At 67.0% G+C, this 226,771-nt stretch carries 207 protein-coding genes, 2 tRNA genes, 1 rRNA gene, 1 pseudogene and 3 riboswitches; of the genes and pseudogenes, 106 read left to right on the top strand and 105 right to left on the bottom strand.

The window, feature by feature from the left end:
* Together HWX87_RS20455 and HWX87_RS20460 are read right to left on the bottom strand one after the other, a co-directional pair.
* Positions 1 to 102, bottom strand: a 16S ribosomal RNA gene (locus HWX87_RS20455); the annotation flags it as partial.
* A 566-nt stretch (positions 103 to 668) separates the two neighbouring features.
* On the bottom strand, positions 669 to 1,934 hold the full coding sequence (locus tag HWX87_RS20460) for an SGNH/GDSL hydrolase family protein (RefSeq protein WP_176048838.1): 1,266 nt from the start codon (positions 1,932 to 1,934) through the stop codon (positions 669 to 671).
* Positions 1,935 to 2,133: 199 nt separating this feature from the next.
* Here HWX87_RS20460 and paaA point away from each other — a divergent pair, with 199 nt between their 5' ends.
* From paaA to HWX87_RS20500, 8 genes are all read left to right on the top strand, one after another.
* Positions 2,134 to 3,132 (top strand): 1,2-phenylacetyl-CoA epoxidase subunit PaaA, encoded by a 999-nt coding sequence (paaA, locus tag HWX87_RS20465; protein ID WP_176048840.1) that lies wholly within the window; start codon positions 2,134 to 2,136, stop codon positions 3,130 to 3,132.
* 36 nt (positions 3,133 to 3,168) lie between these two features.
* Positions 3,169 to 3,453 (top strand): 1,2-phenylacetyl-CoA epoxidase subunit PaaB, encoded by a 285-nt coding sequence (gene paaB, locus HWX87_RS20470; protein ID WP_006482881.1) that lies wholly within the window; start codon positions 3,169 to 3,171, stop codon positions 3,451 to 3,453.
* Between the two features lie 10 nt (positions 3,454 to 3,463).
* Positions 3,464 to 4,267, top strand: coding sequence for a 1,2-phenylacetyl-CoA epoxidase subunit PaaC (paaC, locus tag HWX87_RS20475; RefSeq protein WP_176048842.1), 804 nt, complete (start codon positions 3,464 to 3,466; stop codon positions 4,265 to 4,267).
* A 25-nt stretch (positions 4,268 to 4,292) separates the two neighbouring features.
* Positions 4,293 to 4,856: a 1,2-phenylacetyl-CoA epoxidase subunit PaaD gene (paaD, locus tag HWX87_RS20480; protein WP_176048843.1), complete on the top strand. Its 564-nt coding sequence runs from the start codon at positions 4,293 to 4,295 to the stop codon at positions 4,854 to 4,856.
* Positions 4,857 to 4,858: 2 nt separating this feature from the next.
* The gene (gene paaE / locus HWX87_RS20485; RefSeq protein ID WP_176048845.1) at positions 4,859 to 5,947 is read left to right on the top strand and encodes a 1,2-phenylacetyl-CoA epoxidase subunit PaaE; all 1,089 of its coding nucleotides are present in this window, start codon (positions 4,859 to 4,861) and stop codon (positions 5,945 to 5,947) included.
* A 128-nt stretch (positions 5,948 to 6,075) separates the two neighbouring features.
* On the top strand, positions 6,076 to 6,900 hold the full coding sequence (locus HWX87_RS20490; RefSeq protein WP_176048847.1) for a DUF1835 domain-containing protein: 825 nt from the start codon (positions 6,076 to 6,078) through the stop codon (positions 6,898 to 6,900).
* Positions 6,901 to 6,916: 16 nt separating this feature from the next.
* A complete protein-coding gene (locus tag HWX87_RS20495) occupies positions 6,917 to 7,522 on the top strand; it encodes a TetR/AcrR family transcriptional regulator (RefSeq protein ID WP_006482923.1) in 606 nt (201 codons plus the stop codon).
* A 235-nt stretch (positions 7,523 to 7,757) separates the two neighbouring features.
* Entirely contained in the window at positions 7,758 to 8,405 is a 648-nt protein-coding gene (locus HWX87_RS20500; RefSeq protein ID WP_176048849.1) for a GNAT family N-acetyltransferase, read from the top strand.
* A 57-nt stretch (positions 8,406 to 8,462) separates the two neighbouring features.
* Here the strand turns inward: HWX87_RS20500 and HWX87_RS20505 are convergent, their stop codons facing one another.
* Positions 8,463 to 8,987 (bottom strand): Lrp/AsnC family transcriptional regulator, encoded by a 525-nt coding sequence (locus tag HWX87_RS20505; RefSeq protein ID WP_059528294.1) that lies wholly within the window; start codon positions 8,985 to 8,987, stop codon positions 8,463 to 8,465.
* A 213-nt stretch (positions 8,988 to 9,200) separates the two neighbouring features.
* On the opposite strand from HWX87_RS20505, the gene hppD reads away from it, so the two are divergent.
* Positions 9,201 to 10,298, top strand: a complete 1,098-nt coding sequence (gene hppD / locus HWX87_RS20510; protein ID WP_176048851.1) for a 4-hydroxyphenylpyruvate dioxygenase — start codon at positions 9,201 to 9,203, stop codon at positions 10,296 to 10,298.
* A 132-nt stretch (positions 10,299 to 10,430) separates the two neighbouring features.
* Here the strand turns inward: hppD and HWX87_RS20515 are convergent, their stop codons facing one another.
* Entirely contained in the window at positions 10,431 to 10,625 is a 195-nt protein-coding gene (locus HWX87_RS20515; RefSeq protein ID WP_046547411.1) for a hypothetical protein, read from the bottom strand.
* A 330-nt stretch (positions 10,626 to 10,955) separates the two neighbouring features.
* Between HWX87_RS20515 and HWX87_RS20520 the strand changes: the two genes are divergently transcribed.
* Positions 10,956 to 14,546, top strand: coding sequence for an indolepyruvate ferredoxin oxidoreductase family protein (locus tag HWX87_RS20520; protein ID WP_176048853.1), 3,591 nt, complete (start codon positions 10,956 to 10,958; stop codon positions 14,544 to 14,546).
* 150 nt (positions 14,547 to 14,696) lie between these two features.
* Here HWX87_RS20520 and HWX87_RS20525 read toward each other — a convergent pair whose 3' ends face one another.
* Positions 14,697 to 16,967, bottom strand: coding sequence for an NADP-dependent malic enzyme (locus HWX87_RS20525; protein ID WP_176048855.1), 2,271 nt, complete (start codon positions 16,965 to 16,967; stop codon positions 14,697 to 14,699).
* A gap of 460 nt (positions 16,968 to 17,427) precedes the next feature.
* On the opposite strand from HWX87_RS20525, the gene HWX87_RS20530 reads away from it, so the two are divergent.
* From HWX87_RS20530 to HWX87_RS20560, 7 genes are all read left to right on the top strand, one after another.
* Positions 17,428 to 18,114: an orotate phosphoribosyltransferase gene (locus HWX87_RS20530; protein ID WP_176048857.1), complete on the top strand. Its 687-nt coding sequence runs from the start codon at positions 17,428 to 17,430 to the stop codon at positions 18,112 to 18,114.
* A 240-nt stretch (positions 18,115 to 18,354) separates the two neighbouring features.
* A complete protein-coding gene (locus HWX87_RS20535) occupies positions 18,355 to 18,951 on the top strand; it encodes a YbhB/YbcL family Raf kinase inhibitor-like protein (RefSeq protein WP_176048858.1) in 597 nt (198 codons plus the stop codon).
* A 192-nt stretch (positions 18,952 to 19,143) separates the two neighbouring features.
* Positions 19,144 to 19,716 carry a flavodoxin family protein gene (locus HWX87_RS20540; protein WP_176048859.1) on the top strand — a complete coding sequence of 191 codons (573 nt, stop codon included), beginning with the start codon at positions 19,144 to 19,146 and terminating at the stop codon, positions 19,714 to 19,716.
* Between the two features lie 162 nt (positions 19,717 to 19,878).
* The gene (gene argC, locus HWX87_RS20545) at positions 19,879 to 20,829 is read left to right on the top strand and encodes an N-acetyl-gamma-glutamyl-phosphate reductase (protein WP_176048860.1); all 951 of its coding nucleotides are present in this window, start codon (positions 19,879 to 19,881) and stop codon (positions 20,827 to 20,829) included.
* A gap of 433 nt (positions 20,830 to 21,262) precedes the next feature.
* Positions 21,263 to 22,681: a DUF2957 domain-containing protein gene (locus HWX87_RS20550; protein WP_176048862.1), complete on the top strand. Its 1,419-nt coding sequence runs from the start codon at positions 21,263 to 21,265 to the stop codon at positions 22,679 to 22,681.
* A 148-nt stretch (positions 22,682 to 22,829) separates the two neighbouring features.
* Positions 22,830 to 24,071 (top strand): DUF2957 domain-containing protein, encoded by a 1,242-nt coding sequence (locus HWX87_RS20555; protein WP_176048864.1) that lies wholly within the window; start codon positions 22,830 to 22,832, stop codon positions 24,069 to 24,071.
* A gap of 18 nt (positions 24,072 to 24,089) precedes the next feature.
* A complete protein-coding gene (locus HWX87_RS20560; protein WP_176048865.1) occupies positions 24,090 to 24,923 on the top strand; it encodes an OmpW family protein in 834 nt (277 codons plus the stop codon).
* A gap of 184 nt (positions 24,924 to 25,107) precedes the next feature.
* On the opposite strand, the gene HWX87_RS20565 is transcribed toward HWX87_RS20560, so the two are convergent.
* Positions 25,108 to 26,037 (bottom strand): LysR family transcriptional regulator, encoded by a 930-nt coding sequence (locus tag HWX87_RS20565; RefSeq protein ID WP_176048867.1) that lies wholly within the window; start codon positions 26,035 to 26,037, stop codon positions 25,108 to 25,110.
* Positions 26,038 to 26,134: 97 nt separating this feature from the next.
* Here HWX87_RS20565 and HWX87_RS20570 point away from each other — a divergent pair, with 97 nt between their 5' ends.
* Positions 26,135 to 27,418, top strand: a complete 1,284-nt coding sequence (locus HWX87_RS20570) for an MFS transporter (RefSeq protein WP_176048868.1) — start codon at positions 26,135 to 26,137, stop codon at positions 27,416 to 27,418.
* Between the two features lie 89 nt (positions 27,419 to 27,507).
* Here HWX87_RS20570 and HWX87_RS20575 read toward each other — a convergent pair whose 3' ends face one another.
* Both HWX87_RS20575 and HWX87_RS20580 read right to left on the bottom strand, forming a co-directional pair.
* On the bottom strand, positions 27,508 to 28,149 hold the full coding sequence (locus HWX87_RS20575; RefSeq protein ID WP_176048870.1) for a LysE family translocator: 642 nt from the start codon (positions 28,147 to 28,149) through the stop codon (positions 27,508 to 27,510).
* Between the two features lie 71 nt (positions 28,150 to 28,220).
* Positions 28,221 to 29,297, bottom strand: coding sequence for an NAD(P)-dependent oxidoreductase (locus tag HWX87_RS20580; RefSeq protein WP_279612971.1), 1,077 nt, complete (start codon positions 29,295 to 29,297; stop codon positions 28,221 to 28,223).
* Here HWX87_RS20580 and HWX87_RS20585 point away from each other — a divergent pair.
* Complete coding sequence (locus HWX87_RS20585; protein ID WP_176048874.1) at positions 29,187 to 29,963, top strand: Mut7-C RNAse domain-containing protein; 777 nt, start codon at positions 29,187 to 29,189, stop codon at positions 29,961 to 29,963. The genes HWX87_RS20580 and HWX87_RS20585 overlap by 111 nt on opposite strands.
* Before the next feature lie 77 nt (positions 29,964 to 30,040).
* Here HWX87_RS20585 and HWX87_RS20590 read toward each other — a convergent pair whose 3' ends face one another.
* Positions 30,041 to 30,277 (bottom strand): hypothetical protein, encoded by a 237-nt coding sequence (locus HWX87_RS20590; RefSeq protein WP_176048876.1) that lies wholly within the window; start codon positions 30,275 to 30,277, stop codon positions 30,041 to 30,043.
* 347 nt (positions 30,278 to 30,624) lie between these two features.
* On the opposite strand from HWX87_RS20590, the gene HWX87_RS20595 reads away from it, so the two are divergent.
* Genes HWX87_RS20595 through HWX87_RS20610 form a run of 4 tightly spaced genes read left to right on the top strand, consistent with a single transcriptional unit; the run spans position 30,625 to position 34,885 of the window.
* Positions 30,625 to 31,830 (top strand): efflux RND transporter periplasmic adaptor subunit, encoded by a 1,206-nt coding sequence (locus HWX87_RS20595; protein WP_176048877.1) that lies wholly within the window; start codon positions 30,625 to 30,627, stop codon positions 31,828 to 31,830.
* Positions 31,831 to 31,835: 5 nt separating this feature from the next.
* Positions 31,836 to 32,534, top strand: coding sequence for an ABC transporter ATP-binding protein (locus HWX87_RS20600; protein WP_176048879.1), 699 nt, complete (start codon positions 31,836 to 31,838; stop codon positions 32,532 to 32,534).
* A gap of 21 nt (positions 32,535 to 32,555) precedes the next feature.
* Positions 32,556 to 33,710 carry an ABC transporter permease gene (locus HWX87_RS20605; RefSeq protein ID WP_176048881.1) on the top strand — a complete coding sequence of 385 codons (1,155 nt, stop codon included), beginning with the start codon at positions 32,556 to 32,558 and terminating at the stop codon, positions 33,708 to 33,710.
* A gap of 8 nt (positions 33,711 to 33,718) precedes the next feature.
* Positions 33,719 to 34,885: an ABC transporter permease gene (locus tag HWX87_RS20610; RefSeq protein WP_176048883.1), complete on the top strand. Its 1,167-nt coding sequence runs from the start codon at positions 33,719 to 33,721 to the stop codon at positions 34,883 to 34,885.
* Positions 34,886 to 34,901: 16 nt separating this feature from the next.
* Here the strand turns inward: HWX87_RS20610 and HWX87_RS20615 are convergent, their stop codons facing one another.
* From HWX87_RS20615 to HWX87_RS20625, 3 genes are all read right to left on the bottom strand, one after another.
* Positions 34,902 to 36,233 carry a carotenoid oxygenase family protein gene (locus tag HWX87_RS20615; RefSeq protein ID WP_176048884.1) on the bottom strand — a complete coding sequence of 444 codons (1,332 nt, stop codon included), beginning with the start codon at positions 36,231 to 36,233 and terminating at the stop codon, positions 34,902 to 34,904.
* Between the two features lie 15 nt (positions 36,234 to 36,248).
* Positions 36,249 to 36,875 carry a DUF2239 family protein gene (locus tag HWX87_RS20620; protein ID WP_176048886.1) on the bottom strand — a complete coding sequence of 209 codons (627 nt, stop codon included), beginning with the start codon at positions 36,873 to 36,875 and terminating at the stop codon, positions 36,249 to 36,251.
* A 126-nt stretch (positions 36,876 to 37,001) separates the two neighbouring features.
* Positions 37,002 to 37,733 carry a glutathione S-transferase gene (locus HWX87_RS20625; RefSeq protein ID WP_176048888.1) on the bottom strand — a complete coding sequence of 244 codons (732 nt, stop codon included), beginning with the start codon at positions 37,731 to 37,733 and terminating at the stop codon, positions 37,002 to 37,004.
* 40 nt (positions 37,734 to 37,773) lie between these two features.
* On the opposite strand from HWX87_RS20625, the gene HWX87_RS20630 reads away from it, so the two are divergent.
* From HWX87_RS20630 to HWX87_RS20645, 4 genes are all read left to right on the top strand, one after another.
* Positions 37,774 to 38,748, top strand: coding sequence for a LysR family transcriptional regulator (locus HWX87_RS20630; RefSeq protein ID WP_176048890.1), 975 nt, complete (start codon positions 37,774 to 37,776; stop codon positions 38,746 to 38,748).
* Positions 38,749 to 38,960: 212 nt separating this feature from the next.
* On the top strand, positions 38,961 to 40,301 hold the full coding sequence (locus tag HWX87_RS20635; protein ID WP_176048892.1) for an MFS transporter: 1,341 nt from the start codon (positions 38,961 to 38,963) through the stop codon (positions 40,299 to 40,301).
* Between the two features lie 62 nt (positions 40,302 to 40,363).
* Positions 40,364 to 41,761 carry an enolase C-terminal domain-like protein gene (locus HWX87_RS20640; protein WP_176048894.1) on the top strand — a complete coding sequence of 466 codons (1,398 nt, stop codon included), beginning with the start codon at positions 40,364 to 40,366 and terminating at the stop codon, positions 41,759 to 41,761.
* 126 nt (positions 41,762 to 41,887) lie between these two features.
* Entirely contained in the window at positions 41,888 to 42,199 is a 312-nt protein-coding gene (locus HWX87_RS20645) for a hypothetical protein (RefSeq protein ID WP_176048896.1), read from the top strand.
* Between the two features lie 88 nt (positions 42,200 to 42,287).
* On the opposite strand, the gene HWX87_RS20650 is transcribed toward HWX87_RS20645, so the two are convergent.
* From HWX87_RS20650 to HWX87_RS20670, 5 genes are all read right to left on the bottom strand, one after another.
* A tRNA-Ala gene (locus HWX87_RS20650) sits at positions 42,288 to 42,363 on the bottom strand.
* A 65-nt stretch (positions 42,364 to 42,428) separates the two neighbouring features.
* A complete protein-coding gene (locus HWX87_RS20655) occupies positions 42,429 to 42,791 on the bottom strand; it encodes a c-type cytochrome (RefSeq protein ID WP_176048898.1) in 363 nt (120 codons plus the stop codon).
* Complete coding sequence (locus HWX87_RS20660; RefSeq protein ID WP_176048900.1) at positions 42,788 to 43,588, bottom strand: BON domain-containing protein; 801 nt, start codon at positions 43,586 to 43,588, stop codon at positions 42,788 to 42,790. The genes HWX87_RS20655 and HWX87_RS20660 overlap by 4 nt, the downstream gene beginning before the upstream one ends.
* 17 nt (positions 43,589 to 43,605) lie before the next feature.
* Entirely contained in the window at positions 43,606 to 44,190 is a 585-nt protein-coding gene (locus HWX87_RS20665; RefSeq protein WP_176048902.1) for an SIS domain-containing protein, read from the bottom strand.
* Between the two features lie 126 nt (positions 44,191 to 44,316).
* Positions 44,317 to 44,745 carry a YraN family protein gene (locus HWX87_RS20670; RefSeq protein WP_176049245.1) on the bottom strand — a complete coding sequence of 143 codons (429 nt, stop codon included), beginning with the start codon at positions 44,743 to 44,745 and terminating at the stop codon, positions 44,317 to 44,319.
* Between the two features lie 46 nt (positions 44,746 to 44,791).
* Here HWX87_RS20670 and rsmI point away from each other — a divergent pair, with 46 nt between their 5' ends.
* Positions 44,792 to 45,670, top strand: a complete 879-nt coding sequence (gene rsmI, locus HWX87_RS20675) for a 16S rRNA (cytidine(1402)-2'-O)-methyltransferase (RefSeq protein WP_176048903.1) — start codon at positions 44,792 to 44,794, stop codon at positions 45,668 to 45,670.
* A gap of 99 nt (positions 45,671 to 45,769) precedes the next feature.
* On the opposite strand, the gene HWX87_RS20680 is transcribed toward rsmI, so the two are convergent.
* Positions 45,770 to 46,378, bottom strand: a complete 609-nt coding sequence (locus tag HWX87_RS20680) for a septal ring lytic transglycosylase RlpA family protein (RefSeq protein WP_176048904.1) — start codon at positions 46,376 to 46,378, stop codon at positions 45,770 to 45,772.
* Positions 46,379 to 47,033: 655 nt separating this feature from the next.
* Here HWX87_RS20680 and HWX87_RS20685 point away from each other — a divergent pair.
* From HWX87_RS20685 to HWX87_RS20695, 3 genes are all read left to right on the top strand, one after another.
* On the top strand, positions 47,034 to 47,678 hold the full coding sequence (locus tag HWX87_RS20685; RefSeq protein ID WP_176048906.1) for an MBL fold metallo-hydrolase: 645 nt from the start codon (positions 47,034 to 47,036) through the stop codon (positions 47,676 to 47,678).
* The gene (locus HWX87_RS20690; RefSeq protein WP_176048908.1) at positions 47,675 to 48,334 is read left to right on the top strand and encodes an exonuclease; all 660 of its coding nucleotides are present in this window, start codon (positions 47,675 to 47,677) and stop codon (positions 48,332 to 48,334) included. The genes HWX87_RS20685 and HWX87_RS20690 overlap by 4 nt, the downstream gene beginning before the upstream one ends.
* Before the next feature lie 79 nt (positions 48,335 to 48,413).
* On the top strand, positions 48,414 to 48,884 hold the full coding sequence (locus HWX87_RS20695; protein WP_006477376.1) for an Lrp/AsnC family transcriptional regulator: 471 nt from the start codon (positions 48,414 to 48,416) through the stop codon (positions 48,882 to 48,884).
* Positions 48,885 to 48,935: 51 nt separating this feature from the next.
* Here HWX87_RS20695 and HWX87_RS20700 read toward each other — a convergent pair whose 3' ends face one another.
* The 3 genes from HWX87_RS20700 to HWX87_RS20710 all read right to left on the bottom strand — a co-directional run bounded on the left by HWX87_RS20700 (position 48,936) and on the right by HWX87_RS20710 (position 51,643).
* Positions 48,936 to 50,093, bottom strand: a complete 1,158-nt coding sequence (locus tag HWX87_RS20700; protein ID WP_176048909.1) for a cation diffusion facilitator family transporter — start codon at positions 50,091 to 50,093, stop codon at positions 48,936 to 48,938.
* 240 nt (positions 50,094 to 50,333) lie between these two features.
* Entirely contained in the window at positions 50,334 to 50,627 is a 294-nt protein-coding gene (locus HWX87_RS20705) for an H-NS histone family protein (protein ID WP_006491875.1), read from the bottom strand.
* Between the two features lie 356 nt (positions 50,628 to 50,983).
* The gene (locus tag HWX87_RS20710) at positions 50,984 to 51,643 is read right to left on the bottom strand and encodes a pyridoxamine 5'-phosphate oxidase family protein (protein WP_176048910.1); all 660 of its coding nucleotides are present in this window, start codon (positions 51,641 to 51,643) and stop codon (positions 50,984 to 50,986) included.
* A gap of 223 nt (positions 51,644 to 51,866) precedes the next feature.
* Here HWX87_RS20710 and HWX87_RS20715 point away from each other — a divergent pair, with 223 nt between their 5' ends.
* Entirely contained in the window at positions 51,867 to 53,084 is a 1,218-nt protein-coding gene (locus tag HWX87_RS20715) for an MFS transporter (RefSeq protein WP_176048912.1), read from the top strand.
* A gap of 112 nt (positions 53,085 to 53,196) precedes the next feature.
* On the opposite strand, the gene HWX87_RS20720 is transcribed toward HWX87_RS20715, so the two are convergent.
* Together HWX87_RS20720 and HWX87_RS20725 are read right to left on the bottom strand one after the other, a co-directional pair.
* A complete protein-coding gene (locus tag HWX87_RS20720; RefSeq protein ID WP_176048914.1) occupies positions 53,197 to 54,339 on the bottom strand; it encodes a branched-chain amino acid ABC transporter substrate-binding protein in 1,143 nt (380 codons plus the stop codon).
* A 419-nt stretch (positions 54,340 to 54,758) separates the two neighbouring features.
* A complete protein-coding gene (locus HWX87_RS20725) occupies positions 54,759 to 55,838 on the bottom strand; it encodes a nitronate monooxygenase (RefSeq protein WP_176048915.1) in 1,080 nt (359 codons plus the stop codon).
* A gap of 223 nt (positions 55,839 to 56,061) precedes the next feature.
* Between HWX87_RS20725 and HWX87_RS20730 the strand changes: the two genes are divergently transcribed.
* Together HWX87_RS20730 and HWX87_RS20735 are read left to right on the top strand one after the other, a co-directional pair.
* Positions 56,062 to 56,754, top strand: coding sequence for a dienelactone hydrolase family protein (locus HWX87_RS20730; protein WP_176048917.1), 693 nt, complete (start codon positions 56,062 to 56,064; stop codon positions 56,752 to 56,754).
* 81 nt (positions 56,755 to 56,835) lie between these two features.
* Complete coding sequence (locus tag HWX87_RS20735) at positions 56,836 to 58,314, top strand: amidase family protein (protein WP_176049246.1); 1,479 nt, start codon at positions 56,836 to 56,838, stop codon at positions 58,312 to 58,314.
* A 94-nt stretch (positions 58,315 to 58,408) separates the two neighbouring features.
* Here HWX87_RS20735 and metF read toward each other — a convergent pair whose 3' ends face one another.
* From metF to flhD, 25 genes are all read right to left on the bottom strand, one after another.
* A complete protein-coding gene (metF, locus tag HWX87_RS20740; protein WP_059232685.1) occupies positions 58,409 to 59,239 on the bottom strand; it encodes a methylenetetrahydrofolate reductase [NAD(P)H] in 831 nt (276 codons plus the stop codon).
* A 34-nt stretch (positions 59,240 to 59,273) separates the two neighbouring features.
* Complete coding sequence (locus tag HWX87_RS20745) at positions 59,274 to 59,627, bottom strand: phage holin family protein (RefSeq protein WP_006477367.1); 354 nt, start codon at positions 59,625 to 59,627, stop codon at positions 59,274 to 59,276.
* Between the two features lie 101 nt (positions 59,628 to 59,728).
* Positions 59,729 to 61,147, bottom strand: coding sequence for an adenosylhomocysteinase (ahcY, locus tag HWX87_RS20750; protein WP_176048919.1), 1,419 nt, complete (start codon positions 61,145 to 61,147; stop codon positions 59,729 to 59,731).
* A gap of 32 nt (positions 61,148 to 61,179) precedes the next feature.
* Positions 61,180 to 61,307, bottom strand: a riboswitch (S-adenosyl-L-homocysteine riboswitch).
* 87 nt (positions 61,308 to 61,394) lie between these two features.
* Positions 61,395 to 62,129, bottom strand: a complete 735-nt coding sequence (locus HWX87_RS20755) for an RNA polymerase sigma factor FliA (protein WP_176048920.1) — start codon at positions 62,127 to 62,129, stop codon at positions 61,395 to 61,397.
* 22 nt (positions 62,130 to 62,151) lie between these two features.
* Positions 62,152 to 62,970: a MinD/ParA family protein gene (locus HWX87_RS20760; RefSeq protein WP_176048922.1), complete on the bottom strand. Its 819-nt coding sequence runs from the start codon at positions 62,968 to 62,970 to the stop codon at positions 62,152 to 62,154.
* Positions 62,963 to 64,738 (bottom strand): flagellar biosynthesis protein FlhF, encoded by a 1,776-nt coding sequence (gene flhF / locus HWX87_RS20765; RefSeq protein ID WP_176048924.1) that lies wholly within the window; start codon positions 64,736 to 64,738, stop codon positions 62,963 to 62,965. The genes HWX87_RS20760 and flhF overlap by 8 nt, the downstream gene beginning before the upstream one ends.
* On the bottom strand, positions 64,735 to 66,834 hold the full coding sequence (gene flhA / locus HWX87_RS20770) for a flagellar biosynthesis protein FlhA (protein WP_176048925.1): 2,100 nt from the start codon (positions 66,832 to 66,834) through the stop codon (positions 64,735 to 64,737). Before flhA ends, flhF begins: the two co-directional genes overlap by 4 nt.
* A complete protein-coding gene (gene flhB / locus HWX87_RS20775; RefSeq protein WP_176048927.1) occupies positions 66,831 to 68,048 on the bottom strand; it encodes a flagellar biosynthesis protein FlhB in 1,218 nt (405 codons plus the stop codon). Before flhB ends, flhA begins: the two co-directional genes overlap by 4 nt.
* Positions 68,049 to 68,368: 320 nt before the next feature.
* Entirely contained in the window at positions 68,369 to 68,749 is a 381-nt protein-coding gene (locus HWX87_RS20780) for a DUF805 domain-containing protein (RefSeq protein ID WP_176048929.1), read from the bottom strand.
* Positions 68,750 to 69,048: 299 nt separating this feature from the next.
* Positions 69,049 to 69,546, bottom strand: coding sequence for a VOC family protein (locus HWX87_RS20785; RefSeq protein WP_176048931.1), 498 nt, complete (start codon positions 69,544 to 69,546; stop codon positions 69,049 to 69,051).
* 161 nt (positions 69,547 to 69,707) lie between these two features.
* Positions 69,708 to 70,943 (bottom strand): DUF3443 family protein, encoded by a 1,236-nt coding sequence (locus tag HWX87_RS20790; RefSeq protein WP_176048933.1) that lies wholly within the window; start codon positions 70,941 to 70,943, stop codon positions 69,708 to 69,710.
* A 16-nt stretch (positions 70,944 to 70,959) separates the two neighbouring features.
* Positions 70,960 to 71,463 (bottom strand): DUF2844 domain-containing protein, encoded by a 504-nt coding sequence (locus tag HWX87_RS20795; protein WP_124456924.1) that lies wholly within the window; start codon positions 71,461 to 71,463, stop codon positions 70,960 to 70,962.
* 260 nt (positions 71,464 to 71,723) lie between these two features.
* Positions 71,724 to 72,455, bottom strand: a complete 732-nt coding sequence (gene cheZ / locus HWX87_RS20800; RefSeq protein ID WP_176048934.1) for a protein phosphatase CheZ — start codon at positions 72,453 to 72,455, stop codon at positions 71,724 to 71,726.
* A 1-nt stretch (position 72,456) separates the two neighbouring features.
* Entirely contained in the window at positions 72,457 to 72,852 is a 396-nt protein-coding gene (cheY, locus tag HWX87_RS20805) for a chemotaxis response regulator CheY (protein ID WP_006485893.1), read from the bottom strand.
* A gap of 67 nt (positions 72,853 to 72,919) precedes the next feature.
* Positions 72,920 to 74,011, bottom strand: a complete 1,092-nt coding sequence (locus HWX87_RS20810; protein WP_176048936.1) for a chemotaxis response regulator protein-glutamate methylesterase — start codon at positions 74,009 to 74,011, stop codon at positions 72,920 to 72,922.
* Positions 74,008 to 74,787, bottom strand: a complete 780-nt coding sequence (gene cheD / locus HWX87_RS20815) for a chemoreceptor glutamine deamidase CheD (RefSeq protein WP_176048938.1) — start codon at positions 74,785 to 74,787, stop codon at positions 74,008 to 74,010. The genes HWX87_RS20810 and cheD overlap by 4 nt, the downstream gene beginning before the upstream one ends.
* Entirely contained in the window at positions 74,784 to 75,776 is a 993-nt protein-coding gene (locus tag HWX87_RS20820; protein WP_176048940.1) for a CheR family methyltransferase, read from the bottom strand. Before HWX87_RS20820 ends, cheD begins: the two co-directional genes overlap by 4 nt.
* A gap of 3 nt (positions 75,777 to 75,779) precedes the next feature.
* Positions 75,780 to 77,735 (bottom strand): methyl-accepting chemotaxis protein, encoded by a 1,956-nt coding sequence (locus HWX87_RS20825; protein ID WP_176048941.1) that lies wholly within the window; start codon positions 77,733 to 77,735, stop codon positions 75,780 to 75,782.
* 37 nt (positions 77,736 to 77,772) lie between these two features.
* Positions 77,773 to 78,288 (bottom strand): chemotaxis protein CheW, encoded by a 516-nt coding sequence (gene cheW / locus HWX87_RS20830; RefSeq protein WP_176048943.1) that lies wholly within the window; start codon positions 78,286 to 78,288, stop codon positions 77,773 to 77,775.
* 51 nt (positions 78,289 to 78,339) lie between these two features.
* Positions 78,340 to 80,568 (bottom strand): chemotaxis protein CheA, encoded by a 2,229-nt coding sequence (cheA, locus tag HWX87_RS20835; protein ID WP_176048945.1) that lies wholly within the window; start codon positions 80,566 to 80,568, stop codon positions 78,340 to 78,342.
* A 33-nt stretch (positions 80,569 to 80,601) separates the two neighbouring features.
* The gene (locus HWX87_RS20840; RefSeq protein ID WP_176048947.1) at positions 80,602 to 80,979 is read right to left on the bottom strand and encodes a response regulator; all 378 of its coding nucleotides are present in this window, start codon (positions 80,977 to 80,979) and stop codon (positions 80,602 to 80,604) included.
* Positions 80,980 to 81,008: 29 nt separating this feature from the next.
* Positions 81,009 to 82,028, bottom strand: coding sequence for a flagellar motor protein MotB (motB, locus tag HWX87_RS20845; protein WP_176048949.1), 1,020 nt, complete (start codon positions 82,026 to 82,028; stop codon positions 81,009 to 81,011).
* Positions 82,029 to 82,041: 13 nt separating this feature from the next.
* Positions 82,042 to 82,902, bottom strand: a complete 861-nt coding sequence (gene motA, locus HWX87_RS20850) for a flagellar motor stator protein MotA (protein WP_176048951.1) — start codon at positions 82,900 to 82,902, stop codon at positions 82,042 to 82,044.
* Between the two features lie 170 nt (positions 82,903 to 83,072).
* Positions 83,073 to 83,627 carry a flagellar transcriptional regulator FlhC gene (gene flhC / locus HWX87_RS20855; RefSeq protein WP_011350591.1) on the bottom strand — a complete coding sequence of 185 codons (555 nt, stop codon included), beginning with the start codon at positions 83,625 to 83,627 and terminating at the stop codon, positions 83,073 to 83,075.
* 93 nt (positions 83,628 to 83,720) lie between these two features.
* Positions 83,721 to 84,041: a flagellar transcriptional regulator FlhD gene (gene flhD / locus HWX87_RS20860; RefSeq protein ID WP_069746442.1), complete on the bottom strand. Its 321-nt coding sequence runs from the start codon at positions 84,039 to 84,041 to the stop codon at positions 83,721 to 83,723.
* Positions 84,042 to 84,705: 664 nt separating this feature from the next.
* Between flhD and HWX87_RS20865 the strand changes: the two genes are divergently transcribed.
* Complete coding sequence (locus HWX87_RS20865; protein ID WP_059232704.1) at positions 84,706 to 85,770, top strand: glycosyltransferase family 4 protein; 1,065 nt, start codon at positions 84,706 to 84,708, stop codon at positions 85,768 to 85,770.
* A gap of 103 nt (positions 85,771 to 85,873) precedes the next feature.
* On the opposite strand, the gene HWX87_RS20870 is transcribed toward HWX87_RS20865, so the two are convergent.
* Positions 85,874 to 86,170 carry an H-NS histone family protein gene (locus HWX87_RS20870; RefSeq protein WP_174384121.1) on the bottom strand — a complete coding sequence of 99 codons (297 nt, stop codon included), beginning with the start codon at positions 86,168 to 86,170 and terminating at the stop codon, positions 85,874 to 85,876.
* A gap of 300 nt (positions 86,171 to 86,470) precedes the next feature.
* On the opposite strand from HWX87_RS20870, the gene aqpZ reads away from it, so the two are divergent.
* Positions 86,471 to 87,214 (top strand): aquaporin Z, encoded by a 744-nt coding sequence (gene aqpZ, locus HWX87_RS20875; RefSeq protein ID WP_176048954.1) that lies wholly within the window; start codon positions 86,471 to 86,473, stop codon positions 87,212 to 87,214.
* Between the two features lie 132 nt (positions 87,215 to 87,346).
* On the opposite strand, the gene HWX87_RS20880 is transcribed toward aqpZ, so the two are convergent.
* Positions 87,347 to 88,171 carry a Cof-type HAD-IIB family hydrolase gene (locus HWX87_RS20880; RefSeq protein WP_176048956.1) on the bottom strand — a complete coding sequence of 275 codons (825 nt, stop codon included), beginning with the start codon at positions 88,169 to 88,171 and terminating at the stop codon, positions 87,347 to 87,349.
* A 136-nt stretch (positions 88,172 to 88,307) separates the two neighbouring features.
* Positions 88,308 to 89,189, bottom strand: coding sequence for a BadF/BadG/BcrA/BcrD ATPase family protein (locus HWX87_RS20885; RefSeq protein WP_176048957.1), 882 nt, complete (start codon positions 89,187 to 89,189; stop codon positions 88,308 to 88,310).
* Positions 89,190 to 89,331: 142 nt separating this feature from the next.
* On the opposite strand from HWX87_RS20885, the gene HWX87_RS20890 reads away from it, so the two are divergent.
* Positions 89,332 to 89,934: a DNA-3-methyladenine glycosylase I gene (locus HWX87_RS20890; protein WP_176048959.1), complete on the top strand. Its 603-nt coding sequence runs from the start codon at positions 89,332 to 89,334 to the stop codon at positions 89,932 to 89,934.
* Between the two features lie 115 nt (positions 89,935 to 90,049).
* Here HWX87_RS20890 and HWX87_RS20895 read toward each other — a convergent pair whose 3' ends face one another.
* Positions 90,050 to 91,285, bottom strand: coding sequence for a PepSY-associated TM helix domain-containing protein (locus tag HWX87_RS20895; RefSeq protein ID WP_176048961.1), 1,236 nt, complete (start codon positions 91,283 to 91,285; stop codon positions 90,050 to 90,052).
* A gap of 229 nt (positions 91,286 to 91,514) precedes the next feature.
* Between HWX87_RS20895 and HWX87_RS20900 the strand changes: the two genes are divergently transcribed.
* Entirely contained in the window at positions 91,515 to 93,638 is a 2,124-nt protein-coding gene (locus tag HWX87_RS20900) for a TonB-dependent receptor (RefSeq protein ID WP_176048963.1), read from the top strand.
* Positions 93,639 to 93,795: 157 nt separating this feature from the next.
* Here the strand turns inward: HWX87_RS20900 and rpsU are convergent, their stop codons facing one another.
* Positions 93,796 to 94,008 carry a 30S ribosomal protein S21 gene (gene rpsU / locus HWX87_RS20905; protein ID WP_006401410.1) on the bottom strand — a complete coding sequence of 71 codons (213 nt, stop codon included), beginning with the start codon at positions 94,006 to 94,008 and terminating at the stop codon, positions 93,796 to 93,798.
* 521 nt (positions 94,009 to 94,529) lie between these two features.
* Between rpsU and HWX87_RS20910 the strand changes: the two genes are divergently transcribed.
* The 3 genes from HWX87_RS20910 (at position 94,530) to HWX87_RS20920 (ending at position 97,291) form a co-directional block, all read left to right on the top strand.
* A complete protein-coding gene (locus HWX87_RS20910; protein WP_176048964.1) occupies positions 94,530 to 95,354 on the top strand; it encodes a flagellin domain-containing protein in 825 nt (274 codons plus the stop codon).
* A 187-nt stretch (positions 95,355 to 95,541) separates the two neighbouring features.
* A complete protein-coding gene (fliD, locus tag HWX87_RS20915; protein WP_176048966.1) occupies positions 95,542 to 96,957 on the top strand; it encodes a flagellar filament capping protein FliD in 1,416 nt (471 codons plus the stop codon).
* 37 nt (positions 96,958 to 96,994) lie between these two features.
* Complete coding sequence (locus HWX87_RS20920) at positions 96,995 to 97,291, top strand: flagellar protein FliT (protein ID WP_176048969.1); 297 nt, start codon at positions 96,995 to 96,997, stop codon at positions 97,289 to 97,291.
* Between the two features lie 143 nt (positions 97,292 to 97,434).
* Here the strand turns inward: HWX87_RS20920 and HWX87_RS20925 are convergent, their stop codons facing one another.
* From HWX87_RS20925 to HWX87_RS20950, 6 genes are read right to left on the bottom strand one after another with little or no spacing between them, the layout of a single operon-like run.
* Positions 97,435 to 99,711, bottom strand: a complete 2,277-nt coding sequence (locus HWX87_RS20925; RefSeq protein WP_176048971.1) for a tetratricopeptide repeat protein — start codon at positions 99,709 to 99,711, stop codon at positions 97,435 to 97,437.
* The gene (locus HWX87_RS20930) at positions 99,708 to 102,194 is read right to left on the bottom strand and encodes a tetratricopeptide repeat protein (protein WP_176048972.1); all 2,487 of its coding nucleotides are present in this window, start codon (positions 102,192 to 102,194) and stop codon (positions 99,708 to 99,710) included. The genes HWX87_RS20925 and HWX87_RS20930 overlap by 4 nt, the downstream gene beginning before the upstream one ends.
* Entirely contained in the window at positions 102,191 to 104,695 is a 2,505-nt protein-coding gene (locus tag HWX87_RS20935; RefSeq protein WP_176048975.1) for a tetratricopeptide repeat protein, read from the bottom strand. The genes HWX87_RS20930 and HWX87_RS20935 overlap by 4 nt, the downstream gene beginning before the upstream one ends.
* 12 nt (positions 104,696 to 104,707) lie before the next feature.
* Complete coding sequence (locus tag HWX87_RS20940) at positions 104,708 to 105,913, bottom strand: class I SAM-dependent methyltransferase (RefSeq protein WP_176048976.1); 1,206 nt, start codon at positions 105,911 to 105,913, stop codon at positions 104,708 to 104,710.
* Positions 105,910 to 106,851, bottom strand: coding sequence for a UDP-glucuronic acid decarboxylase family protein (locus tag HWX87_RS20945; RefSeq protein ID WP_176048978.1), 942 nt, complete (start codon positions 106,849 to 106,851; stop codon positions 105,910 to 105,912). Before HWX87_RS20945 ends, HWX87_RS20940 begins: the two co-directional genes overlap by 4 nt.
* The gene (locus HWX87_RS20950) at positions 106,848 to 108,647 is read right to left on the bottom strand and encodes a tetratricopeptide repeat protein (RefSeq protein ID WP_176048980.1); all 1,800 of its coding nucleotides are present in this window, start codon (positions 108,645 to 108,647) and stop codon (positions 106,848 to 106,850) included. Before HWX87_RS20950 ends, HWX87_RS20945 begins: the two co-directional genes overlap by 4 nt.
* Before the next feature lie 557 nt (positions 108,648 to 109,204).
* Between HWX87_RS20950 and HWX87_RS20955 the strand changes: the two genes are divergently transcribed.
* The 6 genes from HWX87_RS20955 to HWX87_RS20980 all read left to right on the top strand — a co-directional run bounded on the left by HWX87_RS20955 (position 109,205) and on the right by HWX87_RS20980 (position 116,817).
* Complete coding sequence (locus HWX87_RS20955; RefSeq protein ID WP_176048982.1) at positions 109,205 to 109,990, top strand: class I SAM-dependent methyltransferase; 786 nt, start codon at positions 109,205 to 109,207, stop codon at positions 109,988 to 109,990.
* Complete coding sequence (locus tag HWX87_RS20960; protein WP_176048983.1) at positions 109,987 to 111,372, top strand: FAD-binding oxidoreductase; 1,386 nt, start codon at positions 109,987 to 109,989, stop codon at positions 111,370 to 111,372. Before HWX87_RS20955 ends, HWX87_RS20960 begins: the two co-directional genes overlap by 4 nt.
* 5 nt (positions 111,373 to 111,377) lie before the next feature.
* Positions 111,378 to 112,085 (top strand): WbqC family protein, encoded by a 708-nt coding sequence (locus tag HWX87_RS20965; RefSeq protein WP_176048985.1) that lies wholly within the window; start codon positions 111,378 to 111,380, stop codon positions 112,083 to 112,085.
* A gap of 10 nt (positions 112,086 to 112,095) precedes the next feature.
* Complete coding sequence (locus HWX87_RS20970) at positions 112,096 to 112,746, top strand: class I SAM-dependent methyltransferase (protein ID WP_176048987.1); 651 nt, start codon at positions 112,096 to 112,098, stop codon at positions 112,744 to 112,746.
* A gap of 66 nt (positions 112,747 to 112,812) precedes the next feature.
* Positions 112,813 to 113,973 carry a dTDP-4-amino-4,6-dideoxygalactose transaminase gene (gene rffA, locus HWX87_RS20975; protein WP_176048988.1) on the top strand — a complete coding sequence of 387 codons (1,161 nt, stop codon included), beginning with the start codon at positions 112,813 to 112,815 and terminating at the stop codon, positions 113,971 to 113,973.
* A gap of 51 nt (positions 113,974 to 114,024) precedes the next feature.
* Complete coding sequence (locus HWX87_RS20980) at positions 114,025 to 116,817, top strand: glycosyltransferase (RefSeq protein WP_176048990.1); 2,793 nt, start codon at positions 114,025 to 114,027, stop codon at positions 116,815 to 116,817.
* A 43-nt stretch (positions 116,818 to 116,860) separates the two neighbouring features.
* Here HWX87_RS20980 and HWX87_RS20985 read toward each other — a convergent pair whose 3' ends face one another.
* Both HWX87_RS20985 and HWX87_RS20990 read right to left on the bottom strand, forming a co-directional pair.
* Positions 116,861 to 118,465: a TIGR04222 domain-containing membrane protein gene (locus HWX87_RS20985; RefSeq protein WP_176048992.1), complete on the bottom strand. Its 1,605-nt coding sequence runs from the start codon at positions 118,463 to 118,465 to the stop codon at positions 116,861 to 116,863.
* Between the two features lie 141 nt (positions 118,466 to 118,606).
* Positions 118,607 to 118,936, bottom strand: a complete 330-nt coding sequence (locus HWX87_RS20990; RefSeq protein WP_176049247.1) for a helix-turn-helix transcriptional regulator — start codon at positions 118,934 to 118,936, stop codon at positions 118,607 to 118,609.
* A gap of 698 nt (positions 118,937 to 119,634) precedes the next feature.
* On the opposite strand from HWX87_RS20990, the gene HWX87_RS20995 reads away from it, so the two are divergent.
* Together HWX87_RS20995 and HWX87_RS21000 are read left to right on the top strand one after the other, a co-directional pair.
* A complete protein-coding gene (locus HWX87_RS20995) occupies positions 119,635 to 120,972 on the top strand; it encodes an ATP-binding protein (RefSeq protein ID WP_176048994.1) in 1,338 nt (445 codons plus the stop codon).
* Positions 120,959 to 121,915 carry an O-methyltransferase gene (locus HWX87_RS21000; protein ID WP_176048996.1) on the top strand — a complete coding sequence of 319 codons (957 nt, stop codon included), beginning with the start codon at positions 120,959 to 120,961 and terminating at the stop codon, positions 121,913 to 121,915. The genes HWX87_RS20995 and HWX87_RS21000 overlap by 14 nt, the downstream gene beginning before the upstream one ends.
* 2 nt (positions 121,916 to 121,917) lie before the next feature.
* Here the strand turns inward: HWX87_RS21000 and HWX87_RS21005 are convergent, their stop codons facing one another.
* From HWX87_RS21005 to HWX87_RS21020, 4 genes are all read right to left on the bottom strand, one after another.
* Positions 121,918 to 123,033 carry a DNA cytosine methyltransferase gene (locus tag HWX87_RS21005; RefSeq protein ID WP_176048997.1) on the bottom strand — a complete coding sequence of 372 codons (1,116 nt, stop codon included), beginning with the start codon at positions 123,031 to 123,033 and terminating at the stop codon, positions 121,918 to 121,920.
* A 105-nt stretch (positions 123,034 to 123,138) separates the two neighbouring features.
* On the bottom strand, positions 123,139 to 123,555 hold the full coding sequence (locus tag HWX87_RS21010) for a very short patch repair endonuclease (protein ID WP_176048999.1): 417 nt from the start codon (positions 123,553 to 123,555) through the stop codon (positions 123,139 to 123,141).
* Between the two features lie 499 nt (positions 123,556 to 124,054).
* The gene (locus tag HWX87_RS21015) at positions 124,055 to 125,110 is read right to left on the bottom strand and encodes a phage portal protein (protein ID WP_176049001.1); all 1,056 of its coding nucleotides are present in this window, start codon (positions 125,108 to 125,110) and stop codon (positions 124,055 to 124,057) included.
* Complete coding sequence (locus HWX87_RS21020; protein ID WP_176049248.1) at positions 125,107 to 126,876, bottom strand: terminase ATPase subunit family protein; 1,770 nt, start codon at positions 126,874 to 126,876, stop codon at positions 125,107 to 125,109. Before HWX87_RS21020 ends, HWX87_RS21015 begins: the two co-directional genes overlap by 4 nt.
* Positions 126,877 to 127,020: 144 nt before the next feature.
* Between HWX87_RS21020 and HWX87_RS21025 the strand changes: the two genes are divergently transcribed.
* The 12 genes from HWX87_RS21025 (at position 127,021) to HWX87_RS21075 (ending at position 133,227) form a co-directional block, all read left to right on the top strand.
* A complete protein-coding gene (locus HWX87_RS21025; protein ID WP_176049003.1) occupies positions 127,021 to 127,833 on the top strand; it encodes a GPO family capsid scaffolding protein in 813 nt (270 codons plus the stop codon).
* Between the two features lie 35 nt (positions 127,834 to 127,868).
* Positions 127,869 to 128,882: a phage major capsid protein, P2 family gene (locus tag HWX87_RS21030; protein ID WP_016038217.1), complete on the top strand. Its 1,014-nt coding sequence runs from the start codon at positions 127,869 to 127,871 to the stop codon at positions 128,880 to 128,882.
* On the top strand, positions 128,879 to 129,568 hold the full coding sequence (gene gpM, locus HWX87_RS21035; RefSeq protein ID WP_176049005.1) for a phage terminase small subunit: 690 nt from the start codon (positions 128,879 to 128,881) through the stop codon (positions 129,566 to 129,568). Before HWX87_RS21030 ends, gpM begins: the two co-directional genes overlap by 4 nt.
* Before the next feature lie 99 nt (positions 129,569 to 129,667).
* The gene (locus HWX87_RS21040) at positions 129,668 to 130,147 is read left to right on the top strand and encodes a head completion/stabilization protein (protein WP_176049007.1); all 480 of its coding nucleotides are present in this window, start codon (positions 129,668 to 129,670) and stop codon (positions 130,145 to 130,147) included.
* Positions 130,147 to 130,353 (top strand): tail protein X, encoded by a 207-nt coding sequence (locus tag HWX87_RS21045; RefSeq protein ID WP_016038214.1) that lies wholly within the window; start codon positions 130,147 to 130,149, stop codon positions 130,351 to 130,353. The genes HWX87_RS21040 and HWX87_RS21045 overlap by 1 nt, the downstream gene beginning before the upstream one ends.
* Before the next feature lie 15 nt (positions 130,354 to 130,368).
* Positions 130,369 to 130,713, top strand: a complete 345-nt coding sequence (locus HWX87_RS21050; RefSeq protein WP_059541842.1) for a putative holin — start codon at positions 130,369 to 130,371, stop codon at positions 130,711 to 130,713.
* A gap of 1 nt (position 130,714) precedes the next feature.
* Entirely contained in the window at positions 130,715 to 130,987 is a 273-nt protein-coding gene (locus tag HWX87_RS21055) for a phage holin family protein (RefSeq protein WP_016038212.1), read from the top strand.
* On the top strand, positions 130,984 to 131,793 hold the full coding sequence (locus HWX87_RS21060) for an N-acetylmuramidase family protein (RefSeq protein WP_176049009.1): 810 nt from the start codon (positions 130,984 to 130,986) through the stop codon (positions 131,791 to 131,793). Before HWX87_RS21055 ends, HWX87_RS21060 begins: the two co-directional genes overlap by 4 nt.
* Complete coding sequence (gene lysB, locus HWX87_RS21065) at positions 131,790 to 132,230, top strand: Rz-like lysis system protein LysB (protein WP_176049010.1); 441 nt, start codon at positions 131,790 to 131,792, stop codon at positions 132,228 to 132,230. Before HWX87_RS21060 ends, lysB begins: the two co-directional genes overlap by 4 nt.
* The gene (gene lysC / locus HWX87_RS38070; RefSeq protein ID WP_244137724.1) at positions 132,118 to 132,351 is read left to right on the top strand and encodes an Rz1-like lysis system protein LysC; all 234 of its coding nucleotides are present in this window, start codon (positions 132,118 to 132,120) and stop codon (positions 132,349 to 132,351) included. Before lysB ends, lysC begins: the two co-directional genes overlap by 113 nt.
* Entirely contained in the window at positions 132,344 to 132,760 is a 417-nt protein-coding gene (locus HWX87_RS21070) for a phage tail protein (RefSeq protein ID WP_174525005.1), read from the top strand. Before lysC ends, HWX87_RS21070 begins: the two co-directional genes overlap by 8 nt.
* Entirely contained in the window at positions 132,760 to 133,227 is a 468-nt protein-coding gene (locus HWX87_RS21075; protein ID WP_176049012.1) for a phage virion morphogenesis protein, read from the top strand. The genes HWX87_RS21070 and HWX87_RS21075 overlap by 1 nt, the downstream gene beginning before the upstream one ends.
* Here HWX87_RS21075 and HWX87_RS21080 read toward each other — a convergent pair.
* Complete coding sequence (locus HWX87_RS21080) at positions 133,207 to 133,983, bottom strand: site-specific DNA-methyltransferase (RefSeq protein WP_176049013.1); 777 nt, start codon at positions 133,981 to 133,983, stop codon at positions 133,207 to 133,209. The two genes, HWX87_RS21075 and HWX87_RS21080, sit on opposite strands and share 21 nt — an antisense overlap.
* A gap of 174 nt (positions 133,984 to 134,157) precedes the next feature.
* Between HWX87_RS21080 and HWX87_RS21085 the strand changes: the two genes are divergently transcribed.
* The 13 genes from HWX87_RS21085 to HWX87_RS21145 all read left to right on the top strand — a co-directional run bounded on the left by HWX87_RS21085 (position 134,158) and on the right by HWX87_RS21145 (position 146,987).
* Positions 134,158 to 134,844: a phage baseplate assembly protein V gene (locus HWX87_RS21085; RefSeq protein WP_176049015.1), complete on the top strand. Its 687-nt coding sequence runs from the start codon at positions 134,158 to 134,160 to the stop codon at positions 134,842 to 134,844.
* Complete coding sequence (locus HWX87_RS21090; RefSeq protein WP_176049017.1) at positions 134,841 to 135,203, top strand: GPW/gp25 family protein; 363 nt, start codon at positions 134,841 to 134,843, stop codon at positions 135,201 to 135,203. Before HWX87_RS21085 ends, HWX87_RS21090 begins: the two co-directional genes overlap by 4 nt.
* Positions 135,200 to 136,105: a baseplate J/gp47 family protein gene (locus HWX87_RS21095; protein ID WP_176049018.1), complete on the top strand. Its 906-nt coding sequence runs from the start codon at positions 135,200 to 135,202 to the stop codon at positions 136,103 to 136,105. The genes HWX87_RS21090 and HWX87_RS21095 overlap by 4 nt, the downstream gene beginning before the upstream one ends.
* The gene (locus HWX87_RS21100; protein WP_176049020.1) at positions 136,098 to 136,652 is read left to right on the top strand and encodes a phage tail protein I; all 555 of its coding nucleotides are present in this window, start codon (positions 136,098 to 136,100) and stop codon (positions 136,650 to 136,652) included. Before HWX87_RS21095 ends, HWX87_RS21100 begins: the two co-directional genes overlap by 8 nt.
* Before the next feature lie 3 nt (positions 136,653 to 136,655).
* Positions 136,656 to 139,322 carry a phage tail protein gene (locus tag HWX87_RS21105; RefSeq protein ID WP_176049022.1) on the top strand — a complete coding sequence of 889 codons (2,667 nt, stop codon included), beginning with the start codon at positions 136,656 to 136,658 and terminating at the stop codon, positions 139,320 to 139,322.
* 17 nt (positions 139,323 to 139,339) lie between these two features.
* Complete coding sequence (locus HWX87_RS21110; RefSeq protein ID WP_176049024.1) at positions 139,340 to 139,963, top strand: tail fiber assembly protein; 624 nt, start codon at positions 139,340 to 139,342, stop codon at positions 139,961 to 139,963.
* 52 nt (positions 139,964 to 140,015) lie between these two features.
* Positions 140,016 to 141,188, top strand: coding sequence for a phage tail sheath protein (locus HWX87_RS21115; RefSeq protein WP_176049025.1), 1,173 nt, complete (start codon positions 140,016 to 140,018; stop codon positions 141,186 to 141,188).
* Between the two features lie 15 nt (positions 141,189 to 141,203).
* Positions 141,204 to 141,713: a phage major tail tube protein gene (locus HWX87_RS21120; RefSeq protein WP_016038198.1), complete on the top strand. Its 510-nt coding sequence runs from the start codon at positions 141,204 to 141,206 to the stop codon at positions 141,711 to 141,713.
* A gap of 69 nt (positions 141,714 to 141,782) precedes the next feature.
* On the top strand, positions 141,783 to 142,133 hold the full coding sequence (locus tag HWX87_RS21125; protein WP_176049027.1) for a phage tail assembly protein: 351 nt from the start codon (positions 141,783 to 141,785) through the stop codon (positions 142,131 to 142,133).
* A gap of 8 nt (positions 142,134 to 142,141) precedes the next feature.
* Positions 142,142 to 142,255, top strand: a complete 114-nt coding sequence (locus HWX87_RS21130; RefSeq protein ID WP_027811792.1) for a GpE family phage tail protein — start codon at positions 142,142 to 142,144, stop codon at positions 142,253 to 142,255.
* Between the two features lie 2 nt (positions 142,256 to 142,257).
* Positions 142,258 to 145,419, top strand: coding sequence for a hypothetical protein (locus HWX87_RS21135; RefSeq protein WP_176049029.1), 3,162 nt, complete (start codon positions 142,258 to 142,260; stop codon positions 145,417 to 145,419).
* A 21-nt stretch (positions 145,420 to 145,440) separates the two neighbouring features.
* The gene (locus HWX87_RS21140) at positions 145,441 to 145,899 is read left to right on the top strand and encodes a phage tail protein (RefSeq protein WP_176049031.1); all 459 of its coding nucleotides are present in this window, start codon (positions 145,441 to 145,443) and stop codon (positions 145,897 to 145,899) included.
* Complete coding sequence (locus HWX87_RS21145) at positions 145,896 to 146,987, top strand: phage late control D family protein (RefSeq protein ID WP_176049033.1); 1,092 nt, start codon at positions 145,896 to 145,898, stop codon at positions 146,985 to 146,987. The genes HWX87_RS21140 and HWX87_RS21145 overlap by 4 nt, the downstream gene beginning before the upstream one ends.
* Before the next feature lie 46 nt (positions 146,988 to 147,033).
* Here HWX87_RS21145 and HWX87_RS21150 read toward each other — a convergent pair whose 3' ends face one another.
* Positions 147,034 to 147,321, bottom strand: coding sequence for a hypothetical protein (locus HWX87_RS21150; RefSeq protein WP_176049035.1), 288 nt, complete (start codon positions 147,319 to 147,321; stop codon positions 147,034 to 147,036).
* A gap of 171 nt (positions 147,322 to 147,492) precedes the next feature.
* Positions 147,493 to 147,981, bottom strand: a complete 489-nt coding sequence (locus HWX87_RS21155; protein ID WP_176049037.1) for a helix-turn-helix transcriptional regulator — start codon at positions 147,979 to 147,981, stop codon at positions 147,493 to 147,495.
* Positions 147,982 to 148,070: 89 nt separating this feature from the next.
* Here HWX87_RS21155 and HWX87_RS21160 point away from each other — a divergent pair, with 89 nt between their 5' ends.
* From HWX87_RS21160 to HWX87_RS21210, 12 genes and pseudogenes are all read left to right on the top strand, one after another.
* The gene (locus HWX87_RS21160; RefSeq protein ID WP_078040546.1) at positions 148,071 to 148,280 is read left to right on the top strand and encodes a hypothetical protein; all 210 of its coding nucleotides are present in this window, start codon (positions 148,071 to 148,073) and stop codon (positions 148,278 to 148,280) included.
* A 14-nt stretch (positions 148,281 to 148,294) separates the two neighbouring features.
* Complete coding sequence (locus HWX87_RS21165; protein ID WP_078040545.1) at positions 148,295 to 148,492, top strand: hypothetical protein; 198 nt, start codon at positions 148,295 to 148,297, stop codon at positions 148,490 to 148,492.
* Between the two features lie 39 nt (positions 148,493 to 148,531).
* Positions 148,532 to 148,735, top strand: a complete 204-nt coding sequence (locus tag HWX87_RS21170) for a hypothetical protein (RefSeq protein WP_078040544.1) — start codon at positions 148,532 to 148,534, stop codon at positions 148,733 to 148,735.
* A complete protein-coding gene (locus HWX87_RS21175; RefSeq protein ID WP_016038187.1) occupies positions 148,723 to 148,971 on the top strand; it encodes an ogr/Delta-like zinc finger family protein in 249 nt (82 codons plus the stop codon). Before HWX87_RS21170 ends, HWX87_RS21175 begins: the two co-directional genes overlap by 13 nt.
* Before the next feature lie 86 nt (positions 148,972 to 149,057).
* Positions 149,058 to 149,270, top strand: a complete 213-nt coding sequence (locus HWX87_RS21180) for a hypothetical protein (protein ID WP_059541883.1) — start codon at positions 149,058 to 149,060, stop codon at positions 149,268 to 149,270.
* A gap of 4 nt (positions 149,271 to 149,274) precedes the next feature.
* On the top strand, positions 149,275 to 149,469 hold the full coding sequence (locus HWX87_RS21185; RefSeq protein WP_059541886.1) for a hypothetical protein: 195 nt from the start codon (positions 149,275 to 149,277) through the stop codon (positions 149,467 to 149,469).
* A gap of 43 nt (positions 149,470 to 149,512) precedes the next feature.
* On the top strand, positions 149,513 to 149,707 hold the full coding sequence (locus HWX87_RS21190; RefSeq protein WP_017424050.1) for a hypothetical protein: 195 nt from the start codon (positions 149,513 to 149,515) through the stop codon (positions 149,705 to 149,707).
* Between the two features lie 4 nt (positions 149,708 to 149,711).
* Positions 149,712 to 150,074, top strand: coding sequence for a hypothetical protein (locus HWX87_RS21195; protein WP_176049038.1), 363 nt, complete (start codon positions 149,712 to 149,714; stop codon positions 150,072 to 150,074).
* A complete protein-coding gene (locus HWX87_RS21200) occupies positions 150,071 to 150,319 on the top strand; it encodes a hypothetical protein (protein ID WP_176049040.1) in 249 nt (82 codons plus the stop codon). Before HWX87_RS21195 ends, HWX87_RS21200 begins: the two co-directional genes overlap by 4 nt.
* A 2-nt stretch (positions 150,320 to 150,321) precedes the next feature.
* Positions 150,322 to 153,114, top strand: coding sequence for a toprim domain-containing protein (locus HWX87_RS21205; RefSeq protein WP_176049042.1), 2,793 nt, complete (start codon positions 150,322 to 150,324; stop codon positions 153,112 to 153,114).
* 670 nt (positions 153,115 to 153,784) lie between these two features.
* Positions 153,785 to 153,937: pseudogene (locus HWX87_RS38075) on the top strand (helix-turn-helix domain-containing protein); the annotation flags it as partial.
* 65 nt (positions 153,938 to 154,002) lie between these two features.
* Positions 154,003 to 155,124, top strand: coding sequence for a site-specific integrase (locus HWX87_RS21210; RefSeq protein WP_176049044.1), 1,122 nt, complete (start codon positions 154,003 to 154,005; stop codon positions 155,122 to 155,124).
* Between the two features lie 65 nt (positions 155,125 to 155,189).
* On the opposite strand, the gene HWX87_RS21215 is transcribed toward HWX87_RS21210, so the two are convergent.
* Positions 155,190 to 155,265: transfer RNA gene (locus tag HWX87_RS21215), tRNA-Arg, on the bottom strand.
* Positions 155,266 to 155,517: 252 nt separating this feature from the next.
* On the opposite strand from HWX87_RS21215, the gene HWX87_RS21220 reads away from it, so the two are divergent.
* Positions 155,518 to 156,402, top strand: coding sequence for a c-type cytochrome (locus tag HWX87_RS21220; protein WP_176049046.1), 885 nt, complete (start codon positions 155,518 to 155,520; stop codon positions 156,400 to 156,402).
* 82 nt (positions 156,403 to 156,484) lie between these two features.
* Here HWX87_RS21220 and HWX87_RS21225 read toward each other — a convergent pair whose 3' ends face one another.
* Complete coding sequence (locus HWX87_RS21225) at positions 156,485 to 158,572, bottom strand: UvrD-helicase domain-containing protein (protein WP_176049047.1); 2,088 nt, start codon at positions 158,570 to 158,572, stop codon at positions 156,485 to 156,487.
* Positions 158,573 to 158,858: 286 nt separating this feature from the next.
* Between HWX87_RS21225 and HWX87_RS21230 the strand changes: the two genes are divergently transcribed.
* From HWX87_RS21230 to HWX87_RS21265, 8 genes are all read left to right on the top strand, one after another.
* Positions 158,859 to 159,566: an SGNH/GDSL hydrolase family protein gene (locus HWX87_RS21230; protein WP_176049049.1), complete on the top strand. Its 708-nt coding sequence runs from the start codon at positions 158,859 to 158,861 to the stop codon at positions 159,564 to 159,566.
* Positions 159,567 to 159,803: 237 nt separating this feature from the next.
* The gene (locus HWX87_RS21235; RefSeq protein ID WP_176049050.1) at positions 159,804 to 160,856 is read left to right on the top strand and encodes an oxidoreductase; all 1,053 of its coding nucleotides are present in this window, start codon (positions 159,804 to 159,806) and stop codon (positions 160,854 to 160,856) included.
* Between the two features lie 159 nt (positions 160,857 to 161,015).
* Positions 161,016 to 161,378 carry a hypothetical protein gene (locus HWX87_RS21240; protein ID WP_011350564.1) on the top strand — a complete coding sequence of 121 codons (363 nt, stop codon included), beginning with the start codon at positions 161,016 to 161,018 and terminating at the stop codon, positions 161,376 to 161,378.
* Between the two features lie 122 nt (positions 161,379 to 161,500).
* Positions 161,501 to 161,604, top strand: a riboswitch (glycine riboswitch).
* Between the two features lie 33 nt (positions 161,605 to 161,637).
* Positions 161,638 to 161,771, top strand: a riboswitch (glycine riboswitch).
* 83 nt (positions 161,772 to 161,854) lie between these two features.
* Entirely contained in the window at positions 161,855 to 162,973 is a 1,119-nt protein-coding gene (gene gcvT / locus HWX87_RS21245) for a glycine cleavage system aminomethyltransferase GcvT (RefSeq protein WP_176049052.1), read from the top strand.
* A gap of 117 nt (positions 162,974 to 163,090) precedes the next feature.
* Positions 163,091 to 163,471, top strand: coding sequence for a glycine cleavage system protein GcvH (gene gcvH / locus HWX87_RS21250; RefSeq protein ID WP_048247841.1), 381 nt, complete (start codon positions 163,091 to 163,093; stop codon positions 163,469 to 163,471).
* 60 nt (positions 163,472 to 163,531) lie between these two features.
* Entirely contained in the window at positions 163,532 to 166,459 is a 2,928-nt protein-coding gene (gene gcvP / locus HWX87_RS21255) for an aminomethyl-transferring glycine dehydrogenase (RefSeq protein ID WP_176049054.1), read from the top strand.
* Between the two features lie 150 nt (positions 166,460 to 166,609).
* A complete protein-coding gene (locus tag HWX87_RS21260; protein WP_176049056.1) occupies positions 166,610 to 167,752 on the top strand; it encodes an alginate lyase family protein in 1,143 nt (380 codons plus the stop codon).
* A 30-nt stretch (positions 167,753 to 167,782) separates the two neighbouring features.
* Positions 167,783 to 169,171: an L-serine ammonia-lyase gene (locus tag HWX87_RS21265; RefSeq protein ID WP_176049058.1), complete on the top strand. Its 1,389-nt coding sequence runs from the start codon at positions 167,783 to 167,785 to the stop codon at positions 169,169 to 169,171.
* 87 nt (positions 169,172 to 169,258) lie between these two features.
* On the opposite strand, the gene HWX87_RS21270 is transcribed toward HWX87_RS21265, so the two are convergent.
* Together HWX87_RS21270 and vapB are read right to left on the bottom strand one after the other, a co-directional pair.
* On the bottom strand, positions 169,259 to 169,660 hold the full coding sequence (locus tag HWX87_RS21270) for a type II toxin-antitoxin system VapC family toxin (protein ID WP_176049059.1): 402 nt from the start codon (positions 169,658 to 169,660) through the stop codon (positions 169,259 to 169,261).
* Positions 169,660 to 169,896: a type II toxin-antitoxin system VapB family antitoxin gene (gene vapB, locus HWX87_RS21275; protein WP_176049249.1), complete on the bottom strand. Its 237-nt coding sequence runs from the start codon at positions 169,894 to 169,896 to the stop codon at positions 169,660 to 169,662. Before vapB ends, HWX87_RS21270 begins: the two co-directional genes overlap by 1 nt.
* A 415-nt stretch (positions 169,897 to 170,311) precedes the next feature.
* On the opposite strand from vapB, the gene HWX87_RS21280 reads away from it, so the two are divergent.
* Together HWX87_RS21280 and HWX87_RS21285 are read left to right on the top strand one after the other, a co-directional pair.
* The gene (locus tag HWX87_RS21280; RefSeq protein WP_176049061.1) at positions 170,312 to 172,015 is read left to right on the top strand and encodes a thiamine pyrophosphate-binding protein; all 1,704 of its coding nucleotides are present in this window, start codon (positions 170,312 to 170,314) and stop codon (positions 172,013 to 172,015) included.
* On the top strand, positions 172,012 to 173,109 hold the full coding sequence (locus HWX87_RS21285; RefSeq protein ID WP_176049063.1) for an ADP-heptose--LPS heptosyltransferase: 1,098 nt from the start codon (positions 172,012 to 172,014) through the stop codon (positions 173,107 to 173,109). Before HWX87_RS21280 ends, HWX87_RS21285 begins: the two co-directional genes overlap by 4 nt.
* 49 nt (positions 173,110 to 173,158) lie before the next feature.
* Here HWX87_RS21285 and HWX87_RS21290 read toward each other — a convergent pair whose 3' ends face one another.
* From HWX87_RS21290 to HWX87_RS21300, 3 genes are all read right to left on the bottom strand, one after another.
* Positions 173,159 to 174,193, bottom strand: a complete 1,035-nt coding sequence (locus HWX87_RS21290) for a helix-turn-helix domain-containing protein (protein ID WP_176049065.1) — start codon at positions 174,191 to 174,193, stop codon at positions 173,159 to 173,161.
* Between the two features lie 205 nt (positions 174,194 to 174,398).
* Entirely contained in the window at positions 174,399 to 174,944 is a 546-nt protein-coding gene (locus HWX87_RS21295) for a hypothetical protein (protein WP_176049067.1), read from the bottom strand.
* 178 nt (positions 174,945 to 175,122) lie between these two features.
* A complete protein-coding gene (locus tag HWX87_RS21300) occupies positions 175,123 to 176,649 on the bottom strand; it encodes an aldehyde dehydrogenase family protein (RefSeq protein WP_176049069.1) in 1,527 nt (508 codons plus the stop codon).
* A gap of 216 nt (positions 176,650 to 176,865) precedes the next feature.
* On the opposite strand from HWX87_RS21300, the gene HWX87_RS21305 reads away from it, so the two are divergent.
* Positions 176,866 to 177,399: a pyridoxamine 5'-phosphate oxidase family protein gene (locus tag HWX87_RS21305; protein ID WP_244137727.1), complete on the top strand. Its 534-nt coding sequence runs from the start codon at positions 176,866 to 176,868 to the stop codon at positions 177,397 to 177,399.
* Between the two features lie 99 nt (positions 177,400 to 177,498).
* On the opposite strand, the gene HWX87_RS21310 is transcribed toward HWX87_RS21305, so the two are convergent.
* Complete coding sequence (locus tag HWX87_RS21310) at positions 177,499 to 179,112, bottom strand: MFS transporter (protein ID WP_176049071.1); 1,614 nt, start codon at positions 179,110 to 179,112, stop codon at positions 177,499 to 177,501.
* A gap of 155 nt (positions 179,113 to 179,267) precedes the next feature.
* Between HWX87_RS21310 and HWX87_RS21315 the strand changes: the two genes are divergently transcribed.
* Positions 179,268 to 180,152 carry a LysR family transcriptional regulator gene (locus tag HWX87_RS21315; protein ID WP_176049073.1) on the top strand — a complete coding sequence of 295 codons (885 nt, stop codon included), beginning with the start codon at positions 179,268 to 179,270 and terminating at the stop codon, positions 180,150 to 180,152.
* Between the two features lie 88 nt (positions 180,153 to 180,240).
* Here the strand turns inward: HWX87_RS21315 and eutC are convergent, their stop codons facing one another.
* From eutC to eat, 3 genes are all read right to left on the bottom strand, one after another.
* Positions 180,241 to 181,035, bottom strand: a complete 795-nt coding sequence (eutC, locus tag HWX87_RS21320; RefSeq protein ID WP_176049075.1) for an ethanolamine ammonia-lyase subunit EutC — start codon at positions 181,033 to 181,035, stop codon at positions 180,241 to 180,243.
* Positions 181,032 to 182,429 carry an ethanolamine ammonia-lyase subunit EutB gene (locus HWX87_RS21325; RefSeq protein WP_176049077.1) on the bottom strand — a complete coding sequence of 466 codons (1,398 nt, stop codon included), beginning with the start codon at positions 182,427 to 182,429 and terminating at the stop codon, positions 181,032 to 181,034. Before HWX87_RS21325 ends, eutC begins: the two co-directional genes overlap by 4 nt.
* 112 nt (positions 182,430 to 182,541) lie before the next feature.
* Positions 182,542 to 183,954: an ethanolamine permease gene (gene eat, locus HWX87_RS21330; protein ID WP_176049079.1), complete on the bottom strand. Its 1,413-nt coding sequence runs from the start codon at positions 183,952 to 183,954 to the stop codon at positions 182,542 to 182,544.
* A 212-nt stretch (positions 183,955 to 184,166) separates the two neighbouring features.
* Here eat and HWX87_RS21335 point away from each other — a divergent pair, with 212 nt between their 5' ends.
* Positions 184,167 to 185,372, top strand: coding sequence for an RNA-guided endonuclease TnpB family protein (locus HWX87_RS21335; RefSeq protein ID WP_176049080.1), 1,206 nt, complete (start codon positions 184,167 to 184,169; stop codon positions 185,370 to 185,372).
* A 127-nt stretch (positions 185,373 to 185,499) separates the two neighbouring features.
* Here the strand turns inward: HWX87_RS21335 and HWX87_RS21340 are convergent, their stop codons facing one another.
* On the bottom strand, positions 185,500 to 186,963 hold the full coding sequence (locus tag HWX87_RS21340) for a mechanosensitive ion channel (protein ID WP_176049082.1): 1,464 nt from the start codon (positions 186,961 to 186,963) through the stop codon (positions 185,500 to 185,502).
* 276 nt (positions 186,964 to 187,239) lie between these two features.
* Between HWX87_RS21340 and HWX87_RS21345 the strand changes: the two genes are divergently transcribed.
* Positions 187,240 to 188,118 (top strand): AraC family transcriptional regulator, encoded by an 879-nt coding sequence (locus HWX87_RS21345; RefSeq protein WP_176049084.1) that lies wholly within the window; start codon positions 187,240 to 187,242, stop codon positions 188,116 to 188,118.
* 83 nt (positions 188,119 to 188,201) lie between these two features.
* On the opposite strand, the gene HWX87_RS21350 is transcribed toward HWX87_RS21345, so the two are convergent.
* The gene (locus tag HWX87_RS21350) at positions 188,202 to 188,549 is read right to left on the bottom strand and encodes a zinc ribbon domain-containing protein (RefSeq protein ID WP_176049086.1); all 348 of its coding nucleotides are present in this window, start codon (positions 188,547 to 188,549) and stop codon (positions 188,202 to 188,204) included.
* 10 nt (positions 188,550 to 188,559) lie between these two features.
* A complete protein-coding gene (locus HWX87_RS21355; RefSeq protein ID WP_176049087.1) occupies positions 188,560 to 191,136 on the bottom strand; it encodes a heavy metal translocating P-type ATPase in 2,577 nt (858 codons plus the stop codon).
* 81 nt (positions 191,137 to 191,217) lie between these two features.
* Between HWX87_RS21355 and cadR the strand changes: the two genes are divergently transcribed.
* Positions 191,218 to 191,649, top strand: a complete 432-nt coding sequence (gene cadR / locus HWX87_RS21360; RefSeq protein WP_011546785.1) for a Cd(II)/Pb(II)-responsive transcriptional regulator — start codon at positions 191,218 to 191,220, stop codon at positions 191,647 to 191,649.
* A 68-nt stretch (positions 191,650 to 191,717) separates the two neighbouring features.
* Positions 191,718 to 192,290: a PadR family transcriptional regulator gene (locus HWX87_RS21365; protein WP_176049089.1), complete on the top strand. Its 573-nt coding sequence runs from the start codon at positions 191,718 to 191,720 to the stop codon at positions 192,288 to 192,290.
* Positions 192,291 to 192,335: 45 nt separating this feature from the next.
* Here the strand turns inward: HWX87_RS21365 and HWX87_RS21370 are convergent, their stop codons facing one another.
* The 4 genes from HWX87_RS21370 to HWX87_RS21385 form a co-directional block, all read right to left on the bottom strand.
* Positions 192,336 to 193,766, bottom strand: coding sequence for an FAD-binding oxidoreductase (locus HWX87_RS21370; protein ID WP_176049091.1), 1,431 nt, complete (start codon positions 193,764 to 193,766; stop codon positions 192,336 to 192,338).
* A 13-nt stretch (positions 193,767 to 193,779) separates the two neighbouring features.
* Positions 193,780 to 194,568 carry an ABC transporter substrate-binding protein gene (locus tag HWX87_RS21375; protein WP_176049093.1) on the bottom strand — a complete coding sequence of 263 codons (789 nt, stop codon included), beginning with the start codon at positions 194,566 to 194,568 and terminating at the stop codon, positions 193,780 to 193,782.
* A gap of 61 nt (positions 194,569 to 194,629) precedes the next feature.
* Positions 194,630 to 195,784, bottom strand: coding sequence for a pyridoxal phosphate-dependent aminotransferase (locus HWX87_RS21380; RefSeq protein ID WP_176049095.1), 1,155 nt, complete (start codon positions 195,782 to 195,784; stop codon positions 194,630 to 194,632).
* 210 nt (positions 195,785 to 195,994) lie between these two features.
* Entirely contained in the window at positions 195,995 to 196,663 is a 669-nt protein-coding gene (locus HWX87_RS21385; protein ID WP_176049097.1) for a TetR/AcrR family transcriptional regulator, read from the bottom strand.
* Positions 196,664 to 196,782: 119 nt separating this feature from the next.
* Here HWX87_RS21385 and HWX87_RS21390 point away from each other — a divergent pair, with 119 nt between their 5' ends.
* Positions 196,783 to 198,435, top strand: a complete 1,653-nt coding sequence (locus HWX87_RS21390) for an acyl-CoA dehydrogenase family protein (protein WP_176049099.1) — start codon at positions 196,783 to 196,785, stop codon at positions 198,433 to 198,435.
* Positions 198,436 to 198,485: 50 nt separating this feature from the next.
* The gene (locus tag HWX87_RS21395) at positions 198,486 to 199,994 is read left to right on the top strand and encodes an AMP-binding protein (RefSeq protein WP_176049101.1); all 1,509 of its coding nucleotides are present in this window, start codon (positions 198,486 to 198,488) and stop codon (positions 199,992 to 199,994) included.
* A 113-nt stretch (positions 199,995 to 200,107) separates the two neighbouring features.
* Here HWX87_RS21395 and HWX87_RS21400 read toward each other — a convergent pair whose 3' ends face one another.
* The 4 genes from HWX87_RS21400 to hemE form a co-directional block, all read right to left on the bottom strand.
* Entirely contained in the window at positions 200,108 to 201,247 is a 1,140-nt protein-coding gene (locus HWX87_RS21400; RefSeq protein ID WP_176049103.1) for a branched-chain amino acid ABC transporter substrate-binding protein, read from the bottom strand.
* 84 nt (positions 201,248 to 201,331) lie between these two features.
* A complete protein-coding gene (gene putA / locus HWX87_RS21405; protein WP_176049105.1) occupies positions 201,332 to 205,264 on the bottom strand; it encodes a trifunctional transcriptional regulator/proline dehydrogenase/L-glutamate gamma-semialdehyde dehydrogenase in 3,933 nt (1,310 codons plus the stop codon).
* Positions 205,265 to 205,622: 358 nt separating this feature from the next.
* Positions 205,623 to 207,884 (bottom strand): primosomal protein N', encoded by a 2,262-nt coding sequence (locus tag HWX87_RS21410; protein WP_176049106.1) that lies wholly within the window; start codon positions 207,882 to 207,884, stop codon positions 205,623 to 205,625.
* Positions 207,885 to 208,335: 451 nt separating this feature from the next.
* Positions 208,336 to 209,430 (bottom strand): uroporphyrinogen decarboxylase, encoded by a 1,095-nt coding sequence (hemE, locus tag HWX87_RS21415; RefSeq protein WP_279612972.1) that lies wholly within the window; start codon positions 209,428 to 209,430, stop codon positions 208,336 to 208,338.
* 149 nt (positions 209,431 to 209,579) lie between these two features.
* Here hemE and HWX87_RS21420 point away from each other — a divergent pair, with 149 nt between their 5' ends.
* The gene (locus HWX87_RS21420; protein WP_176049110.1) at positions 209,580 to 210,377 is read left to right on the top strand and encodes a transporter substrate-binding domain-containing protein; all 798 of its coding nucleotides are present in this window, start codon (positions 209,580 to 209,582) and stop codon (positions 210,375 to 210,377) included.
* 734 nt (positions 210,378 to 211,111) lie between these two features.
* On the opposite strand, the gene HWX87_RS21425 is transcribed toward HWX87_RS21420, so the two are convergent.
* From HWX87_RS21425 to mnmG, 15 genes are all read right to left on the bottom strand, one after another.
* Positions 211,112 to 212,839, bottom strand: coding sequence for an AMP-binding protein (locus HWX87_RS21425; RefSeq protein ID WP_176049112.1), 1,728 nt, complete (start codon positions 212,837 to 212,839; stop codon positions 211,112 to 211,114).
* A gap of 254 nt (positions 212,840 to 213,093) precedes the next feature.
* Positions 213,094 to 213,519 carry a F0F1 ATP synthase subunit epsilon gene (locus HWX87_RS21430; RefSeq protein WP_006477288.1) on the bottom strand — a complete coding sequence of 142 codons (426 nt, stop codon included), beginning with the start codon at positions 213,517 to 213,519 and terminating at the stop codon, positions 213,094 to 213,096.
* Positions 213,520 to 213,670: 151 nt separating this feature from the next.
* The gene (atpD, locus tag HWX87_RS21435; RefSeq protein ID WP_174940224.1) at positions 213,671 to 215,065 is read right to left on the bottom strand and encodes a F0F1 ATP synthase subunit beta; all 1,395 of its coding nucleotides are present in this window, start codon (positions 215,063 to 215,065) and stop codon (positions 213,671 to 213,673) included.
* A 66-nt stretch (positions 215,066 to 215,131) separates the two neighbouring features.
* On the bottom strand, positions 215,132 to 216,007 hold the full coding sequence (atpG, locus tag HWX87_RS21440) for a F0F1 ATP synthase subunit gamma (protein ID WP_176049113.1): 876 nt from the start codon (positions 216,005 to 216,007) through the stop codon (positions 215,132 to 215,134).
* Positions 216,008 to 216,076: 69 nt separating this feature from the next.
* Positions 216,077 to 217,618: a F0F1 ATP synthase subunit alpha gene (gene atpA / locus HWX87_RS21445; protein ID WP_021160444.1), complete on the bottom strand. Its 1,542-nt coding sequence runs from the start codon at positions 217,616 to 217,618 to the stop codon at positions 216,077 to 216,079.
* A gap of 44 nt (positions 217,619 to 217,662) precedes the next feature.
* Positions 217,663 to 218,202, bottom strand: a complete 540-nt coding sequence (locus tag HWX87_RS21450) for a F0F1 ATP synthase subunit delta (RefSeq protein ID WP_034188172.1) — start codon at positions 218,200 to 218,202, stop codon at positions 217,663 to 217,665.
* 2 nt (positions 218,203 to 218,204) lie between these two features.
* Positions 218,205 to 218,675 (bottom strand): F0F1 ATP synthase subunit B, encoded by a 471-nt coding sequence (locus HWX87_RS21455; protein ID WP_006751767.1) that lies wholly within the window; start codon positions 218,673 to 218,675, stop codon positions 218,205 to 218,207.
* A 129-nt stretch (positions 218,676 to 218,804) separates the two neighbouring features.
* Entirely contained in the window at positions 218,805 to 219,074 is a 270-nt protein-coding gene (atpE, locus tag HWX87_RS21460; protein ID WP_006482730.1) for a F0F1 ATP synthase subunit C, read from the bottom strand.
* A gap of 75 nt (positions 219,075 to 219,149) precedes the next feature.
* Complete coding sequence (atpB, locus tag HWX87_RS21465) at positions 219,150 to 220,001, bottom strand: F0F1 ATP synthase subunit A (protein ID WP_069746380.1); 852 nt, start codon at positions 219,999 to 220,001, stop codon at positions 219,150 to 219,152.
* A 109-nt stretch (positions 220,002 to 220,110) separates the two neighbouring features.
* Positions 220,111 to 220,635 (bottom strand): ATP synthase subunit I, encoded by a 525-nt coding sequence (locus HWX87_RS21470; protein ID WP_176049115.1) that lies wholly within the window; start codon positions 220,633 to 220,635, stop codon positions 220,111 to 220,113.
* 569 nt (positions 220,636 to 221,204) lie between these two features.
* On the bottom strand, positions 221,205 to 222,335 hold the full coding sequence (locus HWX87_RS21475) for an SLC13 family permease (RefSeq protein ID WP_176049117.1): 1,131 nt from the start codon (positions 222,333 to 222,335) through the stop codon (positions 221,205 to 221,207).
* Between the two features lie 10 nt (positions 222,336 to 222,345).
* Entirely contained in the window at positions 222,346 to 223,239 is an 894-nt protein-coding gene (locus HWX87_RS21480) for a ParB/RepB/Spo0J family partition protein (RefSeq protein ID WP_176049119.1), read from the bottom strand.
* 31 nt (positions 223,240 to 223,270) lie between these two features.
* On the bottom strand, positions 223,271 to 224,050 hold the full coding sequence (locus HWX87_RS21485) for a ParA family protein (RefSeq protein ID WP_176049120.1): 780 nt from the start codon (positions 224,048 to 224,050) through the stop codon (positions 223,271 to 223,273).
* Between the two features lie 51 nt (positions 224,051 to 224,101).
* The gene (gene rsmG / locus HWX87_RS21490; RefSeq protein ID WP_176049122.1) at positions 224,102 to 224,788 is read right to left on the bottom strand and encodes a 16S rRNA (guanine(527)-N(7))-methyltransferase RsmG; all 687 of its coding nucleotides are present in this window, start codon (positions 224,786 to 224,788) and stop codon (positions 224,102 to 224,104) included.
* Positions 224,785 to 226,755: a tRNA uridine-5-carboxymethylaminomethyl(34) synthesis enzyme MnmG gene (mnmG, locus tag HWX87_RS21495; RefSeq protein ID WP_176049124.1), complete on the bottom strand. Its 1,971-nt coding sequence runs from the start codon at positions 226,753 to 226,755 to the stop codon at positions 224,785 to 224,787. The genes rsmG and mnmG overlap by 4 nt, the downstream gene beginning before the upstream one ends.
* Positions 226,756 to 226,771: the final 16 nt, after the last annotated feature.

The following is a 226,771-nucleotide window of genomic DNA, read 5'->3' on the forward strand; positions in this document are numbered from 1 at the left end:
GCCACTCGCCACCAGGTGCAAGCACCCGTGCTGCCGTTCGACTTGCATGTGTAAGGCATGCCGCCAGCGTTCAATCTGAGCCAGGATCAAACTCTTCAGTTTAAACCTGTTACTGTTTTCGGTTCAGTTAAGAACCGGTCGCTCACTCAAAGCTGACAGGAATATGAATCACTTCATAAACCTGACTTACTTTAGTGTGAGACTCTTGATACTTTCGCTATCTGATCCGAAGATCAGCTCGCTTCCATCAAGCGCCCACACTTATCGGCTGTTAATTTTTAAAGAGCATTTCTGCGAGAAACTTCGTGTTTCTCAGCAGCGCTGCGTTTTCAGCAGCAGAGAAGCGAGATTATGAACCGTGTTTCGCAGTTCGTCAACAACTTTTTACACGACATCGTTGCGACTGCGGGGCTCAACTTCCTGTACCGCCGAGGCTCGTACCACCTGCCTCAACAGCACCGCTTCCCTTCCTCCCGCGCCGCGTTTCCGTTAGCGCGAAAGAGGCGTGATTCTATGCATCTGCCCCGATCCGCGCAAGCCCCTTTGTGAAAAAAGTTTGAAAAAGCCCCCGTGCGCTGACGCGCACGAGGGCTTCGGGCTCGACGGACGACGTGGCACCGCTGACCTCCACGACGCCGGCAACACTTCCCTCTATATATAGAGAGGCATCACTTGCCACCCGCCGCAGCCTGCAGCTGCTCGACCGGCACCGCGTCGGCCATCGCCGTGTAGCCGGCGTCGCTCGGGTGAATACCGTCGCCGCTATCGTATCGGCGCTGCAGCACGCTCGGACGCGCCGGGTCGCGCAGCGCCGCGTCGAAGTCGACCACGCCGTCGAAGCCGCCACCACTCCGGATCCACCGGTTCACCTCGAGCCGGATCGCTTCGCGCCCGGCCGGCAACGCAGCCGGCGTGAGCGTCGCGCCGTATACCTTCACGCCCTGACGGTGCGCCGCCTCGATCAGCCAGCGATAGCCGTCGATCAGCGACGCGGCCGTGACCTGCGTATGCGGGTGGTCGCAGTCGAGCCCCGCGCGCGGCGGCATCGCCGCGAAGTTGATGTCGTTGATGCCGATCAGCACGACCGCCGCCTTCACGCCCGCACGCGACAGCGCATCGCGTTCGAACCGCGACGCCAGCGACGTGCCGTAGCACGCGGAATCGCTGAGCAGCCGGTTCCCGCTGATCCCCAGATTCACGACGCCGATCGAATCGGCTCCCGACGCCGTCAGCCGGCGCGCGAGCGCGTCAGGCCAGCGGCGGTTCCGGTTCACGCTGGAGCGCAGCCCGTCGGTGATCGAGTCGCCGATCGCAGCGACACTGGCGCGCGCGGTACCGGCTTCGACAGCCAGCTCGGACACCCATGCGTATTGCGTAAAACGAGTGCGGAACGCGGCGGCGCCCGGATCGCTCACGTGATCGCCCGGTACGGACACATAGTTGAACTGGTTCGACACGCGGTGCCAGACCGTCATGCGCTGGTTCGGCCCCATCTGGAGACTGATCGCATAAGGCTGCGCGGCCATCACGTCGATGGCCACCGGATCGCTTTCGCGCTCCTGGCCCGGCGCGAGCGTCACCGATGACTTGCCGCCGAACCGGACCGGCACGGCCGCGCCGCCGGCAAGCGCCGCGCCCTCACCGGCACGCGCGAGGCTCGCGGCCTCGACGACCAGCGGCGCGCGGCCGTAGGCATTGCTGACGCGAATCCGCGCGGCGCGCCCCGACACCGTCGGGTACACGATCTGGCGCACGGTCCGCCCGGCCACGTCGGGCGCGCGGTAAAGCGGCGGCGGCGCGGCAAGGTCGGGAATCGGCTGCAGCGCGGTGGCCCACGCGGCAACCCATCCGGCCGGCGCGGCCGACGCCACGAGCGGCGACACGAAAACGGCCGCACCCAACATGGCCGCGGCGAAACTGCTTCGGAATGACATCGGCAAAATCCTCATCGGAAAGCGGGCATTGTGCCGCAGAAGGCGCGAGACTCACGTGCGGGACCGCGCTTGTGCCGCCCGATCGCGCCCCGACGTCCCTCGTTTACCCGAGTCTCGCCGCAAATCCACAAGAAATTTATTAACCGACCGGTCGGTTGGTTTATACTTCGCACACATTCAACCGGACGAGAATCTCGCCATGTACACGCAATCCCTCGACATCCCCGGCAACGTCGCGCCGCTCGACGCCGCAGCCGAGTCGCCCGAGCAGGCGCGGTTCGACGCGGTGATGGCAGCCGACGGCAAGATCGAACCGCAGGACTGGATGCCCGACGCCTATCGCAAGACGCTGGTGCGCCAGATCTCGCAGCACGCGCATTCGGAAGTCGTCGGCATGCTGCCGGAAGGCAACTGGATCTCGCGCGCGCCGAGCCTGAAGCGCAAGGCGATCCTGCTCGCGAAGGTCCAGGACGAAGCCGGCCACGGCCTCTATCTGTATAGCGCGGCCGAAACGCTCGGCGTGTCGCGCGATTCGCTGATCGACGCACTGCACGCCGGCAAGGCGAAATATTCGAGCATCTTCAACTATCCGACGCCGACCTGGGCCGACGTCGGCGTGATCGGCTGGCTCGTCGACGGCGCCGCGATCATGAACCAGATCCCGCTGTGCCGCTGCACGTACGGCCCGTACGCACGCGCGATGATCCGCGTGTGCAAGGAAGAGTCGTTCCACCAGCGCCAGGGTTTCGATGCCCTGCTGTCGATGATGAAGGGCACCGACGCGCAGCGCGCGATGGTCCAGCAGGCCGTGGACCGCTGGTGGTGGCCGGTGCTGATGATGTTCGGCCCGAGCGACGCCGATTCGGTCCACAGCAGCCAGTCCGCGAAATGGGGCATCAAGCGGATCTCGAACGACGACCTGCGCCAGAAATTCGTCGACGCGACGGTCGACCAGGCGAAGGTGCTCGGCGTGACGCTGCCCGACCCCGACCTGAAATGGAACGAAGCGCGCGGCCATCACGACTACGGCACGATCGACTGGGACGAATTCTGGCGCGTGGTCAACGGCGACGGCCCGTGCAACAAGGAACGCCTCGCGACCCGCGTGAAAGCACACGACGACGGCGCCTGGGTGCGCGAAGCCGCGCTCGCGCACGAAGCGAAGCGCCAGGCCCGCGCCGAACAGCACGCCGCCTGAGCGGCAACACTCGAATTCAGGAATCAGGAGAAAGTGATGAACAAGGAATGGCCGATCTGGGAAGTGTTCGTGCGCAGCAAGCAGGGCCTCGACCACAAGCATTGCGGCAGCCTGCACGCCGCCGACGCGACGATGGCGCTGCGCATGGCGCGCGACGTCTACACGCGCCGCCAGGAAGGCGTGAGCATCTGGGTGGTGCCGTCGTCGGCGATCACCGCGTCGGACCCGAGCGAAAAGGCCGAACTGTTCGAGCCGGCGGGCGACAAGATCTACCGCCACCCGACGTTCTACACGCTGCCCGACGAAGTCAACCACATGTAACGCCCGCGCCATGACGATCACGCCCGAACACCTCTCCTACGTGCTGCGCCTCGCGGACAACGCGCTGATCCTCGGTCAGCGCAACGCCGAATGGTGCGGCCACGGCCCGATCCTCGAGGAAGACATCGCGCTCACCAACATGAGCCTCGACCTCATCGGCCAGTCGCGCATGCTGTATACGCACGCGGCCGAGCTCGAGCGCCAGCTCAACGGCGCGACGAAGACCGAGGACGACTACGCGTACTTCCGTACCGAGCGCGAATTCGCGAACTTCACGCTCGCCGAGCTGCCGCACTACGGTCCGGTCTCCGGCACCGCACACGCCGACAAGGACTACGCGGTGACAATCGTGCGCAACTTCCTGTACGCGGCGCTGATGCTCCACGTATGGAGCGCGCTGGAAACGTCGACCGACACGCAGCTCGCCGCGATCGCCGCGAAATCGGTGAAGGAAACCCGCTATCACGTACAGCACGCACGCGAGTGGCTCGTGCGCCTCGGCGACGGTACCGACGCATCGCACCGCCGCGCGCAGGATGCGCTCGACTACCTGATGCCGTACACGCGCGAATTCTTCGCGGCCGATGCGATCGACGACGCGATCGCCGCCCCCGGCATCGGCCCGGCACCGGCCGCGATCGAAGCCGCGTGGCGCGCCGACGTGGACGATGCGCTCGCCGAGGCGACGCTCGCCCTGCCGGCGCCCGTGAAGCACGTGACGACCGGCAAGCAGGGCGAGCACTCGGAGCACATGGGCTACCTGCTCGCCGAAATGCAGAGCCTCGCGCGCCAGCATCCCGGCGCGACCTGGTAACCGGCCAACGCCACGGAGCCCGACGATGTCCGTCCAGACCGCCGCCCCTGCCCACGCCGCACCCGCCGTGCGCCATGACGATCCGCTGCTCGCCCGTGCGTGGGACGTGCTGGAAGCCGTGCCCGATCCGGAGATCCCGGTCGTGTCGATCCGCGAGCTCGGCATCCTGCGCGACGTCCGCCGCGCGGACGACGGCCAGCTCGAAGTCGTGATCACGCCGACCTACTCGGGCTGCCCGGCCATGTCGCAGATCGCCGAGGACATCGCCGCCGCGCTGCAGGCCGCCGAACTGCCGCCCCACCGGATCGAGACGGTGCTCGCGCCCGCCTGGACGACCGACTGGATCACGGAGGAAGCGCGCGACAAGCTCCGCGCGTACGGCATCGCGCCGCCGGTCGGGCAGTGCGGCAGCGCCTCACCGCGGGAAAACGTCGTGCGTTTCGTGCCGCGGCCGGTCGCGGCGCCCACCTGCCCGCGCTGCGGCTCCGCCCGCACCGAGCGTCTCGCGCAATTCGCGTCCACGGCCTGCAAGGCGCTGTATCGCTGCGTCGACTGCCGCGAACCCTTCGACTACTTCAAACCCTATTAAATATGGCGACCCCGCAATTTCATCCGCTGCGTATCCGCGACGTGCGGCCAGAGACCGCCGACGCCGTGACCGTCTCCTTCGACGTGCCGCCCGAGCTGCGCGACGCCTACCGCTTCACGCAGGGCCAGTTCGTCACGCTGAAGACCCACATCGACGGCGAGGAAACGCGCCGCTCGTATTCGATCTGCGTCGGCACGACGGACTACGACCGTGACGGCGAACTGCGCATCGGCATCAAGCGCGTGCGCGGCGGCCGCTTCTCGAACTTCGCGTTCGACTCGCTGAAGGCCGGCCACACGATCGACGTGATGACGCCGGACGGCCGCTTCTTCACGCACCTGAACGCCGATCACGGCAAGCAGTACGTCGCGTTTTCCGGCGGCTCGGGGATCACGCCGGTGCTCGCGATCGTGAAGACGACGCTCGAACTCGAGCCGCGCAGCACGTTCACGCTGATCTACGGGAACCGCAGCGTCGACGCGATCATGTTCGCGGAGGAGCTCGAGGACCTGAAGAACCGCTACATGAACCGCTTCATCCTGTATCACGTGCTGTCGGACGACCTGCAGGACGTCGAGCTGTTCAACGGCGTGCTCGACCAGGCGAAATGTGCGGAATTCCTCGAAACGCTGACGCCGGCCGATGCGATCGACGAAGCGTTCATCTGCGGCCCCGCGCCGATGATGGACGCGGCCGAAGCCGCGCTGAAGGCGGCCGGCGTGCCGCAGGCGAAGGTGCATGTCGAGCGCTTCGGCACGCCGCTGCCGCAAGCCGGCGCGCCGGTCGTCGAGATCACCGACCAGACACCGGCCGCCGACCTCGAAATCGTGCTCGATGGCAAGAAGCGCAAGCTGCGCCTGCCATACCAGGGCGTGAGCCTGCTCGACGTTGGCCTGCGCGCGGGCCTCGCGCTGCCGTACGCGTGCAAGGGCGGCGTGTGCTGCACGTGCCGCGCGAAGGTGATCGAGGGCGAGGTGAGGATGGAGAAGAACTACACGCTCGAGGAGCATGAAGTGAAGGACGGCTTCGTGCTCACCTGCCAGTGCCACCCGATCAGCGACAAGGTCGTCGTGAGCTACGACGAGCGTTGAGCGGCGTTGCGTCGCGGCGCCGAACGGTTTCTCGCCGTCACACATCTCGCTTACACTAGGGGCCGCCGGCCGGCTGGACATCGCAATGTCCGCCCGGCCGGCGGTTTTCTTTTGTTGACGACAGGCCGATGAGTACCATTCATGTGATTCAGGGCGGCACCGCCGCCGCGTCGCTGCGCGAGGCACTCGCGCAAGCCGGGCGCGACGAGCGCGTCGTCGGATTGCTCGACGATCTCGGCGTCGGACCGCTCAAGGGCGCCGACGAGACGCCCGACACGCGCGCCGCCTTCTGGCACCACGTGCTCGGCGACCAGATCCCCGACTGGAACGCGGAAATCGAGGATGAATTCGCGCGTCTCGACCAGCTCGCGATGGAGTCGGGCCAGGTGGTCGTGTGGCACGCGCCGAGCGTCGGCGACAAGCTGCTGCTGCGCCGCGTCGCCTACCACCTGCGCAACGTGCCTCAGCGCCTGAACGAGGTACGGCTGTCGGCCGCCGATTTCGACTCGACGCAGCGCACGGCGCTGTCGCGCACCGACCAGGCCTGCTCGACCGGGATGTTCTCGCCCGCGGAACTGGCGCGCAAACGCCCGGTGGCCGCGCCGATCTCGGTGCTGCGCATCGGCCGCCTCGCACTCGAATGGCAGGAAGCGAAGCACCTGAACGCCGAACTGCGCTACTGGGTCAGCAACACGATCAAGAGCGGCCACTACGCCGATCTCGACGCGCTGATCGTCTCGCGCGCGGAAGCCGACTGGCTGCCCGCGCGACGCCTCGTCGGCAGCATCATGGCCGCCGCCGACCGCGGCGGGCTGTTCGTCAGCGATTCGATCGCCTGGTGGCGCTGCCGCGAGCTCGCGGCCGCCGGCCGGCTCGAGCTGCAGGACGACGCGCCCGACGCCCTCTCTTCCACGCAGGTGCGCGCGGCCCGTGCGGCTCTCGCGCACCGCTAATCTTCCGCATTCGACCATGGCCCGTACCCGAGCGCCCGACCACGAATCCCAGCGCGAACAGATCCTCGATCTGGCCGCCGAGAAATTCGCGCAGACGAGCTACCCGAGCACGTCGATGTCCGATCTCGCGACCGCGAGCGGCACGTCGAAGGCACGCCTCTATCACTATTACGAGAGCAAGGAAGCGATCCTGTTCGACCTGCTCGACCGCTACACCAAACGGCTGATGCTGATCATCGCCGAGGTGGAAGGCGCGAGCCAGCGGCGCGGCCTCAGCGAGCGCGACGCGTTCGCCGAACTCGTGCGCGCGTTCCTCGCCGAGTACGAGACGTCGCACAGCCGGCACGTCGCGCTGCTCAACGACGTGAAGTATCTCGAGGATGCGCAGCGCGAAATCGTGCTCGACCGCCAGCGCGACATCGTCGCGGCGTTCACGCGCCAGCTCGCCCGCGCGTACCCTGACCGCATCTCGAAGGAAAACCAGACATCGGTGACGATGATGGTGTTCGGGATGATCAACTGGACGTTCACGTGGCTGAAGCCGGGCGGCCGCCTCGGCTATCGCGACTTCGCCGAGCAGGTGATCGACCTGATCGAACGCGGGCTGTCGACGGCCGCCTGATTGCCGCGCAGCAGCATGCGTTGCGTGACGGGCACACTGCGACCGCCCGTCGCGCATTTCATATGATTAATTTTAAATCCGTTAAAAATCAATTGGATAGAAAATTAACTAAGCGGATTTAGAATTTCCCCTCAGCACAAATAACGTCAAATACGGGTTTTCCCCAACCCCCGTCGGGTAAAATGCTGTTGCATTGCACAACCCGCTTGTGCAGCCACACACTGAGGAACCCACGATGAACACGCAATTCAACGGCCCTGCCGAAGTCGTCGGCACGGTCGGTAGTGCGCCGGTTCTCGTCAGGGAACTGGCTTCCAAAGACCGTGAGCAGATGCTCACCCACTTTCTCTCGCTCGACGAAGAGGACCGCCTGCTGCGCTTCGGCCAGATGGTGCCCGACCACGTGATCGAGAACTATGTCCGCACGATCGACTTCGGTCGCGACACCGTGTTCGGCGTGTTCGACCACGACCTCGAACTGATCGGCGTCGGCCACCTGGCCTATCTGCCGGCCGAGGGCGACAAGCGCACGGCCGAATTCGGCGTGTCGGTGCTCGAAAGCGCACGCGGCCGTGGCGTCGGCTCGAAGTTGTTCGAGCGCGCGGCGATCCGCAGCCGCAACACGCGCGTGACGATGCTGTACATGCATTGCCTGTCGCGTAACGCGACGATGATGCACATCGCGAAGAAGTCCGGGATGCGGATCGAGTACGCGTACGGCGAAGCCGATGCGTACCTGTCGCTGCCGCCGGCCGACCACTCGACGATCATCGCCGAGATGCTGCAGGAACAGGCCGCGGTGTTCGACTACGCGATGAAGCGCCAGGCGCACCGCACGACGAAGTTCATCGAATCGCTGATGCCCGCCGCGCTGACGGCGTAACATCGGCCAGCCGGGCCGCGTCGGTGGCGCGCCCGGCCTCCCTCCTTCCCCTCCCCGCTAGCGCACCGAGCGAATCGGCAATGCCGTCGTCTCCTTGAAGCATTCGAGCGAGAAGCTCGTCTTCACGTCGATCACCGACGGGTGATGCAGCAAGTGCTCCTGCACGAAGCGGGAGAAATGCGCCATGTCCTCGACCTGCACTCGTAGCAGGTAATCCATGTCCCCTGTCATCGCGTGGCACGCGACCACTTCCGGCCAGGTCTGCACGGCCGCGCGGAACAGCTCCGCATGGGTCGCGCCCGCGCGCGCCGACGTCTCGTCGACCCGCACCGGCGCCAGGCCGCCGCGCTTCTCGAGCCGCACGCTCACGTACGCGAGCAGGTCGAGCCCGAGTTTCTGCGGGTTCAGCAGCGCGACATAACCGGTGATCACGCCGATCTCCTCGAGCCGCCGGATCCGCCGCAGGCACGGGCTCGGCGACAGGTTCACGCGCTCGGCGATCTCCTGGTTCGACAGGCGCCCGTTCTCCTGAAGAATCGCAAGAATCCGCCGGTCGATGGCATCCAATTCGGCTTGCGCCATCTTCTGCCCTCCAATGATTAATTCAAGACTGGAAATTGCGCCATCGTAGGGGCCGGCGATTAAGTTCGCAAGTTTCCGCTCGCGGCCGCCCGCTACACTCTGTCGCATGTACCGATTCGCCGCACACACCCATGCGTGTGCGGCCTTCGACATCGAACCAGGCCAGGCAGGCGCACGTCGCCCCGGCCGATCGCCCCGCACAGGAGACACGACATGCAGATCCCCAACTGGGACAACCCCGTCGGCACCGACGGCTTCGAGTTCATCGAATACACGGCACCGGACCCGAAAGCGCTCGGACAACTGTTCGAACGGATGGGTTTCACCGCGATCGCGCGCCACCGCCACAAGGACGTGACGGTGTACCGTCAGGGCGACATCAACTTCATCATCAACGCCGAACCCGATTCGTTCGCGCAACGCTTCGCGCGCCTGCACGGCCCGTCGATCTGCGCGATCGCATTCCGCGTGCAGGATGCCGCGAAGGCCTACAAGCACGCGCTCGACCTCGGCGCCTGGGGCTTCGACAACAAGACGGGCCCGATGGAGCTGAACATCCCGGCGATCAAGGGCATCGGCGACTCGCTGATCTACTTCGTCGACCGCTGGCGCGGCAAGAACGGCGCGCAGCCGGGCGCGATCGGCGACATCAGCATCTACGACGTCGACTTCGAACCGATTGCCGGTGCGAACCCGAACCCGGTCGGCCACGGCCTCACGTACATCGACCACCTGACGCACAACGTGCACCGCGGCCGCATGCAGGAATGGGCCGAGTTCTACGAGCGCCTGTTCAACTTCCGCGAAGTGCGCTACTTCGACATCGAAGGCAAGGTGACGGGCGTGAAGTCGAAGGCGATGACGTCGCCGTGCGGCAAGATCCGCATCCCGATCAACGAGGAAGGCTCGGAAACGGCCGGCCAGATCCAGGAATACCTCGACGCGTATCACGGCGAAGGGATCCAGCACATCGCGCTCGGCGCGAGCGACATCTACCAGGCGGTCGACGGCCTGCGCAGCAAGGAAGTGACGCTGCTCGACACGATCGACACGTATTACGAACTGGTCGACCGCCGCGTGCCGAACCACGGGGAATCGCTGGACGAACTGAAGAAGCGCAAGATCCTGATCGACGGCGCACGCGACGACCTGCTGCTGCAGATCTTCACCGAGAACCAGATCGGGCCGATCTTCTTCGAGATCATCCAGCGCAAGGGCAACCAGGGCTTCGGCGAAGGCAACTTCAAGGCGCTGTTCGAATCGATCGAACTCGACCAGATCCGCCGCGGCGTCGTGCAGGACAAGGCCTGACGCATCCGGCAAGCGGCCGCCGCGGGCAACCGGGCCGGCTGCACGATCCGGCAGCACAAAGAAAAAGGGCGGGAATCCAGGGATTCCCGCCCTTTTTTCATTCCGGCACGGCCTGCCGGCCGTGCGACCGGATCAACGCGCGTTCGCCTTCGACTCGACGGCACGCTCGGCCGACGGCTGCGCGACGGCGTCCTGGGCCGGCACGATCTGTTGCATCTGCGCGCCGGCTGCCGCCAGTGCGCTCGCGCCTCGCGCATGCACCGGGCCGGTCATCGAGAAAAACGCGGCGGACACGATCAGGAAACTCTGGATATGACGTGTGTTCATTGCACCTCCTGTAAAACTGCCGGCGCCTCCCCGATTGCGTCGAAACGAACCAACGCCACCGGGCACCTCCGGCAGGCCGACAAGATTAACGGCACTTGCCCGCAGATGGACGCGGCTTTACATGCTTTTACATGATGTAACGCATCATCACGCCCTTTTTTCTGGTGCGCCGCCGCAATTTCCCCCGCATTCCAACCGATGGCCGGCGGGTTTGCCCCAGTGCTACCATCGCTTAAAACCGGCGAACATGCCGGCCACTGCCGACGCGTCCACAAGACGCCAGAAGCAGTCGAGTTTTGGTGATCCCAAACTGGGTGGAGGAGACAGTTAATGAATGCCCCGCTAGACGCAGGCCAACGCGCGTCGCTAGAAGCCGCGCTGAAGTCCGTCACGCTTGATGACAAATACACACTGGAACGCGGTCGCGCGTACATGAGCGGCATCCAGGCCCTCGTGCGCCTGCCGATGCTCCAGCAGGAACGCGACCGCGCCGCCGGTCTCAATACGGCCGGCTTCATCTCCGGCTACCGCGGCTCGCCGCTTGGCGGCCTCGATCTGTCGCTCTGGAAAGCCAAGCAGCACCTGGCAGCCCACCAGATCGTCTTCCAGCCCGGCCTCAACGAAGATCTCGCCGCCACCGCCGTGTGGGGCTCGCAGCAGGTGAACCTGTACCCCGGCGCGAAGCACGACGGCGTGTTCGGCATGTGGTACGGCAAGGGCCCGGGCGTCGACCGCACCGGCGACGTCTTCAAGCACGCGAACTCGGCCGGCTCGTCGCAGCACGGCGGCGTGCTGGTGCTCGCCGGCGACGACCACGCGGCGAAATCGTCGACGCTCGCGCACCAGTCCGAACACATCTTCAAGGCCTGCGGGCTGCCCGTGCTGTTCCCGTCCAACGTGCAGGAATATCTCGATTTCGGCTTGCACGGCTGGGCAATGAGCCGCTATTCGGGCCTGTGGGTCGCGCTCAAGTGCGTGACGGACGTCGTCGAATCGTCAGCGTCGGTCGACATCGACCCGCATCGCACCGAGATCGTGCTGCCGACCGACTTCATCGTGCCGGAAGGCGGCCTGAACATCCGCTGGCCCGACCCGCCGCTCGTGCAGGAAGCACGGCTGCTCGACTACAAGTGGTACGCGGCGCTCGCCTATGTGCGTGCGAACAAGCTCGACCGGATCGAGATCGATTCGCCGAGCGCGCGCTTCGGGATCATGACGGGTGGCAAGGCGTACCTCGACGTGCGCCAGGCGCTGACCGACCTCGGCCTCGACGACGAAACCTGCGCGCGGATCGGCATCCGGCTCTACAAGGTCGGCTGCGTGTGGCCGCTCGAAGCGCAGGGCGCGCAGGCATTCGCGCGCGGCCTCGACGAAATCCTCGTCGTCGAGGAAAAGCGCCAGATCCTCGAATACGCGATCAAGGAAGAACTGTACAACTGGCCGGACGGCCAGCGGCCGCGCGTGTTCGGCAAGTTCGACGAGAAAGACGGCGCCGGCGGCGAATGGTCGGTGCCGATGGGCAACTGGCTGTTGCCCGCGCACTACGAGCTGTCGCCCGCGATCATCGCGAAGGCGATCGCGACGCGCCTCGAGAAGTTCGAGCTGCCGTCCGACGTGCGCGCACGCATCGCCGCGCGGCTCGCGGTGATCAACGCGAAGGAAATGGCGCTCGCGAAGCCGCACGTGCAGACGGAGCGCAAGCCGTGGTTCTGCTCGGGCTGCCCGCACAACACGTCGACCAACGTGCCGGAAGGCTCGCGAGCAATCGCCGGCATCGGCTGCCACTACATGACCGTGTGGATGGACCGCAGCACGAGCACCTTCAGCCAGATGGGCGGCGAAGGCGTGCCGTGGATCGGCCAGGCGCCGTTCACGGACGAGAAACACGTGTTCGCGAACCTCGGCGACGGCACCTACTTCCACTCGGGCCTGCTGGCGGTGCGCGCGGCGATCTCGTCGAAGGCGAACATCACCTACAAGATCCTCTACAACGACGCCGTCGCGATGACGGGCGGCCAGCCGGTCGACGGCGTGCTGACGGTGCCGCAGATCACGCACCAGCTCGCGTCGGAAGGCGCGAAGAAGATCGTGATCGTCACCGACGAGCCGGAGAAGTACGACAGCCAGAAGGCGCTGCTCGCGCCGGGCGTGCCGATCCATCACCGCGACCAGCTCGACGACGTGCAGCGCGAGCTGCGCGAGATCGAAGGCACGACGATCCTGATCTACGACCAGACCTGCGCGACGGAGAAGCGCCGCCGCCGCAAGCGCGGCACGTATCCGGATCCGGCCAAGCGCGTCGTGATCAACGACGCGGTGTGCGAAGGTTGCGGCGACTGCTCGGTGCAGTCGAACTGCCTGTCGGTCGAACCGCTGGAAACCGAATTCGGCACGAAGCGCCAGATCAACCAGTCGAGCTGCAACAAGGACTTCTCGTGCGTGAAGGGCTTCTGCCCGAGCTTCGTCACGGTCGAGGGCGGCCAGCTGAAGAAGCCGAAGGCCGTGTCGGTCGACGGCAACGCGCTGCCGCCGATCCCTGAACCGACGCTGCCGGACATCGACCGCGCCTACGGCGTGCTCGTCACGGGCGTCGGCGGCACGGGTGTCGTCACGATCGGCGCGCTGCTCGGGATGGCCGCGCACCTGGAAAACAAGGGCGTGACCGTGCTCGACGTCACCGGCCTCGCGCAGAAAGGCGGCGCCGTGATGAGCCACGTGCAGATCTCGCACGCGCCGACCGACATCCATGCGACGCGGATCGCGATGGGCGAAGCCGACCTCGTGATCGGCTGCGACGCGATCGTCACGGCCGGCGACGAGTGCACGTCGCGGATGCGGCACGACACGACGCGCGTGGTCGTCAACAGCGCGCAGACGCCGACCGCCGAGTTCATCAAGAATCCCAACTGGGCGTTCCCCGGCTTGTCCGCCGAGAACGACATCCGCGCGGCAGCAGGTGAAGCCGTCGATTTCATCGATGCGAACCGCTTCGCGGTCGCGCTGCTCGGCGACGCGATCTACACGAACCCGTTCGTGCTCGGCTACGCATGGCAGAAAGGCTGGCTGCCGCTCACGCTCGCGTCGCTCGAACGTGCGATCGAGCTGAATGCGGTGTCGGTCGAGAAGAACCGTGCGGCATTCGACTGGGGCCGCCGCGCTGCCCACGACCTGGCCAGCGTGAAGCAGGCCGCGGCCGGCGATGCGCGCCCCGCGCAAGGCGCCACGGTGATCGCGCTGCACACGAAGAAGGCGGTCGACGCGTTGATCGCGAAGCGCGTGGAATTCCTCACCGCGTACCAGAACGCCGCGTACGCATCGCGCTATGCAGCCTTCGTCGACAAGGTGCGCGCCGCCGAGCGCGCGCTGGCGGACGGCGACACGGTGCAGGAGCAGCTGACCGAAGCGGTCGCGCGCAACCTGTTCAAGCTGATGGCGTACAAGGACGAATACGAGGTCGCGCGGTTGCAGTCCGACCCCGCGTTCCTCGCGCGCCTGACCGCGCAGTTCGAAGGTGACTGGAAGCTGAAATTCCACCTCGCGCCGCCGCTGTTCGCGAAGACGGACGCCCACGGCCATCTCGTGAAGAAGGCGTACGGCCCGTGGATGATGTCGGCGTTCCGGCTGCTCGCCAAGGCGAAGTTCCTGCGCGGCACGGGGCTCGATCCGTTCGCCCGTACCGAAGAGCGTCGCACCGAGCGCGCGCTGATCGGCGAGTACGAAGCGCTGATCGACGAGGTGATGGTCAAGCTGAACGCGGCCAACCGCCCGCTCGCGCTCGAACTCGCGGCGCTGCCGGACGGCATTCGCGGCTACGGCCACGTGAAGGAGAACAACCTGCGCGCGGTACGCCAGAAGTGGAACACGCTGCTGACGAAGTGGCGCTCGCCGGCAGGCGGCCAGTCGCACCAGCAGGTCGCGTAACGGCACGCGGCGGGGCAGGCGAGGCGTTCGCGGTCAGGACGCCCCACCCGCGCCGCCCGTTGCGGTTCATGCAAAAAAAACGCCACGGAACGCAGGTTCCGTGGCGTTTTTCATTGCGCCGCGCGTTGCGCGGCACACGCGGGCGTGGACTTACTTCGTGTTCACGTTCGCGGCGGCGACAGCCGTCATGTTGATGATCCGGCGCACGGTCGCGGCCGGCGTCAGGATGTGGGCCGGCTTGGCCGCGCCGAGCAGGAACGGCCCGACCGTCACGCCTTCGCCGCCGACCATCTTCAGCAGGTTGTACGCGATGTTCGCCGCTTCGACGTTCGGCATGATCAGCAGGTTTGCTTCGCCCGACAGCGTCGTGCCCGGGAACGCCTGCTTGCGGATCAGTTCCGACAGCGCCGCGTCGCCGTGCATTTCACCGTCGACTTCCAGGTTCGGCGCACGTTCGACGATCAGCTTGCGGGCCTCGGCCATCCGGCGCGACGACGCCGACGGCGCGCTGCCGAAGTTCGAGTTCGACAGCAGCGCGGCCTTCGGCGCGATGCCGAAGCGCTCGATCTCGGCCGCGGCCTGGATCGTCATGTCGGCGAGCTGTTCGGCGCTCGGCAGTTCGTTCACGTACGTGTCGCACACGAACAGGTTGCGGCCCGGCAGCATCAGCAGGTTCATCGCGGCGAAGTGCTCGGCGCCCTTCGCACGGCCCAGCACCTGCTCGATGAACTTCAGGTGGCTGTGGAACGTGTCGATCATCCCGCAGATCATCCCGTCCGCGTCGCCCAGGTGCACGAGCATCGCGCCGATCAGCGTATTGAACTTGCGCATCGCGGCCTTCGCGACTTCCGGCGTCACGCCGTCACGCGCACCGATTTCCTGATACGCCTGCCAGTAGCGGTGGTAGCGCGCATCGTCTTCCGGATCGACGATTTCGAAATCGACGCCGGCCTTCAGCTTCGAGCCGATCTTCTGCAGGCGCATGTCGACGACCGACGGGCGGCCGACGATGATCGGCTTGGCGATCTTTTCCTGCAGCACGAACTGCGCGGCGCGCAGCACGCGCTCGTCCTCGCCCTCGGCGAACACGATGCGGGCCTGCTTCTGCTTCGCGGTCGCGAACACCGGGCGCATCACCATGCCCGTGCGGTAGACGGTCGCGCCGAGTTGCTCGCGGTACGCGTCCATGTCCTGGATCGGACGCGTGGCAACGCCCGAATCCATCGCTGCCTGCGCCACGGCCGGCGCGATCTTGATGATCAGGCGCGGGTCGAACGGCTTCGGAATCAGGTAGTCCGGCCCGAATTCGAGCGAGTGGCCTTCATACGCCTTCGCGACTTCCTCGCTCTGGTCGGTTTCCTCGGCCAGCTCGGCGATCGCGCGCACGCACGCGAGCTTCATTTCTTCCGTGATCGTCGTCGCGCCGACGTCGAGCGCGCCGCGGAAGATGAACGGGAAGCACAGGACGTTGTTGACCTGGTTCGGGTAGTCCGAACGACCGGTCGCGACGATCGCGTCCGGACGCACGGCCTTCGCGTCTTCCGGGCGGATTTCCGGTTCCGGGTTCGCGAGCGCCAGGATCAGCGGGCGGTCGCCCATCGTCTTGACCATGTCCTGCTTCAGCACGCCCGCGCTCGAGCAGCCGAGGAACACGTCCGCGCCGACGATCGCGTCGGCGAGCGTGCGCGCGTCGGTGGTCGCCGCATAGCGCTGCTTCGACGGGTCGAGGTTGCCGCGCCCTTCGTAGATCACGCCCTTCGAATCGGTGACGAGGATGTTCGACTTCGTCAGGCCGAGGTTCACCAGCAGGTCCAGACACGCGATGGCCGCGGCGCCGGCGCCCGAGCACACGAGCTTCACTTCGGACAGCTTCTTGCCGACGACCTTCAGGCCGTTCAGGATCGCGGCCGACGCGATGATCGCGGTGCCGTGCTGGTCATCGTGGAAGACGGGGATCTTCATGCGCTCGCGCAGCTTCTGCTCGATGTAGAAGCATTCCGGCGCCTTGATGTCCTCGAGGTTGATGCCGCCGAGCGTCGGCTCGAGCATCGCGATCGCCTCGACGAGCTTGTCCGGATCGGTCTCCGACAGTTCGATGTCGAACACGTCGATGCCCGCGAATTTCTTGAACAGGCAGCCCTTGCCTTCCATCACCGGCTTCGACGCGAGCGGGCCGATGTTGCCGAGGCCGAGCACCGCCGTGCCGTTCGTCACGACGCCGACGAGGTTGCCGCGCGACGTGTACTTCTGCGCGTCGAGCGGCTCTTCGAAGATCGCCATGCACGCCGCGGCGACGCCCGGCGAATACGCGAGCGACAGATCGAGCTGGTTCGACAGCGGCTTGGTCGGGGTGACCGAAATCTTGCCGGGTTTCGGATTCTGGTGATAAGCGAGAGCGGCCTGCTTCAGTTGTTCGTCCATGATTGACCTGCGAGAGACATGCGAAATATTGACGGCTCAGTACACAGCACCTTCAGCCGCGTCTGCTTGAATCGAGGGGATGGTCGACTGCGAGACGGCACGCGACGCGCCGGGTCGGCACGCCATCGAACCTTGGCGGGTGGCAAGAGGAAAGTACAAAGTACTGAACGATTTCTAAGGGTCGCCTAGTGTACACCCCCTAAATGACCTCCGTTGGTGCAGCGCCGCATCCCTGGCATCAGCGTCGGGTTGGTCGCGCCCCGTTTGTTTCGCCGGTGGTGAGCGGCGGCGCGAACCTGCTCGAATTCCGCCGAAAACCGGCCTGAATCGGGTAAAATGTCGGGCTACGCGCGCAGCGATGCGATTGGTTCTCCGATCGCGCCCCGGCCCCCAGGGCAGGTTCCCCTTGCTGCGCCACCGGGCCCGCGCCCGCTCCTCGCTCAACACCCAAGGAATGCCCATGACAGGCTACGATCGTCAGTCGATCTCGGATACGACCGCCAAAATGCTGCTCGAAGTGCAGGCGGTGCACTTCAACGCCGAAAAACCCTTCGTTTTCACGTCGGGCTGGGCAAGCCCCGTCTATATCGACTGCCGCAAGCTGATCTCGTATCCGCGCGTGCGCCGCGGCCTGATGGAAATGGCGGAAACGACGATCCTGCGCGACATCGGTTTCGAGCAGATCGACGCGGTGGCGGGCGGCGAAACGGCCGGTATCCCGTTCGCGGCGTGGATCGCGGACCGGATGATGGTGCCGATGCAGTACGTACGCAAGAAGCCGAAGGGTTTCGGCCGCAACGCGCAGATCGAAGGCCATCTGGAAGAAGGCTCGCGCGTGCTGCTGGTGGAAGACCTGACGACCGACAGCCGCAGCAAGGTCAACTTCATCAACGCGCTGCGCACCGCAGGCGCGACGGTGAACCACTGCTTCGTGCTGTTCCACTACAACATCTTCAAGGAAAGCGTGTCGGTCCTGAAGGACATCGACGTCGACCTGCATGCGCTGGCGACGTGGTGGGACGTGCTGCGTGTTGCGAAGGCATCGGGCTACTTCGAAACGAAGACGCTCGACGAAGTCGAGAAATTCCTGCACGCGCCGGCCGAGTGGTCGGCCGCGCACGGCGGCGCGACGGCCCCGAAGGAATGACGCCGCGCCGGCATGCAGGCCGGCGTCCTGGCTGAAAAAGCCGCCCGCTCGATCGCGGGCGGTTTTTTTTCGTCCGTCGATCCGCACGATGACCGATCGCAATCGCGGGTTGCGGTGTGCGTCGCTCATCGAACCCTAATGCTAGACTTGAACCAGCGCCGCCATCAGCTGCGCGGGCAACGCACAACGCCAACAACGCCGGAAGCATCGGTCCGGCCCACGTGACGGGAGAAGCGCCATATGCGTGTGGATCGCCGGATCACTTCGCCTGCGCCATCGGGTCACCCGTCTCCGTCCATCCTCTTCGTCTTCGTCTGCGCCGCCGTGTTCGCGACGCTGCCCGCGCATGCGGAAACCCCCTTCACCGTGACGAGCGACGACCTGACGCCTGGCGGGCGCGTGCACGCCGCGAACGTGTTCGACCGCGGCGACTGCAAGGGCGCGAACCGCTCGCCGCAACTCACCTGGCACAACCCGCCGCCCGGCACGCGCAGCTATGCGGTCACGATCTTCGATCCCGACGCGCCCGGCCACGGCTGGTGGCACTGGGCCGTCGCGGGCATCCCGGGCACCGTCACGAGCCTGCCGGCCGACGCGAGCGCGTCCGGCTTCCTGCGGCGGATCGGCGCGAGCGAGGCGCGCAACGACTTCGGGATCGACGGGTACGGCGGCCCGTGCCCGCCGCCCGGCAAGCCGCACCGCTACGTGATCACCGTCTACGCGCTGAAGGGCACCGACCTGCGCGTGTCGCAGGGCCGCCCCGCGCCGATGTTCGAGCATGAGATCGGCACGCTGGCGATCGGCACCGCGCAACTCACGGTCAACTACGGGCAGTAACGGACCCCGCGATTGACGGCCGCCGGGAATTTCAGTGCGCCGCCTGCGCGCGTTTTCCCGTCATTTCGGCTTGCTAGACTCGTTGTCACCGGTCGCGGCGCCATGCCGCGCATCCGCCGCGCCGCCCGCCGGCGGCGCGTGACGCGGCGAGCCTGCGGTCCGCCGTTCCCGTCCCTTTCCGGAGAACGCTTCATGTCGAACATCGTCATCGTCTATCACAGCGGCTACGGTCACACGCAGAAACTGGCCGAGGCCGTGCATGCCGGCGCTCAGGACGCCGGCGCGAACGCGCGCCTGATCGCCGTCGGCGACCTCGACGACGCGGGCTGGGCCGCGCTCGACGCGGCCGACGCGATCATCTTCGGCGCGCCGACCTACATGGGCGGCCCGTCGGCGCAGTTCAAGCAATTCGCCGATGCCACGTCGAAAGCGTGGTTCACGCAGAAGTGGAAGGACAAGATCGCCGCGGGCTTCACGAACTCCGCGACGATGAACGGCGACAAGTTCTCGACGATTCAATATTTCGTCACGCTGGCGATGCAGCATGGGATGGTGTGGGTCGGCACGAGCCTGATGCCGGCCAACTCGAAGGCGGCCACGCGCAACGACATCAACTACCTCGGCGGCTCCACGGGCCTGCTCGCGCAATCGCCGGCCGATGCGACGCCCGACGAGGGCCCGCTGCCGGGCGACCTCGAGACCGGCAAGGCGTTCGGCCGGCGCGTGGCCGAAGCGACCGCACGCTGGGACGCCGGCGCCCGCTGAGCCCAGCCCCGACGCCCGCGCGCCCGCAGCGGCGGGTGTCAAAGGGACACAAGGCGGCCCGCCGGCCGTCTTTTTTCGCCCCGCGCGGCGCAGACCCGCCGGATGACGTCTTAAAATGGCGGTTTCCGGGCGCGGGCCCGCGTTTCATTCAGTGAGAGCGAAATGAGCACCAAAGTTTTTGTCGACGGCCAGGAAGGCACGACCGGCCTCAAGATCTTCGAATACCTGTCGGCACGCAACGACATCGAGATCCTGCGGATCGATGAAGCGAAGCGCAAGGACGTCGACGAGCGCCGCCGCCTGATCAACGCGTCGGACGTCACGTTCCTGTGCCTGCCGGATGTCGCGTCGCGCGAATCGGCCTCGCTCGTCGAGAACCCGAACACGACGCTGATCGACGCGAGCACCGCGTTCCGCACGAGCGCCGACTGGGCCTACGGCCTGCCGGAACTGACCCGCGCCCAGCGCGAGAAGATTCGTACCTCGAAGCGCATCGCGGTACCCGGCTGCCACGCATCGGCGTTCGTGCTCGCGATGCGTCCGCTCGTCGATGCCGGCATCGTCGCGCCGACGTTCGCCGCGCACAGCTACTCGATCACCGGCTACAGCGGCGGCGGCAAGTCGATGATCGCCGACTACGAGAATGCGGCGCCCGGCGGCAAGCTCGCGAGCCCGCGTCCGTACGCACTCGGCCTCGCGCACAAGCACCTGCCGGAAATGGCCGCGCATACGGGCCTCGCGAACGCACCGATCTTCACGCCGATCGTCGGCCCGTTCCTGAAGGGTCTCGCGGTGACGACCTACTTCACGCCCGAGCAGTTCGCGAAGCGCGCAACGCCGCAGGACGTGCAGCGCGTGTTCGCCGAGTACTACGCGGACGAAGCGTTCGTGCGCGTCGCACCGTTCGACGCGGACGCGAACCTCGACGGCGGCTTCTTCGACGTGCAGGCAAACAACGATACGAACCGTGTCGACCTGTTCGTGTTCGGCAACGCCGAGCGCTTCGTCACGGTCGCGCGCCTCGACAACCTCGGCAAGGGCGCGTCGGGCGCCGCGATCCAGTGCATGAACCTGAGCATCGGCGCAGCCGAGGACGCCGGTCTCAAACGCTGATTCAACATCGCACGCAATGCAAAGCCGGCCACTGGCCGGCTTTTTATTTACTCGTATCAGGCAATAAATAAAAATCCCGGATCGCGCATTTACAAATATTTACAAGCTTTCCATTGCGCGATTACCAGCGGATTAAATCCCCCCTTCTTTATCCAGTCAATCCCGAATAGGGATAAACCGGATACCGCCGCTTTAAACGCTGCCGTTATACGCAGGAAGGCCCTACGACAGCCTGCCGAGCGTGGCACATCCCCCACTCCCGCAGCTTGCGGCGACCCCTTGCGCGTTTAAATTCTTACCGAATGCCGTATCCGGCAAGGAATCAATACCCGATACCCGTTTCAATCGCCTTTTTTAGACGGGTTCATCAATTGACAGCAAAAATCAAGGCGGCGACATTAGCTCGCACAATTAAACGATTGGAGACAGCGGCATGTCGCACGCCTTATCGAAGGGGGTGGCAACGGCCTTTGCCATTGCCCCTTTCCTGGTTGCATGTGGTGGGGGGGACGGCGGCGCACCTGCGCCGATCAACGCGCCCCAATGTTCCGGATCGAGCTGCGGCACGCAAGGGCCGCCGCCTTCGCAGCCCGTCAACGCCGCGCTGTGCCCGGCCAACGCCGACATCGTGAAGAGCACGTATCTCGGCGGCGCAGGTAGCGGCGAGATCGTCAGCGTCAACATCGACGCGGTCGCGATGACGTACACGCTCAAGTGGCTCGAATCGCCGATTCCGCTGAAGACGGGCACCGTCACGCCGAGCCGCGTCGGCACGACGATCGCCGGCAAGGTCATCCATCCGCCGACCGGCACGCTGCCGACCGCCGAGCAGACGCGTTGCGCGTTCGTCCTCACGCCGGGCACGGGCACTGCCGGGGACGGCTCGACCTATTCGACGGCCGCCGACTTCAACCAGGCGAACCCGCCGATGCTGCTGGTCGGCATGGGCGTCGCAGGCGGCGGCATTCCCGGTGCGACGATCCAGTTCGACGGGCTGACGATCATCCCCGGCGTCGTGCAGAACGTCGGCCAGGTGCCGAACCGCCACTTCGATTTCTATCCGTTCCTCGGTTTCGCGAACACGACGACCGACCTGTCGAAGCTGCCGGGCACGTACAACGCGCTGATCTATCACCTCGTGCCGTCGGGCAACTACGCGACGAAAGGCACGAACTCGAGCGAGACGTTCGATGCGAACGGCGCGTGCACGTCGAGCGGCTCGGGCGGTTGCCAGACGACCGGCGATCCGTGGAAGACGAGCGCGAACGGCGGCTACTTCGACAGCACGAAGGCGCCGCAGACGCTGCCGCAGACGCAACTGCCGATCGTCGGCGCGACCGGCAAGTCGGCGACCGCCCACATGGTGATCGGCCAGCTCAACGGCGCGACGGTGCCGGTGATCGTCCGCACGGGCAACGTGAACCTCGGCACGCCGCCGCTGCACCTCGATGCGCAGGTCGACGACGAATCGGGCATCGCGGTGCTCGGCGCGGCAACGGCGATCACGTCGGGCGCGATCGACGGCGGCTACGCGGGCGCGGACTCGAACTTCAAGTACACGGCGGCACTGATCCGCGGCAGCAACGCGTCGTTCATCAACCCGACCACGCAGGCCGAGGAAGACGGCTTCACGCTCGACTACGGCCAGGCGACGCCGGGCCTGCTGAACGCGAAGACGACGCCGCCGAGCGGAGCGAGCTACCCGTCCGCATCGGGCGTGGTGATCGCGACGGGCGGGCTGTACGCGGCACTGGTCCAGGGCACGGTGAACGGCGGCGTCACGTCGACGTCGGCGAACTCGACGACATCGTCGACACCGTACTTCGGCGTGGGTGCGCAGATCAGCAAGTAGCGAACGGGGACGCGGCGGCGGCTGGCCCGCCGTCGCGTAACGCACGGCGGCACGACGCGCGCGGCACGGCGCAGGCAGGACGAGCACCACCAACAGAAGCGGCCGACAGGGAGCTGGCCGCCGCACAAGACAAATCTGGAGGAGCAACATGAAGCGCAACCTCATTCTGGCGGCGGCCCTTGCCGCCCCCCTTCTTTCCGCCTGCGGCGGCGGCAGCGACAACCCGCCCCCGCTCGTCGAAGACCGGCTCTGTCCCGCCACGCTCGACTACAGCACCGTGTTCACGGGCGGTGCGGGCAGCGGCGAACTCGCGAAGGTCCAGCTCGACACGACCAAGATGACCTGGCAGGTGACGTACGTGGAATCGGCCGTGCCGCGCACGACCGGCACCGTCACGCCGACCCGCGCGGGCACCGTCGACAGCGGTACGCTCACGCAGGAAACGCTGCTGCCGACCAACAAGCTGAACCAGTGCGCGTTCCGCCTGAACGGCGCGAGCCTCGATCCGTCGCGCCCGGCGCGGATCTTCGTCGGCGAAGGCGTCGCGGGCGGCACGATCCCCGGCAAGGAAATCCAGTTCAACGGCGTGCTCGGCCAGGCCGCGGTGCCCGACACGAAATTCCCGTACTACCCGTTCATCGGCTTCTCGTCGATCGAAACCGACATCACGAAGGTCGCCGGTACGTACAGCCATATCGGCTTCGGCGAAGTGCCGTCGCAGAACTTCGCGCCCGCATCGATCGACGCGAAGGTGACGATCAACGCGGACGGCTCGTGGACCAAGTGCGATTCGACCGGCCAGTTCGCCGGCGGCGCGTGCACGCAGCAGGGCACGAACTTCGCGCAGTCCGCGGACGGCAGCGGCGCGTTCCAGTCGAACAACTACACGAGCCAGCTGAAGCCGACGCTGTCGGCAACGCCGCAGGGCAAGGGCTTCATGATCGTCGGCAAGCTGCGTAACCAGCTCGTGCCGATCCTCGTGCGCACGGGTGTCGCGAACCCGAACCCGACGCCCGACAGCAACGGCGTGCCGGGCCTCACCGCCGACGACGAATCGAGCATCTCGATCCTTTCGCCGCAAACGGCCGTCGCGGCCGGTTCGCAGAACGGCGAGTACGTGGGCGTCGACAGCCAGTTCGATTACCGGACCACCGCGCTGATCAACAACCAGGCCACGCTGCTCGATCCGTTCCAGCCGTCGCAGGCATCGCTCGCGACCGCGCTCGACCTCGACTACACGCAGAAGGTGCCGGGTACCGTCACGACGATTCACACGGGTTCGGGCAGCACGTCGCCGACCGGCAAGTTCATCTTCACGGGTGGCGTGTTCGGTTTCCTCGATAACGCGGGATCGACGCCGTATTTCACGATCGGCGCGTTCGTCCAGTAAGCGGAGGCGGAAGCCGTGATGAAGAAAACCCTTCTCCGCGCGGCGGCCGGCGCCGCCGTGCTGGCGCCGCTCGCGGCGCACGCGCAGAGCGCCGGCAGCAACGTCGTCACGCTGGGCTGGTTCCACGTGATGCCGCAGCAGAGCAGCACGCCGATGACGACCAACGTCGCGCCGACGCCGATCAACACGCCGCTGCGGCTGCCGCCGTCGTTCACGTCGCCGGGCACCGGGCTGCGCACGAGCGGCGCCGACACCGTCGGCCTGACGGTCAGCCACTTCCTGACCGACCACATCGCGGTCACGTCGGTGGCCGGCGTGCCGCCGGTGTTCAAGGTGTCGGGCCAAGGCACGATCAAGCCGCCCGGCCCTGCCGGCGCGCTCGGCACGCAGAACATCGGGCTGGGGTCGGTCAACCCGATCGTGAAGAGCGTGCGGCAGTGGAGCCCCGCGGTGATCCTGCAGTACTACTTCGGGCAGGCCACCGCGAAGTTCCGGCCGTTCCTCGGCCTCGGCGTGTCGTACAACTGGTTCAGCGACCTGCAGCTCAACACGAACTTCATCAAGCAGACGCAGGACAACCTCGGCGCGATCCTCGCGGCGGGCGCGGGCAAGCCGGGTACGACATCGGTGGAGGCGAAGGCGTCGTCGTCATGGCAGCCGGTGTTCAACGCGGGCCTGCAGTACAACATGACGGAGCATTTCGGGCTGGTCGCGTCGGTGACGTACATCCCGCTGAAGACGACGTCGACGGTGACGATCAAGGCGGCCGACGGTTCGGTGCTCGCCGAGTCGAAATCGGACCTGAAGGCCGACCCGATCATCAGCTACGTCGGGATGACGTACAAGTTCTGACGCCGGCGAGCGCCGACGAATGGATTGCCGCGGCAAAATCGCAGGCAAAAAAAAGCCCGCCTAAGAGGCGGGCTGAATCCATATCAGAGGAGACATGGAGGAGACAGGTGCAATTCTAGCGAATCAGTTTCCGCATTGCAACATTTCCGTAGAGAAAATAAGGATTTTCCCTCGAATGCTGCCTCTAGTTCGCCATTGGCGCATCTGACCCTCTCCCGTTCTCGCGGTCGAGCACCTCGCCCAGCGCGTCGCGCAGCAGCGCGACAGGCCGCACCAGCCGGCCCGGCAGCGTGCCGTGCACGATCCACACGTTGATCCGCGTTTCCAGTCCTGCCGTTTCCACCACCCTCAACGCTTCGCGATGCGCGCTGCGCGCCAGCGCATTCGGCGCGGCGATGCCGATGCCGGCGCCGCGCGCGACCAACGACAGTTGCAGTTCCGAGCCGAACGCCTCGACCGCGACGTCGAACGGCAGCCCGGCCGCGCCGAGCGCGCGGCTCAGCGCCGAACGCATCCCGCAGCCGTCCTGGCTCAGCACCCACGGAAAAGCCGACAGCGTGTCGAGCGACAGCGGACCGTCCGGCAGCGGAAAGTCGCGCGCGGCGACGAGCACCGTCGGCTGCGTCGCGAGCAGCGTCGCGGTGAACGCGTCGGGCAGCACTGCACTCGCCGGCACCATCACGGCCGCGACGTCGAGCGCGCCGCGCTCGATGCCCTGCATCAGCGCCGGCGACCAGCCGGCCGTCACGCGCAGCGTGAGGCGCGGGAACGCGTCGCGCAGCAGGTCGATCGGCCGCTCGAGCGCCAGCTCGGACAGGAACGGCGGGACGCCGATGCGCAACTCGCCCGACGGTTCGCTGTCCGGCGCACCGGCCGCCATCAGCTCGTCGACCGCGCCCAGCACGTTGCGCGCGAGCGCGTAGACGTCGCGCCCGGCGGCAGTCGGCTTCAGCGGCTTGCTTTGCCGTTCGAGCAGCGGTACGCCGAGCAGCGTTTCGAGGTTCTGCACGCGCCGCGTCAGGCCCGGCTGCGTCAGGTGGAGCTTCGCAGCCGCGGCGACCATCGACCCGCTGTCGACCACCGCGACGAACGCCAGGAGATCACGCGTATTCAAAACAAACTCGCATAATCATGTTAGACATATTTCAATTGTCGCATAAACATCGGACACCTACGATGGGGATTCCTCCGCCCCCTCTCCCAGGCTTCCGATGAACTGCCCTGCCAACCGTTGCCCCGCCGCCGTTCCTCCGTCCGTCACCGTGCCGCCCGCGCTGAGCACCGGGATGACACTGTTCTTCGCCGCGACGGTCGGCGTGATCGTGATGGACCTGTTCGCCGCACAGCCGCTGACAGGCCCGATCAGCGCCGACCTTCATCTGCCGCCTAGCCTCGCCGGCCTCGTCGCGATGCTGCCGCAGCTCGGGTACGCGGCTGGGCTCGTGCTGCTCGTGCCGCTGGTCGACCTGCTCGAGAACCGCCGCCTGATCGTCGCGACGCTTGCCACGTGTGCGGCTGCGCTCGCGCTGCCCGCGTTCACACGGTCCGGCACCGTATTCCTGCTGGCGACGCTCGCAGCCGGCGCCGCGTCGAGCGTGATCCAGATGCTCGTGCCGATGGCCGCGTCGATGGCGCCCGAAGCGCAGCGCGGCCGTGCGGTCGGCAACGTGATGAGCGGGCTGATGCTCGGCATCCTGCTGTCGCGGCCGCTCGCGAGCCTGATCGCGGGCTCGGCCGGCTGGCGTGCGTTCTACCTGCTGGCGGCGGTCGCGAATGCAGCGATCGCCGTCGTGCTCGCGCTGCGCCTGCCGTCGCGTACCCCGGCGGTCACGGCCGGCTACCGCGCGCTGCTCGGGTCGATGGGGCGCCTGCTCGCCGACGAACCGGTACTGCGCCGGCACGCGCTGTCGGCCGCGCTCGCGATGGCCGCGTTCAGCGCGTTCTGGACGGCCGTCGGGCTGCGGCTCGCGCAGCCGCCGTTCGCGCTCGACCTGCACGGGATCGCGCTGTTCGCGTTCGCCGGCGCCAGCGGTGCGATCGTCACGCCGCTCGCCGGCCGCGCCGGCGACCATGGCCACGGCCCGGCCGCGCAGCGGATCGCGCACGGCACGATGCTCGCCGCGCTCGTCGTGCTCGGCATCGCCGGCGCCGGCTGGTTCGGCTTCGACGCGCATGCGCATCGCGGTGTCGCGCTCGCGCTGCTGGCCGGCGGTGCGGCGCTGCTGGACGCGGGCGTCATCGTCGACCAGACGATCGGCCGCCGCGAGATCAACCTGCTGAACCCGGCCGCGCGCGGCCGCCTGAACGGGCTGTTCGTCGGCCTGTTCTTCGTCGGTGGCGCGCTCGGCGCGGCGCTCGCGGGGAGCGCGTGGGCATGGGGCGGATGGAGCGCGGTGTGCGGCACCGGTTTCGCGTTCGCGGGCGCCGCCGCCGTGTTCGGGCTCGCGGCCGGACGCGGGGCCGGCGACGCTGCGTTGACTCGCCCGCGGGCGTAGCGAGACCTGAAGCGGCCCCGAAAAGCCGAACGCCCCGCCCTCTTGCGAGGGACGGGGCGTTCGGCACACCGGAATCCGTCAGGTCGAAATCAGTGACGGACCAGCGCCATCATCGCGCCGAAGCCGACGAACAGCCCGCCCGTCAGCCGGTTGAACACCTTCGCGACGCTCTGGCTCTTCAGCGTCGCGCCGATGCGCGTGCCGAACGACGCGTAGACGAGATACCAGCTCACCTCGATCACCGCGAACGTGACGACGAGGATGCCGAACTGCGGCAGCGTCGGCTCGGCCGCGTTGATGAACTGCGGCAGCAGCGCGGCCGCGAACAGGATCGCCTTCGGATTGCTGCCCGCGACCAGGAAACCGTTGCGGAACAGCGTCCCGCGCGATGCCGGCGCGACCTGGCGCGACACGGTTTCGACGTCGTCGGCAGGCTGCTCGTCGTCGACGCGTGCGCGCCACGCCTTCACGCCGAGGTAGATCAGGTAGGCCGCGCCCGCAAAGCGCAACGTGTTGAACATCGCCGGCCATGCCTCGAGCACGGCACCGAGACCCGCCGCCGACACCGACAACATCAGTACCAGCGCGGTGAGACAGCCGGCCATCGTCCACGCCGAACGCCGCAGCCCGTGCCGCGCGCCGTGCGTCATCACGAGCAGCATGTTCGGACCCGGAATCGCCGATACGACGAACACCGTCGCCACGAAAAGCCACCACGTATGCAAGTTCATGACCGCCTCTGCCTGAATGTCGGGAAAACGAAACGTCGATTATGCCGTGAGCACGGCGCTCGTGTCGCGCGTCAGCGGCCTGCGCGGCGCAGCGCGACCTCGCCGAGCACCGCGAAATCCTGGTCGCCGCCGCCGTGCGCGAGCGCATCGAGCAGGCTGTCGCGCACGACGCTCGCGATCGGCAGCGGCACCGACGTCGCGTCGCCGGCTTCCAGCGCAAGGCGGACGTCCTTCAGCCCGAGCCGGGCCTTGAAGCGCGCGGGCTCGTATTGCCGCTCGGCGATCATCGAGCCGTAGCCTGCGTAGACGGGGCCCGGAAACACGCTGCTGGTGATCACGTCGAGGAAGTCGCGCATCGCGACGCCGTGCGCGCCCAGCAGCGCGGACGCCTCGCCGAGCGTCTCGATCGCCGACGCGAGCGTGAAGTTCGCGGCGATCTTCGCGACGTTCGCATGCTGCGGCAGCGAACCGAACCGCCAGGTCTTCTGGCCGATCGCGTCGAACAGCGGCTGCACGCGGTCGATCGCCTCGGCCGGGCCGCCGGCCATGATCGTCAGGCGCGCGGCGGCGGCGACGTCGGGCCGCCCCATCACGGGCGCCGCGACATAGTCGATGCCGCGCGATGCGTGCGCATGCGCGAGCGATTCGGCGAGCGCGACCGACACCGTCGCCATGTTCACGTGGATCAGACCCCGCGGCGCCTGCGCGAGCAGCGCGTCGTCGAACACCGCGCGCGCGGCGGCATCGTCGCCGAGCATCGAGAACACCGCGTCGCCGCGAAACGCGTCGGCCGGCGTGTCGACGATCTGCGCGCCGAACGCCGCGAGCGGCTCGGCACGCTCGCGCGACCGGTTCCAGACCCGCACCGTGTGGCCCGCCTTCAGCAGGTTCGCCGCGATCGCCTGCCCCATTTCGCCCAGCCCGATAAAACCGAGATCCATTGCCCGCTCCTTCGCTCCGTGAAGCCGCGAGTTAAACACAGATGCCGGCCGTCTGCAGCGCCTGCCGCCGGCCGGGCGCGGTGCGATACTGGACGGATGGCGACCGCGACCTTCCGCTTCCACGGCGAACTGAACGCCTTTCTCCCGCGCGCGCAGCGCGACCGCGCGTTCGGGCAGGCGTGTGCGCGCGACGCGACGGTGAAGCATGCGATCGAGGCGCTCGGCGTCCCGCATACCGAAATCGGCCGGCTTTGCGTGAATGACGCGCCGGCCGCGCTCGACCGACCGCTCGACGACGGCGACCGGATCGAAGCCTTTCCGGAGCGCGCGCAGCCAGCGGCCAGCGAGGCCGCCGCGCAGGGCATGCAGCCGGCGCAATGGCGCTTCGTCGCCGACGCGCATCTCGGCGGCCTCGCGCAACTGCTGCGCCTCGCGGGCTTCGACACCTGCTATGACAACCACTACCGCGACGACGAGCTCGCGGCGCTCGCCGCGCGAGAGGGCCGGATCGTGCTGACCCGCGACCGCGAGCTGCTCAAGCGGCGCGCGGTCGCGCGCGGCTGCTACCTGCACGCGCTGCAGCCGGCCGACCAGCTGCGCGAACTGTTCGAGCGGCTCGATCTCGCACCGCACATGCGGCCGTTCCGGCTGTGCCTGCGCTGCAATGCGCCGCTGCATCCGCTCGACGCGGCCGCCGCCGCACCGCGCGTGCCGGACGGGGTCCGGCAGCGGCACCGGCGTTTCGCCGCGTGCGACGTGTGCCGGCGCGTGTTCTGGGAGGGTTCGCACTGGCGGCGCATGCGCGCGGTGGTCGACGCGATGCGTACGCCAGCCCAGCCATTGCCGCCGCGGCCCGGCGAGCGCGACGCCTGAAAAAACAAAACCCCGCATGCCGAAACATGCGGGGTCTCGCGACAGGCGGCCGGCGATGCCGGCCCCGGGCAAAGCGCTTAGTTTGCTGCGCCTGCGTCGTTCGTACCGGCTGCCGATGCGGCGGCGGCCTTCGCCTTGCCCTTGGCCGAACCGTGTTGCTTCAGCTGGTGCTTCGGCTTGCTGTGATCCTTCTTGGCCGGTGCGGCAGCGGGAGCCATCGCGCCTGCCGGCGCCGACGCGGCTTCCTGTGCGAATGCCGAAACCGATGCGAGTGCGAATGCTGCGGCGATGATCGAAGCGAGCGTCTTCTTCATTGTTCTTCCTTTAGCGGAGAAAAAATCAAACGTACCGGTAGGTAAAGATGCGAGGCATTCGCATCGGAGCCCCAGGTCGCGAGGCCGGCTTTCGCCGTTCCGTCGAGACAAAACCTGACGCACTGGTTCCATAACGCATCGTGTTCGCGGCAAGTTGACACGTTGCTTGCGTCCCTCGGGTTTCCCCGGGGGAGCACGCGTATTCCCACGTCCGTGGCCGCCGCGGCAGCGCTGCAAACCGGCTCGCGCGCCATCGGGACGACGCTTATACTGGCGTCCATCCGTCCCTTTCCCCGGAAACCGGATCGCGGCCGTCGCCAGACCGCCGCCGTCTCGAGGCGCTCAAATTGCCCGATCACAATCTGGACAAACTGAAAATCGACCGGCGTCCGCTCGCACCGGCGCCCCGCCGGCGCCGGTGGGTCCGCTATGCGGTCGCCGCCGCGATCATCGTGATCGCGATCGTCGCCGGCATCGCGCTCACCGGCCGGCCGACCGTCGAAACCACGTCCGTCACGTCCGCGTACCCGTACCAGAACGACACGCAGCTCAATGCGACCGGCTACGTCGTGCCGCAGCGCAAGGCCGCGGTCGCATCGAAGGGCCAGGGGCGCGTCGAATGGCTCGGCGTGCTCGAAGGCTCGCGCGTGAAGAAGGACGACATCATCGCGCGCCTCGAAAGCCGCGACGTGGAGGCGTCGCTGGCGCAGGCGCTCGCGCAGGCGAAGGTCGCCCGCGCGAACCTCGGCGTGCAGCAGGCCGAGCTGAAGGACGCCGAAATCGCGTTGCGCCGCACCGCGGCGCTCGCGCCGAAGGGCGCAGTGCCGGCCGCGCAACTCGACATCGACACGGCACGCGTGAACAAGGCGCGCGCATCGCTCAGCAGCGGCGAGGCCGCGATCGTGTCCGCCGACGCCAACGCGCAGGCCGCGCAGGTCGCGGTCGACCAGACGGTGATCCGCGCGCCGTTCGACGGCATCGTGCTCGCGAAGCACGCGAACGTCGGCGACAACATCACGCCGTTTTCATCCGCGTCGGACAGCAAGGGCGCCGTCGTGACGATCGCCGACATGGACACGCTCGAAGTCGAGGCCGACGTCGCCGAATCGAACATCGCGAAGATCCGCGCCGAGCAGCCGTGCGAGATCCAGCTCGACGCGCTGCCCGACATGCGCTTCGCGGGGCGCGTGTCGCGCATCGTGCCGACCGTCGACCGCTCGAAGGCCACCGTGCTCGTGAAGGTGCGCTTCGTCGACCGTGACGAGCGCGTACTGCCCGACATGAGCGCGAAAATCGCGTTCCTGTCGAAGCCCGTCTCGGCGCAGGACCGGCAGCCCGTGACGGCCGTGCAGGCGAGCGCCGTGGTCGAGCGCGACGGCCGGCCGGTGGTGTTCGTCGTGAAGGACGACACCGTGCACGCGGCGGCCGTGACGCGCGGCATGCGGATCGGCGAACTCGTCGCGGTCCGTGGCGTGAAACCCGGCGACACGGTCGTGCTTGCACCGGGCGTCAAGCTGAAGGACGGCGCGAACGTGACCGTCGCGAAGAAGTAGCGCGCGTGAACGACGCCTCGCCGCCCCTCGTCGAGATCAGCCACGTCGCGAAGTCGTACCGGCGCGGCAACCAGATCGTGCCCGTGCTGACCGACATCACGCTCGACATCGGCGAAGGCGACTTCGTCGCGCTGATGGGGCCGTCGGGCTCCGGCAAGAGCACGCTGCTGAACCTGGTGGCCGGCATCGACCGGCCCGACAGCGGCGAGCTGCGCGTGGGCGGGCTCGACATCTCGCAACTCGCGGAGGCGCAACTGGCCGAATGGCGCGCGGCGAACGTCGGCTTCATCTTCCAGTTCTACAACCTGATGCCGGTGCTCACCGCGTTCGAGAACGTCGAGCTGCCGCTGATGCTCACGCACCTGTCGCGCCGCGAGCGGCGCGAGCGCGTCGAGCTGGTGCTCGACATGGTGAACCTCGGCGACCGCACGAGCCACTACCCGTCCGAGCTGTCGGGCGGCCAGCAGCAGCGCGTCGCGATCGCCCGCGCGCTGATCACCGACCCCGTGCTGATCGTGGCCGACGAGCCGACCGGCGACCTCGACCGCGCGTCGGCCACCGACGTGCTCGCGATGCTGCAGCGGATGAACGCCGAGCTCGGCAAGACGATCATCATGGTGACGCACGACGCGCACGCCGCCGGTGCCGCGCGCGCGCTCGTCCATCTGGAAAAAGGGGAGCTGATCGATGGGCACGCCGGCTGACCGGCTGCGGGAGCGCGCGCGATGTACGTGCTGAAGCTGATCGCGCGCAACGCGCTGCGCCACCGGCTGCGCACGCTGCTGACCGTGCTCGGGCTCACGATCGCGGTGCTGGCGTTCGGGCTGCTGCACACCGTGGTCGACGCGTGGTACGCGGGCGCGGCCGCCGCGTCCAGCGGGCGGCTCGTCACGCGCAACGCGATCTCGCTCGTGTTTGCGCTGCCGGTGAGCTATGAGAACCGGATCCGCGGCGTCGACGGCGTAACGTCCGTGGTCCGCTCGAACTGGTTCGGCGGCATCTACCGCGATCCGAAAAACTTCTTCGCGAGCTTCGCGGTATCGGACAACTACCTCGACCTGTACCCGGAATACATCGTGCCCGAGCAGCAGCGCGCCGATTACAACCGCGACCGCCGCGGCTGCCTCGTCGGGCGCCAGCTCGCGGATCAGTTCGGCTTCAAGATCGGCGACGTGATCCCGTTGAAGGGCACGATCTATCCGGGCACATGGGATTTCGTCGTGCGCGGGATCCTCGACGGCCGCGACGACTCGACGATCACGCGCCAACTGGTATTCCACTGGGACTACCTGAACGAAACGGTGCGCCAGCGCACGCCGAAGCAGGCCTACCAGGTCGGCGTGTTCGTGCTCGGCGTCGCGCGCCCCGACGACGGCGCATCGATCGCGCGCAACGTCGACGCGGTGTTCAAGAACTCGCTCGCCGAGACGCTGACCGAGACCGAGCAGGCGTTCCAGCTGGGCTTCGTCGCGATGTCGAACCAGATCATCGCGGCGATCCGTCTCGTGTCGTACGTGGTGATCCTGATCATCATGGCCGTGATGGCCAACGCGATGGCGATGAGCGCGCGCGAACGCACGTCCGAATACGCGACGCTGAAGGCGCTCGGCTTCGGCCCCGGCTTTCTCGCGCTGATCGTGTTCGGCGAATCGGTCGTGATCGCGGTGGCCGGCGGCGGACTCGGGATCCTCGCGACGCCGCCGGCCGCGAGCCTGTTCAAGCAGGCGGCCGGCGGCATCTTCCCGGTGTTCAAGGTGTCGACCGAGACCGTCGTGCTGCAGGCCGCGTGCTCGGTCGCGGTCGGCTTCGCGGCCGCGATCGTGCCGGCGTGGCAGGCCGCTCGCGTGCGTGTGGTCGAAGGCCTGCGGGCGATCGGATAACGACGCGCATGGCGATCCCGCTCAACTACATCGCGCGCAACCTGTGGACCCGGCGCCTCACCACCGCGCTGACCGCCGGCGGGATGGCGCTCGTGATCTTCGTGTTCGCGACGGTGCAGATGCTCGACGCCGGGCTCACGCAGACGCTCGTGTCGACCGGCGAACCCGACAACGCGGTGGTGATCCGCAAGGGCGCCGAGACCGAGATCCAGAGTTCGATCGACCACCAGCAGGCCAACGCGCTCGAGATGCATCCGGCCGTCGCGCTCGGCCCCGACGGCCGGCCGCTCGTGTCGAAGGAAGCCGTCGTGCTGATCTCGCTCGTGAAGACGTCGACCGGCAAGCCGTCGAACGTCGTGATCCGCGGCGTATCGCCGGCCGGGCTCGCGCTGCGCCCGCACGTGAAGCTCATGGCCGGCCGGATGTTCGCGCCCGGCTCGTCGGAGATCATCGTCGGCAGCGCGATCGCGAAAGGCTTCAGCGGCACGCAACTCGGCGACAGCCTGCATTTCGCGCAGCGCGACTGGACCATCGTCGGCCTCTTCGACGCGGGCGGCAGCGGCTTCGATTCGGAGATCTGGGGCGACGTCGACCAGCTGATGCAGTCGTTCCGGCGCACCAGCTATTCGTCGATGGTGCTGCGCATCCCGAGCGCGGACGGCTTCGCGCGCTTCAAGGCCGACATCGACGTCGACCCGCGGCTGACCGACGAAGCGAAGCGCGAGCAGACGTTCTACGGCGACCAGTCGAAGTCGCTGTCGACGTTCATCAACATCCTCGGCATCACGCTGTCGACGATCTTCTCGATCGCCGCGATGATCGGCGCGATGATCACGATGTACGCGTCGGTCGCGAACCGCGTGGCCGAGATCGGCACGCTGCGCGCGCTCGGCTTCAAGCGCAGGAACGTGCTCGCCGCGTTCCTGCTGGAAGCGCTGCTGCTCGGCTTCGTCGGCGGCGTCGCGGGGCTCGCGTGCGCGTCGCTGATGCAGTTCGCGTCGTTCTCGACGACCAACTTCCAGACCTTCTCGGACCTGTCGTTCCGCTTCGTGCTGACGCCAGCGATCGTCGTGAAGACGCTGCTGTTCTCGCTCGTGATGGGGCTCGTCGGCGGGTTCCTGCCGGCGATGCGCGCCGCGCGGCTGAAGATCGTCGACGCGCTGCGCGCGCAGTGACGCGCGCCGCCGCTCATCAGCCTGCGCGCGGCACCCACGCGCCGTGGAACCCGGCCGGCACGCGGCGCGGCAGGTGCACGGTCGCGACCGGCTCCGCGTCGATCGCGCGCGCATCGAGGATCACGACGTCGCTCGTGTCGGTCGCCGCGCGGTAGACCATCACCAGCAGCCAGCCGTCGTCCTCGTCGATGCCGCCCGGGCGCGGCACGAACACCGGCTCGCCGTTCTGGTCGCCAGCCGGCACCGCGTAGTGCGTCGTCGTGCCGCGCACGTGATCGAAGCGCATCACGCCGCGCATTTCCGCGTTGTTCGGCTGCTCGACCGCATACAGGTAGCGGTAGCGGCGCCCCGTCCGGCTTTCGTTGATGCGCGGCAATTCGATGCCGCCGTCGGCGAGCGGCCCTTCGTCGATCAGCCCGTTCGCCGTATCGATCACGTAGCGCCACAGCTCGCCGACCGGGTTGTCGGCGAAGCGGCCCGTGTGCGCGTCGAGCCGCAGAAACGACGGATAGCGCACCGCGTCGAGCACGATGCACGATTCGTCGCAGTCGTACGCGTTCACGACGTGCTGGATGAAGCACGGCTCGATGCCGAACCAGCGCACCGCGCCGCCGTGGCGCGGAATCACGCCGATGCGCGCGGGCCGGTCGTCGTGCCAGCGCAGCGGCATCCGGTGGCCCTGCTTCAGCAGCGAGAAGTCGTAACCGACGTTCAGGTCGAGCAACAGGCTGCGGGTTTCCGTGATCGCGAGGTCGTGCATCATCGACGGCGCCCCCAGGTCGATCTCGACGTCGACACGCTGCACGCCGTGCGCGTCGATCACGCCGTAGCGCAGCCACGGCGCACGCCAGTCCGCGCGGAACGTCATCAGCTCGCCGGTCACCGGATCGACCTTCGGGTGCGCGGTCATGCCGCCGTCGAAGCCCGCATGCCGCGCCGGCACGCCGAGCGAATCGAGTTCGGCCGTGATCGCGAGCGGCGCGCCGCCCTCGGCCAGCGCGAGCAATTCGCCCGCATGCTGCAGCACGTTCACGTTCGGATTGGTGTCGGGCAGATGCGGCGCCTGCTCGGGCGCATGCACGGCGGCCCAGCGCCGCGTGCGCGCCCAGCGGTTCCGGTAACCGGTCGCGCGGCCGTCGTCGAACGCGATCGCGTGCAGCATCGCGGCTTCCGGCCACCACGACAGCATGTCGTTGCCTTCGAAGCGGCCGCCCGGCGGATTCGGGCCGTTGCGCAGCAACGTGCCGCAGAGTGCACGCGGGATGGCGCCAGTCACGCGCAGATCGACGACATCGACTTCGTCGGCGACCGGCGCAATCGCGCCGCGGTTCAGGTCGAATACGGTCATTGCATCGGCGCTCCGTCAACAGTCTTCGGCGGACGGCGGCAGGCCGCCGCGCGCCAGGGCGAGCGCATGGTCGCGCACGTCGTCCGGCCAGCCGGCGGCCAGCTCGGCCAGCCGTGCCGGATCGTTCGCATACAGCGCCCGCGCGGCTTCCTCGAAACCGGGCAGGTCGCCCGCCATCGCCGACATGAAGTGGTAGGCGCGGGTTTGCGCATCGCGGTGCCGGTCGGCCGCCGCATGCGTGCGCCGCGCGTCCTCGACGAGCTTGCGCAGCGCAACCGACGCGCCGCCCGGCTGCGCGCCGAGCCATTCCCAGTGACGCGGCAGCAGCGTGACTTCACGCGACACGACGCCGAGCTTCGGCCGGCCGCGGCCGCGCTGTTCGCCCGCGCCTGCCGGCCCGCCGGCCGCGCCGGACGTGTCGCCTGACGGCGGCGCATAGCGCGCGCGGATGTCGTCCTCGGTGCCGCGCAGGTCGAGGTCGATCGAGCGGCCCGTACCGTCATCGAAGATCAGGATCGTGCCGGGCATCGCGTCGCCGGCTGCCTGCCGGACCGCGAGCGCGACCGTCGCGAGCGGGCCCGACGCAAGCCGCCGGTGGCCGTCGAAGGCCGTGTATGAAGGGACGAGCGTGGAGGTTGTCATCGTGGTCACCCGGAGGCAGGAATCAGAATGACGCTATTTTTATCCGGGTGTTAATTGGATGTCAATATTATCCGGGTAAAAAAAACATCCATCACGGATTCCCCCTTCGGGCAACCGCGTCGCCGGTCAGGCCGCCCGGGCCGGCAACGCGATGCCGCGTGCGCTTGCCAGCGCGTCGTCGAGCGATACATGCCCTTCGAACGCCAGCGACGCCGGCAGCGGCAGGTTTTCCTCGATCGCATGCGCGAACTGCACGCCCGCGTCGTCGGCAAGCCGCGCACGCAGCGCGGCGATGCGCGGGAACGCGTCGCGCTCGAATACCGCGTGATAGTCGGCCCAGCGCGCGATCCCGGAGAAGTACGCGTCGGCCAGCGTGCGCCGCGCACCCAGCAGCCATGGGCCATCGCCGCGCTCGAGCAGCGCCTCGAGCTGACGGTGCGCCTTCAGCACCTTGCCGCGGCCATAAGCCTGCAGCGCCGCTTTTTCCGCGCCCTCGGTGTCGTGTTCGTACACGTGCCAGAGCGCGCCGAACGCGTTGAAGAAGGTCGTGTTCAGCCACGCGAGCATCCGGTTCAGCCGGTCGAACTCCGCGCTGCCCTGGGGAAACGCGAGGCCGGTGTCGAGCGCCTGCGCGCCGATGTGACCGAGGATCGCGAGGCTTTCGGTCAGCACCTCGCCGTTCGCGGTCACGAATGCCGGCGTTTCGGCGACCGGATTCAGCGCGAGGTACGCGTCGCTCGTCGCGGCGCTCGGCATCGCGATGCGCGACAGCCGGTACGGGCGGCCGGCCCATTCAAGCGCGACGATCGAGCCGAACGAGCAGCCGGCGGGAATGCCGTAGAGAAGGATCGGGGACATCGGGAGATTCCGCGGAAGTTGAACGAGCAGTCATGCTCCCATGGCGAACGATGGCGCAGTAGCCGCTAAAATTGAAACCCGTCGTTTCTTCATGTGGACGCTGGAAGTGAACCTGAACGATCTCTATCTGTTCGTGCAGGCGGTCGATGCGGGCGGCATGTCGGCGGCCGCGCGCCGGCTCGGCCTGCCGAAATCGACGGTCAGCAAGCGCGTGGCCGAGCTCGAGCGCACGCTCGGCGCGCGGCTGGTGCATCGCACGTCGCGCAGCTTCCGGCTGACGCCGGTCGGCACCGAATTCTTCGAGCATGCCCGCGCGGCCGTGATCGAGGCCGACAGCGCGCGCGACGCGGTACTGCGGCAGGCCGCCGAACCCGCCGGCGTCGTGCGGATCACGAGCTCGGTGCCGGTCGCGCAGCACATCCTCGCGCCCTGCCTGCCGGCGCTGGCCATCGCGCATCCGAAGCTGCTGCTGCAGGTGCATGCGAGCGACCGTCTCGTCGACATCGCGCAGGAAGGTTTCGACATCGCGCTGCGCAGCCATTTCGCGCCGCTGCCCGATTCCGCGCTCGTGCAGCGGCCGCTCGCGACGTCGCCGATCATCGTCGTGGCGTCGCCGGCCTATCTCGCGCGTGCCGGCATCCCGGACGAACCCGCCGATCTCGCCCAGCATGACGGCCTCCACCCCGGCCAGCAACCGTGGCGGCTGCAGCGTGGCGACGACACCGTCGACGTGGCGCCGCGCATCCGCCTGCAGGCCGACGAATCGACGTTGCTGCTGCAAGCGGCGACGGCCGGCCTCGGCATCGCCTGCCTGCCCGACTGGATCGCCGGCGCCGCGCTCGCGTCCGGCGCGCTCGAGCACGTGCTGCCCGGCTGGCGGGCCGGCACCGTCACGACGACACTGCTGATGCCGCATCGGCGCGGCCAGTTACCCGGCGTGCGCGCCGCCGTCGAGTTTCTCGCGCAGCACGTGGCGCGCCATCACGGCATCGGCACCGACGACGCGCGCGCGTAGCCGATCGCGGGAGCGATCGATTCAAATGCTGAATCGATCAAGTCAGCAATTGGCATGAAAGCGCAAATTTCGACATGACAGAATGGTCCGGACGCCCTGCCCGTATCGGCGTCCGGGGCCCGGCTTCCAGCCGGCGGCAACCGCATACATAACGCGCGCACCGACGCGCCGGCCGCACGGCGGCACCTTCCGCCCTTCGGAGGAGACAAGTCATGAATCCGCTTCACGCGCTGCCGGCGTCCGCGTCGGCAACGGCCCGGCGCACGCGCGTGCGCTGGCTCGTGCTGACCGTCCTGTTCGCGGTCACGACGATCAATTACGCGGATCGCGCGGCGATCGCCATCGCGGGCCCGAGCCTCGCCCGCGCGCTGCACCTGAGCCACGTGCAGATCGGCTTCATCTTCTCCGCGTTCGGCTGGTCGTACGTGATCGCGCAACTGCCGGGCGGCTGGCTGCTCGACCGTTACGGGTCGCGCATCGTCTACGCATTCAGCATCTTCTTCTGGTCGCTGTTCACCCTGCTGCAGGGCGGAATCGGCTTCTTCGGCGGCGCGGCCGCGTTCGCGCTGCTGTTCGGGCTGCGCTTCCTGGTCGGTGCGGCCGAGGCGCCGTCGTTCCCGGCCAACAGCCGGATCGTGTCCGCATGGTTCCCGGCCGCGGAACGCGGCACCGCGTCGGCGATCTTCAATGCCGCGCAGTACGCGGCGACCGTCGTGTTCGCGCCGCTGATGGGCTGGCTCGTGCACGCGTTCGGCTGGCAGTCGGTGTTTGCGGTGATGGGCGTGCTCGGCTTCGCGTTCGTCCTGGTGTGGAACCGCACGATGTACGACCCGAAGGACCACCCGAACATCAACCGCGCGGAACTCGACTACCTCGCCGAAGGCGGCGCGCTCGTCAACATCGATCAGGCGACGGGCGGGCGCGACGGCGGCCCGTCGATGCGCCACGTGAAGGCGCTGCTGAGAAACCGGATGCTGGTCGGCGTGTACGTCGCGCAGTACTGCATCAACGCGCTCACCTATTTCTTCATCACCTGGTTTCCCGTCTATCTCGTGCAGGCGCGCGGGATGTCGATCCTCAACGCGGGGCTCGTCGCGTCGATCCCGGCCGTGTGCGGGTTCCTCGGGGGGATTCTCGGCGGCGTCGTGTCCGACGCGCTGCTCAAGCAGGGCCGCTCGCTGTCGGTCGCGCGCAAGGTGCCGATCGTGTTCGGCATGCTGCTGTCGATGTCGATGATCGTCTGCAACTACACCGATTCGCACGTGCTCGTCGTGCTGTTCATGGCGCTGTCGTTCTTCGGCAAGGGGCTCGGCGCGCTCGGCTGGGCCGTCAACGCCGACACCGCGCCGCGCCAGATCGCGGGGCTGAGCGGCGCGCTGCTCAACACGTGCGGCAACCTCTCCAGCATCACGACGCCGATCGCGATCGGCTATATCGTCGACCGCAGCGGCTCGTTCAACGGCGCGCTCGTCTATGTCGTCGCGCACGCGCTCGTCGCCGTGATCTGCTACCTGTTCGTCGTCGGCGAGATCCGCCGCGTCGAGCTTCAATGAACGGCGCGGGCCGCGCCGGCGCGTCCGGCGGCCCGCGCGCCACCGGAACCAGGAGCGAACCGATGTCCGAACCCAGCCGTGCCGGCACGCCGCGCGTCACGCGCATGCAGGTGATTCCCGTCGCCGGCCGCGACAGCATGCTGCTCAACCTGTGCGGCGCGCACGCGCCGTACTTCACGCGCAACCTCGTGATCCTCGACGACAGCAGCGGACATACGGGCGTCGGCGAAGTGCCGGGCGGCGAAGGCATTCGCCAGGCGCTCGAGCGCATGACGGATCTCGTGGTCGGCCAGTCGATCGGGCGCTATCAGGCGACGCTCAACGCGGTGCGCGCGGCGCTGTCCGGCGCGGGTGAGGGTGCGGGCCGCACGATCCGGCACGAGGTGACGTCGGCCGGCGAGGCAGCGGTGCTGCGCCAGCCGCACGAGATCAATCTACGGCTCGACAACGTGATCACGGCAATCGAGGCCGCGCTGCTCGACCTGCTCGGCCAGCATCTCGACGTGCCGGTCGCCGCGCTGCTCGGCGAAGGCCAGCAGCGCGACGCGGTGCCGATGCTCGCTTATCTGTTCTATATCGGTGATCGCGGCCGCACCGACCTGCCGTATCGCGACGAGGCGCAGGCGCGCTCCCCGTGGTTCCGGCTGCGCAACGAGGAAGCGCTCACGCCGGCCGCGATCGCGCGGCAGGCCGAAGCCGCCGTCGAGCGCTACGGTTTCGCCGATTTCAAGCTGAAGGGCGGCGTGATGGCCGGCGCCGACGAGATGGAAGCGATCGCGGCGATCAAGGCGCGCTTCCCCGATTCGCGCACGACGCTCGATCCGAACGGCGCGTGGTCGCTCGACGAGGCCGTCGCGCTGTGCCGCGGGCAAGGCCACCTGCTCGCGTATGCGGAAGATCCGTGCGGGCCGGAAGGCGGTTATTCGGGCCGCGAAGTCATGGCCGAATTCCGCCGCGCAACGGGGATCCCGACCGCAACCAACATGATCGCGACCGACTGGCGGCAGATGGATCACGCGGTGCGGCTCCAGGCGGTCGACATCCCGCTGGCCGACCCGCATTTCTGGACGATGCAGGGCTCGGTGCGGCTCGCGCAGCTGTGCCGCGACTGGGGGCTCACGTGGGGTTCGCACTCGAACAACCACTTCGACGTGTCGCTCGCGATGTTCACGCATGCGGCGGCGGCCGCGCCCGGCACGATCACCGCGATCGATACGCACTGGATCTGGCAGGAAGGCGATGCGCGGCTCACGCGCGAACCGCTCGAGATCGTCGGCGGCAAGGTGGCCGTACCGGAGCGGCCGGGGCTCGGGATCGAGATCGACATGGCGCAGGTCGAGGCCGCGCATGCGTTGTACAAGGAGGTGGGCGGCACCGCGCGCGACGACGCGGTCGCGATGCGGTATCTCGTGCCGGGGTGGACGTACGATCCGAAGCGGCCGAGTTTCGGGCGGGGGTGACGGGAAGGCGGGATGGCGGGTGGCTGTTGCCAAACGCGGAAAACGCCCGCATCCTGCCGGCTGCCTGAACCGGCCCGCACGGCGGACGGTCGGGTGCCCCGTCCACTCGCAGGAAAAGCGCTCGTCATGACGTCTCCCGATCCGACACCACGACAGATCGCCCTCCTCGTACCCTGTTCGATACTGTGCCTGCCGGCCAGCATGACCGTCGCCGGCTATGTCGCACTCCGGATGACCGAGAACGTCTCTCGCTTCGAGGGTGGCGCCGGTTACGCATGGCTCTGGCTCACGATCCTGCTGAGCTGCGCGTTCTTCGCGCTGGGAATCGGCATCTGCGTGCTACTGCGGAAAAGGATCGTGCCGCTCGTCTTGATCGCGGTGGCATTCGCAGCGCTGTCGGTGCCGACGCTCAAGGAAATCCATGACCTGCTGAACTAGCGGGCCACGCGTTTGCGAATGCCGCGCATGCCAGCGGGTTCCCAAAACAAAAAGGCCCGATCTCGCGATCGGGCCTTTCAAATTCCGTTGGTGGAGCGGAGGAGGATCGAACTCCCGACCTTCGCATTGCGAACGCGACGCTCTCCCAGCTGAGCTACCGCCCCAACAGTCAATCATCATACACACGCATTTCTGCGCTTGGCAATAGGGGTTACGTGCCCCCGAAGCGCTACTTTGACGGCGCGCCGGCCAGCACCCATTCGACCACCGAACGGACGTCGGCGTCGCTCATGCGCGGATGCGCAGGCATCGGAATCGCACCCCAGACGCCGGAGCCGCCTTCCTTCACCTTCTTCGACAGCTTCGCGACGGCCTGCGGATCGGACTTGTAGCGTGCGGCGATATCCTTGAACGACGGGCCGACGAGCTTGCGGTCGACCGCGTGACAGCCCATGCAGGCGTTGCTGCGCGCAACCTTCAGGCCGTCGCCGACGTCCGCATGCGCTGCGCCCAGCGTGCCGGCCACGAGCGCCGCGGCCGCGGCGCCCTGCACCATCCAGCGTTTCATCTGCTTCATCTGCACGCTCTTCATTGCGCCGGCGCCTTCGGGTTGCCCGGGTGCACGCTCGACGAATTCGAGATCGGCGCGGGCGACTGCAGCGGCGCGGACTGCACCGACGCGTCGGGCACGGCGCCGACCGTCGCGCTGTCCGCCGGCGCGGCGGCAGCCGGTGCGCCGGACGCGCCGCTCGCGGGCGATGCGTCCTGCAGCGCCTGCGCGTCCTGCGGCTTCACGTACTGGAACACCTTCACGACCTTCTCGACGCCCGGCACCTGGCTCGCGGCTTCCGCGCCGCGATTGCCTTCGTCCACCGTCACGAGGCCCATCAGGTAAAGGTTGCCGCGTTCGCTGACGACCTTGTAGTAGTTCGCCGAGATGCCCTTCGTCGCGATCAGCTCGGACTTCACGCGCCCTTCGAGGTACGAGTCGTTCGCGCGCGACGACAGCGACGACGCCGGCTCGACCGACAGTTCGTTGACGATGCCGTTCACGTTGTTGATGGCGCGCACGATTTCCTCGGCGCGCTGCTTCGACGCATCGTTCGGCACTTCACCCGTCAGCAGCACGCGGCGGTTGAACACCGTCACGTTCACGTGCGACTGGTCCGGCAGCCCGTTGTTGATCTGCGAGAGCGACTTGACCTGGATCTCGCGGTCCTCCGTCTGCGCGCCGAGCGTCCGGCGGTCGGTCGCAACCAGCGCGCCGCCGCCGGCCGCCGCACCCACGATCCCGAGCACACAACCCTGCAGCGACACGGCGAGGCCCGCCATCAGCGCGGCGAGCAGCGTGGTCCTGACGAGCGTCTGTTTGACGCGGCTTTGATTCATCGACAGCTCTCCTTCGTTCAATCCTCACCCAGCAGCATCGCGTCGATGCCGTCGCACAGGCAGTGGATGGTCAGCAGATGGACTTCTTGGATGCGTGCCGCGCGAACGGCGTGCACGCTGATCGGAATATCGGTATCGGACAGCGCGGCCGCGACTGCATGGCCGTTGCCGCCCGTCAGGGCGACGACGGTCATCTCGCGCTCGTGCGCCTCGTCGATCGCCGCCAGCACACGCGGCGACGCGCCGCCCGAATCGAGCACCAGCAGGATGTCGCCCGTCTGGCCGAGCACGCGCACCTGCTGCGCGAACAGCTGCTCGGCGGCCATCGCCCCCATGAGGCCGGCCTGCGATGCATCGGTGGCCAGCGCGATCGCGGGCAGGCCCGGACGCTCGCGCTCGAAGCCGCCGACGAGCGACGCGGCGAGATACTGCGCGGCGGCGGCCGACGGACCTTCGCCACACGCGACAATCTTGTTGCCGTTCGCCAGCGCGGCGAACATCGCATCGACCGCGGCTGCGATCGGCAACGACAGCGCATCTGCCGCTTCGGCGTGAAGCGCGGCGCTGTCGTGGAATTGTTGCTGAATACGTTCGACTGACATCGATTCCTGGTGAACTGGGCGCGTGGCACATATCGCGCGACATCGTGGGTGCGGCGAGTTTACCGTACTCCGGCGCCCTCTCCGGGGGTCCGGCAAGAACTCTTTACATCTCGTCACACGTCGCGGCTACGCATCGTCGGTACGAAATGCGTCGCGCAGCCACGCGAGCCGGCCGGCCTCGAATGCGACGACGTCGAACCGGCACGCGGCACCGGCACCGTGCCGCGCCCAGAACTGCAACGCCGCCGCGACGAGACGCCGCCGCTTGCGCCAGCCGACGCTCGCGGCCGCGCCGCCATGCCGGACACTGCGCCTCGCGCGCACTTCGACGAACACGAGCATGCCGTCAGGCTCGCGCATCACGAGATCGAGCTCGCCACCGCGCATCGTCACGTTCGCCGCGACGTACCCGAGGCCGCGCCGCTCGAGAAACTGCCGCGCGCGCAGCTCGAACGCCGCGCCGACCGGTTTGGATCGTGCCGCGCCGGAAAAGTTGTCGCCCGCGCGCGGCAAACCGCGCCCGTCGCCCGGGCCGGCCGGCGCCGCGTGGCACAATGCCGACCTTGTTCCGCTTGCGCCGCGATTGCGTGCATTGCCTGCCATGACTGCCCTCCTCGAACTCGCGCATACGCAGCACTACCCGGACGCCGCGCTTTACGTGGTCGCCACGCCGATCGGCAATACGGCCGACATCACGCTGCGCGCGCTGCACGTGCTCGGCCTCGCCGACCGCATCGCGGCCGAAGACACCCGCAACACGGGCCAGCTGCTCGCCCGCTACGGGATCTCGAAGCCGCTCCTGGCCGTGCACGAGCACAACGAACGCGAAGCCGCGCAGCGCGTGATCGACATGCTGCGTGGCGGCGAACGCGTGGCGTACGTCTCGGACGCCGGCACGCCCGGCATCTCGGACCCCGGCGCGCGGCTGGTCGACGCGGTGCGCGCGGCCGGTTTCGCGGTGATCCCGCTGCCGGGCGCGAGCGCGGCTGTGACCGCGCTGAGCGTGGCCGGAGACTGGGCCGGCGCGTTCACGTTCGCCGGCTTCCTGCCGCCGAAGGCCAAGCAGCGCGCAACCGCGCTGCAGGCGCTGGTGTCGCACCCGTATGCGCTGGTGTTCTACGAAGCGCCGCACCGGATCGCCGAAACCGTCACCGCACTCGCCGATGCGTTCGGCCCCGCGCGCCGGCTGCTGATTGCGCGCGAACTCACCAAACTACACGAGCAGTTGTTCCAGGGCACCCTGGCCGAAGGACAGACCTGGCTTGCCGGCGATGCGAACCGGCAGCGCGGCGAGTTCGTGCTGGTCGTCGAAGGCGCGCCGGCGGCGAGCGGCGAAGCCGACGACACCGCGCACGACGCGCTGCTCAGGCTGCTGCTGGAAGAAGTGCCGGTGAAGAGTGCCGCGAAGCTCGCGGCCGCGCTGACGGGCGCATCGCGCAACACGCTGTATGCGCGTGCGCTCGCGCTGAAGGAAGGCTGACGCGCAACGACGCCGCGCCGAAACGACAAAGGGCTGCCGGAAGGCAGCCCTTTGTACTTGATGCTTGATACCTGATGCGTGAACGCACGAACCGCCGCGTTACTTCGCCGAGATCGACGCGAACATTTCGTCGCGTGCCTCGCGCGCTTCCTGCGGCGACAGCCCTTCGATCTTCACGCGGCCCGTGCCGGCGTGCACGAGGCCGATCATCTTGGCAGCGGCATACGACAGGTCGAGCACGCGGCCGCGCTTGAACGGCCCGCGATCGTTGACCTTCACGACGACCCACTTGCCGCTCGACGCGTTCGTCACCTTGATGTACGACGACAGCGGCAGCGTGCGGTGCGCGGCGGTGAGCGCATTCATGTTGAAGCGTTCGCCGTTCGCGGTGCGGCGGCCGTGGAAATCGCGCCCGTACCACGATGCGCGGCCGGTCTGACGGAAGTCGGACACGTCCTTGCCGTCGATCGGCTCGGCGTCCGCCAGCGACGACTTCTTCGCGTCCTTGGCGTCGGCAGCCGGCATCGACGCCAGTGCGGAGTCGAAATTCAGTTGCTTGTCGTTGTCCGCTTTCGCGGCAGCGGCCGTCTTGTCGACCGCGTTCTTCTGGTTCGCGCTTCCGGTGGTCTGGCTGGGTGGCACCGCACAGCCCGTCAACGCAAAAAATAATGCAATGGTCCCGAATCGGCTCGGAAATCGTACGTTCATCGACGTGTCGCCTTCTGGTTCGGGCCGCTCCTACATCACGCTGTTCACAGCGCAGATACGCGGCCCGGACGGCAAATGCGTGCACGCCCCGCTCGAATGCGAGCAGGCGGCTAGCATGGGCGCGGCTTTCGTCTATGCCGCAACCGTCCTGATTAGCTTTCACGTCTGGCGCAACCTGTCCCCAACAGCCTGACCAGACCCCACATGCCGCCATCGAACATGGCTTCAAGTTCGCGCGCGTCGATACGACCAACGCACAGGAACGGCGGCACAGGCCTCATCCGGCGGCGCGGCAGCAGGGCCGCAGGCGGGCGCGCAGCACCCGGCCGGACAAGACGTGAGCACCGAATGCTCGGTGCTGGATACACCGCCGGACTCCCCGGCGGCTGATGCTTGACGGTGCTTCCGACGCCCTTTTTTAACGGGGCCGAAACACCAGCGAATGGCGTGAAACTCACGCTCAATGGGGCGCATTATACATAAACCAAAAGGTCTACCCGGAAAGCACCCCCGGAGGACCATTGATTCTCACTATGGCTGTAACAATCGACATGCTCCGGGAATGCCCTCATCCGCGCGTCGCGGCACGCGTCGAGCGAACGGCAGGCGGCGCGCGCGACCGGTACAATCGCTCCTTTTAGCCGCCGGTGTCTCCATGAAAGTCACGCTCATTCCGGTCACGCCGTTCCAGCAGAACTGCTCGCTGCTCGTCTGCGAGAAAACGGGCCGTGCCGCCGTCGTCGATCCGGGCGGCGATCTCGACCGGATCCAGCAGGAAGTCGCGCGGCAGAACGTGCAGGTCGAGAAGGTGCTGCTGACGCACGGGCACATCGATCACTGCGCGGGCGCGAAGACGCTCGCGACGCACTACGGCGTGCCGATCGAGGGGCCGCAGGAAGAAGAACGCTTCTGGATCGAGAAGCTGCCGATGCAGAGCGAGCGCTTCGGCTTCCCGGCCGCCGACGCCTTCGAGCCCGACCACTGGCTGAACGACGGCGACACCGTGCAGTTCGGCGACGAAACGCTCGAGGTCTATCACTGCCCGGGCCACACGCCCGGCCATGTCGTGTTCTTCAGCCGCGCGCATCGCGTCGCGATCGTCGGCGACGTGCTGTTCGCCGGCTCGATCGGCCGGACCGATTTCCCGCGCGGCAATCACGAGGATCTCGTCCGTTCGATCAAGGAGAAGCTGTGGCCGCTCGGCGACGACGTGACGTTCGTGCCCGGCCACGGCCCGGTGTCGACGTTCGGCGACGAGCGCCGCACGAACCCGTTCGTGTCCGACAAGGTATTCGGATGAACCAGACCGCCATCCCGGAAATCTACGTCAGCACCGACGTCGAGGCCGACGGCCCGATTCCCGGCCCGCACTCGATGCTGAGCTTCGCGTCGGCCGCCTATACCGAGGACAAGCAGCTGATCGCGACGTTCTCGGCCAACCTCGAAACGCTGCCCGGCGCGCAAGCGCACCCGGTGCAGGAAGCGTGGTGGAAGACCGAACCCGAAGCGTGGGCCGCGTGCCGGCGCGACCTGCAGGCGCCCGAGGCGGCGCTGGTCGCGTACGTCGACTGGGTCGAGGCGCTGCCCGGCAAGCCCGTGTTCGTCGCGATGCCGGCCGGCTTCGATTTCACGTTCATGTTCTGGTACATGATGCGCTTCGCGGGACGCTGCCCGTTCTCGTGGTCCGCGCTCGACATCAAGACGCTCGCGTTCGCGATCACGGGCCTGCCGTACCGCAAGGCGATCAAGCCGCGCTTTCCGAAGCACTGGTTCGACGACCATCCGCATACGCACGTCGCGCTCGACGACGCGATCGAGCAAGGCGCGCTGTTCTGCAACATGCTCGCCGACCTGCGCCGGCAGCAGGCCGCGCTCGCGGACCTCGCCGTCGCGGACACCGATCGGTCGGAAAACGCGGAGGCGGGGCAAAATCCCACGGATCCGCGAGCAAATTAGCGAATCTCGCTCACCAGCGCCACGCCAGATTGCCTTTCCTTTCCCGGCCCTCTAACATTCAGCATGTTGTTGCTGCCGCATGGAGGCGCAGGTGACGCTCGATTCCTTTTCGCAAAAAATCCTTCGCCTGTTGCAGCTCGACGCGCGCCGTTCCGTTCAGGAAATTTCCGACCAGGTCGGCCTGTCGAGCACGCCGTGCTGGCGCCGCATCAAGGACATGGAACAGTCGGGCGTGATCCAGCGCTACACGGCGCTGCTCGATCGCGAGAAGCTCGGCCTGCACGTCTGCGCGCTCGCGCACGTGCACCTGACGCGCCACAACGAAGGCGGCGTCGAGCAGTTCGAGCGCGAGATCGCGACCTGCCCGGAAGTCACCGAGTGCTACAGCACGACCGGCGAAGCCGATTACATCCTCAAGATCGTCGCGCCGGACATCAAGGCCTACGACGTGTTCCTGCACGAACGCATCTTCAAGATCCCGGCCGTGTCGCAGGTGCGCACGAGCGTCGTGCTGCGCGAAATCAAGTTCGACACGCAACTGCCGCTGTAACGCGCGGGCCGGTGCGGCCGATGTGCGGCGTTCGCGGCTAGCGGCCGCCGGTCACGTCTGCGCGGGCATCGTGCGCGTGAAGCCGATCCGGCGCGCGCCGAACTCGCGCTCCAGCGCGCCGACGTCGATCCGGCCGGCCAGCGCCGCATCGGTATCGTGCGGATCGCTGGCGAGCGTGACGTCGATCTCGAGCCCCGTACTCAGGTAATGCAGGTTGATCGCCGTCGCCTGCAGCCCGCGCTGCGCGAGCGCGGCCTCGAGCCGTGCCGCGATCTCGCCGCGCGGCGGCAGCGCAAGCGCCGGGCGGCGCGCCGCGTCGTTCTCCGGGTCGACGTGGATCAGCGCATCGAGCACGCGCGGGTCGGACAGCACGCGCGCACGCGCGGTCTCGGCAATGTAGTGCCCTTCGGATACGGAGATCTTCGGATCGACGAGGATGTGCGCGTCGACGAGCGCGGCATCGCCCATCTTGCGCGTGCGCAGGTCGTGCACGTCGCGCACACCGGGCGTCGCCGCGAGCAGCGCGCGGATCTCGGCCGTGTCGGCCGTGTCGAGCGCACGGTCGGACAGGTCCTGCAACGCGTCATAGCCGAACGTCCAGCCCATCCGCGCGACCATGAAGCCGACGATCGCGGCCGCGATCGGGTCGAGCAGCTTCACGCCGGCCAGGCTGCCGACGATGCCGATCGCAACGACCAGCGACGACGCGGCATCCGAACGCGCATGCCACGCGTTGGCGACGAGCATCGCCGATCGCACGCGCCGCGCCTCGCGCAGCATGTAGCGAAACAGCGCCTCTTTCGACACGAGCACCGTCACCGCGACGATCAGCGCGGAAAAATGGACAGCGGGAATATTTTCGAGATTAACGAGGCGATCGCCGGCGCGCCAGAGCATGCCAATCCCGACCGCAATCAGGATCGCGCCGAGAAACAATGACGCGACCGTTTCGTAGCGGCTATGGCCGTAATTGTGGTCGGCATCCGGCGATGCACCACTATGGCGATTCGCAACCAGGACGACAAAATCCGAGATCAAATCGGATATCGAATGCACACCGTCAGCAATCAATGCCTGCGAATGCGCAATCGTACCGACGACGATCTGAAATGTCGCAAGCACGACATTCAGCACAATACTGACGAGCGTGCTCTTGCGCGCAACTGCGTGCTTATCTGCGCTCTGCGCGTCGCCGGAAAACGTGGACATGAAATATGGGATATCGGTTGGCGATGCGCAATTCTATCAAACGCGCCCCGCGAATCCGCCCAATACCCACAAATTTCTTATTTAAATCAATCGCTTATACGAACGTGTCGCATTTTCATTCACACGGCATCATTACATTTTCATGACAATGTTTGCGCACCGGCGGCGCCCGGAAACAAAAAAGCCGCGCTCCTGAAGGATACGCGGCTCTTTTGAAGCGCAGGCAACTTAAACAAACGCTTAAATCGCAAACTGTTCGCGGTTCTTGCCTGCAATCCAGCGCGGCGGCTTGCCACGGCCCGACCACGTCGCGCCCGTTTCCGGATCGCGGTACTTCGCGGCCACGCCTGCGCGCGGACGGCCAACCTTGCCTGCCTTCGCGCGGCTGAGACCGAGTTCAGCGAGCGAAAAGCCGTAGTCGGCAATTTTCTGCTTCACGTCATTCAGCACTTCAGCGTATTCACGCGACTTTGCTTCTTCGATTTGCTTCTCCAGCTTCTCCCGCTGGGCCAGCAGGTCCTTGTAAGAAGACATAGTTTCCCTTTCTATCTGACCAATGGCGCCGGTCTGCAGCCAGCTCACCATTCATGAAATATATGTGCCTCGGATTTTCGAAGGCAGAGATTAGCACAAAAAAGATTTGATAGAAGCGAGATTCACGAAAATCCCGAGACCAATTGTAATTCGCACATGTCATTTTGACCGGCCGCGGCCTTTTCTCAAATTTTTACGTCTCTGTACAGAGATTAGGACATTAGTGATTGCCTATTAGGGCTATCAACATACGCAATTACCCTGTATTCGGGAAAATCGAAGCTTTCATCGGACGACAGCTTTGCGAAAACCACATGACGCGGTTTGCCAAACGCACAAATGACTGACCCGCGACGTCACGTCACATCTCGAGCGCATGCAATCAGCCGGTCGCGCAGCGCGCCGATGTCGGCCGACGGCATATCGAATGGCGTGCGCACGCGCCGGCCGTCGTATCGCCAGTCGGCGCCATGGCGATCGACGCCGAGCAGGTCGAGCCCGTCGCGGCGCGCCTCGCCGGTATCGTAGGCGCTCCACAGCGCCTGCTCGTCGTCGAACGCGAGCGGCGGCCGTGCGTCGAGATGCGTGCCGTCGACCCAGCCCATCCGCCCGAAACCGCCGATATAGCGCAGCCGCTCGATATCGAGCGCCCAGAACGTGAAATCGCCGAGTGCGAGATAACGCGCGGCGTCCGGCTCGTAGCGCAGGTAGCGCGCGGCAACATGAGGATCGTCGGCGAGCGGCACGAACCGGCCGAGCAGCGTCGCGCGCTCGGCGTTCAGCACGTCGCCATCCGGCGCGTCGACAACCAGAAAGCCCGCCCGCGGATCGGCGGCGAGATTGCGCGTGTGCTCGGCCAGGCCGCTGACGAGAATCACGGGCCGATGGCCTGCATCGGGTGCAAACGGGACGACCGTCGGGTACGGGAAACCCTGCGGTTCGCGCGCATGGGTAGCGAGCGTGCCGAGCGCGCAACGGTGCAGCAGATGCAGCGCGAGGGCGGGATCGATGTTCAAGAGGACTCCTGCGGTCGAAGGGCGGCGCGTCGTTCATGCCGCACGCGCTTCGATGTTACCCGCCGATGCGGCGTGCCGCGCATCGGTCGAACGGCCAATGCTGCCCGCCCCCCGATCGTCGGTCGAACGGATAAGCACCCGGCAGGATCGTAAGCGGTTCGATAGAATCGGACGATTCCGACGGACGCTGCATGCGTCCGCGCATTTTTTGACGAGCCTTCCCGTGTCCGAATCCTCTTCTCCCGAATCGTCGTCCCCGTTCGCCGCGCCGCCCGACGCGCATCGCGTGCTGCCGCTGCCGGCCCGCCAGCGCGCGCGCACGGCGTCGATGGCGCTGTTCTTCGTTGCCGGCATGATGTACGCGTCGTGGGGCGTGCACGTGCCGACCGTGCGCGACAAGTTCGCGCTGAGCCCCGGCCTGCTGTCGATCGCGCTGTTCGCGGTCGCCGGCGGCTCGATCGCCGCGATGCTGACCATCGCGCGCTGGATCACCCGTGTCGGCTCGCGCACCGCGTGCGTCACGGGCGGGCTCGTGATGTCCGCGTGCGCGGCGCTGATCCTCGTCGTGCCCGACTACTGGATGCTGCTCGCGGTGCTCGCGCTGTTCGGCTTCTCGATGGCAACGCTCGACGTCGCGATGAACGCCGAGGCCAGCGCGGTCGAAATCGCGCTCGGCAAGCCGATCATGTCGTCGCTGCACGGGATGTTCAGCATCGGCGGGATGTCGGGCGCGGCCGCCGGCGGCGCGCTGCTGTCGGCCGGCATGGCGCCGGCCGTGCATCTCGCGCTCGCGGCAGCCGTGAGCGCCGCGGTGCTCGTGGCCGCCAGCCCGGCCGTGCTGCCGCATGTGCCGCACCACGAACACGCGCACGGCGGCGGCAACCGCTGGCGCTCGCCCGCGTTGTGGATGCTCGGCGGCATCGCGCTGATCGCATTGATCGCCGAAGGCGCGATGTACGACTGGGCGACGGTCTACATGCGCGATGTCGTCGCGGCGAGCCCCGCACTCGCGAGCGCCGCCTATGCGGCGTTCTCCGGCGGGATGGCCATCGCGCGCTTCGCGGGCGACGCCGTGCGCGCGCGCTTCGGTGCGCCGCAGCTCGTATTCGCGAGCGCGTCGCTCGCATGCGCGGGGATGATCGGCGCGCTGCTGCTGCCGAATCCCGTCGCGGTGTTGACCGGCTTCACGCTGATGGGCCTCGGCCTCGCGAACATGATGCCCGTGCTGTTCGCGGCCGCCGCGCGCGTGAAGGGCATCCACGCGGCCGAAGGGCTCGCGCACGTGGCGGGGCTCGCGTATTTCGGACTGCTGTTCGGTCCGGTCGTGATCGGTGCGGTCGCGCAGGCCGCGAACCTGACGATCGGCCTGTCCGTCGTTGCGCTGTGCGCGGCGCTCGTCGCGATCATCGCGCCGAAGGTGCTCGCCCACCTGAAAATCTGACGGCACGGCGCTCATCGGCCCGAGCGGCGCGAGCGGCCCGGGCGGCCAAAAAGAAAGCGCGCATGCGTTGCCGCATGCGCGCTTTCACCCCTTCTGTCGACCGCTTGTCGCGTTACATCTTCACTTCGTCGAGCAGCGACTTCTTGCCGCCCTTGTAGTTGTACAGCGAGATCACGCCGTGCTGCAGGTCGCCCTTCGAGTCGAAGGTCGTCGTGCCGATCACGCCCGAGTAGTTCGTCGCCGGCATCGCGGCGAGGATCTTCGCCGGATCCGTCGAGTTCGAGCGCTTCATCGCATCGACGATGATGTACACGGCGTCATACGTGAACGGTGCGTAGATCTGGATCGGCTGGCCGAAGCGCTTCTCGTACTTCGCCTTGAACGCTGCGCCGCCCGACATCTTCTCGAGCGAAGCACCGGCTTCCGAGCACACCACGTTGTCGGTCGCGTCGCCGGCCAGGTCGGCCAGCTTTTCCGTGCACACGCCGTCGCCGGCGAGGATCTTCGCGCGCAGGCCGAGCTGCTTCGCCTGTTTCGCGAACGGGCCGCCAGTGGCGTCCATGCCGCCGTACATGATCGCGTCCGGATTCTCGCCCTTGATCTTGGTCAGAATCGCGCGGAAGTCGACGGCCTTGTCGTTCGTCGCGTCATGCGACATCACCTTCAGGCCGAGCGCCTTCGCCTTCTTCTCGAACTCGTTCGCGAGACCCTGGCCGTAGGCGGTCGAATCGTCGACCACCGCCACGCTCTTGATACCCTTCGAGTGCGCGTAGTTCGCCAGCGCCGGGCCCTGTTGCGCATCGGTCGCGACCACGCGGTACGTGGTCTTGAAGCCTTGCTGCGTGTAGGCCGGGTTGGTCGCCGACGGCGAGATCTGCACGATGCCCGCATCGCTGTAGATCTTCGAGGCAGGGATCGACGTGCCCGAGTTCAGGTGGCCGACCACGGCGACGACCTTGTCGTCGACGAGCTTCTGCGCAACCTGCGTGGCCTGCCGCGGGTCGGCCGCGTCATCCTGCGGGTCGAGTTGCAGCGTGATTTTCTGGCCGCCGACCGTGAGACCCTTCGCGTTGATCTCTTCAACTGCGAGACGTGCGCCGTTTTCGTTGTCCTTGCCCAGGTGTGCAATACCGCCCGTCAAGGGCGCGACGTGGCCGATCTTGACGACTTGATCGGCGGCCGCGTTGCTTGCAGCTGCAACGCACAGCATCGCCGCGGCGGTGATCGGCAACAGCTTTTGCATCTTGATATTCATGTAAGTCTCCAGTTTCGGTCCCAATAAAACGCCATCGCCCGGTGCCCCGCTGCCATCCCTGTGTTTGCAATCACTGGACGATTCGCCGGTTGCATCGTTCATGCACTTGGCCTCAAGCACGTGAAAACAGCCGCTTTTAGCAGCCACCCGTCCGTACTTGCGCGCAAGTGTAGGTGATCAAATTAATTTGTGGGACTTTTTTGGGGTAGTGGTAACACTACTGATATGCGCACTTTGGAATGACTACTCGAATATCGCCGCAAGCCCCGCCGGATAAGGGTTTCCGCTAATTCAAGGCGGCCCGCCGAAAGGTCGTTTCAAAAGATTCCCGGGTCATTTCGATTCGGTATTTTGTGCCCGGGATCATTGAATGAAACGCGCGTGACAACACGCGCGTTTCGTCGTCCGATATGAACGATTCAGGCGGCCGATGCACGCCATTCGGCATCGAGCGCCGCGACGAGCTGCGCCGTCGTCAGCGCGTCGCCGCGCCGCCGCGCAAGCGGCGCACCCTGCCCGGCCCACAGCGACAGGTAGTCGCCGTCGTTCGCGCGCGCGGCGGCCTGGCGCAGCGGCTGCGTCAGCGCGTTCTGCACCGGGTACGGCGCGACGTCGGCCACATGTTCACCGAGCCGCGCCATCAGCGTGTTGCGCAACCCGCGCGCATGGCGGCCGGTGATCGCCCGCGTGACCTGCGTCGACGTATCGGTGCTCGCGAGCAGGCGCGCCTTCCAGTCCGCCGCGATCGCGCTTTCCATGCAGGTGAGGAACGCGGTGCCGAGCTGGGCGCCCTGCGCGCCGAGCGCGAGCGCGGCCGCGATCCCGCGGCCGTCCATGATGCCGCCCGCGGCGAGCACGGGCAGGCCGGTCGCGTCGACGAGCTGCGGCACGAGCGCGAGCGTGCCGATCAGCGCATCGTCGGCGGAACCGATGAACGTGCCGCGATGGCCGCCCGCCTCGGCGCCCTGTGCGGACAGCGCGTCGGCGCCGGCCGCTTGCCACGCGAGCCCTTCGGCCACGTGCGTCGCGGTACCGATCACATACGTGCCGGCCGCCTTCAGGCGCGCGACGTCGGCCGCGTCGAGCACGCCGAACGTGAAGCTTGCAACGGGTACGCGCAGCGCGACGAGCGCATCGAGTTGCGCGCGGAAGTCGGGCGCGTAGCGGGCCGGCGCGGCGCCCGGCGGCAAGCCGAGCGCCGCGTTCAACGGGTCGATCGCGGCCAGGGCCCGCGCGACGGTCGCCGCATCGGGCGTGGCGTCCGGCAGCACGAACAGGTTGACCGCGAACGGGCGATCGGTGGCCGCGCGAATGGCGTCGACTTCGGTGGCGAGGCGCTCGGGCGCGAAGGCGGCGGCGCCGAGGCTGCCGAGCGCGCCGGCGTTCGATGCGGCGGCGACCATCGCGGTCGTGGTCGCGCCGACCATCGGCGCCTGCACGAGCGGCAGGCGCAGGCCGAAGCGTTCGGAAAAGGGGGTGGAAAACAGACGGGCAGACATGGCGAATCCTTCGATGACGATGCGCGAAAGCGCTTTGTAAAGGCCGACACATCGACTCTATCGAAGCAGCGCAGCGCCGAAAAATGAATAATCGAGATCGAAACGATCGCTGCGCGAGAAGCAGGCGCGCGCCCTGCATCACCAGACGATTGATGGCACACTAGGCCGCCCTCTTTCACCCCGGGGTGCGCATCGCGCCCCCCGTTCGCCAGGAGTTCAGAACGTGACTGCCCAATGGATCGACATCCCGACCGGTAACGACAGCTTCGGTGGCTATCTCGCGCTGCCCAAGCGCGGCAAGGGCCCTGCCGTCATCATCATCCAGGAGATCTTCGGTGTGAACTCGCACATCCGCGCGGTCGCCGACCAGTACGCGTCCGACGGCTTCGTCGCGCTCGCGCCGGACGTGTTCTGGCGCACGCAGCCGCGCGTCGAGCTGACCTACGAAGGCGCGGATCGCGACAAGGGCATCGAGCTGATGAAGAAGACCGACGTGGGTCTCGCGGTTGCCGACATCGGCGCGGCAGCCGACGCGTTGCGCGCGCGCCCCGAAGTGGCCGGCAAGGTCGCCGCGATCGGCTACTGCTTCGGCGGCCAGCTCGCGTACCGCTCCGCCGCGACCGGCAAGCTCGACGCGGCGGTGTCCTATTACGGCGGCGGCATCCAGAATGCACTCGACCTCGCCGGCAAGGTCACGCAGCCGATCCTGTTCCACTACGCGGAAAACGACCACGGCATCCCGCTGACGGCCGTCGACGACGTGAAGGCCGCGTTCGCCGGCCACGGTCACGCGTCCTTCCACGTGTACCCGGGCGCCGAGCACGGCTTCAACTGCACGGACCGCGCGTCGTACAACCAGCGCGCATCGGCGCTCGCGCATGGCCGCACGCTGACGTTCCTCGCCGAGCACCTGTAATCGTGCGCGGCCGCGGGCCCGATGCACCGGGCCCGCGTTATGCTCCCATCATCGCCACGAGTCACAACGGGGGTGACTGCGATGCACTCGGACTATCTCGCGCATGACGCGATCGGCCTCGCGACGCTCGTGCGCGACCGCAAGGCCAGCCCGCGCGAACTGCTCGACGCCGCGATCGGCCAGGCCGAAGCCGTCAACGGCGCGATCAACGCGATCGTGCTGCAGGACTACGAAGCCGCGCGCCAGCGCGCGACCGCCACGCCCGAACCCGGCGCCGATATGCCGTTCGCAGGCGTGCCGTACCTCGTCAAGGATCTCGGCGCAGCCGTCGCCGGGCTGCCGCTGTCGATGGGCAGCCGGCACTACCGGTATTTCGTGCCGGCCGACGATTCGCCGGTGATCGCGCGCAGCCGCGCGGCGGGCCTGAACGTGTTCGGCAAGACCAACACGTCGGAAATCGGCCAGATGCCGTACACCGAACCCGAGCTGTTCGGCGCGTGCCGCAACCCGTGGAATCTCGACCACACGCCCGGCGGCTCGAGCGGCGGCGCCGCGGCAGCCGTCGCGGCCGGCATCGTGCCGCTCGCACATGCATCCGACGGCGGCGGCTCGATCCGCATCCCCGCATCGTGTTGCGGGCTGTTCGGCCTGAAGCCGAGCCGCAACCCGGTGCTCGTCGACCTGCCGTCGAACGGCGAGCTGGTCGTCCAGCATGCGGTATCGCGCAGCGTGCGCGACAGCGCGCTGCTGCTCGACGTGACGACCGGCCAGACGCTGCCGCCCGGCGCGTCCGGCACCTTCCTCGGCGCGCTCGACACGCCGCCCGGCCCGCTGCGGATCGGCCTCGTCGTCGATCCGATGCTCGCGCCGGCACTCGCCGACGACACGCGCGCCGCGCTCGACGATGCGGCCGCGCTGCTCGAATCGCTCGGCCATCACGTCGAATCGGCCACGCTGCATGTCGACTACGCGCGCGCGGCCGAAACCTTCCTCACGCTGTGGGCGACGATCGCCGAGGAAATGGTGCTCGGCGCGCGCGAGTTGACCGGCCGCACGCCGCGGCGCGGCGAATTCGAAGCCGCGACGTGGGCGATGGCCGTGGTCGGCCGGCGGCTCGCACGCACGCGCCTGCCGGACGTGCTCGAATGGCAACGTCAGTTGACCGTGCAGGTTTCCGGCCTCGTGTCGCGCTACGACGCGATCCTGTGCGCGTCGCTCGCGGCGCCGCCGGTGAAGATCGGCGAGCTGCAGCCGACGCCGTTCGAATCCGCGCAGATGAAGCTGCTTGCCGCGCTGCCGGTGAAGCCGCTGCTGAAGGAAATGCTCGCGAAATCGTCGGAGAAGGCCTTCGCGTGGGCCGGCTGCACCGAGCTGTTCAACCTGACCGGCCAGCCGGCGATGTCGGTGCCGCTGTACTGGAATGCGCGCGGGTTGCCGATCGGCGTGCAGTTCGCCGCGCGCCACGCCGACGAAGCGTTGCTGCTCAAGCTGGCACGGCAGCTCGAACAGGCGCGGCCGTGGTTCGACCGCCGCCCGCCGCTGATGCAGGCGCAGCGCTGACGCGCGCAAGCGCTTGCGCCCGCCGTCACGAACGAAAAAAAGCCCCGCCGGCGAACCCGGCGGGGCTTTTGCGCATGCAACTGCGCGACCGCGCTTACACGACGAGCCGTTCGCAGATCGTCCGCGTGGCGGTCGCTGCGTTCAGCGTATAGAAGTGCAGCCCCGGCACGCCCGCATCGATCAGGCGCTGGCACAGGCCCGTGACGACGTCCGCGCCGAACGCGCGGATCGACTCGCGATCGTCGCCGAAGCTTTCGAGCCGGCGCGCGACCCAGCGCGGCACTTCCGCGCCGCACATCTCGGAGAAGCGCATCAGCTGCGAGAAGTTCGTGATCGGCATGATGCCCGGCACGATCGGCACGTCCACGCCCAGCTTGCGCGCATCGTCGACGAAGCGGAAATACGCGTCGGCGTTGAAGAAATACTGCGTGATCGCGGAATTCGCGCCGGCTTTCACCTTGCGCGCGAAATTCTCGAGATCGGCCTTCGGCGAGCGCGATTGCGGGTGGTACTCCGGATAGCCGGCGACTTCGATGTGGAACCAGTCGCCATGCTCGGCGCGGATGAAGCTGACGAGCTCGGACGCATAGCGCAGCTCGCCGACCTCGCCCATCCCCGACGGCAGGTCGCCGCGCAGCGCGACGATGTGCCGGATGCCGTGCGAGCGGTACTGGTCGAGGATCGCGCGCAGGCTGTCGCGCGACGAGCCGATGCACGACAGGTGCGGCGCGGCCTCGAGGCCGTCCTTTTGCATGTCGAGCACGGTATCGAGCGTGCCCTGCTGCGTCGAGCCGCCGGCGCCGAACGTCACGGAGACGAATTTCGGCTTCAGCGGCAGCAGCTGCGCACGCGTCGCGCGCAGCTTTTCGACGCCGTCCGCCGTCTTGGGCGGGAAGAATTCAAACGAAAGTTCGATCGGTTTCATGATTCGATGGGGTTGGGCCTGCGCCCGCCGGCCCTCAGCCGATGTCGCGCTGGCCGAAGATCAGGGCGGACAGCAGCCACGACACGATGCTGTACAGGATCGAACCGAAGAACGCGGACCAGAATCCCGACACCTCGAAGCCCTTCAGCAGCGACGACGCGAACCAGAAGCACAGCGCGTTCACGACGAGGATGAACACCCCGAGCGTGACGATCGTCACGGGCAGCGTCAGCAGGATCAGCACCGGACGGATCACCGTGTTGATCAGGCCCAGCACGACCGCGATGATCAGCGCGGTGCCGAAGCTCTTGATGTGGATCGACGGCACGAGATACGTGATGATCAGCAGCGCGAGCGCGTTGATGACCCAGGTGAGGATGACGCTCATGGAGTGCTCCGGTTCGGTTGTCGATCTGTACGATCAGCGGCCGCCGCCGCACCGTGTGCCCCGTAGCGGGGCGCGCACGGCGCGGCGGCGGCCGCGACGCATCAGTAGCGGTAGTGGTTCGGCTTGAACGGGCCGTCCTTCTGCACGCCGATGTACGAAGCCTGCTCGTCCGACAGCACGGACAGGTTCGCGCCGATGCGCGCGAGGTGCAGGCGCGCGACCTTTTCGTCGAGATGCTTCGGCAGCACGTACACCTTGTTCTCGTACTCGTTGCCGCGCACGAACAGCTCGATCTGCGCGAGCGTCTGGTTCGCGAACGAGTTCGACATCACGAACGACGGGTGGCCGGTCGCGCAGCCGAGGTTCACGAGGCGGCCTTCCGCCAGCAGGATCACGCGCTTGCCGTCCGGGAAGATGATGTGGTCGACCTGCGGCTTGATGTTTTCCCACTGGTACTGGCGCGTCGACGCAACGTCGATTTCCGAGTCGAAGTGACCGATGTTGCAGACGATCGCGTTGTGGCGCATCGCCTTCATGTGGTCGTGGCCGATCACGTGGAAGTTGCCGGTTGCCGTCACGAAGATGTCGGCCTTGTCGGCCGCGTATTCCATCGTCACGACGCGGTAGCCTTCCATCGCCGCCTGCAGCGCGCAGATCGGATCGATTTCGGTGACCCACACGGTCGCGCCCAGGCCGCGCAGCGACTGCGCGCAGCCCTTGCCCACATCGCCGTAGCCCGCGACGACCGCGACCTTGCCCGCGATCATCACGTCGGTCGCGCGCTTGATGCCGTCGACCAGCGATTCACGGCAGCCGTACAGGTTGTCGAACTTCGACTTCGTGACCGAATCGTTCACGTTGAACGCCGGGAACGGCAGGCGGCCGTCCTTTTCCATCTGGTACAGGCGGTGCACGCCGGTCGTGGTTTCTTCGGTCACGCCCTTGATGTGCGCGAGGCGCGTCGAGTACCAGGTCGGGTCCGCGTCGAGGTGCGTCGCGATCGACTTGTACAGCGCGACTTCTTCCTCGTTGGTCGGCTTCGCGATCACCGAACGGTCCTTCTCGGCCTTCGAGCCGAGGATCAGCAGCAGCGTTGCGTCGCCGCCGTCGTCCAGGATCATGTTCGCGAATTCGCCGTTCGGCCATTCGAAGATGCGGTGCGAGAACTCCCAGTATTCGTCGAGCGACTCGCCCTTGAACGCGAACACCGGCGTGCCGGCTTCGACGATCGCGGCCGCCGCGTGATCCTGTGTCGAGAAGATGTTGCACGAGGCCCAGCGAACGTCCGCGCCGAGCGCCTTCAGCGTCTCGATCAGCACGCCCGTCTGGATCGTCATGTGCAGCGAACCGGCAATGCGCGCGCCCTTCAGCGGCTGCTGCGCCTTGTATTCGTCACGGATCTGCACGAGGCCCGGCATTTCGGTCTCGGCGATGTTGAGTTCCTTGCGGCCCCAGCCGGCCAGCGCCATGTCGGCGACGACGTAATCGTGGGAAGCCTTGGAATCGATAATGGCGTTCATCACGCCCTCCTTTCTAAAAAGTTTCTAGATTGGTGACGTGAGCGCCGTTCAGGAAGCGGGGCCGGCGCGACAACACGCTGAACGCGCGCCGCACGGCTGCTTGGTGAAGCCTTCCGAGCCTGGCGGACGCAGATGGTCCGTCGCAACGCTCCTCGGAAAACGGAGGGGATTGTAGCAAATCGGCGCGCGGAATGCGCGAGCACGGCACAAGCGCGCGGCGTCGGCGCGCATGGCCGCCCTGAAAGGGTCAGGACTCCGCGCCGACCCAGGCCTGTTCGCGCAGCCGCGCACGCAGGCGCGCGACGGCCTGGCTGTGCAGCTGGCACACGCGCGACTCGCTCACCTCGAGCACCGCGCCGATCTCGCGCAGATTCAGACCCCGTTCGTAGTACAGCGACATCAACAGCTTCTCCCGCTCCGGTAGCCGCTCGATCGCCTCGACGAGCGCCTCGCGCAGATGCTCGTCGAGCAGCGACGACAGCGGATCGGCGTGATCGACGCGATAGCGGTCGAGAAACGGCTCGTCGTCGGCCGCGCGGTCGAAATCCTCATAGTAGATGAGCTGGCTGCCGTGCAGGTCCTGCAGCATCCCCTGGTATTCGTCGAGCGGCATCTTCAGGTGCTCGGCGATCTCGGTCTCGCTCGCCGAGCGGCCGAGATGCTGCTCGACCTGGTGCACCGCGTGCTCGACCTCGCGCGACGTCTTGCGCAGGCTGCGCGGCAGCCAGTCGTTGCTGCGCAGCTCGTCGAGCATCGCGCCGCGGATACGCTGGGTCGCGTAGGTCTCGAACTGCGCGCCCTGGTCTTCCTTGTAGCGGCCGGCCGCGTCCATCAGGCCGATCATGCCGGCCTGGATCAGGTCGTCGAGGTCGACGCTCGCCGGCATCTTCGCGACGAGCTGCAGCCCGAGGCGGCGCACGAGCGGCGCATATTGCGCGAGCACGTCGGCCTGGGACATCTTTCCTTGAGCGTTGTACATCATGGCTCTCTCCTTCCGGTGGCGCTCACGCGGCGTGTGCCGCGCCCGCCTCATACGACGGCTTGCCGCCCGCGTGGACCGCGCGCCCCGCGCCCGAACGCGGGCGCATCGGCCAGTACAGCAGGTCGGCGGCAATCTGCCGGTAATCGCGCGCGGCCGCCGACGACGGAAACGCGTCGACCACCGCATGCATCAGTTCGCGCGCATGCTCGACGAGCGGATCGGCGCTCACGCAGCCCGCGTCGGCGATCGACACGGTCAGGTAGCGGCTCGCGACGCCCGCGAGGTTGTCGAAGGCCGTCTTCGCGTCCGCGTGGCTGCCGACGTGATTGGTCAGCACGCGGAACTGCGCGAACGCGTGCGCGAAATGCAGCCGCTTCATGCACGCGTACGCCTCGGTGATCGCCTGCGCGGCGACCCGCGTGACGACCAGCACGTCGTGCGCTTCGCGTGCGAGCGCCGAGAACGAACCGTCGGCGCCGAGCTGCGCGTCGACGAGGACGATGTCGGCCGGCCCGTCGATGAAATCGCTCAGCTGCGCGTCGCTGTAGCCGGCGCGCGCGAGCCGCGCCGCCGAGCACAGGCCGAAGCCGGCTGCCACCCGCGTGCGTTCGCCGTCGCGCAGCCATGCGCCCGCCAGGGTCGCGCTGGCCGAATGCACGTCGGCGCGTTCGTCGACGACGAGCACGTCCTTGCCGAGCGACGCGAGCGCCGTCGCCAGGTTCACGATGGTGGACGTGCAGCCGACACCCGCCGGCCCGCCCGTCACCGCGACGATGCGCGACGCGCGCCCGGCCAGCAGGCGCCGCAGCCCTTCGGCCTGGTCGATGATCCGTTTATCCAAATCGCACCTCGTGCAGCTCGGCGGTGGAACGTGCGGTCAGTGCGGAAAGCAGCGTCGGCATGTCCTCGTCTTGCGGCACGAAGGGGGAGCCGTCGCGCGGTACACAGAACGCGCTCTTCAGCAGGAATTTGGTCGAGGCGACGTACAGGTTCTCCGGCACCTTCTGGCCGGTCGACACGTAGTGGACCGGCAGCTTGTAGCGGATCACCGTGTCGAGCACGCCGCCGAGGTGGGTCGCTTCGTCGAGCTTCGTGAGGATGCAGCCGGCGAGGTCCGGGTGCTCGCCCGCGCTGCGGTACGCCTGCACGACTTCGTTGAGCGTGTCGCCGTGGCTCGTCGCGTTGAGCAGCAGCAGGCGCTGCACCGGTGCGTTCGCGCCATGCAGCATCGCGATCTGGTCGGACACCGCGCGGTCGCGCTGGCTCATGCCGATCGTGTCGATCAGCACGATGTGCTTGTTGCGCAGCTCGGACAGTGCGAGCGCGAGATCGCCCGCATCCTTCACCGCGTGCACCGGCACGCCGAGGATCCTGCCGAAGATGCGCAGCTGCTCGTGGCCGCCGATCCGGTAGCTGTCGGTGGTCAGCAGCGCGACCTTGCTCGCGCCGAAGCGCATCACGCAGCGCGCGGCCAGCTTCGCGGTGGTGGTCGTCTTGCCGACGCCCGTCGGCCCCATCAGCGCGAACACGCCGCCGCGCTCCATCAGCGCATCCTCGCTGTCGAGCACCGGCAGGTTCGACGCGAGCACCGACTGCGCCCATTCGGCGGCCTGCTCGAAGGTCTGCGCGCCGTCGCCGGACGGCAGGTTGTCGACCAGCATCCGCACGAGCTGCGCGGAAAAACCAGCCGCGAACAGGTGCTTCGTCAGCGCGCCGTGCACGGCGCTGCGACGCTGGCGGTCGTGCCACTTCAAGCTGTCGAACTGCTCTTCCAGCATGCCGCGCAGTTCGCCGAGTTCCTGCATCACCGTGTCGTTGACGATCCGCTCGATGCGCGACTTCACCGCATCGGCCACCGCGGCGGCCGCGTCGGCGGGCAGGCGCGTGCGCTCGGCCGTCTTCGCCGCATGCGCGGCGCTCGTGTCGGGTGCGCGGGTAGCGGCGGCCGGCATCCGGCGCTCGGCGTCGCGCACGATATCGCGCGCCCAGTCGGGCGGGGTCGCGCGCGCGGCGGCCTGCGGCGCGGGCGCGCTCGCGGGCGGCGTGGCCGGCGCCTGCGCGCGTGCGATCAGCGCGTCGCGCTGCTGCGTCAGGCGCTTCGCGTGCTCGACCAGCCACGGTGCGGGTTCGGACGCACCGGCGGCCAGCGTATCGGCGGCGGGCATACCGGCAGCGGGGCCGGCGCTCGCCGGCGAGGCCGCAACCGCCGGTGTGCCGGCCAGCGTGTCCGCGTCGATCGCCGACGCGTGCGCGCCCGCGTCGTCCGCATCGGCGCTCGCGCCGAACACCGACGAGAACACGTCCGGCAGCCCGCCTTCGCCGGCAGCGTAGGGATTGACGGCCGGGCGAGCCGGCGCGGCGCCGGGGCGCGACACGATGCCGGGCACCGCGGCGGCCGGCACGGATTCCGGCAGGCGCGGCGTGGCGACGCGCGGGCGGGCAGCCGGCGGCGTCACCGCGGCCAGGTCCGAATCGGCGAGTGCAACGATTTCGACGCTGCCGTCATCGAGCGTGCGGTTCGACAGCACGACCGCGTCGGCGCCGAGCGCCTCGCGCACGAGACGAAGTGCGTCGCGGCTCGTTGCGCCGGTGAATTTGCGAATGTTCAAGCGGAACCCCCGATGACGTTAACGACTTTGATCGTGCGTGTGTCCGGCACTTCGGCATACGACAGCACTTTCAATTGCGGAAGGCTGCGGCGCAGGAAACGCGCGAGCATCGCGCGCAGCGCGTGCTGCACGAGCAGCACGGGCGGCAGCCCGAGATTCTGTTGACGCAGCATCGCTTGCTGCGTGCCGGTCAGAAGGTTGTGCGCGAGGCCGGGCTCGAGGCCCGGGTTCGCGCCGGTGGCGAGCGCCTGCGACAGCACGCGCTCGAGATTCGCGTCGAGGCCCATCACCTGCATCTCGCCGGCGCCCGGATACCACTGCTGCGTGATCGCGCGGCCGAGCGAGAGCCGCACCGCGGCGGTGATCTCGTACGCGTCGCCACGGCCCGCGTGTTCGGACACGGCTTCGAGAATCGTGCGCATGTCGCGGATCGGCACGCCTTCCTCGAGCAGGTTCTGCAGCACTTTCTGCAGCGTCGTCAGCGAGATCGTCTTCGGCACGAGGTCCTCGACGAGCGACGGCGCGTCCTTGCCGGTGCGCTCGATGAGCGCCTGCACTTCCTGGCGGCCGAGCAGTTCGGCCGCGTGCTGGACGACCAGATGGTTCAGGTGCGTCGCGACGACCGTGCTCGCGTCGACCACCGTGTAGCCGTACACCTGCGCCTGCTCGCGCAGCGCGACGTCGATCCACACGGCCGGCAGGCCGAACGCGGGATCCTGCGTGACGGCGCCCGGCAGCGCGGCCGTCACCTGGCCCGGGTTGATCGCGAGCCACTGGCCCGGAAACACTTCGCCGACGCCGATCTCGACGCCCTTCAGCGCGATCCGGTACGCGTTCGGCCGCAGTTCGAGGTTGTCGCGGATATGGATCACCGGCGGCAGGAAGCCGATTTCCTGCGCGAATTTCTTGCGGATGCTCTTGATGCGCTTGAGCAGCTCGCCGTCGCTGCCCTTGTCGACGAGCGGGATCAGCCGGTAGCCGACCTCGAGGCCGAGCGGGTCGATCAGCTGCACGTCGTCCCAGGTCGCCTCGTGGCTGTCGGTCGGCAGCACCGCGGGCGGCGCGATGTCGGTCACGTCGCCGGCCGCCTTGCGGGCCGCCGCGCGCCGGGTCTGCGTGCGGGCCAGCCAGATCGCGCCGCCGCCGAGCCCGAGGAACGCGAAGTGCGGCATGCCGGGGATCAGCCCCATGATCACGATGATCACGCCGGTGATCGTCAGCACGCGCGGGTTCGTGAACAGCTGGCCGGTGATCTGCGTGCCGATGTCCTCGTCGGTCGCGACGCGCGACACGATCACGCCGGCCGCGGTCGAGATCACGAGCGACGGGATCTGCGCGACGAGGCCGTCGCCGATCGTCAGCAGCGTGTAGTTCGTGCCGGCCGCGGCGAACGACATGTCGTGCTGAACCATCCCGACGATCAGCCCGCCGATCACGTTGATCGCCATGATGATCAGGCCGGCGATCGCGTCGCCGCGCACGAACTTCGACGCGCCGTCCATCGACCCGTAGAACTCGGCTTCCTGCGACACGGCCAGGCGGCGCTTGCGGGCCTGATCCTCGTTGATGAGGCCCGCGTTCAGGTCGGCGTCGATCGCCATCTGCTTGCCGGGCATCGCGTCGAGCGTGAAGCGCGCGGAGACTTCGGCGATCCGCCCCGCGCCCTTCGTGATCACCATGAAGTTGATGATCATCAGGATCACGAACACGACGATGCCGACCGCGAAGTTGCCGCCGACGAGGAAGTGGCCGAATGCCTCGATCACCTGGCCGGCCGCATCCGGCCCGGTGTGGCCTTCGAGCAGCACGACGCGCGTCGACGCGACGTTCAGCGACAGGCGCAGCAGTGTCGAGAACAGCAGCACGCTCGGGAACGCCGCGAAATCGAGCGGCTTCATCGTGTACATGCTGACGAGCAGCACCATCACCGACAGCGCGATGTTGAACGTGAACAGCAGATCCAGCAGCAGCGGCGGCAGCGGCAGGATCATCATCCCCAGGATCATGCAGATGAGGATCGGGCCCGCGAGCGCGCGCAGGTTGGTCCCCGCGAACGGGTTCGGGCGCTTCCCGAGCAGGCCGGTCGGGGTGCTCATGCGGAGGCTCCTTGCTTGCCTTGATTACCTTGCTTGCCAAGCGTGTCTTCGGCTTCTTCGCGCTCGTCGCCGGCGGGCACCGACGTGCCCTTGTCGAGTTCGACCGGCACGTCGAGATCGACCGGCACTGCCGGGAACGCGCCGCCTTCCGAACGGAAGCGCTTGAGCTGGTAGACCCACGCGAGCACTTCGGCGACGGCCGAGTACAGCGAGCCGGGGATCTCGCGCTCGAGTTCGACGTTGTGATACAGCGCACGCGCGAGCGGCGGCGCCTCGAGCAGCGGCACGTTGTGTTCGGCCGCGAGTTCGCGGATGCGCGCGGCGACGAGGTTCACGCCCTTCGCGACGACCTTCGGCGCACGCATCTCGCCGTCCGTGTATTGCAGCGCGACGGCGAAGTGCGTCGGGTTCGTGACGACCACGTCGGCCTTCGGCACGGCCGCCATCATCCGGCGGCGCGCGATCGCACGCTGCTGCTGGCGGATCCGCCCCTTCACGTGCGGATCGCCTTCGTTCTCGCGATGCTCGCGCTTCACTTCTTCCTTCGTCATGCGCAACTTCTTGTTGTACTGCCAGATTTGGTAAGGCACATCGAGCGAGGCGACCACCAGCATCCCGGCGACCGTCGTGCCGCAGCACACGGCGACCAGGTGCAGCGCGTCGGGGAGCGCGACGCCGAGCGGCTGCGTCGCGAGGCCGAGGAGTTCGTCCTTGCTGCGCCAGATCGCGACGCCGCCGATCCCGCCGACGACGATCGTCTTCGCGACCGACATCCCGAGCTGGATCGGCCCCTGGATCGAGAAGATCCGGCCGAGGCCCGAGATCGGGTTCAGGCGGTCGAACTTCAGCTCGAACGTCTTCTGCGAGATCAGCCAGCCGCCGAGCGCCATCGGCGCGAGCAGCGCGGCGAGGCCGGTGAGCGCGAGGATCGGCAGCAGCGCGGTGAGGCCCTCGAGGCTCGCGCTGCCGGCCGCCGACAACATCCGGTTCGTGTCGAATGCGGTCGCGCGATCGAACGTGAACGCCCCGCGCAGCATCGTCTGCAGATGCGCGCCCGACGGGCCCGCGAGCAGCCATGCACCGTAGAACCCGGCCGCGAGCAGCGCGAACGAAGCCAGTTCGCGCGAACGCGCGACCTGCCCCTCCTCGCGCGCCTTCTCGCGGCGCCTGGGAGTGGCGGCTTCGGTCTTGTCGAGATCGCTCTCGTCTGCCACGGGGCCTCCAGTCGGGTACGGCGGAATGCCGCTTTCCAGTGACACCGATTATTCATGCAGGCGTCAAACGCCGATCGGTCGAGCAAAGCCGGGAAAGGGGGGTATTTCGGGGAATCGGGCGAACCGGCGCGAACGCGGCTGGCGCGGGGCGCAGCGACGCGCGGCAAGGCGGAAAAACATGCCGATCGGCGCGCTGGCGAGATGCCGGCCGCGGGCAGGATGCCGACGGCGGGAAGCGGGGAAACGGAGAAACGACGGGCGGGAAAGGCGGGGCATTCAGGCCCCGGCGCGACGGCGTCGCGCGCCGGGGCAGGCGTCGGTCAGACCGCCGGGATCGGATCGGCGCCGAAGCGGTTCGGGCCGTCGGTGCCGCGCGAGCACATCCACACGAGCAGCAGGATGCCGCCGACGATCGGAATCAGCGCGATCAGCAGGAACCAGCCCGAGCGGCCGGTATCGTGCAGGCGACGCACGCTCACCGCGATGCCCGGAATGATCAGCGCCAGCGAAACCAGGCAGATGATGCCGAGCAGCAACAGCGTGATCAGGCCCCCATCGCGGCCGCCCGCGCCGATGATCTGGACCACGATCGAAAGAATGACGCTCACCAGCGTGAAATACCAGTATTCGGCGCGACGCGCACGGCCTTCGAATGTCGCGTATTTATTGAGTACGGTACGAACGGCTTCGGAAAAACCCATCTTATTACCCTCCTGTTTTATATTGGCACCCCGGAAACAACGCCGGAATTATATGTTTGAATTTCGCGGGATTCCAATTCTTTTCGCTTGCGCGCCAGCCCGCCAGCTCGCTTGAGCAGCACGCCGATGCAGCGCGGGAAAGGCCGCAGCAGCATAAAGCGGGGGGCACGAATTGGCCTGTCGCGTGATTTTAATAATCTTGAAGACCTGACAGAAACGACAGCCCCCATAATCCAGCACCTGATTACAGCCGAATGAAATCCGGCACGTTCGATAATCAGTGCGTGCGCAGCATTCGATTAACCGGCCGCCGCCCGCTGCAGCACGGCGAGATCGAGCTTCTTCATCGTCATCACCTGCGCCATCACGCGTTCGGCGCGCGCGGCATCGCCGGCCATCAGTTCGGACAGTTGCACCGGCACGACCTGCCACGACACGCCGAAGCGGTCGCGCAGCCAGCCGCACTGCTGCGCGCGCTCGTCGCCGCCTTCGCCCAGGCGCGCCCAGTAACGATCGATCTCGTCCTGGTCGCGGCAGTTGACGACGAACGACACGGCCGGCGTGATCTGGAACACGGGGCCGCCGTTCAGCGCGACGAACGCCTGCCCGTCAAGCTCGAACGCGACGGTCATCACCGCGCCCTCCGCGCTGCCGGACGCGTGCGCGCCGGCCTTGCCGTAGCGCGCGACGTGCACGATGCGCGCGTTGTCGAACACCGACACGTAGAAGCCGGCCGCCGCCTCGGCGTCGCGGTCGAACCACAGGAACGGCGTGATGCGCTGGATTCGCGGGCTCATGGCGTTGTCTCCTCGATGTCGTGCCGGCACCGGTGCCGGTCTTACATCGTAGGCGCTGCGCCCGCGCATGGCGGGAATCCGGCTTGGCGCGCTCGCCCGGCCGCCGGATAAAAAAGGGGGCGATCGCTCGCCCCCTTGTTCCTGCCTGCGGCCGCGCCGCGTCAGAACGCGACGAACGGCTGCGCGCCGCCGCTCGCGGTCTTGTCCATCCCGAAGTAGATCGTCTTGCCGTAGAAGTGCGGCATGCCGATGTCGAGCCAGCTGGACGAGCCGAACGGGCCCGCGATGTCGTTGAACGCGAACGTCGACGAGTTCGAGAACAGCGAATCGGCGTTCGACACGGGCATCGTCACGGTGCCCGATGCGCCGTTCTGTCCGCTCAGCGTCGCCGAATAGCTGGTCGCGGGCGTCGGGCAGTAGAACTCCGTGTTCCGCGGGCACGTCTTCGAAACCCCGGTCGAATCGTTGAAGAAATACGCGTTCGAACCCGTATCGAAGAACGCGGTCACGTTGCGCCCCTGGAACGTCGCGCTGACGTCGCCCGTCGTGGTCGATGTCAGCACCGTCTTCCCGCTCAGGTTCGGCAGGCCGAACGTCAGCGTCCCGGTCGCGCTCGCCTGCCCGCTATCCGAGATGGCCGGCATCTGCACGCTCACGCCGTCGCTGTTCGCGAAACGATGAACCGGGTTGGCCACCTGCTGCGCCAGCGGCACGAGCGTCACCGCGCAATTCGCGTTGTCGCCGTTCGGGCACGCGTAGTAGTTGTTGCTCGACGAGGTCGACGTCGCGCAGGTCGTGCCGCAGTCGTACGGCGCCGGCCCGATGCCGAGGATCCCGTTCGCGCCGAGCGCGCCCGCCGAGTTGGCCGACGCACCGCCGTTCGTGCACGAGCTCGGCACGTTCGTCGTACCGAGGTCGCCGATGATCTGCACGGGCAGCGAGGTCGCCTGCTCGGTGCCGATCGACAGGTCGACCGTGCGCACCGACCCCCACGTATAGCTCGACACGAACTTGCCGCACTCGGCGACCGGCGCGCCGCCGCTCGTCACCTGCGGCAGGCTGCTCAGCACGCCCGACACGGCGCTGCCGACGAGCCGCAGCCCGTAGGACGCGGTATCGACCAGCACGTTGTTGACCACCTGGCAGTTCGACGTGCCCGGCACGCAGACCTTCACGCTGACGGTCGGGATGTTGATCACGCTCGCGACACCGGTGCCGACCGTGATGACGGCCGTATTCCCGCTGTTGCCGTCCGATCCGCTGTTGCCGTTGTTGCCCGAGCTGTTGCTGTTGCCGCTGCCGCCGTCGCCGCCGCCGCAGGCCGTCACGAGCACGGCCGTCGCAGCCGCGAGGCCCAGCACGCCGAGCCAGCGCTTGAATGTACGATGAATGCTCAAGATCGCTCTCCCGCTGTCACTGGATGTCGGTGCCGGCCAGGCCGGCAGGCAGTGCCGCCGGCAGCCACGCCTGGCCCGAGAACGCGCCCATATGGCCGCCCGTCCGGATCACGAGGCCGCTCGTGTCGACGGCCACGGGCGCACGCCAGCCGCGCGCCTTGTGCGCGGCCTGGACGCCTGCGGTGTACTGCGGGAAATAGCTGCCGAGCAGCGACGCGAGATCCGGCATCGTCGGCCCGCTCCAGGCGAGGCCGAACACGCTGCCGGCGGCCGACGTGTATTCGTGGATGACGGTGCCCGATCCGAGCGTGATCTCGCGGACGGTGTAGCCGGCCGTGCTTGTCTGCACGCCGTCCGCCGAACGCATCGCGCGCTGCAGCGCGCGCACGGTGGCGGCCTGATCGTCCGCGGGCGGCGACATCGGCGCGCCGCCCAGTTCAGCGTGCGCGTGGACGGCCCACAGCACACCCATTGCAGCCGTCGCATGCGCGACGGTCCAGCCCAAGCGTTTCAGCTTCACGTTCCCCCCCAAGGGACTGGCTTCGTTGCCGGCGGCGCCGCCGTCGGGCCCGCGCCGCCTGCCAACCTATGAATCGTACGAATGACGCTACATTGCTGCTGACGCGTAGTATGCCTGCTGAGTGTGGCGAAGTGTCAATTTGACGCAGGATCACGCCACGCCGCGGGGATGCGGCGCACACGGGGAAACGAGGCGGGAACGGGAAATGCGCGCATCGGGCGGCCCCGCGGGACGGGGCGCGCCGATGCGTGGCGGCAAGGTCAGAAGCCCAGGCTCGCGAGCAGGTCGTCCACCTGCCCCTGGTCCTGAACCACGTCGGATTTGCCTTCCGGCGCGATCTGCGGGCCGTTCAGCAGCGACTCGGGGCTGCCGGTCGGGCTCATCTGCTCGGCCGCGAGCGCGGCCGCGGTGGCCGCGAACTGTTCGCGCCGCTCGGGCGCGATGTTCTCGACGAGCACGGTGAGGAGCTGCTGCTCGATCAGGTAGACCATGTCCATGATCTTCTTGATCACCTGCCCGGTGAGATCCTGGAAATCCTGCGCGAGCATGATCTCGAGCAGTTGCGCGCTGGTCGCCGACGTCGATTCGGGCAGCGCGCGCAGGAACGTGCGCGTATCGTCCATCAGCGCGCGCACTTCCGCGTGCTCGATCGGCGCCGCGTACCACTGCGCCCAGCGCGCGTCGAGCGCCTCGGCCTCGTTCTGGATGCGCTCCTGCATCGGCTTCGCGACCTCGATCGCATTCAGCACGCGCACTGCAGCCTGCTCGGTCATCGTCGCGACGTAGCGCAGCCGGTCGCGCGCATCGGGCACGGCTTCCGCCGCGCGCTCGACATGCTTGTCGAGCCCGAGCTCGCGCATCGAATCGCGCAGCGTGCGCGTGACGTGGCCGATGCGCGCGAGGATGCGGTCGCTCGCGAAATCGGCGCCTTCTGGATGGCTGTCGGCGCTGAACCCCGCGCCGGCGAGCGCCGCATGGATCGGCTCGTTCACGTCAGCTCCCGGCCTTCGCCATCTTGTCGATGATCTTGTTCAGCTTCTCGTCGAGCGTCGCGGCCGTGAACGGTTTCACGACGTAGCCGCTCGCGCCGGCCTGCGCCGCCGCGATGATGTTCTCCTTCTTCGACTCGGCCGTGACCATCAGCACCGGCAGGTGCGTGAGCGTCGCGTCCGCGCGGATTTCCTTCAGCATCGCGAGGCCGTCGAGGTTCGGCATGTTCCAGTCCGAAATCACGAAGTCGTAGCCGCCGCCGCGCAGCCGCGCGAGCCCGGCCAGGCCGTCCTCGGCCTCGTCGACGTTCGAATAGCCCAGTTCCTTGAGCAGGTTGCGGACGATCCGGCGCATCGTCGGGAAATCGTCCACCACCAGGATTTTCATGCTCTTGTCCATCGTCGTTCCTTTCCAGATTCGTTTCCGTCGGGACGCGTATCGTGGCACGCGCCCCGTGACATTCCATTCAAACGCGCTGCACGCGGTCGCCCATCGTCGCCAGGCGCGCCATCACGCGGCGGCTCATCTCGGCGAGCGGCGCGATCTCGTCCGCGCCGCCGAGCGCGATCGCCTCGCGCGGCATCCCGAACACGATGCAGCTTGCTTCGTCCTGCGCGAACGTGTGAGCGCCCGCGCGTTTCATTTCCAGCAGGCCGGCCGCGCCGTCGCGGCCCATCCCGGTGAGGATCACGCCGATCGCATTCTTGCCCGCGTGCGTCGCCGCCGAGCGGAACAGCACGTCGACCGACGGGCGGTGCCGGTTCACCGGCGGCTCGTCCGACAGTTGCGCAATATAGTTCGCCCCGCTTCTCGCAAGCAACAGGTGCGCATGGCCCGGCGCGATGTACGCGTGACCCGGCAGCACGCGCTCGCCGTGCTCGGCTTCCTTCACCGCGATCCGGCACAGGCCGTTCAGCCGCTGCGCGAACGACTTCGTGAAGCCCGGCGGCATGTGCTGCGCGATCAGCACGGCCGGCGCATCCGGCGGCAGCGGCGTCAGCACTTCGCGGATCGCCTCGGTGCCGCCCGTCGACGCGCCGATGATGATCAGCTTCTCGGTACTGACGAGCGGGTTGTTGAACATCGGCGCGGCCGCGTGGCTGTCCGCCGCGCGTGCGACGGCCTGCGGCTGCGGCGCCTGGCGCACGCGCGCACGCGACGCCGCGCGGATCTTGTCGGCGAGCTTTTCCGCGTAGTCGAGCATGCCGTCGCGAATCCCGACGCGCGGCTTCGTGACGAAATCCACCGCACCGAGTTCGAGCGCGCGCAGCGTGATTTCCGAGCCGCGCTCGGTCAGCGACGACACCATCACGACCGGCATCGGCCGCAGGCGCATCAGCTTCTCGAGGAAGTCGAGCCCGTCCATGCGCGGCATTTCGACGTCGAGCGTGAGCACGTCGGGGTTGTGCTGCTTGATGAGTTCGCGCGCGACGAGCGGATCGGGCGCGGTCGCGCACACCGTCATGTCGGGCTGGCTGTTGATGATCTCGGTCATCAGGCTGCGAATCAGCGCCGAATCGTCGACGCACAATACTTTGATCTTCTGCACTGCGGTCATGCCTCCTGCTTTCTTGATAGGTTAGCCGCATACGGGCTGCCGGCTTGCGGGTTCGCTGCCCGTACGCCGCCGGCACCCGCCGCGCTCCCGGAACCGGCCGGCGCCGCGCCGCGCGCACCGAACAGCTCGACGCGCGGACGCGCCGGCTGCGCCGCCGCCGGCCGCTTGGCCGCGAACAGCTCGACGTGCGGGCGCGGCCGCGCGGCGCGCAGGCGGTCGGCCTCGCGCGCGAGCGCGGCTTCGCGCTCGGTCACGCCCGGCACCTGCAGCCGCAGCTTCTTCACCATCGCGCGACCCGTGCGCGGCATGAACGCAACCTTGCGCGGATGGACGTCCTGCAAATCCTCGGCGGTGATGCGGATGCGTTCGAGCGCCAGATAGCGGCGCACGAAATCGGCGTTGCGATCGCCGATGTTGATCGTCGTCATCCCGGCCAGCACGGCCGCGCCGCCGAACACCTTCGCCTCGAAGCGCTCGCGGCGCCCGCCGGCCTTGATCAGCTCGTTGATCAGCACTTCCATCGCGTACGCGCCGTAGCGCATCGAATCGGATGCTGCCGCGCCCGCATCGGCGCCGTCGTCGGGCAGCATGAAGTGGTTCATCCCGCCAATGCCCGCGTACGGATCGTGAATGCACGCGGCGACGCACGAGCCGAGCACGGTCATCAGCACCATGTCCTCGGACGTCGTGTAGAACTCGTTCGGCAGCAGCTTCACGCCGGGAAGGCCGAAGTGGTTGTCGAAGTAGCGATTGGTCGCGATCGGCAGCGCACTCATCCACGCTCTCCCAAGGCGGGCGCGGCGCCCGCAGCCCGTGCGCGCACCGGCGACGGCATCGCGGCCGCCGCAGGCGCCTGCGCGCCACGCGGCCGCGCACCCTGCGCGGCGTCGCGGGTCAGTTCGTACACCGTCTGCCCGCGCAGCCGGAACGCCTGCGTCACATACGTGAAGTTTTCCGAATGGCCGGCGAACAGCAGCCCGCCCGGCTTCACGAGCGGCTCGAAGCGCGACAGCACCTGCCCCTGCGTCGGCTTGTCGAAATAGATCATCACGTTGCGGCAGAAGATCGCGTCGAACGGCTTCGCGATCCCGTAGTCCGCATCGGTGAGGTTCAGTTGCTCGAAGCGGATCATCGCGCGCAGCTCGGGACGCACCTTCACGCGGCCGGCCTGCGGGCCCGTGCCCTTCAGGAAGAAGCGCTTCAACCGCTCCGGCGACAGGTGCTTGACCTGGTCGTACGTGTAGATGCCGGCTTCCGCCTTCGCGAGCACCTGCGTGTCGAGATCGGTCGCGAGGATCGATGCGCCGCGCGCGGCCGAATCGCCGAGCGCCTCGATCAGCGTGATCGCGATCGAGTAAGGCTCCTCGCCGGTCGACGCCGCCGAACACCAGACCGACACCGGCGCCGGCCGCCCTTTCACGAAATCCGACAGGATCGGGAAATGGTGCGACTCGCGGAAAAACGCGGTCAGGTTCGTCGTCAGCGCGTTGGTGAACGCTTCCCACTCGAGCGGATCGTCTTCCTGCTCGAGCAGGTCGAGGTAGTCGCGGAACGTGTCGAGGCCGCGCGCCCGCAGCCGCCGCGCGAGGCGGCTGTACGCCATGTCGCGCTTGTGCTCGGACAGCGAGATCCCCGCGCGTTGGTGGATCAGCGCGCGGATGCGTGCGAAATCCGCGCCCGTGAACGCGAAGTCGCGCCCCGGCTCGCCCGCGCGGGGCGAGGCATCCGGTGCATCGGGTCGAAACGGCGCGCGCGCGTGCGGCATGGTTTAGAAGGTCTCCCAGTCGTCGTCGGACGTGCCGGCTGCCGCCAGCGCCGGCTTCTCGCCGTTCAGCGCCGGGCGCACGAGCGCGGGCTTCGCGGCCGGCTTGTCCGCCGGTGCGGCCGCTTTCGCGAGACGCGGGCCATAGCCGCCCGCGGCGGTGCCGCGGGAAGCCGGGGCATCCGTCTGCGTGCGCGCGGCGCTATCGGCCGCGCGCTTCGGTTCGTGGCTGGCGCCCGACGCCGCTGCACGCGCTGCCGGCGCGCTGCGGCGTGCCGGTTGCGCCGCCGCCTGCGGAGCCGGCAGCGCGGCGGCTGGCGCCCGCGGCTCCGACGGCAGTGCCGGCACGGCCGCCGGTTCATGCGCGAGCGGCCGCGCGACACTGCGCGCCGGCGCGAGCACGATGCCGCCCGCGACGCGCCAATCCGACACGATCGCCTTCATCTGGCGCGTCTGCTCCTCGAGCGACGCCGCCGCGGCGGCCGCCTGCTCGACGAGCGCCGCGTTCTGCTGCGTGACCGAATCCATCTGGCCGACCGCGCGGTTGACCTGCTCGATGCCGGTCGACTGCTCGTCGGACGCGGCGCTGATCTCGCCCATGATGTCGGTCACGCGGCGCACGGCCTGCACGATCTCGTCCATCGTCGAGCCCGCGCGCGACACGAGCGCCGACCCGCTTTCGACCTTCCCGGCCGAATCGCCGATCAGCTGCTTGATTTCCTTCGCGGCGCTCGCGCTGCGCTGCGCGAGCGAGCGCACCTCGCCCGCGACGACCGCGAAGCCGCGGCCCTGCTCGCCCGCGCGCGCGGCTTCGACCGCCGCGTTCAGCGCGAGGATGTTGGTCTGGAACGCGATGCCCTCGATCGTGCCGATGATGTCGACGACCTTGCCCGAGCTCGCCGCGATGTCCTGCATCGTCGACACGACCTGGCCGACCACGTCGCCGCCCTGCGTCGCGATGTCCGACGCGTTCACCGCGAGCTGGCTCGCCTGCCGCGCGTTCTCCGCGTTCTGCCGCACGGTGCCCGTCAGCTGCTCCATGCTCGATGCGGTTTCCTGCAGCGACGCGGCCTGCTCCTCGGTGCGCTGCGACAGGTCGATGTTGCCGGTCGCGATCTCCCGCGCGCCGACGTCGATCGATTCGGTGCCGCGATGCACGGCCTGCACCATCGTCGTGACGGCGTCCTGCATCCGCTTGATGCCGCCGAACAGGCGGCCGATCTCGTTCGTGCTGAACACGTTCACCGGCTGCGTGAGGTCGCCGCCGGCGATGCGCTCGAAGTGCGCGATCGCGTCCTCGAGCGGCTTCACGATCAGCCCGCGCAGCGCGAAGCGGATCGCGATCACGACGACGAACGCGAGCGCGATGCCGGCCGCGATCAGCGCGACCATCAGCGAGATCTGCGACTGCGTCGCGGCCTGGCGGTCTTCCGCGCGCTTCTGCAGCGCGGCGACCACGGCCGCCGACGCGTCGCCGTAGGCGACGAACATCGGGCTGATCTTGGTGTCGGCGACCGCGTGGAACGCGGCCATGTCGCCCGCGCGCGCGGCCGCGAATTCGGGCTCGACGCCTTCCTTCACGATCGTCGTGTAGCGCGCGGTCAGCTCGTCGACGAGCGCCTGCTCGACACCGAGCCTCGGGGTCGACTGGAACGCCTGCCAGTTCTGGTTCGACTTCGCGAACAGCTCCTGCGCGCGGTCGAGCACCTTGGCGGCCTCGGCCGTGTTGCCGGCTTCCGTCAGCGAGCGGAAGCGGTCGAGCGACACGCGCGCGCGCAGCAGGTACGACGACGTGTCGTCGAGCGTGTGGATCGCCGGCAGGTCGACGTGCGCGATCTCGTCGAGCGAGCGGCTCGCGTGATTCAGCGCGTAGAGGCCGAGCCCGCCGACCGCGGCGGCCAGGCACACGAGGATGAGTCCGACCGCCGTGAGCGTCGTGCGGATCGACCAGTTATGCAACATTGCAGATTCTCCCGAAATTCCTGCGCACGCGGCGCACTTACCCGCCGAGCGACTCGATCAGCGCCATTTCACGGCTCGACATCAGCTTCTCGATGTCCATCAGGATCAGCATCCGGCCGTCGACCGTGCCGAGGCCCGTCAGGTACTCGGTCGTCAGCGTCGCGCCGAACTCCGGCGCCGGCATGATCTGGTCGGTCTGCAGCGTCAGCACGTCCGACACGCCGTCGACCACCATCCCGACCACGCGATGCGCGACGTTCAGGATGATCACGACGGTCTGGTGGTCGTACTCGACGCGGCCGAGATGGAACTTGATCCGCATGTCGACGATCGGCACGATGATCCCGCGCAGGTTGATCACGCCCTTGATGAACTCCGGCGCGTTCGCGATGCGCGTGACGCTGTCGTAGCCGCGGATTTCCTGCACTTTCAGGATGTCGATCCCGTATTCCTCGTCGCCGAGCGTGAACACGAGGAATTCCTGGCCCGTCGCGTCGCCCTGCACCGCGTCGCGGCGGCTCGTCGCCGCGTTCGCCGCGGCCGGATTGATCATTTGGACTTCAGCAGACACGTTTGCCCCCAATCGGTTGAATGGCGAGAGTCATCAGAACATCGCGAGCTCGGCGCCGGCACGGGCGCCGTGCGTCGCACGGGTTTCGCGGTTCAGCGCCGCGACGTCGACGATCAGCGCGACGCTGCCGTCGCCGAGGATGGTCGCCGCCGAGATGCCATGCACCTTGCGGTAGTTGGTTTCGAGGTTCTTCACGACCACCTGCTGCTGGCCGACCAGCTCGTCGATCAGCATCGCGAAGCGGCGCCCCTCGGTTTCCATGATCGTGACGATCCCCTGCGTCGGGTCGGTGCGCGCATCCTCGACCGAGAACACCTCGTGCAGCGCGACCAGCGGCAGGTATTCGCCGCGCACGCGCACCACGCGCTCGCCGTTGCCGACCGTGTAGATGTCGTCGTTCGACGGCTGCAGCGACTCCATCACGAAGTTCAGCGGCAGGATGAAGATCTCGTTGCCGACCTTCACCGACATCCCGTCAAGGATCGCCAGCGTGAGCGGCAGCACGATCCGCGTGGTCGTGCCGCGGCCGGCCAGCGACGTGATCTCGACGTGGCCGCCCATCGACTGGATGTTGCGCTTCACGACGTCCATCCCGACGCCGCGGCCCGACACGTCGGTCACCGTCTCGGCGGTCGAGAAGCCCGGCGCGAAGATCAGCTGCCAGACCTCGTCGTCGCTGATGTTGTCCGACACCTGCATGCCCTGCTTCGCGGCCTTCGCGAGGATCCGCTCGCGGTTCAGGCCCGCGCCGTCGTCGCTCACCTCGATCACGATGTTGCCGCCGTGATGCGCGGCCGACAGCACGAGCTGGCCGACCGCGTCCTTGCCGGCGGCGACGCGCTTGTCGACGGTCTCGATCCCGTGGTCGAGGCTGTTGCGCACGAGGTGCGTGAGCGGATCGATGATCCGCTCGATCAGGCTCTTGTCGAGCTCGGTCGCCTGGCCGAACGTGACGAGCTCGACCTGCTTGCCGAGCTTGCCGGCGAGGTCGCGCACGAGGCGCGGGAAGCGGCTGAACACGTAGTCCATCGGCATCATGCGGATCGACATCACCGCTTCCTGCAGGTCGCGCGCGTTGCGCTCGAGCTGCGCCATCCCGTTGAACAGGCGGTCGTGCAGCGCCGGATCGAACGCGCTCGCGGTCTCCGCGAGCATCGCCTGCGTGATCACGAGTTCGCCGACGAGGTTGATCAGCTGGTCGACCTTCTCGACGCCGACGCGGATCGAGCTGCCTTCGGCGCCCGATGCGGCGGCGGCGGCCGGGCGCGCGCGCTTGTCGTCATGGTGCGCGGCGGCAGGCGCCGCGTGTTCGGCTTGCGGTTGCTGCGCGGGCGGCTGCGGCTCGGCCGGTGCAACGGCGGCGGCCGGCTCGTCAGGTGCCGGAGCCGGTGCGGCCTGCGGTGCGGCAGCCGGCAGCGCGAACACCTCGACGCGAGCGGGTTGCGCGGCGGCGACCGGTTCGGCAGCCGGCGCGGCAACGGCCGGCGCCGTGCCATGCGCGACGCGGATCTGGCTTTCGTCGATCACGAAGCAGCATACGGCGACGATGTCGTCGGACGGCACGTCGGATTCGAGCCACAGCGACAGGTCGGCGCCCGTTTGCTCGCGGCCGACGATCCGGCCGAGGTTGCCGAGTTCTTCGGTGAGCAGTTCCTGGTCCTTCGCGTCGACGCCGACCAGCGTGATCTTCAGGTGCGGGCCGCCGGCGCCTGCGTCGCCCGCGGGATGGGCGGCCGCGACAGCCTGCTCGACCACGTGATCGGGCGCACGGTCGCCACCGGCGACCGGTTCGACGGCCGGTGCAACGGCTACGGCAGCAGCAACCGGCGCGGCGGGCGCAGGCGCGGCGGCGGCAGCCGGCGCACCCGCACCGCTCTCGGCCTTCAGCCGTTCGAGCTTCGCGCAGATCGTCGCGGCGGCGGCCGCGTCCGGTTCGGCGCTCGCGCGGTAGTCCGCGAGCTGGTCGGACAGCACGTCCTTGGTCTCGAGGAACGCGTCGACCATGTCCTTGGTCAGCGTCAGCTCATGGTTGCGCGCGCGGTCAAGCAGCGATTCGAGGATGTGCGTCGTATCGGTCAGCGCGGAAAAGCCGAACGTCGCCGCGCCGCCCTTGATCGAATGCGCGGCGCGGAAGATCGCGGCCAGGTCTTCGGGGTCGGGCGCGTCGACGTCCAGATTCAGCAGCAGCTGCTCCATCTGCGCGAGCAGCTCGTCCGCTTCGTCGAAAAAGGTCTGGTAGAACTGAGTGATGTCGAGAGTCATGCCCGGGCACCGGTTGGATTCTTCGCGTTCATGTCAGGAGGCGGCCGGCTCGGACAGCGTCGCGACCAGGTCGACCAGCACGGCCGGGTCGATCGGCTTCTCGATCCAGCCGGTCGCGCCCGCGTCGCGCGCGGCGTCCTTGAAGGCATCGCTGCCCTCGGTCGTCAGCACGAGGATCGGCGTGTCCACATAAGCAGTCAGCTTGCGCAGTGCGGCGATCACCTCGAGCCCGTTCTTGCGCGGCATGTTCTGGTCGGTCAGCACCAGGTCGTACGGCGCGGTCGCGGCCATGTCGAAGCCGGCTTCGCCGTCCGGCGCCACCGTCACGTCATAGCCGGCCTGTGCAAGCGTCGCCTGCAACAGTGCACGCATGGTCGCGGAGTCGTCGATGGCGAGAATGGTTCGGATCATGTCTGTCTCGGAAGCTTGTCTTGTCGATATCAGGGTTTCGGCACGGCGACGGCGGACGCCGCGAGCGCCGGGCGCACGGCAGGCGCCGCGCCGCCGAGCTGCTGCGCGAGCTGCTTCGAGCCGGCCGCATCGGCCGACAGCGTCGTGGTCGTCGCGTCGTCGCGCATCAGCGCCTCTTCGGATTTGCGGTTCAGCACGATCACGCTGATCCGGCGGTTTTCCGGATCGAGCGGGTCGGCCTTGTTCAGGTTCTGCGTCGACGCGAGGCCGAGCACGCGCAGCACTTTCGCCTCGTCCATGCCGCCGGAGATCAGCTCGCGGCGCGATGCGTTCGCGCGGTCGGCCGACAGTTCCCAGTTGCTGTAGCCGCCCTCGCCGCCCGCGTACGGCACGGCATCGGTGTGGCCCTGGACGATGATCCGGTTCGGCACGTCGTTCAGCGTCTTGCCGATCTCGCGCAGGATGTCGCGCATGTACGGCTCGACGTTGTCGCTCGACATCGCGAACATCGGCCGCTTCTGCGTATCGACGATCTCGATGCGCAGCCCCATCAGCGTCGAGTCGATGCGGATCTGCTGCTTGAACTGGCGCAGCGTCGGGTTGGCCTCGATCGCGGCCATCAGCTTGATCTGCAGGTCATGCAGGCGCGCCTGCTCGAGCCGGTCCTGCGCGCCCTGCGCCTGCGAGCGCGTGTTGTCGTCGCCGGCCTTCGCGACGCGATCGGCGAGCTGCGTCGTGCCGTCGGTGCGGCGCAGCGTGCCGGCGTCGACGCTCGACAGGTCGCGGCCGCCGGCGTTGAGGATGCTGGAATCCTGCGAATTGCGGTCGCCGCTGCCGAGCAGCGCGGCCTTCAGCGGCGTGTTGAAGTACTCGGCGATCCCCTTCAGCTGCACCGGCGTGACCGAGCTCAGCAGCCACATCAGCAGGAAGAACGCCATCATCGCGGTCATGAAGTCCGCGTACGCGAGCTTCCATGCGCCGCCATGGTGGCCCTTCTTCGCCGGGGCCACCCGCTTGACGACGATCGCGCGATCCTTGCTCTTGCTCATCGTGCGCTCCGCGTCACTTCGCCTTCACGCGGCGCACGTGCTCTTCGAGCTCCGAGAACGACGGGCGCTCGGTCGAGAACAGCACCTTGCGGCCGAACTCGACGGCAATCGCCGGCGCATAGCCGTTCAGCGTCGCGAGGATCGTCACCTTGATGCACTGGAACATCTTGGTCGATTCGGCGACGCGCTGCTCCGCGAGGCTCGCGAGCGGCCCGATCAGCCCGTACGACAGCAGGATCCCGAGGAACGTGCCGACCAGCGCCTGCGCGATCATCGCGCCGAGCACCGCGGGCGGCTTGTCGGCCGACGCCATCGTGTGCACCACGCCCATCACGGCCGCGACGATGCCGAACGCCGGCATCGCGTCGCCGACGCGCATCAGCGCGTGCGCGGGGCCCTCGCCTTCCGCGTGGTGCGTCTCGATCTCCTCGTCCATCAGGCTCTCGATCTCGAACGCGTTCATGTTGCCGCCCACCATCAGGCGCAGGTAATCGGTCAGGAACTCGACGATGTGCTTGTCGGCGAGGATCTTCGGGTATTGCGTGAAGATCGGGCTCTTTTCCGGATCGTCGATGTCGGCCTCGAGCGTCAGCGTGCCTTCCTTGCGTGCCTTCGCCAGCAGCACGTAAAGCAGCGCCATCAGCTCCATATAGACGTCCTTCGTGTACTTCGAACCCTTGAAGAGCGTCGGCAGCACGCGCAGCGTGGCCTTGATGGTCTTGCCGCCGTTGCCGAGGATGAATGCGCCGACGCCGGCGCCCGCGATCATCAGGATCTCGACCGGCTGGATCAATGCGCCCAGATGCCCGCCTGCCAGCGCATAGCCGCCGAAGACGGACAACAGCGTCACGAGTGTTCCCACGATAATCAGCACTGCCTGTCCCTCACGAAAGACCGGCGGGAAGACCGCCGTTAAACAGGTTTACGGCAGTCGGCAGGAAAACTTTCGCGGCCGTCCGGCGGCGGCCCGACGGTGTTTACCAGCAATGCACGGACGATTCGCGTGGCCCGCGGCAACCGCCCGCGCCCCGCCCGGCCCGGCGCTCAGGCCGCGGCGGCAGCCAGTTCGGCGCGCGCGGCGGCGGCCTTGCGGGTCTTGCCTGCGCGCGACGGCGGCTGGCACAGGCCACACACGAAACCTTGATGCGGATCATGCGCATGCGCGACGAAGTGGCCGCCGCAGCGCGTGCACGGAGTCATCTGCAGCATCCCGGAATCGAAGAAGCGCACGAGCGTCCACGCCCGCGTGAGGCTCAGCGCGGCCTCGTCGCCGGACAGGTTCACGTGCTCCTGATAGAGCCGGTACGCCTTCACGATCGACTGGATCGGCTCGCAGCGGCCGTGGTCCTGCATGAACCGGTAGATGTTGTAGAACAGCGACGAGTGGATGTTCGGCTGCCACGTCATGAACCAGTCGGTCGAGAACGGCAGCATCCCCTTCGGCGGCGACACGCCCTTCAGTTCCTTGTACAGCTTGATCAGACGGTCCCGCGACAGGCTCGTCTCCGCCTCCAGCAGCTGCAGCCGGGCGCCCAGTTCGATCAGTTCGATGGCGAGGGTGATTTCCTTCACCTCGATCACGACGCTTTTGCTTGCCATGGTGATAACCGTCCGCTTGACGTTGTTCGGATGGATGGCCAATACGCTGCCCTCCGGCTCGGTACGCCGGGGCACAACGCAAGGCGGGATGGATCAGCGGACGCTTTCGACCTGCTGCCCGGCCATCAGGATGGCCGAGTGGGCGTGCGCGACGACATCGCTACGGCCCTTGTCGGCGAGCGACGACAGCAGCGCGTGATCGTCGAAGCGGAAGCGGCACAGCATCTGGTTCGACGCGGCAAGCTTCACGGTCTGTGCGAGCGTGAGGTTTGCGAGCACGTCGGCGAGTTCCTGGGAAATTCCCATGCGGAACATGCCCATCGCCTTGTCTTCCCGCAGCAGGCGTTGCGCGAGGAGGAGGTACGACAGGTTGACCTCTTTGATCTCACTGAGCATTTCGCTGGTAGCGCTCATGATTCCCCCGTTAAAGAGCTTTGCTTTGGCCATTCGTGTTATGAAAACGTTTGCTCGCTCGGAGCGCTCTTGGCGCTCGGTCGGCTCGTTTATAGTCTTACAGGGCGAATTTTGGCCAAACGGCATTTATGCCGGTATCAGCGAAGTGGCGTATGCCATGCAGGATTTGTCTGTAAACCGTGTAGGAATTTTTCCGACAAAGCGAATTGAAAGGGGTAATCGGGAAAGCGGGTGACAGCGCGAATTCGGCTGTGAGGGCTCCGATGGCCGCCGCTCGGTAGCGAAAGGCTTGCCGGCAGGGCTGCCGACAATCGGATCGGTAAAAATTATAGTGGTTTTTCACGATAGCGCAACAATAGTTGCTGTCATCTCGATTCATGATTCCGCGCCCCTTTTCTCGGGGTTTTCGCGTATTTCATCGTGTAACAAGCCTTAAGTGTTTGAAAAAACACTCGAACCCCTCAAGGCGATATCGATAATGGACTCCAATGGGCGGCGGCGCGAGCCGTGCCGGCCCGCCCCGCAGCTTGCCGTCCGGCGCCCCGCGCACCCCGTCCAGGGCCCGGCCACGTACCGCCAACCGCGTGCGTCGGCGAGTTCCGCAACGTTGGATGGGATCCCTATCAGCGCCACGGCGCCCACGGATCGAAACCGGAGAACACCCATGCGAATTGCCCAGATCGCGCCGCTTTACGAAGCCGTTCCGCCGAAACTCTACGGCGGCACCGAGCGTGTCGTGTCCTACCTCACCGAGGCGCTCGTCGAACTCGGCCATGACGTGACGCTGTTCGCCAGCGGCGACTCCGTCACGTCGGCCCGTCTCGAGGCGGCGTGGCCGCGCGCGCTGCGGCTCGACCCGTCGATCCGCGATTCGATGGCGCCCCACATGCGGCTCCTCGAGCAGGTCGCCCGCGTCGCGCACGAATTCGACGTGCTGCACTTCCACCTCGACTACCTGCCGTTTCCGCTGATGTCGCGCCTCGACACGCCGTACGTAACGACGCTGCACGGCCGCCTCGACCTGCCGGAACTGCAGCCGGTGTTCGATGCGTTCCCGGACGCGCCGGTCGTGTCGATCTCGAACAACCAGCGCAAGCCGCTGCCGCAGGCCGCGTGGGCCGGCACCGTGTATCACGGGCTGCCCGACACGCTGCTCACGCCGCAGCCGGGCGTGAAGCCCGAATACCTCGCGTTCCTGGGCCGGATCTGTCCCGAAAAGCGCGTCGACACCGCGATCCGGATCGCCGCGCAAAGCGGGCTGCCGCTGAAGATCGCCGCGAAGGTCGACAAGGCCGACGCCGACTATTTCAAGGAAGTGATCGAGCCGCTGCTCGGCGAGGCGCACGTCGAGTTCATCGGCGAGATCAACGAGGCGCAGAAGCCTGCGTTCCTGTCCGGCGCGAAGGCGCTGCTGTTCCCGATCGACTGGCCGGAGCCGTTCGGCCTCGTGATGATCGAGGCGATGGCCTGCGGCACGCCGGTCGTCGCGTTCAACCGCGGCTCGGTGCCGGAAGTGATCGAGGACGGCGTGACCGGCTTCATCGTCGAGGACGTGCAGGGCGCGGTCGGCGCGCTGCACCGGATCGACACGCTGTCGCGCACCGCGATCCGCCAGCGTTTCGACACGCGTTTCAGCTCGAAGGCAATGGCGCAGCGTTATGTCGAAACTTACGAATCGCTTTGCACGGCGACCAAGCAACCGGTATTGCGCCGGGTCGCAGGTGCCTGACGCGGAAATCCGCGCTGAAATATTCGGTAAAATCCGCGCCAAAATCGGCGCGTAAAACAAAAGAGCCGCATCGACGATGCGGCTCTTTCTTTTTGGCTTCCGGTCATTCGATCACGAAGCGATCGCGGTTTTTCCCGACGATCCAATTCGGCGGCTTGCCGCGCCCGCTCCAGGTTGCACCCGACTTCGGATCGCGGTATTTCGGCGGCAGCGGCGCCTTCTTCGGCGGGCGTCCGCGCCGTGCCCGTTCCGCGAAGCCCAGGTCCTGGGCCGTCAGGCCATATTCCGCAATCATTCGCTGGACGTCGGCAATGACCGCCGCCACTTCCTGGCGGCGTACGTCGTCCGCCTGGGCCTGCAGATCGGCGATCTGCGCCTTGAGTTTCGCGTATTGAGACATTTTTTGACTCCCCTTTTCGATGATGCGGCCCCGGCGAATCCTGCCGGGACGCCAACACCCGTTACGTCATCCGCACTGCCGCCCTGCCCTTCGAAATAAATGCTGTCATCTTTAACCGATTTGGCTATATCGAGAATGCGGACTTATTCTAATAAAAGGCATTCGTCAGCCATTCAAATTTAACAATCGTTGACCCTCCCGGACGCGATTCATTTCCTATAATCCAGACCAATTCCGGGCGATCGAATAAATCCGTCGTGTCGTCCGTTGGTCTTCAACCCACTTGAACGAGGTCCTTACATGAATCTTTCTCAGCGTCTCGCTGCAGAGGTATTCGGCACGTTCTGGCTGGTGCTCGGCGGGTGCGGAAGCGCCGTGCTGGCCGCCGCCTTTCCGGGCCTCGGCATCGGCTTTGCCGGTGTCGCACTTGCCTTTGGCCTGACCGTGCTGACGATGGCATTCGCAATCGGCCACATCTCGGGTTGCCACCTGAATCCGGCGGTGAGCGTCGGCCTGACGGTCGCCGGCCGCTTCCCGGCACGCGATCTCGCACCGTACATCGTCGCGCAGGTAGTCGGCGCCACGCTCGGCGCGTTCGTGCTGTACCTGATCGCAACCGGCAAGCCGGGCTTCGACGTCGTCGGCAGCGGCTTCGCGACGAACGGCTTCGGCGATCGCTCGCCCGGCCACTACTCGCTGACCGCATCGTTCATCTGCGAAGTCGTGATGACGGGCTTCTTCCTGTTCGTGATCCTCGGCGCGACCGACAAGCGCGGTGTGCCGGCCGGCTTTGCGCCGATCGCGATCGGCCTGTGCCTGACGCTGATTCACCTGATCTCGATCCCGGTCACCAACACGTCGGTGAACCCGGCGCGCTCGACCGGCCCGGCGCTGTTCGTCGGTGGCGACGCGATCGGCCAGCTGTGGCTGTTCTGGGTTGCGCCGATGATCGGCGCGGTACTCGCAGGGATCATTTACCCGCTGGTCGCCGGGCGTGACGACGCCGTCGACCGGCTGCCGGCATCGGCTCGCACAAGCGAATAAAACACTACGGGGTCAAGCGAGCAGAGCAGCGAGCCTCACGCTGTCCAAGAACATCGAGGCAGGTAGTTTCGACGGGCGCCATTGGCGCCCGTTTTTCATTGCCGCTCGGGAAACGCGCCCGGGACCGGGCACTCAGGACGCGGCGACGTTGCCCTCGAGCGAGAACAGCGTGCGCAGGTGGCGGGCGACACCCGCATCGAAGTTGTTGCCGATCCGCGGGACGTGCGGCAGCCGCGCGACCAGGTCGGGGTTCGCGTTGTTCATCATGAACGCGTGACCGGCGGTTTCGAGCAGGTCGATGTCGTTCATGTTGTCGCCGAACGCGATGCAGTGGCCGGTATCGACGCCGAGCCGCGCGAGCACCGTGCGCAACGCACGGCCCTTCGACACGTTCGCGGTCATCACTTCCAGACAATCGGGCAACGAGTACGTGACGTACAGCGCATCGCCGAAGCGCACGCGCATCTGCTCGGCGACGATCGCCAGATCGGCCGGCTCGCCGATATACAGCACCTTCGCGATACCGGCGCCGTCGTGCGCGGCCATGTCGATCACGTCGTACCGGAAGCCCGAATCCTGGTGGAAGTCGAGCAGGTGCGGCGCATCGCGGTCGATCAGCCAGCCGTCGTTGGTGAACAGGTTGACGATCACGCGGCCATGCGCGCCGGTGACGTCCGGCTGCACGAGGCCGCGGACGATCGCGGGATCGATGTCCTGCGCGTGGATCCGCGTGTCGTCCGGCGCATGCACGCGCGCGCCGTTCGACGTGATCAGGTACGGCCGGATGCCGAGCACGTCGCGAATGCCGGCGACGTCCGCATAATGGCGCCCCGTCGCGATCACGAACTGCAGGCCGTCGCGGTCGAGCCGCCGGACGGTGTCGATCGTGTACGGGTCGAGCTGGTGGTCGCTGTTCAGCAGGGTACCGTCGAGATCGGTGGCGATGACTTTGTACATAGGACGGGAGAATGGCGCGCAGGGCTCTGCGGAATCGCCATTTTAACGTCGTGCCCGGCGGCGCGCCGGACGGTTCCCGGTCAAGCGCCGCCTCCGGTGCGGCGTCAACGCACCTTCCACCCCGCCTTGCCTGGCCTCAACCGCCTTCTGCCGCCCGCAGCGCCTGCAGCGCGAGCCGCAGCGAGCCATGCGCGGAATCGTCGAGCGGCGCGCGCAGCCGTGCGGCGTGACGCGCCGGCACGGCCGGCGCGAGCGCGTCCGCCAGCCCGCCGCACAGCGCGACCGGCAGCGCCTGCTGCGGATCGAGCGCATCGATCATCTTGCCGATCTCGTCGCCGGCCTGCGCGATCAGCGCGCCCGCGACCGGATGCGTGCGATGCGCGAACACGATCGGCGCGAGGCGCGCGTAGATCGTCTGGTTCGCATCGCACGACCACTGGACGAGCGCGTCGCGATCCTGCGCGCCCGTTTCCGCGAGCAGTGCATCGGCGAACGCATCGCGCGGCACGCGGCCGTCGAGCGCCTGCTGCGCGTACGCGAGCGCACGCACGCCGAGCCACGCGCCGCTCGCCTCGTCGCCGGACGGAAAGCCGAAACCGCCGGCGATCCGGCACGTACCGGCCGCATCGAGCGCCGCCGCGATGCTGCCGGTGCCGAGCGCGACGATCAGCCCCGGCGCGCCGCCGTGCGCGCCGACGACCGTCGTATATGCGTCGCTCTCGATCGCGAGCGCGCCGAGCGGGGCCTGCGCGCGGAACGCGGCGAGCCACGCCGCATTGTTGACGCCCGCGAGCCCGCAGCCGAGCGCGCACTGCGACCACTCGAACGCGAAGCCGGCCTGCGTGAACGCGTCCGCGCACGCCGCGCCGATCGATGCCCATGCGCGCTCGATGCCGAGCCCGAGCCCCGACGGGCCGCCGCGCCCCTGCGCGAGCTCGCGCCCGTGCCGGTCGGCCAGCACCGCGCGCGTGCCCGTGCCGCCGCCGTCGATGCCGATCGCAAAAAGTAATGCCGCCATGCCTTCATCCCGCTGATTCGAACAGGCGCCAAGCTTAACCGGATCGGCGCCGCGCGCCCATCTGCCGTTCGGCCGGCTATCCCGCGAAAAGGGCTTCCGCTATGCTGGCACGATCAAATCGACACTGAACACGAGGCAGACGATGTCGCAGCGGTGTAACTGGGTGAAGACGGAAGCGGACGCTCACTACCACGATACCGAGTGGGGTATGCCGTCGCATGACGATCGCCACCTGTTCGAAATGCTGATCCTGGAAGGCGCGCAGGCCGGGCTGTCGTGGTCGACGATCCTGAACAAGCGTGCGGGCTATCGCGAGGCATTCGCGGCGTTCGACGTCGACGCCGTCGCGCGTTTCACGCCGAAGCGCATCGAGAAGCTGCTGGAGAATCCCGGCATCGTGCGCAACCGCGCGAAGGTCGAGTCGGCGGTCACCAATGCACGCGCGGTGCAGCGCATCCGCGAGGAACACGGGTCGCTCGCCGCGTTCCTGTGGTCGTTCGTCGGCGATACGCCGATCCAGAATGCCTGGCAGTCGTATCGTGACGCGCCCGCATCGACCGAGCAGTCCGAGGCGCTCAGCAAGGCGCTGAAGGCATATGGCTGCAAGTTCGTCGGCTCGACGATCTGCTATGCGCTGATGCAGGCAACCGGCATGGTCAACGATCACGAGGCCGGCTGCCCGTGCCACGCGCAGTGCGCGGCGCTCGGCGGAAAACAGCCGGCCCGGAAGCGCAAGGCGGGCTGACGGCGAAGGCGAAAAGCGCCGGCGCAAGTCGGGCGCCCGTCCTTCACCAGCGCCCGCGGCGCTGGCGGCACCGGCGCCACGCGTCACTTATCGCGCGTCACTTATCGCGCGTCACTTACCGCGCGGCGCGTGACGATGCCGGCACGACCGGCCGCGCACTCCGTGCGGCCCGCACACGTGCGCTGCGCTTCTTCACCCAGATGCAGACACCCGTCACGCTCAGCATCGCGATGACGATGCCGAGCGCGCTGACCGCGATGCGGCCCGCGACTCCGGCGATCCGCCCCGAGTGCAGCGGAAACTGCACCTGCATGAACAGGTCGCCGGCCGAGCCGCGGCCCGGCACCTGGGCCGCGACGGGCTTGCCGGTCACCGCATCCCAATACAACCACGCATTGCCGAGCCCGACATCCCCGTGGTCGTTGCCGGGCGTGAAAAACCCGACCGCATAGACGTTCATCGCCGGCGCGAACAGCAGCGCACCGGGCGGCGCGGTAATCCCCGCGTCGCGCCCGGCCGCGCGCGCGATCTCGACGATCCGCTCGCGCGGCAGCACGGTGCTGCCCGGCGGAGCCGGCGGGAAGTGCCCGGGATTCGTGTACGGCGTCTCCGCGAGCGGCGACACCAGCGACACCAGCGGGCGCACGACGGGCACGGCGAGGTTCATCGAGATCGATGTGACCGCAACGACCAGCAGCAGCCCCCACACCCATACGGCACCCGAGCGGTGCAGGTCGAACACGAGCGGATAACCGCCGCGCCGCACGCGGAACGCGAACGACTTGCGCCAGCTTTTCAGGTTCGGGAACGCAAGCACGAGCGCGATCAGGCAGTCGATCGCCCACACGATGCCGACGACGCCCATCACCCAGAACCCGAAGTTGATCCCGCGGTACTCGGGCAGGAACAGCGAGTAATGCAGCCGGTAGATGAACGGCATCAGGTCGAGCCGCGCGAGCGACAGCTCGCCCCATTCGCGGCGGCCCTGCACCGCGCCGGTCGCGGGATCGACGGCGATCTGGCTGAAGTCGATCGCGTGCGGCTGGCCGGTCGCCGGATCGGTGCGCGGGATCACGCCCGCCTGCAGCGTGTGCCCCGGCTCGACCGCGAGCGGCAGATAAGTCACCTGCACGCGCGGGTCGGCAGCCTCGATGCGCGTCGCCAGGTCGAGCGGCGGAAGCGGCGCCGCAGCGCTGTGCGCGAGGTAGAAGTCCGGATTCAGCGCCGCGTCGAGCTCGTGGTCCCACGCAATCAGCGCGCCGGTGAGCCCCGCGACGAACAGGAACAGCGCAATGGCAAGCCCGAACCAGCGATGCAGGCGGACGAGAAACGGTCGCAGGAACGCATTCATCGCGTACACGGCGACAGGAAAGCGGGCCGGCACAGACGGCGGCCCCGGTTCGACGGGATGCAGGTCATGTGATGTCGAATGCCGCGCAAGCGCCGTCCGGCCACGCCAGGCGAGGCCGGATGCCCTTGTGCGCGGCATGGAAATGTTGCGCGTTCGGCGGGTTTTGATACGATGCGCGACATTTTAACGCAATGCGAATGATTCTTACTTGCATTTTTACTCACTCGCCATGACCGCCAGCCTCGCCCGACCTCCCGTTCGTCCACGCCGCGTGGCCGCCGCCCTTGCCTGTTTCGCCGCATCGCTCGCGCACGCCGACGATTCGCCCGGCGACGCCGCGGTGCTGCCGGCCCTCAACATCACGGCCGCGCACGATTCGCCTCAACACCTGACGGACACGATCTCGACCGGCGCGCTCGGCACGCGCCGTCAGCTCGACACGCCGTTCTCGACGACGATCGTCACGTCGGAAGAACTCGAGGCGCGCCAGCCGTACAAGCTCGGCGACGTGTTCGCGAACGACGCATCGGTGTCCGACAACAGCGGCGCGTACAGCGCGTGGGCGAGCTACATGACCGTACGCGGGATGCAGCTCGACTGGCAGAACGGCTACAAGATCGACGGGCTGCCGTTCGTCACGTACGGGATCACGATGCCGTACGAGCAGCTCGAGCGCGTCGAGCTGCTGAAGGGGCTCGGCGGTTTCCTGTACGGCTTCGTGACGCCGGGCGGCGTCGTGAACTACGTGACGAAGCAGCCGGGTACCGAGCCCGTGCGCAGCGTCGACGTCGGCTACCGCAGCACCAGCGTGTGGACCGAGCACGTCGATCTCGGCCAGCGTTTCGGGCCGAACGGCATGTTCGGCGCGCGGCTGAACGCGACGCACGAGGAAGGCAAGACGTACAACGACGGCAACATCCGCCGCGACAGCGTGTCGCTCGCGCTGCAGGCGAACCTGACGCGCGACCTGTCAGTGTCGTTCGGCGCGCTGTACCAGGAACGCCGCACGACGGGCCAGACGCCGTCGATCTTCACCGGCAGTTATCCGGGCGGCGCGCTGCCGGCAACGATCAGCGGCGGCTCGACGAACCTCGGCGGCAAGGACCAGTACCTGAACACGAACCTCCAGTTGTACACGGCCGGGCTGCAATACCAGCTCGCGCCCGACTGGCAGCTCGACGTCGCCTACAGCTACAGCAAGGCGACGCGCCGCCGCAACGAAAGCACGCTGTACCTGCAGGACGCGTCCGGCAACTACACCGACAGCCGCTACGTCGGGATGGAGGATCACCGCTTCAGCCAGTGGCGCGCGATGGTCGAGGGCAAGGTGCGCACGGGCCCGTTCAGCCACCAGATCGTGCTCGGCGCGTCGTGGCAGAAGCAGGCGAACGACTATTCGGCGAACAGCGTGTTCGTGCCGCTCGGCGCGGGCAACCTCTATGCGCCGAATCCGTACCGCTACGAGAGCCCGCACGGCTTCATCCAGTACCGCACGAGCGAGATCGTGCAGAAATCGCTGTTCGCGAGCGACACCGTGCAGCTCACCGAGCGCTGGTCGGTGCTCGCCGGCGTGCGCTACATGAATTACGAGCAGCGTTCGTTCCAGGCGAGCGGCGCCGAGGATCCCGGCTACCGCCAGAACGGCGTCGTGACGCCGACCTTCGCGGTGATGGTCAAGCTCGCGCCGACGACCACCGCGTATGCCAGCTACGCCGAATCGCTCGAGCCCGGCAGCCGCGTGAACGACGTCTACGCGAACGCGGGCCAGGTGCTCAAGCCGTTGCGCAGCAAGCAATACGAGCTCGGGATCAAGAGCGAGCACGCGCGCTGGAGCGCGACGGCCGCGCTGTTCCGCATCGAACGCAGCGCCGAGTATGCGAATGCCGCGAACGTCTACGTGCAGGACGGCGAATCGATCATCCAGGGGATCGAATTCGGCGCGCGCGCGAAGTTCGGCTCGCGCTGGAACGCGGGCGTCGACGCGATGCTGCTCGACGCGTGGTATGCGAACGGGGTCGGCAACAACGGCAATCGCGTTGCAGGCGCGCCACGCTTCGTGCTCGCCGGCGACATCGGCTATGCGGTGCCGGGCGTGCCGGGGCTGACGCTCGGCGTCGACGCGAAATTCACCGGCGCGACACCGCTGCGCGCGGCCGGCGGCCTCGACGCGCCGGGCTTTCTCGTCGTCAATGCGGGCGCACGCTACCTGACGCGGGTCGGCCGCCACGACGTGACGCTGCGCGCGTCGATCGACAACGTGCTGGGCCGCCGCTACTGGGAATACCAGTACGCGGATTACGTGAAGCCGGGCGACCCGCGCACGGTGAGCCTGAACGCGAAGATCGACTTCTGAACGCCGCGCCGGCGGCCGCACACCGCCGGCGATCAACCCTTGGCCGGAACGGCCGCCCACGGCGGCCTCGGGATTTTCCCGGACCCCAAAAGCAAAACGGCGGAGCGGCCTCTTTCGAGGCACACCCCGCCGTTTCGCGGCAAACCGTCAGACGCTCTTAGTGGAGCTTCTTCGGCAGCATCTGGCTGCGCAGACGCTTGTGCAGGCGCTTGACGGCTGCTGCCTTCTTGCGCTTGCGGACTGCGGTCGGCTTTTCGTAAGACTGGCGCTCACGCAGTTCAGCGATCAGGCCATTTTTTTCGATAGCGCGACGAAAGCGGCGAATCGCCACTTCGAACGGCTCGTTTTCTTTCAGAAGAATCGTCGTCATGTCGTTCCTAAATTGCTTAAACGGTCAAAAACGTAGCGGCCAAGCGCCACGCACCGGCCATCCGGGCGTCCCCACAACAGGCGAAACGAGCGGAAATACGGCCTCGGAGGCCGGAAAAGAGAGGCGGAAAGCACCGCGAGTACGCTTCACAAGCTGCGTGCAGCGCCGCGTTTGACTGCCAGCAGACATGCCGAAAACGGCAGGGCCTCGACAGAAATCTCAATTCAGCCCGCCATCATAGCAGGGAATCACAGACAAAACCATCCTTTTGTCGACCGCGGGCAAACGTTCCATCCAACCGGACGATTCTCGAACCACTGCCATCGCGCTGCCCGCCATACCGGACGCGCCTTCCCGGCGAAACCGGTCCTTCCGTCCCGAATTTCCTCAAACATCCCTCTAAAGTTTTCGCCGGGTGCCGCCGTCAACCAGGAAAGGCGGGCAGCGCCAGACGCGAAAAAGCGCAACGCCGAAATCAGAACCTGTCTGTATCTCAGGCATTTTCCAAAACGAGGAAGCAAATGCTGAACATCAACACCAACATCCTTTCGCTGACGACGCAGACGAATCTGTCGGGCTCGCAAAACGCACTGTCGCAAGCGATCAACCGCCTGTCGTCCGGCAAGCGCGTCAACACGGCAGCCGACGACGCGGCAGGTCTCGCGATCTCGACGTCGCAAACGGCAGCGATCAACGCGCTGACCCAAGGCGTGTCGAACGCGAACAACGGCATCTCGATGATCCAGACGGCAGCCGGCGCGCTGCAGTCGACCGTCGACAACCTGCAGCGTATCCGTACGCTGGCAGTCGAAGCAGGCGACGGCTCGCTGGATTCGAACGCACGTGCGAACCTGCAGGCTGAAGTCACGACGCGTCTCGGCGAAATCGACCGCGTGGCGACGCAAACGTCGTTCAACGGCCAGACCATCCTGAGCAACGCCGGCAATGTCACGTTCCAGGTCGGCGCATCCGCCAACCAGACCGTTGCCGTCAACTTCGGCGCGACGGTGTGGACGAGCACGGGCGCAGGCCTGAGCCTGAGCGGCCTGTCGGTCAGCGACCAGACGAGCGCACAGTCGGCCATGACGGCAATCGACGCGGCACTGAAGAACGTGAACACGTTCCAGGCAACGCTGGGTGCAGCACAAAACACGTTCCAGGCTGCGATCACCACGACGCAAACCCAGGCAACGAACATGAGCGCAGCGCGTTCGCAGATCACCGACGCGGACTTCGCGACGGAAACGGCGAACCTGAGCAAGGCGCAAGTGCTGCAGCAAGCCGGCATCTCGGTGCTCGCGCAAGCGAACTCGCTGCCGCAGCAAGTCCTGAAGCTCCTGCAGTAATCGGGAACACCCGCGCCGGGCGGTCCGCCCGCGCGCACGGCGTCGTCCGCGTTGCGGCGCGCGACGGCGCCGGTTCGATTCGTCGAACCCGACACTCCAGGGAGGCATGCCTCCCTGCTTGCATTGAAACCGAAGTACGGCGACCCGCCGGATCGCGCGCAATCGCGCAAACGACTGGAGCACCCGCATGACCACGACGAGCACAAGCACGACGGATATCGGCAGCATCCTGGCGCAGGCCGGACAATCGATCATCAGCGGCGCGACCAATTCGACGCTCGACGTCAATTCGCTCGTCACGTCGCTGGTGCAGGCCAAGACCATCGGCCAGCAGACCACCATCACGAACAAGCAGACGGCCGACAACACCGAGCTGTCGGCGGTCGGCAAACTGAAATCGGCGCTGTCGGCGCTGCAGACCGCGATCACGGGCCTGTCGAACGGCACGACGCTGAGCGGCCTCGCGGCGACCGCGAGCGGCAACGGCATCACCGCGTCGGTCAAGAGCGGCGGCGGTGCGGTGGCCGGCTCTTATGCAGTCAACGTCACGCAGCTCGCCACCGCGAACAAGCTGTCGTCGGCCGGCGTCACGTCCACGGACACGATCTCCGCCGGTTCGCTGAGCATCACGCTCGGCACGGGCACGCCCTTCAACGTCAACGTCGCCGCCGGCGCATCGCTGTCCGACATCGCGAAATCGATCAACACGACGGCCGGCAACCCGGGCGTCACCGCCTCGGTGATCACCGGCTCGGACGGCCAGCATCTCGTGATCCAGTCGAACAACACCGGTGCGGCCAACACGGTGTCGGTGAGCGGTACCGGCGTCAATTCGAAGCTGACCTCGGGCTACACGACCGTGACGCCGGCCGCCGATGCGAAACTGACCGTCGACGGCACGCCGGTGACGAGCGCGTCCAACAGCGTGTCGGGCGTGCTGACGGGCGTCACGCTGAACCTGACGACGCAGGCGCTGAACACGACCCAGACGGTCACGCTGTCCCCCGACACGACGGCCACGACGACCGCGATCAACGCGTTCGTCAGCGCGTACAACACCTACGTGACGACCGCGCAGTCGCTGTCGTCGTACGATCCGAACACGTCGACGGCCGGGCCGCTGCTCGGCGATTCGATGCTGAACACGATCTCGAACGGCCTCGCGACCGCGATCAGCGGTGGCGTCACGACGGGCGGCTCGACCTATTCGCTGGCGGCCATCGGCATCAACCTGCAGGCCGACGGCACGCTGCAGGTCGATTCGACCGCGCTGAACACCGCGCTCACGTCGAACAACCCGGCCGTCGCCGGCCTGTTCAACACGACGAACGGCGTCGGCCAGACGCTCAACAACCTGGTCAACACCTACACGCAGACCAACGGCCTGATCGACCAGCGCACCACCGCGATCAACGCGGACCTGAAGAACCTGTCCGACCAGGCGACGCAGCTGCAGAACTACTCGGCCCAGCTGACCACGCAGTACAACGCGCAATTCACCGCGCTGAACAACCTGATGGCGACGATGGCGAACAACACGAAGTACCTGACCCAGCTGTTCGGCGGCACCAACAGCGCCGGTGCGCTCGCCACCAACAAGTAACCCGCCCTTCGCACGACGCCGGACGACGACCATGACCATGATGACCGATGCCCTGAACCATGCGCTGCACCTGACCCAGGCGATGCAGTCGGCGACCGCGTTGCGCGACTGGGAGCGCGTCGCCGCGCTGGCCGACGAGCGCTCGCCGCTGCTGATGGGCCTGTCGCCGGAGCAGACGCCCGCCGCGCTCGACACGATCCGCCGGATCATGGACATCGACGCATCGATCGCGCAGGACGCGCAGTCCGATCGCGACCGGCTCGCGCAGCAGTTCACCGCATCGCGCGAGCGGATCCGCGCCGCGAGCGCCTACCAGGCGACCGGCATGCTGTAAGCGCACGAACAACAACGCGCGCCGCCATCGAGCGGGCGCCGACGTCGTATCGTCGAGCCGCATTCGTGCGGCTTTTTTTTCGCCGGTCCGGCGGGTGGAATGAGGGGGCGCCGTCGCATGCGCCCCCGGGTGCCGCGCTTGCGCTATTGCGCGGCGAGCGCCGACTGTTCGACCGCCGCGGCATGCATCTGCCCGAACGCCGTTTCGAGGTGACGGGCGAAGCGCGGCGCATCGCACAGCGGCGAGCGCAGCAGCCGCTCGCGCAGCCCGCCCCGTACGGCTGCCAGGCGCGGCAGGTCCTGCGCGAACGCAGCCGCCTTCGCGACGTAGTCGTCGTCGCCGTCCGCGATCCATTCGGGCATGTCGAGCGTATGCAGGATGCTTTCGCCGATATGCGACAGGAAGCGGTCGCCGCGCCGCGTGACGAACGGCGCGCCCATCCACAGCCCCTCCATGCTCGTCGTGCCGCCCGGATACGGAAACGGGTCGAGCACGATGTCGATGTCGTTGAACGTGCCGATGTGCGCGAGCCGCTTCGACCCGCCGCGCAGCAGCAGGCGTTCGGCCGCAATGCCGTGCGCGGCAAAACGCGCGGCGAGACTCGTGCGCAGCGCCGCCTCGTCGAGCTGCGCCGATTTGAGCAGCAGGCGCGAGCCCGGCACCGCGTGCAACACGCGCGCCCACAGCGCGACGACCGGCTCGCCGAGCTTGTTCGCGTTGTTCAGGCAACCGAACGTCACGCACCCGTTTCCTTCGGCCGGCAACGGCCCGACATCGAGCGGCAACGCGGGCGGCGTGAAGCACAGATAGCTGTCCGGCAGCCGCCACGGTCGTTCGACGAAATGCGGCGCCTCGTCGGCCGGCAGCACGTAGCGATCGCCGATCACGTAATCGATCGCCGCGACGCCCGTCGTCGCGAAATAACCGAGCCAGGTCGCCTGCACCGGCGCCGGCTTCCACGCGAACAACGGCAGCCGGTTCGACGCGGTGTGGCCGCTCAGGTCGACCAGCACGTCGATGCGGTCGGCCGCGATCAGATCGGCGGCCGCGCGGTCGTCGAGCGGCGTGAGGTCGCGCCATAGCGCGAAGTGGCGCTTGAGCGCCGCGGTCGTGTCGTCCTCGACCGGCTGCGTCGCGTAGGCCGCCAGTTCGACGCGCGACGGATCGAGCGCCGCGACGACACTCAGCAGGAACACCGCGACCGGATGCGATTTCAGGTCGCCGGAGACGAAGCCGACGCGCAACGCGCGCCCGTTCGCCGGCCGCGGTGCGTGGCGATGCGGCGCCGCCTGCGCCGCCATCTGCGCGCCGAACGCGCATGCTCGCTCGCGCAGTTGCGCCGGCGACAGCCGGTCGGTGCCGGCGGCGTGGAACATGCGGCCCGAGTGTGCGTTGCGGAACGCCGGATCGAGGTCGAGCGCGCGATCGTAGCTCGCGAGCCCGGCATCGAGGTGCCACAGCGCACAGAGGATGTCGCCCATCACCGCGTGCATCTGCGCGGTCGGGTTCGGCAGCGACAGCGCGATGCGGCAGCTGTCGAGCGCCTCGCGCCGTTTGCCCTGCCGCGCGAGCGTCTGCGCCAGATGGTGATGCAGTTCGGCGCGATCGGGCGCGACCGCCAGCGCGCGACGCAGGCTCGCCACCGCACCGTCGAGATCGCCCGCACGATCGAGCGCGGCCGCGAGACCGAACAGCCGGTCGACGTCGCCCGATTCCGCCGCGCACGCGAGGCTGGCGATCGCGGCATCGAGTTCGCCGCGCTCCAGCAGCAGCATGCCCAGCGCGTAATGCGCTGCGTGCAGGCCCGGCTGCAGCGCGATCGCACGATGGTAGTGCGCAATCGCGTCGTCGTGCCGGCGTTGCGCGCCGCACACGTTGCCCAGGTTGAAGCAGGCTTCCGCATAGGCGGGATCGAGCGCGATCGCCTTCTCGTACGCGCGCGCCGCGGCATCCGCTTCGCCCTTGTCCCGCAGCGCGTTGCCGAGATTGTTGTAGGCCGGCGCGTAGTCGGGCCGCAGCGCGAGCGCCTGTGCGCAGCTCAGCATCGCGGCATCGGGGTCGTGCGCGTCGCGCAGCGCGTTGCCGAGGTTGCTGTGCGCTTCCGCATAGCCGGGCGCGAGCGCGATCGCGCGGCGGTAGGCATCGATCGCGTCGTCGAGCCGGCCGTGCGCACGCAGCATGTTGCCGAGGTTGTTCAGGTAGACGGGATCGGCGCGCAGCGCGATCGCGCGCTCCATCAGCGCGAGGCCCGCCGGAAACTGGCCGAGCTGACACGCGAGCAGCCCGAGGAAATGCGTCGCGTCCGGCTGGTCGGGCGCATCGCGGCGGATCGCCTCGTACAGCACGCGCGCATCGTCGAGACGCCCGGCCTGGTGGTGCGCGAGCGCCGCGTTCAACCGTTCCGCGACGAGGCCCGTCATGCGCGCGGCTCCGTCGTGTCGCCGGCCGCGTAGCGATCCCACATCCCGTGGAACGCATCCTCTAGATTGCGTGCGAACCGCGCGGCATCGCACAGCGGCGACGCCAGCGTGCGCTCGCGCAGCGTCGCGCGCAACGTGGCCAGCGCGTCGCGATCCTGAGCGAACGCGATGGCCTTGGCAAGATACGTGGTTTCGTCGTCGGCGATCCAGTCGCCCATGCCCGCCGCATGCAGCAGGCTCTCGCAGATGTGCGTGACGAAGCGCCCGCCCTTCATCCCGATCACCGGCACGCCCATCCACAGCGCTTCGGCCGTCGTCGTGCCGCCCGGGTACGGGAACGGGCTCAGCGCGATGTCGATCCGGTTGTACGCGGCGAAGTATTCCGCGCGCGGCGAACCGGCCTCGAGGATCAGCCGGCTCGCGTCGATGCCGTGCCGCGCGAAGCGCGCGCGCGTCGCCTCGTTCAGGTCGCCCGCGCCAAGCTCGTGCGCCTTCAGCAGCAGGCGCGCATCGGGCAGCGCCTGCAGCAGCCGCGACCACAATGCGACGACGTCGTCGCTGATCTTCGTGAGCTTGCCGAAACAGCCGAACGTCACGCCGCCGTTCGCCGCCATCGGCAGCGGGCCGACCGGCACGTCGTAGGCCGGCGGCGTGAAGCACAGGTAGCTGTCCGGCAGCCGCCACGGCGCCTCGACGAAGTGATCGGCCTCGTCGGCCGGCAGCGTGTACGCGTCGCCGACGAAATAGTCGATTGCGCGGCAACCCGTCGTCGCGAAAAAGCCGAGCCAGCTCGCCTGCACCGGCGCGGGCCGGTGCGCGAAGATCGGCAGCCCGCTCCAGTTCGTGTGCCCGGCCAGGTCGACGAGCACGTCGATGCCGTCGTCGCGAATCATCTGCGCCGCCTGGTCGCGGTTCATGCAGGTCAGTTTCTTCCAGCTCGCGAAGGCGGGCTTCAGCCGCGCCGTCACGTCGTCCTCGACCACGAAGGTCACGTACGCATGCGGCTCGATGCGCGTGCGATCGAGATGCGCGAGCACGCTTTCGAGAAAGATGCCGACCGGGTGCTGGCGCAGGTCGCCCGAGACGAAGCCGACCCGCAGCGGGCGGCCGCGCGCGTGCTGCACGCGCTGCGCGCGATCGTGATCGAACGGCTGCACGTCACGCGCCAGGCAATCGCCGTAGCGGTGCGCTTCGACCACCCAGTCGCGCGGCTCGAACGCCGCCGAACTCGACATGTTGAACAGCAGGCGCGCATACGCGCGATGCGGGTCGTGCTCGATGGCTTCGCGGAAGGCCGCGACGGCGCCCGCGAAGTCGCGTTTCGCCCAGCGGATGTCGCCAAGCGTCAGCTGGATCTTCACCGGATCGATGCCGAGTTCCTGTGCGATCCGGTATTCGTCCATCGCCTCGTCGAGCTTGTCGAGGCGGAACAGCGCGGCGGCGAGGTTGTGGTGCGCGTCGGCATCGTCCGGGTTCAGGTCGATCGCGTGGCGATGGCTGAGCTCCGCGGCCGCCATCCGGTCGAGGTTGTGATACGCGAGACCGAGAAAGTTGTACGCGTCCGCCAGGTCGGGATCGAGTTCGATCGCGCGCCGGCACAGGTGCACGGACGCCTCGTATTCACCCTGCTGGCAACGCAGCTCGCCGAGCCGGGCCCAGGCCGGCGCATGGCGCGGATCGATTTCGCACGCGCGCTCGAACAACTGCGCGGCGCCGTCGAAATCGTTGATGCTGCGCAACGAGATGCCGAGCGCGCAATGCGCTTCGGCGTCGTCCGGCTCGAGGCCGGCGCGCGCATGCGCGAGCGCGCCGTCGAAATCGCCGGTCGCCCGCAGCGCGGCGCCCAGCCCGCGTTGCGCGACGCGCAGCGCGGGATTCAGCTCGATCGCGCGGCGGTAGTGCGTGATCGCTTCCACGTGCTTTTCCTGCGCGCGCAGCACGTTGCCGAGGTTGCTGTGCGCTTCCGCATACGCAGGGTGGAACGCGATCGCCTTGCCGTAACTGGCCGCGGCCGCGTCGTGTTCACCGAGATCCTGCAGCACGTTGCCGAGGTTGTTGTACGCCTCTGCATAACCGGGGCGCAGCTCGATCGCACGCGAGCAGCTCGCCATCGCCTCGGCCGGATCGCGCGCGTCGCGCAGCGCGTTGCCGAGGTTGTTGTGCGCCTCCGGAAACTCGGGACGCAGCGTCACCGCGCGGCGGTAATGCGCGATCGCATCGTCGAGCCGGCCGCATTCGCGCAGCATGTTGCCGAGGTTGTTGAAGTACGACGCGTCCGGCCGCGCCGCGAGCGAGCGCTCCATCAGCGCGAGGCCCGCGTCGTACTGCTTCAGCTGGCAGGCGAGCAGCCCGAGGAAATGCATCGCGTCGGGCTGGCCCGGCTGCGCGGCGAGGATCGCGTCGTACAGCGCCTTCGCGTCCGCGAGACGGCCGGCCTGGTGATGCGCCAGCGCGCGTTGCAGGGTGTCGTTGATGTCGTTCATGCTGCGTGTGCCGTTTCCGTATAGCGTGCCCACATGCCGTGGAATGCGTCTTCGAGATGGTGCGCGAAACGCGCCGCGTCGCAGAGCGGCGACGCGAGCAGCCGGGCCCGCAAATCCGTGCGCAGCGCCGCCAGCCGCGCACCGTCGGCCGCCGCCGCGACCGCCTTCTCGACGTAGTCGTCTTCGTCGCGGGCGATCCAGTCGTTCATGCCCGCCGCATGCAGCAGGCTCTCGCAGATGTGCGTGACGAAGCGCGTGCCCCGCATGCCGAGGACCGGCACGCCCATCCACAGCGCCTCGGCCGTCGTCGTGCCGCCCGGGTACGGGAACGGGCTCAGCGCGATGTCGATCCGGTTGTACGCGGCGAAGTATTCCGCGCGCGGCGACGCGGGTTCGAACGCAAGCCGGCTCGCGTCGATCCCGTGCCGCGCGAAGCGCGCGGCGGTCGCGTCGCGCACGGCCGCGTGTTCGAGTTCGCGCGCCTTCAGCAGCAGCCGGGCCGACGGCAGCGCGTGCAGCACGCGCGACCACACGCGCACGACGTCGTCGCCGAGCTTCACCAGCTTGCCGAAGCAGCCGAACGTCACGCCGCCGTTGGCCGCCATCGGCAACGGGCCGACCGGCACGTCATCGGCCGGCGGCGTGAAGCACAGGTAGCTGTCCGGCAGCCGCCACGGCGCCTCGACGAAATGATGGCCTTCACTTTCCGGCAACGTATGCGCGTCGCCGATGAAGTAGTCGATCGCATCGCACCCCGTCGACGCGAAGAAGCCGAGCCAGCTCGCCTGGACCGGTGCGGGCTTCCAGCCGAATGCGGCCAGCCCGCTCGCCTGCGTGTGACCGGCGAGATCGACGAGCACGTCGATGCCGTCGTCGTGAATCGTGCGCGCGGCCGCCTGCGGGTCGAGCGCAGCGATCGAGCGCCAGACGGCCGCATGCGGCTTGAGCCGCGCGGTGACCGCGTCTTCTTCGTCCGACGTCGCATAGACGTGCGGCGCGACACGTGTGCGATCGAGCTGCGCAAACACGCTTTCGAGAAAGATCCCGACCGGATGCAGGCGCAGGTCGCCCGACACGAAGCCGACGCGCAACGGGCGGTGCCGCGCGCGCACCGCGCGTTCGCGCACGTCGTGCGAATAGCGCGTCGACCGGGCCGCCAGATGCCGGCCATAGCGAAGCGCGTCGTTCAGGTAATCGGCGGGCGGCACGCTCGCCGAGGCGGCCGACGCGAACAGCAGGCGGCTCAGCACGTCGGCCGCGCCCTCGTCGGCATCGTCGCGCACCAGCGCAAGCGCGTCGCGGTACGCCGGCACGGCGGCGTCGACGTTGCCCTGGCCGCGCAGGATGTCGCCGAGATTCACGTGCATCGCCGCGCTCGGGCGGCCGGCCGCCAGCGCCTGCCGGCAATACGCGAGCGCGTCGTCGTGCCGCTCGCGCTTGAGCAGCACGACCGACAGGTTGTGGGCGGTACCGGCGTCATCCCGGTTCAGCGCGAGTGCGGTGCGGTAGCTCGCCTCCGCCGCGTCGAGATCGTTCAGGCCGTGATACGCGTTGCCGGCGTGGTTGTAGGCATCGGCAAGACCGGGCGCCAGCCGGATCGCATGCTGCGCTTGCAGCAAGGCATCCGCGTAACGTGCCTGGCGGCGCAGCACGCCGCTCAGGTTCGCATGCGCGACCGCCATCGATGGATCGCGTTCGATTGCGCACCCATAGTGCGACGCGGCGCCGTCGAAGTCGCCCGCATCGCGCAGCACGCCGGCCAGGTTGTTGTGCAGGTTCGCGTCGCCGGGTTCGGCAGCGAGGGCGGCACGCAGCACCTGCGCGGCTTCGCCGGGTTCCCCGACCGCCCACAGTGACAGGCCGAGACCATGACGCGCGGCCGGCAGGGCAGGACTCAGCTCGAGTGCGCGGCGGTAGTGCGTGATCGCTTCCGTATGCTTTTCCTGCGCGCGCAGCACGTTGCCGAGGTTGCTGTGCGCTTCCGCATACGCGGGGTGAAACGCGATCGCCTTGCCGTAACTGGCCGCGGCCGCATCGTATTCACCGAGATCCTGCAGCACGTTGCCGAGGTTGTTGTACGCCTCGGCATAACCGGGACGCAGCTCGATCGCGCGCGAGCAGCTCGCCATCGCCTCGGCCGGATCGCGCGCGTCGCGCAGCGCGTTGCCGAGGTTGTTGTGCGCCTCCGGAAACTCCGGACGCAGCGCCACCGCGCGGCGGTAATGCGCGATCGCGTCGGCCAGCCGCCCGCATTCGCGCAGCATGTTGCCGAGGTTGTTGAAGTACGACGCGTCCGGCCGCGCCGCGAGCGAGCGCTCCATCAGCGCGAGGCCCGCGTCGTACTGCTTCAGCTGGCAGGCGAGCAGGCCGAGGAAATGCATCGCGTCGGGCTGGCCCGGCTGCGCGGCGAGGATCGCGTCGTACAGCGCCTTCGCGTCCGCGAGACGGCCGGCCTGGTGATGCGCGAGCGCCGCCTGCAGCTGCGGTTCGATCGACTCCATCGCGTGTGCCGCTCAATACGGATGCGGTTCGCGCCCGAAGTCGATCAGCCGGCCTTCGTGCTCGATCATCACGGTCGCGGCCGCGATCCCTTCGCGCGACATCTCGGCGACGATGTCGCGTGCGCGCCATTGCGTCGGGATGATGATCACGTCGGCCGGCGCCGCTTTCAGCGCGTCGCGGAATTCGATCTTCTGGCCCGTGCCCGGCACGTAGGTGCCGACCTTGTCGGGATCGGAATCGACGACGAGCGGAAAGCGCGCGGCATCGGCGTCGAAGTGGTGGATGAACGCGGCGGCCTTGCCGGTGCCGCCCCAGATCGCGACGCGCCGCCCCGATTCGGCCAGCGCGGCGAGCTGCCCCGCGATCGCCACACGGTGCTCGACCGTGCGGGCCGCGAACCGAGTCGACGCATCGGCGCGTTCGCGCGCCTGCGCGGGCACGCCGAGCCGCACCAGCGCATAGACGACTTCGCCGTCGTAGCCGTGCGCGAGCGTGACGACCTCGCCCGCGCGCGCCATCAGCGTGCGGAACGACTCCGTCGTGAATTGCGACACGTGCTCGTAGAAGAAATCGGCGAGGCGCTCGGTTTCGAATACGCGGTCGATGCACGGCACTTCCGCGAACAGCCAGCAGGCGTTCGGCTGGCTCGCCGCGCCCCATGCGAGCTGCTCGACGAGCTTCGCGGGTTCGGTCAGGTGTTCGAGCACGTGGCGGATGACGATCGCATCGGGCCGGAAGGCCGGCATGTCCGCGAGCGGCTCGAACAGCCGCGCATGGAACTCGATGCCGTGGCCGGTGCCCGCGCTCGCATTCGGATCGAAGCCGGCAAAGCGGCCGCCGCGGCTCGCCTCGGCGAGCCCGCGCACGAAATGCCCTTCGCCGCAGCCGATCTCGACGACGGCCGGTTCGGCCGGCAGCGCACCGAGCAGCAGGTCGCGCGTGGCGGCGAGATGGCCTTTCCAGATCCCGCCGCTGTTGAACATCCGGTTCGGGTTGCTCTGATACGGAATCGCGTCGTAGCTGAAGCGGTGGTTCCACACGTGCGAGCAGCGCGGGCACTGGACGAAGTCGAGCGCATGGCGCGGCAGCCGGCGCGCCGCTTCGGCGGACGCAGGCCAGGCGAGCGTCGCGAGCGTGCGCTCGCCGGCCGAGAAGAACGGTGCGGCAACGGTGTGCGCGCAGGCGGGGCAGGTGGCGTCGATCAGTTCGGGGTTCATGCATTCACCTGTTTGCGGAAATAGGCGATCGTTTCCTTCAGGCCGTCCTCGAGCGCGATGCCGGGCTGCCAGTCGAGGCGCTGGCGCGCGCGGCCGATGTCGGGGCGGCGCTGCAGCGGATCGTCGGCCGGCAGCGGGCGATATTCGATGCGGCTTTTCGAGCCCGTGAGCCGCAGCACGCATTCGGCCAGCTCGCGGATCGTGATCTCGCTCGGGTTGCCGAGGTTCATCGGGCCGGTGTCGTCGTCCTGGTCCATCATGCGCAGCAGGCCTTCGACGAGATCGTCGACGTAGCAGAACGAGCGCGTCTGGCTGCCGTCGCCGTAGAGCGTGATCGGTTCGCCGCGCAGCGCCTGCATGATGAAGTTCGACACGACGCGCCCGTCGTCGGCGCGCATGCGCGGGCCGTAGGTGTTGAAGATCCGCACCACGCGGATGTCGACGCCGTGCTGCCGGTGATAGTCGAAGAACAGCGTCTCGGCGCAGCGCTTGCCTTCGTCGTAGCACGCGCGCGGCCCGTTCGGATTGACGTTGCCCCAGTAGCTTTCCTGCTGCGGATGTTGCTGCGCGTCGCCGTACACCTCGCTCGTCGACGCCTGCAAAATGCGCGCGCCGCAGCGCTTCGCGAGGCCGAGCATGTTGATCGCGCCAAGCACGGCCGTCTTCACCGTCGATACGGGATCGCTCTGGTAATGCACCGGGCTCGCCGGGCACGCCATGTTGAACACGCGGTCGGCTTCGACGTAGAGCGGCAGCCACACGTCGTGGCGGATCAGCTCGAAATTGACGTGCCCCATCAGGTGCGCGACGTTGTGCTTGCTGCCCGTGTAGAAGTTGTCGACGCACATCACGTCGTAGCCGGCGCCGACGAGGCGCTCGCACAGGTGCGAGCCGAGAAAGCCCGCGCCGCCGGTGATGAGGACCGACTGGCCGTTCACGATGCGGCTCCCGGCGCGGCCTCGACGTGGCGCGCCCACATCGCGTGCAGCGCGTCCTCGAAATGGCGCGCGAAGCGGGGCGCGTCGCACAGCGGCGCGGCGAGCACCTGCGCGCGCAGCGTCGTGCGCAGCACGGCCAGCTCGGCCGGGTTGCGTGCGAACGCGACGGCTTTCGCGACGTATGCGTCGTCATCGTCGTCGGCGATCCATTCCGGCAGGCGCGCCGCGTGCAGCAGGCTTTCGCAGATGTGCGACAGGAACCGTGCGCCGCGGCGGCCGAGCACCGGCACGCCCATCCACAGCGCTTCGGCCGTCGTCGTGCCGCCCGGGTACGGGAACGGGCTCAGCATCAGGTCGACGCGCCGGTACGCGGCGAGGTATTCGTCGCGCGGCGAGCGGCCTTCGAACACCAGGCGCGCCGCGCCGATGCCGTGCGCCGCGAAGCGGGCCTGCAGCGCGTCCTGCTCGCGCGGGTCGTCGAGATGCGGCGCCTTCACGAACAGCTTCGCTTTCGGCACGTCGGCCAGCACGCGCGACCACACCGCGATCACGCGGTCGGTGAGCTTCGCGAGCTTGCCGAAATAGCCGAAGGTCGGATAACCGTTCGCGAGCATCGGCAACGGGCCGGCGTCGAGCTCGACGGCCGGCGGCGTGAAGCACAGGTAGCTGTCGGGCAGATGCCACGCGCGTTCGACGAAATGCGCGGCCTCGTCGGCCGGCATCACGTAGCGGTCGCCGAGCACGTAGTCGATCGCGCGCATGCCGGTACTCGCGAAATAGCCGGGCCAGCTCACCTGCAGCGGCGCGGGCTTCCATGCGAACAGCGGCAGGCGGTTGTGGATCGTGTGGCCCGACGCGTCGATCAGCACGTCGATGCGATCGTCGCGAATCCGCGCGGCCGCGGCTTCGTCACCGATGCCCGCGAGGCTGGTCCACGACGCGCAGCGCTGCTTGAGGCGCGCTGTGACGTCGTCCTCGACGTCGCGCGTCGGATACGCATGCAGTTCGATGCGCGCGCCGTTCAGGTGCGCGAGCATCCCTTCGATGAAATAGCCGACCGGGTGCGACTTCAGGTCGCCCGACACGATGCCGACGCGCAGCGGCCGGCCGATGCGCGCGGTCAGGTCGACGAGCCACGTCGACCACGGCTGCGCGCGGCCGGTGACGAGCGCGTCGAAGCGGGCCGCTTCGTCGAGATACGCGCGCTGGTCGAACGCATCGCTGTAGTGATACGCGAACAGCAGGTTGCTGCGCGGCTCGGGCAGCTCGGGACGCAGCGCGACCGCGTGCTGGTACGCCTCGAGCGCGGCCGGGATCTCGTTCAGGTCGAGCAGCGCGTTGCCGAGATTGTTGTACGCCTGTCCGTGGTCGGGCTGCAGCGCGATCGCCTGGCAGAACGCTTCGACGGCCGCGCGCGCGTTGCCCGCGAGCCGCTGCGCGTTGCCGAGGTTGTTGTACGCGTCGATGTAATTGGGCCGCAGCTCGATCGCGAGACGGAAGCACTCGGCCGCCGCGGCCGGGCGGTTGTGCGCCTGCATCACGTTGCCGAGGTTGTAGTAGTAGATCCCGTCGGGCTTGATCTCGATCGCCGCCATGATCAGTTCGGACGCCTCCTGATAGCGCCCGTACTGGTGACCGATCAGGCCGAGCAGGTGCAGCGCGTCCGCGTGCCGCGGGTCGGCGTCGAGGAGTTGCCGGTACAGCGTCTCGGCTTCTTCGAGTCGGTCGGCCTGGTGCAGCGCCAGCGCCGCTTCGATCGTGGCGACGGGGGAGTCGGGCAGCGTGAGATCAGTCATCGTGGTAAGCCAGCCTGGGTTCGATAGGGGCGCGCGCACCGGCGCGCAGGCCGGCACGTGATCGCGAAGGCACGCACCGGAAGATGCCGGGCGGCATGCGGGCGGACGGCCTTCGACATGCCAGCATTCTCGGCGCGCGCACGCCGTTCCAATCGGCGGAGCAGGTGCCGGATTTGGTCGCTTTTCATGTGACCGCACGGGCGGCCGCTTGACGCCGGTCAAGGTTGCGGTTCGGCCAATAGGAGCGCGGAATTCCGGCCTCGACGCGCGGCCTCGTATCGGTGCCGGATCGCGCCGGGCCGCATCGCGTAACGGTTTGCGTCGTTGCCGCAGCAGGCGGATGTCGCGCCCGCCCGGCCGCCCGACGCGGCGGCATCCGTCGAAATGCGGGGTGAAACGGCCCGCTAATCCGCCATTCGATCCGGGCGCGGATCGATAGACTCGGGCACAGACTTGGAGGCGTCCACCGCGCGGACGATCGCGCAGGGCGCAAGCCGCTTGCCGGCCCGCGGCTGGGGATGCCCTCGAATCCACCCTCAGCGCCTGGAGCCATGTGTATGCACGAGTCCTCAATCATCTCCAACTCGAACGACGACCAGCTCGCCGCGCGGCGCGAACTGTTCGACCTGATGCAGACCTATCCTGCGACGCAAGAGGAACTCGAACGCTCGCTCGGCCTGTTCGTGCGCGGCTCGCTGCTCGCGCGGATTCTCGCGACGTTCGAGGTCTACGAGCAGATCGTGCCGTTGCCCGGCTCGATCCTCGACCTCGGCACCTGGCGTGGGCAGACCGCCGTGCTGTGCGAGAACTTCCGCGCGATCCTCGAGCCGCTGAATTTCCAGCGCCGGATCCACGCATTCGATACGTTCACCGGTTACGCGGGCTTCTCCGACAACGATTCGCGCGATCGCAAGCTGTTCTCCGACGGCACGTACTCGCTCGCCGGCGACTACGCGGACCTGTTGCGCAACCTGCTGTCGCTGCACGAACGCAACAACGCGATGGGCCACGTGAACGGCAAGCACCACGTATGGGAAGGCGACTGCCGCGAAACGCTCGCCGCCTACGAGGAAGCGCATCCCGGCGAGCCGGTCGCGCTCGCGTGGTTCGACCTGAATGTGCCGGGGCCGACGCGCCATGCGTTCGAGACCGTGATGAAGCGGCTCGTGCCGGGCGGCGTGGTCGCGTTCTGGCAACTCACGCGCGGCGGCCAGACGCCGGCCGAAGGGATCCACTACGTGCGCGAGCTGCTCGGCAAGTACCCGCACCGGATCCACAAGGCGAAGTCGTATCCGTCGTTGTGCTATCTGACGTTCCCGGAAGGCGGCGGGGTGCGCCCATGAAGATCGCGATCCTCGGCAACGGCATCCTCGGGCTGATGACGGCCCGTGCCTGGCAGCGCGCCGAGCCGGGTATCGAGCTCGTCGTCGTCGGTCCCGCGCAGCGCCCGGGTTCGGCGACGCGTGCGGCTGCCGCGATGCTCAACTCGTTCACCGAACTGGAAGGCGATTCGCTCGGCACGCCGCTCGACCGCTTCAAGTTCGAACTGAGCCGCGCGGCGACCGCCGCCTGGCCCGACGTGTTCGCCGAGATCTGCACGCCGGCGCACGCGGTCGCGCACGGCTTCGGTACCTACGTGCTCAACAACGCGGCCACCGACGCGCTCGACGACGAGAACTTCGCGGCGATGCGACGCTTCTGTCGCGAATTCGAGGAGCCGTGCGAGGCCGTCGATCCGGCCAGCATTCCGAACTATCACCCGCATCCGCAGTTCCGCGCACTGAACGCGGTGTATCTGAGGCGCGAAGGCTGGACGAACCCGAAACAGTTTCTCGATGCGCTCCAGGCCAGCGTGGCCGCGGCCGGCCATGTCACGTTCGTTTCCGCCGAAGTCGAGCGTATCGACGTCGCGAGCGGGCGCGTGACCGGCGCCCGGCTGAGCGACGGCTCGACGGTCGAGGCCGACCGCTTCGTGCTCTGCAACGGCGCGAACCTGACGCGCGTGCTGCAGGCGAGCCTGCCGGAGTTGCCGGTGCAACGGCTGTTCTACGGCATCGGCATGTCGATCGAACTCCAGAGCAGCGAGAACGTGCACACGCACTGCGTGCGCACGACCAATCGCGGCCTCGCATGCGGCGTCTATTCGGCACCGTACGGCCCCGACCGCACGCTCGTCGGCGCCAGCAACTACATCAGCCCGGTGCCGCACGAGCACGGGCATGCAGGCAGCGCGTACACGTTGCTCAAATCCGCGATGGACCAGATCAACACGCGTTTCTCGCGCGCGAACCTCGTCAACGTCAACGTCGGCTGGCGGCCGACGACGTCCGATCTCTATCCGCTGATCGGCGCAACCAGCGTGCGCGACCTGTGGATTCTGGGCGGCACCAAGCGCGACGGCTTTCACCTGTCGCCGGTCCTGTGCCGCGACCTCGTCGCGGCGATGCGCGGCCAGCCGATCGATCCGCGTTACGCGGACCTCGCGCCGGAGCGGCCGTTGATCCGCAACCTGTCGCGCGAAGCGGCGATCGCCAAGACGGTCCGCCACCAGATCAACGCGGCGTACCAGCACGACTTCGTCCCCGCGCGCAATCGCATGGTCGAACAGCTCGAACGCGCGAGCCGCGCGGATCTCGAAGCGCTGCACGACCGGCTCGGCGCGACGGACTGGGGCATTCCGCCCGAACTCGTCGACATGTACCGGTACGGTCACATCCCGGCCTGAGCGACATGAATCCGCAGCCGAAGCGCATCGCGATCGTCCAGTCGAACTACATCCCTTGGAAGGGCTACTTCGACCTGATCGCCGCGACCGATGAATTCATCCTGTACGACGACGCGCAGTACACGCGGCGCGACTGGCGCAACCGCAACCAGATCAAGACGCCGCAGGGCGTGCAGTGGCTGACCGTGCCGGTCAAGGTGAAAGGCCGCTATCACCAGAGCATCCGCGACACCGAGATCGACGGTACGCAATGGGCGGAGCAGCACTGGACGCGATTGCGGCAGAACTACGCGCGTGCGCCGCATTTCGCCCGATATGCGGAACAGCTCGAAGCGCTTTACCTGAACGGCCGGCACGACACGTTGAGCGCGCTGAACCTTGCGATGCTGGCATGGATCAACCAGCAGCTGGGCATCGCCACGCGCATTTCGTCGTCGTCCGATTACACGCTGGAAGGCGACCGCACCGACAAGCTGCTGAACCTCTGTCTCCAGGCCGGGGCGACTGAATACCTGTCGGGCCCCGCCGCGCGCGACTACCTCGACGAGAGCCGGTTCGCGGCCGAACGCGTCGCGGTGCGCTGGTTCGACTATCCGGCGTATCCCCCCTACGCGCAGCTGTGGGGCGAGTTCGTTCACGGCGTGACGGTGCTCGACGTGCTGTTTCATTGCGGCCCGGATGCGCGCCGGCATGTCGTGACCGGCCGAACCTGAGGACCACGCGATGCACGATTCCCGACACTCGAGCCTGCTGGCAGACGTCGCCGCCTATTACGGCGCGCGCCTGGCCGAGCACGGACAGACCGCGCGCGGCGTGGACTGGAACGGCGAGGACGGCCAGCGGCTGCGATTCGCACAGCTGACGAAAATCGTCGCGCCCGATGCCCACGGCTTTTCGGTCAACGATATCGGCTGCGGCTACGGCGCGCTGGTGGATTTTCTCGACGAGCACACGGCGGGGCGTCGTCACGTCTATGCGGGCAACGACGTGTCGCCCGAGATGGTCGACGCGGCGCGGCAACGTTATCGCGACCGCGCCAACGTGTCGTTTCACGTCGGCGACGCGCCGCTGGCGACCGCCGACTACGGCATTGCGTCGGGCATCTTCAACGTCCATCGCGGCCACGACGACGAGACGTGGCTCGACTACATCCACGCGACGCTCGACGTGCTGCACGCGACGAGCCGCCTCGGCTTCTCGTTCAACTGCCTGACGTCGTATTCCGATCCGCCGTTCATGCGTCCCGAACGGCTGTACTACGCCGATCCGTGCGCGCTGTTCGATCGCTGCAAGCGCCGCTACTCGCGGCACGTCGCGTTGCTGCACGACTACGGGCTGTACGAATTCACGCTGCTCGTCAGGAAGGACGGCTGAGCGCGCCCTCGCGCGAGCCGCCGCCCGTCGCCCGTCGCCCCTCATATGCCCCCGCGGAGTCCCGTCATGTTCGCTCCTCCCAATCTCGATCGCATTCCGTTCGGCCGGCCGTTCATCGTCGGCAAGGAGCTCTACTACATCGCGAAAGCGGTCGAACAGGGCGGACTCGCCGGCGACCAGGCGTTCACGAAGCTGTGTCACCAGTGGCTTGAAACGCGCATCGGCTGTCATCGCGCGCTGCTCACGCACTCTTGCACGGCCGCGCTGGAGATGGCCGCGATCCTCACCGACGTCGGCCCGGGCGACGAGGTGATCATGCCGTCCTACACGTTCGTGTCGACCGCCAACGCGTTCGCGTTGCGCGGCGCGACGCCCGTCTTCGTCGACATCCGTCCCGATACGCTGAACCTCGACGAGCAGCTCGTCGCGGCCGCGATCACCGAGCGCACGCGCGCGATCGTCCCGGTTCACTACGCGGGCGTGTCGTGCGACATGGACACGATCTCGCACCTCGCGGCCGATTACCGGCTGTGGGTCGTCGAGGACGCCGCGCAGGCGATCCAGTCGACCTGGAAGGGCAAGCCGCTCGGCAGCATCGGCCATCTCGCATGTCTCAGCTTCCATGAGACCAAGAACGTGATCGCCGGCGAAGGCGGTGCGCTGCTCGTCAACGACGAACGCCTCGTCGAGCGCGCGGAAATCGTCCGCGAGAAGGGCACGAACCGCAGCCAGTTCTTCCGCGGCCACGTGGACAAGTACACCTGGGTCGACGTCGGTTCGTCCTATCTGCCGGGCGAGCTGATCGCCGCGTTCCTGTATGCGCAGTTCGAGCACGCGGACGTGATCACCGCGCAGCGACGCGCGACCGTGAAACGCTATGAAGATGCGCTGCGGCCGCTGCACGACGCCGGGCACATCACGCTGCCCGCCACGCCGCTGAGCGAGCAGGGCAACGGCCACCTGTTCTATCTCCTCACGCGCAACCTCGCCGAGCGCACGGCGCTGCTCGAACGGATCCGCGACGCGGGCGTATTCGCCGTATTCCATTACGTGCCGCTGCACAGTTCGCCGGCGGGTTTGCGCTACGGCCGGTGCGGCTCCGGCATGCAGGTCACCGACAATGTCGCCGACCGGCTCGTGCGCCTGCCGCTGTACCACGCGATGAGCGAAGCGGAGCAGGATCGCGTCATCGAAGTGGTATCCGACTTCTACCGGGCCGGCGCATAACCGGCCGCCGGCCATCCGTCGCCCTTCATCGCGCCTTTCGCCATTCGTCCCATGAACGACTCGCCCCGCATCTTCGCGCCGCTCGGCCATCCGTACTACCTCACCGCGCCTGGCTACAAGCAGACGTCGGGCGGCGTGCGCGCGATGCACTACCTGTGCCACGCGCTGAACCTGCTCGGCTGCGAGGCCTACCTCAAGACCACGGAAGTGCACCCGGGGCTGCGCACGCCGTTGCTGACGCAGGAGATCGCGCAGGCCCACTTCGAAGCGGGCCGCAGCCCGGTTGCCGTGTATCCCGAGATCGTCGAAGGCAATCCGTTCGGTTCACGCTGCGTCGCGCGCTACCTGCTCGCGGAGCCCGGCCGCATCAACGGCAACCCGATCGACCTGGCGCCGACCGATCTCGTGTTCGCGTTCGGGCCGACGATCGTGCCCGACGGATGGCAGGCCGACCTGCTGAGAATGCCGCTCGTCGATACGCGCATCTTCCACTGCGACGGCGTCGACGACGCGACCCGCAGCGGCACGGCCGTCTTCCTGAACCGCCACCTTCGCCGCGGCGGCAGCCTGCATCCGGCGACGGCCGAATCGATCGAGATCTCCGGCCGCGTGCCGGAGCGCTCGGCGCACGAACTCGCCGAGCTGCTGCGCCGGGTGGAATGTGTGTACCTGTACGAGTGGTCCACCATCGCCTTCGAAGCGCTGCTGTGCGGCTGCCCGGTCGTGTGCATCCTCAACGACGCGTCGATGCCGAACGCGGAACGCTGGGTGATGGGCGGCAAGGGCATCGCCTGGGGGCTCGATCCGCATGAGATCGCGCACGCGAAGGCGACCGTGCATGAAGTGCGCGACGTCTACCGCGAGGAAGAGGCAACGTTCTGGCAGCAATTGCGACACTTCGTCGACAAGACCCAGGCACGCGCCAGCGAACTCGACGCCCGGCCCGGCTCGCCGGGCTCAAGCGCGCGGCCGGCTGCGGTGCATGCGGTGCGGCGCATGGCGGTCGTATGCGCCGAACCGGCCACGCATCCGCACATCCAGGCGCGATTCGGCACCCCGTTCGGCCGGCTCGATCGCGAATGGGCCGTCGACTTTCCCGTCGGCAGCAACGGCATCGACCTCGACGCGCTCCAGCGGGCGGACATCGTCGTCCTGCACGGCGCGGTCGCGAGCCTGCTGTCGGGTCCCGCGCTCGAGCAGATGTTCGCGCTCGGCAAGCCGGTCGTCTGCGATCTCGACCGGCCGCTCGACGCGCTCGCGCTCGACGGTCAGGCGATTGCAGGCAGCGCGCGCCGGCTTGCCGCGATGCACGACGCGATCCGGCGCGCCGATGCACTGGTGGTACCGTCGGACGCGATCGCGCGCACCTACCGTCATGTCAACGCGGCAGTACACGTGCTGCCCGGCGATGCCGATGGCACCCGCCACGGCACGCTATACGCGTGGCTCGCCGAACAGGGCCGGCGGCCGGCTCGCGCATCGGCACCCGCGCCGGGCGGCGCGCACGCGCTACGTGCGTGGCAGAAGAAGCGTCTCGTCGCGTATGCGCTCGATCCGGTCGACGGCGCGTCCGTGCAGCGCCGCCTCGCACTGCCGTTCGCGCAGCTCGGCAACGATTGGGAACTCGTCTGGGGTACGACCGACGGCACCGCGATCGCCACGGCCGACGCCGTGCTGCTCGATCGCCACACGCCCGGCCGGCTGTCGCTCGACGGACTACGCGCGATCTTCAAATTCGACAAGCCGGTGATCTACGCGACCGACAGCCCGCCGCCCGCAGCGCAGGACGATCCGGCGTGGACGGGCATCGCGTACGCGCTCGGCAACGCGTGCGCGATCGTCGTCCCGACGCCGGATCTCGCGAACCGCTACCGGCCGTGGAACCCGCGCGTGTTCGTGCTGCCCGACAGCGTCGATCTCGACCTGTTCCTGCGCCCGGTGCCGGCCCGCGCGGATGACCGCGTGACCATCGGCGTCGCGGGCGATGCACTGCTGCCGGTCAATTTCGCGCGCGTGGACGCCGCGCTGCGCGCGGTCTGCGCACGCAACGCCGGCCGCGTCGCCGTGCAGTTCTTCGGCACGCATGTGCCCGAAGGCTGGGCGGACCATCCGGCAGCTGAGTTCCGGCCTACGTCCGATGCGTACCGCGCGTATGCGGAGCAATTGCGCGCACTGGACTGGGATATCGCATTGATGCCGCTCACCGATGCGGATGACTACGCGGCCAGCGCGATCCAGCGTCAGGAATTCGCGGCCGCCGGTATCGCCATCGTGGCGAGCGACCTGCCGGCGATCCGCATCGGCCTGAACGACGGCGATGACGTACTGCTTGCCGTCGACGACCCGCACGCGTGGGACGACGCGATCGACCGCCTGGTCATGCAGCCCGCGCTGCGCCGGCGGCTTGCCTGCACCGCGCAGGCACGCGTGCGCAAGCGCGACGCGCTGCAGGCGCAACTGCCGCTGCATCGCGAGCTTTACCGGGTGTGTGTCGAACGCCAAGGCACGGCCGTGCAGTTACCGCCGCGCGAAGCACCGATTCCAGGCGTGCTGATCCTCGACGCCGCCGGTGACGGCGAACGCGTGCAGACCGCGCTGCGGATCGTCGCGGCTCGCGCCGAACAGGATCTGCTGAGCGTCGTGCTGACGACGTCATCCGGCCCATTGCCCGAGTGGACGGACCGGCTGCGTTACCTGCGAGCCGCACCGCAGGAGTACGCGGCCACGGCCGACCAGCTCGCCGCGATGCCCGCGTTCGACTGGATCACGATCATCGACGCAGCGGAAGCCGAAGCCGGCGACGATATTCAGGAGACGTCCGCCGCAGATGCGGCGATCGATTGACGAAGGCGCGCGGACCGGCGCGCGCCTTCATGACCGGGCGCGCTCAGCTCGACGAGCATCCGCCGCAACTGCTCGAACTGCACGAGCTGGAGCTGCACGAACTCGACGAACTACAGCTTGACGACGAGCCGCCGCTGTCGGAGGAATCGAATGACCCTCCGCCCGATTTCGCGGCCATCGCGCTCGCCAGCGGCGACGGCGCCATCACCGTGCCCGAGTATGCGGCCCACGCGGTGCCGGCCAGCGCGCCGGCGCCGAACAGCGCCGCCGTCCATAACAGCGTGTCCGCCCCGTCGCGCTCGTCGCCCGGCGCATCGCGCGTGCCCTGGATATTCCGCTCGACCTGCACGTTGCGCGCCGATCGTGCATCGTGCGAGACCCGACGCGCGACCAGCGCGGCCTGTCCGCCGGCTGTCGCGCCGCCCAGCCTGAAGCCTCGCAGGCGCCGCGCGAGCAGACGGTACGCGATCGCAAAGACCACCATGCAGATGGCGAGCAGCAGCACGGGCCGCCCGCGGCTCAGGCCGACCGCCAATTTCGCGGCGCCCGTACCGAGCACGAGCAGCGCGATCGCACGCGCGGCCATGCGCGATACACGCATCTCGCCGACCAGCCAGTACCAGCCCTGTCCGTGCAGCCCGTCAACAGCCTCCTGCACGTACCGCGCGAGCCGTTCTCGAAACACGCCGTAGCGCACGGTGCCGGTCGACTGCCCGTTCAGCCAGGTACAGACTTCCTCGTAACGCCCCGCACGCGTCACATCGGCGATCTGCACGTAGCCGCCCTGCTTCGGAACGGTCCACAGGTCGATCGCGCCCGCATGCGCGAGCGACATCGTCACGACCTGCGCGACCCGCGACTCGCCGCCCATCAGATAGGCGGCTTCCGTCGCCGACATGTCGCGCTTGGGCTTGCTGCTGCGCCAGCCCCAACGCCGCCACCGGTACTCGATCCAGTGCAGGCCGGCGATCAGCAGCAGCGCGGCCACGCAGGCCGGGATGTAGAACGCAAGAAACTGCGGCCCCGTGTAGTTCAGCACGTTGAAGTCCTGCGCCGATGCGCAGGTCGCGGCGACGCTCGCGGCCGCCGCGGGCCACGCGAGTTTCGGCAGCCGGTTGCGCCAGGTGCGGCGCGGCGCAGCGGTGGCCGGTTCGTCTGCCTGCGGCGCCGGCGCTTCGACCGGCTGATCGACGGGGCGCGGCCAGATCGATTCCGGCGGCTCGCAGCCGAACAACCGCCGATAGCTGTCGAGCGTGTCGCGATAGCGCTGCGCGTACACCGCGCCCTCGTCCGGCGCACCCGTGCCGGGCATGTGATGCAGCCGCGTGCGCAGCACGCCGGCGCAGAAGACGTCCCAGTATTCGAGCGTGTACTGCAGGTGGAAATGCCATGCGGCATCGACCGCGACCGACGGCGTGACCGGGTGCCCGGCCGCCTGCGCGAGAAACGCGAAGCGCTTGTATTCGTCGATCACGGCCAGCGCATGGGCATGCGGCCAGCCTTCGGCTTCGGCGAGGCGCCGGCTGTACGGCAGCGGCGCGCCCGGATCGTCGGGGGAATAGGCGTTCAGACGCGCGAGCAGCGCCTGCTGCGCATCGGTCAGCGTGCGGGCATCGACTGCGGTCGAGGGAGACGGGATGGCAGCCATCGGGAGTCGGCGCGATGCGCGGACGGCCGCCGCGATCGACGCTTGGAGTTGTCGTTGCCGGCGATTCTCGCATAACGGCGAGGCGGCACGATACCGACGCGCGGGCGGCCCTCGGCGTTCGCCGCGCCGCGCGTCAGGCCGTCAGAAATCGAGCTGCGCCAGCGTGATGCCGAGTGCGGCCGCGATCTTCCTGCGCATCGGCTTGCGCAGCTTCTCGCGCTTTTCCCGTTTCGCATAAGCCGCCCGACCGATGCCGATGCGCTGCGCGACCTCGGCCCGCGTCAGCCCGAGATACTCGCGCCACGCGCGTGCCGGCGAGCTGCCGTCGAACACGGCGCGCGTCACGACCTCGTGCGGGACCGGGTCGCGCGCGACCCGCTGCTGCGCGACATAGTCGGCGTACGGAATCACGACGAAGGCCGGCGCCCCGTCCGGCCCGTTGATGATCTGAACGGAAAGTGATTTGCTCATCCGGTGATTGCCGGTCGCGATGCGATGCGGCGACTCCTCGTTACGGTCGATAGGTTCGATCAGCGTCTTCAGGCGGCCTCGAGCACGTCGAACCGGACCCGCGAATGGTTTCGCCGGGCCGGATGCGCACGCGATCGACAACCGCCATGCCGTCAATCGGCCGGGGATGTTACTGCAAACGGGAAAACGACGATGCGGAGAAACCGCTGAAAGCCTGAACAGGCATGTTTTGGCGCGCCCGGCTGGGATCGAACCAGCAACCCCTGCCTTCGGAGTTTTATCAGCGCACCACAACCCCTTATAAATCAAAGCCTTGCGCAGCTCGCAACTCACAAAATCAAGGCTAATCAAGGTCAATCAGGGCTACCCAAGCTCGTCCACACTGAAATTTCACTGTACTTTGATCAAAGCACGGTGACGCAGTTCGTGGCGCTTAATCCCGACCACCATACCGTCGCGACACATGGCCGGATGACCTTAGGCTGGACGCTCGCGACCGCGCCTGATGTATGCAAATGAATATCAGTCACATGCCAACGCGACCGCCACCGTCAGCGAAAGTGCGCATCGTTGCATCTGATTGTGCCGGCTCGCAGATCGTGAAATATACTTCTGGACAGCTCGTCATCGAGACCATGAGCTCAGAGGGCAGGAAGTAGAACCACTGCGAACGCATACTGAAAATCGGGGGAAAAAGCGTGTCTTGGACAGCAAACGCGAAGCCGACAAAAGAGTTTTTTATCAATATGATCACTCGCGACATTGGTCTAGACGAGTGTATTTTTGATTTACTCGACAATAGCATAGACGGCGCGAAACGAGGAACATCAAATGATCCCGAAAAGCGATACGCCGGATTCCATGCCAAAATAATCATAAACAAAGACCAGTTCATCCTTACGGACAATTGCGGCGGCATTAGTTTGAACGACGCCGTAAATTATGCCTTCCACTTTGGAAGACGATCAGACGCCCCACCAACTGAAGGCCAATCCATCGGCCTATATGGCATCGGCATGAAACGGGCTATTTTCAAAATGGGGAAGGACATCAAAATCAAGTCCGCCACAGAATTGAAATCCGCCGAGGCCTTTCAAACACACATCGTAGTAGACGATTGGGCAGCTACTGACGACTGGGACTTCACACTCAATCAATGGGATGCGGATTTTGTTGGAACCGAAATCGAAATTAAATCCCTAAGAGAGGGCACATCCTCTGAATTTTCCGATGAGATGTTTTTAAACAAACTTCGGAGGGATATTGGCAAATACTACTCGTTCATCATTCAAGATGGATTTGAAATATTTGTTAATGGAAAGATTGTCGCCGCCTACGATTTCCGCCTACGTCACAGTAGCGAAATTGCCCCAATCTCTCTCTTATATTCTGACAACGTCGACACCGACGTAACGGTGCGAATTACAGCAGGTCTCGCCGGGGCAATTCCTGACGATGTTTCAGATCCCGAACTAGGTGTAAAGGATGCCGAGTATTGGGGCTGGTTCGTCGTCTGTAACGACCGAGTCGTACTAGCAGGCGACAAGACTGATAAGACCGTCTGGGGAGATTCAGGGTTTGCGGTATGGCACCCGCAATATAATGGCTTTATGGGTATCGTCGAATTTAGTTCAAGTTCACCTCGAAAGCTTCCGTGGACCACAACCAAGCGCCAGATCGACGACACCACACCGATCTATCGCCGAGCCGTCGTAAAGATGAAAGAAGCAACTCGCACGTTTACTACATACACAACCGCGAGAAAGGCTGACCTCGATAAAGCTCGACAGTCCGAAATTGCAGCGCCGCTTACGCCCATTCGCAACCTCACGACTCAGCCGGCAATGAAATTGCCAGTGTTTCAATCGCCAAATGCTGTACAAATGGCGACCATTTCATTTCAACGCCCCAAAAAAGAAGTGGCTCGAGTGGCTGAATCGCTCGGCAACAAAAATATGACCAACAGACAGGTTGGTTTGGAAACGTTTAAGTACTATCTGGAAAATGAAGTCGGAGGCTCGGATGGCCTCATTTGAGTCTGTTAACTATACGCTACGGCTTAATAAAAACGTTGAGCGGAAGCTGATGTTTGAGGCGCTACAATGCATCGGCCATAAGATATCGCTTATTGATTATCAATATATCGGCATGGGATCAATGTGGTTTGTTGATTTGATAATGGCCCACCGCCTCCTACACATCCAAGACCTCATTTCGCTCGAACACTCTGACTACGCCGATCGCGCAATCTTCAATAAACCGTACGACTGTGTGCAAGTTGTGCCCGGCGACACATCGACTCTACTCCCAACACTAAATTGGGGGAAAAAAACCATCATTTGGTTGGACTATGACACTGGAGTCTCCGGGCCACTCTTCGATGACTTAACCATCGTCGGAGAGAAAATAAATGCCGGATCGATAATAATGATTACCGCCAAGGCACACATCGGCGATCTTCCTAATAAAAAGGAAGACGGATCGGAGTTTACTCGACGTGAGGCCATGGAGTATACGCTCGGCCAATATATCCCACAGGACATGCAACCTGTGAAAGCGAGTCAGTATCCGGAGATCCTCGGACGCTCGATTTTCGTCGCCCTTCGCAGCCACCTCCGCGTGCGCTCCGCCGGCTTATCCCTCCTTCCTATTTTTCATTTTTATTATAAGGATGGGGCGCCTATGGTCACGGTTGGCGCGATCGTCGTGGATGAAACACAAGGATATCGCGAGCTCGTCGAATCGAGCGGAGTATTCTCTCGCTTCCCTTACTTCACTGGCGAGACGCAATATACGATCAAGGTTCCTCCCCTTACCCAAAAGGAGAAAATGGCCCTTGATAATATGATGCCTTCGATAAGTGCCCCCAAAGAGCTTTTGGTAAGGGCAAAGTACGGATTTTCAATTGACCAAGAATTGCTCGATAATTTTTTCCAACTTTACCGAGCATATCCGACCTTCAGTGAACTCGCGATATAGCGTTAGCGCAATTTCCTCTTAATCGCCGCCAACACTGATTCCGCCAGTAGGGGACTTACACTGTTCCCTATCTGGCGGAATGAATGCCACTTCGTCGGATGAAACGTAAACCAGTCAGGAAAGCCCTGAATTCGTGCAGCCTCGCGAGGAGTAATGACGCGTGGGGACCCATAGTGAATAGGACGTACGGCCTGAAAGCTTCCGCGTTCCGCGCCCGTTCCGGCCCGAAGAGTCGGACAAAGTCCATCGCGGCTTAGACGCATCGCCCTCGAAACCGGATCTTTCGCGCCTGGACGGAGTTTTCGAAATCGCTCGATGGTCGCCTCTTCATGAACCGTGCCGAAACAACCTGAAACCTCTCCCTTTACCGTATATCGCTCCAACGCCGTTGGCTCTCCGACGTTATCGGGGACCCGCTCTTGAGCACTCCGGTGAAAAAATGTGTCGGGCAGCCGTCCAACCCGTCGCCACGACTGCTGCTCCGTACCCCAGTCAGCCCGAACTGACGGCAATCCCGCGAACGCGTCTCCGACCGTCGTGGCAATTACCTCTGCTCCCGGGACAAAGATATCCCCACTCAGATCGTCCATTTGCATTGGATCGAAGCCCACGAAGAAGCAGCGCTTCCTCGTTGTAGCAGCACCGAACGTGCTTGCGACGAGCAATGTCGGATCCAACAAGACGTAGTGTCTAGGAACACGGGCAAGCGCCGCCTGCACAATGTCGGAATTACGCTCCGCCAGCACACCTGGCACGTTTTCGGCAATGAAGAACGCCGGTCGAATTTCGCTTACAAGGCGGAAGAAATGCCCCAACAGTTGATTGCGGGGGTCGGCTGCATTCTTCTTACCAATTTCGCTAAATCCTTGGCATGGCGGCCCCCCAATCAGTCCTGCCACTTCACCGCTGCGCAGATCGCACTGTTGCAGCAGCGTGGAGCCAGTGAGAGCCCCTACATCAGCGTCAATGTGACGCGAGTTCGGGAAATTTAGCGCATGAGTTGTGACCGCGATCCGGTCCAGCTCGACTGCCCCCGCCACCTCAAAGCCGGCACGAGCAGCCCCGAGGCTAAGCCCGCCAACCCCTGCAAACAAGTCGATTACTTTTGGTTTATGCACGATCAAGCCACGCTATTTGGATGGGTGGCATCTTAATCGATTCGTTTGTGTTCGTCGATCGTGGCGTCCCGCAAGCACCGGCCGGTACTACGTGACAACCGATATTTAGATCGTGTTACCAACGAGCAAAAACGCTACAACACGCTCAACAAGACTGTCGAAATCTCGAAACTCGCATTGCCATACTACCAAGACCGACCAGCCCGACTGCTCCAGGAGATGGATTGCAGACGCGTCGCGGGCCTGATTCCGGACCACCTTTTGAGACCAAAAATCAACGTTTGACTTCGGCAATCGCCCGAGCCGACAGCCGTGCCCGTGCCAAAAGCAGCCGTGCACGAAGACGATCTTCCGACGACTGGGAAAAACCAAGTCTGGCGAGCCCGGCAGGCGCTTCACGTGCAGGCGATAACGGTATCCTAACGCGTGTAAGGCCCGGCGAAGCCGGAGCTCAATTCCAGTATTCTTACTCCCAACCGCGCGCATGATCGCGCTCCGTTTCGCCTTTTCAACCTTGTCCATGACGATGCAGCCCTGCAGTTCTGTGACACATCGCGCCTAGTTGCGGCTCTGATGCGATCTTGCACGAAAGCGAGCGAAACCGCTGGAGGTGCACTAAGGCTGCCGAACTAAGGTGCATAAATTCGCATCGTCGCGCAGCAATACGCACGATTTCCGCGCATCGCAAATTGCCCGGAGCCTCGCGCCACGGGGGCCGCGAAGCCTCTCGGCCTAGTGCACTAAAACCACCCGGCCAAGCAAAGCCCGCAGGCGGGGAGGGGACCGCGCAGCGGCGGCCGCAGCGCGGGCCGGCCTCCCCTCCCCCATCCCGCCAGACGCCCGCCACGGCCGCACGACGGCCTCCACGCGCCCTTCGCAGCAAGGCGTCCGACCCTGAGCCACCCTGCGCCGGCCAACCCGCTGTAGCGCCTCTATGCGCGCCGGCGCCAGACGCAAAAAAGGGCCGCGCCCGGCTGCCCGGTGCGCGGCCCTGCCGCATGACTTCGAATCGCTGGATGCGCTACGCGGTCGCCGGCGCTGGCGGAATCTCGTAATCGTCGAACGACACGACCTCTTCGCCGAGCCAGTCGTTCAGCTCGGCGAAGCGGGCCTGCAGCGGCTTGATTTCGTTCCGGCCGAACACGCGCGCCGCGGTGTCCGGCGTGCCGAACCCGCCCGAGTTGCTCGGCACGATGCCGAGCAGTTGCGGCGGCACGCGATGCGCGGCAAGTAGGTCGTCGCGCGTCACGTTCTTGATGTTGAAGAATTCGTCCTTCGCCGCGACCTCCGACACGGGGATGAGCTGGATACCGTCTTTCTTCCCGCCCGGCGCGTACATGAACACGTTGCGGAAGTTGCCCGGCCCCTTCGCGTTCTTCAGCGCCGTACGCATGTTGTCGACATCCTCCTGTTTCTGCGCCGCGTCGGTCATGTAGAGGATGAAGCCGGCATGGCTGCCGTTTTCGTAGTACTTCCGCCGGAACAGCGTCGACGATTCGTTCAGCCAGGCCGAGTGAAGCGAGCTGAGATATTCGGGCAGGCCGTACACCTCCTGGTTGATGTCCGGTCGCATGAGCTGGAACACGCTGCCCGGCTCGAACTCGTGCTTGTCCTGCCAGCCGTTCACGTACACAAAGCCGCTGAAATCGGCCTTGCGCCGCGTGTATTTGGCCAGGGCCGGTTCGAGCCGCAGCGTGTCGCCGAGCTGATTGCGGCGGCGTTCCAGGTAGCCGTTGCCGAACGTTAAGAAGTCGAGCGCCCATCGCTCGAACGCATGCCGGGATAGCCACCTGTGAGGCCGGAACGTCGACGCCAGCACGTTCGCCTTGAAGTACAGCGCGGAGCTGTGGTGCGTGCTGGCGCGGAACGATTTCGCCAGGCCGGCGAAGCTGACGGGCGGCTCGAACCAATCGCCGTTCGACCAGCATTCGACATAGTCGAGAATCTCGGCGCGATTCATGACCGGCGTGGGATCGTCGAAGGTGAAGACCTCGGCGCGCGCCGGCGCGGCGCCGGCGGCGCCCGAATCCGGCGTGGCCGCGAACGTGCGCGGCGCGCGCGATCGGCGCTTGCTCATGAATAGAACTCCGTGAAAGATGAAGAATTGATGTCGCCGCCGGCGAGCGGCTCGCGGTCGATCGCGTGCAGGCAGGCCCATGCCAGGTCGGCGTGGCCCGTCTCTTCATTGCGGTCGGCGGTGTACGTTGCGTGGCGGCCGCTCGCCGTCATGGTCTGTTTGATTCCCATGAACGCCGCGGCCAGGTCGGTCCATCCCGCGTCGAATTGCAGGCGGCCGTTGCGGATGACGGATTGCCCCTTCAGCACAAGGCGGGTTTTGACCTCGGGTGAGTAGTTCAATGCAACGGCCGCCGGGTAGAACTTCCGCACGAGCTGATAGACGCCCTGCCCCATGCCCGTCGTGTCGATCGCGATATAGCCGACGTTGTAGCGCTGCGTGATCTGCTCGATCGCCGCGGCCTGTTCCTCGAAGTCGTTGCCGCGGAACTGGTGACGTTCGAGCACGCGGAACGTTCCACCCTCGACACGCGGCGGCGCCACGACGACGAGACCGGCCGAATCGCCGGTCAGCGCCGGATCGTAGCCAACCCACACCTCGCGATAGCCGAACGGGCGCAGCAGCAGCGGGGAGAAATCGTCAGCCCATTCCTCCCACGAGTCGACCATGCAGCGCTGCAGCTCGGCCAGCTTGAACACCGACACCGAATCGTCGATGAATTGGCACATCAGCAGGTTCGCGAAAGCCTCTGCGCTGTACCGGCGCCGAAGTCTCTCCAGGTCGAACAAGTCGCAGCCGCCCTCGATCGCATCGAGCACGGTAACGATCTGACGCCACTGCTCGTCCTCGCCCAGCATGCCGCGCACGAGCGCTTCGTGGCTCGTGTCGATCTGGATGCGATCGCCGGGAGCGCGTCCACGATTCGCATCGGCGCCGCTCCAGAACGCGTAGGCTTCATGAGTCGTACTCGACGGCGTGCTGAAATAGGTCAGCCGCCACCGCTTGTGCATCGCCATGCCGGACGCCACGGTATTCAGCTCGCGGAACTTCGGCACCCAGAAATATTCGTCGAAGTACAGATTGCCGTGATACGACTGCGCGGTGCGCGAGTTCGTCCCCAGGAAGTACAGCGTCGCACCGTTCGGCAGAATGATCGGATCACCCGTCAGCTCCACGTCGGCCACGTCACGCGCAAACTGCACGATGTACTGTTTGAAGACGTGCGCCTGTGCTTTGCTGGCCGACAGAAAAATCTGGTTGCGGCCAGTATCGAGCGCGTCGACGAACGCCTCGCGTGCGAAATACCAGGTCGCGCCGATCTGCCGTGACTTCAAGATATTGCGCGTCTGCTGATCGCCATTGCGATACCAAACCTTCTGGTAGTCGAACAGCGATTCGCGGAACGCCTTCACGATCCGCTCTTCCTGTTCCTCGCTGATTTCGTTTTTCGGCGGCTTGCGCTTCGGCCCGGCATTGCGCGCGGCAATGTTCGGGTTCAGGTCGCCTTCCTTCCCCGTCTCCCCGTATTTCTGCACGCGCGCGAGCCGCTCGATCTGTCGGCCGAGCAGGTCGATTTCCTTGTAGTCCGCGCCGTCTTTCTTGTCCTTCGCAATCAGGACCATCAGGCGCGTTTCGGCCGCCGCCTCGATGCGCTCGATCGGCGTCGCGTCTTTCCACTTGTCACGACGGCACCACGACGCCACGGTCGCGGGCTTCAGTTCGAGATGCCGCGCGATCGACGAGATGCGCCAGCCTTGCCAGTAGAGTGAACGCGCGATCTGTCGCACGTTCGCTTCGCGTTGAATTGGATCTGTCGTTTCGAGCATGCGGCAAGCGTAGGGCGACGCGCGCGCGCGATCACGCGGAGCACTACGTACCCATGCGAGCAACACACGCCGCTCGTTGAGCCGTGGCGCGTGAAGGTCGAACATGGGAATCACATTCACTGACCCACGGTTCGACCTCTCTCTATGGCAACCAACAAAACGAAGTTTTTCCGCGTCGCGGTCGAAGGTGCGACTGTCGACGGTCGCGAGATCAAGCGCGAATGGCTCACGCAGATGGCGAAGAACTACAACCGCGAACTGTACGGCGCGCGTCTCAATATCGAGCACCTGAAGGGATGGGCGCCGCTCTCGGCAACCAACCCGTTCGGCGCGTATGGCGATGTGATCGCGCTGAAGGCATCCGAGATCGAAGACGGCCCGCTGAAAGGCAAGATGGGGCTGTACGCGCAGCTCGATCCGACCGACGAGCTGGTCGCGCTGTCGAAGAAGCGCCAGAAGGTTTTCACGTCGATCGAAGTCAATCCCGACTTCGCCGACATCGGCGAAGCGTATCTGGTCGGCCTGGCCGCGACCGACGACCCGGCGAGCCTCGGCACGGAAGCGCTGCAATTCGCGGCGCGCCGTTCGAACAATCTGTTCTCGGCCGCGTGCGAAACGTCGATCGAGTTCGAAGGCGAACCCGAATCGACGAACCTGCTGTCCATCGTCAAAGGCATGTTCGCGCGCAATCGCTCGACGGACGATCAACGTGAGGCCGACGTGCGCCACGCAGTCGAAGAAATCGCAGGCTTCGCCAGTCAGCAGGGCCGCGACGTCGCCGCGCTGCGCGTCGACCTCACCATCGTGCAGGACGATGCGACCGCCGCGAAGAAGCGCGCCGACGAGGCGATGGCCGCTGTCGAAGCACTGACTGCGAAGCTGTCGGCCACCGATAACGGCGCACCGCGGCGCCAGCCGTCGACCGGTTCGACCGGCGAGCTCGTGACCGACTGCTGATCCTTTCCACGCTCACACCCCGGAGAACCCAACTCATGAAGAAGGAAACGCGCCAGGCGTATCGAAAGTACGCCGCGCAAATCGCCAAGCTGAACGACACCGACGACGTATCGCAGAAATTCGCCGTCGAGCCGTCCGTCCAGCAAACGCTCGAAACCAAAATGCAGGAATCGAGCGCATTCCTGAAGAGCATCAATATCCTGCCCGTGACCGAGCTGGAAGGCGAAAAGCTCGGCCTGTCGGTATCCGGTCCGATCGCGAGCCGCACCGACACGACGAAGGCTGAACGCCAGCCGATCGACCCGACGGCGCTGGACAGCAACCGCTACCGCTGCGAGAAAACCGACTACGACACGGCCATTACGTACCGCAAGCTCGACGCCTGGGCGAAATTCCCCGACTTCCAGCAACGCATCCGCAATGTGATCCTCAACCAGTCTGCGCTCGACCGGATCATGATCGGCTGGAACGGCGTCAAGGCGGCACTGTCGACGGACAAAGCAGCGAACCCACTGTTGCAGGACGTGAACATCGGTTGGCTGCAACAGTATCGCGACCGCGCCGGGCATCGCGTGCTGCACGAAGGTGCGAAGGAAGCAGGCAAGGTGCTCGTCGGTAAGGGCGGCGACTACGTGAACCTCGACGCGCTCGTGATGGACATCGTGTCGTCGATGATCGACCCGTGGTTCCAGGAAGACACGGGGCTCGTTGTGATCTGCGGCCGCGAGCTGCTGCACGACAAGTATTTCCCGATCGTCAACACGACGCAGGCACCGACCGAGCAGCTCGCGGCCGACCTGATCGTCAGCCAGAAGCGCATCGGCAACCTGCCGGCCGTGCGTGTGCCGTTCTTCCCGAAGCGCGCGATGATGGTGACGAAACTGGAAAACCTGTCGATCTACTTCCAGGAAGGTGCACGCCGTCGCTCGCTGATCGACAACCCGAAGCGCGACCAAATCGAGAACTACGAATCGTCGAACGACGCGTACGTCGTCGAAGATTTCGGTTGCGGCTGCGTCGCGGAAAACATCGAGTTGGTGGCGGCATGACAATCAACACGCCCGCTCGCGCGCACTTCGCGCGTGTGTCGGCCGCCCGCGCGGCGGCCGCGACGGCGCCCGGTCAGACGATGGCCGGTGCGACGCCCTACGAGCTGATGCTCGCGAAGCTCGCGGCCGACCGCCGCGCCCTGAAGGGCGTGCAGTCGGTCGCCCGCAAGGTCGAACTGAAGCGGAAGTTGCTGCCGGAGTACGCCGACTATGTGGCGGGCGTGTTGAACGGCGGCCGCGGCGCCCAGGACGACGTACTCGTGACGGTCATGGTCTGGCGCATCGACGCCGGCGACTATGACGGCGCGCTCGCGATTGCCGCCTACGCGCTCACGCACGGTCTCGCCCTGCCCGACCAGTTCGAACGGTCGCTCGCCTCCGTCGTCGCCGAGCAGTTCGCCGATGCCGCGCTGGCCGCGTTCCTGGAGCGCAGCACGTTCGACGCCGCCAGCCTGGAGCTGGTCGACGCGCTGACGGCCGACGCGGACATGCACGACCAGGTGCGCGCGAAGCTCTGCAAGGCGCTCGGCTATGCCGTACAGGAAGCCGACCCACCGCGCGCCCTCGACTATCTGCGCCGCGCGGTGTCGTTGAACGATCGCGTCGGCGTGAAAAAAGACATCGATCGGCTCTCGAAGCTGATCGAAGCCACGGGCCGTCCGGGCGACGGCGCCGAAGGCACGTAAAGAGCCCACCCCGGCATGGCGGCATCGAAGGCACGGCCCAACGCCTGACGGACACAGGCCCTGACCTTCGGTCCACCGCCATCACTCCCGGAATCGACCATGAACAGTTTCGTTGCCACTGCTGCGCCTGCCGTCGCGGCGTCGCCGATCGACGGCACGCTGACGAACGACGGTTTCTTCCCGGACATCGACCTGTCGGCGCTGCGTGATGCGATGCGCCTGGACGGCACCGTGACGCGCGAGCGCCTGCGCCACGCCGCGCGCGACGCCATGCTGACCGTCAACGACGAGCTGGCCGCGTGGCGCGCCCGGCAACGGGCAGATGGCGCCGAGTCGCTCGCCGACGTGCCGGCCGAGCGCGTCGACGGTGAATCCGCGCACGTATTTCGCTACCGGCGCGCCGTCTATCACCTGGCGCATGCGGATGTGACGGAGAAATACCGCGGCTTCGACTCGACGAAGAGCGGAGGCCAGGTGGCGGCCGAGCTGGCCGTGACCGCCGACGAGTCGCGCCGCAACGCACGGTGGGCCATCAGCGACATCCTGGGCGTCGCGCGCTCGACGGTTGAGCTGATCTGATGAAGGTCGCCACGCTTCAGGGTGAAACGCTCGACGCCCTTTGCTGGCGGCACTACGCCAGCACGGCTGGCACCGTCGAAGCGGTCCTGGAAGCCAATCCCGGCCTCGCCGAGCTGGGCGTCGTGCTGCCGATGGGAACCGTCGTCGATATGCCCGAGCTGAACACGATCGAGCAGACGAAGCCCCTCCTGCAACTGTTTGACTGACCTGGAATTGTCTGAATGGCTGAACCGAACACCACTACCGCCGCAGCGCTGGCCGCCGCGATCGGCCTGGCCGGCATCGCGCCGGGCATCGACGGCGACGCGCTGATCGGCGCGTTCGCCGGCGCGGCGCTCGTCGTCGTCACCTCGAAAGACCTCGGCATCGGCCGGCGCGCCGCGTACATGCTCATCTCGCTCGTGATGGGCTATCTCGCCGCTCCGGAAATCACCCACCTTGTGCCGGTCCGCTCATCGGGCGTCGCCGCGTTCTTCGCCGCCGCGCTCGTCATCACGGTCACGCTGACGCTGATGGAGCGCGTGAAGGACATCGACTTCGGCGCGCTGATCCGCAGGGGGAAATGACATGCACCTGTCGTTTGCCCTGGTCGCGCTCGCCGCGCACCTCGCCGTCATCCTGCGCGTACTGACCTACCGGAAGAACGGCGCGCGGCACCGTTCTCACGTTGCCTGGACGGCTTGGTTGATCGTCGCGATTTCCGGCGGCTCGGCAATCGAGCTGCTCATCCACCCGAAGCCGGTCGGCTTCTTCCAGGCCGTGCAGGCCGTGATGCTGGCCCTGTTCGTCTACCTCGCGCGCGGGAACGTCGCGCGCCTTCTCCGGAGCACCGAATCATGAATATTCTCCGCTTCAACGACCGCGGCGCCGAAGTCGGCCTGCTGCAGCAACGTCTCGTACGTGCCGGCTACGCGCTCGACGCTTCCCACCTGTACGACGAAGCGACCGAGCAGGCCGTGAAGGCGCTCCAGGCCGCCGCCGGGATCGTCGTCGACGGTATCGCCGGCCCGAACACGTATGCCGTGCTGTCGGCCGGCCAGCGCGACCGCAAACACCTGACCGAAGCGGACATCGCGCGCGCCGCGGACAAGCTCGGCGTGTCCCCCGCGTGCGTGCGCGCCGTCAACGAAGTGGAATCGCGCGGCTCGGGCTTTCTGGCGGACGGACGGCCCGTGATCCTGTTCGAGCGGCACGTCATGTACCGGCAGCTCGTCGACAGCATCGGCGCAGACGATGCCGCCCGGTACGCCGCGCAGTTTCCGAACGTCGTCAACCAGAAGCCGGGCGGCTATCAGGGCGGCGGCGCCGAATACGTGCGGCTCGACACCGCCGCCCGCATCCACGCGGCATCGGCATACGAATCGGCGAGCTGGGGCGCGTTCCAGGTGATGGGCTACCACTGGAAGCGCCTCGGCTACGCGAGCATCGACGAGTTCGTCGCGCGGATGGAGACGAGCGAGGGCGACCAGCTCGACGGGTTCGTGCGCTTCGTCGCGGCCGACTCGTCGCTGCTGTCAGCCCTGAAGAACCGGAAGTGGGCTGCGTTCGCGAAGGGCTACAACGGCCCGGACTATGCCCGCAACCTCTACGACGCGAAGCTCGCCCAGGCGTACGAACGCTATGCCGGCGCGAAGGCGGCCGCGTGAGCGTGCCGGGCCTTCGCTTCTGGCTGGCGCTCGCGGCGCTCGTCGCGGCGATCGCCGGCGCGCAGTATGTGCGCGCGCTGCAGGGACGCCTCGCCACGGCACAGGATGCTGCCCGCGAGGCGAAACAGGGCGTAGGCGCGCGTGACGCGATCATCGGCCGGCTGCTCACGGATGCCCGCGAGAAAGACGAACAGCGCGCGCAGCTCGACCGCACACGCGGCGCGGTCGACGCGACGCTCGCCGAGTATCAATCGCAACTCCGGAGACTCATCGATGAGAACGAAACCGTTCGCGCGTGGGCTGCTGCTCGCCTGCCTGACGACGTTGTGCGCCTGCACAGCAGCCCCGCCCTCGCCGGCGCCGACGATTACGCTCAACGCGTGCGCAGCGGTGACGCGCTGCACCCTGCCCGCGACGCATCCGCAGACGAACGGTGATCTGAGCGATGCGCTGACCGTCGCGCGGGCAGCATGGGCGCGCTGCGCGGCCGAAGTCGACATGATTGCTGCGTGCCAGGCGCGCAGTCAGACGAATCCGCAGGCGGCCGCCCATGATTAAACCGAACAGCCTGCGCGCCGCGCTCGTCGCTGCGCTTCCGCAGCTCGCCGCTGCGCCCGACCTGCTCGTCGTCTTCATCAACGACGGCCACGTCGTCGCGACCGGCACACGCACGCCGTCGTTCGAATACCGGTACGAGTGCGAGATTCTCATCCGCGACTTCATCGGCAGCGCCGACGATGTGATGATCGCGGTCGTCGAATGGGCGCGCGCGAACCAGCCCGACCTCGTGACCAATGCCGACCAGCGCCGCGACGGCATGACGTTCATCGCCGACATCCTCGCGAACGATGCCGTCGACCTCGCGATCAAACTGAAGCTCACGGAAAGTGTTGTGGTCGGTACGGACGAAGGCGGCCGCCGCACGGTCGAACACGTCGACGACGCGGCCGAGCAATGGGTGGCGTGATGGACGACGATCTGCGTGCGCTTGAAAAGTGGGCCGGCCGGCTGCTCGCGAAGCTGGCGCCGGCAGCTCGCCGGAGACTGTTTCGCGAGCTGGGGCGCGATATGCGTCGCGCGCAACAGTCGCGCGTCGCCGCGCAGCAGAACCCGGACGGCAGCGCGTACGTGCCGCGCAAGATCAAGAAGGGCGGCAAGGACTTGCGCACCAAGGTCGGCCGCATCAAGCGGCAGGCGATGTTTCGCAAGCTGCGCACCGCCCGTTATCTGCGGATCGATGTCGACGACACGGGGCTTGCGATCGGCTTCGACGACCGTCTATCGCGCATCGTGCGCGTTCACCAGGAAGGCCAGAAGGCCCCCGTCGAACCGGGCGGCCCGCTCGCGCAGTATCCGGTTCGCGTCGTGCTCGGCTTCAGCCCGGCCGATCGCGAACTCGTGCGCGACCGGCTGCTACGCTACCTCAACCGCTGAATCGTTCACAGCAGCCAGGCGCGTCGACGCGATCGCGTGATACGCCTGGCTCGTCTCACATCCGACCCACTGCAGGCCGGCTTCGCGTGCGGCGACCAGAAACGTCCCGGAACCGGCGAACAGGTCGCACACGACCCCACCATCGGGCACCAGGCGCACCACATCGCGCGCCAGCTCGATCGGCTTTTCAGTGACGTGTTGCTTCGGCAGCGCCAGGCGCGTCGGGAACACGCCGGGTAGGTACACATCGCTGTCATTCATCGGCCCGCGGCTCGCCCATACGATGAATTCGGCCTGTTGCGCGAATCCACCTCGACGCGGCCGCGTACGGCCCGGCGTCTTGTCCCATACGGCGATGCCGCGGAGCGTCAGGCCGGCCGCCTGCACCACGTCCGTCAACGTCGCGAGCTGGCGCCAGTCGATAAAGCAAACGAGCAGCGCGCCGGGTTTCATCGCACGGTGGCATTCGGTCAGCCAGGCGTGGCACCAGAACGCCCAGGCGCGTTGATCCATGTTGTCGCCTTCGAAGTCGGTATAGACCGCCTTCGTGTCGCTGTTGATGTACTTCTGGCTCGGCGCGCGCGTTCGTGCGGACAGGTGCAGACCACCCGACGCATACGGGGGATCGGTGAATACCAGGTCGACGGACTGATCCGGCAGTGTGCGCGCCAGGGCGAGCGCGTCGACGCGATGGAGCTGGTTGAGCATTGGAGCAATGTCGGCCGCGGGCACGGCGTCGGAAATGTGAATCGTCATGGTTCTGAGGCAACGTGAAAGGGACACCCGCGACGTGTGCGAGGCACGTCATCGAGGGAGTAATAGCGATTGTCGACGCACGTTTGCTCGCGCGCGCGACGAGCATGCTGTACCCGCAAGCACGACATTTGCGTTCGCTCGCGTCACGCGAGGACGGCCGGCAACATGGTCGGCATGGATGCGAACGAAATTCAACGACAGGCACGCAACGCCGTGCGCAAGGGCTCGATTCTCGATGTCGACCACGACGCGGGCCTCTGCCGCGTCGCAGTCGGCGAGTCCGACGACGACGGCCTGCAAACCAACTGGATTCCCTGGCTCACGCCGGCGGCCGGCAGCACGCGCGAATGGCTTCCGCCGACCAAGGGCGAACAGGTCGTGCTGCTCGGCCCGATGGGTGACTTCGCGCAGGCTGTCGCGCTGCGCGGCCTCTACTCGGACGCCGCGCCAGCGCCGGACAATTCCCCGAACACCCACACCCGCATTTACGCGGACGGCGCGCGCGTCGGCTACGACCATGCGGCGCACGCGCTGACGGCCGACCTGCCGGCTGGCGCGACCGTGCACATCGTCGCACCAGGTGCCGTCGTCGTGCAGACGAAGGACGCGACCGTGCAGGCCGAGCACATTCTGCTCGACGGTGATGCCACCGTCACGAAATCGCTGACAGTGAAAGGACCGCTCACGTTCGAATCCGGCATGACCGGCAAGGGCGGCGACGGCGGCGCCGTGATGAAGATCGACGGCAGCGCCGACTTCACCGGCGACGTGCTCGCCTATGGCGTCAGCCTTGTCAATCACCCGCACCAGGCGCAGGGCGAGTTCGCCATTACGTCGAAGCCGATCCGGAGCGGTGCATGAAGGGCATGAACGCTGTCACCGGTCGCGCGATTTCGGGCGTCGACCATCTGTCGCAGTCGGTCGGCCGAATTCTGACGACCCCGCTCGGCTCGTGCATCCAGCGCCGTTCGTTCGGCTCGGAATTGCCCGACCTGATCGACGCCCCGACCAATGGCGCGACGCGCATTCGCCTGTATGCGGCCGCCGCGACTGCGCTGATGCGCTGGGAACCGCGTCTGACCGTCACACGCGTGCAGCTCGTGGCGGATACCGATGAGGCGTTCGCCGGTCAGCAGCTCGTCGACATCGAAGGATGGACCGACGAGCACGACGAGCCCGTGTCGCTGCGCGTACCCGTGTCGAACGGAGTCGGTGCATGAGAACGACCCCGATCGACCTGTCGCAACTGCCGGCGCCCGATATCGTCGACCCGCTCGACTTCGAAACGGTCTTTGCCGAACGCAAGGCGCGGCTCATTTCCCTGTACCCGGCCGACCAACGCGCCGAGATCGCCGCGACGCTCGCACTCGAATCCGAACCGCTGACGCGATCGTTGCAGGAAAACGCCTATCGCGAAGTGCTGCTGCGCCAGCTCATCAACGACAAGGCTCGCGGCATCCTGCTCGCATATGCACGCGGCACGACGCTCGAACACATTGCCGCCCTCTTCGACGTGGAACGCCTGGTCATCTCGGCCGGCGATCCTGAAAACGGCGTCGATCCGGTCTATGAAGACGACGACAGCCTGCGCGAGCGCGTGCAGCTCGCGCCGCGCGGCTTCTCCGTCGCCGGTCCTGAAGAAGCGTACGTGTTCCATGCGCGTTCGGCCGATGGTCGCGTGCTGTCCGCCGCCGCGTTCAGCCCGGAGCCGTGCGTGATGGTCGTCACGATCCTGTCGCGCGAAGGTGACGGCACCGCGAGCGCCGAGCTGATCGAGATCGTGAAGAAGAATCTGGAAGGCAAGCGACCGCAGACCGACGAAGTGATCGTGCAGAGCGCGAAGATCGTGCCCTACGCGATCCGCTCGACGCTGCGCTTCTTCTCCGGCCCGGATCGCGCCGTCGCGCTCGCGGAAGCGAACAAGCGCACGGCGAAGTTCGCCGCCGACATGCACCGCATCGGCATGGAGGTGACGATCGACGGGCTGCACGCGGCAATGCGCGTGGCGGGCGTGCAGAAGGTATTGCTCGACTCGCCGGCCGGCGGCGTCGCCGTGACGGGCGAGCAGGCGCCGTACTGCACGGGAATCGAGCTGATCGACGGCGGGGTCGCGGATGAATAAGCCGATGCCCTCGTTGCTGCCACCGAACGCGACCGCGCTCGAGCGGCGTCTGGCTGAGACCAACGCGCGAATCAGCGACATTCCGGTCGACATCGGCACGCTGATGGACCCGGACGCGATCCCGCTGGCGTTCCTGCCGTGGCTCGCCTGGCACGTCGGCGTCGAGACCTGGAAGGACTACTGGCCCGAGCAGGTGAAACGCGCGCGCGTGAAAACCGCGATCCGCATTGCACGCATCAAGGGCACGGCCGAAGCCGTGCGCCAGGTCTGCGCGTCGTTCGGCGCAAACGTGGCGATGCGCGAATGGTTCGAGATGACGCCGCGCGGCCGGCCGGGCACGTTCGACATCGTGATGACGGTCGGCAGCCGCGACGGCGTGCCCGCGACCGCCGAGTACGTCGCCGACATCCGCGCGGAAGTCGATCGCGCGAAGCGCGGTACCGCGCATTACATCTTCAAGCAGGGCTATAGCGCGGCCGGCACCCAGCGCGTCGGCGTCGGGGCACGCGCAGCGGTCTATTGCCGTCTGTCCCTCTCGGATACCTGAAACATGGCTGGAAACCAGATCCAAATCACCGACGCCGGCCGCGCGGCGCTCGTCGCCGCCGGCAACACTGGAACCGTGGCGCACCAAGTCGTCGAGATCGGCCTCGGCACCGCCGCGTTCGCATTCGACAAGGGCATGAAGACTCTGCCGAACGAGCGCAAGCGTGTGACGACGTTCGGCGGCGAAAACGTCGCGCCGGACACCGTGCACGTCGTCATCCAGGACGACACGAACGACCAGTACACGTTGTACGCGTACGGCCTGTACCTCGACAACGGCGTGTTGTTCGGCGTCTACGTGCAGAGCACTCCGATTCTTGAAAAATCGCCCGCGGCCATGCTGCTGCTCGCGAGCGACATCGTGTTCGCGTCGATCGACGCGGCGCAGCTTCAGTTCGGCCCGGCAACGTTTCTGAACCCGCCGGCGACGACCGAACGCAAGGGCGTCGTGGAACTCGCCACGCAGGCCGAAGTCGACGCGGGCACGGACGACTCGCGCGCCATCACGCCGAAGACCGCCGCCGCCCGGTACGCCGCGCTGACTGGCGCGAAATTCACCGGCCCCGTCGTCGCGGAGTTCGATGCGGGTCCAGACACCGCGCACGTCACGGTTCGCCCACCGTCCGGCAAGACCGGCCGCGAGGGCCGGGTTCGCCTGTATGGCACGTTCGGCGGCAACAACGTCGACACGAGCACCCGCCTCATCGCGACCGTCCGTTCGGGGTTCGATGGCGGTGCGTGGGGACGCGAGTATCTCGATATCTGGCTCAACAAGACGGCCAACGACACCCAGGCCGACGCGTACCAGGCGCGCGCAGTGCGCATCGCCTACGGTGGCCGCGTTTTCGTCGGCGACGTGAAGAGCGACGAGGGCGGCTCTCGGCTTCTCGTCGGCGGCAACACCTACACCGAAGGCACCAGCTATTCGAAGGCTGTTTCGATCGATGGCGGGGCCGGCGGCTTCTCGACGCTGTTTTTCGCCGATGGCGGAAAGATTCGCTGGTCGTTGTTCAAGGGTGACGGCGCGGCAACGGGCGGTAACGTCGGCAACAACTTCGGTTTGAACGCGTATGCAGACGACGGCAAATCCCAGTTTCCAGTGTTTCGTGTCGACCGCAGCACGCAGGTGTTTTCGCTCACGAAGCGCCTGTTCGTCGGCGATGTCACCGATGACGACCAGAGCACCGTACAGGTCAAGGGTGGTGTCAGCGCCTCGGCTGGCGTGAAGAGCGCCGGAACCGACAACGGCGGAGCCCAGTTTCGAGCGACCGCGCCCAACTACGGCGTGATTCTTCGCAACGACGACAAATTTGCATGGCTTCTGACGACAGCCAAGGGCGACCCGAACGGATCATGGAGTGCGTTGCGTCCATTCTGGTGGGCGCTCGATACCGGAAAGGTCAGCATCGACGGTACGGGGGCGGGGACAGACTTCGGCGGCAACGTCTTCATCCGCGGCGAACTGACGGTCGGCACCTCGTCATCCGAAGGTCGCGTTCGCCTCGGCCCTGCCGATGGCTATTTCTACACGAGCAAAGTGGGCACGGGCTGGTGGTCACCGTCGGCTGGATCGTTCGACTACATTTTCGCCGACCGCACGTTCCGAATCGACGGTAAGCCCGCGTGGCATTCGGGCAACGTCACGCCGCTCGATCGCCTGAAAGGCGGAACGATGGCTGCTGACGTGTGGTTCGATCCGGGCAAGCGCATTTTCCTGTCGGAAGGCAGTGCCGGCTCTCCTTCGCTCACGTTCCAAAACGACGGAGCGCCAGACACGGGCTTGTATCACATAGCAGATGGCTCGTTCGGGATTACGTGCAACTCACTCCCCCAAGTGACGTTTACTCCGAACGGAACGAATTTCGAAAAGCCGGTACAGGGACCGACGCCCCCGCAGGGTGATCGCTCGACGCGCCTCGCGACGACGGAATGGGTGCTGTCCGCCATTTCGACTGTGACGGTCGGCCAGATTGTCTTCGAGCCCCGCACGCTGGCGCGCGCCGGCTTCCTGAAAGCCAATGGCGTTGTCGTCAATCGTGCCGACTATCCGGCGCTGTGGGCATATGCCCAGGCGAGCGGTGCGCTCGTGTCCGAAGCCGAATGGAATAACGGTCGCTGGGGCTGCTTCTCAACCGGTGACGGCACGACGACGTTCCGCCTGCCCGAGATGCGCGGCGAGTTCATTCGCTGTTGGGCGGACGGCCGTAACGACATCGATCCGCAGCGCGCCATCGGCTCGTACCAGAGCGACCAGAACCGATCGCACGCGCACGGGGCGAGCGCCAGCGAAGTTGGCGACCACGCTCACTCGGCATGGACTGATGTTCAAGGCTGGCATGGCCACCACGGATGGACGGCCGGCGTCGGCGATCACCAGCACGTCTCACCGTGGGGCGAAAACTCCAGTCGTTACGCGCCACCATGGGGAACATGGGGAGGAAATGACAAAACCGGCTCAAACAACACTGACAGCGACAACACATGGGGCATGACCAGCCCTGCGGGCGGCCACAACCACGAATTCAACACAGAGGGCGAGGGCAACCACGGCCACAACGTCGGCATCGGCGGGGCTGGTCGGCACAGCCACGGCATCACCGTCAACGCGGATGGCGGCAACGAAGCCCGGCCACGCAACGTCGCGCTGCTCGCCATGATCCGCGCCTACTAATTTACGGACCTCGAAACATGCTGATTCACCACTACAGCCCATCGACCGGCGAATACTTGACCAGCAGCCAGCCCGACGCCGATCCGCGCAATGACGGACGCTGGCTCATTCCGTCGTCCGCGACGATCGATGCGCCGCCGCCGCGCACGCCGACCACCTGGCCGTTCTATCGCGACGGCGCTTGGTTCCTGCTGCCTGACTTCCGCGGGCGCGTCTGCTACCGCACCGACACCGGCGAGCCCGTCGAAATCGCGATTGCCGGCAAGACGCCCGACGATCTGGAGCTAACGACCGAGCCGCGGCCGTCGCCGCGCCACGCGTGGATCGACGACGCATGGACCGTTCCGCCCGAGCTGATCGCGCGCGAAAAGCGTGACGCCGGGATGGCCGAGTTCGAACGGCTGATGGAAATCGCACGCCGAGCGAACGCTGGCAAGGCCGACGCGTACGCCGCCGGCCTGCTCGACGACGAAGGCACCTACTACTTCAAAGCCTGGTCCGCGTACCAGATGGCGCTCGTCTCCGCGATCAACGCCGACACGTTTCCGGATGCCGTGGCGTGGCCCGCGACGCCCACGCCGTACGTTGCGCCGGCCGAGCCGATCGAACCGCAAAACCCGGCCCCCGTCGCATCGACCTGACAACGGGCTCTCCCGTTTCCTCTCACCTGTATACCTATAGGAGCTGCACACCATGCCGCAGGATTACCACCACGGCGTACGCGTCATCGAAATCAACGAAGGCGGCCGGCCGATTCGCACGGTCTCCACGGCCGTGCTCGGCATCGTCTGTACCGGCGCTGACGCCGACCCGGCGACGTTCCCGCTCGACACGCCGGTGCTGCTGACGAACGTCATCGCCGCACTCGGCAAGGCCGGCACGAAGGGCACGCTGCGCCGCACGCTCGATGCGATCGGCAAGCAGACGAAGCCCGTCACCGTCGTCGTGCGCGTCGCGGAAGGCAAGGACGAAGCTGAGACGACCTCGAACGTCGTCGGCACCGTGACGCCGGACGGCAAATACACCGGCATGAAGGCGCTGCTTGCCGCACAGGGGAAGCTCGCCGTGAAGCCGCGCATCCTGGTCGCGCCAGGCCTCGACACGCAGCCCGTCGCCGCTGCATTCGCGACGGTCGCGCAGTCGCTGCGCGCGTTCGTCTACGTGGCGGCGCACGGCTGTAAGACGAAGGAAGAAGCGGTCGCGTACCGCAAGCAGTTCGGCCAACGCGAAATCATGGTGATCTGGCCGGACTGGCTCGGCTGGGACGACGTGACGAACTCGACCGTCACCATCCCGGCGCCGGCGATCGCCGCGGGCCTGCGCGCGAAGATCGACAACGACATCGGCTGGCACAAGACGCTGTCGAACGTCGTCGTCAACGGCGTGACCGGCATCAGCGCGGACGTGTCGTGGGATTTGCAAGACCCGGCGACGGACGCTGGCTATCTCAACGAGAACCAGGTCACCACGCTCGTCAACCGAAACGGCTTCCGCTTCTGGGGCTCGCGCACGTGCGACGCGGACGGCAAGTTCTTCTTCGAGAACTACACGCGTTCCGCGCAGGTGATCGCCGACACGATTGCCGAAGCGCAGATGGGTGTCGTCGACGGGCCGCTCAATCCGTCGCTCGCGCGCGACATCATCGAGAACATCAACGCGTGGTTCCGCCGCGAAGTCTCGGTCGGCGAGCTGATCGGCGGCGGCGCCTGGTACGACCCGGAGCCGAACACGACCGACGAGCTGACGTCGGGCGGTACATGGATCGACTACGACTACACGCCGGTCCCGCCGCTCGAAAACCTGAAGCTGCGCCAGCGCATCACTGATCGCTATCTCGCCGATTTCGCCTCGCGCGTGTCGGCCTAACCAGGAGTCACACACATGGGTATGCCCCGCAAGCTGAAAGGCTTCAACCTGTTTCACAACGGCACCAACTTCGTCGGCGAGACGAAGGAAATCCAGCTCCCGAAGCTGTCGCGAAAGATGGAGGATTACCAGGGCGGCGGCATGAGCGGCCCGATCCCGATCGACTTCGGCCAGGAGGCTATCCAGCTCGAATGGACGTGCGGCGGCTTTATGGAGGATGTCGTTCGCATGTACGGCATCACCACGCACGACGGCGTGCAGCTCCGTTTCTCGGGCGGCTACCAGCGCGAGGATTCGAAGACCTACGATTCGGTCGAAATCGTCGTGCGCGGGCGCCACAAGGAAATCGACATGGGTTCCGGCAAGCCGAAGGAAGACACCGATTTCAAGGTCACGACGGCAGCCAGCTACTACAAGCTCTCCATCAACGGCCAGGAGCTGATCGAGATGGATTTCATCAACATGATCGAGAAGATCAACGGTAACGACCTGCTCGCCGGTCTGCGCCAGGCGATCGGCCTGTAACCGCTTATTCCCACCCCGCCCGCGCCAGCCGCGGGCATCCCTCTCAATCATCATCAGGACACGCAACATATGACGACCCTCGACACCAACAACGCCCCCACCGGCGGCGCCGTACTCGACGCGATCGCGGCCAACACGCACACCTTCGACACGCCGATCATGCACGGCGACCAGCCCATCACGCACGTGACCCTCGCGAAGCCGTCCGCAGGCGCCTTGCGCGGCACGTCGCTCGCGGCGCTCGTGAATCTCGACGTGGACGCGCTGCGCAAGGTACTCCCGCGCATCACCACGCCGACGCTGACCGAAATGGATGTTACGTTGATGGACCCGGCCGACCTCGTGGCATTGGGGGGTATTTTTGCCGGTTTTTTGATGTCGAAGGCGCTGAAAGCGAGCATGGAATCCCAGAACGCGTAGAAGACGCGATGGCCGATGTCGCGACGGTGTTCGGCTGGACACCGCGCGACATGGACGACTTTTCCCTTTCTGAGCTGATGGATTGGCGCGAGCGCGCCCGGATACGAAGCGGACACGAGTAACGATGGACAACGCCCTGAAACTGCGCGTCATGTTCGACATGGTCGACAACTGGACGAAGCCCTTGCGGAACATGTTGAACAGCAACAAGGGGCTCGCGCAGTCGTTGAAGGCGACGCGTGGCGAGCTTGCCGAACTCGGCAAGCAACAGAAAGCCGTCGCCTCGTTCCGCGAGATGCGCGCCGGGCTCGCCGACACCACGAAGAAGCTCGGTGCGGCGCAATCCAACGTGAAGGCGCTCGCCGGCTCACTGCACGCATTCGGCCCACCCACGCAGAAAATGGTTGCGGACCTGGCACGCGCGCGTCAGGCAGCATCGCGCCTGCGCGCCGAGCAGAAGAAGCAGACGGCCACCGTCGACGAGATGCGCGGCCGGCTCGCGCAGGCGGGCATCGAGACGCGCAACCTCGCACAGCACGAGCGCACGCTGCGCTCGAGCGTCGCGTCGACGACGGCCACGATGCAGGCGCAGACGCGCCAGCTCGAAGCACTGACGGAGCGCGATCGAAAGCTCGCCGCAGCGCGCGGCAAGATGCACGCAATGCAGGGCGTCGCCGGCGGCATGGCGATCGGCGGCTATGCCGCTCGCTCGACCGGCATGCGCGTGCTTGGCGGCCTCGGCGGCACGCTCGACGAAGCCAAGAAGATGACGAACGAGCGTGCGCGCATCACGGCGCTCGGCCTTGGCGACCAGGCGACGCAGGACGCCGAGAAGTACGTGCGCGCGATGAACATGATGGGCGTCAGCACGTCCGACAACATGACGCTGATGCGCGACGCGCTGTCGATCTTCGCGGACGAGCATCACGCGCAGATGGTGATGCCGACGCTCGCAAAAATGAAGTTCGCGAACGAAGCACTGTTCGGCGCGGAGGACGCCCACGCGAACGAAGAGAAGTTCATGAACATGCTGAAGGTGATCGAGCTGCGCGGCGGCACGAAAGACGAAGCGACGTTCAAGAACGAAGCGAACATGGTGCAGAAAGTGCTGTCCGCAACCGGCGGCCGTGTCGGCGGCGACGAGTGGCGCAACTTCATCCAGACCGGCGGCGTCGCCGCGAAGCAGATGCGCCAGGACGCGTTCTATTACCAGATGGAACCGCTCATTCAGGAAATGGGTGGCCACGGCGTCGGCACCGGCCTCATGTCCGCGTACAGCAACGTCTACCAGGGCAAGACGACCGTGCGCGCGGCGCAGGAGATGATGAATCTCGGCCTGGTCGACAAGAAGAACGTCGAGTACAACAAAATCGGAATGATCAAACGGATCAAACCTGGCGCGCTGCTCGGCGGAGATCTGTTCAAGGCGTCGCCACTCGAATGGCTGGAAAAGGTGTTGCTCCCGCAGATGGCGAAGAAGGGCATCACCGATCCGGACAAGGTGAAAGACATGATTTCGACGATCTTCACCAACCGGACGGCCGCGAACCTGTTCTCGACCATGTACATGCAGCGGGACCAGATTCACAAGAACGAAAAGCTCAACCGCGGCGCATATGGGATCGACGACGCGGCGAAGCTCGCTGCGCTGCAAACCCAGGGCAAGGAAAACGACCTGCTCGCGAAGGGGCGCGACTTGCGTCGCGAGATCGGCGAGCGCATCGCACCGCTGTACAACGCGGCGCTCGACAAGACCCGCGAGATTCTCGGCGGCCTCATCGCCCTGATCCAGCGCCACGGCGCTGCGGCGAAGATCATTCTATCCGTGCTCGCCGCGTTCGCCGCGCTGCTCGTTGTAATGGGAACGTTCACGATCGTGCTCGCGGGCATCCTCGGGCCGCTCGCGATCGTGCGGTTCAGCATGGCGACGCTCGGCATTCAGGGCAGCTTCCTCGCGCGCACGCTCGGCGCGAGCGCGAGCGGCTTCGGCCAGTTGTCGGGTGCGGCGTCCCGGTTCTCTGTTGTCGGCAACGCTGCGCGCACAACCGCCGCGCGCATGCGCGCCGCACTGGCGGCCGCCTGGTCTGCGTCGTCCCCGCGCGCAGTCGTGTCGAGCGTCGCGCAGTGGGGCCGCACCGTGGTCACGTCGATGAAAAACGGCCTGGTCGCCACTCGGCAATACACCGCCCAGGTATGGCGCGCCGTCTCCGCGCAGGCGGCCGCGTCACGCGCGGCTGTCGCCTCGCGCTGGACGGCCGCCCGACAGTACGCCGGCCGCCGCGGCGTCGCCGGGATGTCGGTCGACGCGCTCAAGGGTGCGGGCGGTCTCATCAAGGGCGGGGCAGTCGGCGCAATCAACGGCGTCGGCGCCGCGCTCGGCGGGCTCGCGCAAATGCTGATGTTCGTCGGCCGTGTCGCGCTCATGAACCCGGTCGGCCTCGTCATCACCGGGATCGCGCTGGCCGCGCTGCTCATCATCCGATATTGGGAGCCGATCAAGGCGTTCTTCTCTGGCTTCTGGCAGGGCTTGACCGAAGGTCTGCAACCACTCGCGCCGATTTTCAGCCGCGTATTCGGCGTACTCGGCGCGATGTTCGAGCCGCTCAAGCCTGCGTTCAACTGGCTGATGGATGCGGTCAAGGGCGTGTGGGACTGGATTTCCCGTCTCCTGGGGCCGGTCGACGCGAGCAAGGAAAGTCTGGACAAGGCCAGCAACGCGGGCCGGGGCTTTGGCGAATGGCTCGCGAACATCATCGTCGTGGCCGCCAAGGTCGCCGAGAAGATGGCCGAATTCGGCGCGAACCTGATATCCGGCCTGGTCAACGGCATCACGAACGGCCTGGGCGCCGTGAAGGAGGCCATCACGAACGTCGCGAATTCGGCCGTGACGTGGTTCAAGGAAAAGCTCGGCATTCACAGCCCGAGCCGCGTGTTCGCCGAGCTGGGCGGATTCGTCGGCGAGGGGGCCGCGCTCGGTATGGCGGGAGAGCAGCGCGGCGTCGCGCGCGCGGCGCTCGGGCTCGCGACGGCCGCCGTGACCGGGTTCGGTACACCCGCGCTGTCGACGGCCGCGCCGCTCGTGCCAATCGATCGGCGGCCGCCGATCGCGGCATCGGCTCCGGCCGCAGCGTCGTCTGCATCGGCCGCCGCTCCCGCGTCGATCATCATCAACATCTACCCGCAGGCCGGCGACGATCCGCGCGCGATCGCACGCGCCGTGGCCGCCGAGCTGGATCGTCGCGAACGCGCGCAGCGTGCGCGCGCCGGCTCGCGCCTGTCCGACTGACATTCACGGAGGATCTGTCCCATGTTGCTGTCGCTGGATCAATTCGTGTTCAGCCTGACTACCGCCCCCTTCCACGAGCTGAAGCGACGCAGGAACTGGAAGCATCCGAAGAAATCGCGTATCGGCGCGCGCGATGCTCGCCAGTACACCGGCCAGGGCGACGATGTCATCACGCTCGACGGTCTCATCGCGCCGGATCAAATCGGCACGAGCGCGTCGCTCGACCAGCTCGTCCAGATGGCGAACGTCGGCGAAGCGTACGTGTTGGTCGACGGTCTCGGGACCGTCTACGGCGCGTACATCATCGTAGGGCTCGACGAAACGCGACGTTACTTCACCCGCGAAGGCAACGCGCGCAGGATCGAATTCACGTTGACACTCGAATGCGTCGACGACGACGCGCTGCGCATCGAGCAGGATGCGGCGCTTGTCGACGATGCGGAAGCCGATGACGCAGCGAACGCGGAGCCGAAGGCATGACGACGCGCGCGATCGAACACTCGAACGCTGCCGCGTATCGGCTCGAACGTGTCGAGCCGATGGCCGACTACCGCATCACGCTCGGCGGCCGCGATATCTCGCGACGGTTCCTGCCGCGCCTCGAATCGTTGACCCTCACGGAATCGCGCTCTGATGACGCGGACACTGTCGACCTGGTACTCGACGACTCGCGCGGCGACCTGGCGCTGCCGAAGCGCGGCGACGAAATCAAGGTGTCGATCGGCTGGGCCGGCGAGCAGCTCGTCGACAAGGGCACGTTCGTCGTAACCGAGTTCGAACATAGCGGCGCGCCCGACACGCTGACCGTGCGCGCACGCTCGGCCTCGATGTCGAACGGCATGCAGGAGCGTCGTGAGAAGAGCTGGCACAAGCAGACGATCGGCTCGGTCGTGCGCGCGATCGCCGGCCGCTACAAGCTGACGCCCGCTGTCGCCGACGCCCTGGCGAAAATCGTGATCGCGCATATCGACCAGACGCACGAAAGCGATATGTCATTTCTGACGCGCCTGGCGAAGCGCTACGACGCCGTGATGAACGTCAAGGATTTGCGGTTGCTGTTCACGCCGATCGGCACCGGCAAGACCGTCAGCGGGAAGTCGTTCCAGGTGTTGAACCTGACGCGCGCGAGCGGCGACCAGCATGCGTACCACGTGTCCGAACGCGAGAATTATTCGGCCGTGCGCGCACATTACCATTCGAACGGCAAGGCGAAGCGGAAGTCGGTGATTATCGGCGGGGAGAACAACAAGAACGTGAAGGTGCTGCCGGAGGACTACGCGACGGAAGCCGAAGCGCGAGCCGCGGCGCAGGCGGAGTTCAAGCGCATGCAGCGCAGCCAGGCGACGATGCGGTACTCGCTCGCTCGCGGCCGCGCCGATCTGTTCCCCGAAATGCCCGTCACGCTGTCGGGCTTCAAGCCCGAAATCGACGAAACCGCGTGGCTCGTGAAGAAGGCGACGCATACCATCGACAGTGACGGCGGATTCACGACCGGGCTGGACCTCGAAATGCGCGACGATCCGACGACCGATCGGCACCGCTCGCATTTCAAGAAGGGCGGAAAGTAAAAAGCCCGCACGCGGCGGGCTTCAGGTTGCTTGCTATGGGAGACGGTCAGCTCGATTTGTAGAGATCGTTCATATTCACATGGATTGGCGGCCCGTCGTCGCACCGTGCGAGCGCCGCGCGTGCAACACGAAGATTTCCCATCGCCTGAATCGCAACTTCGAGCACGTGGCTGACCGACTGCATGGCATCGTCGATCGCTGCGCACGCAACATCGCGCTCGCAGCCGGTCATGTCCGAACGGACTCGCCCCCCGCCCATCGCTTCGGCGCGTGCGTCCGCATGACGGGCGGCTATGCCAACCGTGTCGTTGTTGTGCTTCATGTCGATGCTCATTCTTCTGGTCCCTCACAAACATGTTCATGGACCGACGACACGCAACACGACGCGGTTGCCTCGAAATACCCCACGTCGCCAGCATCGCCGGCTTTCAGGATGCTAACTCAATACTGGATGGATATACAGTGTTTGTGGGAAGAATGACCAGTGCGCTATGACGCGCGCGAGCTATTTCTTTCCGTCCTTGGCAGCACGCTCGGCCCGCAAGCGCTCGATTTCCGCCATCGCACGATCGACGTTTTCCGCTGCCCGCTGATCCAGCGCCGCGCGTCGATTTTCCGGCAGGCGTTTCGCGCGCCGCGGCGTGCCCGTCTTGAGCATGACAGCCTGGTTTAGAACGCTGCCGATGAAGGATTGCAGGGTGGCTTTGCCGGTTTCGTTGAGCTGCCGAAAGCAATCTACGAAGTAGCGTTCGTCGTCCGACGATCCTGCGTCAACGCCGTCTTCATTGGATCCAGACCTCGTGCCACGCAATACGTAAAGCACGTCGACGCCTATTTCAGCAACCGCGCTCAGATACTTCGCGTCGGGCGATCGGTCGTCCGCTTCGTAGTTCGACTGCGCGCGTCGTAGCACCCCCCCCACCGCTGCAAATTCGTCTTGACTCAGTCCGAGCCGCAAGCGCTCTTCCCGCAAACGCGTGCCTATCGTGTTCATATGAACTCACAAATTAATTGACGTGCTCATTTGAGCTCATTACACTAGCCTTACCGTAACGCAAGGCTAATTACCAAAGTATACCGACCATGACTACCGCCAAAGGCCCGCGTCGATCGCCACGCGGCACCCTGTCGGACAAGCCCGTATACGTCCGGCTGACATCCACCGAGCGCGACGAGCTCGAACAATTCGCCGCGCAGCGCAATCGCTCGATTTCGAGCATGGCACGCGAGCTGATCCGTATCGGCGCAAGCCAGCTTCGTGCCATCCCTCGTTCCCGTTCCGCTCGCTCGTGAATTGAGGAGCCCGCATGTATCCCGATCCCAAGCGCATCCGCAACAACAAGCACACCGTTCGCTTCGACGACTACGAGCAAGCCGTGTTGACGGCTCTCGCGAACTATCAGGGCGAGCAACTCGCCGTGTTGATTCGCGAGATCGTCATGCGCGAAGCGACCGCCGTACTTGCCGAACGCAACACCTCCATTCTGGACCGCGCCGGCGCCTGAACGAAGGCACTGAAACGCCAACAATGAGTAGCTCCACCGATGCCCGAAACCAGCACGGAAATTGCCCTCTCGGACGCCGACCGCGACGTGCTGGAACGTGTGCGGCAGCAGTACAGCCTCCCATCGATCGAGGCGGCCGCCGAGTGGCTCGTGAAGCGTCGCCTGCGCCTCACGTCGAAGCAACTGAACGGTCGCGGCCGCGCCCTGTATCTCGTCCGGAGTAAGCCGAAATGCGCATCCTGAATCGCTGCCCCCACTGCCGCACGCGCGCGACCGCGCGTAGCAGCCGAGAAATGTCTCAGACCTTCCGGGAAGTCACGTACCAGTGCAACAACGTCGAGTGCGGCCACACGTACGTCGTGAACATGGAGTTCGCCCGCACCCTGTCGCCGTCCGCGACCCCGAATCTGTCGCTAAACCTGCCGCTCTCGCCAAACGTGCGCGAGCGTCTCGTCGAGCAGCTCGAACTGCCCGTCTAGCGCCCTAAACCCCTTCCCCTGTTTTCCCCTCGCATCGTGCCTATCCGGCGCGAGGGGCTTTTTTTGCCCGAAAAAAGGAGATCAGCATGGCCACCCTCGCTTCCGCCGCAGTCGTTATGCCGTTCGATCCGGCCCGCCTGTCGCTCGACAAACGCCGCGAATACCTGCGCGCACTGTGGCGCGCCGACGTGGATCCGTTCCTGTTCGTCGGCACCGCCCGCCGGCTCGGCTACGTGTTGGGCTGTCATTGGGACGCCGACGCCGGCATGCCTGTCCTGACGCCCATCGTTCTGCACTGATCCGATGCGCGCGCCCCTCACCGACCTCGACCTGCGAGCGATGTGGCGCCGCCTGCGCATGGTCGGCAGTTTCGACGCCCTATGTCCGGCCGCCCGCCACGCCTTCGAATGCACGGCGAACGTATGGCGCGATCGCGAACCCGCGCCCGAGTTGCCGGCCGTCGACGGGAAACGCTGCGCCGCGAACGACTTCGACTGACCCATCCGCGCCGGCCGCCGGCGCACTCACCTGGAATCACACCATGAAGCCCTACGTTTTCAGCATCGGCGTGCTGCTGATGCTTTCCCTCTCCCTCACCGGCGTCTACTACCTGGCCGCCGACGTGCTGCGCCTGTTCGACGTTCGGCTCGCCCGGCCGATCGCTTTTGTAATCGGCGTCGTCGCAATGATCGTCCTGGTCGCAGCGCTGGCCTGGGCCGTTCCGCCGCGGGGCTGACACGATGACGAAACAGCCCACCATTCGTTACGAGCTGCTGACTCCGGCTGGTCTGCGCACTGTCGCAGGCGATCACGTCGCTATCCCGAACGACGCCGGCGCCACGTTCGGCATTCACATCGAGTCGCACCTGCACGACGGCCACCCCGAAAAGTGCATCGTCACGCACCTGATATCGGGCATCCGCATCGGCCACGGCGCGACACGTACCGCAGCCCTCGCGAACGCGACGTCGAATCTCGAACGCAACCGCAAGCGCCTGCGCGCCATGCTCGATCAGGCGACGACCTCGCGCTACGAGCTGCAGCATGCCGTTCAACGCCTGCAACAGAACCATCACGACATCCTCGGAGGCGCCGCAGCATGACGCACTCAACCACCCCTCACGACGCCGCGCTCGCGGCTTCCATCGCGGCGGCCGCCGACGTTCTTCGCTTTGACCACGAACCCGGCGACCTCCAACGCGTCGCGGTGCTCGCGCTGTTCGTCAGCGTCCTCGGCGATCGACTGGCCCTTGCCTTCCCCGCGTCGGCCGGCGCGCTGCGCGCGCTGGTCGACAGCCCCGCAACACCCGGTAACCCTGCCGCCCTCTCCCTGCACCAACAGCAATAACGATGGCCTCGATCGACGAACTGAAACAACGCATCGACCTGCACGACCTCGCCGACCGGCTCGGCTTGAAGCGCGGCCGCGGCGGCGACCGCGCGCTCTACCACTCGCCGCAGCACGACGACAAGAGCCCGTCCCTGTCGATCTACGTGAACCACGCGAAGCACGGCACCGGCTGGCGCGACCACAGCGCCGACGTCGGCGGCTCGTGTATCGACCTGGTCATTCACGCGCGCGGCGGCACCGTCGCCGACGCGGTGCGCTACCTGCACGACGCGTACGGCTTTCCGCTCGATCGGCCGGCGCCGGCCGAGCGCCGCGAGAAAACGACCGTCGAATACATCGCCGATCGGTGCTTGGCCGAGCGCGACCAGGTGCGCGAATACCTCGTCGGCCGCGGCATTTCCGCAGCCGCGATCGACGCGGCGATCGCCGCGCGCTCGCTCGGCTTCAACACGTGGACCAGCTCGAAGGTCGCGGCCGGCGAAGTCGGGCACGCCGGCCCGGCCGCCGCGTTCATCGTGCGCGCGCCTGGCGACGGCCGCGTCGTTGCGGTCGACATGCGCTATATCGATCCGGCGCTCAATGGCGGCGTCAAGACGCAGACCCAGGGCGACAAGGCCGGTTACGGCTGGACCGCCGATCCTCGCCGGCTCGACAAGGCGAAGCGCGTGTTCATCGTCGAAAGCGCGATCAACGCGCTGTCGATCGACACCTGCGCGATGCCTGGCGCGGCCGCGCTCGCGCTGCGCGGCCTGGCGAACGTCGACGGCATCGACTTCACGTTCCTGCGCGGCAAACAGGTCGTGATCTGCCTGGACAACGACGAGCCGTTCGCGGACGGCCACCCGCGCGCCGGCCGCCGCCCTGGGCCGGAAGCTGCGTGGGCGCTCTACGAACGGCTCACGGCGCTGAACATCAGCGCCGTGCTCGTCGACCAGGCGAATTGGTTCGCCGACCTCGCGGACGGCGAGAAGGCCGTCAAGCCGATCAACGACGTGAACGACTACCTTCAACTGCGCGGCCCGGCCGATCTGCAGCGCGCGCTCGACCAGCTCGAGCCGTGGCTCATCGCCGGCCTCGCTGGCGACGCCACGCGTCGCGGCCGGCCGCGCATTTTCCTGCCCTCGCACGACTTCGCGCAGTACTGGCGCTTCCGTGTCCGGCCGGACTTCACCAGCTACATCACGAAGATGGACCGTAACGAGGAATCGGGCGTTGAAACGCCGGTCGTAACGGATCTGTGCGGCTTCCGCATTGCCGGCATCAGCCGCGTGTCGGTTGCGAGTGCGACGTCGACGATGACAGGCGACGCCGACCAGGCGCCGACCGTCTACTTCGCCGTGTCGGTCCAGGCGCCCCGCCACGGCGCGCAGCTCGTGCGCCGCGTGATGCTCGACGACCAGCTCCACAACGTCGACCAGTGGGGCAAGTTCGGCCCGATCTGGTCGCCGGCGCCGTTCAAGCGAATGGTGAACATCCTGGAGCGCGGCGCCGACCTCGGCGCGCGCCAGGCGGCCAACTTCGTCGGGCTCGCCTGGCGCGACGGCCGCCTGATCGTCAACGAAGGCCCGGACTGCTACTTCACCGAAGCCGACAAGCAGTGCCCGTATCACAACCTGACCTTCCCGACCGGGCCGGCCAGCGACGCGCGCCGCGTCATCGCTGCGTACCAGGCGACGTTCAAACAGAACGCCGCGACGATCCCGCTCGTGTGGGCGCTCGGCGGCCACCTGAAGGCGCTGCTCGGGTTCTGGCCGCACATCACCATCCAGGCGAACAAGGGCGCCGGTAAGTCGACGCTCATCAAGCGGCTCGAGCGCTCGCTCGCGTTCACGATGTTTTCGGGGCAGTCACTGCAGACCGAGTTCCGGCTGCTGACCAGCATCAGCCACACCAGCCACCCGGTCGGATGGGAAGAGCTGTCCGCGCGCCGGCAGGACGTGATCGACAAGGCGGTCGGGCTGTTGCAGGAAAACTACCAGTACACCGTGACACGTCGCGGCACCGACATGACCGAATACCTGCTGTGCGCGCCCGTCATGCTGGCCGGCGAGGACGTACCGGTACGCAGCCTGCTCGGCAAGCTCGTCCGCACGACGCTGACCGGCAAGCGCGGCCCGCTCATGCCCGACGACCTGCCTCGCTTCCCGGTTCGGCAGTGGCTTGAGTTCCTGGCCGGCCTGGACAAGCGCACCGTGGCCGACCACTACGCGACGCTGCGCGACAAGGCGCTGGCCAACTGCCGCGCCAGCGGCGAGGACGACGGCGCGAAGCGGATGGCCGGCAACTATGCGGCCGTCGCACTCGCCTGGCGCTACCTGTGCGAGTTCGCCGGCATGGACCCGAGCGAAGGCGACTTCCCGCGCGACCTGCTCGCCGAGATGAACGGCCACATCGCCGAGACCAGCGCCGATCGCGAGCCGTGGGTATGGATCATGGAAACCGCGCTGTCGGAAATGGACTGCGGCAACTACAAGCACCCGTACACCTTCGACACCGTGGACGGCGAGTTCTGCCTGCTCATCAACACCGGCCACGTGATGGACCACATCGCCCATACGAGCGCGCTACGCGACAAATGGAACGGCCTGCCCGTGAAATCCGACCGTGTGTTCAAGGCGCAGCTCAAGCACGCCGGCGTCATCGTCGGCGACAAGGAAGTCGAACGCCGCATCTACACGCGCCGCGTGCGCTACCTCACGCCGATCTCCCTCGAACGCCTGGCCGCGTTCGGCCTGCACGTGTCCATTCGCGAAGACCTGGCCACCGACGCATTGCAAGGGAGCGCAGCATGACGCCCTCTCAGCCGATGCGGCCGCCGTGCGGCCGTACTCCTTCCTTCAATCTTTCCGGCCGCGTAGCGGCCCTGTATTCGGGTTTCCGGTGCGTGCGCCGATGCGCGCAGCAATCGGCGCACATCGTCACGCGGCCGCCGTGCTGTCCGCTTCCCCCCGTCCCCCCCGCGAGTCGAAACGGCCGGGCAACTACGCCGCCCTTGAGGGAGAGGGGCCGCGCGGACCCGTTTTTCCACAGGGAACGGGCAGGCAGCGCAGAAAACTCGGGGATTCCGGGCCTCTTCGCGCGTAAGTCATTGATTGTCGAGAAGACACCCGCCCCGTGTGGCGTCCCGTTTGCCCCTATTCAGGCTGGTTTTACCCCTAGTCCGATTTTTGCGCCGGCCGCCGTCGCCCCTTTCTCTTCTCTCTCTAATTTATTGAAAAAGAAGAAGAAAGAATACGAAGAGAGGCAAGGAATCGACTCAAACGCAATGCCCCGAATCATGCCCGTTTTGCCCCCATTCGCAACGGCTGCCTATTTTTTGTGCCCCGAGTCAGGACGCGTGCCCCGCGTCATTCGGGGCAAATGGGGGCGCGCAATACCCAATGATTTCAATCAGTTATGAGCAGATTCGGCGTTAGCCCCCAATCCCCTAGTTGCGCTGCGTGTGCTCCCCCCGCACGGGACATGGACGCGGCCTCGACGAGCACGGTCGACCTGCTCGGTGCGGCGGCAATACTCGGCGCCCATCCCGAAACGGTGCGCCTGAAGGCGAAGGCCGGCGAGCTGCCCGGCCGCAAGGTCGGTAAGCGCTGGATGTTTTCGACGGTTGCCCTGCAGCGCTACCTCGCCGGAGAATGGATTCCGCGAGTTGTGCAGGGCGATCAGCAGGAGGAAGTTAAAAAATGTCGCTCTATAAACGCAGTAGCAGTCCCAACTGGTATTACCGCCTCACCCCGCCTGGTGGCGGTCCGGTCGTACAAGGCAGCACTGGCACCAGCAACAAAGCGCAGGCCCAGGAGTTCTACGATCGCCTGAAGGTCGAGCTGTGGAACCAGGCGAAGCTCGGCCACAAGCCCCGCTATACCTGGAACGATGCGGTTGTCCGTTATGTCGGCGATCGCGAAGGGCTGCCGAGCCTGGAAACGTCGAAAACGCACCTTCGCTGGCTTGACCAACACCTGTCCGGCGTCGCGTTGGCCGACATCGACCGCAACCGCATCGACGCTATCGCCCTCGCCAAACGGAGGGAACCGAAGGTGATCCGCACGAAGCACGGGATCGTGACCACCGATGAGTGCGTCAGCGCCGGCACCGTGACGCGCGTCATCGGCGTACTGAAGGCCGTGCTGAACGCGGCCGTCGAGTGGGAATGGCTGGACCGCGTGCCGGTCACGAAGCGCGGGAAGGTCGTGCAGAAGCGGATTCGCTGGCTCACGCCGGCCCAGGCCGAACGGTTGCTCGCCGAGTTGCCGGATCACCTGGCCGACATGGCCCGCTTTGCGCTTGAGACAGGCTTGCGCCGCTCGAATGTGACCGGGTTGCAGTGGTCGCAGGTCGACATCGTGCGGCGCGTCGCCTGGATTCATCCGGACCAGGCGAAGGCGAAAAAGGCGATCACGGTGCCGCTGTCCGATACGGCGATCGCCGTGCTCCTGCGCCAGCGCGGGAAGAAGCGCGCGCCCGAGTTCGTCGACAGTGTGTTCGTCTACCACGGTCGGCCGGTCTATCAGACCGTGACCGAAGCCTGGCGCAAGGCGTTGAAGCGCGCCGGCATCAGCGATTTTCGCTGGCACGACCTGCGTCACACCTGGGCGAGCTGGCACGTGCAGCGCGGCACGCCGTTACAGGTGTTGAAAGAGCTGGGCGGGTGGGAAACGCTGGAGATGGTGCAGCGCTACGCGCACCTCTCGGCCGCTCACCTGGCGCAGTGGGTGCAGCCGCACTTGCCGGTGGCGCAGGTCATCGAGCTGCCGCGTGAAACGGTGTCAGCGCCGCCGGAAACACTGCTGACCGCAGCCGGCTAACTGTAATTTCACTGTAACGGGGGAATACGATGAAGTAACGAAACCGCTGGAAGCCTGACTAGGCTTGGCGCGCCCGGCTGGGATCGAACCAGCAACCCCTGCCTTCGGAGGGCAGTACTCTATCCATTGAGCTACGGGCGCGTGAGACAGTGAAGCGACCCCAATATACAGGCCGCCCACGATTGGCAAGACGGCAAGGATACCCGGTTTCCCATGAAGCGTCCACCTTGCCCGACGAATGGCCGCCTGGCCGCGCTGCGTGCGGGTAAACACGCGCCATCGCACCGCTCGCCGTGATGTAAACGTTCCGTCTATAATCGTCCGTGCTTCATTGGACTGCCATTTTGCCGTTGCACCGCGCTCACAATTCCTATTCATGGAGACGAGGCAAGCATGAGCGAAGCACCCCACGAATCCCCCGTCAAAACACCCGGGCAGCTGATTGCCGTCATCATCGCGTCGTTCGCGATCCCGATCATCCTGATCGTTCTGTTCGCCAACTACGCGAACCATGCGTTCCGTTCCGGTGCCGGCACGGATGCCCTATCCGACGAACAGGTCGCCGCGCGTATCGCGCCACTCGCGAAGGTCGACGTGAAGGACGCCAACGCGCCCCGCACGTACAAGACCGGCGAGGAAGTCTACAAGGCCGTCTGCGTGACCTGTCACGGCACGGGCGCCGCCGGCGCACCGAAGTTCGGCAACAAGGACGACTGGGCGCCGCGCATCTCGCAAGGCTTCGACACGCTGCTGAAGACGGCCCTCGCCGGCAAGGGCGCGATGCCGCCGCGCGGCGGCACGAGCCCCGACGACGTCAGCGACTATGAAATTGCCCGCGCGATCGTCTACATGGCGAACAACGACGGCGCGAACTTCCCCGAACCGGCCGCCCCGGCCGCCAATGCAGCGCCCGCCGCCGGCGCCGCCGCATCGGGCGCCGACGCGTCGAACGCGCAGGCCGCCGCCGCGATGGCTGCGATCGCCGCGATCCCGAAGGCCGGCGAAGCACCCGCCGCCGCACCGGCCAGCGCCGATGCGGCAACGGCCGGCAAGGCGCTGTACTCGTCGACCTGCGTGGCCTGCCACGGGGCAGGCGTACTCGGCGCGCCGAAGTTCGGCAGCAAGGAAGACTGGGCGCCGCGCCTGAAGGAGTCGATGGATACGGTCTACAACTACGCGCTGCACGGCAAGGGCGCGATGCCGCCGAAGGGCGGGTCGACCGCGTCCGACGCCGACGTGAAGGCGGCCGTCGACTACATGGTCAACGCGTCGAAGTAACCACGCCGGGCCATCCGTAAAAAACCCCCGCGACGCTCACGCATCGCGGGGGTTTGTCTTTCCGGCCCGCCGGACCGCCGCCTCACTTCTGCAGCAGCGCCTTCAGGCTCGCGAGCCGGTCCTTCGGCGACATCGGCGCTTCTTCCGGTGTCGGCGGCGGCGCTTCGTCGAGCCCCATCTCCGGGATGAAGCGCGACGGCTCGCACACGACCGTCTCGCGCGCCCGCTTGCGCTTCTTGCACCAGTTCAGGTGCAGGCTGCGCTGCGCACGCGTGATCGCGACATACATCAGCCGACGCTCTTCCTCGATCCGCTCGCTGTCGATCGGGCCGTCGTCCTCGCTGCCGCCGCGGTGCGGCATGATGCCTTCCTCGACGCCGACCAGGAACACGTGCGGATACTCGAGCCCCTTCGACGCATGGACGGTCGACAGCCGCACCGCGTCCGGATCCTCGTCCTTGCCTTCGAGCATCGACATCAGCGCGACGGTCTGGATCAGGCCGAGGAGATTCTTGCCCGTATCGGCGAGCCCGTCCGCGTTGTGGAAGCCTTCGGCCTCGCCGTCGACGGCCGCCGTCTCGGGCTTGGTGCCCTTGCGCTTCAGCCATTCGAGGAACTCGAGCACGTTCTGCCACTTCGACTGCGCCTGCCGCTCGTCGAACGCGTCGTACAGGTACGCCTCGTAGTGGATCGCCTCCATCATGTCGTCGAGCACGACGGTCGCGGGCTCCTTGTCGGCGCGCTCGGTCAGGCGCTGGATGAAGTCGCAAAACATCCGCAGCGGCTCGACCTGGCGCGCCGACAGCCGCGCCTCGATTCCGCCCATGTACACGGCTTCGAACAGCGACACCTTCGCCTGCCCCGCGAACGAGCCGAGCGCCTCGAGCGTCGTGTTGCCGATCCCGCGACGCGGCGTCGTGATCGCGCGGATGAACGCGGGATCGTCGTCGGCGTTCGCGATCAGCCGCAGGTACGCGCACAGATCCTTGATCTCGGCCTTGTCGAAGAACGACTGGCCGCCCGACAGCACGTACGGAATCCGCTCGCGTCGCAGCACCTGCTCGAAGATCCGAGCCTGAAAGTTGCCGCGGTACAGGATCGCGTAGTCGCGGAACTGCGCGCGCCGCTCGAACTTGTGCGCGGACAGCCGGAACACGACCGATTCGGCCTCGTGTTCCTCATCGTTGCACGGCGTGACGGTGATCGAGTCGCCCATCCCGTGCTCGGACCACAGCTTCTTCTCGAACAGCTTCGGGTTGTTCGCGATCACGTTGTTCGCGGCCGTCAGGATCCGCACCGTCGACCGGTAGTTCTGCTCGAGCTTGATCAGGTGCAGCTTCGGGAAATCCTTGCCGAGCTGCGCGAGGTTCTCGAGCGTGGCGCCTCGCCAGCCGTAGATCGCCTGGTCGTCGTCGCCGACCGCCGTGAACGCGGCGCGCGGGCCAGCGAGCAGCTTCACCAGCTCGTACTGGCACGCGTTGGTGTCCTGGTACTCGTCGATCAGCAGGTAGCGCAGCTTGTTCTGCCAGCGGTCGCGCACCTGCTCGTTCTTCGCGAACAGCTCGGCCGGCAGGCGGATCAGGTCGTCGAAGTCGACCGCCTGGTAAGCATGCAGCGTCGCGACGTAGTTGCGGTAGACGATCGCGGCCTGGTGCTCGTCCTCGTTCGCCGCGATCGCCATCGCCTCGTCGGGCATGATCAGGCCGTTCTTCCACAGCGAGATGATGCTCTGGATCTTGCGGATCAGCCCCTTGTCGGTCGTGCCGAGCTGCTCCTGGATCATCCCGAAGCAGTCGTCCGAATCCATGATCGAGAACTGCGGCTTCAGGCCGAGGTGCTCGGCCTCCTGTCGCAGGATCTGCACGCCCAGCGAATGGAACGTACAGACGGTGAGCTGGTTGACGGGCACCTTGCGGCCTTCCTTGCCGGGCGTGGTGAGCGTCTTGCCCTCGAGCAGCTTCGACACCCGCTCGCGCATTTCGGCGGCAGCCTTGTTCGTGAACGTGACGGCGGCGATATGGCGCGGCTCGAAGCCTTTCGCTTCGATCAGGTGCGCGATCTTCTGCGTGATCACGCGGGTCTTGCCGCTGCCCGCGCCGGCGAGCACGAGACAGGGACCGTCGAGGTAGCGCACCGCTTCGTTCTGAGCGGGATTGAGGCCTGCGGACATGATGGCGGATGGTGTTGCGGTTGACGGCGGAACGCCTGGAGGATGCCGTGCGCGACAGGCTGGCGAATCAGGCGGACACGCGGGCAGGACGCGCATGTTAACACGTCGGCGGCGTGCATTTCGGGAGCGCCGCCGGACGGGGCCGCGCGGGCCGACCGGCCGGCCGCACCCTGTCCGTCCGGCCAATCCGGCCCCGTCCGCGCACCGATCGGCCACAATAGGTATCCCCCGGCGCCGCCCGCGCCGGTCCGCTTTCATTCGTCTGAATCACCACCGGATCGACCCCATGGGATACCCGTTCGCCACTGCCGCCCTCGTCCCGCTGCTGTTCGCGCAGGGGCGCTACGTGCGGCGCGTCACGCCGCGGCTGCCCGAAGCGGCCGGCCCGCGCGACGGCGTGGCTGGCGACGGCCCGCCGCTCCGTGTCCTGGTGGTCGGCGATTCGGCGGCCGCGGGCGTCGGCGTCACGACGCAGCGCGACGCGCTGTCCGGGCAGCTGGCGCATGCGCTGGCGGCCACCCACCGCGTGAGCTGGAAGTTGCTCGCGCGCACGGGCCTCACCACGCGGGAGCTCGTCGACTGGCTCGCCGCCGAGCCGGCCGAACCGTTCGACGTGGCCGTCACGTCGCTCGGCGTCAACGATGTGACGGGCGGCGTGGCCCCCGCGCGCTGGCTGGCGCAGCAGGCCGAGCTGGTCCGGCTGCTGGCCGGACGCTTCCGGGTCGGGCACGCGATCCTGTCGGCGGTGCCGCCGATGGAGCGCTTCCCGGCGCTGCCGCAGCCGCTCGCGTGGTATCTCGGGCTGCGTGCGAAGCGGCTCAACGCGGCGCTCGCCGGCTGGGCCGGTGCGCAGCCGCACTGCACGTTCCTGCGGGTCGACCTGCCGCTCGAGCGCCACCTGATGGCCGTCGACGGCTTTCATCCCGGCGAATCGGCATGCGCGGTGTGGGCCGCGCAGGTCGCGGCGGCCGTGCGGCAGCGGGTAACCGCGTGATGCGGCGTGTCGGCCATTCACCGGGCGGCCGAGCAGCCGGCCATGCCGCGCGCGGCGTGCGGCGTGCGCCGCGCAGCCCTGCGCAAAATGCCGCCCTTCCTTGCGCAAGCGCCGTTCCGCATCGCGCGTTTCGCCCAACGCGTCGGTGCAAGCGGCGGCGCCATGCCAAAATAGCCGGTCGTCTTCGCGCCGTTTCGGCGCGCCATCCGTTAGTTTCCTTCGCAGCCAGGGATTGCCATGTCGTCATTGCTCAGGATTGGTTTGATGGGTTTCGGTTTCGCCGGCGCGACGTTCCACGCGCCGGTGATCGCCACGAGCGGCCGCACTGAAGTCGCCGCGATCGCGACGGGGCAGCCCGATCGCGCGCAGGCCGCGTATCCGGGCGCGCGCGTCGTCCCCGACCTCGACACGCTGCTCGGCCTCGACGACATCGAGTGCGTGGTGATCGCCACGCCGAACGACACGCACTTCACGCTCGCGCGCCAGGTGCTCGAAGCCGGCCGCCATGTGGTCGTCGACAAGCCCGTCACGCTCACCGCCGACGAGGCGCTTGCGCTCGCACGGCTCGCGAACACGCGCAGCCGGCTGTTCGCGCCGTTCCACAACCGCCGCTGGGACGGTGATTTCCTCACCGTGCGCGACATCGTCAAATCGGGCGAGCTCGGCCGCCTCACCTATTTCGCGTCGCATTTCGACCGCTTCCGCCCGACGCCGCGCACACGCTGGCGCGAGGAGCCGGCCCGCGGCGGCGGCCTGCTGCTCGACCTCGGCCCGCACCTGATCGATCAGGCGCTCGCGCTGTTCGGCCTGCCGGAAACGGTGAGCGCGACCGTCAAGACGCGCCGCGACAACGGCACGGCACCCGATCTCGTGCACCTGCTGCTCGGCTATCCGGACAAGGACGTCGCGCTGCATGCGAGCGCGCTGTCGGCGATCGAACCGGCCCGCTTCACGCTGCACGGCACGCGCGGCAGCTACCAGAAGTTCGGCCTCGACACGCAGGAAGACCAGCTCAAGGCCGGCCTCACCGCGGACGACGTCGAATTCGGTGGCGGCAACCCGCCCGGCCTGCTGCGCGTGCTGGACGGCGAAGTCGAGGTCGAACGCCCGGTTCCGACGCTCGACGGCCAGTACGCGGAGTTCTACCGCGCGCTCGCCGCATCGGTCCGCGACGGCGCGCCGTTCCCCGTCACCGCGCAGGACGCCGTCGACGTGATGACCATCATCGAGCTCGCCGCGAAAAGCGAGCACGACGGCCGCCGGCTGCCGTTCGTGCGCCGCACGGTCTGACGCCGCGCGCCGGCCGGTCGCGGCCGGCCGGCACGCTTGCGTGTGGATCACGGCCGAACATTCGGTTACAAATGCCGGGGGAACGAAAGTCAGCGTCCGACCGGTCTGATGCGTTTCTCAAAAAAGTCGATCCGACACCAATCCGTCAGGAGAATGTTGATGCAACGGTTGATTCGCGCAGCGGCGTGCTGCGTCCTGGTTTCCTCGCTTGCGGCCTGTATCGTGCAGCCGCAGCAGCCGGTCCGCCCGGCGCCCCCGCCGCGGCCGAATCCGCAGGTCGTCGCGAACGAGCGGATGCAGCAGATCCAGGGCCGGATCGACAACCTGCACCGCCGCATCGATGCGCGCGTGAACGGTGGCTACTATCCGCCGCCGTACGGTGCGCAGCTTCACCACCGCCTCGACGTGATCCGCCAGGAATCGAACGACATGTCCGCGCAGCATAGCGGCGGCCTGTCTGGCGACGAGCAGCGCGTGCTGAACCAGGAACTCGACACGGCCGCCCGCGCGATCGGCGAGTAATACCGGTAGCGCCGGCACCTGCCGGTGCCGGCAAAAAGCGGCGGCGCCCCACGCCGCCGCTTGTCGCGAAGCGACATTCTTTTGCCCAAATTGACAAGGCCCACCCGCTCGCGTACAGTCGCCCGCACGCGTCGGGAGAGCGTGTAACCGGGTGGTTTCGACACCGGTTGCGCCGCCGAAGGGGCACACCCGCAAACTCTCAGGCAAAAGGACCGACCGCGTCGGGGAATCGCGTCCGCGCATTGCGCGGGCCACACTCTCCCCGCACTCTGGAGAGCGGCAGTAGCTCGCAGCGCACTGGTTGCGCGGGCAAGCTGCCCACCGAAGGGGCGCGCGTTGGCCGGGCTTTGCCCGCCGCGCAATCTCTCAGGTATCGAGGACAGAGGGGCATGTACCGGATCGCTGGAGGCCATCGGCCACGGCGGTCGGCACATGGCCGTTCTGATCCGCGCGCAAGCGCCTTGCCTGAGGCCTCGATGACTGCACTGAATCACACCCCGCTCAACGCCGCGCACCGCGCGCTCAATGCCCGCATGGTCGACTTCGGCGGCTGGGACATGCCCGTCAACTACGGCTCGCAGATCGAAGAACACGAAGCCGTGCGCACCGACGCCGGCATGTTCGACGTGTCGCACATGTGCGTGGTCGACTTCACCGGCAGCCGCGTGCGCGCGTTCTTCGAGCACGCGATCGCGAACAACGTCGGCAAGCTCAAGACGCCCGGCAAGGCGCTCTACTCGTGCCTGCTCAACCCGCAGGGCGGCGTCATCGACGATCTGATCGTCTATTACTTCACCGAAGAATTCTTCCGCGTCGTCGTCAACGCCGGCACGGCCGAGAAAGACATCGCGTGGTTCAACCAGCTGAACGAGCAAGGCAGCTTCGGCCTCACGATCGCGCCGCGCCGCGATTTCGCGATCGTCGCCGTACAGGGCCCGAACGCCCGCGAAAAGGTCTGGACGACCGTGCCTTCCGCACGTGCCGCGACCAGCGAGCTGAAGCCGTTCAACGCCGCGCAGGTCGCCGCCACGCCGTTCGGCGATCTCACCATCGCGCGCACCGGCTATACCGGTGAAGACGGTTTCGAAGTGATCGTCCCGGCCGTGCACGTCGAAGCGCTGTGGGCCGCACTGCAGCAAAACGGCGTACGCCCGTGCGGGCTCGGCGCGCGCGACACGCTGCGCCTCGAAGCCGGCATGAACCTGTACGGCCAGGACATGGACGACACCGTCTCCCCGCTCGACGCAGGCCTCGCGTGGACGGTCGACCTCGCCGCGCCGCGCGACTTCGTCGGCCGCGCCGCACTGGAAGCCAACGGCACTCGCGCCGCGTTCGTCGGCCTGATCCTGCAGAAGGAAAACGGCAAGGCGGGCGGCGTGCTGCGCGCGCACCAGAAGGTCGTCACGCCGCACGGCGAAGGCGAGATCACGAGCGGCACGTTCTCGCCGTCGATGCAGGAATCGATCGCGTTCGCGCGCGTGCCGGCCGCCGTCCAGATCGGCGACCTCATCCAGGTGCAAATTCGAGACAAGAATCTTCCCGCGCGCGTGGTAAAACTGCCGTTCGTGCGCAACGGCAAGGTCCTCGCTGCGTAACGGCCGGGAGGCCCGCCTCCCGGGAAGCCGGGAGATGGCGCCCGGCGCAACACCACACCCGGCGCGCCCCGACGGCGCGTCAGCAAAACGAACAAACCCTTTTATCAGGAGCATCCGATGAGCAACGTCCCGGCCGATCTGAAGTACACCGACGAACACGAGTGGATCCGCACTGAAGCCGACGGCACGCTGACGATCGGCATCACCGATCACGCGCAGAACACGCTCGGCGACATCGTTTTCCTCGAACTGCCGCCCGTCGGCAAGCAGGTGAAGGCAGGCGACGCGATCGGCGTCGTCGAATCCGTGAAAGCCGCGTCGGACATCTATTCGCCGGTGTCGGGCGAAGTGGTCGCGATCAACGCGGATGCAGTCGACACGCCGGAAGAGGTGAACAGCGACGCGTACGACACGTGGCTGTTCAAGGTCAAGCTCGCGGCCGGCGCATCGACCGACAGCCTGCTCGACGCAGCCGCCTACAGCAAGCTGATCGACTAATTCCCCTACCCGAACCGCGCGGCGCCGGCCAGCCGGCCCGCGCGGGACCAGAGTCACGCCATGAAGCTCGAACACCCGGACCGCCTGATGAACCGCACGCCCCTCTCGCTCGCCGCGCTCGAAACGCACGACGCGTTCGCCGAACGCCACATCGGCCCCGATGCCGCCAGCCAGCAGGCCATGCTCGACACGCTCGGCTTCGCGTCGCGCGCCGCCCTGATGGACGCCGTGATCCCGGCCTCGATCCGCCGCGCCGAAACGCTGCCGCTCGGCCCGTTCGCGCAGCCGAAGAGCGAGGCCGAAGCACTCGCCGCGCTGCGGGTTCTCGCGGACAAGAACCAGGTGTTCCGCTCGTATATCGGTCAGGGTTACAACGACACGCACACGCCGGCCGTGATCCTGCGCAACGTGCTCGAAAACCCGGCGTGGTACACGGCCTACACGCCGTACCAGCCTGAAATTTCCCAGGGTCGCCTCGAGGCGCTCCTGAACTTCCAGCAGATGGTCGCCGACCTGACGGGCCTCGCGATCTCGAACGCGTCGCTGCTCGACGAAGCCACCGCCGCGGCCGAAGCGATGACGCTGCTGCAGCGCACCGGCAAGCCGACGTCGAACGTGTTCTACGTCGCCGACGACGTGCTGCCGCAAACGCTCGAAGTGATCCGCACGCGCGCGCTGCCGGTCGGCATCGAGGTCAAGACGGGCCCGGCCGCCGACGCCGCGCAGGCCAACGCATTCGGCGTGCTGCTGCAGTACCCGGGCGTAAACGGCGACGTGCGCGACTACCGCGCACTCGCCGAAGCGATCCACGCGGCCGGCGGCCACGTGGTCGTCGCGGCCGACCTGCTCGCACTCACCGTGCTGACGCCGCCCGGCGAATGGGGCGCGGACGTCGCGATCGGCAACACGCAGCGCTTCGGCGTGCCGATGGGCTTCGGCGGCCCGCACGCCGCGTACCTCGCGGTGCGTGACGAATTCAAGCGCCAGATGCCGGGCCGCCTCGTCGGCGTGACGGTCGACGCGCAGGGCAAGCCCGCGCTGCGCCTCGCGCTGCAGACGCGCGAACAGCACATCCGCCGCGAGAAGGCGACGTCGAACGTGTGTACCGCGCAGGCGCTGCTCGCGATCATGGCCAGCATGTACGCGGTCTACCACGGCCCGCACGGCCTGAAGACGATCGCGCTGCGCGTGAACCGCATCGCGGCGCTGCTCGCCGCCGGCGTGAAGCAGCTCGGCTTCGCGACCGTCAACGACACGTTCTTCGACACGCTGACGATCGACACCGGCGCGCGCACCGCGCAGGTCCACGAATATGCGAAGGCCAAGCGCATCAACCTGCGCCGCGTGAGCGACACGCAAGTCGGCGTGTCGGTCGACGAAACGACGACGCGCGACGACCTCGCCGACCTCCTCGCCGTGTTCGCGCAGGCCGCGGGCGGCACCGCGCCGGCCGTCGACGCGCTGGACGCAGGCCTCGCCGGCGTTGCCGCGCTGCCGGCCGGCCTCGAGCGCACGAGCGCGTACCTGACGCACCACGTGTTCAACCGCCACCATTCCGAAACCGAAATGCTGCGCTACCTGCGCAGCCTGTCGGACAAGGATCTCGCGCTCGACCGCTCGATGATCCCGCTCGGCTCGTGCACGATGAAGCTGAACGCGACGTCGGAAATGCTGCCGGTCACGTGGCCCGAGTTCGGCGGCATCCACCCGTTCGCACCGGCCGAGCAGACCGTCGGCTACCGCGAGATGATCGACCAGCTCGAGCAGATGCTCGTCGCGGCCACCGGCTACGCGGCCGTGTCGCTGCAGCCGAACGCGGGCTCGCAGGGCGAGTACGCGGGCCTGCTGATCATCCACGCGTACCACGCATCGCGCGGCGAAGCCCATCGCGACGTGTGCCTGATCCCGGCGTCCGCGCACGGCACGAACCCGGCGTCCGCGCACATGGCCGGCATGAAGGTCGTGGTCGTGGCCTGCGACGCGCAGGGCAACGTCGACATCGCCGACCTGAAGGCAAAGGCCGACGAGCACGCGAAGGACCTCGCGGCGATCATGATCACGTACCCGTCGACGCACGGCGTGTTCGAGCAGAACGTCCGCGAGATCTGCGAGATCGTCCATGCGCACGGCGGCCAGGTGTACGTCGACGGCGCGAACATGAACGCGATGGTCGGCCTGACCGCGCCGGGCCAGTTCGGCGGCGACGTGTCGCACCTGAACCTGCACAAGACCTTCTGCATCCCGCACGGCGGCGGCGGCCCGGGCGTCGGCCCGGTCGCGGTCGGCGCGCACCTCGCGAAGTTCCTGCCGAACCAGCGTTCGACCGGCTACTCGCGCGACGAAAGCGGCATCGGTGCCGTGTCGGCCGCGCCGTACGGCTCGGCGTCGATCCTGCCGATCTCGTGGATGTACATCGCGATGATGGGCGCGAAGAACCTGACCGCCGCGACGGAAACGGCAATCCTCAACGCGAACTACATCGCGAAGCGCCTCGCGCCGCACTACCCGGTGCTGTATTCGGGCCCGGGCGGGCTGGTCGCGCACGAGTGCATTCTCGACCTGCGTCCGATCAAGGAATCGAGCGGCATCAGCGTCGACGACGTCGCGAAGCGCCTGATGGACTACGGCTTCCACGCGCCGACGATGAGCTTCCCGGTGCCGGGCACGCTGATGGTCGAGCCGACCGAATCGGAATCGCAGGAGGAACTCGACCGCTTCATCGCCGCGATGATCGCGATCCGCGACGAAATCCGTGCGGTCGAGGAAGGCCGCGCCGACCGCGAGGACAACCCGCTGCGTCACGCACCGCACACGGCGGCCGTCGTCACCGCGAACGAATGGCCGCACGCGTACTCGCGCGAGCAGGCCGCGTACCCGGTCGCGTCGCTCGGCACGAACAAGTACTGGCCGCCGGTCGGCCGCGCGGACAACGTCTACGGCGACCGCAACCTGTTCTGCTCGTGCGTGCCGATGTCGGAATACGCATAACGCACGCCAGGCCAGGAACCGACCGATGGTGACCGCACCGCACGCAACTCCGTGTTGCGTGCGGTTTTTTGTTCGCCGCTCGAACCGGTTCACGTTCGTCCGCCAATCCGGCTAACATCACACGCGATCCAGCCAATGAAGGAGTTCCGCATGGTGCGTCCGATGTTTCCGGGCCATGGTGCAACAGAGAGACGGCCGCGCACGCGCGCGGGCCGGTTCGTGCCGATGCTCGTCGCGTCGCTGTCGCTGGCCGCTGCCGGCCTCGGCGCGGCCGGCAGCGCGCGCGCGGCGATGAATTTCTGCGCGGCGCCGGCGCTGCAGGCGAGCGAGACGACGCAGGCCGAACCGGGCGTGCAGGCACTGATCCGCAGCGTCGACGCGCGCATCGGCGAGCAGCCGAAGGCGATGGCGCGCGTGCACACCGAGGGCACGCTGCCGCATGAAGGCATCTACGACCAGAGTGCGGCCGCACTGAAGGACATGGACCTGATGCGCGACGCGGCGCTCGCGTGGCGCGTGACGAACGCGCCGCGCTACCTGCAGCTCGTCGACCGCTTCCTGTCCGCGTGGGTCTCGACCTACCAGCCGAGCTTCAATCCGATCGACGAAACGCGCTTCGAGAGCCTGATCGTCGCGTACGACATGACCGCGAGCGCGCTGCCGGTGAAGACCCGCAACGCGACGGCCGCGTTCATCGCGAAGCTCGGCGCCGGCTATGTCGCGCAGATCGACGCGCAGAAGCGCCCGCTCACCGGCACCTGGCGCAACAACTGGCAGAGCCACCGGATCAAGCTGATCGCGCTGTCCGCGTTCACGCTCGGCGACCGCAAGATGATGAACGCCGCGCAGCGGCTGTTCGTCGAGCATCTCGCCGACAACATCGGCCCGGACGGCAAGACGTGGGACTTCGAGGAACGCGATGCGCTGCATTACGCAGTCTACGACCTGCAGCCGCTGGTGACGGCCGCGCTCGCCGCGCGCCGCTTCAACCGCAACTGGCTGCGCGAACGCGGCGCGAACGGCGCGACGCTCGCGGCCGCGCTCGACTGGCTCGTGCCGTACGCGCTCAGCGAGAAGACGCACGAGGAATTCGTGAATTCGCCGGTGCCGTTCGACGCGAAGCGCCGCGAGGCGGGCCTGCCGGGTTACACGGGGCAGTGGGACCCGAAAAACGCCACCGAACTCTTTCATCTGGCCGCGCGGCTCGACGGGCGCTACGCCCGCGTCGCGCAGCAACTCTCCCCAACGCCGCCCGCATGGCTCGCCGCGTGCCTGCCATTGCAGGCGCGCTAGCACTACTCTTAAAGCAAGGCAGGTATCGAAATGGCAGTCAGCGTCTTTGACCTCTTCAAGATCGGCATCGGTCCGTCCAGTTCGCACACGGTCGGACCGATGCGCGCGGCGCTGATGTTCGTCCAGGGCCTCGAGCGCGACGGGATGCTCGATGCAACCGCCCACGTGAAGGTCGAGCTGTACGGCTCGCTCGGCGCCACCGGCAAGGGCCACGGTACCGACCGCGGCGTGATGCTCGGCCTGCTCGGCGATGCGCCCGACACCGTCGATCCCGAAACCATCGACGCGCGCCTGGAAGACGTCCGCAAATCGAAGAAGCTCGCGCTGCTGGGTACGCATCCGGTGCCGTTCGTGCTGAAGGAGAACATCGCGTTCTACCGCCAGGCGCTGCCCGAGCATCCGAACGGGATGAAACTGCGCGCATCCGACGCGAACGGCGCGGTCCTGGTCGAGCGCACCTACCTGTCGGTCGGCGGCGGCTTCGTCGTGACGGCCGGCGCGCCGAACACGAAGGTGCTGAGCGCGGCCGAGCAGATGACGCACCCGTTCCGCACCGGCGCCGAGCTGCTCGCGCTGACCGAGTCGACCGGCAAGTCGATCGCGCAGCTGATGTGGGACAACGAGCGCGCGTGGCACACCGAGGAAGAAACGCGCGATGGCCTGCTGAAGATCTGGGCCGTGATGCAGTCGTGCGTGTCGCGCGGCTGCGGGATCGGCAACCCCGATGCCGACGGCAACCTGCCCGGCCCGTTCCAGGTCAAGCGCCGCGCGCCGCAGCTGTACCGCACGCTGACGGGCAGCCCGGAGCGCGCGCTGCAGGATCCGCTGTCGATGATCGACTGGATCAACCTGTACGCGATCGCGGTCAACGAGGAAAACGCGGCCGGCGGCCGTGTCGTCACCGCGCCGACCAACGGCGCGGCCGGCATCATCCCGGCCGTGCTGCACTACTACACGCGCTTCACGCCCGGTGCGAACGAGCAAGGCGTGATCGACTTCCTGCTGACGGCCGCCGCGATCGGCATTCTTTACAAGCTCAACGCGTCGATCTCGGGCGCGGAAGTCGGCTGCCAGGGCGAAGTGGGCGTCGCATGCTCGATGGCGGCCGGCGCGCTCGCGGCCGTGCTCGGCGGCACGCCGCAGCAGGTCGAGAACGCGGCCGAAATCGGGATGGAGCACAACCTCGGCCTCACCTGCGACCCGGTCGGCGGGATGGTGCAGATTCCGTGCATCGAGCGCAACGCGATGGCGTCGGTGAAGGCCGTCAACGCGGCGCGCATGGCGCTGCGCGGCGACGGCTCGCACTACGTGTCGCTCGACTCGGTGATCAAGACGATGCGCGAGACGGGGGCGGACATGAAGACGAAGTACAAGGAAACGTCGCGCGGTGGGCTGGCGGTGAATATCGTCGAGTGCTGATGCGGTAACGGCGGTCATGCGGGGCGAATCGATACCCTGCATGACCGCCGGACATGGTTGCGCGTTGCGTCACGCCTGCCGGGCACGCTAGTCGTTCAACCAGTTCTCCAGCCGCACGCCCGGATAGCTCGCGAAATCCCGCTCGTTGTTGGTCACGAGCACAACGTCGAGCGACACCGCATGAGCCGCGATCAGTTTGTCGAGATGATCCTTCTTCCGTTCGCGGGTCGCTTCGCGGACAGGGCCGTACGCTTGCGCAGCCGACGCGTCGAACGGCGCAACCGGAATATCCTCGATCAGCGCGGCAAGATTGCTGCGCTCCTGGGCAGGACTTGCACACGCAGTCAAGCCGTACTCGAGCTCGGCATAGGTAATCGCCGACATCACGACGTCCCCCGTGTAGCACTGTGCAAACCGCCTCGCGACCTGTTCCGGCTGATTCTTCAACAGATAGATGCACATGTTGGTGTCGAGCATGTAGCGCGGCATCACAAGCCCTCGCGGTCGGCCTGCTCCTGATCGCCACGCCCTTCGGCCATGAAATCCGGCCCGAATTTCGCGAACTTCTCGAGCACGCCGGTCAACGGCCGTCGCATGGGCCGAATACGGATTTCGTCGCCGATCCGTTCGATTTCGAGCTCGATGTCGCTGCGCTCGTAGGCAAGGTCCGCCGGAATCCGGACGGCTTGCGAGTTGCCGTTCCGAAACACCCTCGTGGTATGCATGCCGATCTCCCATGCGTGTGTACGAAGGATGTACTTTAGGTTATTTCCGAAACAGTGTAAATCCATGTGTGTACGCGACTCCGAAGCGGTCGTGGATGGCGGTATGCGATACGCGGGAGATATTCACTAGGCCAGCGGCCGTCAAATGTGGCAAACAAGTACGTAGTTCAGGGCAATCCGCCACCCGCTTGACCGTGGCAGCGGATCACCCTGTCCGGCTCGATGCTTGCAGCATCCACTTTCCGCCGTCCGGCAATCGCGCACCAGTCGTCCTTTCGGCCAGCCGAACCCGGCACGCACGGATGACGCACCGTCCGAATCACCCGGCGTTCCGGCACTTTTCACCGGCCGGCGCACCGGCGCCCCGCCGACAGGCGTAAGCTGTACGTCCCGCTACCCAGGGAGACGGCAGCCCATGTCGCATTCCAAGGATCTCGAGCAGCCCGCCACGACCGGCGCGCGACTGCTCGTCGATGCGTTGCTCGCCAATCACGTCGAACGCGTGTTCTGCGTGCCGGGCGAGAGCTTCCTCGCCGTACTCGATGCGCTGGCGGACGACACCGCGCGCATCCAGACGGTCGTCTGCCGCCACGAGGCGGCCGCCGCGAACATGGCCGAAGCGGTCGGCAAGCTGACCGGTCGCCCCGGCATCGCGTTCGTCACGCGCGGGCCCGGCGCGACCCATGCGTCGATCGGCGTGCACACCGCGTTCCAGGATTCGACGCCGATGATCCTGTTCGTCGGCCAGTGCGCGCGCGAGCACCTCGACCGCGAAGCCTTCCAGGAAATCGACTACCGGCGGATGTTCGGCCAGATGGCGAAATGGGTCGCGCAGATCGACGACCCGCGCCGTATCCCCGAATACCTGAGCCATGCGTTCCACGTCGCGACGTCCGGCCGGCCCGGCCCGGTCGTGCTCGCGCTGCCGGAGGACGTCCTGTCCGAAGCGTGCGCTTCGCAGCCCGTCGTGCCGGCCGCGAAACGCGTCGCGGCCGCGCCGTCGGCCGGGCAGGTCGACGAGCTGCGCGAGCGGCTCGCGCGCGCGGAACGGCCGGTCGCGATCGTCGGCGGTAGCGGCTGGACGCCTGAAGCCTGTGCGAACCTGCGCACCTTCGTCGAACGCTGGCAACTGCCCGTCGCCTGCGCGTTCCGCTTCCAGGACACGATCGACAACGCACACCCGAACTACGCGGGCGACGTCGGGCTCGGGATCAATCCCGCGCTCGCGAAACGCATCCGCGACGCCGACCTGCTGCTCGTGATCGGGCCGCGCCTCGGCGAAGCGACGACCGGCGGGTACACGCTGCTCGACATCCCGAAGACACGCCAGACGCTGATCCACGTACACCAGGGCGCGGACGAGCTCGGCCGTGTATATGCGGCCGACCTGCCGATCGTGTCGGGGATGCCCGAGATCGCCGCGCCGCTTGCCGCGCTCGAACCGCCCGAGCGCCCGGCCTGGGCCGGCGCGGCCGCCGATGCCCATCGCGCGTACCGCGAATGGCATGCGCCGCTGCCGATGCCCGGCGACGTCCAGCTCGGCGACGTGATGGTGCAGTTGCGCGAGCGCCTGCCGCACGACGCGATCCTCACCAACGGCGCCGGCAACTACGCGATCTGGCTGCATCGTCACTTTGCGTACCGGCACTTCCGTTCGCAACTCGCGCCGACCAGCGGCGCGATGGGCTACGGGCTGCCGGCCGCGCTCGCCGCGAAGTCGCTGTACCCGTCGCGCGCGGTCGTCGCGCTCGCGGGCGACGGCTGCTTCATGATGGCCGGCAACGAGCTCGCGACCGCGATGCAGTACGGGCTGAACATCGTCGCGATCGTCGTCAACAACGGGCATTTCGGCACGATCCGCATGCATCAGGAGCGCAACTACCCGGGCCGCGTGCACGGCACGGGGCTCACGAATCCCGATTTCGCCGCGTATGCGCGTGCGTTCGGCGCGCATGGCGAGACGGTCGAGCGCACCGCCGATTTCGCGCCCGCGCTCGAACGCGCGCTGACTTGCGGGCTGCCTGCGGTGATCGAGATCCGCATTCCGCAGGACGCCAGCACGCCGGCCGCGACGCTCGAACAGATCCGCGAGCAAGGCCGCCGCGCGCGCGGCGGATGACGGTGGATACGCACACCGCGCCGCCTGGCGTCGCGCTGTCGCATGAGGACGCGCTGGCCTGCCCCGGCACGCTGCTCGCGCCCGACGGCACGCTCGTCGCCCCGTACGACCTCGAGCAGGGTGGCGCGCGCGCCGACGGCCACGTGCCGGCCGCGCCGGCACTCGGCCTGCTGCACGCCGCGCACCGGCCGTTCCGGCTCGACTACGACGGCGCGCGGCATGTGCACGTGATCAACGGAATGGGCGTCACGCTCGGCGATTCGGTGATCGGCCTGACCGCCGTCGCCGCGCTGCGTGCAGCCCGCCCGGGCCTGCGCTTCACGCTGTACCGGCCGGCCCGCGCCCCGCGCTATGTCGAAGCGCTGTATGCGCTTGCGGCCGACGTCGTCGCGCCGTCGCGCACGCTGCCGTGCCCGGTCGAGGCGTTGCCCGCCGATGCACCGTGCATCGACGTCGGCAATCACCTGTACTGGCCCGCGTTCGCGCAGCTGCCGATGATCGATTTCTTCCTGGATGCGCTCGGCGTCGATCCGGCCGCCGTGCCGGCCGTCGCGAAGCGCAACCGCTGGCTCGCACGGCTGCCGCTGCCCGCGCTGCCGGCCGCGTGGCAGCGGCCGTACGTGCTGTTCTGCCCGAACGCGACTACCGCCGTGCGCAGCGTGCCGCCGGCCCTGCGCGCGGCGTTCGTGGAACGGCTCGCGCAGCGCTACGGGCTGCCGGTGGCCGGCTTCGGCCCGGTCGCGCATCCGGATTACGTCGACGTGAGCAGCGATGCCACCGACACCGCGCGTTTCATCGCATGGGTCAGGGGCGCCAGCCTGCTGTTCGCGCCCGACACGGCCGCACTGCATCTCGCCGATGGTTTCGACGTGCCGACGCTCGCGTGCTTCACGACGATCGGGCCGGCGCTGCGCATGCGCGACTATCCGCATTGCGTGCCGGTCGAACTCGAGCTGCCGGCCGAATTGCACGGGCTGCACCGCAGCGAGCGGCCGGACGATCTCGCGGCGGTCGAGGCCGCTTACAGGAAAATCGACTGGGATGGACTGCCGTGGCCCGCGCCGCGCGACGCGGCAGCGTCGACCAGCGGATAAGGAAACAGGGCGCGGCAGCCGGGTTGGAACGCCGACCGCACCGCCTTCGTCACCCCGCCGCGACCATCACGGCGCGATCGCGCAGCGTCTCCGACGGCCGCTTGCCGAACAGGCGCCGGTAATCGGTCGCGAACTGGCTCAGGTGCCAGAAGCCCCACGCCTCCGCAACATCCTGCACCGAGCCGGCCGCGCGGCCGCACAGGTCGCGCCGCGCGCCGTTCAGCCGCAGCGTGCGCAGATAAGTCGCGGGCGCCATCCCGAGCACGTCCTGGAAGCAGTACTGCAGGGTGCGCCGGCTCACGAGCAGCTGCTCGCACAACTCCGGCACGCCGACCGGGCGCGTACGGTGCGCGAGCACGTAGTCGCGCGCCTGTTCGACGATCCAGCGGCGCGTCGACGGCGCGGCGCCGCTGCCGTCGTCGGCAGGTTGCGCGCACGCGTCGAACAGCGCGGCCAGCACGTCGGCCTGCAGGTCGTCGCGCTGCGCATCGGGCAGCGGGCCGGCGATCGCCACCGCGCCGTCGAGGCGGCGGCCGAGCAGCGCGCACAGCCGCGCGAGCCGCGCATCGCCGACCTGCATCACGCGCTGCGTGAACAGCCGCTCGTCGAGCGCCCGGTGCTCGACTTCCTCCGCATAGCGGCGCAGCACGTCGCCGCGCACGACGACGCCGTAGATCGAGAACTGCGCGGGCGTCACCAGTTCGAATTCGACGTTGCCGGGCCGAAATGCGAGCGCGCCGGGCCCGATCCGGCATGCGTCGACGCGCGCGGTGCCGTCGCACACGAGCGGGATGCCGAACCAGTACGCATCGCCACGCACTTCGCACGCCTGGCGCAGCAGGTGGCTCGTCGATTCGCGAAACAGCTTCATCGTGTCGAGCGGCAGCTCGGTCAGCGTGCCGACGAAGCGGCCGGCCGCGAGCTGGTCGTAGGTCTGCCGCCATCCAATCAGGTTGCGCGCCTGCTCGTCCGCATCGTGCGCGACGCTGACGACGGCCTGCCCGGCCTGCGCGTCGTCGCCCTGCGCGTTGCGCCGCGTGTCTTCGGCGGTCGGTTCTTCCCTGCACGCCACGTATTGATCCATCGTGTCCTCCCTCACCTGCCCGGAACGGCGCGTATCACGCAAGTCCCGTGCCGAACCGCACGGCCCGGCGACCAGCCCGTCATTCCACACAGCCCGGCCGGTGCGCGCCATGGGGGCGCACCCGAAGGCGGCGTCCCGCGCACGCCGCCGGTGCGGCAAGCGCGACGACCGCGCATCCGCGCCGTGACCGGCTCCCGGATTCCGGCTACCTGGCCGGCTTCAGCCGCACGACCCGCGTGCCGCAGTTGCCGTACGCCTGCGCGACCGCCAGCTCGACGATCGCACTGCCGGCCGCCCACGGCGCCGCGTCCGCGTCAGGCAGATCGGCCCGCAACGTCGCGCGACCGTTGATCCGGTAGCGGATCCCGCGCACGAAATCGACGAACAGCAACCCGACACCGCCGCCGTCGCACACGGCCGCGTCGATCCGGCCGCCGTCGCCGTCAGGCGCGGGCAACGCGAACCGCAGCGTCTTCGTGTCGATCACGCGAACGACGGGCAGCAGATCGCCGTTCGCATCGCGCAGGCTCTGCACGATGTCGCAGGTCACCGCGCCGCGTGCGCCGCTTGCAGCGCCGACGAACATGAACGGCTGCGACTCGACGAACTGCCGCACGCCGATGCTCAGTCGCGTAGTCACGACGTCGCTCATCCGCTCGGCTTCGTCGGCGACGCCGAAACGGTGTTGCGCGTCGAGTTCGCCCGCATGGAATACCGGGTGACGCGGAAAGGATCGGGGCAGTTCTGCCATGCTGGTTGTTGTCGTCGAACGTATCGGCGCACCGCGCCGCCGCGAGCACGCGGCCGCCGGTATCGTTTCCGGCGCGGGCCGCCGGAAAACGCGGCCCGCACCGGGCGTCGAATGTCGGGATCGAACGGGGCGAAGCACCGGGCCGAACGGCCCCGGCGCTACGCCCCTGCTCCGGCGATCAGAAGAACCCGAGCGCCTCGGCCTGGTAGCTGACCAGCAGGCACTTCGTCTGCTGATAGTTCGACAGCGCCATCTTGTGCGTCTCGCGGCCGATCCCCGACTGCTTGTAGCCGCCGAACGCCGCGTGCGCGGGGTACAGGTGGTAGCAGTTGGTCCACACGCGGCCGGCCTCGACCTCACGGCCCATCCGGTACGCACGCGTGCCGTTGCGCGTCCACACGCCCGCGCCGAGCCCGTAGAACGTGTCGTTCGCGAGTTCGATCGCGTCCGCCTCGTCCTTGAACGTCATGACCGACGCGACCGGCCCGAAGATCTCTTCCTGGAACACGCGCATCTTGTTGTTGCCGAGCAGCATCGTCGGCTTCACGTAGTAGCCCGTGCCGAGTTCGGCAGCCGGCGCCGTGCGCTCGCCGCCCGTCAGGCATTGCGCGCCTTCGCCGCGGCCGATGTCGATGTACGACAGGATCTTGTCGAGCTGCTGCTGCGACGCCTGCGCGCCGATCATCGTCTGCAGGTCGAGCGGGTGGCCGGCCTTGATGCGTTCGACACGCGCGACGGCCTTCTCGATGAACTTCTCGTAGATCGATTCCTGGATCAGGATCCGCGACGGGCACGTGCACACTTCGCCCTGGTTCAGCGCGAACATCGCGAGCCCTTCGAGCGCCTTGTCGAGGAACGCGTCGTCCTGGTCGAGCACGTCGGCGAAGAAGATGTTCGGGCTCTTGCCGCCCAATTCGACCGTCGACGGGATCAGGCTGTCGGCCGCCGCGCGCAGGATGTGCTTGCCGACCGGCGTCGAGCCCGTGAACGCGATCTTCGCGATCCGCTTGCTGGTCGCGAGCGCCTCGCCCGCTTCCTTGCCGAAGCCGTTGACGATGTTGATCGTGCCGGCCGGGAACAGGTCGCCGATCAGTTCCATCAGCACCAGCACCGACGCGGGCGTCTGCTCGGCCGGCTTCATCACGACGCAGCAGCCGGCCGCGAGTGCCGGTGCGAGCTTCCATGCGGCCATCAGCAGCGGGAAGTTCCACGGAATGATCTGCCCGACGACGCCGAGCGGCTCGTGGAAGTGGTACGCGACGGTGTTGTCGTCGATCTCGGAGATGCCGCCCTCTTGTGCGCGGATGCAGCCCGCGAAGTAGCGGAAGTGGTCGATCGCGAGCGGCAGGTCGGCCGCCATCGTCTCGCGCAGCGGCTTGCCGTTGTCGATCGTCTCGGCCACGGCCAGCAGCTTCAGGTTCTTTTCCATCCGGTCGGCGGCGGCGAGCAGCAGGTTCGCACGCTCGGCCACGGACGTCTTGCCCCACTTGCGGCGCGCGGCATGCGCGGCGTCGAGCGCCAGCTCGATGTCGTCGGCGCCCGAGCGCGGCACACGGCAGAACGGCTGGCCGTTGATCGGCGACACGTTCTCGAAATACTCGCCCTTCACCGGCGCCACCCACTTGCCGCCGATGTAGTTGTCGTACTGCTGACGGTACGGGTATTCGACGTCGAGGCCCAGTTGCTTCAGGTCAAACGGGTTCATACATGTCTCCTGTTCATCGTGCTTGTGTGAGTACAGCGCCGGTTGGAATGCGCTGCACCCGTTTACGCAACATGCGTGCCAAACAGGACCGGAGCACGTCGATCACGGCCGGCCCGCGTGCACGCCGTGCGGTGTTCACGCACGCAGCACGACGGGTGCGCCGATTCTGAACACCGCGATTGCGCAGCGGCGCGGCCGGTGTTCGAAATTTCCACAGTGCGCGGCGGCACGTTGCACGCGAATGCGGGCCGCGCCGCGTGGCATGTCGCTTGCGTGCGGATCGACGATCGACACGCCACGGCATTCGCGCCGACCGACACCATGAACGACCCGGGCCCGCTGACCGACGACGCCATCGCGTTCATCCGCGAGCAGGCGTTCCTGATCGTCGCGACCGCCGACGCGGCCGGCAACAGCGACTGCTCGTACCGCGGCCGCCAGCCGCGCGGCGACGGGTCGTTCGAGCCGCTCGTCCACATGCCCGACCGCCGCACGCTGGTGCTGCCCGACTTCGCGGGCAACAACCTGTTCAACACGATCGGCAACCTGCTCGTGAATCCAGCCGTCGCGCTGCTGTTCGTCGATTTCGTGCGCCAGACGACCTGGCTCGTGCAGGGCCGCGCGACGATCGACGAGGATGCGGGAAGCCGCGCGCATCTGTGGCCCGACGCGCAACGCTATGTGGTGGTTGAAGTGGAGCGAGCGCAGGCACGCGCGGATGCGGCGCTGCCGCCGCTCGTGCTGGCGTGATGCGTGTGACGGATCGTCAGCGTGCGAATGCAGCGATGACGAAATGAGGCGGCGCTCCGGCTGCCGTGGCCGACGCGCCCGTGTGCGCCGACGCGACGCTCAACGCCCGCGCGCCTCCGGACAAGCCGTTGCGATCCGGCTGGGCACCGGCGCGTCGGCATGTGCGTGCCCGCCGGTGTCGTCGCCCGCTTCGGCGGCCGCTCGCCGCCCGCCGAGGAACACGAACACCACCACCGCGCACAGCACGGTGACGACCGCCAGCCCGATCAGCAACCGGTCGAACGCATGCGTATAACTCGCGAGCAGCGTCGCGTGCCCGACACCCGGCAACGCGGCCGCCGCGCCCGCGAGATCGCCGGTCGCGAGCCGTGCGGCCGCCCGCAGCGTCGCGTCCGGCGTGCCGGCCGCGCCCGCCGCCTGCCTCAGCCCGGTCTGCGCGAGCGCGGCCAGCACCGCGCCGACGATTGCCAGCGCGATCCCCTCGCCGGCCACGCGCGTCGTGCTGAAAATTCCCGTCGCCATCCCCGCGCGCTCCTTCGGCACGACGCTCACCGACAGCCCGTCCATCAGCCCCCACGGCATGCCGGCGCCGACGCCGATCGCGAGCATCGGCGCGATCGCCGCGGGCCCCGCGCCGCCGCGCAGCGCGATACCGAGCCACACGAGCCCGGCCGCCGCGACGAGCAGCCCGAGCCCCGAGATCACGCCGGCCGACAGCCAGCGCGTGAGCGTCGCCGCGACGAGCGGCACGACGAGCATCGGCGCAGAAATCGCGAGCATCAGCCAGCCGGCGTCGATCTCGCTGAAGCCGTCGATGCCGATGAAGCGCAGCGGCAGCACGACGAGCAGCACGATGTAGCAGCAGCAGGTCGACACCGGCAGCACCTGCACGCCGACGAAGCGTGCGATGCGGAACAGCGACAGATCGAGCATCGGCCGCGCGACGCGCGTCTCGATCATCACGAACGCACCGGCGCCGAGCGCCGCGCCGGCCAGCAACGCGATCACGAGCGCACTCGACCAGCCACGCGCGGGCGCCTCGATCACGCCGAACGTGAACAGCGTCAGCGCGGCGGTGAACGCCGCCGTGCCGGGCCAGTCGAGCCCCGTCGCATGCGGGTCGCGCGACTCGTGCATGCGCGGCAGCCCGAACACGAGCGACGACACGCCGGCCACCGCACTCGTCACGAAGATCGCGCGCCAGCCGTAATGCCCGATCAGGCCGCCGGCCAGCACGGGCCCGAACGCGAGCCCGATGCCGAAGGTCGTGCCGAGCAGGCTGAATGCACGCGTGCGCGCCGCGCCGTCGAATTCCTGCGCGAGCGCGGCCGTGCCGCCGGCGAGCGCCGCGGCCGCCGCGAGCCCTTGCGCGGCGCGCAGCAGGTCGACCGCGAGCATCGACGGCGCGAACGCGAGCGCGACCGACATCAGCGTGAAACCACCGACGCCGATCGCGAACAGGCGCTTGCGGCCGAATTGATCGGCGAGCGCGCCCGACGCCATCAGGAAACTGCCGAACGCGAGCATGAACGCGTTGGTGATCCAGTTCATCGCGACCGGGCTGCCGTGCAGGTCGCGGCCGATCGCGGGCGTCGCGACCGCCCCGCCCGAAAACGACAGCGGCAGCGCGACGGCGGCCATGCAGACGGCGGCCAGCACCCACGCGCGCCGGCGCGCCGACTGGGCCGAAACGGCTGAAACAGGGTGATCCATCATCGCTCCTCGAAAAGCTGGCGCGGATGCGCCGTCAGAGCGACAGAAGATAAATCCGATTCAATTCGCGAAAAACCACGCGAAGTTCCGCATATAACGGACTAGAATTCCGCAATTCTCCCGGTCGCGTGCGTCGGCACGCACGCTTCGACTCAATGGAAAACCTCACCGGCATCGTCGCCTTCGTCCGCACCGCCGAAGCGCTGAGCTTCGTCGCGGCCGGCCGCACGCTCGGCATCTCGGCATCGGCAGTCGGCAAGACGATCGCGAAGCTCGAACAGTCGCTCGGCGTGCGGCTGTTCAACCGCACGACGCGCCGCGTCACGCTCACCGAGGAGGGGCGGCACTTCCACGAACGCTGCCAGCGGATCCTCGAGGATTTCCGCGAAGCGGAAGCGACCGTGACGGCCTCCGCGCAGCGCCCGCGCGGCAAGCTGCGCGTGAGCCTGCCGGTGATCGGTTACCGCTTCCTGTTGCCCGTGCTGCCCGAATTCCGGCAGCGCTATCCGGACGTCGAGCTCGATCTCGATTTCAACGACCGGATGGTCGACGTCGTCGAAGGCGGGTTCGACGCGGTGATCCGCAGCGGGCCGCTGTCCGATTCGAGCCTGATGTCGCGGCGGCTCGGCCCGTTCGCGTTCGTGCTGTGCGCGACGCCCGCGTATCTCGCGCAGGCCGGCACGCCGCGTACGCCGCGCGACCTCGAAGCGCACGACTGCGTGCGCTACTGCTTCCCGACCACCGGCAAGCTGCAGGACTGGGCGCTCGCGGCCGACGACGGCGCGCCGCTGAAGCTGCGCACCGCGATGACCTGCAACAACATGGAAGCGCTGCGCGGCACCGTGCTCGCGGGGCTCGGCATCGGCTACATGCCCGACTTCCTCGCGCGCGACGCACTCGAACACGGCGCGCTCGTCACCGTGCTCGACGACTACCGGATCGCGCCGGGGCAGTTCTCGATCGTGTGGCCGTCGAGCCGGCAGCTGTCGCCGAAGCTGCGCGTATTCGTCGATTTTCTGTGCGAGCGGCTGTTCAGGTAGCGGGGTAACGGGCGCCTCGACAGCCGCCCTGGTGCCGCTCGAATGGCACGCATGCCGCCACGCGGCAGCGGCCCGCGCACGACCCTTTTCAGTCCGCCCCGATCCGCTCAGCTTCCGCCGGCGGCAGCAGCGCATCGCTGTCGTCCTTCAGCCCGACGCCCGTCAGCTGGAGCCTGCGCGCATGCGTCATCAGGTAATGCAGCTTGTGCGCGGCCGCCGCGTGCGGCAGCCCTTCGGGCCGCACGTTCGAGATGCAGTTGCGCAGCGCGTCGTGGCAGCCGACTTTCGGCGCCCACGTCAGGTACACGCCGAGGCTGTCCGGCGAGCTGAGCCCCGGCCGTTCGCCGATCAGCATCGCGACGACCTTCGCGCGCAGCAGCTCGCCGATCTCGTCGCCGAGCGCGACGCGCGCCTGCGTCGCGACCACCACCGGGCCGACGCGCCAGCCGTCCGCATCGAGCCGCGGCCGCACGGCCTGCAGCAGCGGCAACGCCTGCTTCGCGGCCGCGAACGCCGACAGCCCGTCGCCGACCACGAAGACGACATCGGGTCCGTCGCCGCTCACCGCGTCGCCGTGCGCAGCCAGCAGCGCGCGCCCTTCGTCGGACAGCTTGCGGCCGAGATCGGGCCGGCGCAGGTAATGCTGGCGATCGGGCGCGGCGCTCTGCACGCCGAGCGTCGCGAAGCCGGCCGCGTCCAGCTCGCGCCGCAGCGCGTCCGAATCGAGCGGCTGGTGCACCGCGTCGCGCGCCTGCGCGTGCGACAGGTTGAACGCGAGCAGCGGCGCGGTCGGCAGGCTGTTGCCCGCGCGGCCGAGCGCGATCCGCGCGTTCGTGAACGACTTCAGCTGGCCCCACGGGTTCTTTTCGACGGCGTCGCTCATGCTGACAACCCCATCCAGTCGTTCGCGCCGGCCAAAAGCGGCACGCGCGACGTCGCCGCACGCAACGCGCCGTGCGCGTCGGCGATCTCCATCGTCTCCAGCCACTCCTCGAATTCCGGCGCGCGGCGCAACCCGAGCACCTCGCGCACGTAGAGCTGGTCGTGGAACGACGTGCTCTGGTAGTTCAGCATCACGTCGTCCGCGCCCGGGATCCCCATGATGAAGTTGATGCCGGCCGCACCGAGCAGCGTCAGCAGCGTGTCCATGTCGTCCTGGTCGGCTTCCGCGTGGTTCGTGTAGCAGATGTCGCAACCCATCGGCACGCCGAGCAGCTTCCCGCAGAAGTGATCCTCGAGCCCCGCGCGGATGATCTGCTTGCCGTCGTACAGGTATTCGGGGCCGATGAAGCCGACCACCGTGTTCACGAGGAACGGCTCGAACTTGCGCGCGACCGCATACGCACGCACTTCGCAGGTCTGCTGGTCGACGCCGAAGTGCGCGTTCGCCGACAGCGCGCTGCCCTGGCCCGTCTCGAAGTACATCAGGTTGTTGCCGACGGTGCCGCGCTTCAGCGACAACGCGGCCTCGTGCGCTTCGCCGAGCAGCGCGAGCGAGATCCCGAAGCTCGCGTTCGCCTTCTCGGTGCCTGCGATCGACTGGAACACGAGATCGACCGGCGCGCCCTTCTCGATCGCCGCGATCGTGTTGGTCACGTGCGTGAGCACGCACGACTGCGTCGGCACGCCGTAGCGCTCGCGGAACCCGTCGATCATCGCGAGCAGCTTCACGATCGCCGCGAGGCTGTCGGTCGCCGGGTTGATGCCGATCATCGCGTCGCCGCAGCCGTACATCAGCCCGTCGAGCATCGACGCGGCGATGCCCTTCACGTCGTCGGTCGGGTGGTTCGGCTGCAGCCGCACCGACATCCGGCCGGCCAGCCCGACCGTGTTGCGGAAGCGCGTGACGACGCGGCGCTTGCGCGCGGCCGCGATCAGGTCCTGGTTGCGCATCAGCTTCGACACGGCCGCGACCATCTCGGGCGTGAGGCCCGGCGCGATCCGTTCGAGCGCCGCGCCGTCGGCCGCGGGCGACAGCAGCCAGTTGCGGAAATCGCCGACGGTGAGGTGCGAGATTTCCGCGAACGCCTGCGCGTCGTGATCGTCGATGATGAGGCGCGTGACCTCGTCGTCTTCGTACGGGATCACCGCTTCGTTCAGGAACGCCTTCAGCGGCACGCCCGCGAGCGCGATCTTCGCGGCCACCCGCTCCTCCTCGCTCGCCGCCGCGACGCCGGCGAGCTGGTCGCCGGAACGCAGCGGGCTCGCCTTCGCGAGCAGCGTCTTCAGGTCCGCGAAGCGGTACGTGCGCGGACCGATCGTCTCCGTGTAGGACATCTGCGAGCCTCCTTGCCCATCCTAGCCAAAAGCCGACGGCGCGCCCGTTCGACGGGGCGCGCCGGATACCGTCAGAAACGGCCTTCCACTTTTACCTTCACCTTCACCCTGCTCACTCCTCCAGCAGCGCGTCGCCCGGCGCGCTCTCGCGCTGCGAACGCGTCGCGAGGAAGTACGCGTAGCCGACCGCGAGAAAGCCCAGGAACACCAGCGCGACCAGCCCGTTGAAGTACACCATCGTACCCAGGCAGACGAGCGCCGCCAGGATCGCGAAGGCCGGGAAGATCGGGTACAGCGGCGCGCGGAAAGGCCGCGCCATGTTCGGCTGCGAACGGCGCAGCTTGAACAGCGACGCCATGCTCACGATATACATCACGATCGCACCGAATACCGACATCGTCACGATATTCGCGGTGAGCGTCTGCCCGCCGAACTGGATCAGCTCGTCGCTGTAGATCGCCGCGATGCCGACCACGCCGCCCGCGAGGATCGCGCGGTGCGGGGTCTTGAAGCGCGGATGCACCTTGCCGAGCCATTCCGGCAGGTAGCCTTCGCGGGCCAGCGCGAAGATCTGGCGCGAATAGCCGAGGATGATCCCGTGGAACGACGCGACGAGCCCGAACAGCCCGAGCCACACGAGCATGTGCATCCAGCCGCTGTTCGCGCCGACGATGTACTTCATCGCCTGCGGCAGCGGATCGTTGATGTTCGCGAGCTTGGTCCAGTCGCCCGCGCCGCCGGCGAACACCATCACGCCGATCGCAAGTGCAACGAGGGTCAGGATCCCGGCCACGTAGGCGATCGGAATCGAGCGCTTCGGGTTCTTCGCTTCCTCGGCGGCCATCGCGACGCCTTCGATCGCGAGGAAGAACCAGATCGCGAACGGGATCGCCGCGAACATCCCGTGGAATGCGCCGACGCTGAAATGATCGGCGCCCGACCAGCCGCCCTTCATGAAGTTGCTCCACGCGAAGCCCGGCGACACGACGCCCATGAACACCAGCAGCTCGAAGATCGCCAGCAGCGTGACGACCAGCTCGAAAGTCGCCGCGATCTGCACGCCGACGATGTTCAGCGCCATGAACACGAGATACGCGCCCATCGCCGCGTGCTTGGGCTCGAGGCCCGGGAACTGCACGTGCAGGTACGCACCGATCGCGAGCGCGATCGCGGGCGGCGCGAACACGAACTCGACGAGCGTCGCGGCGCCGGCAAGATAACCGCCGGTCGGGCCGAATGCACGGCGCGCATAGGCGAACGGGCCGCCCGCATGCGGGATCGACGTCGTCAGCTCGGTGAAACTGAAGATGAAGGTCGTGTACATCGCCGCGACGAACAGCGCGGTGACGACGAAACCCAGCGTGCCGGCACTCGCCCAGCCGTAGCTCCAGCCGAAGTATTCGCCTGAAATCACGAGGCCGACCGCGATACCCCACAGTTGCCAGGTCCCGAGCGTCTGCTGCAGCGCGGGCTGGCCGGACGACTTGGCGCCGGCGGCGGGCCGGCCATTCGACTCTGCTTTCATCGGACTCTCTCCTCAAAGGCGCCGGGCCTGCCGGCCAGCGCGACTGAGAATCGATGCTAGAGAGTCATTAAACGACGTGTTATCGAAATTCGGCAAAGATCGCGGCTCCCTCGGTACGTGGCCAGCCTAGACCCTCAACGCTGGCAGAGAGATAGCGTGGATATCTCCGGCATACTTGACAGCGTGTTTTCGCTTGCTGATACGCTTGAATCATGCAACGCTTTCAAGCCTTCAAGTATGAACTGATCCCGACTGGCGAACAGCAGCGTCAGATGCGCTGCTATGCCGGGGCGTGCCGTTTCGTCTTCAACAAGTCGCTAGCGTTGCAGCAGGAGCGCTACGAACGCGGCGAAAAGAAGCTCGACTATGCCGGGCTGTGCAAGCTGATCACCGAATGGCGTAACAGCTCGCAGACGCCATGGCTGAAAGATGCGCCGACACATCCCCTGCAGCAAACGCTTAAGGATTTGGAGCGCGCGTACGCCAACTTCTTTGCCAAGCGTGCCGCCCCTCCGCGCTTCAAAAAGAAGGGCCAGTCTGACAGTTTCCGCTATCCCGATCCGAAGCAGATCAAGCTTGAGCAGAGTAACAGTCGTATCTTTCTGCCCAAGCTCGGCTGGCTGCGCTACCGCAACAGCCGCGACGTGTTGGGCGTAGTGAAACAGGTCACGGTATCGGCCAGCAGCGGCAAGTGGCATGTGAGCATCCAGACCGAACGCACGGTCGAACGGCCTGTTCCCAATGGCGGCACGGTCGGTATCGACCTAGGCATCGTCCGCTTTGCCACCCTCTCTGATGGCACATGCTACGCGCCGCTGAACAGCTTCAGACGGCATGAGGCGGCATTGCGCCGTGCGCAGCAGGCGATGAGCCGCAAGTTGAAGTTCAGCAACAACTGGAAGAAAGCGAAAACCCGCATCCAGCGTATCCATGCCCGGATCGGCAACGCCCGCCGCGACTACTTGCACAAAGCCACGACCACGATCAGCCAAAACCACGCGATCGTATGCATCGAGGAATTGCAGATTCGGAACATGTCCAAATCGGCGGCGGGTAGTATCGTGCAACCAGGAAAGAACGTTCGAGCCAAGTCCGGTTTGAATAAATCCATCCTCGATCAGGGCTGGTTCGAGTTCCGGCGCCAACTCGATTACAAGCTGGCGTGGAACGGCGGGCATCTCGTCGCCGTGCCGCCGCAAAACACAAGCCGCACGTGCCCTCGCTGCAGGCACATGTCGGCGGACAACCGGCGGACCCAAGCCCGGTTCGAGTGCGTGAATTGCGGTTTCAAGGAAAACGCCGATTTGGTCGGCGCGATCAATGTGCTCAGGGCGGGACACGCCCGTTGCGCCTGTGAAGTGAGCGATGCAGCAAAATCGCCAGCAGCAGGAACCCACCGAAGCGAGCTATCTGCATAGGCAGTCAGACGCAGTAGGAATCCCCCACCCTCAGGCGGGCGAGGATGTCAAATTTCGCTTACGGAAACGCCAGCTGCGGCTATTGAGCATGCCATCCGGCCGCACGAGGCGGCCGGTTCCCCGCCGCTTACTGCCCGCCGCCGCGCTGGTTGAACCAGCGGTCGAGCAGCTTGCCGGCCGCTTCACGGCCGCCGAGGCCGAACGACAGCGCCACCGCCACCGCGATCGCGCCGAGCACGAGCCCGAACGCGAGCTGGACGATCTCGTTCGCGATGCCCATCGCGCGCAGCCCCATCGCGAACACGAGGCCGAGGATCGCGAATTGCGCGATGCGCGCGAACAGCACGCTGTGTTCCCGGTCGGCCTGCTCGATCACGCGGCGCGCGAGGCCCGCGAGCCACACGCCGATCACGAGGATCACGCCGCCCATCAGCACGTGGCCGCCGAATTCGATGAACAGCGTGACGACGTCGCGCACCTGCGAGAAGCCGAGCCGGTTCGCGGCCTCGACCGACGCGAACAGCATCGCGAAGAACACGATCAGCCGCGCGACCAGCACCGACGGCTGCAGGATGCCCGAGAACACGCGCTCGACGCCGAGCACGGTCGGCAGCCCGTCGACGCCGGCGGCTTCCAGCAGCTTCTGCGCGAGCGAGGCGACAAAGCGCGCGAAGTAGAACGTGACGAGCACGATCACGATCGCCGCGACGATGTCCGGCACCGCGCCGAGAAACTGGTTCAGCATGTTGGTCGCGGGGATCGAGATCGCTTCGATCTTCAGCGCGTCGAGCGCGGAGATCAGCGTCGGCACGAACACGAACACGTAGACGATCGTGCCGATCAGGCTCGACACGCGCACGGGCGTCGGGCTGTCGAGACGCTGCGTGAGGCGATCGGCCCCGGCGGCGACGAGCAGGTTCGTCACGAGGCCGCGCAGCACGCGCGCGACGATCCAGCCGACGAAGCCGATCACCGCGGCCGCGAACAGGTTCGGCACGATCGCGAGCAGCTTGTCGACCATCCCCTGCACCGGCGACAGCAGGCCCGACAGCGCGAACGACGCGAGGATCGCCGGCAGGAACATCAGGATCACGAGCCAGAACAGCACGTCGCCGAGATAGCCGCTCATCGGCTGCATGCCGGCGCCTTCGGACAGCTTGTCGTCGATCTTGCTGGCCTTCAGCGCGCGGTTCGCGAGGCTGCGCAGCAGCGACGCGATCAGCCACGCGATCAGCGTCAGCGCCGCGCCGCCGATCAGGTTCGGCAGATAGTTGACGATGTGCGTGACAAGCAGCGAGAACGGATTGGAGACCGCGTACAGGTTGAGCACGTTGAAGATGCCCACCGCGGTGACGAGCAGCACGAGCCAGAACAGCCCGCCGGCGATGATGCGCTCGACGCACGCGCCCTGGCCGGTGCTGTCGGTGATCCGCTTGTCGACCTTCAGCGCATTGAGCAGGCGCAGCGCGCCGGCCCGCACCACCACGGCGATCAGCCAGCCGATCACCAGGATGCCGATCGCGCCGGCGATCTTGGGCAGGTATCCGCCTAGCGTGGCCTGCAGCGACGTGATGAAGCTGGAAGCATCCATTTCTTCTTCTCCCGAAAAACGTGGTGTTGCGATTGAACATCGACGAACTACCTGCGTACTTCGAAAAGCGTGCTGCCCGGTTCGAGCAACTTACCCGAGAAAAATGACGCGATCACCCGATTTCACCGTCTTTAACTTTAGTCATAGATCGCAGGGGGGCAAGACCCCATTTCGGCAAAATTAAAAAGGGGCGGATTCAGGATGACTACGCATTTCCGCAAGATTTGTCCATTCGGCCCGTGCTACCGTGGCTTCGGTTCTTGCCCGGACACGTCGATGACAGCCGAAACGAAAGCCGACAAACCCGCGTGGATCCGCTATGCGGCGAGCGTGGCGCGCGTTCACGAATACATTCGCGCGCATCTCGACGGCCCGCTCGACCTGAACCGGCTCGCCGAAGTCGCGTGCCTGTCGCCGTATCACTGGCAACGCGTGTACCGCGCGCTGTACGGCGAGTCGATCGTGCTGACGGTCCGGCGGATGCGGATCGTGCGCGCGTCCGAGGATCTCGTGTGTACCGCGCGGCCGATCGACGAGATCGCGCGGCGGGCGGGCTACGGTTCGGCGCACGCATTCGCGCGGGCGTTCCGCGATGCCTACGGCGTGCCGCCCGCGCAGCACCGGCGCACGGGCGTCCACCGGCCGATCTATCCGCTACAGAGAGGAGAGGAAGACATGTTCAAGCATGAAGTCGAAATCCGGCGGTTGCCGGAGCTGCGTGGCTACGCGGTGGCGCACACCGGCGCGTACCTGAAGGTCGGCGATGCGTTCGGTCGGATCGGCGCCTGGGTCGGGCGGCACGGGCTGATCGGCCCGGGCGCGAAGATGATCGGTATTTTCTACGACGATCCGGACACGACGCCCGAAGCGCAGCTGCGCGCGAAGGCGTGCTTCATGCCGGCCGACGACGCACCGGACGTCGAGCCCGTGCCGCCGGTCGAACGCGCGACGGTCGCGGGCGGCGAATACGCGGTGCTGCTGCATACGGGGCCGTATGCGGACCTGAAGACGGCCTACCAGTGGCTGTACGGCGACTGGCTGCGTCATGCGGGCCGCGAAGCCGCCGACGCACCGCCGTTCGAGCTGTACCTCAATACGCCGATGGACGCGGCGCCGGCCGACCTGCGTACCGAGATCCACCTGCCGCTGCGCTGAGCGACGGGCCGCTGCGCCGGCCGTGAAACGAAGCGCGCCGGCCGATGGTCAGGCCCGGCCGGCGCAAATGGGCGGCATGCTTGTTATGCCGCCTGCGTCCCGCACCCGGGACAGAAGCGTGCGTCGGCCGCCAGCGCGGTGTGGCAGCGGCCGCAGGCCCGGCTGCGTTGCGCCGCGCCGCAGCCCGCACACGCGAGCTGGCTCAGCGGCACGTTGCCGCCCTGCCCGCCATTCGCGTCGGCCGGCGCCTGCCAGCCCCAGCCGTGGCGATCGCGGCCGCGTGCGTCGTGGCCGCCCTGCCCGTCCCGGCGCTGCCCGCCGTGATGCCCGCCGCCGCCGTGACCACCGCTGCCGCCGTTGCCGTGCCCACTGCCGTGCCCGCTGCCATGGCCGCCGCCGTGGCCGCCCAGGATTCGTTTCAGAAAGCTCATCGCCCGCTCCTCAACGCTTGGCCTGCGTACCGCCGAACGCCCCCGAGGACGACAGCAGCCGCAAGCCGTTGGCCACGACGATCAGGCTCGCGCCCGCGTCGGCGAAGACCGCCATCCACATCGTGCCGAGCCCCGCGACCGTCAGGCCGAGGAACACCACCTTCACGCCGAGCGCGAAGCCGATGTTCTGCACCAGCACGCGGTGCGTCGCGCGCGACAGCCGCACGAACGCGGGAATCTTGCGCAGGTCGTCGTCCATCAGCGCGACGTCGGCCGTCTCGATCGCCGTGTCGGTGCCCATCGCACCCATCGCGAAACCGATGTCGGCACGTGCGAGCGCCGGTGCATCGTTGATCCCGTCGCCGACCATCCCGACCGCGCCCGCGCCGCCGGCCGACAGTTCCTCGACCGCCGCGAGCTTGTCTTCCGGCAACTGGTTGCCGCGTGCGTCGTCGATGCCGGCCTGCTGCGCGATCGCCTGCGCCGTATGCGGGTTGTCGCCCGTCAGCATCGCGGTGCGGATGCCGAGCGCGTGCAGATCGGCGATCGCTTCTCGGCTCGTGTCCTTGATCGTGTCGGCCACTGCGAAGATGCCGAGCACGCGCGCTTCGTCGACCAGCACCACGACGCTCTTGCCCTGCCGCTCCAGCGCGTCGAGCTTCGCTTCGAGCGCCGTCGAGCAGCGCTCGAGCTCCTCGACGAGCCGGTGGTTGCCGAGCCAGTAGCGCGTACCGTCGATCGTGCCGCGCACGCCGCGCCCGACGATCGCTTCGAAGTCCTGCACGTCGGCGAATGCCGCCGTGCCGGCATCGCGCGCCGCGGCCGCGATCGCCTGCGACACCGGGTGATCGGAGCGCGCCGCGAGGCTCGCACCGAGGTGGCGGACACGCGCTGCATCGGCGTCTTCCGCATGCACGTCGAAGTCGGTCTGCACCGGCTTGCCGTGCGTGATCGTGCCGGTCTTGTCGAGCGCGAGCCACGCGAGCTTGCGCCCTTCTTCCAGGTAGACGCCGCCCTTCACGAGAATCCCGCGCCGCGCGGCGGCCGCGAGCCCCGACACGATCGTCACCGGCGTCGAGATCACCAGTGCGCACGGGCACGCGATCACGAGCAGCACCAGCGCGCGGTAGATCCAGTCGTGCCACGCGCCGCCCATCACGAGCGGCGGCACCACCGCCACCAGCAGCGCGACCGCGAACACGATCGGCGTGTAGACGCGCGCGAACTGGTCGACGAAACGCTGCGTCGGCGCCTTCGCGCCCTGTGCTTCCTCGACCGCGTGGATGATCCGCGCGAGCGTCGAGTTCGCGGCGACGGCCGTCACGCGGTATTCGAACGAACCCGATTCGTTGATCGTGCCCGCATACACGGCGTCGCCGGTCGCCTTCTCGACGGGCAGGCTCTCGCCGGTGATCGGCGCCTGGTTGACCGTCGAGCGTCCCGCGACGACTTCGCCGTCCAGCCCGATCCGCTCGCCCGGCTTCACGCGGACGACCGCGCCGAGCGCGACCTGCGCGGCCTCGATCGTGCGCCACGAGCCGTCGGCCTGCTGCACGGTCGCGGTATCCGGCGCGAGTTGCATCAGGCCCTGGATCGCATTGCGCGCGCGGTCGAGCGACTTCGCCTCGATCAGCTCGGCGATCGTGAACAGCACCATCACCATCGCGGCTTCCGGCCACTGGCCGATCGCCATCGCCCCCGTCACCGCGATGCTCATCAGCGCGTTGATGTTCAGGTTGCCGTTGCGGATCGCGATCCAGCCCTTCTTGTACGTGGTGAGCCCGCACGCGAGCACCGCGGCGAGCGCGAGCGCCGCCGCGAGCCACACTGGCAGTCCGGCCCACGTCGCGCCTTCGGATGCGATCGCGGCGACGCCGGCCAGCGCCAGCGGCCACCACGGCTTCGCGGGCGCGTCGGCGACGCGCGCCGCCGGTGCGCCGGCCGTCGCGGCCTCGGGCGTCATCCCGAGCGAGCGGATCGCGCTTTCGAGCGCCGGCTGTGCGCCAGGCACGTGCTCGACGGTCAGCATCCGCTGCATCAGGTTGAATTCGAGCGCCGACACCTCGTTCATCCCGCCGAGCTTCTTGCGGATCAGCGTTTCCTCGGTCGGGCAGTCCATCTGCATGATCCGGAACGCCGAGCGCACGTGGCCCGACGCCGTCGCCTGCGCGACCGGCAGCGGCGCGAGCGTCAGCGCCGCAGGCGCGCAGCAGTCGCCGGCCGCGTGGTCGTGGTCGTGGTCGTGGTCGTGACCGGCATGGTCATGCGCGGCGTGGTCGTGCGAGCACGCCGCGCCGTGCACATGCGCATCGCCGCGTGAATGATCGTGGTCATGGTCATGACCCGCTTCGTCGGACGCGGCATGATCGTGCGCGCACGTCGCGCCGTGCTGATGCGCGTCGCCGTGCGAATGATCGTGATCATGGTCGTGGCCGCGCGATGCAGCCTCGCCGTGCGCGCGCTCGCCGGCCGCCGGCGCCGCGTCGGCAACGGTCGCCGTCTGCGTGTCGCGCGAGTCGGCGCAGCACGCATCGGCGCCGTCGGCATGACGGTGTCGTGGGTCGTGGGTACGCTTGGCGTCGGTCATGACAACCTCCTTTGTGGCTTGACGGTGTAGAGTTAACACCCTGAAGCCACTACAAGGTCAACCCTTACACGGGAGAAAGGCATGAAGATCGGCGAACTGGCCAAAGCGGCCCGCTGCACCCCCGAGACGATCCGTTTCTACGAGAAAGAGGGGCTGATGCCGGATGCGGAGCGCACCGACTCGAACTACCGCAACTACACCGATGTGCACGTCGAACGGCTGCGCTTCATCCGCAACTGCCGCGCGCTCGACATGGCGCACGACGAAATCCGCGCGCTGCTGCAGCTCACCGACACCCCGGCCGACCGCTGCGATTCGATCAATTCGCTGCTCGACGATCACATCGGGCACGTCGATGCGCGCCTCGCGGAACTCACGCATCTGCGCGACCAGCTCACCGAATTGCGCCGCCAGTGCGTCGGCGAGCATTCGGTCGAGGATTGCGGAATCGTGCATGGTCTCGCGACGATGGAAACCGTCGCACCGGCTGCCAAGCGATCGCACCTCGGCTGAAACCCTTGTGAAATAAGATAGTATCGTCGAGAATAGTTATATCCTTACTAGATATTCAATAACTATTCATGTCCACGAGCCGCCCATCCCCGCTCGCGCTGGCCGTCCTCGCGACGCTCACCGAAGCGCCCATGCATCCGTACGGGATGCTGCAGCAACTGAAGGCCCGCGGATACGACGAAGTCGTCAACGTGCGGCAGCGCACGAGCCTCTACCAGACGATCGACCGGCTGCTGCGCGACGGGCTGATCGCCGTGCGCGACACCGAGCGCGACGGCGCGTTTCCGGAGCGCACGCTGTATGCGCTGACCGAAGCCGGGCACACGGCGGGACAGGCGTGGCTGCATGCGCTGCTCGCGGAGCCCGCGCGTGAATTTCCGGTGTTCGGCGCCGGCCTCGCGTTCCTGCCGCTGCTCGACGCCGAAGATGCCCGCCATCAACTCGAACTGCGGATTGCGCGGCTCGACGCCGAGCGCGAACGGCTGGAAACGCTGCGCGCCACCGCGCAGGCCGATCAGGTGCCGCGCCTGTTCCTGCTGCAGAACGAACATGCGCTGGTGCTGCTCAATGCGGAGCTTGATTGGGCGCGCAGCGTCGTCGAACACCTGAAGATCGGCGCGCTGCGCTGGGTGGACGGCTGACGTGTCACGCAGGTCGATTCCCGTCAGTCACGGGAATCGACCGTGTCAAAGTACCTTGCCGGGATTGAGGATGCCGCGCGGGTCCAGCGCGGCCTTCAGGCGTCGCATCAGCCCGATTTCCGCATCGCTGCGCGTGTGCGCGAGATAAGGGCGCTTGAGCACGCCGATCCCGTGCTCGGCCGACACCGAGCCGCCCATGTCGCGCACGACCGCGTACACGCAGTGATCGAGCGCATCGAGGTCCGCGTCGCTCATCCCCGCCAGCGATACGCCGATATGCACGTTGCCATCGCCGACATGGCCGAAGAACAGGCACGTGACGTCCGGCCAGCGCGCCCGCAGCGCCGCCTCGCAGCGTTCGGCGAACGCACCGAGTTCACCCGTCGGCAAGCTCACGTCGAAATTGACGAGATGCGGCAGCGCATCGATCGCGAGACCTTCACGCAGCGTCCACAGATCGCGCGCCTGCCGCTCCGACGTCGCGAGCACCGCGTCGTCCACCAGCCCTGCATCGAACCCGGCCGCGAGGCCCGTTTCCAGCGCCTGGTGCGCATCGCCGCCCGGTGCGCTCGTCGCGCATTCGATCAGCACCGCGAAGCCATCGTCGCCGACAAACGGCGCCGAGACGCCCGGCGTATGACGCGCGACGTAATCGTAGAACGCCGGCCACATCGCTTCGAAGCTGACGACTTCCGGCAACGTACGCACGCGGTTCCACAGCGCGACCACCGCGTCGTAATCGCGCACGCGGCAAAGCGCGGTAGCCGGCGCGGCGAGCAGCGGATGCAGCCGCAACACCGCGCGCGTGACGACGCCGAGCGTCCCCTCGCTGCCGATGAACAGCTGCTTCAAGTCGTAACCCGCGTTGTTCTTCAGCATCCGGTTCATCGACGACACGACCGTGCCGTCCGCGAGCACGGCCTCGAGCCCGAGCACCTGCTCGCGCATCATTCCGTAGCGGATCGCGCGCGTGCCGCCCGCATTGGTCGCGAGCATGCCGCCGATCTGGCACGAGCCACGCGCGCCGAGATCGACACCGAACGTGAAGCCCGCCGCTTCGGCGGCTTCCTGCACCGTCTGCAGCGGCGTCCCCGCGCGTACGGTCATCGTGCCGGCCGCCACATCGATCGCCTCGATACCGGCAAAACGCTCCATCGACAGCACGACCTCGCCGCCGAGCGCGACCGCGCCCCGCGCGAGCCCGGTCAGCCCGCCCTGCGGCACGACCGGCTGCCCGAGCCGCGCGCACAGTGCGAGCGTGCGCGACACGTCGTCGACGCTGCGCGGGCGTACCAGCGCGCGCGGCCGCACGCCGGCCGGCTCGTTGTACGCGGTGAAGTAGCGCGGATCGATGTCGGCGGAACGCGTGACGAGCGCGTCGCCCAGTTCGGCGGCGAGCACGGCGTCGGGCGCCGCGCCCGACAGCCGCACGTCGCGCGGTTCGCCGCCCGCGCCAACCGTCTCCCGGTTCTGCATCGTGCGGCCCCGCTTACTTGGTCGAGATGTCGATATCGCCGAAATACTTCAGGCCGAGCGTCTTCACCGTGCCGTCCGCCTTCAGCTTGTCGATCGCCGCGTCGAGCTTCGCCTTCAGTGCGTCGTCGCCCTTGCGCAAGCCGAATGCGATGCCGCTGCCGAGGATCTTGTCGTCGTGCACGGGCTGGCCGACGAACGAGAAACCCTTGCCGTCCGGGCGCGACAGGAAGCCGCGCTGGCCGGACGGTGCGAGCACGAGCGTCGCGTCGAGGCGGCCCGCGACCAGGTCCGCGTACGCCTGGTTCTGGTCCTGGTACGCGACGATCGCGATGCCGGCCGGCTCCCAGTGCGCCTTCGCGTAGGTTTCCTGGATCGACGCCTGCAGCACGCCGACGCGCTTGCCCTTCAGCGATTCGGGCGTCGGCAGCAGACCGCTGCCGGTACGGGCGATCAGCTGGGTCGGCACGCGGTAGATGATCGTCGTGAAGTCGATCGCCTGGCGGCGCTGCTCGGTCGCGTTCATCGCCGAATTGATCGCGTCGAACTTGCGGCCCTTCAGCGCGGGAATCAGCCCGTCGAACGACGTCTCGACCCATTTGCACGACAGCTTCGCCGTCTGGCAGACGGCATTGCCGACGTCGATGTCGAAGCCCTGCAGATCGCCGTTCGGCGCTTTCGATTCGAACGGCGGGTATTGCGCTTCAAGGCCGAAACGCAGCGTCTGTGCGTCGGCGAGCGCCGCGCCGGAGCCGATTGCGCATGCGAGTGCAAACGCGAGTTTCAGGGTGGCCGTGTGCTTCATCGTGATCTCCTGTGACTGGTCGATGCGACGCGCCCGTCGCCGGGTGCCCGTCGCCGGTTTCTTACAGCGAACGCAGCCGCCGCGCGCCTTCGACCAGCGTCGCGTCGTCCTTCGAAAAACTGAGCCGGATCACGCCGGCATCGGTGCCGTCGGTATAGAACGCCGACAGCGGAATCGTCGCGACGCGCGCGTCGCGGATCAGGCGCAGCACGAAATCGCTGTCGCTTTCGTCCGAGAAGTGCCGGAAGCGCGCGAGCATGAAGAACGAGCCTTCGCTCGGCAGCAGCTCGAAACGCGAATCGGCGAGCTCGCGTGCGAGCAGGTCGCGCTTGGCCTGGTAGAACGCCGACAGGCCGAGATAGCTTTCCGGCCGCGCGAGGATCTCCGCGAACGCGATCTGCATCGGCGTATCGGCCGAGAACACCATGAACTGGTGCACCTTGCGGATCTCGTCCATCAGTTCGGCCGGCGCGAGGCAATGGCCGACCCGCCAGCCCGTCACGTGGAACGACTTGCCGAACGACGACACGATCACGCTGCGCTCGGCCAGCTCGCGGTGGCGCGCGACGCTCTGGTGCTGCGCGCCGTCGAACACGACGTGCTCGTAGACTTCGTCGGACAGCACGACGATGCCCGTGTCGCGCGTGAGCTGCGCGAGCCGCTCGAGATCGTCGGCCGAGAACACGGTCGCGGTCGGGTTGTGCGGCGAGTTGACGATGATCATCCGCGTGCGCGGCGTGATCGCGGCCGCCACTTCATCCCAGTTCACGCGGAAATGCTCGGGCGACAGCTTGATCGCGACCGGCGTCGCGCCCTGCAGCCGCACGATCGGCGCATAGCTGTCGAACGACGGTTCGAAGTAGATCACCTCGTCGCCCGGATGCACGAGCGCGCTGATCGCCGCGTACAGCCCTTCGCTCGCGCTCGCGATCACCGTGATCTCGGTCGCCGGGTCGTAGCGCACGCCGTACAGCGCTTCCGTCTTCTCGGCGAGCCGTTCGCGCAGCGCCATCACGCCGGCCATCGGCGCGTACTGGTTGTGGCCGTCGCGCATCGCCCGCGCGACGCCTTCGACGAGCGCCGGATCGGGCGCGAAATTCGGCGCGCCTTGCGACAGGTTCAACGCATCGTGTTGAGCGGCCAGCTGGCCGATCACCGTGAAGATCGTCGTTCCGACGTCGGGCAGCTTCGAACGGGGCGCGGTGGCGCTTCGCATGACTCCTCCTTCTGATGTCCTTCGGGCAGGCCCGCGCGGCGTGCGCGGCCCAGCATCTGCCGCATGATTTAGCCCGAGCCAATATCGGCGGACAAACGAAAGTTCGTCATGGCGGCCATGCGTTTTTCTCATGGCTCGGAGGGAGAAGCACGGAACGGCGAGGCTGACCGACGGGCCCGACATGCGAATCGGGCATTTCCCCTGGAGGCGCTACGCGTCCGCGTCCGCCAGGTACGCGAGCAGCACGGCTCGCAGTTCGCGGCGTTGCACGGCGAAATCGAGCGCGGGCCCGAGCGTCAGCAGGGCCTGCGACAGGCCGCCGTAGCAGATCGCATGGGCCATCCGGGCGAGCCCGTCGAGCCGCGTGGCCGGCGGCGGATCGGCCGCATGGGCCAGCGCGTCGCGCCACAGCGCGACATACGCGTCGTAATGCCGGCGGTACGCGGTGAGCGGCGACACCTGCCGCTCCAGCACGAACAACGCGCCCCACAGCGCCGCGTCGGCGGCGATCGCATCGACCTGCAGGTCGACGAGCGCGGCCGCGAGTTCGGCCCGCGGCACGCCACGCAAGCGCTCGACCGCGTCGCGCAACCGGTCGGCCAGCGCCAGCACGCGGCGGTGGATGCAAAGCGCCGCGAGGCTCTGCTTGTCGCCGAAATACTCGTAGAAGGTGCCGATGCTGACGCCCGCGACGGCCGCGATCTCGCGGATCGTCGCCTTCGCATAGCCGCGTTCGAGCAAAAGCTGAACGAACGCCTGCTGCAACGCATCGGAGCTCGCCTGCGCGCGCGACTGGCGCGGCCGGCGGCGCAAGGCGGGCGCGGGTTGCGCCGCCGGCTGGCCGGGCGGCGCCGGAACCTGAACATGTCGCGGCGGCATATTTGCTACTCTGAAATCAGCAGGGAATACGTTTACCGGGAGCCGGAACCCGCGCCGAAGCGCCCTCCGGGCGGCATGACGCCGGCTGCCCGCGAAGCATGAGACCGGAGACACGCCCGATGACCGAATCGACTCACGCCGTTACGAACCAGTTCGACGAACTCGTCGACTATAACCTCTTCGCGACGGATATCGCGCTGCGCGACGCGCTCGCCCGGGCAGGCGCCGACTGGGCCATGCCGCAGCTCGACGCTTACGGCGCACGGCTCGGCAGCGCCGACACCGCGCGGCTCGCCGACGAAGCCAACCACCACCCGCCGGAACTGAACACGTTCGACCGGCGCGGCCGGCGCATCGACCGCGTCGATTTCCACCCGGCGTGGCACGCGCTGCTCGGCCAGTATCGCCACGAAGGCTTCGTGTCGCTCGCGTTCCGCGAGTCGCGCCGCGGCCGCTGGGCCGCGACCGCCGCCGGCTTCTACCTGCATGGGCAGATCGAGGCCGGCACGCTGTGCCCCGCGACGATGACGCAGGCCGCGATCCCCGTGCTGCAGAAGGAGCCCGCGCTGTGGGACCTGCTGCGCGACAAGCTCTACAGCGACGCTTACGATCCGCGCGACGTACCGGTCGCCGACAAGCGCTCGATCTGGTTCGGCATGGGCATGACCGAGAAACAGGGCGGCTCCGACGTGCGCGCGAACACGACGCTCGCCACGCCGGTCGGCGCGGGCGGGCGCGGCGGCGAATACCGGCTGCGCGGCCACAAGTGGTTCTTCTCCGCGCCGATGTGCGACGCGCACCTCGTCGTCGCGCGCACCGAGGCCGGCAGCCCGTCGTGCTTCTACGTGCCGCGCTGGCGGCCGGACGGCACGAAGAACGCGGTCGAGATCCAGCGGCTGAAGAACAAGGTCGGCAACCGCAGCAACTCCAGCAGCGAAATCGAGCTGAACGACGCGTGGGGCATCATGCTCGGCGACGAAGGCCGCGGCATCCCGACCATCATCGAGATGGCCACCTACACGCGGCTGAACTGCGTGCTCGGCAGCGCGGCGATGCTGCGCCAGGGCGTCGTGCAGGCGATCGCGTACACGCGCCAGCGCCACGCGTTCGGCCGCGCGCTCGCCGAACAGCCGCTGATGCGCACCGTGCTCGCCGATCTCGCGCTCGAAAGCGAAGCCGCGCTGTCGCTCTCGATGCGTCTCGCCGACGCGTTCGAACGCGACGACTCGCCGCTCGAACGCGCGTGGAAACGCATCGTCACGCCTGCCGCGAAATTCTGGGTCTGCAAGCGCGCGGTCGAGCTGACCGGCGAGGTGATGGAAGTGTTCGGCGGTAACGGCTACGTCGACGACGGCCCGATCGCGCGGCTGTTCCGCGAGGCGCCCGTCAACTCGATCTGGGAAGGCTCCGGCAACGTGATGTGCCTCGACGTGCTGCGCGCGGTGTCGCGCGAGCCCGACGCGGCCGCCGCGCTGTTCGACGAACTCGCCGGCCTCGGCGCGGACGAACCACGCATCCGCGCGGCGCTCGACGCGTTGCGCGCGATGCTCGCCGCGCCGGCCGACACGCTCGAAGCGTCGGGCCGCGTGTTCGCGCAGCGGCTCGCGCTCGTCGCGCAGGCGTGCCTGCTGCGCCGCGACGCGCCGGCCGCCGTCGCCGACGCGTTCGTCGCGACACGGCTCGCCGCGCCCGACTGGGGCCGCGTCGCGGGCGGCTTCGATCCGCGCGCGATCGACGTCGCCGCGCTGCTGCAGCGCGCGTATCCGGCCTGACGCCGGCCCGTTCACCCTCGTTCGCCTTTGTTCGCCCGCCCGGAGCCCCGATGAACCTCGTCGCCGCCCTCGACCGCGCCGCCCGTGCGACGCCCGACAAGCCGTTCCTCGTCAGCGAATCCGCGACGATCACCTATGCCGCCGCACGTGAGCGCTCGCACCGCGCGGCCGCCGTGCTGAGCGCGCTCGGCGTCGCGGCCGGCGACCGCGTCGCCGCGATGTGCTTCAACACGCCGGCCTTCGTCGACCTGATGTTCGGCGCATGGCGGCTCGGCGCGGCGTTCGTGCCGATCAACCACAAGCTGCAGGCGCCGGAAGTCGACTACGTGCTCGAGCACAGCCGCTGCAAGGCGTTGCTGTTCGACGTGGCGCTCGCGCCGGTGGTCGAGCGCCTCGTGCATCCGGCGCGGCGGCTCGTGACCGAGGGCGAACTGGACGGCGTGGCGAACTTCGACACGATGTGCGCGACGCGCGACGGCCTCCCGGGCATCGAACCGGCCGACGGCGACATCGCGCAGATCCTCTATACGTCCGGCACGACCGGCCGCCCGAAAGGCTGCGTGCACAGTCATCGCACCGTGACGCTCGCGGCAATGCAGGCGGCGCTCGCGACCGGCATCGGCCGCAACGAGCGCACGCTGATGGCGATGCCGATCTGGCATTCGTCGCCACTGAACAACTGGTTCGGCGGCACGCTGTTCGCCGGCGGCACCGTCGTGCTGCTGCGCGAATACCATCCGCTGCGCTTCCTGCAGACCGTCGAGCGCGAGCGCGTGACGATGTATTTCGGCGCGCCGGTGTCGTACACGCTGCCGCTCGACACGATCGACGGCTTCGGCGCGTTCGACCTGTCGAGCGTGCGCGCGTGGCTGTATGGCGGCGGCCCGATCGGCGCCGCGCAGGCCGAACGGCTCGCCCAGGCGTATCGCAGCCACGCGTTCTTCCAGGTGTACGGGATGACCGAAACGGGGCCGGCCGGCACGACGCTGTATCCGGACGAGCAGATCGCGAAGGCCGGTTCGATCGGCCGCCAGGGCGGCCCGGGCGTCGACCTGCGCGTGGTGCGGATGGACGGCATCGACGCGCAGCCGGGCGAGACCGGCGAAATCTGGCTGAAGGCCGACTGCATGATGCTCGGCTATCTCGACGACGCGGCCGCGACGCGCGCCGCGTTCACGCCGGACGGCTGGTATCGCACCGGCGACATCGCGCGGATCGATCAGGATGGCTACCTGTTCATCGTCGACCGGCTGAAGGACATGATCGTGACGGGCGGCGAGAACGTCTATTCGAAGGAAGTGGAGGACGTACTCAGTGCGCACCCGGACATCGCCGAAGCGGCCGTCGTCGGCGTCCCGCATCCCGACTGGGGCGAGACGGTCGTCGCGCACGTCGTGCTGCGCGCGAACGCGGCGCCCGACGCGGATGCGCTGCGCGCGTTCTGCGGCGAGCGGCTGGCCGCATACAAGGTTCCGCGCGAGTTCACGTTCGCGCAGGCGCTGCCGCGCACGCCGACCGGCAAGCTGCAGAAGTTCCTGCTGCGCGTGCGCCGGGATTAGCGCCAGCCGCGGCAATAAAAAAGCCACCCGGCCTCGACGGCCCGGTGGCTTTTTCGTGATCGGCCGGGCAGCGACCTTCGCCGCCGCCCGCGCGTCACCTCACATCAGGCTGCTTACTTGCCGCCGATGCTCTTCAGCGGCTTCCACTCGCCCTTCTCGACCTTGTACATCGTGATGCCGCCGTTCTTCAGGTCGCCCTTCGCGTCATACGCGACGTGCGTCGACGTCACGCCGGCCATGTCGGACTTCGCGAGCACCGGCAGGTACTTCGCCGGATCGGTCGAGTCAGCCTTCTTCATCGCGTTCAGCATCGCCATCGCGCCGTCGTACGCGTACGGCGAGTACGTTTGCACGTCTTCGCCGAAACGCTTCTTGTACTTGTCGGCGTAGGTCTTGCCGCCCGGCATTTCTTCCAGCGGGAGGCCGGCCAGCGAAGCGATCGTGCCGTCGGCCGCGTTGCCCGCGATCTTCAGGAACGTCGGCGTCTTCACCATTTCGCCGCTCATCAGCGGTGCGGCGATGCCGAGCGTCTTCATCTGCTTGACCATCGGCGCTGCCTGCGAATCCGCGCCGCCGTAGTAGACGAGGTCCGGCTTCGTCGACTTGATCTTGGTCAGAATCGCCTTGAAGTCGACTGCCTTGTCGTTCGTGAATTCACGGTCGACGATCGTCGCGCCGCCGGCCTTCGCGGCCTTCTCGAACTGGTCGGCGAGACCCTGGCCGTAGGCCGTGCGGTCGTCGACGATCGCGATCTTCTTCATGCCGAGATCCTTCGACGCGAACGTGCCGGCCACCGAGCCCTGCTGCGTGTCGGACGTCATCATGCGGAAGGTCGTCTTGTAACCCTGCTGCGTGTATTCCGGCGCCGTCGCCATCGCGATTTCCGGAATGCCCGCGTTCGCGTAGATGCGCGAGGCGGGAATCGTCGTGCCCGAGTTGAAGTGGCCGAGCATGCCCTTGATGCCGTCGTCGACCAGCTTCTGCGCGACCGTCGTACCCGTGCGCGGGTCAGCCTGGTCGTCCTGCGTGTTCAGCACGAACTTCACCGGCTTGCCGCCGATCTTCGGGTTCGTCGCGTTGAAGTCTTCCAGCGCGAGCATGATCCCGTTCTGCATATCCTTGCCGTAGTGCGCCTGCGCGCCCGTCATCGGCCCTGCGTAACCGATCTTCACGTCATCCGCATGGGCCGTCCCCGCCAGCGACATGACGGCGACAAACGTCGCGCCTGCCAGCTTTTTCATCGTGTGTTGCATAGCATCTCCTTGGTACCAGGGTAAATGGAGCGGCTTCGGGATCGCCTTGCCGCTTCCTATGTTTGATCCGAACGGCAAGGATGATCAGCCGATCGTCATCAAATTCGCATTGCCGCCGGCCGCGGCCGTGTTCACGCTCACCGAGCGTTCCGTCAGCAGCCGTTCCAGCGCGTAATCTTCCGCATCGCCGTTCTCGAACGCGCCCACCGACACGCCCTGCACCGACACGATCGGGCCCGGCCGCTGCGCGACGTCCTTCACGAGCGTCTGCAGTTCGTCGCTGTCGCCTTCGAACAGCACCGCGTCGAACGGCACGTCGGCCTGCTTGCGCACGCTCGCATGCGCCTTCAGCGACGCCGGCAGCGCGGCGACCAGCGCCTCGCCGGCCGCGCCGGCGAACAGCGCGCGGTTGCCCGTCGCCAGCACCGCCGCGAACTGCGCGCGCGCACCGCCCGGCGTGGCCGCGACACACAGCACCGTGCCGCGCGGGCCGAGTGTATACGTGTTTCGCTCGCCCGTCGGGCCGCTCAGCACGGCGGTCGCGCCGGCCGGCACCTGTGCCAGATAGCCATCGCAACGTGCGGCCAGCACCGGCTCGCGCTGCTCGATCAGCCAGTCGCGCAGCGTCGTGAGCGCTGCCGCCGGGTTGCCGCGCGCATCGCCTTCGACCGCGCCGTCCGCGATCAGCGTCTGCGCGAGCGAACGCGGCAGGCCCGACGGACGCGTCGCGAGCAGGCGCTGCAGGTACAGCGCGCCGCCGGCCTTCGGGCCCGTGCCCGACAGCCCTTCGCCGCCGAACGGCTGCACGCCGACCACCGCGCCGATCACGTTGCGGTTCACGTAGATGTTGCCGACGTGCGCGTTCGAAATCACGTGCGCGATCGTCTCGTCGATCCGCGTGTGGATGCCGAGCGTCAGCCCGTAACCGGTCGCGCGGATCTGCTCGAGCAGCTTGTCGAGCTGGCTGCGGCGGTAGCGCACCACGTGCAGCACCGGGCCGAACACTTCACGCTTCAGCTCGTCGATGGTGCCGATCTCGATCAGCGTCGGCGGCACGAACGTGCCGTGCGCGCAGGCTTCCGGCGACGGCAGCTGCGTGACCGCGTGGCCCTTGTCCTTCATCGCCGCGACGTGCGTGTCGATCGTCTGCTTCGCTTCGCCGTCGATCACCGGGCCGACGTCCGTCGACAGCCGGTCGGGGTTGCCGAGCGCCAGCTCGTGCATCGCGCCCTTCAGCATCGTCAGCGTGCGGTCCGCGACATCGTCCTGCAGACACAGAACGCGCAGCGCCGAACACCGTTGACCGGCCGAGTCGAACGACGACTGCATCACGTCCGCGACGACCTGCTCCGCGAGCGCCGACGAGTCGACGATCATCGCGTTCTGGCCGCCCGTTTCCGCGATCAGCGGAATCGGCTTGCCGTCCGGGTCGAGGCGCGCCGACAGCGTCTTGTTGATCAGGCGCGCGACTTCGGTCGAACCGGTGAACATCACCGCACGCGTGCGCGGATCGGCGACCAGCGCCGCGCCGACGGTCTCGCCGGTGCCCGGCAGCAGCTGCACCGCGCCGGCCGGCACGCCGGCTTCGCGCAAGAGGCGCACGGCCTGTGCCGCGATCAGCGGCGTCTGTTCGGCCGGCTTCGCGAGCACCGTGTTGCCGGCGGCGAGCGCCGCGGCCACCTGGCCCATGAAGATCGCGAGCGGGAAGTTCCACGGGCTGATACAGACCACGGGCCCGAGCGGACGGTGCGTGTCGTTCGAGAATTCGTCGCGGATCTGCGCCGCGTAGTAGCGCAGGAAGTCGACCGCTTCGCGGATCTCGGCGATCGCGTTCGGCAGCGACTTGCCGGCTTCGCGCACGATCAGGCCCATCAGCGTGTGCATCTGCGCTTCGAGCAGGTCGGCTGCGCGCACCAGGCAGTCGGCGCGTGCGTCGACCGGCGTCGCCTGCCAGATCGGCGCGGCGGCCACCGCATGCGCGAGCGCCGCGCTCACGTGTTCGGCCGTCGCTTCGCTGACCGTGCCGACCAGGTCGCGCTGATCGGCCGGGTTGCGCACGTCGCGTGCCGGGGCGTCGGCGAGCGTGTCGTCGTCGAGCATCGGCGCCGCGCGCCACGGGAAGTGCGCGCTCGCGAGCAGCGCGGACGACAGCGATGCAAGACGGTGTTCGTTCGACAGGTCGAGGCCCATCGAGTTGGGACGCTCGTCGCCATACAGGTTGCGCGGCAGCGGGATCTTCGCGTGCGGCGCGCCGAGCGGCACGACCTTCGACGCTTCGTCGACCGGATCGGCGACCAGTTCCTTCACCGGCACGGCTTTATCCGCGATGCGGTTCACGAACGACGTGTTCGCGCCGTTTTCCAGCAGGCGGCGCACCAGGTACGCGAGCAGCGTCTCGTGCGTGCCGACCGGTGCGTACACGCGGCACGGACGGTTCAGCTTGTCGCGGCCCGTGACTTCCTCGTACAGCGGCTCGCCCATCCCGTGCAGGCACTGGAATTCGTACTGGCCGGGGTAGTAGTTCTGGCCCGCGAGCTGGTAGATCGCGGCCAGCGTGTGCGCGTTGTGCGTCGCGAACTGCGGGTAGACGGCATCCGGCGCCGCGAGCAGCTTCTTCGCGCACGCGAGGTACGACACGTCGGTGTAGATCTTGCGCGTGTAGACCGGGTAGCCTTCGAGGCCGTCGACCTGGGCACGCTTGATCTCGGTATCCCAGTACGCGCCCTTCACGAGGCGGATCATCAGGCGGTGACGGCTGCGGCGCGCGAGATCGATCAGGTAGTCGATCACGAACGGGCAGCGCTTCTGGTAGCCCTGCACGACGAAGCCGATGCCGTTCCAGCCTGCGAGATCCGGGTCGAAGCACAGCGCCTCGAGCAGGTCGAGCGACAGTTCGAGACGGTCGGCTTCTTCCGCGTCGATGTTCAGGCCGATGTCGTAGCGGCGCGCCAGCAGCGCAAGGGCGCGCACGCGCGGCAGCAGCTCGCTCATCGTGCGGTCCTGCTGCGAGCGCGAGTAGCGCGCATGCAGCGCCGACAGCTTGATCGAGATGCCCGGGCCTTCGTAGATGCCGCGGCCGCCGGCCGCCTTGCCGATCGCGTGGATCGCCTGCTCGTACGACGCGTAGTAGCGCTGCGCGTCCTCTTCGGTCGTCGCCGCTTCGCCGAGCATGTCGTACGAGTAGCGGAAGCCGCGCGCTTCGTACTTGCGGCTGTTCGCGAGCGCTTCGGAAATCGTTTCGCCGGTGACGAACTGCTCGCCCATCAGGCGCATCGCCATGTCGACGCCCTTGCGGATCAGCGGCTCGCCGCCGCGGCCGATCAGGCGCGTGAGCGCGGACGACAGGCCTGCTTCGCTGTTGGTCGTCACGAGCTTGCCGGTGATCATCAGCCCCCAGGTCGCCGCGTTCACGAACAGCGACGGCGCGTGGCCGACGTGCGAGCGCCAGTCACCCTTGCTGATCTTGTCGCGGATCAGCGCATCGCGTGTCGCGCGGTCGGGAATGCGCAGCAGCGCTTCGGCGAGGCACATCAGCGCGACGCCTTCCTGGCTCGACAGCGAGAACTCGTGGATCAGCCCTTCGACGCCGCCACCCGAACTCTTCTCGCGCAGCGCCTCGACGAGCTTCGTCGCGAGCGCCTGCACGTCCGCCTGCAGGTTCGCCGGCAGGCGCGCCTGGCCGAGCAGGAACGGCACGCACTCCGGCTCGGGTCGGCGGTACGCAGCCGTGATCGCCGCGCGCAGCACCGATTGCGGCTGCACGTTCTGCGCGAACTCGAGGAACGGATGCGGCGAGTTGTCGTCGTCGCCGTCCGCCGCCTGACCGTCGGCGAGCTCCGTCACGCCGCTGTGGCCCGACAGCTCGGGCGGCAACTGGCCGTGCTCGATCCGCTCGAGATACGCGAAGATCGCCTGCTTGATCAGCCAGTGGGGGGTGCGCTCGAGACGCGCGGCGGCGTCCTTGAGGCGCGAGCGGAGAAGGTCGTCGACTTTGACGCCGAGAGTCGTGCTTGCCATGGTGGGTTCGTGCGCCGGTGCGAGCCCGGCAATGAGGTGTAAGAGGATGCGCGAAATCCTACGGCACGCAATAAAAAGGTGCAACCAAATTGCGAGATAGGTTGCACCCACAAGTTAGTCAATATAATCAGCCACTTATGCGGTTGCAACCTAGGGGTTGCCCGTGGTCGGCGGATCGGTGTTTTCCCTGATCGGGCCGATTCGACGCACGTGTGCAACCTTCGGTGCGCACGGATGCAGCCGAAAACGGGTTGCACTGGGTCGGATAACGGGATGTGGCACCCGGTTCGGGCGCGCAACGGGAGACAGTTGGGTGCTGCCCGGCGGGCCGGGCAGCTTCAATACGGCAGCGCGCCGCTCAGATATCCAGCGGATCGACTTCGACACTCCACCGCAGCACGCCCTTCAGCGCGCGCAGCTCCGGCTGCCAGGCCCGCAGCGCATGCTGCAGCGCTGCCCGCGATGCGCTTTCGAGCAGCAACTGCGCGCGATGGACGTTCGCGACCTTGACGATCGTCATCGGCACCGCGTCGTACACGGTCACGCGATCGGCGCCCGGCAGCCCCGGCAAGACGGCCGCGGCCTGCAGCAGGAACGCGAGCGCCGCGTCGAGCGTGCGCCCTTCGGCGCGCAACAGCGCCTGGTAGACGAACGGCGGCAGGTGCGCGTCGCGGCGCTCGCCGAGCGTCGAATTCGCGAAGCCGACGTAATCCTGCCGCCCGAGCGCGTGATACAGCGCGTGACGCGGGTAGCGCGTCTGCACCATCACCTCGCCCGGCAGCCCGGCCCGCCCCGCGCGGCCGCTCACCTGCATCAGCTGCGCGAACAGCCGCTCGCTCGCGCGGAAGTCGTGCGAGAACAGCGCCGTGTCGGCATTGAGCACGCCGACCAGCGACACGCGCTGGAAGTCGTGCCCCTTCGCGATCATCTGCGTGCCGACCAGGATGTCGACCTCGCCCGCGTGCACATCGGAGAACAGCGCCTGCGCACTGCCCTTACGGCGCGTGCTGTCCGCGTCGATCCGCAACACGCGCGCGCCCGGCACGGCCTCCGCGAGCGCCTCCTCGATGCGCTGCGTGCCGCGCCCGAGCGGTGCGATGTCAACGTTCCCGCACTCGGGGCACGACCGCGGGATGCGTGCTTCCCAGCCGCAGTGATGGCAGCGCAGCGCGTGCTCGGGCTTGTGCAGCACGACGTACGCGCTGCAGCGCGGGCAGCCGGCGACCCACCCGCATGCGTCGCACGCGAGCTGCGGGGCGTAGCCGCGCCGGTTCAGGAACACGAGGCTCTGCTCGTTGCGTTCGAGCCGCGCCTTCAGCGCCGCGACGAGCGGCCCCGACAGCCCGCCCATCGACGCGCGGCCGCGCCGCCGCTCCTCTTCGAGATCGATCAGCCGCACGGTCGGCAACGTCGCGTCGGCCACCGCGCGGCGCGACAGCGTGAGCCGCGTGTAGCGCCCCTGCTCGGCCTGCCACCAGCTTTCGAGCGACGGCGTGGCCGAGCCGAGCACGACCGTGATGCCGAGCTGCTTCGCGCGCCAGACAGCAAGGTCGCGCGCCGAATAGCGCAGCCCTTCCTGCTGCTTGTACGCAGGCTCGTGCTCCTCGTCGACGACCACCAGCGCGAGCGTCGGCATCGACGCAAGCACCGCGAGGCGCGTGCCGAGCACGATCCGCGCGCGGCCCGTGTGCGCGGCCAGCCAGTTGCGCGCCCGCTCGCCCTCGGCGAGCCCGCTGTGCAGCGTGACGATCGCGTCGTCGGCGAGCGCGCCCGCGAAGCGCGCGCGAAACGCGGCCTCGAACTGCGGCGTCAGGTTGATTTCGGGAACGAGCACGAGCGCCTGCGCGTCCGGCCGCGCATCGAGCAGCGCCGCGAGCGCATGCAGATAGACCTCGGTCTTGCCGCTGCCCGTCACGCCGTGCAGCAGGAACGGCGCGAAGCCCTCCGCCGCGCGGATCGCGTCGAGCGCCTCTGCCTGCTGGTCGTTCAGCGCCGGCGGCACAGTTCGTCCACTGGTTGTCGACAGGTTATCCACAGCTTTGGGCACAGGCGCATCGGCCCAGCCGATCTCTTCGACATCGACCCAGCCGCGCGCCGCCCAGTCGTCGAGCGTCGCGGCCGCCTTCGGATGCAGCGCACGCGCGTCGGACAGCGTCAGCGAGCCGGTATCGACGAGCGCCTGCGCGAGCCGCCGCAATGCGGCGCCGCGTGCGGGCAATGCACCGGGCAGCACCGCGCGGCCGGCTTCCGTCGGCTGGTAGCGCACTTCGGGCGCGAGCAGCCGCCCCCAGCGCCCGGCGTCGCGCAGCGCCTGCGGCAGCGCCGGCAGCGCGACCTCGCCGCGCCCGCGCTGATAGTAATCAGCAGCGAACGACACGAGCGCGAGCCAGTCGGGCGACAGCGGCGGGAGATCGGTGCAGATCGCGTCGACCGCACGCAGCCGCGACGGCGGCACATCGGTGTGAGTCGTCACTTCGCAGACGAGTCCGACGGCCTGCCGCTTGCCGAACGGCACCTGCACGAGCGTGCCGGGCACCGGTGTCGGCTGCGCGTCGCAGCGGTAGTCGAACAGGGTCGCGAGCGGATGATCGAGCGCGACACGCAGGTAGGTGCCGCTCATTGCGGCGCTCCGGCGGCAGCGATACGCGAAATACAGGCGGCTTGCATCCGCGTCCGCATCGCGGCAGCGAACTTAAAGTAAAACTTCAGATTCGGCGCTAAGTTTTGGATTCGCATTAGGAATCGCCGTATACCCTGCCCAGCCTGTGGATAACTTTGTTGAGAACTCGCCACTCAATGGCCGCAACGCACGCGGGGCCGTGCTTTCCGCTGTTTTTCGCCGTGCATTGCACCGCCCCGCGGAGCCTTATTCCATAAGGCTGCTATTCAAATTACCGAACCATAGCCAGACAAATTGACCGATACAGGGCTCTACCGCGCTGCAACGTGGAAAATGTGTATAAGTCAAGTCTTGACAAGCACCGCATCGGCAACCGGTGCGGGGTTGCGCCCTGTTTAGTGCCGGCAACGAAACGCTGTCACCCCGCAGTGCAGCATGACAGCGCTTGCGTTCAGCCGGCGGCTCCGCTACGGATCGCGCGGCTGTGGCTATGCACTTCGTCGACGAGTTCGGCGACGTGATCGGGCGACGTGAACTGCGAGATGCCGTGGCCGAGGTTGAACACATGGCCCGGATGGTTGCCGTAGCTGTCGAGCACCGCACGCGCCTGTTCGCGCACTGCGGCCGGCGGCGCAAACAGGATCGTCGGATCGAGGTTGCCCTGCAGCGCGACACGCCCCGCCACGCGCTCGCGCGCGGCGCCGAGGTTGACCGTCCAGTCGAGCCCGACCGCGTCGACGCCGGTCGCCGCGATCTCCTCGAGCCACAGCCCGCCGCCCTTCGTGAACGTGATCACCGGCACGCGCTCGCCGTCGTGCTCGCGCTTGAGCTGCGACACCACGCGGCGGATGTAGTCGAGCGAGAAGCGCTGGTATGCGCCGTCGGCCAACGCGCCGCCCCACGTATCGAAGATCATCACGGCCTGCGCGCCCGCTTCGATCTGCGCGTTCAGGTACGCGGCCACCGACTGCGCGTTCACGTCGAGGATCCGGTGCATCAGGTCGGGGCGCGAATACGCCATCGACTTCACGGTACGGAAATCGTCCGACCCGCCGCCTTCGACCATGTAGCACGCGAGCGTCCACGGGCTGCCCGAGAAGCCGATCAGCGGCACGCGCTGGCGACCCTGGCCGTCGGTGAGCGCACGGCGGATCTCGCGCACGGCGCCCGTCACGTAGCCGAGCGTTTCCTCGATGTCCGGCACCGCGAGCTTCGCGACGTCGGCCTCGGTACGCACCGGATGCGCGAACTTCGGCCCTTCGCCGACCTGGAAGTCGAGGCCGAGCCCCATCGCGTCGGGAATCGTCAGGATGTCCGAGAACAGGATCGCGGCGTCGAGCGGGAATCGGTCTAGCGGCTGCAGCGTCACCTCGGTCGCGTAGTCGGGATTCTTCGCGAGACCGAGAAAGCTGCCGGCGCGCGCGCGCGTCGCGTTGTATTCGGGCAGGTAGCGGCCGGCCTGGCGCATCAGCCAGATCGGCGTGTAGTCGGTCGGCTCGCGCAGAAGCGCACGCAGGAAGGTGTCGTTGAGCAGGTTATGGGCCACGGTAGGAGCGACGATGCGAAGGCAAAGCGGCATTTTACCGGACAGCCGCCCTCAGGCTGCGTATCCCGACGCGATGGCGGCCATATGACGCGCGCGATGGCTCCGTTATGATCGGACGCTCATATCGAACGAAACGAAGGAGGAGACCGATGAAGACATTCGCCACGCTGGCCGCCGCCGCGCTGCTCTGCTGCGCCACCGCGCACGCGCAGACCGCCACGGGCGCCGCCGCCGCGCCGGGCGCCGGTTCGCGGCTCGACGACGTGCTCGCGCGCGGCACGCTGCGCGTGTGCACGACGGGCGACTACAAGCCGTACTCGTACTACCGCGCGGACGGCCGCTTCGAGGGCATCGACATCGACATGGCCGAATCGCTCGCGAAATCGCTCGGCGTGAAGGCCGACTTCGTGAAAACGAGCTGGCCGAACCTGACCGCCGATTTCGTCGCGAAATGCGATATCGCGGTCGGTGGCGTCTCGACGACGCTCGAGCGCCAGAAGCGCGTGTTCTTCACGCAGCCGTATGTCGTCGACGGCAAGACGCCGATCGTGCGCTGCGCGGACGCCGACAAGTACCAGACCGTCGCGCAGATCGACCGGCCCGAGACGCGCGTGATCGTGAACCCGGGCGGCACCAACGAGCGGTTCGCGAAACAGTTCTTCACGCACGCGAACCTGACCGTCTATCCGGACAACGTGACGATCTTCAAGCAGATCCTCGCGGGCAAGGCCGACGTGATGGTGACGGACGCGTCCGAGACGCAGTTGCAGCAAAAACTGAATCCGGGGCTGTGCTCCGTGCATCCGGACAAGCCGTTCCAGTTCGGCGAGAAGGCGTACATGGTGCCGCGCGGCGATGTCGTGTTCCAGCAGTACGTCGACCAGTGGCTGCATCTCGCGTTGTCGACCGGCGAATACCAGGCGATTTCGGACAAGTGGCTGAAGTAAGCGCGCCTGCCCGCGGCGGCCGATAACGGGCATCGACCCCGTGGCCGCTGCCTGCGGAATACGCTGCACGGCGGCGGCAAACGTACCGCCGTTACACATCGCCATCGCGCCGCCACGCCCCGCAACCGGCGCGAAACCACCCGAATTGGCCATTCGTCCGACTTCCGCGCATTCCGATCACGTTTCAAAATCTTTCCGACGAATGAATCGTCATGCGCGGCATTGGTCATGCCGCGCACTTTCTCGCGTGAAAATCGACAATTCATCGCGCCCGATACGCATGAAAAACGCATCGTGCGCATGCGCTGAAAACGCTGCGGAAAATATGGGTAAAAATGACCTTTCTCAGGACCCCGAAAACAGCAAAAAATCCCGCTAAGCCTTATCTGGCGGGCGTTACAACCTGAAACACTTTGTTACCGCGACGGGTCATTAATTCGCCCACAATGGCCTCAACGGTTTCAACACGGATGCGGTCTCGTGTGCCAAGTGTGAGCGGACGCGAAGCGCTGCGAGCCAGTCGGTCACGTACCGAAGCCCTTCCGAGGGGCATCCTTGTTGGAGTCGTTTCCGGCCCCCCGCCGGACTCGGTTTCATCTTTGGTCTCCTCGCGCTAACCCCGTAGCGTGTGGTTTTTAGCGGGCTAATAAGCCCGCTTTTTTTCGTCCATCGAAAGCGTAACGGCCCGCAGGCCGCCACGTCTTTTCCCGCATGTTTTCCGCCGCCGTACCGCTTCAAGCGGTCTTCTGCACGTCGAGCTTCAGTTCCTCGATCATTCGGTCGCGCATCACGAACTTCTGCACCTTGCCCGTCACCGTCATCGGCAGCTCGTCGACGAAGCGGATGTAGCGCGGAATCTTGTAGTGCGCGATCTGCCCGCTGCAGAACGCACGCACGTCGTCCTCCGTCATCTGCTCGTCCGCGCGCAGCACGATCCACGCGCACAGCTCCTCGCCGTACTTCGCATCGGGCACGCCGAACACCTGCGCGCTCTGGATCTTCGGATGCCGAAACAGGAACTCCTCGATCTCGCGCGGATAGACGTTCTCGCCGCCGCGAATCACCATGTCCTTCAGGCGGCCGACGATGTTGCAGTAGCCGTCCGCATCGAGCGTCGCGAGGTCGCCCGTATGCATCCAGCCGTCGACCAGCACCTCGCGCGTCTTCGCGTCGTCGTCCCAGTAGCCGAGCATCACCGAGTAGCCCTTCGTGCAGAGCTCACCCGTCGCGCCAACCGGCACGATGTCGCCGCTCGCATCGACGATTTTCACTTCCAGGTGCGGCTGGATGCGGCCGACCGTCGTCGTGCGCTTCTCGAGCGGATCGTCGGTCGAGCTCTGGAACGACACGGGGCTCGTCTCCGTCATCCCGTACGCGATCGTGATCTCCGACAGGTGCATCTGCGACACGACGCGCTTCATCGTCTCGATCGGGCACGGCGAGCCGGCCATGATCCCGGTGCGCAGCGTCGACAGGTCGAACTTCGAAAACTCCGGATGATCGAGCTCCGCGATGAACATCGTCGGCACGCCGTGCAGCGCGGTGCAGCGCTCGCCGGCCACGGCCGCGAGCGTCGCGACCGGGTCGAACGCTTCGCCCGGGAACACCATCGCCGCGCCCTTCGACACGCACGCGAGCACGGCCAGCACCATCCCGAAGCAGTGGTACAGCGGCACGGGAATGCACAGCGTGTCCTGCTCGGTGAAACGCATCGCGGTCGCGATCGAGCGCCCGTTGTTGACGACGTTGCGGTGCGTGAGCGTCGCGCCCTTCGGGCTGCCCGTCGTGCCGCTCGTGAACTGGATGTTGATCGGCTCGTTGGCCGTGAGCGTCGCGCCGATCGCATCGAGCAACGCGGGATCGACCGCCTGGCGGCCGCGCGTCATCACGTCCGCGAAACGGAACATGCCGGCCGGCGCGACGTCGCCCATCGACACGACCGTGCGCAGGCTCGGCACGCGTGCCGCGTGCAGGTCGCCCGGCGTCGCGGTCGCGAGCTCCGGCGCGATGGTCTGCAGCATCTCGACGTAGGCCGACGACTTGAAGCGCTCGGCCGTGATCACGGCCTTGCAGCCGACCTTGTTCAGCGCGTATTCGAGCTCGGCGAGCCGGTAGGCCGGATTCAGGTTGACGAGTACCGCGCCGATCCGCGCGGTCGCGAACTGCGTGAGCAGCCATTCGCTGCGGTTCGGCGACCAGATGCCGACGCGGTCGCCCTTCACGATGCCGAGCGCGGCCAGGCCGGCCGCGAGCACGTCGACCTCGTTCGCGAACTCGCGCCAGGTCCAGCGCACCTGCTGCTCGCGAAACACGACGGCCGGACGGTCGGGAAAGCGGCCGGCGGTATCGCGCAGGAACCGGCCGATCGTCGCTTCGGATAGCGGTACGTCGGTCGCGCCACGCACGTACGACAAGCCGTTCTCGGGCGCGATCAGCGCGCCCACGCCAAGGTCTGCTGCCATGAATGTCTCCGTCCTTTTTGTCTGATCGGCCCGCGCGCGCCTGCTGCGCCCGCCTCCGCCGCCTGATCGCGACGAAGAGCCTCACCGCGGATGATGCCGCGCTCCGCTGACGACACTCTGACATCGAATCACGGCAGACGGGTGAAATAGCACGACCGGACGAAATGATCCGGCCCGCAAAAAACAGACGAAAACGACAGGCGAAAAAAAAGCAGCCCGAAGGCTGCTTTCTTTCGCGGGATACGCGGCGCGGCTCAGTGCCGGCTGCGGATCTTCGCCAGACGCTGGATCGCTTCGAGCTGCGCCATCGCGGTCGCGAGCTCGGATTGCGCCTTCGCGAGGTCGAGATCCGACTTCGCGTTCTGCAGCGTTTCCTCGGCACGCTTGCGCGCTTCCTCGGCTTTCGCCGCGTCGAGGTCCTTGCCGCGGATCGCGGTATCGGCGAGCACCGTCACGGCGCCCGGCTGCACTTCGAGAATGCCGCCCGCGACGAACACGAATTCGTCGTTGCCGCCCTCGACTTCGATGCGCACCGCACCCGGACGAATCCGCGTGATCAGCGGCGTGTGGCCCGGCAGAATACCCAGCTCACCCGTTTCGCCCGGCAGCGCGACGAATTTCGCCTCGCCCGAGAAGATCTGCTCTTCCGCGCTGACGACGTCTACTTTGATGGTTGCCATATCGACTCCTGTCGATCAGAGTCAGCGCTTGCGCGCCTGCTCCGATCCCATGCACGGCGGGTTGAGCGTATTACGTGGGCGCTCGTCCGCGAAAACCACCCGAACGGTAGCAATCGCGGACGCACGGCGCCCGCTGCGTTACGCCTGACCCTTACGAGATCTTCTTGGCCTTTTCGAAGGCTTCGTCGATCGTGCCGACCATGTAGAACGCCTGTTCCGGCAGGTGGTCGCACTCGCCGTCGACGATCATCTTGAAGCCGCGGATCGTTTCCTTCAGCGGCACGTACTTGCCCGGCGAGCCCGTGAACACTTCAGCGACGTGGAACGGCTGCGACAGGAAACGCTGGATCTTACGCGCGCGCGCGACCGACAGCTTGTCTTCCGGCGACAGTTCGTCCATACCCAGAATCGCGATGATGTCGCGCAGTTCCTTGTAGCGCTGCAGCGTCTGCTGAACGCGACGGGTGATCGAGTAGTGCTCTTCACCGATCACGTTCGGGTCGATCTGGCGCGACGTCGAGTCGAGCGGGTCGACCGCCGGGTAGATACCCAGCGAAGCGATGTCACGCGACAGAACGACGGTTGCGTCCAGGTGGCCGAAGGTCGTAGCCGGCGACGGGTCGGTCAAGTCATCCGCAGGGACGTACACGGCCTGGACCGACGTAATCGAGCCCTTCTTGGTCGACGTGATGCGCTCTTGCAGCTTGCCCATTTCTTCAGCCAGCGTCGGCTGATAGCCCACTGCCGACGGCATACGGCCGAGCAGTGCCGACACTTCGGTACCGGCCAGCGTGAAACGGTAGATGTTGTCGACGAAGAACAGCACGTCGAGGCCTTCGTCACGGAAGTGCTCGGCCATCGTCAGGCCGGTCAGCGCGACGCGCAGACGGTTGCCCGGCGGCTCGTTCATCTGGCCGTACACCAGCGCGACCTTGTCGAGAACGTTCGAGTCCTTCATTTCGTGGTAGAAGTCGTTCCCTTCACGGGTACGCTCGCCCACGCCCGCGAACACGGAGTAACCGCCGTGTTCCTTCGCGATGTTGTTGATGAGCTCCATCATGTTGACGGTCTTGCCCACGCCAGCACCGCCGAACAGGCCAACCTTGCCGCCCTTTGCGAACGGGCAGATCAGGTCGATAACCTTGATACCCGTTTCGAGCAGTTCGGTCGACGGCGACAGTTCGTCGAACGCCGGAGCCTTCTGGTGGATCGAACGCGTCGTTGCGCTTTCGATCGGGCCCGCTTCATCGATCGGACGGCCGAGGACGTCCATGATCCGGCCGAGGGTCGGCTTGCCGACCGGCACCGAGATCGGCTTTGCCGTGTTCTTCACGGTCAGGCCGCGGCGCAGGCCGTCGGATGCACCCAGACAAATGGTACGGACCACGCCGTCACCCAGCTGCTGCTGGACTTCGAGCGTCAGTTCCGAGCCATCGAGAATGAGCGCGTCGTAGATCTTCGGCATGCTGTCGCGCGGGAATTCCACGTCGATAACGGCGCCGATGCACTGTACGATCTTGCCTTCTACCAAAGCAGCAGTACTCATCGCTTTTCCTTTAAATACCTGATTCTTTACTCGCGCAAAGGCGCAGTTGTCGTCCGTGGCGCGCGCTTAAACAGCGGCTGCGCCGCCGACGATCTCCGACAGTTCTTTCGTAATCGCGGCCTGACGGCTCTTGTTGTACACGAGCTGCAGTTCGCTGATCACCGTCTTCGCGTTGTCGGACGCGGCCTTCATCGCGACCATGCGCGCCGATTGCTCGGACGCCATGTTTTCCGCGACGGCCTGGTACACCAGCGCCTCGACGTAACGCACGAGCAGTTCGTCGACGACTGCCTGCGCGTCCGGCTCGTAGATGTAGTCCCACGACGTGGCCGGCGTACCGTCATCGGCTTCGAAGTGTTCCGACGACAGCGGCAGCAGCTGCTCGATCACGGCTTCCTGCTTCATCGTGTTGACGAAGCGCGTGTAAGCGATATAAACCGCCGACAGCTTGCCTTCCGAGTACAGATCGAGCTGCGTCTTCACGGCGCCGATCAGCTTGTCCAGATGCGGGGTGTCGCCGAGGTGCACGACCTGCGACATCACCTTCGCGCCGAAGCGGTTCAGGAACCCGAGGCCCTTGCTACCGATCGCGGTGGCTTCGACCTTCTGGCCCTTCTCTTCCAGCTCCTTGAACTTCTGAACCGTCGCACGCAGCACGTTGGTGTTCAAACCGCCGCACAGACCCTTGTCCGTCGTGACGAGAATGATGCCGGCCGTGTTCGCGTCTTCGTTCGCCACCATGAACGGGTGGCGGTACTCCGGGTTCGCGCGGCTCATGTGCGCGGCGATGGCACGGACCTTGTCCGCATACGGACGAGCGGCGCGCATGCGTTCCTGCGCGCGACGCATCTTCGATGCGGCCACCATCTCCATCGCCTTCGTGATCTTGCGCGTGTTCTGCACGCTCTTGATCTTGCCGCGAATTTCCTTCATTCCAGCCATAGCTTGCTCCTTGACCGAAGCGGCGCGGGCGCGTCAGCACCCGCGCGGCCTCAGTGTGTCACTCGCGGATCAATAGGCACCGGACTTCTTGAAGGATTCGATCGCCGAGCGCAGTGCGCCTTCGTCGTCCTTCGAGAGATCCTTGGTGTCTTCGATGCGCTTGATGAGGTCAGCGTGGCTGGTCTTCAGGTTTTCGCGCAGGCCCTTCTCGAACGACAGCACTTGCTTGACGTCGAGGTCGTCGAGGTAGCCGTTGTTTGCGGCGTACAGCGACACGGCCAGTTCCCACACCTGCAGCGGCTGGTACTGCGGCTGCTTCAGCAGTTCCGTCACGCGGCGGCCGCGCTCGAGCTGCTTGCGGGTCGCTTCGTCGAGGTCCGATGCGAACTGCGCGAATGCGGCCAGTTCACGGTACTGCGCGAGGTCGGTACGGATACCGCCCGACAGCTTCTTCACGACCTTCGTCTGAGCGGCGCCACCGACTCGCGACACCGACACGCCGGCGTTGATTGCCGGGCGGATGCCTGCGTTGAACAGGTCGGTTTCCAGGAAGATCTGGCCGTCGGTAATCGAGATCACGTTCGTCGGAACGAACGCGGTCACGTCGCCAGCCTGCGTTTCGATGACCGGCAGTGCCGTCAGCGAACCGCTCTTGCCCTTCACTTCGCCGTTCGTGAACTTCTCGACGTACTCTTCCGACACGCGAGCCGCACGTTCCAGCAGGCGCGAGTGCAGATAGAACACGTCGCCCGGGTACGCTTCACGGCCCGGCGGGCGGCGCAGCAGCAGCGAGATCTGACGGTATGCCCAGGCTTGCTTGGTCAAGTCGTCATAGATGATCAGCGCGTCTTGGCCACGGTCGCGGAAGTATTCGCCCATCGTGCAGCCGGCGTACGGTGCGAGGTACTGCATCGCTGCCGAATCCGACGCCGAAGCGGCGACGACGATCGTGTATTCCATCGCGCCCGTTTCTTCGAGCTTGCGAACCACGTTCATGATCGACGAAGCCTTCTGGCCGATCGCGACGTAGATACAGATCAGGTCCTTGCCCTTCTGGTTGATGATCGCGTCGAGCGCCACCGCGGTCTTGCCGCACTGACGGTCGCCGATGATCAGCTCACGCTGGCCACGGCCGATCGGCACCATCGCGTCGATCGACTTGATGCCCGTCTGCACCGGCTGCGACACCGACTTACGCCAGATCACGCCCGGGGCGATCTTTTCGATCGCGTCGGTCAGCTTGGCGTTGACCGGGCCCTTGCCGTCGATCGGGTTGCCGAGCGCGTCGACCACGCGGCCGACGAGTTCCGGACCAACCGGGACTTCGAGAATGCGGCCCGTCGTCTTGACGATGTCGCCTTCCGAAATGTGTTCGTATTCGCCGAGAATCACCGCGCCGACCGAGTCGCGCTCGAGGTTCAGCGCGAGGCCGAACGTGTTGCCCGGAAACTCGAGCATTTCGCCCTGCATCACGTCCGACAGGCCGTGGATACGCACGATACCGTCGGTCACGGAGATCACGGTGCCCTGGTTGCGAACGTCTGCGCTCGCTTCAAGGCCCTGGATCCGGCTCTTGATCAGCTCGCTGATCTCAGAGGGATTGAGTTGCATTATTCGCTCCTGATAGTCAATTCTGTTGCGTGCCGGCGTGGCGCTCAGGCGGTCAAGGCAGCCTGCATCGATGCGAGGCGCGCGCGAACCGAGGTGTCGAGCACTTCGTCGCCGACCGTCACGCGCACGCCGCCGATCAGCGACGAATCGACTTCGACCGTCGGTTTCAGCTTGCGCTTGAACTTGCGTTCGAGGCCCGAGACGAGACTGTCGAGATCCGCGCCGTTCAGCGGGAACGCGCTCACGATCTCGGCGTCGGCGGCACCTTCACGTTCGTTCTTGAGCGCCTCGAACTGCTCGGCAATTTCCGGCAGCAGCGCGATGCGATGATTGTCGACCAGCATCTGCACGAAGTTCTTCGCTTCGGCGCCAGCCGCGAGCGGCGACTTCACCGCAGCAAGCAGCAACTCGGCTACTTGCGTGCGCGTCACCTTCGGGCTCGACGCGACCGACAGCACTTCCGGCAGACGCGCAACCTGGGCCAGCTCTTGCACGAGCGTGGACCAGGCGGCGATGTCACCGCCCTCGGCCACGCGGAACAGCGCTTCTGCGTAAGGGCGGGCGATGGTTGCAAGTTCGGCCATGATCAGAGCTCGGCTTTCAGTTGATTCAGCAGTTGGGCGTGGGCCGTTTGATCGACTTCGCGCTTCAGGATCTGCTCGGCGCCCTTCACGGCCAGCGAGGCGACTTCGCCACGCAGCGCTTCGCGCGCCTTCACGATTTGCTGTTCTGCTTCCGCCTTCGCCTGAGCGACGATGCGGGCGGCTTCAGCCTGGGCGTTGGCCTTGATTTCCTCGGCGACCGCCTGGGCACGCTTTTCAGCGTCGGCGATGCGCTGCTGGCCGTCATTGCGGGCCTGCGCGAGTTCCTGGTCCACGCGCTTGTGCGCTGCGTCGAGTTCCGCCTTGCCCTTTTCGGCGGCGGCGAGGCCGTCGGCGATCTTCTTCGAACGTTCGTCGAGGGCGTTGATCAACGGCGGCCACACGAATTTCATCGTGAACCACGCGAGGACCAGGAACACGACCATTTGCGCAAACAGAGTTGCGTTGAGATTCACGGTGTTTCCTTATCTGCTATTCCGGAAAAATGAAACGGTAAGGCGCTCATCGAGTTGCATTCGATCAGCGCCCCAAGTCTCCGTTCCGCCCTGCGCCGGCTTGCGCCGGACGCATATTTCCGAGGAACCTTAGCCTGCGAGCTTCGACAGGAGCGGGTTCGCGAACGCGAACAGCATTGCAACACCCACGCCGATCAGGAATGCCGCGTCGATCAGACCAGCCAGCAGGAACATCTTCGTTTGCAGCGGGTTGATGAGTTCCGGCTGACGTGCGCAGGCTTCGATGTACTTGCCACCCATCAGCGCGATACCGATACAGGCGCCGATTGCACCCAGGCCGATGATGATGCCGATACCGATGGCGGTCAGACCCTGGATGTTGGCGATGTAAGCTTGCATGATCACTCCTTTGTGAAAAGACTTGGAACTGAGATTTAAAAAACTAAAACGGAAACTCTTTCTTGCACGCCGCGCTTAGTGCTTGTCGTGCGCCTGGCCGAGATACACCAGCGTCAGCATCATGAAAATGAATGCCTGCAACAGAACAATCAGGATGTGGAAGATTGCCCAGACGCTGCCCGCGATCACGTGGCCAACGAAGCCGAGGAACGTTGCGTCGCCACCGAAGCTCCACATGCTGCCGAGCAGGGCGATCAACAGGAACAACAGCTCACCCGCGTACATGTTGCCGAACAGCCGCATACCGAGGGAAACGGTCTTTGCGAGATATTCGACGATGTTGAGCGCGAGGTTAGGGATCCACAGCAGCGGGTGGGCACCGAACGGGGCCGACAGCAGCTCATGCACAAAGCCGCCCGCGCCCTTGATCTTGATGCTGTAGTAGATCATCAGGACGAACACGCCGAGCGCGATGCCGAGCGTGCCGTTCAGGTCGGCCGTCGGGACGATGCGATGGTGGGAAATCACGTCCGACAGACCCAGCAGGCCGATCACGCGGCCCGGCAGGTCGACCGGGAGAAAGTCGAGGGCGTTCATCAGCGCGACCCACACGAACACCGTGAGGGCGAGCGGAGCGATGAAGGTACGATTGCCGTGGACGATGGCCTTCGACTGGTCTTCGACCATTTCGACGAGCATCTCGATTGCGCACTGGAAACGGCCCGGCACGCCCGACGTCGCCTTGCGGGCAGCCAGACGCAGCAGGACGAACGTCACGATGCCGCAAACGATCGACCAGAACAGCGTGTCGAGATTCCAGACGTGAATGTCGAAAATCGACGTCTGATGCGAGGTGGAGAAATTCTGCAAGTGGTGCGCAATGTACTCGGACGGATCCGGACCGCGCGTGCCTTCGCTAGCTGCCATATCGTTAATGCCACCCAAATTGTCGAAAATCGTTTTGCCTGTTCCGCAACACGCTATTGCGGGAACGGGCCGGTGCGGTTCGTTGTCGAAACCGCACGCTGCTTGTTCCTTACCGCCAGGCCAGCGCGATCCAGTACGTCTTCAGCACGACGAGGTACGTGACGAGGAACGGCACCCAGTGCACGCCGGCCCAGCCGAACGCCACTGCGGTGAACATCCCGATCGTCAGAGCGAGCTTCAGGGCTTCGCCCATCACCCAGCTCATCACGGTGGCCGAGCCACCTGCCTTCAGTCGTGCCACGAATACCGCACTTGGCACCCAGCCGATCGCTCCGCCCAGAAACGCGGATTGCGCAGCGGCGCCCGGCGACTTCGAAAACAGCCACCACGCCAGCGTTGCAACCAGGGACAGGACCACTTGCGCGAACACCACCTTGTAGGGGGTCACGCGCGAGGGCTTGCTCACGTCCGGACCGAACAGCCTCTCGGCTTCTGTCCGTGTAAGCGGAACGATGTTGTTATCTTGCTGCTCGACATCCCAGTCATCGTCGGATTCGCGCCACTCGCCGGCCGCCGAAGCGGTGCGTTGCGTGCGCTGATCATCGTGCCTGTCGTCCGGCGCCTGACCCGCCATCGCAATCTTCCGCAAAGTCCTTGAACCCGACCCCAAGCTTTCTGAAAGCTTTCAGGGGTGCCTAGCTAACAAATCCGGGCGATTGTAAGCGATAGTTGCAAGTGATTCAAGGCTTTAGAAGCGACAAAAACCTGCGTAAAACGACGCCTCATGATGTGAAAAAACGCCCGATTCGACGACGTACGATGACAGTTGTAAGGTCAATTTTTTGCACCGGTATTTCTTGCACGAAAAAAGCCGGTGACGGCGGGAATGACAGGGAAACGACGTCCGATGCGGGCCCGGACGGAGCCGCGCGATCGCCGCGGGGAACATGCAGTGGAACTGCCATCCGGAATGACGCGGCGCGACGCCCCGGAACACACGAAAGGCTTTGAGCGATCGGCCGCACGCAACGTGCGATTTTCGATCCGACGCTCATACATCGATACGTCCAATCAGTTGTCGCGCCGCCACAGATGTTCGACTGTGGGTTGCGGCACTTATCAACAACCTATAGCCAATGCGGACGCTGTGCCCTCCTCCCGGCCGCCCGACTCGCACATCTGTGCCGCGCGCACCCGCCTCGCTCAACCGCGGACGAGCAGCCACGCACCGAGTATCGCGCTCACGAGCGCGAACGGAATCGACACCAGATGAAACGGCAGCCACATGCGCGGCTCCTTCGCGAGACGCACCGCGATCAGGTTCGCGAGCGAGCCGATCGCGAAACCGAAACCGCCGACCGATACGCCGAATGCGAGCGCGCGCCAGTCGTGCGTGAATTCCGACAGCAGGATCGCGGCCGGCACATTGCTGATGACCTGTGACAGGAGCGCGCCGGCCGCATAGACGCGCAGCGGCGAATCGAGTTGCGCATTCGCAATCGTGTCGTGCACGACGGGCAGCGCAGCCGCAGTACGCAGCACGACGAACATCAGTACGAAGATCAGCAGCAGCAGCCAGTCGATCTTTAGGACTGCGTCGCGTTTGACGGCGAGCAGCACGATGGCGACACCGACGAGACCGGGCAGCGGATGATGCGCATCGGCGAGCAGCACGAACGCCGCGAACAGCACCGCCGCGATCAGCGCGTGCATGCGTTGTACGGGCAACGCAGTGGCGTCGCCGGACAGGTCGAGCGGCTTCGCGCGAAACACGCATGCGGTCAGCACGAGCAGCAGCGCCATCAGCGCGAGCGCGAGCGGCCCGAGCGTGACCACGAAGCGGCCAAACGACACGCCGCTCAATTGCCACAGGAAAAGATTCTGGGGATTGCCGAGCGGTGTCGCGACGGACCCTGCATTGACGGCCAGCGCGACAACGATCACGAGGCGCCGGAACGGCAGTGGTGTCAGTGCACGCAGCGACACCATCAACGGCACGACGACGAACAGCGCGACGTCGTTGGTGAGCCACATCGACAGTACCGCGGCGAACCCGACGAGCAGCATCGCAAGCCCGCGCTCGGAGTGCACGTGATGAACGATGCGATGTGCGAGCCACATCAGGCAGCCGGACAACTCGAGTGCCTTGGTCAGCATCAGCAGGCCCGCGAGCGTCGCGACGGTTTGCCAGTCGACGCGACCGGCAAGCACCGCAAATGGTTGCGGGCGCACCCATTGCAGCACGATCAGGCCGAGCGCAAGCACCGACAGAACCGGTTCCTGCGCAAGCCAGCCGAGCCACCGACGCGGCGCAGGCGCGCCGGTCTTCTCCATCGGCACCGCGTTACTCTTCGGTCGCGACGTTACCGCGCAGCCGCGCGAGAATGCCCTCGAGCGCGTCGAGGCTGCCGAAGTCGATCAACACCTGCCCGCGCCCGCGGCGGCCGAGCTTGATCTTCACGGTCGACGCGAGCAGGTCAGACAACTCCTCCTCGAGACGGCGCGTGTCGCGGCCGCCGTCGTCTTTCGCGCGCGCCTTCACGGCCGGCGCTTCCTTCGTCGTGTGCGACACCAGCTTCTCGGTCTCGCGCACCGACATGCGCTTGTTGACGACCTGATGCGCGAGCGTAATCTGCGTCGCCGCATCGACGGCGAGCAGCGCACGCGCGTGGCCCATGTCGAGATCGCCGGCCAGCAGCATCGTCTGCACCGGCGATGCGAGGTTCAGCAGGCGCAGCAGGTTCGACACCGCGCTGCGCGAACGGCCGACCGATTCGGCCGCCTGTTCGTGCGTGAAACCGAATTCGTCGAGCAGGCGCTGGATGCCGTGCGCTTCTTCAAGCGGGTTCAGATCCTCGCGCTGGATGTTCTCGATCAGCGCCATCGCGGCGGCGGCCTGATCGGATACGTCCTTCACGAGTACCGGCACTTCATCGAGGCCGGCCAGGCGCGCCGCGCGGAAACGCCGCTCGCCCGCGATGATCTCGTATTTGTCTGACGAAATGGGCCGCACCAGGATCGGCTGCATCACGCCCTGCGCGCGAATGCTCGCGGCGAGCTCCTGCAGGCTGCCCTCGTCCATCCGCGTCCGCGGCTGGTACTTGCCGGCCTGCAGCTTGCCGAGCGCGAGCGTGTTCGGCGCCCCTTCGATCTTCACCGCCTCGGTGATATCGGCACTGCCGCCGAGCAGCGCTTCGAGGCCACGTCCCAAGCCCTTCTTCTTTGGTACCGCGTTCATGTCTTTCTTCCTCGCTTCGCTCATGTCCGGATCACGACACCTCGAACGCGCGCACGCGCTCGATCATCTCGGCACCGAACTGGAGATACGCTTGCGCACCGCGCGAGTTGCGGTCGAACACGACGCCCGGCAACCCGTAACTCGGTGCTTCCGCCAGGCGCACGTTGCGCGGAATCACCGCGTCGAACACCTTGTCGCCGAAGTGCGCTTTCAGTTGATCGGAGACTTGCTGCTGCAGCGTGATACGCGGGTCGAACATCACGCGCAGCAAGCCGATGATCTTCAGGTCGCGGTTCATGTTCGCGTGAACCTGCTTGATCGTGTTGACGAGGTCGGACAACCCCTCCAGCGCGAAGTACTCGCATTGCATCGGGATCACGACGCCATGTGCCGCGCACAGCCCGTTCAGCGTCAGCAGCGACAGCGTCGGCGGGCAATCGATCAGCACGAAATCGTAGTCGTCGGCGACGTGCTCGAGCGCCGCCTTCAGCCGGCGCTCGCGGTTGTCGATGCTGATCAGTTCGATCTCGGCACCCGACAACTCGCGATTCGCGGGCAGGACGTCGTAGGTAACGCCGTCCGGGCGGATGCGCGCGTCGGTCACCGACACGCCGTCGATCAGCACTTCGTACACGGTCGATTCGCAGGCGGCCTTGTCGATCCCGCTGCCCATCGTCGCGTTGCCCTGCGGGTCGAGATCGATCAGCAGGACTCGTTGCTCCTGCGCTGCAAGGCTTGCGGCGAGATTGACCGATGTCGTCGTCTTGCCGACGCCCCCCTTCTGGTTCGCAACGCAGAAGATCTTTGCCATCGTTGGTGTGTTCCCTTTACCTTCAAACAAACGGCGCGCTACCGCGCGCCTTCAATTCGCGTCGTCGACGGCCACTTCGAACAGATGCCGTTCGGCATCGAGCATCGGCACCGCCAGCCGTATCGTCTGCTTCACGCGGCTGCCTTCCGGCAAGCGCGCGATTTCGTCATCCGGGTGAACGCCCTTCATTGCCCAGATCGATCCGCCCGGCGCGACCAGATGTCGAGCAAGTTTAACGAAGTCGGACAGATCCGCGAAAGCGCGCGATACGATCATGTCGAATTTTTCCGGCACTTCGACACCCGGCTGCAGCGATTCCACCCGCCCGGTGACGACCGACAGGTTTGCCAGCTTCAGCTCCGCACGCATTTGCGTCTGGAATGCAGACTTCTTCTGCACGATATCGTTCAGCGTGACCTGCCAGTCGGGCTCGACGATTGCCAGCACGATGCCGGGCAGCCCGCCGCCCGAGCCGACGTCGAGCACGCGCGCCGATGCGCGGCCACGCAGATGCGGAACGATCGAAAGCGAATCGAGGATGTGCTGAATCAGCATCTGCTTCGGGTCGCGGATCGCAGTCAGGTTGTAGACCGCGTTCCACTTGCCGAGCAGCGCGACATAGTCGAGCAGCTGGTTGCGTTGTGCATCCGTCAGCGCGAGGCCGAGCGCCCTCGTGCCTTCGACGAGCATCTGTTCCAGTACGTCCCGATTAACCGCCGGCGCGCGACGCGCCGTCATTGTTGCGTCGGGACAGCGCCGTCCCCCTGCTCCGTTGCCTCAGTGGCAGGGCCATTCCGGCGGCCCAGGCCGCGACGCTTCAGGTGCACCATCAGCAGCGAGATTGCCGCCGGCGTGACGCCCGAAATACGCGAAGCCTGCCCGATCGTTTCCGGCCGGAACTCGTTCAGCTTCTGGCTCACTTCGAACGACAGCCCGCGCACTTCGCGGTAATCGATGCCGTCCGGCAAGCGCGTGTTCTCGTTCGCATCGTTGCGCTCGATCTCGGATGCCTGACGCTCGATATAGCCCTGATACTTGATCCCGATCTCGACCTGCTCCTTGATCTGCTCGAGCAGCACCGGATCGTCGCTCAGCGGCTCCGCAGGACCGCATTCGCCACCCTTCAGGCCGCACACGCCGTCGTAGCTGATGCCCGGGCGGCGCAGCAGTTCAGCAAGGCTGTATTCGTGATCGATCGCCTTGCCCAGCAGCGCAGTCGCCTCTTCCGGCGGCAGCGTCTTCGGCGTGACCCACGTCGACTTCAGGCGTTCGGTTTCACGTGAAACAGCGTCGCGCTTCCGGCTGAATGCGTCCCAGCGCGCGTCGTCCACGAGCCCCAGCTCGCGGCCGATCTCGGTCAGGCGCATGTCGGCATTGTCTTCACGCAGGCTCAGGCGATACTCGGCGCGGCTCGTGAACATCCGGTAAGGCTCGGCCACGCCACGCGTCACGAGATCGTCGACCAGCACGCCCAGGTAGGCCTGGTCGCGGCGCGGGCACCATGCGTCCTTCTCCTGCACGTAGCGGCCCGCATTGAGACCGGCCAGCAGGCCCTGCGCTGCCGCTTCTTCGTAGCCTGTCGTGCCGTTGATCTGGCCCGCAAAGAACAACCCGTTGATCGCCTTCGTCTCGAGCGACGCCTTCAGCGCGCGCGGGTCGAAGTAGTCGTACTCGATCGCGTAGCCGGGGCGCAGGATGTGCGCGTTCTCGAGGCCGCGCATCGAATGCACGAGCTCGAGCTGGACGTCGAACGGCAGGCTCGTCGAGATCCCGTTCGGGTAGTACTCGTTGGTCGTCAGCCCTTCCGGCTCGAGGAAGATCTGGTGCGACTCCTTCGATGCGAACCGATGGATCTTGTCCTCGATCGACGGACAATAGCGCGGCCCGACACCTTCGATCACGCCGGTATACATAGGCGAACGGTCGAGGCCGCCGCGAATGATGTCGTGCGTGCGCTCGTTCGTGTGCGTCACCCAGCACGGCAGCTGCTGCGGATGCTGCTCCGCGCGGCCCAGGAACGAGAACACGGGGATCGGATCGAGGTCGCCCGGCTGCTCGTCGAGCTGCGAGAAGTCGATCGTCCGGCCGTCGATACGCGGCGGCGTACCGGTCTTCAGGCGGCCCTGCGGCAGCTTCAGCTCCTTCAGGCGCGACGACAGCGACACGGCCGCCGGATCGCCTGCACGGCCGCCCGTGTAGTTGTTCAGGCCGACGTGGATCTTGCCGTCGAGGAACGTGCCGGCGGTCAGCACGACTGCACGGGCGCGGAAGCGGATGCCGATCTGCGTGACGGCGCCCACCACACGGTCGCCTTCGACCATCAGGTCGTCGACGGCCTGCTGGAACAGCCACAGGTTCGGCTGGTTCTCGAGCCGGTGGCGGATTGCCGCCTTGTACAAGATGCGGTCGGCCTGTGCGCGCGTCGCCCGCACGGCCGGGCCTTTCGACGAATTGAGGATCCGGAACTGAATACCGCTCTCGTCCGTCGCCGCGGCCATTGCGCCGCCCAGCGCGTCGACTTCCTTGACCAGATGACCCTTGCCAATGCCGCCGATCGACGGATTGCAGCTCATCTGCCCGAGCGTTTCGATGTTGTGAGTCAGCAGCAGCGTCTTCGCGCCCATACGGGCGGAAGCCAGTGCGGCTTCAGTGCCAGCATGGCCGCCACCGACGACGATGACGTCAAATTCTGTGGGAAAAAGCATGGTGGATTCCGCACGC

It is taken from the genome of Burkholderia sp. BCC1644 (genome assembly GCF_902833225.1).
In the GTDB taxonomy this organism is placed as follows: domain Bacteria; phylum Pseudomonadota; class Gammaproteobacteria; order Burkholderiales; family Burkholderiaceae; genus Burkholderia.

What these genes read in the sequence shown, in the direction of transcription:
- HWX87_RS21395 (WP_176049101.1), top strand. Translation starts at nt 198,486, where the DNA reads ATGAACCTCGTCGCCGCCCTCGACCGCGCCGCCCGTGCGACGCCCGAC.
- HWX87_RS21310 (WP_176049071.1), bottom strand. Translation starts at nt 179,112, where the DNA reads ATGGATCACCCTGTTTCAGCCGTTTCGGCCCAGTCGGCGCGCCGGCGC.
- HWX87_RS21355 (WP_176049087.1), bottom strand. Translation starts at nt 191,136, where the DNA reads ATGACCGACGCCAAGCGTACCCACGACCCACGACACCGTCATGCCGAC.
- HWX87_RS21240 (WP_011350564.1), top strand. Translation starts at nt 161,016, where the DNA reads ATGCAACGGTTGATTCGCGCAGCGGCGTGCTGCGTCCTGGTTTCCTCG.
- HWX87_RS21045 (WP_016038214.1), top strand. Translation starts at nt 130,147, where the DNA reads ATGAAGGTCGCCACGCTTCAGGGTGAAACGCTCGACGCCCTTTGCTGG.
- HWX87_RS21315 (WP_176049073.1), top strand. Translation starts at nt 179,268, where the DNA reads ATGGAAAACCTCACCGGCATCGTCGCCTTCGTCCGCACCGCCGAAGCG.
- HWX87_RS21140 (WP_176049031.1), top strand. Translation starts at nt 145,441, where the DNA reads ATGTTGCTGTCGCTGGATCAATTCGTGTTCAGCCTGACTACCGCCCCC.
- HWX87_RS20885 (WP_176048957.1), bottom strand. Translation starts at nt 89,189, where the DNA reads ATGGCGGCATTACTTTTTGCGATCGGCATCGACGGCGGCGGCACGGGC.
- HWX87_RS20490 (WP_176048847.1), top strand. Translation starts at nt 6,076, where the DNA reads ATGAGTACCATTCATGTGATTCAGGGCGGCACCGCCGCCGCGTCGCTG.
- HWX87_RS21270 (WP_176049059.1), bottom strand. Translation starts at nt 169,660, where the DNA reads ATGCCGCGCTACATGCTCGACACCAACATGTGCATCTATCTGTTGAAG.
- HWX87_RS21190 (WP_017424050.1), top strand. Translation starts at nt 149,513, where the DNA reads ATGAAGCCCTACGTTTTCAGCATCGGCGTGCTGCTGATGCTTTCCCTC.
- HWX87_RS20705 (WP_006491875.1), bottom strand. Translation starts at nt 50,627, where the DNA reads ATGTCTTCTTACAAGGACCTGCTGGCCCAGCGGGAGAAGCTGGAGAAG.
- HWX87_RS20930 (WP_176048972.1), bottom strand. Translation starts at nt 102,194, where the DNA reads ATGAACGACATCAACGACACCCTGCAACGCGCGCTGGCGCATCACCAG.
- HWX87_RS20720 (WP_176048914.1), bottom strand. Translation starts at nt 54,339, where the DNA reads ATGAATATCAAGATGCAAAAGCTGTTGCCGATCACCGCCGCGGCGATG.
- HWX87_RS21150 (WP_176049035.1), bottom strand. Translation starts at nt 147,321, where the DNA reads ATGAGCATCGACATGAAGCACAACAACGACACGGTTGGCATAGCCGCC.
- rpsU (WP_006401410.1), bottom strand. Translation starts at nt 94,008, where the DNA reads ATGACGACGATTCTTCTGAAAGAAAACGAGCCGTTCGAAGTGGCGATT.
- fliD (WP_176048966.1), top strand. Translation starts at nt 95,542, where the DNA reads ATGACCACGACGAGCACAAGCACGACGGATATCGGCAGCATCCTGGCG.
- HWX87_RS21200 (WP_176049040.1), top strand. Translation starts at nt 150,071, where the DNA reads ATGACGCACTCAACCACCCCTCACGACGCCGCGCTCGCGGCTTCCATC.
- HWX87_RS20890 (WP_176048959.1), top strand. Translation starts at nt 89,332, where the DNA reads ATGTCGCAGCGGTGTAACTGGGTGAAGACGGAAGCGGACGCTCACTAC.
- paaE (WP_176048845.1), top strand. Translation starts at nt 4,859, where the DNA reads ATGGCGACCCCGCAATTTCATCCGCTGCGTATCCGCGACGTGCGGCCA.
- HWX87_RS20825 (WP_176048941.1), bottom strand. Translation starts at nt 77,735, where the DNA reads ATGTTGCATAACTGGTCGATCCGCACGACGCTCACGGCGGTCGGACTC.
- HWX87_RS20965 (WP_176048985.1), top strand. Translation starts at nt 111,378, where the DNA reads ATGAATCCGCAGCCGAAGCGCATCGCGATCGTCCAGTCGAACTACATC.
- HWX87_RS21335 (WP_176049080.1), top strand. Translation starts at nt 184,167, where the DNA reads ATGCAACGCTTTCAAGCCTTCAAGTATGAACTGATCCCGACTGGCGAA.
- HWX87_RS21365 (WP_176049089.1), top strand. Translation starts at nt 191,718, where the DNA reads ATGTCCACGAGCCGCCCATCCCCGCTCGCGCTGGCCGTCCTCGCGACG.
- HWX87_RS21075 (WP_176049012.1), top strand. Translation starts at nt 132,760, where the DNA reads ATGGACGACGATCTGCGTGCGCTTGAAAAGTGGGCCGGCCGGCTGCTC.
- HWX87_RS21400 (WP_176049103.1), bottom strand. Translation starts at nt 201,247, where the DNA reads ATGCAACACACGATGAAAAAGCTGGCAGGCGCGACGTTTGTCGCCGTC.
- atpE (WP_006482730.1), bottom strand. Translation starts at nt 219,074, where the DNA reads ATGCAAGCTTACATCGCCAACATCCAGGGTCTGACCGCCATCGGTATC.
- gcvT (WP_176049052.1), top strand. Translation starts at nt 161,855, where the DNA reads ATGACTGCACTGAATCACACCCCGCTCAACGCCGCGCACCGCGCGCTC.
- eutC (WP_176049075.1), bottom strand. Translation starts at nt 181,035, where the DNA reads ATGAGCGACGCCGTCGAAAAGAACCCGTGGGGCCAGCTGAAGTCGTTC.
- HWX87_RS21135 (WP_176049029.1), top strand. Translation starts at nt 142,258, where the DNA reads ATGGACAACGCCCTGAAACTGCGCGTCATGTTCGACATGGTCGACAAC.
- HWX87_RS20925 (WP_176048971.1), bottom strand. Translation starts at nt 99,711, where the DNA reads ATGACGGGCCTCGTCGCGGAACGGTTGAACGCGGCGCTCGCGCACCAC.
- HWX87_RS21410 (WP_176049106.1), bottom strand. Translation starts at nt 207,884, where the DNA reads ATGAGCGGCACCTACCTGCGTGTCGCGCTCGATCATCCGCTCGCGACC.
- HWX87_RS20840 (WP_176048947.1), bottom strand. Translation starts at nt 80,979, where the DNA reads ATGATCCGAACCATTCTCGCCATCGACGACTCCGCGACCATGCGTGCA.
- atpD (WP_174940224.1), bottom strand. Translation starts at nt 215,065, where the DNA reads ATGAGTACTGCTGCTTTGGTAGAAGGCAAGATCGTACAGTGCATCGGC.
- HWX87_RS21230 (WP_176049049.1), top strand. Translation starts at nt 158,859, where the DNA reads ATGGGATACCCGTTCGCCACTGCCGCCCTCGTCCCGCTGCTGTTCGCG.
- HWX87_RS21295 (WP_176049067.1), bottom strand. Translation starts at nt 174,944, where the DNA reads ATGGCAGAACTGCCCCGATCCTTTCCGCGTCACCCGGTATTCCATGCG.
- HWX87_RS21130 (WP_027811792.1), top strand. Translation starts at nt 142,142, where the DNA reads ATGGCCGATGTCGCGACGGTGTTCGGCTGGACACCGCGCGACATGGAC.
- flhC (WP_011350591.1), bottom strand. Translation starts at nt 83,627, where the DNA reads ATGGCAAGCAAAAGCGTCGTGATCGAGGTGAAGGAAATCACCCTCGCC.
- argC (WP_176048860.1), top strand. Translation starts at nt 19,879, where the DNA reads ATGAGCACCAAAGTTTTTGTCGACGGCCAGGAAGGCACGACCGGCCTC.
- cadR (WP_011546785.1), top strand. Translation starts at nt 191,218, where the DNA reads ATGAAGATCGGCGAACTGGCCAAAGCGGCCCGCTGCACCCCCGAGACG.
- HWX87_RS21090 (WP_176049017.1), top strand. Translation starts at nt 134,841, where the DNA reads ATGAAGGGCATGAACGCTGTCACCGGTCGCGCGATTTCGGGCGTCGAC.
- HWX87_RS21260 (WP_176049056.1), top strand. Translation starts at nt 166,610, where the DNA reads ATGGTGCGTCCGATGTTTCCGGGCCATGGTGCAACAGAGAGACGGCCG.
- cheD (WP_176048938.1), bottom strand. Translation starts at nt 74,787, where the DNA reads ATGAGTGCGCTGCCGATCGCGACCAATCGCTACTTCGACAACCACTTC.
- HWX87_RS20560 (WP_176048865.1), top strand. Translation starts at nt 24,090, where the DNA reads ATGAAGAAAACCCTTCTCCGCGCGGCGGCCGGCGCCGCCGTGCTGGCG.
- HWX87_RS20570 (WP_176048868.1), top strand. Translation starts at nt 26,135, where the DNA reads ATGAACTGCCCTGCCAACCGTTGCCCCGCCGCCGTTCCTCCGTCCGTC.
- motB (WP_176048949.1), bottom strand. Translation starts at nt 82,028, where the DNA reads ATGAGCAAGAGCAAGGATCGCGCGATCGTCGTCAAGCGGGTGGCCCCG.
- HWX87_RS20990 (WP_176049247.1), bottom strand. Translation starts at nt 118,936, where the DNA reads ATGAGCAAATCACTTTCCGTTCAGATCATCAACGGGCCGGACGGGGCG.
- HWX87_RS20820 (WP_176048940.1), bottom strand. Translation starts at nt 75,776, where the DNA reads ATGCCGCACGCGCGCGCGCCGTTTCGACCCGATGCACCGGATGCCTCG.
- HWX87_RS21030 (WP_016038217.1), top strand. Translation starts at nt 127,869, where the DNA reads ATGAAGAAGGAAACGCGCCAGGCGTATCGAAAGTACGCCGCGCAAATC.
- HWX87_RS21345 (WP_176049084.1), top strand. Translation starts at nt 187,240, where the DNA reads ATGACAGCCGAAACGAAAGCCGACAAACCCGCGTGGATCCGCTATGCG.
- vapB (WP_176049249.1), bottom strand. Translation starts at nt 169,896, where the DNA reads ATGCATACCACGAGGGTGTTTCGGAACGGCAACTCGCAAGCCGTCCGG.
- HWX87_RS21165 (WP_078040545.1), top strand. Translation starts at nt 148,295, where the DNA reads ATGTATCCCGATCCCAAGCGCATCCGCAACAACAAGCACACCGTTCGC.
- HWX87_RS21145 (WP_176049033.1), top strand. Translation starts at nt 145,896, where the DNA reads ATGACGACGCGCGCGATCGAACACTCGAACGCTGCCGCGTATCGGCTC.
- HWX87_RS20635 (WP_176048892.1), top strand. Translation starts at nt 38,961, where the DNA reads ATGAATCCGCTTCACGCGCTGCCGGCGTCCGCGTCGGCAACGGCCCGG.
- HWX87_RS20575 (WP_176048870.1), bottom strand. Translation starts at nt 28,149, where the DNA reads ATGAACTTGCATACGTGGTGGCTTTTCGTGGCGACGGTGTTCGTCGTA.
- HWX87_RS20640 (WP_176048894.1), top strand. Translation starts at nt 40,364, where the DNA reads ATGTCCGAACCCAGCCGTGCCGGCACGCCGCGCGTCACGCGCATGCAG.
- HWX87_RS20725 (WP_176048915.1), bottom strand. Translation starts at nt 55,838, where the DNA reads ATGTCTGCCCGTCTGTTTTCCACCCCCTTTTCCGAACGCTTCGGCCTG.
- HWX87_RS21290 (WP_176049065.1), bottom strand. Translation starts at nt 174,193, where the DNA reads ATGGATCAATACGTGGCGTGCAGGGAAGAACCGACCGCCGAAGACACG.
- paaD (WP_176048843.1), top strand. Translation starts at nt 4,293, where the DNA reads ATGTCCGTCCAGACCGCCGCCCCTGCCCACGCCGCACCCGCCGTGCGC.
- HWX87_RS21285 (WP_176049063.1), top strand. Translation starts at nt 172,012, where the DNA reads ATGACGGTGGATACGCACACCGCGCCGCCTGGCGTCGCGCTGTCGCAT.
- HWX87_RS20515 (WP_046547411.1), bottom strand. Translation starts at nt 10,625, where the DNA reads ATGAACACACGTCATATCCAGAGTTTCCTGATCGTGTCCGCCGCGTTT.
- HWX87_RS20645 (WP_176048896.1), top strand. Translation starts at nt 41,888, where the DNA reads ATGACGTCTCCCGATCCGACACCACGACAGATCGCCCTCCTCGTACCC.
- HWX87_RS20530 (WP_176048857.1), top strand. Translation starts at nt 17,428, where the DNA reads ATGACAGGCTACGATCGTCAGTCGATCTCGGATACGACCGCCAAAATG.
- HWX87_RS21180 (WP_059541883.1), top strand. Translation starts at nt 149,058, where the DNA reads ATGGCCACCCTCGCTTCCGCCGCAGTCGTTATGCCGTTCGATCCGGCC.
- metF (WP_059232685.1), bottom strand. Translation starts at nt 59,239, where the DNA reads ATGAAACCGATCGAACTTTCGTTTGAATTCTTCCCGCCCAAGACGGCG.
- HWX87_RS20550 (WP_176048862.1), top strand. Translation starts at nt 21,263, where the DNA reads ATGTCGCACGCCTTATCGAAGGGGGTGGCAACGGCCTTTGCCATTGCC.
- HWX87_RS21040 (WP_176049007.1), top strand. Translation starts at nt 129,668, where the DNA reads ATGAACAGTTTCGTTGCCACTGCTGCGCCTGCCGTCGCGGCGTCGCCG.
- flhD (WP_069746442.1), bottom strand. Translation starts at nt 84,041, where the DNA reads ATGAGCGCTACCAGCGAAATGCTCAGTGAGATCAAAGAGGTCAACCTG.
- HWX87_RS21120 (WP_016038198.1), top strand. Translation starts at nt 141,204, where the DNA reads ATGGGTATGCCCCGCAAGCTGAAAGGCTTCAACCTGTTTCACAACGGC.
- HWX87_RS20870 (WP_174384121.1), bottom strand. Translation starts at nt 86,170, where the DNA reads ATGTCTCAATACGCGAAACTCAAGGCGCAGATCGCCGATCTGCAGGCC.
- HWX87_RS20690 (WP_176048908.1), top strand. Translation starts at nt 47,675, where the DNA reads ATGAACCAGACCGCCATCCCGGAAATCTACGTCAGCACCGACGTCGAG.
- HWX87_RS20660 (WP_176048900.1), bottom strand. Translation starts at nt 43,588, where the DNA reads ATGAATCAAAGCCGCGTCAAACAGACGCTCGTCAGGACCACGCTGCTC.
- paaC (WP_176048842.1), top strand. Translation starts at nt 3,464, where the DNA reads ATGACGATCACGCCCGAACACCTCTCCTACGTGCTGCGCCTCGCGGAC.
- HWX87_RS21125 (WP_176049027.1), top strand. Translation starts at nt 141,783, where the DNA reads ATGACGACCCTCGACACCAACAACGCCCCCACCGGCGGCGCCGTACTC.
- cheA (WP_176048945.1), bottom strand. Translation starts at nt 80,568, where the DNA reads ATGACTCTCGACATCACTCAGTTCTACCAGACCTTTTTCGACGAAGCG.
- HWX87_RS20525 (WP_176048855.1), bottom strand. Translation starts at nt 16,967, where the DNA reads ATGGACGAACAACTGAAGCAGGCCGCTCTCGCTTATCACCAGAATCCG.
- HWX87_RS21210 (WP_176049044.1), top strand. Translation starts at nt 154,003, where the DNA reads ATGTCGCTCTATAAACGCAGTAGCAGTCCCAACTGGTATTACCGCCTC.
- HWX87_RS21080 (WP_176049013.1), bottom strand. Translation starts at nt 133,983, where the DNA reads ATGACGATTCACATTTCCGACGCCGTGCCCGCGGCCGACATTGCTCCA.
- HWX87_RS20920 (WP_176048969.1), top strand. Translation starts at nt 96,995, where the DNA reads ATGATGACCGATGCCCTGAACCATGCGCTGCACCTGACCCAGGCGATG.
- aqpZ (WP_176048954.1), top strand. Translation starts at nt 86,471, where the DNA reads ATGAATCTTTCTCAGCGTCTCGCTGCAGAGGTATTCGGCACGTTCTGG.
- HWX87_RS20955 (WP_176048982.1), top strand. Translation starts at nt 109,205, where the DNA reads ATGCACGAGTCCTCAATCATCTCCAACTCGAACGACGACCAGCTCGCC.
- HWX87_RS20735 (WP_176049246.1), top strand. Translation starts at nt 56,836, where the DNA reads ATGCACTCGGACTATCTCGCGCATGACGCGATCGGCCTCGCGACGCTC.
- HWX87_RS21160 (WP_078040546.1), top strand. Translation starts at nt 148,071, where the DNA reads ATGACTACCGCCAAAGGCCCGCGTCGATCGCCACGCGGCACCCTGTCG.
- HWX87_RS21370 (WP_176049091.1), bottom strand. Translation starts at nt 193,766, where the DNA reads ATGCAGAACCGGGAGACGGTTGGCGCGGGCGGCGAACCGCGCGACGTG.
- HWX87_RS20630 (WP_176048890.1), top strand. Translation starts at nt 37,774, where the DNA reads ATGGCGAACGATGGCGCAGTAGCCGCTAAAATTGAAACCCGTCGTTTC.
- HWX87_RS20940 (WP_176048976.1), bottom strand. Translation starts at nt 105,913, where the DNA reads ATGAACCCCGAACTGATCGACGCCACCTGCCCCGCCTGCGCGCACACC.
- HWX87_RS20620 (WP_176048886.1), bottom strand. Translation starts at nt 36,875, where the DNA reads ATGACAACCTCCACGCTCGTCCCTTCATACACGGCCTTCGACGGCCAC.
- cheW (WP_176048943.1), bottom strand. Translation starts at nt 78,288, where the DNA reads ATGATCAATCCGGCCGCGGCGAACGCGGCGACGAGCCGCCGCGACGCG.
- HWX87_RS21475 (WP_176049117.1), bottom strand. Translation starts at nt 222,335, where the DNA reads ATGGAGAAGACCGGCGCGCCTGCGCCGCGTCGGTGGCTCGGCTGGCTT.
- HWX87_RS21480 (WP_176049119.1), bottom strand. Translation starts at nt 223,239, where the DNA reads ATGAACGCGGTACCAAAGAAGAAGGGCTTGGGACGTGGCCTCGAAGCG.
- gcvP (WP_176049054.1), top strand. Translation starts at nt 163,532, where the DNA reads ATGAAGCTCGAACACCCGGACCGCCTGATGAACCGCACGCCCCTCTCG.
- atpB (WP_069746380.1), bottom strand. Translation starts at nt 220,001, where the DNA reads ATGGCAGCTAGCGAAGGCACGCGCGGTCCGGATCCGTCCGAGTACATT.
- HWX87_RS21265 (WP_176049058.1), top strand. Translation starts at nt 167,783, where the DNA reads ATGGCAGTCAGCGTCTTTGACCTCTTCAAGATCGGCATCGGTCCGTCC.
- HWX87_RS21110 (WP_176049024.1), top strand. Translation starts at nt 139,340, where the DNA reads ATGCTGATTCACCACTACAGCCCATCGACCGGCGAATACTTGACCAGC.
- HWX87_RS20500 (WP_176048849.1), top strand. Translation starts at nt 7,758, where the DNA reads ATGAACACGCAATTCAACGGCCCTGCCGAAGTCGTCGGCACGGTCGGT.
- HWX87_RS21470 (WP_176049115.1), bottom strand. Translation starts at nt 220,635, where the DNA reads ATGGCGGGTCAGGCGCCGGACGACAGGCACGATGATCAGCGCACGCAA.
- HWX87_RS20495 (WP_006482923.1), top strand. Translation starts at nt 6,917, where the DNA reads ATGGCCCGTACCCGAGCGCCCGACCACGAATCCCAGCGCGAACAGATC.
- HWX87_RS20605 (WP_176048881.1), top strand. Translation starts at nt 32,556, where the DNA reads ATGTACGTGCTGAAGCTGATCGCGCGCAACGCGCTGCGCCACCGGCTG.
- HWX87_RS20615 (WP_176048884.1), bottom strand. Translation starts at nt 36,233, where the DNA reads ATGACCGTATTCGACCTGAACCGCGGCGCGATTGCGCCGGTCGCCGAC.
- HWX87_RS21385 (WP_176049097.1), bottom strand. Translation starts at nt 196,663, where the DNA reads ATGCCGCCGCGACATGTTCAGGTTCCGGCGCCGCCCGGCCAGCCGGCG.
- HWX87_RS21325 (WP_176049077.1), bottom strand. Translation starts at nt 182,429, where the DNA reads ATGTCCTACACGGAGACGATCGGTCCGCGCACGTACCGCTTCGCGGAC.
- HWX87_RS21175 (WP_016038187.1), top strand. Translation starts at nt 148,723, where the DNA reads ATGCGCATCCTGAATCGCTGCCCCCACTGCCGCACGCGCGCGACCGCG.
- HWX87_RS20590 (WP_176048876.1), bottom strand. Translation starts at nt 30,277, where the DNA reads ATGAAGAAGACGCTCGCTTCGATCATCGCCGCAGCATTCGCACTCGCA.
- paaB (WP_006482881.1), top strand. Translation starts at nt 3,169, where the DNA reads ATGAACAAGGAATGGCCGATCTGGGAAGTGTTCGTGCGCAGCAAGCAG.
- HWX87_RS20460 (WP_176048838.1), bottom strand. Translation starts at nt 1,934, where the DNA reads ATGTCATTCCGAAGCAGTTTCGCCGCGGCCATGTTGGGTGCGGCCGTT.
- HWX87_RS20535 (WP_176048858.1), top strand. Translation starts at nt 18,355, where the DNA reads ATGCGTGTGGATCGCCGGATCACTTCGCCTGCGCCATCGGGTCACCCG.
- HWX87_RS21010 (WP_176048999.1), bottom strand. Translation starts at nt 123,555, where the DNA reads ATGGACAAGGTTGAAAAGGCGAAACGGAGCGCGATCATGCGCGCGGTT.
- ahcY (WP_176048919.1), bottom strand. Translation starts at nt 61,147, where the DNA reads ATGAACGCCATTATCGATTCCAAGGCTTCCCACGATTACGTCGTCGCC.
- rsmG (WP_176049122.1), bottom strand. Translation starts at nt 224,788, where the DNA reads ATGACGGCGCGTCGCGCGCCGGCGGTTAATCGGGACGTACTGGAACAG.
- HWX87_RS21280 (WP_176049061.1), top strand. Translation starts at nt 170,312, where the DNA reads ATGTCGCATTCCAAGGATCTCGAGCAGCCCGCCACGACCGGCGCGCGA.
- HWX87_RS20625 (WP_176048888.1), bottom strand. Translation starts at nt 37,733, where the DNA reads ATGTCCCCGATCCTTCTCTACGGCATTCCCGCCGGCTGCTCGTTCGGC.
- gpM (WP_176049005.1), top strand. Translation starts at nt 128,879, where the DNA reads ATGACAATCAACACGCCCGCTCGCGCGCACTTCGCGCGTGTGTCGGCC.
- HWX87_RS20505 (WP_059528294.1), bottom strand. Translation starts at nt 8,987, where the DNA reads ATGGCGCAAGCCGAATTGGATGCCATCGACCGGCGGATTCTTGCGATT.
- HWX87_RS20665 (WP_176048902.1), bottom strand. Translation starts at nt 44,190, where the DNA reads ATGTCAGTCGAACGTATTCAGCAACAATTCCACGACAGCGCCGCGCTT.
- HWX87_RS21100 (WP_176049020.1), top strand. Translation starts at nt 136,098, where the DNA reads ATGAATAAGCCGATGCCCTCGTTGCTGCCACCGAACGCGACCGCGCTC.
- HWX87_RS21025 (WP_176049003.1), top strand. Translation starts at nt 127,021, where the DNA reads ATGGCAACCAACAAAACGAAGTTTTTCCGCGTCGCGGTCGAAGGTGCG.
- HWX87_RS20520 (WP_176048853.1), top strand. Translation starts at nt 10,956, where the DNA reads ATGAATGCCCCGCTAGACGCAGGCCAACGCGCGTCGCTAGAAGCCGCG.
- HWX87_RS21095 (WP_176049018.1), top strand. Translation starts at nt 135,200, where the DNA reads ATGAGAACGACCCCGATCGACCTGTCGCAACTGCCGGCGCCCGATATC.
- HWX87_RS21300 (WP_176049069.1), bottom strand. Translation starts at nt 176,649, where the DNA reads ATGAACCCGTTTGACCTGAAGCAACTGGGCCTCGACGTCGAATACCCG.
- HWX87_RS21195 (WP_176049038.1), top strand. Translation starts at nt 149,712, where the DNA reads ATGACGAAACAGCCCACCATTCGTTACGAGCTGCTGACTCCGGCTGGT.
- HWX87_RS21340 (WP_176049082.1), bottom strand. Translation starts at nt 186,963, where the DNA reads ATGGATGCTTCCAGCTTCATCACGTCGCTGCAGGCCACGCTAGGCGGA.
- HWX87_RS21205 (WP_176049042.1), top strand. Translation starts at nt 150,322, where the DNA reads ATGGCCTCGATCGACGAACTGAAACAACGCATCGACCTGCACGACCTC.
- HWX87_RS21375 (WP_176049093.1), bottom strand. Translation starts at nt 194,568, where the DNA reads ATGAAGCACACGGCCACCCTGAAACTCGCGTTTGCACTCGCATGCGCA.
- hppD (WP_176048851.1), top strand. Translation starts at nt 9,201, where the DNA reads ATGCAGATCCCCAACTGGGACAACCCCGTCGGCACCGACGGCTTCGAG.
- HWX87_RS20910 (WP_176048964.1), top strand. Translation starts at nt 94,530, where the DNA reads ATGCTGAACATCAACACCAACATCCTTTCGCTGACGACGCAGACGAAT.
- cheY (WP_006485893.1), bottom strand. Translation starts at nt 72,852, where the DNA reads ATGGACAAGAGCATGAAAATCCTGGTGGTGGACGATTTCCCGACGATG.
- HWX87_RS20555 (WP_176048864.1), top strand. Translation starts at nt 22,830, where the DNA reads ATGAAGCGCAACCTCATTCTGGCGGCGGCCCTTGCCGCCCCCCTTCTT.
- HWX87_RS21220 (WP_176049046.1), top strand. Translation starts at nt 155,518, where the DNA reads ATGAGCGAAGCACCCCACGAATCCCCCGTCAAAACACCCGGGCAGCTG.
- HWX87_RS20745 (WP_006477367.1), bottom strand. Translation starts at nt 59,627, where the DNA reads ATGAGCGTCATCCTCACCTGGGTCATCAACGCGCTCGCGCTGCTGATC.
- gcvH (WP_048247841.1), top strand. Translation starts at nt 163,091, where the DNA reads ATGAGCAACGTCCCGGCCGATCTGAAGTACACCGACGAACACGAGTGG.
- atpG (WP_176049113.1), bottom strand. Translation starts at nt 216,007, where the DNA reads ATGGCTGGAATGAAGGAAATTCGCGGCAAGATCAAGAGCGTGCAGAAC.
- HWX87_RS20655 (WP_176048898.1), bottom strand. Translation starts at nt 42,791, where the DNA reads ATGAAGAGCGTGCAGATGAAGCAGATGAAACGCTGGATGGTGCAGGGC.
- HWX87_RS21085 (WP_176049015.1), top strand. Translation starts at nt 134,158, where the DNA reads ATGGATGCGAACGAAATTCAACGACAGGCACGCAACGCCGTGCGCAAG.
- HWX87_RS21425 (WP_176049112.1), bottom strand. Translation starts at nt 212,839, where the DNA reads ATGGCAGCAGACCTTGGCGTGGGCGCGCTGATCGCGCCCGAGAACGGC.
- HWX87_RS21225 (WP_176049047.1), bottom strand. Translation starts at nt 158,572, where the DNA reads ATGTCCGCAGGCCTCAATCCCGCTCAGAACGAAGCGGTGCGCTACCTC.
- HWX87_RS20585 (WP_176048874.1), top strand. Translation starts at nt 29,187, where the DNA reads ATGGCGACCGCGACCTTCCGCTTCCACGGCGAACTGAACGCCTTTCTC.
- HWX87_RS21380 (WP_176049095.1), bottom strand. Translation starts at nt 195,784, where the DNA reads ATGCGAAGCGCCACCGCGCCCCGTTCGAAGCTGCCCGACGTCGGAACG.
- HWX87_RS21000 (WP_176048996.1), top strand. Translation starts at nt 120,959, where the DNA reads ATGGCCTCATTTGAGTCTGTTAACTATACGCTACGGCTTAATAAAAAC.
- HWX87_RS20540 (WP_176048859.1), top strand. Translation starts at nt 19,144, where the DNA reads ATGTCGAACATCGTCATCGTCTATCACAGCGGCTACGGTCACACGCAG.
- HWX87_RS20865 (WP_059232704.1), top strand. Translation starts at nt 84,706, where the DNA reads ATGCGAATTGCCCAGATCGCGCCGCTTTACGAAGCCGTTCCGCCGAAA.
- HWX87_RS21020 (WP_176049248.1), bottom strand. Translation starts at nt 126,876, where the DNA reads ATGCTCGAAACGACAGATCCAATTCAACGCGAAGCGAACGTGCGACAG.
- HWX87_RS20700 (WP_176048909.1), bottom strand. Translation starts at nt 50,093, where the DNA reads ATGTCCACGTTTTCCGGCGACGCGCAGAGCGCAGATAAGCACGCAGTT.
- HWX87_RS20780 (WP_176048929.1), bottom strand. Translation starts at nt 68,749, where the DNA reads ATGGGTTTTTCCGAAGCCGTTCGTACCGTACTCAATAAATACGCGACA.
- HWX87_RS21115 (WP_176049025.1), top strand. Translation starts at nt 140,016, where the DNA reads ATGCCGCAGGATTACCACCACGGCGTACGCGTCATCGAAATCAACGAA.
- HWX87_RS20895 (WP_176048961.1), bottom strand. Translation starts at nt 91,285, where the DNA reads ATGAATGCGTTCCTGCGACCGTTTCTCGTCCGCCTGCATCGCTGGTTC.
- HWX87_RS20960 (WP_176048983.1), top strand. Translation starts at nt 109,987, where the DNA reads ATGAAGATCGCGATCCTCGGCAACGGCATCCTCGGGCTGATGACGGCC.
- HWX87_RS21185 (WP_059541886.1), top strand. Translation starts at nt 149,275, where the DNA reads ATGCGCGCGCCCCTCACCGACCTCGACCTGCGAGCGATGTGGCGCCGC.
- HWX87_RS20580 (WP_279612971.1), bottom strand. Translation starts at nt 29,297, where the DNA reads ATGCTTCACCGTCGCGTCGCGCGCACACGCCTGCCCGAACGCGCGGTC.
- HWX87_RS20610 (WP_176048883.1), top strand. Translation starts at nt 33,719, where the DNA reads ATGGCGATCCCGCTCAACTACATCGCGCGCAACCTGTGGACCCGGCGC.
- HWX87_RS21060 (WP_176049009.1), top strand. Translation starts at nt 130,984, where the DNA reads ATGAATATTCTCCGCTTCAACGACCGCGGCGCCGAAGTCGGCCTGCTG.
- rsmI (WP_176048903.1), top strand. Translation starts at nt 44,792, where the DNA reads ATGACTGCCCTCCTCGAACTCGCGCATACGCAGCACTACCCGGACGCC.
- HWX87_RS20685 (WP_176048906.1), top strand. Translation starts at nt 47,034, where the DNA reads ATGAAAGTCACGCTCATTCCGGTCACGCCGTTCCAGCAGAACTGCTCG.
- HWX87_RS20985 (WP_176048992.1), bottom strand. Translation starts at nt 118,465, where the DNA reads ATGGCTGCCATCCCGTCTCCCTCGACCGCAGTCGATGCCCGCACGCTG.
- HWX87_RS20695 (WP_006477376.1), top strand. Translation starts at nt 48,414, where the DNA reads ATGGAGGCGCAGGTGACGCTCGATTCCTTTTCGCAAAAAATCCTTCGC.
- HWX87_RS21050 (WP_059541842.1), top strand. Translation starts at nt 130,369, where the DNA reads ATGGCTGAACCGAACACCACTACCGCCGCAGCGCTGGCCGCCGCGATC.
- HWX87_RS20950 (WP_176048980.1), bottom strand. Translation starts at nt 108,647, where the DNA reads ATGACTGATCTCACGCTGCCCGACTCCCCCGTCGCCACGATCGAAGCG.
- atpA (WP_021160444.1), bottom strand. Translation starts at nt 217,618, where the DNA reads ATGCAACTCAATCCCTCTGAGATCAGCGAGCTGATCAAGAGCCGGATC.
- HWX87_RS20785 (WP_176048931.1), bottom strand. Translation starts at nt 69,546, where the DNA reads ATGAGCCCGCGAATCCAGCGCATCACGCCGTTCCTGTGGTTCGACCGC.
- HWX87_RS21105 (WP_176049022.1), top strand. Translation starts at nt 136,656, where the DNA reads ATGGCTGGAAACCAGATCCAAATCACCGACGCCGGCCGCGCGGCGCTC.
- HWX87_RS20680 (WP_176048904.1), bottom strand. Translation starts at nt 46,378, where the DNA reads ATGAACGTACGATTTCCGAGCCGATTCGGGACCATTGCATTATTTTTT.
- HWX87_RS21070 (WP_174525005.1), top strand. Translation starts at nt 132,344, where the DNA reads ATGATTAAACCGAACAGCCTGCGCGCCGCGCTCGTCGCTGCGCTTCCG.
- putA (WP_176049105.1), bottom strand. Translation starts at nt 205,264, where the DNA reads ATGGCAAGCACGACTCTCGGCGTCAAAGTCGACGACCTTCTCCGCTCG.
- HWX87_RS20810 (WP_176048936.1), bottom strand. Translation starts at nt 74,011, where the DNA reads ATGACCGCAGTGCAGAAGATCAAAGTATTGTGCGTCGACGATTCGGCG.
- HWX87_RS21450 (WP_034188172.1), bottom strand. Translation starts at nt 218,202, where the DNA reads ATGGCCGAACTTGCAACCATCGCCCGCCCTTACGCAGAAGCGCTGTTC.
- mnmG (WP_176049124.1), bottom strand. Translation starts at nt 226,755, where the DNA reads ATGCTTTTTCCCACAGAATTTGACGTCATCGTCGTCGGTGGCGGCCAT.
- HWX87_RS20900 (WP_176048963.1), top strand. Translation starts at nt 91,515, where the DNA reads ATGACCGCCAGCCTCGCCCGACCTCCCGTTCGTCCACGCCGCGTGGCC.
- HWX87_RS21155 (WP_176049037.1), bottom strand. Translation starts at nt 147,981, where the DNA reads ATGAACACGATAGGCACGCGTTTGCGGGAAGAGCGCTTGCGGCTCGGA.
- rffA (WP_176048988.1), top strand. Translation starts at nt 112,813, where the DNA reads ATGTTCGCTCCTCCCAATCTCGATCGCATTCCGTTCGGCCGGCCGTTC.
- HWX87_RS21485 (WP_176049120.1), bottom strand. Translation starts at nt 224,050, where the DNA reads ATGGCAAAGATCTTCTGCGTTGCGAACCAGAAGGGGGGCGTCGGCAAG.
- HWX87_RS21390 (WP_176049099.1), top strand. Translation starts at nt 196,783, where the DNA reads ATGACCGAATCGACTCACGCCGTTACGAACCAGTTCGACGAACTCGTC.
- flhA (WP_176048925.1), bottom strand. Translation starts at nt 66,834, where the DNA reads ATGAGCACCCCGACCGGCCTGCTCGGGAAGCGCCCGAACCCGTTCGCG.
- HWX87_RS21420 (WP_176049110.1), top strand. Translation starts at nt 209,580, where the DNA reads ATGAAGACATTCGCCACGCTGGCCGCCGCCGCGCTGCTCTGCTGCGCC.
- HWX87_RS20970 (WP_176048987.1), top strand. Translation starts at nt 112,096, where the DNA reads ATGCACGATTCCCGACACTCGAGCCTGCTGGCAGACGTCGCCGCCTAT.
- HWX87_RS21055 (WP_016038212.1), top strand. Translation starts at nt 130,715, where the DNA reads ATGCACCTGTCGTTTGCCCTGGTCGCGCTCGCCGCGCACCTCGCCGTC.
- HWX87_RS21350 (WP_176049086.1), bottom strand. Translation starts at nt 188,549, where the DNA reads ATGAGCTTTCTGAAACGAATCCTGGGCGGCCACGGCGGCGGCCATGGC.
- paaA (WP_176048840.1), top strand. Translation starts at nt 2,134, where the DNA reads ATGTACACGCAATCCCTCGACATCCCCGGCAACGTCGCGCCGCTCGAC.
- eat (WP_176049079.1), bottom strand. Translation starts at nt 183,954, where the DNA reads ATGAAAGCAGAGTCGAATGGCCGGCCCGCCGCCGGCGCCAAGTCGTCC.
- HWX87_RS21235 (WP_176049050.1), top strand. Translation starts at nt 159,804, where the DNA reads ATGTCGTCATTGCTCAGGATTGGTTTGATGGGTTTCGGTTTCGCCGGC.
- HWX87_RS20755 (WP_176048920.1), bottom strand. Translation starts at nt 62,129, where the DNA reads ATGATGTACAACGCTCAAGGAAAGATGTCCCAGGCCGACGTGCTCGCG.
- HWX87_RS20935 (WP_176048975.1), bottom strand. Translation starts at nt 104,695, where the DNA reads ATGGAGTCGATCGAACCGCAGCTGCAGGCGGCGCTCGCGCATCACCAG.
- HWX87_RS20980 (WP_176048990.1), top strand. Translation starts at nt 114,025, where the DNA reads ATGAACGACTCGCCCCGCATCTTCGCGCCGCTCGGCCATCCGTACTAC.
- HWX87_RS21170 (WP_078040544.1), top strand. Translation starts at nt 148,532, where the DNA reads ATGCCCGAAACCAGCACGGAAATTGCCCTCTCGGACGCCGACCGCGAC.
- HWX87_RS21430 (WP_006477288.1), bottom strand. Translation starts at nt 213,519, where the DNA reads ATGGCAACCATCAAAGTAGACGTCGTCAGCGCGGAAGAGCAGATCTTC.
- HWX87_RS20880 (WP_176048956.1), bottom strand. Translation starts at nt 88,171, where the DNA reads ATGTACAAAGTCATCGCCACCGATCTCGACGGTACCCTGCTGAACAGC.
- HWX87_RS21015 (WP_176049001.1), bottom strand. Translation starts at nt 125,110, where the DNA reads ATGAGCAAGCGCCGATCGCGCGCGCCGCGCACGTTCGCGGCCACGCCG.